Consider the following 168,935-nt stretch of genomic DNA (forward strand, 5'->3'; position numbering starts at 1 on the left):
GTCCCGGTCGGCCACGGCCACCGGCATCCCGCGGTCGTCGACGAGGACCAGCTCGGTGCCGGGGCCGGTGCGCAGGTCGCGGGCCAGGGCGTGCAGCTGCGCGACGGACGCCGAGGCGGGCACCCCGGCGGCGGGCCGGGCGAGGCGGCCGGCGCTGATGGCGCCGAGCCGCTGCTTCATCCTGCCGCTGCGGATCGCGGCGCTCGCCCCGGCCCAGAGGAACACGGCGACGAGGACGCCGATCGCCAGGGTCGCCAGGCTCGGCAGGCCACGACCGGTGAACAGCGGCCACAGCACGACCACGAGGATGACGACCGCGATCACGCGTCCCGCACAGCCCGCGGCCACCGTGCCCCGGTCCTGGTCACCGGTCACGCGCCAGACGGCGGACTCGACGATCCGGCCGCCGTCCAGCGGCAGGCCCGGCAGCACGTTGAACACCCCGACGAACAGGTTGGCGACGGTGAACACGGACGCGAGCAGCGACGCGACGGCGTCGGGCGGGAGGGCGAGGGTGACGGCGGAACCGGCGCCGGCGAGCGCGAGATTCGCGGCGGGGCCGGCCAGCGCCACGACCAGTGACCGGCCGGCGCTGGTCGGCATCGTCTCGAACGACGTGTGACCGCCCCACAGCGTGAGCACGATGCGGGACGAGGGCCAGCCGAAGGCGCGCGCGGACAGGGCGTGAGCGAGCTCGTGCGCGAGCACGGAGACCAGCAGCAGCACCGCGTACGCCAGGGCGACCAGCCAGGCGGCGGCGCCGATGCGCGGGAACTGGTACGCCACGACCGGGCCGAAGCTGATCGTGATGAACGCGGCGATCAGGAACCAGGACCAGGAGAGCACCACCGGGACGGAGAAGATCCGGCCCAGGGGGATGCCCTGGCTGCGCGCGTTCCCCGTCCCGCTGGTGGTGCCGCCGCCGGGCGGCGGGGTGCCGGTGCCGCTCACGTGAGGGCGGCCCGGGCGCGCAGGGCCTGCTGCAGGTCGGCCACGGTGCTGCCGGCCAGCGTCTCCCACTGCTGCACGTCCGGATGGTGCGGGACCGGGACGACGTGCGGGATCGCAATCGTGGTGACGCCGCTGCTGCGGGCCGACTCGACGCCCGGGACGGAGTCCTCCAGGGCGACGACGGCGGGCGTCGGGAGGTCCGGCTCGGCGCGGCGCAGCACGGCGAGGGCCCGTTCGTACGGCTCCGGGTGGGGCTTGCCGTGGGTCACCATGTCCCCGGTGACGAGGAACGCGAAGCTGCCCTCGGGCAGCTGGTCGGCGACGGCGCGGGCGAGCACCGCCTCGCTCATGGTCACCAGCGCGCACGGCACGGCGGCGGCGCGCAGCTGGTCGAGCAGCTCCCGGGCACCCGGTCGCCACGGGATCTCGCGGCGCACCGCCGCCAGGACGTCCCCGATGACGGTGTCGAGGATGGTCCGGATCGGCAGGTCGAGTCCGCGCTCCCGCATGGCGGCGGCGACGGTGGGCAGCGCCTGCCCGACCATCGCCTCGGAGTCCGCCAGGGTCCAGCGCAGCCCGTGCCCGTCCATCAGGGATCGCTCGGCGGCGATCCAGTACGGCTCGGTGTCCACCAGGGTCCCGTCCATGTCCCAGAGGACGGCGCGCAGGCGGAAGGGATCGGTGGAGGAGGCCATGGGGCCAGTCTACGAGGGAGGATCACGGTCCCCGGGCCGTCCCGCGGCGGCAGACGTCGGCCCCGGGCGCCGGGACTAGGCTGGACGAGTGAGTTCCTACGACGATGCGCCCGAAGAAGGAGCCGGGGTGGCCGGCTCGGAGCGGGCCGGTGAGTCGCTGACCAGCGTGTTCGGCATCCACACCGGCGACGACGCCGTGGGCCGGGACCGGGTGACCGTGATGATCGCCGCCTTCGAGGGCTGGAACGACGCCGGCGAGGCCGCGAGCGACGCCCTGAACCGGCTGGACGAGCGGTGGTCCGCCTCGCGGGTCGGCGCCCTCGACTCCGACTCCTACTACGACTTCCAGTTCACGCGTCCGATGGTGGTGCGCACGGGGGGCGAGCGGCGCATCCAGTGGCCGACGACGTGGCTGAGCACCGCCTCGGTCCCGAACTCGAACCTCGACGTCGTGCTCGTGCACGGTGTCGAGCCGTCCTACCGGTGGCGCGCCTACACGGCCGACGTGATGGCGCACGCCGCCGATCTCGGCGTCGACCACCTGGTGATGCTGGGCGCCCTGCTCGCCGACGTGCCGCACACCCGGCCGATCCCGGTGTCGCTCTCCACCGACGACGCCGCCCTGCAGGAGGGACTGAACGCCGACCCGTCCACCTACGAGGGGCCGACCGGCATCCTCGGCGTACTCAGCGGGGTGGCGGACCTGGCCGGCATCCCGACCGTCTCGCTCTGGGCGGCCGTGCCGCACTACGTGGCGCAGGCGCCCTCGCCCAAGGCGCAGCTGGCCCTGCTCGACCGGCTCGAGGAGCTGCTGCACGTCCCGGTGATCGGCGACGCCGACCTGAGGGAGGACGCCGAGGCCTGGGAGCGCGGCGTCGACGAGCTGGCCACCGAGGACCCGGAGATCCAGGCCTACGTGCACCAGCTCGAGGAGGCGAAGGACACCGCCGACCTGCCCGAGGCGAGCGGCGAGTCCATCGCGCGGGAGTTCGAGCGCTATCTCAAGCGGCGCGGCAAGGAACGCTGACGCTCACAACCGCGGCGTGACGCCGGCCCGCGTCGGGTCCTCCGGAGCGAGCTCGACCGGGGACAGGTCGATGCCCAGCAGGGCGTCCACGGCGCGCGCCCCCAGCCCGACACGGGCCTGCTGCTCGGCGTTCGGCGCCGGGGCGGCCGCGTCCCGGGAGCCACCGAGCACGGTGGCCGCCCACGCGTCCACCGCGGCCAGGGCACCGGGCGTGTCCAGGTCGTCGCGCAGCCGATCCCGCAGCCGCTCCACGAGGCGCTCGTCGGCACGGTCGACGTCCTCACGCGCGGCCCCGGTCGCGGTCTGCGCACCGACGGCCGCAGCACGCCACCGCGCCAGCCGGTCCTCGGCGGCGACCAGCAGCGCGTCGGTGTACTCCCACGCGGACCGGTAGTGCTGGCCGAGCACGGCGAGCCGGATCGCGGCCGGGTCCACTCCGGACTCCCGCAGCCGGGAGACCAGCACCAGGTTGCCGCGGGACTTGCTCATCTTGTGTCCCTCGAAGCCGACCATGCCGGTGTGCGCGAAGTGCCGGGCCAGGGGCCGGCCGGTGAGCGCCCGGGCGTGGCCGGCGCTGAAGTCGTGGTGCGGGAAGATCAGGTCGTCGCCACCGCCCTGGACGGTGAACGGGGTGTGCAGGAAGCGTTCGGCGATCACGGAGCACTCGATGTGCCAGCCCGGCCGGCCCGCCCCGAGCACGCCGCCCGGCCACCGCGGCTCCCCCTCACGGGCGACCCGCCACAGCAGGGCGTCCAACGGGTTGCGCTTGCCGGGGCGTCGCGGGTCGCCGCCGCGCTCGGCGAACAGGGTCAGCAGCTGGTCGACGCCGTACCCGCCGAGGGCGCCCACCCGCCAGCCGGTGGACCGGGCCGCCTCGACGTCGAAGTAGACGTCCCCGTCGGGCTCCCCGGCGGTACCGGGCACGCGGTACGCGACCCCGGCGGCGACCAGGGCCTCCACGGCGGGCACGATCCACGGCACGGCCTCGACCGCGCCGATGTAGTGGTCCGGCGGGAGCACCCGCAGCGCCGTCATGTCCGCGCGGAAGAGGTCGGTCTGCTCCGCCGCCAGGTCGCGCCAGTCGACGCCGGTCGCGTCCGCCCGCTCGAGCAGCGGGTCGTCGACGTCGGTGACGTTCTGCACGTAGGTGACGGCCGCGCCGGTGTCCCGCCACTGCCGGACCAGCAGATCGAAGGCCAGGTAGGTGGCGGCGTGGCCGAGGTGGGTGGCGTCGTAGGGGGTGATCCCGCACACGTACAGGCCGGCGACGGGTCCGTCGCGGTCCTCGCCCAGCTCGACCGGCAGGATCCGTCGGGCGGCGGTGTCGTGAAGGCGCACCGGTCCGGGCAGGGGCTCCAGCGGGGCGAGGCCGGGCGTGGGCCAGGACTGCATGCTTCTCCTCGGGTCGAGAGGGCGGGCCGGGCGGGCAGGCCCGGCTCGGGTCGGTGCGGAAAATGCGGCCGTGCCGCCGTCAGGCGCTGATCACTCCGGCGCCGAGCAGGATCATCAGGAGGACGCCCAGGCCGATCCGGTACAGCACGAACGGCCGGTAGCTGCGCGTGGACACGTAACGCAGGAACCAGCCGATGATGAGATAGCCGACGGCGAAGGCGATGACCGTGGCCAGGGCGGTGGGACCCGCGCCGTAGACACTGCTGCCGCTGCTGTCGCGGGCGACCTTGACGAGCTGGTACAGCCCGCTCGCGAACACGGCCGGGATGGCCAGCAGGAACGAGTAGCGGGCCGCCGCCTCCCGGGTGTAGCCCATCAGCAGCCCCGCGGTGATGGTGCCGCCCGAACGGGAGACACCCGGGATCAGGGCCAGCGCCTGGGCTAGCCCGTACAGGACGCCGTGTCGCCAGGTCAGATGCGTCAGGTCGCGCTCCTGCCGGCCGTAGATGTCGGCGACGGCGAGCAGGATGCCGAACACGACGAGCATGATGGCCACGATCCACAGGCTACGGAACGTCGTCTCGATGGAGTCCTGGAACAGGACGCCGAGGATGCCGATCGGCAGGCTGCCGATGATGACGAGCCAGCCCATCCGGGCGTCGGGGTCGTCACGCGGGACGCGGCCCGTCAGCGAACCGGCCCAGGCACGGACGATGCGCACGATGTCGCGCCAGAAGAAGACCAGGACCGCCGTCTCCGTGCCCAGCTGCGTGATGGCGGTGAAGGCGGCGCCGGGGTCGGCCGCGTTCGGGAGGAACTCCCCCACGATGCGCAGGTGCGCACTGGAGGAGATGGGAAGGAACTCGGTCAGTCCCTGGACGAGCCCGAGGATGGCCGCTTCGATCCATGTCACGGTCCGACTCTAGGTGCTCCCGTCCCGGCCGACCGAATCGCTCGCCCCGCCCGGCGCCACGCCGTCGGCCTCTCAGTGGACTCAGCTCAGCGGACCGGGAATGCGTCACCCGCGGTCGAGGTTGTCCTCCACGTCGTCGATCTCGTCGTCCTCGTCGTCCTCGTCCTCGTCGTCACTGTCGTCGTCGTCACTGTCGTCGTCGTAGATCACGAGCGGGGTGACCTCGTTGTACGTGTCGTACAGGGCGTCCTCGTAGACTTCGAACGCATCCGCGATGGCCAGGTGAGCCGATTCGACCGCGGGATCGTCGTCGCCGCGCCGTGCGGCGGCAGCAGCGAGGTGCTCCTCGAAGGCGGCGACCAGGGACTGCAGGGCGACACGCGGATCAATGCTCATGTCCTAGACGTTATCGGTTCCGGAAAGAAAATGGGGTGCCATGAGGCAACAAATTGGTGGGACCTCGGTCCGGCGGGAACGGGACTTCGCGCGGCAGTACGAGTACCTGGTGCTCAGTGTTCCGCCGCAGGCCACACGGGGTGAGGCGCGTCAGATGGTGACCGAGCACGCCGAGTACGGCAAGTGGGAGCTCGAGCGCACGCGCCTGTATCTGGGCGGTGCCCGCCGGTACTGGCTGCGCCGCCGCGTGATGCGCGTCGAGCGCACCGTCTGACCGCGGCCGGCCCCGGCCGCGTCGCCGCCCGCTCCGGTCAGGTGAGAGGGCCGAGCATCGCCGTGGCCATCGTCGCGTGCGCGGAGGAGTCGCTCGACGGGTGGTAGGCGCCCGCGGTCACGTCGCGGTGCAGCCGGGACAGCTCCGCCGAGCGGGCGAACCCGGCACCGCCGCTCACCGCCAGGGCGAGGTCCACCACCTGCCGCGCGGTGCGTGTCACCCGCACCTTCACCCCGGACAACCGGGAGAACCACCGGGACCCGTGGTCGACCCGGTTGTCGACGTCCCGGGCGGTCGCGGCGAGGTCGGCCAGCATCCCGTCCACGAGCAGTTGCGCCTCCGCGACCCGGTACCGGGTGTCGGGGTCCTGATCGAGGGTGATACCGGCGCGCCGGGAGGTGCGCCGGCGGGCCGACTGGACCGCCAGCTCCACCGCCCGCTCGGCGATACCCGCGTAGACGCTGGCCAGCAGCACCTCGAACGCGGCGAAGATGCCGAACACGAGGGGGTCGGGCACCGGACCCACCGGGAGGGTCGCGATCACGCGGTCCGGGCGCACGAGCGCGCCCTCCAGCTCCGTGGTCTGCGACTGGCTCGCCCGCATGCCGAGCGTGTCCCAGTCCCCCAGCGCCCGGGTCCCGCCGTCGGCGCGATCGATGAACCCCCACACCAGGCGCGGGCCGTCCGGGGTCTCCTCCCGACCGTGCACGCCCAGCCGGGTCCAGGCCGGGGACAGGGACGTGAAGATCTTCCGCCCGGTGAAGCGGTAGCCGCCGTCGGGCTCGGGACGCGCCGTCGTCAGGGAGTCGAACAACATCAGGTCGTTACCGGGTTCGGAGACCCCGAACGCGAACAGCTGGCCCGCCGCTGCCTCCGTCAACACGAAGTCGAGGGTGTCGATCCCCCGGGCCGTCAGGATTCGCGCCACCGACGTCCACACCAGGTGCATGTTGATGCCCAGGGCGGTGGCGGGGGCCGCCGCGGCGAGCCGCCGCTGCGCGTGACTGGTGGCGAGCAGGTCCGCGTCCGCACCGCCGTCGGCGACCGGCGCGCACAGCCCGAGGTACCCGGCCGCTCGCAGGTCGGCGAGGTCCTCGGTGAAGAAGGCGTTCGCCTCGTCGTAGCCGGGTGCCCGGTCCCGGACACGCGCCAGCAGCTCGGCGGACAGGAGGCGTTCCCCCACGTCGGGGCGGGGGTCGTCGGCGTCGTCGGCAGCGGCGGAAGTCGTCATCGTTCCAGCGTACCGACGCGGCCGATGCGGGACGCCGGGCCCATCCGTGTTAGAGTTTCTGACGCTGCTCCGGCGACGGGGAGCCACTCGCGCGGGTGGCGGAATAGGCAGACGCGCTAGCTTGAGGTGCTAGTCCTCGCATAGAGGGTGGGGGTTCAAGTCCCCCTCCGCGCACGAGCGTCCTGACGGACGACGACAAAGGCCCCGGACCACGGTCCGGGGCCTTCGTCGTTCCGGGCCTTGCCCTCGCGCGCTCCTCAGAATGCTCGGAAACACGACCGGTGGACGGTCGCTCCCGTCGTGCGGTGCACGAGCTCGACGTTGACGAACGCGTCGTCGATCGTGCGACCGCTCGTACGGATACGCTGCGGGTTCCACGTGTCACCGACCCACCACTTCTCCTTCGTCGCGAAGCTGTTCGGCCCGATGACCTCGTTCCACACCACCTGGGTGGGGTGGATGCGGTACTTGCTGGTGTTGTAGTAGCTCGCCTGGAGGGTCATCGACGTGCCGGTGGAGTAGCGGGTGAGCCGGAAGCGCGCGGTCAGCGTGCCGTTGGCGTCGACGTCGCAGTTCCACACGTCCGCCGCCTGCGCTTCGGCCGGGGCCACCACAGCGGTGGTGACGCTCCCGCTCACGGCGAGCGCCAGCGCGAGCGCGCCGCCGACGAGTCCCCGGGAAAGCGACGTCCTGGTGCTGCGCATGGCGGGCCTTTCGACGAACGGGCTGCGGGGAACGAGCGGGCGTCTGGTGCGCCTGCGTCGCAGAGTAGCAGAGCCCGATGCGCCGGCGACCGACCCTTCCCCGACCGATCGGATGGCGCTACGGTGAACGAGCCTGCCCGTCCGCTCGCACTCATCCTCGTCGCAACGTCGTCGTCCCGTGCTCGTGAAGGTGGTGGTCGGTGTGGCTCAGCCCCGCTCGGCGTGGGTCGACGTCACCCGCGGGACCGCGATCGTGCTCGTCGTCTTCTACCACGTGGCGATCGCCCTGAAGGTGAGCCACCTGACCGCACCGCCGTGGGCGGTCACCCTCAGTGCGGCGGTCTCGCCGTTCCGCGTCCCGGCCCTGATGTTCTGCTCCGGGCTGTTCCTGACCCGTTCCCTGGCCCGGCCGCCCCGGCGGTATCTGTCCGGGAAGCTGCGCCGCATCGGCTGGCCGTATCTGGTCTGGACCACCGTCATCGTCGCCGTGCTGTGGGCGGGCAGCAGCACGGTGGGCAACGGCGGCTACGGCCCGGCCCGCATCGTCGCGCTGCTGGTCGACCCCACGACCTACACCTGGTATCTGGTCTACCTCCTGGCGTTCTACGTCCTCGCCCTGGGCCTGCCGGCGGCGGTGCGCACCGCCCTCGTGGTCCCGTTGCTGGCCGTGAGCGGGGTCGTGCACGACGGCGACGGGTGGAGCCGGCTGTGCTTCACCCTGGCGTTCTTCCTGCTGGGCGACGTCGTGGGCCGGCACCGGTCCGCGTGGGAGCGCACGACCCGGCGGCCGTGGGCGTGGGCGCCGGCCGCCGCCGCGTTCCTCACCACCGCCGTCGTCGCCACCCTCGTGCCCGGCCTGCGGTATGACGTCGTGTCCGCGGTCGGCGTCGTCGGCCTGGTCGTGGTCGCCTGTCCCCTGGGCGCGCTGGTCACGTCCACGCTCGGCGGTCGGGTGCTGACCGCGATCGGGCGCGACTCCCTGATCTACTACGTCACGCACTGGGTCCTCGTGACGCTGGCGGCGCACCTCGTCGGCCGGGTGCCGGGTGTCGAGCCCACCGTGGCGGTGCTGGTACTGCTCGCCGCGGGCCTGGCCGGGTCGTGGGTGATGACCCGGGCGGCACGCCGGTTCGCGCTCGTCGACGCGCTCTACACCTGGCCGGCGAGCCGGGCGGAGATGCGTCGGCCTGCGGCCACGCCGTGAGCCGGCCCGAGTCGTTCAGCCCGGGCGACGGTATTCGGCGATCTCGTCGAGGCTGCCGGAGTACACCGTGCGGCCCCCGGTGAGCCCGGCGGACCGCAGCACCGCGTCCTCGTCGGCCCGTTGCCGTGCCGGTGCGTCGATCCGGCGCACCACCCACAGCCGGTCCTCCGCGCGGAGCCGGGCGGTCACCTGGTCGAGGGGCCGGGAGAGGTCGTCGATGGTGTCACTCTGCTCGGCGTCCACCGCCCAGGTCACGTCGGTCAGCCGCGCGAAGTCGTCCGGGTACGACACGGCGATCCGCCGGCTGGACAACCCGATCAGCCCGGTCTCGCCGGCCGACCGAGGCGCGAAGTAGACCCCGTCGCCGGTGCCGGCGTGCTCCCGCAGGTAGTCCCCCACCGCGCGGTAGTCGGCCCCGCTCTTCGCGTCGGGCGTGCGCTGAGACCACCAGACCGGGGCGACGGCGGCCACGAGCAGCGCCGCGGCGACCACCCGCCACCAGCGTCGCCGCAGGGCGAGCAGCCCGACGCCGACCAGCAGCGCCACCGCGAAGCTGGTGAAGGTGAGGTAGCGGGGGTTGTACATCGGGTCGACGGCCAGGACGTACACGCCGAGCACCACGGTCGGCAGCACGACCGCCGGCAGCGCCCACGCCAGGGCCGGCCAGGACCCCGGCGCGCCGGTGCCCGGGGCCGGGGAGGCACGCCTGCGCAGGGCCGCGACCGCCCCGACCAGCACGAGCAGCCAGCCGATGGCGGCGGCCGCCACGGCCGCGAACTGCCAGGCCGGCGTGCCCCGCTCGGGCAGGACGCCGGTGGGGGTGCCGCCGAGGAACCACTGATTGACCAGCACGTTCCGGACCCACTCCGCGAAGCCGATCGGGTTCGGCGCGATCTGACCGCGTTCGGCGACGCTCAGGAGCAGGATGGGAGAGCTCAGGACGGCGGCCCCGACCGCCGCGCCGAGCCAGCGCAGCAGTACGCCGCGGCCGGAGCGCAGCAGGAGCAGGCTGAGCCCGTGTCCTGCCACGAGGAGGGCGGCATAGATGTTCGTGGCCACCGCGAAGCCGGCGACGAGGGCGTACCCGATCCACCATCCGGCGCGGCGGTGACGGGTGGCCGCGACCAGGAGCACGGTGGCCCACACCCCGCCGGCCAGCGCGAGCGCGAAGGGCCGCGCCTCGATGCCCGCCCACGTCACCCGCGGCAGGATCGCGAACACGAGGGCGGCGGCGACGCCGAGCCGACGCCCTCCGGTCAGCCGCCCGAGCCAGTAGGTGCCGGCGGCAGCGAGCACGATCGCGCCGACGCTGAGGGCACGGATGCCGAACTCGTCGTCGCCGACGACGAGTCGCCACCCGTGCAGGGCGACGTAGTACACGGCATGGACGGCGTCGATCGAGGAGATCAGGGCGCCGATCTCGGCGACGGGACGGTCCGCGCTGCTGATGGAGGCCGCCTCGTCGGTCCAGAAGGACGGCACCCAGGAGAACAGGGCACTGACGAAGCCGGCCACGACCGCGAGGATCGCGGCCAGCGCGTGGTCCGCGGCGGTGACGCTCGGGGTGACCGCTCCGTCGCGGGTGGCGGTTGCCGTGGCCATGGACCGTCCTGACACGGGGCGAATGATCGGCGTCAATGTAGCACGCCGACCTTCGCCCGCCGCGCGTCAGGCCGCCGTCACCGTGGAGGTCAGGTGCAGGGCGCCGGAGCGCGGGTTCCAGCCGGTGAACCGGGCGCCGTCCGGGTCCGCGGGAACCCCGTCGACCCGGACCGCCACGGTGGCCGGCAGCCGCACCGGAGCGGCGAAGGCGACGTCCCAGTGGAACGCCGCGGGCAGCCGGACGGTGGCCAGCCCGCGGGAGGCCGTGAACATGCCGTGCGCGATGGCGCCCTTCATCCCGAGCAGCCGGGCGGTGGGCCCGCTGACGTGAATGGGGTTCCAGTCCCCGCTCACCGCGGCGAAACGACGACCGGTGTCCGCGCCCAGCCGCCACTGACCGGTGGGCACCGGCGGCTCGAACGGCGCTCGCGGGCTCGATGTCGTCTCCTGCGTCCCGTCCGCCGCGGGCAGGCGCAGGCCGCGGGCGAGGTACGTGGAGCGGTCGACGGCGACCGGCGGCGCGACCCCGCCGTCGGCCTCGTCGGCGATCTCGCTGACGACGTCGACGAGGGTGCCCGACCGGTGGGCGCGCAGCCGCTCGACCCGGGTGGTCACGCTCAGGACGCTGGCCAGGGTGAGCGGGCGCCGCTGGTGCCACGCGTTCTGCAGGTGCACGAGGCCGGCCAGCGGCAGCGGGACGTCGTCCCGCGCCAGCAACGCCGTCGCGACGGGGAAGACGAGCGCGTGCACATAGCCCGGGGGCAGGTCGTCCGAGCCGGGCGCCCGCACCAGGTGCGCGAAGGCGGTCAGCCGCGCCGGGTCCGGCCGGATGCCGGTCGCCCGGTAGGCGATGCCGGGAAGACCGTCGGCCGGTCGGGAGCGCCGGGGCAGGACGGCCCCGACGGCGCCGGTCAGCGCCGCCGGCACCTGGCGGGCATAGAGGCCGGCGAGTGACGGCACCGCCGGCAGGTCCACCACCCGCTGCTGCGCGTGGTTCCCCGCAGCCATCACGCCCCCACCAGGTTCTGCCCGCAGACCCGCAGGGTCTGGCCGGTGATGCCGCCGGCGGCGTCGCTGGCGAGGAACGCGATCGCCTCGGCCACGTCCGTCGGCCGGCCGCCCTGCTGGAGGCTGTTCAGCCGCCGCGCGACCTCGCGGGTGGCGAACGGGATCCGTGCGGTCATCTCGGTCTCGATGAAGCCGGGCGCGACGGCGTTGATGGTGGCCCCCGCCGGCACGGCGGCCGCGGTGGCCGCGACCATGCCCATCACCCCGGCCTTCGAGGCGGCGTAGTTGGTCTGACCCCGGTTGCCCGCGATGCCACTGGTCGAGGCCAGGCTCACGATTCGCCCGCCGGCACCGAACACGTCCGAGGCGAGGAACTGCTCGTTCATCCGCAGCTGGGCGGCGAGGTTGACGGCGATCACCGCGTCCCACCGCGCCGCGTCCATATTCGCGAGCAGCTTGTCGCGGGTGATCCCGGCGTTGTGCACGACGATGTCCAACCGGCCGTACCGGTCCCGGGCGTGCGCGAGAATCCGCTCCCCCGCGTCCGGGGCGGTGATGTCCAGTTGCAGGGCGGTACCCCCGAGCCCGTTGGCGACTCCGGCCAGCGCCTCCCCCGCGGCCGGCACGTCGACGGCGATCACCCGCGCGCCGTCCCGGTGCAGGGTCGCCGCGATCGCCGCCCCGATGCCCCGCGCCGCGCCCGTCACCACGGCCACCTTGCCGGTCAGCGGACGGGTGGTGTCGGCGTCCGGGGCCCCCTGCCCGTCCACCACCGTGAGGAACTGTCCGTCGACGAAGGCACTGCGGCCCGAGAGCAGGAAACGCAGGGCCCCGAGCACGGAGGTCGCGGTCACCGGCAGGCCGTCCCGCACCAGGATGCCGTTGCCGGTGGCCCCGCCGCGCAGCTCGTGCGCGAGCGAGCGCAGCAGACCCTCGACCCCGCGCCGGGCCGCGGCCATGGCCGGGTCGGTCGTGTCGGCGGCGGGCCGGGAGAGCGTGATCACCCGGCCGCCCGGGCGCAGGTCCCGCAACGCCTCGGCGACGGCGAGGACCGGCGTCGACAGCGCGGTGGGATCGGCGACGTCGTCGAGCACCAGCACGATCGCGCCGAGCCGCTGCTTCGGCCGGTGGTGGCGGACGACCTCGAGGTCCCAGCCCAGCAGCTCGTCCGCCAGCTCCTGCGCGCCGGCGCCGGCGCCGACCAGCAGCGTCGGCCCGTCGACGAGCGGGTCGCCGGGCCGGTACCGGCGCAGCTCCACCGGCCGTGGCAGCCCGAGGCGCCGGGCCAGGCCGGCGAACGGGGCCGCGTTGACGAGGTTCAGGTAGGTGTCGGTCATGACGCTCCTTCCGGGTGGACGCGGGGCCGGGTCAGTGGGACTCGAGGATGGCGACGACGCCCTGGCCGCCGGCCGCGCAGACCGAGACCAGGCCGCGGGTGCGCCGCCCCGTGGAGGCGGCCGTCTCGGCGAGCTGCTTGGCCAGCGAGCCGACGATCCGCCCGCCGGTGGCCGCGAACGGGTGACCGGCGGCCAGCGACGAGCCGTTGACGTTGAGCTTGCTCCGGTCGATCGAGCCGAGCGGCGCGTCCAGCCCGAGCCGGGTGCGGCAGTACTCGGCGTCCTCCCAGGCGGCCAGTGCGGAGAGCACGGTCGACGCGAACGCCTCGTGGATCTCGTAGTAGTCGAAGTCGGCCAGGCCCAACCCGTGGCGGGCGAGCAGCCGCGGCACCGCGTACACCGGGGCCATCAGCAGGCCCTCGGCGCCGTTGACGAAGTCCACGGCGGCGGCCTCGGCGTCGATCACGTCGGCCAGCATCGGCAGCTCGTGCTGCTGTGCCCACTCCTCCGAGGCCAGCAGCACCGCGGAGGCGCCGTCGGTCAGCGGAGTCGAGTTGCCGGCGGTCATCGTCGCCGGGGTGGGCAGGGACTTCCCGAACACCGGGGAGAGTTTCCCGAGCTTCTCGAGGCTGCTGTCGGCCCGCAGGTTGGTGTCGCGCGTGACGCCCCGGTAGGAGGTGGTCAGGTCGTCGAAGAAGCCGCGGTCCCAGGCGGCGGCGAGATTGCGGTGGCTGGCCAGCGCCAGCTCGTCCTGCGCCTCGCGGGTGATCTCCCACAGCGCCGTCGTCACAGCCTGGTGCTCGCCCATCGACAGCCCCGTGCGTGGTTCACCCGTCGAGGGTGCGTTGGGGGTGAGGTCGCGCGGGCGCAGTTTCAGCACCGCGGCCAGCTTCTGCTGGGTGGTCTTCGCTCGGCCGAGCTCGAGCAGCACCTGGCGCAGCCCCTCGCTCACCGCGATCGGCGCGTCGGAGGCGCTGTCCACGCCGCCGGCGATCCCGGACTCGATCTGGCCGAGCCGGATCTTGTTCGCCAGCCCGACGACCGTCTCCAGCCCGGTGGCACAGGCCTGCTGCAGGTCGTACGCGGGAGTGGTCGGATCGAGCGCCGAGCCGAGCACCGCCTCGCGGGTGAGATTGAAGTCCCGGGAGTGCTTCAGCACGGCGCCGGCGGCGACCTCGCCGATCCGCTCCCCGGCCAGGCCGTAGCGCGCGACCAGCCCGTCGATGGCGGCGGTGAGCATGTCCTGGTTCGACGCGCGGGCGTACGGCCCGTTCGCGCGAGCGAACGGGATCCGGTTGCCGCCCACGACGACGGCGCGCCGGACGGAGGGGGACGAGGACGGGGTGCTGGTGGGCCGGGTGGCCGGGGTGGGGGTGCTGGTGGCGTCCTGGGGCATGACGAACTCGCTCCTTGCATCGACGTGGTTACCGGTACCCAGCGTACCTGATACGCTGGGTACCGTGAATTCGACCGGACTGCGTCAGGTGACCGCCGAACCGGACGGCCGTTCCCGCCGCTGGCGGGCGCACCGGACCGCGCGGCGGGTCGAGCTCGTGCGGCTCGCGCGCCGCGCCGTGCACCGGCTCGGCCCCGACGCGTCGATGGACGACATCGCCGCGGCCGCCGGCACCTCCAAGTCCGTGTTCTACCGGTACTTCGGGGACAAGGCCGGTCTGCAGCAGGCCGTCGCCGAGCGGGTGCTCGGCCGCCTCGAGCAGGAGTTGCACGAGGCCGCCGCCAGCGCCCGCTCGCCCCTCGACGGAGTGCACGGGATGGTGCACGCCTACCTGCAGCTGGCCGCGGCGTCGCCGCACGTGTACGCGTTCGTCACCGCGGGTCCCACCGCCGGCGCTCACATCCATCACTTCTTCAGCGCGGTCTCGACCCTGATGTCGGAGCCGATGCGCCGGTACCTGGAGGGTCGGCGCACGGCACCGGACGCCTCCCCGGTCCTGGCCTACTGGCCGACGGCGGCGATCGGGCTCGTGCGCAACGCGGGCGAGCAGTGGCTCGCCACGGCGGAAGGTCCGGACAAGCCGGACCTCGACGACTTCGCCGACCTGCTCACCGGGTGGCTGCTCGACGGCGTGATGACCCACCCCGGCACCCGCTCGTTCCCCACCGCTCCCCGCCCCGCGCCCGATTCCCCCACCACGAAGGAACACCGATGACCACAGTGGACTCCCCGACTCCCGCTCCCTCCCCCGCCGGTTCGGCGACGCCGTCGCTCACCGACACGCCCCACGTCGACGTGCCCGTCCTCGAGACGGTGCTGCTGGGCCGCTGGGCCGATGTCCGCCGGCAGGCCCGCGCGCTCGCGGCCCGGGAGGACCTGCACAAGATCGAGGGCCAGCCGTGGGGCGAGCACCGGGAGCGCGTGCTCGGCCAGCTCCACACCCTCGTGGCGGAGGACGCCGTGCACCGGGCGTTCCCGACGCGGCTCGGCGGCGAGGACAACCACGGTGGCAACATCGCCGGCTTCGAGGAGCTCGTCGTGGCCGACCCCTCGCTGCAGATCAAGGCCGGCGTGCAGTGGGGCCTGTTCGGCTCGGCCGTGCTGCACCTGGGCACCGAGGCCCACCACGACGCGTGGCTTCCCGGGATCATGGACATGACCATCCCCGGGGCGTTCGCGATGACCGAGACGGGGCACGGCTCCGACGTGGCCTCCATCGCCACCACCGCGACCTACGACCCGGCCACCGAGGAGTTCGACCTGCACACCCCGTTCCGGGCGGCGTGGAAGGACTACCTCGGCAACGCCGCCCTGCACGGCCGGGCGGCGGTGGTGTTCGCCCAGCTCGTCACCGGCGGCGTCAACCACGGGGTGCACGCCCTCTATGTGCCGATCCGGGACGAGGACGGCGCGTTCCTGCCCGGTATCGGCGGTGAGGACGACGGGCACAAGGGCGGCCTCAACGGCATCGACAACGGTCGCCTGCACTTCACGCACGTGCGGGTCCCCCGGTTCAACCTGCTCGACCGGTACGGCGCGGTCGCCGCCGACGGCGCCTACAGCTCGCCGATCGCCAGCCCGGGGCGGCGGTTCTTCACCATGCTCGGCACGCTGGTGCAGGGGCGGGTGTCCCTCGACGGGGCCAGTGTCGCGGCGAGCAAGGTGGCCCTGCAGATCGCCGTCACGTACGCCAACCAGCGCCGCCAGTTCGGTTCCGGCACCGGCGAGGAGGAGGTGCTCCTGGACTACCAGCGGCACCAGCGGCGACTGATCACCCGGATCGCGCGCACCTACGCCGGGTCCTTCGCCCACGAGGAGCTGCTCGCCCGGTTCGACGACGTGTTCTCCGGGGCCCACGACACCGACGAGGACCGGCAGGACCTCGAGACCCTCGCCGCGGCCCTGAAGGCGGCGTCCACGTGGAACGCGCTGGACACGCTGCAGGAGTGCCGGGAGGCGTGCGGCGGTGCCGGCTTCCTGTCGGAGAACCGCTTCACGAGCCTGCGCGCCGACCTGGACGTCTACGCCACCTTCGAGGGCGACAACACCGTGCTGCTGCAGCTGGTGGCCAAGCGGCTGCTCACCGACTACGCCAACGACTTCCGGGGCATCGACTTCGGCGCCATGGCCCGGTACGCCGTGGGCCAGGCCGCCGACCGCACGTTCAGCCGCTCGGGTCTGCGGCAGGCGGTGCAGTTCTTCACCGACCGCGGCGACCAGCGGCTCGCCGTCAACGCGCTGCGGGAGGAGGGCGCCCAGCGGGCGCTGCTGACCGGCCGCGTCGAGGACATGGTCGCCGAGGTCGCCCAGCATCTGCGGGCGGCGCGGAAGCTGCCCGCCGAGAAGGCCGCGTCGGTCTTCAACTCCCACCAGCACGAGCTGATCGAGACGGCCCGGGCGCACGGCGAGCTGCTGCAGTGGGAGGCGTTCACCGCCGCCCTGCCCGGGATCGAGGACGCGGGGACCCGCACCGTGCTGACCTGGGTCCGCGACCTGTACGGCCTGACGCTGGTCGAGGAGAACATCGGCTGGTACCTGATGCACGGCCGCATCTCGATGCAGCGGGCACGCACGCTCACCGGGTACGTCAACCGGTTGCTGGCCCGGCTGCGCCCGCACGCGCAGGACCTGGTCGACGCCTTCGGCTACCAGCAGGCGCACCTGCGCGCCGCGATCGCCACCGGCGCCGAGGCGCACCGTCAGGACGAGGCCCGGGCCCACCAGCGGCGCGAACGGGCGAACGGCGACGCCCCGGTCGACGAAAAGGTGCTGTACGCGCGGGAGTCCCGCAAGCGCGGCGCCTGACGCTGACACGGCAACGGCCCCGGACGGTGATCCGTCCGGGGCCGTTGCCCTGTCGTCGGTCAGAGCACGCTGCGGTAGACGTCCAGGGTGGCGCGCCCGATCGACTCCCAGGAGAAGTGGTCCTGCGCGCGCCGGCGGCCGGCCTCACCCATCCGTCGCGCCTCGTCGCGATCGGAGACGACCGCGGTGAGAGCGGCGGCGAAGTCCCGGACGAACACGTCGGGGTCCAGGGGCGTGCCGGTGCCGTCCTGCACCTGCTCGATGGGCACCAGCCGGCCGGTGACGCCGTCGTCGACGACCTCCGGGATGCCGCCGGTGGCGCTCGCCACGACGGCGGCCCCGCACGCCATGGCCTCGAGGTTGACGATGCCGAGCGGTTCGTAGACGGACGGGCAGGCGAACGCCGTGGTGTGGGAGAGGATCTGGATCAGCTCCCGTCGCGGCAGCATCTTCTCGATCAGCACGACGCCCTCGCGCTCGGCCCGCAGTTCGGCGATCAGCTGGTTGACCTCGGCCCCCAGCTCGGGGGTGTCCGCCGCACCCGCGCACAGGACGAGCTGCACCTCCGGCGGCAGCAGCTTCGCCGCCCGGAGCAGGTAGGGCACGCCCTTCTGCCGGGTGATCCGGCCGACGAACGTGACGGAGGGCTGGTGCGGGTCGATGCCGTACGACTCGAGCACGTCGGTCTCGACGTCGGGCTGCCACAGGGCGACGTCGATGCCGTTGTGCACGACCTTGACCTTCTCCGGGTCGACGTCCGGGTAGCAGCGCAGGATGTCCGCGCGCATGCCGGCGGAGACCGCGACGATCGCGTCGGCCGCCTCGTACGCCGTCTTCTCGGCCCAGGAGGAGAGGGCGTAGCCGCCGCCGAGCTGCTCGGCCTTCCACGGGCGCAGCGGTTCGAGACTGTGCGCGGAGAGCACGTGCGGGATGCCGTGCAGCAGTTTCGCCAGGTGCCCCGCGAGATTGGCGTACCAGGTGTGGGAGTGGACCACGTCGGCGCCGGCGACGCCGGGGACGATGGCGAGGTCGACGCCGAACGTCTGCAGGGCGGCGTTGGCGTCGGAGAGCTCGGGCAGGTTCGGGTAGGCCCGCACGGTGGCGCCGTGGAAGTCGGCGTCGCGTGCGGCGCCGAAGCAGTGCACGTGCAGCTCGACCTGGGAGGCCAGCACCCGGCTCAGCTCCGCGACGTGGACACCGGCACCGCCGTAGATGTCCGGGGGGAACTCCTTGCTCACGATGTCGATGCGCACACTCACAAGGTAGTGCCTGTCGGCGGTGTCCTCTAGTGTGAGTCTCACCGACGCCGCAGGTCGGACCCTCTACCCCGGCCGATCCGTCGGCCGAACGGTGAGGTGAAGGTCGAGAAAGGTCAGTGATGCCCTCATGAGCCCCAAAGTCCTCGCGATCGTGCTGGCCGGCGGGGAGGGCAACCGCCTGATGCCGCTGACCATGGACCGCGCGAAGCCCGCCGTCCCCTTCGGCGGCAGCTACCGGCTGATCGACTTCGCCCTCTCCAACCTGGTCAACTCGCGGTACCTGCAGGTCGTCGTCCTGACCCAGTACAAGTCCCACAGCCTCGACCGGCACATCTCCGAGACGTGGCGGATGTCCACGCTGCTCGGCAACTACATCGCGTCCGTGCCGGCGCAGCAGCGCGTGGGCAAGAGCTGGTTCCAGGGCAGCGCCGACGCCATCTACCAGTCCCTGAACCTCATCCACGACGCCCGGCCGGACATCGTCGTCGTCGTCGGCGCCGACCACGTGTACCGGATGGACTTCTCGCAGATGGTGGACGCGCACATCGCGTCGGGGGCGTCCGCGTCGGTGGCGGCGGTGCGTCAGCCGCTGGACCAGGTGAACCAGTTCGGGGTGATCGAGACGGACCCGCAGGACCGGTCCCGGATCGCCCGGTTCGTCGAGAAGCCGGCCACCACGGAGGGCCTGCCCGACGACCCGACCAGCTTCCTCGCCTCGATGGGCAACTACGTGTTCACGGCCGACGCCCTGGTCGACGCCCTCCGGGCCGACAACGAGCGGCTGGACACCAAGCACGACATGGGTGGGGATCTCGTCCCCCACTTCGTGGACCGGAACGACTGCGCCGTGTACGACTTCACGGAGAACTCGGTCGCCGGGTCCACGGAACGGGATCGCCGCTACTGGCGGGACGTCGGCACGATCGACTCGTTCTACGACGCCCACATGGACCTGATCTCCCCGCTGCCGATCTTCAACCTCTACAACATGGACTGGCCGATCTACACGCGGCAGGTGATCTCCCCGCCGGCGAAGTTCGTCCGGGGCCGCAACCCCGACTGGGGGGTGGCGTACGACTCGATCGTCAGCCCGGGCGCCGTCGTCACCGGCGGCCTGGTCAAGGGGTCGGTGCTCTCGCCCGACGTGTTCGTCTCCGACGGTGCCCGCGTCTCCGGGTCCGTGCTGATGGACAACGTGCTGATCGGCCGGGGCGCCGTGGTCAAGCGCGCGATCCTGGACAAGAACGTCTCGCTCGAGGACGGGGCGACCGTGGGGGCGGACCCCGAGCTGGACCGCTCCCGGGGCTACAAGGTGACCGACTCGGGCATCACCGTGGTGAGCAAGGGCGTGCGCGTCGCGGCCGGGTGACGGCCGACGGCCGGTCAGGCCAGCCGGGTCACCGCGACGCGGACCGCGAGGGTGGAGCCGCCACCCCCGGACAGGATGCCCTTGAGCGGGGTGACGTCCCGGTAGTCCCGGCCACGGGCGACGACGACGTGCAGGTCGCCGACCGGCCCGGTGTTGGTGGGGTCCCAGGCGCGCCAGCCGCCGTCCCACCACTCCACCCAGGCGTGGGACTCGCCCACGACCTCCTCGCCGATGCCCGCCGCGGGTCGCGGGTGCAGGTACCCGGAGACGTAGCGGGCGGGGATGCCGAGGCTGCGCAGGGCACCCGCGCCCAGGTGCGCCAGATCCTGGCACACCCCCTTGCGGGCGGTCCACGCGTGCTCCGCGTTCGAGTGCACGTGGGTGGCGCCGGGCACGTAGCTCATCTGCCCGCGCATCCACGCGAACACGGCCATCGCCGCCTCGTGCGGGTCCAGGCCCCGTACCTCGTCCCGCACCAGGGCGATCACCTCGTCGCCCGGCCCGGACAGGGGGGTCTGCGGCAGCCAGTCCGAGAACCGGTTGCGGGCGGCCGCACCGTGCAGGTCGGCCCAGCCGACCGGCTCGGCGTCGACCGTGCGCGTCCCCCGGTGCACCTCCACGGTCGCCTCGGCCAGGACGGCCAGCCGGTCGTGCGGGCTGGTGATGTCGAAGCTGGTGACCCGGGTACCCCAGTAGTCCCGGTACGTGTCCACGGCCGCGTGGTCCGGCCCGACGGTCAGGGAGGACTCCAGGACCACCTGGTGCGGGTCGGTGATCGGCGACATCCGCGCCTCGTTGTAGGACAGGGACACCCGCCGCACGTAGTCGTAGCTGGTCGCGTGCGAGATGCGCAGCCGCGTCATGACAGTTCCCCCACCCATTCGAGGCTCTCGGCCCGGGAGAAGTACTTCCGGGAGATGGCGTCGGACGCCCGGGCGCAGGCCTGCTGCACCCGGTCCATGTGCTCGGGCAGCTCGTCCAGCAGGTCCGCCGTCTGGTGGAACTCGAGGAAGGACCGGGCCTGGCCCACCAGCCGACGGGCGTCGTCGAGGAACCCGATCCGCTGGTTCGACGGGTCGAGTCGTTCGAGCGCGGTCTCGGCCTCGGTCAGGGCGTAGACGATGGAACGGGGGAAGAGACGGTCCAGCAGGAGGAACTCGGCGGCCTCCTCGTCGCCGAAGGCGGCCCGTTGGTTGCGCAGGAACGACTCGTACGCCCCGGCGCACCGCAGCATGGTGACCCACGAGTTGGCGACGTCGCGCGTGGAGAGCATGCGCGACGTCATGTCGGCCCGTTCCAGGCTGCGGCCGAGCACCATGAACTCCCAGCTCTCGTCGTGGCTCATGGTCAGGTCGGAGAGGCCACGCACCATCGCGGTCCGCTCGCCGACCCACGTGCAGAACCGGTAGGTGCCGACCACGTCCTTGCGGTGCTGGTTGAGCCCGTACCACGTGGTGTTCAGGCACTCCCACAGGCCGGAGGACACGGTCTCCCGCGCGCGGCGGGCGTTCTCCCGGGCGGCGCCCAGCGCCCCGGCGATGGAGGCGGGCGAACCGCGGTCGTAGGCCAGGGCGTCCAGCAGCTGCCCGATGCCGAGCCGCTCGTCCTCGGGCACGGCCCCCATCACCGCGAGCAGCCGCCGGGCCACCAGCTCCTGATCGGCGCTGCTCATCTGGTTCATCCGCTCCAGGTGCACGTCGAGGATCCGTGCCGTCCCGTCCGCCCGCTCGACGTAGCGGCCGATCCAGAACAACGACTCGGCGATCCGGCTGAGCATGCCGTCCTCCCTTCCTGGTGCTGTTGGGCTGCTGTGCTCCCGTTCCGGGAGCGGCGTCACTGCTGCTGGGCCTCGCCCTGCCGGTCCCGGGCGTTGCTCTCGATCGGCCAGACCGACACGCGCTCCCGACCGGGTCGGGGCGCCGCCCCGGCCGGCATCGCCGGGGCAGGTCCGTCGCCGACCACCCAGGTGTCCTTCGAGCCGCCGCCCTGGCTGGAGTTAACGATGAGGGAACCCTCCTGCAGCGCCACCCGGGTGAGCCCCCCGGGCAGCACCCACACCTCGTCGCCGTCGTTGACGGCGAAGGGCCGCAGGTCGACGTGCCGGGGACCGAAGCGGTCGCCGGCCATGGTGGGCACGGTGGACAGCTGCAGCACGGGCTGGGCGATCCACCCGCGCGGGTCCGCGATCACCCGCTGTCGCAGGGCGTCCAGTTCCTCGCGGGTCGCATCCGGGCCGATCACGATGCCCTTGCCGCCGGACCCGTCGACCGGCTTGACCACGAGCTCCTCGAGACGGTCGAGGACCTCCTCGCGGGCGGCGTCCTCCTCGAGCCGGAACGTGTCGACGTTGGGGATGATCGGGTCCTCGCCCCGGTAGTAGCGGATCAGGTCCGGCAGGTAGCTGTAGATCAGCTTGTCGTCGGCCACGCCGTTGCCGATCGCGTTGGCGATCGTCACGTTGCCGGCGCGGGCGGCGTTGACCAGCCCCGGGCAGCCGAGCAGGGAGTCGGAACGGAACTGGAGGGGGTCGATGAAGTCGTCGTCGACACGCCGGTAGATCACGTCGACCCGCTGCTCGCCCGCCGTCGTGCGCATGTAGACGCGGTTGGCCCGGCAGACGAGATCCCGGCCCTCGACGAGTTCGACGCCCATCAGGCCGGCGAGCAGGGTGTGCTCGAAGTAGGCGGAGTTGAAGACGCCGGGGGTGAGCACGACGACGGTCGGGTCGGCGACGGAGGGGGGTGCGGTCCGGCGCAGCGCGTGGAGCAGGTGGCGCGGATAGTCGTCCACGCCGCGGATGTCCTGCTGGGTGAAGGCCTCGGGCAGCCCCTTGGCCATCGCGCGCCGGTTCTCGATCACGTAGGAGACGCCGCTGGGCACCCGCACGTTGTCCTCGAGCACCCGGAAGCAGCCGGTGCCGTCCCGGACGACGTCGACCCCGGAGACGTGCACGCGCACCCCGCCGACCGGCCGGAACCCGGCGACGCAGCGGTGGAAGTGGGAGCTGGAGGTGATCAGGGACCGCGGCACGACCCCGTCCGCGACAACGGCCATGCTGTCGTACACGTCGTCGAGGAACGCCTCGAGGGTCTGCACCCGCTGGGCCACGCCGCGCTCGAGGACGTCCCACTCGGCGGCGGGGATCACCCGCGGCACGATGTCCAGCGGGAAGGGGCGCTCCTCCCCCGCGTAGTCGAAGGTGACCCCCCGGTCCAGGAAGGTGCGGGCCATGGAGTCGGCCCGGGCGGAGACATCGCCGAGGGTCAACCCGCCCAGCACGTCCTCGACCTGCCGGTAGGCGGCACGCACGGACTGATCGGCGTCGAACATCTCGTCGTACGCCCGGGTGCGGACCGTGGCGGTCCCGTAGTCGTCGAACAGGTCGGACATGGAGCACAGCGTGTCATGGATCGATGTCGATGACATCACCGGCGCGTTTCCGCCCCGGTGTTTGAATGGAGGGCATGCCTTCCCCGCACCTGACCCGCGACGACGCGGCCACCCGTTCCACGCTGCTCACCGTCCGCGCGTACGACGTGCACCTGGACCTCACCGGAGCGCAGGTGGAGGGCGCCACCACCTTCGGGACGGTCAGTGAGATCCACTTCGACTGCGTCGAGCCGGGCGCCGCCACCTTCGTCGACTTCCTCGGGGCCTCGGTCGAGGAGGTGGAGCTGAACGGGCGGTCCCTGCCGGTGGCGGACGTCGTCGACGGGCAGCGCGTCCGGCTGCCGGACCTGGCGGCGCGGAACACGGTGCGGGTCCGGGCCACCGGCCTCTACAGCCGCAGCGGGGAGGGGCTGCACCGGTTCGTGGACCCCGCGGACGGCCGGGTGTACCTGTACACGCAGAACGAGCCGGCGGACTGCTGCCGGTGGATCCCGGTCTTCGAGCAGCCGGACCTGAAGGCACGGTTCACCCTGCACGTGGACGCACCGGCGGACTGGGTGGTGCGCGGCAACGGCGCGGAGACCGGAGCCGAGCCATCGGTCGGCGGGGCCGTGCGCCACTTCGCGACGACCGAACCCCTCTCCACGTATCTGGTGGCGGTGCTCGCCGGGCCGTACCACGCGGTGGAGGCCCAGCACACCGTGACCACGGCGGACGGCCCGCTGCCGGTGCCGCTGGCGATGTTCTGCCGGGCGTCCCTGGCCGAGCACCTGGACGCGGACCGGATCGCCGACGTCACACGCGCCGGTCTGGACTTCTATCACGAGCGATTCGGGTTCCCGTACCCGTTCGGGAAGTACGACCAGGCGTTCGTGCCCGAGTACAACCTCGGGGCGATGGAGAACCCTGGCCTGGTGACGTTCACCGAGGCGTTCGTGTTCCGCACGGAGGCCACCGAGGCGCAGGTGCAGGCGCGGGCGAACGTCATCATGCACGAGATGGCGCACATGTGGTTCGGGGATCTCGTCACCATGCGGTGGTGGGACGACCTGTGGCTGAAGGAGTCCTTCGCGGACTTCATGGGGTCCGCGTCGCTGGCGGACACCGGGCTGTACCCGGGGGCGTGGGTGACGTTCGCGAACCGGCGGAAGGCGTGGGCCTACGTGCAGGACGCGCTGCCGACGACCCACCCGATCGTGGCGGACATCGTCGACCTGGACGCGGCGAAGCAGAACTTCGACGGCATCACCTACGCCAAGGGCGCCTCGGTGCTCAAGCAGCTGGTGGCGTTCGTCGGACGCGACGTCTTCGACGCCGCGGCGCGGGCGTACTTCCGCGAGCATGCCTGGGGCAACACGACGCTCGCGGACTTCCTGGCGGCCCTGAGCGAGGCGTCCGGCCGGGACATGGGGGCGTGGGCGGCGGCCTGGCTGCAGACGTCCGGCATCAGCACGCTGTCGGTGGAGCGGACGTCCACCGGGGCGCGGGTCCACCAGGACGGGTGGGACCCGGCCATCGGGGCGGCGATGACGCGGCCGCACGCGCTCGCCGTCGGGGTGTACGCGGAGGAGGACGGCGCTGGGGGTGGCCCCGGCGCCCTGGGTCCCGCCCGTCGCCGGCTGCGACGGGTGGCGTCCGCCCCGGTGGAACTCGCGAGCGCGTCCGTGGACGTCGATCTCCCCGTCGCCGTCGACGCCCCGCTGATCCTGCCGAACGACGGGGACCTCACCTACGCCACCGTGGACCTGGACCCGCGGAGTCTGACCACCGCGCTGGAGCGCATCGAGGACGTCGACGACGAGATGGCCCGCACGATCTGCTGGTCAGCGCTGTGGACGATGACGCGCGATGCACGGCTGCCCGCCGAGCGGTTCGTCACCACGGTGGCCCGCGCCGGTGCGGCGGAGACCGACGACGGGGTGCGGCAGATGCTCTTCACCCAGGCCCTGACCGCGGTGACGCGTTACGCGCCTCCGTCGACCCGCGCGGAGCTGCTGTCCGTCCTGCTCGACGCCCTCGCCGCGCTCGTCCGCTCGACCGGGTCCCTGACCTTCGCCCGGCTGTTCACCGCCGTTGCCGCCCACGGTGGCGGGCAGGACGACCTGTTGCGCTCCCTGGTCGCCACGGACGCCGCCGCGTCGTCCGGCACGACGGCGTCGTCCGGCCTGCTCGCCTCCCTGGCCGCCAACCAGGACCTGCGGTGGGCTGCGCTCGTTGCCCTCGCCGCCCGCGACGCCGTCGGGCACGACGTCATCGAGGCGGAGCTGCAACGGGACCCGACCGCGACGGGCCGGCGTCACGCGCTGACCGCCCGCAGCGCCCGGCCCGGGACCGACGCCAAGCGCGAGGTGTGGGAGAGCGTGACCGGGGACCGCGACCTGTCGAACGAGCTCGTCTCGGCCGCACTGCGTGGGTTCGCGCTCATCGACGCGACGACCGCCGAGCCGTTCGTCGAGCCCTACTTCGCCTCGCTCACGGCCTGGTGGAACGAGCGGAGCATCGAGATGGCGACCCGGCTGGTGCGTGGGCTGTTCCCGCCGGTGCAGGACGCCGTTCCCGGGCAGGATCCGCCCGAGCACCCACTGGTGCGCCGTTCGGCCCGGTGGCTCTCGGAGCACGAGGAGGCGCCGGCGGCGCTGCGGCGGATCGTCATCGAGGAGCAGGACTCCCTGGTGCGCGCGCTGCGGGCCCAATCAGCGGGGTGAGCAGCGGCGGCTCGGCCGGAGGGCGTGATTCGTGCGGTCCTCGAGGGCGCCGACGGTCTGTGCGCCGCGTCCGGTCGGACTCGGACCTGTCACGGCCGCGGATGCGCCCAGACCGGCGCCGGCTCGGGATCAGTGACGTACCGCGCACCGGCCGGTGACGTCCAGGCGAGGCGGTGGGAGCCGGGGACGTCGAACGCCTCGACCTCGACCGTCCAGGCCGAGTGATGCTTCAGCACGTGGTGCGTGCGGCACAGGTGCGCGAGGTTCTCGGAGCCGGTCGTCCCGCCGTCCGCCCAGGCGACCACGTGGTCGGCGTCGCACCGCACCGCTGACCGTCGGCAACCGGGGAATCGACAGGTACCGTCGCGCAGTGCGAGGGCGTTACGGAGCCGTGCGGGAAGTCGGTACTGCCGACCCGAGGTGAGCAGGACCGGGATGACGGCAGGGTCCGGCCATCCGCCCTCGGCAACCTCGGCCGGCAGGTATGCCTCTCCCGGCGGGTGTGCCTCTCCCGGCGGGTCCGCGTCCCCGGGTGGGTGCGTCCCTACCGGACGACGCTTGATTCCCCGGCCGGCATCGACGCCGGGCGGGTGCGTCGGTGGATCGGTGCCACCGTCGCCGCCACCGTCGCCGTCGCCGCCACACTCGTCGGCCCGTGCCGTGCGAGTCGTCGAGACGAGGTGCGTCCCGAACGCATCGCCATCGGTGGCGTGGTCGCACGTCCCGCTGGGCAGACCTCTCCCCTCGGCGACGACGCCGAGCGAGAACGACGTGGCCAGCGAGGCGAGATACCGGGCGTCGGCGGCGGCGATCGGTCCGAAGTCGCCCAGCAGACCCGGTTCGTCCGAACCCTGGAGGGTCGCGGCCGAGACCGTGAGCAGCACACGGGGTGGGGCAGGAAGGGCTCCGCCGTGTCGGGGCGTGCTGTCGGCGGCGTCGATGTCCGCCCCCTCGGCTCGGGTGCCGCCGGCACCGACACCAGATGCCAGTCCACCGAGCAGATCGACGAGCACATCGGCCCGCAGCTGGGTCATCGTGCGGCCGTCAGCCGTGCCGTCGCCCTCGGCGAGCATCTGCCGGGCAACGGAGCAGAGCCGACCATCGATGGCGTGAGCGACCGCAGCAGGCAACCTGGCGCTCAGCCGAGCCATGCCGTCCCGGTCCTGGCTGACGCAGACCCAGCGCTCCTCCTCCGCGACCTCACGTCGCCGTTCGAAGCCGATCGGGTGGCAGCGTTCGCGGATCCGACGGGAACGAGCCTGCAGCCCGCCCCTGGTCGCGCCGCGGACCGCGGCGGGCAGGAGGCAGCGTTCGGTCTCCTCGATCACGGCGCGCCAGCGGTCGGCATCCTCCTCGGAGGTGCACGGACCGAGCTTGTCGACGTACTCCCCCACGTCGTCGGCGATCACCTCGGCGGAACGGCTCGTGATGGCTCCCGAAGCGAGGGCAGCCGCGGTACGCGGCAGATGATCTCGCAGGCGCTCGGCCCGATTGAGGAGCCCGTGCACCGCGTTCTCACTCGTGCGGAGCGCGCCGGCGATCTCCGCCACACCGGACCGCTCGGCCACCGCCAGCCGCGCCCGTCGCGACAGGCCGGAACCGGTGCCGTCCGGCGCGTTCCGATCGTCCGGTGCCATCAGCGGGTGGGCGTCGACCCATCGCTCGTGCTCGCGGGCCGAGACCTCGACGGTCATGAGCGCGAGCCGGTCGGTGGCCGAACTCAGCCAGGACGACAGCCGGCTGGCGTCGCGCAGCGCGGCGACGGCCGCCTCCATGCTCACGCTGACACCGTCACCGGCCAGCATCGGCAGGAGGCGGGAGACGACGTCGTCGGGTCGGACGGGGAAGTCGGTGAGGCCGGTCAGGCCACGGTCGATGGCCCCCATCCCGAAGTCGCCGGGCCGTCCCGCCACGAGGCTGAACAGGGTCAGGCCGGGCAGGGGTTCCTCCGGTGACCGTTGCTCGTCGTCGTCCATGACCACACTCAACCAGCCGCCACCGACGAAACTCGGGTCGCCCTCGACCGCCGACGCGGGACGATGCGCAACCGCTGACCGTCGGCCAGGCCACACGACGAGCGCCGGACTCACGTTCCGGCGGATCCCCCCGGCGACCCGGGACGCCGCTTCCCGGGCGACCGGGGCGAGACCGGGCGCTCCTGCGCCGCCGTCACCTCCACGAAGCTGTCGTGTGCGGAGCCGTGGAACCCCTCGTCGTACGCGGCCATCGCGGCGGCGATCCGCCTGGCCGACACTCCCGCGCCGTCGGGCCCGGCGGGCCAGGAGACCGAACCCGGTCAGGACCGCACCGAGCATCGCGATCAGCAGGGCCGGCATCACCACGTCGACCATCACGGCACCCGCGTGAGCCATTCCTTGGTACCGAACTTGGTGTCGATCCGGCGCTGCGCCTCCGCGAGCTCGGCGTCCGACACCGCGCCGCGCACCGCCCCGGTGCGCTCGATGAAGGTCTGCGCCATGACGTCGATGATCGCCTCCCGGGTCATGCCCGTCTGCCGGCGCAGCGGATCCACCCGCTTCTTCGCGCTGCGGGTGCCCTTGTCGGAGAGCTTCTCCTTGCCAATCCGCAGCACGCGCACCATCTTGTCCGCGTCGACGTCGTACGACATCGTCACATGGTGCAGCAGGCCCCCGTTGGCCAGCCGCTTCTGCGCGGCCCCGCCGATCTTGCCCTGCGGCGTGGCGATGTCGTTGATCGGCTGGTAGAACGCCGTCACCCCGATCTTCTCCAGGGACGCCATCACCCACGAGTCGAGGAAGGCGTACGAGTCGGTGTAGCTGAGCCCGTCCACGAGGGTCTGCGGCACGTACAGCGAGTAGGTGATCGCGTTGCCGTGCTCCGTGAACATCGCTCCGCCCCCGGTGATACGACGGACCACGTGGGCGCCGGTCTCGCGGGCGCCGTCGGGGTCCACCTCGTTGCGCAGCGACTGGAAGCTCCCGATGAACACGTTCGGGGACTCCGCGAGCTCCCAGAACCGCAGCGTCGGGCGCCGGGTGCCCTTGCCGACCTCCTCGGTGAGCACCTCGTCGAGCGCGACGTGCGTGAGGGTGGGGAACGCCGCGTCGGTGATGATCTCCCACTCGTGATCCGCCCAGCCGGTGGCCAGGCCGAGGGCTCGCCGGACGGCGACGGCGATGGCCCGGGTGGAGAATCCGTGCAGCCGGGCCTCGTCCGGCACGACGGCGTCCAGCGCGGCGGTCAGCCGCTCGGGGGTGGCGTCGGCCTCGACGCCGTTCAGCGCCCCGTTGAGCACCGGGAGGAGGTCGTCCGGTTCGAGGAAGAAGTCACCGCTGATGGACACGTCCGCCAGCCGGCCGTCGTCCGTTCGCAGGTCGACGACCACCAGTTTGCCGCCGGGCACCTTGTATTCCCCGTGCGCTCGATCCTCGTCCGCCACGACCTCTCCTCTCCTTCGTCCTCGCGATCTTCCACGGGCGTCAACGACGGCGGGCCCGCATCCCTTCCGGAATGCGGGCCCGCCGATGGCATGGTGAGCGGTGCCTACTTCTTGCCGAAGTTCTTGAACCGCTGGTTGAAGCGCTCCACCCGGCCGGCGGAGTCCATGATCCGCTGCTTGCCCGTGTAGAACGGGTGCGACGCGGACGAGATCTCGACCTCGATCAGGGGGTACGTCTTGCCGTCCTCCCACTCGGTGGTCTTGTCCGAGGACACCGTGGAACGGGTCAGGAAGGAGGTGCCGGAGGCCAGGTCGCGGAACACGACGGCCTGGTACTGGGGGTGGATCTCGGTCTTCATGGGTTCGATACCTTCGCTGTGCGGGGCTGGATTTGGCCAGACCCTGAATGGTTCGTGGGGACCCGCGCCGAAGCGCCGGCCAGCGATCCAGTCTAGCGCATCGGTCGCGTGTGCCAGAACGCCACCGCGGCGGCGGCCGCCACGTTCAGGGAGTCGACCCCGCCGCTCATCGGAATGCGCACGACGGCGTCGCACGCCTCGATCGCCGCCCGGCTCAGCCCGGCCCCCTCGGTGCCGAGGACGAGGGCGAGCCGGTCCAGGGCCGGGAGGGCGGTGCCGTCGACGGCCGCGACGTCCAGATCCTGCGCGGACTCGCTCAGGGCCAGGGCCGCCGTCGGCATCCCCGCCGCTCGCAGGGTCCCCAGCGCGCCGGGCCACTCCGTCAGCCGCGCCCACGGCACCTGGAACACCGTGCCCATGCTCACCCGCACGGACCTCCGGTACAGCGGGTCGGCGCAGCGCGGCGAGAGCAGCACCGCGTCGACGTCGAGCGCGGCGGCCGAGCGGAACACCGCCCCGAGGTTGGTGTGGTCGACGATGTCCTCGAGCACCGCCACGCGCCGGGCACTGGCCAGCAGATCCGCCACCGGCACGGGGTCGGGGCGGTGCATCGCGGCCAGTGCCCCACGGTGCAGGTGGAACCCGGTGATCGACTCGAGGACCTCGGGCGAGCCCACGTACGCGGGCACGTCCGGGTGCGCATCGAGGACGTCGCCCAGGTCGGGCAGCCAGGCCTCGGCGAGGAAGAAGGACCGCGGCCGGTGCCCGGCGGCCAGCGCCCGGCGCACCACCACCGAGCTCTCGGCGATGTAGAGGCCCTCGGCGGGCTCGCGGCGGCGCCGGAGGGCCGAATCGGTCAGGTCCGTGTAGTCGTGCACCCGCGGGTCGGCGGGGTCGGCGATCCGGACGATACCCACGACCTCAGCCCGTGATCAGTCGCGCGACCATGACGCCGAGGGCGACCAGACCGAGCACGACGATGACGCCGCGCAGCACCACCGGCGACAGGCGCCGGCCGATCCGCGCGCCGACCAGCCCGCCGATCGTCGAGCCGATCGCGATCAGCAGGACGACCCACCAGTCGATCCGACCGAAGGCGAAGATCAGGTAGGAGATCGCCGCGATCATGTTGACCCCGAGCACGAGCACGTTCTTCATCGCGTTCGCCGCCTGCATGGACCCGACCATGAAGACCCCGAGGATGCCGACGAGCAGGATGCCCTGGGCGGCGACGAAGTAGCCCCCGTACACGCCGGCGAGGTACACGAGGACGTAGAGGATCGGCGGCTGGTGCAGGACGACGCGCGGCGCGTCGGGCCGCTGGCGGGCCTCGGCGCGGCGTCGCACCCAGGCCTGCAGCCGCGGCTGGAAGATGACGAACCCGAGGGCGATGACGATGAGGAAGGGCGCGGCCACCTCGAACACCGACTCCGGCAGGTGCAACAGCAGGGTGGCGCCCGTGATGCCGCCGAGCAGGGACGCCGGCAGCAGCCGCAGCACCAGCTTGCCCATGCCCGTCAGCTCCGCGCGGTAGCCGAGGGCCCCGGCCGCGTTGCCGGGGATCAGCCCCATGGCGTTGGAGATCGTCGCCGTCACCGGCGGGATGCCGAGCGCGACCAGGACGGGGAACGTCACCAGGGTGCCGGACCCGACGATGGTGTTGATCGTGCCGGCCCACAGGCCGGCGAGGGCGACGATGATCGATGCGAGGACGCCCATCAGCGTCGCCCGGCGTCCGTCAACCAGGCAGCGGCATCCACCCGCACGGCGGTCAGCGGGCGGCGACCGCGTGCCAGCGGTCGCCGTCGCGGGTCAGCGTCAGTGCGATGCCGTAGGTCCGGCTGAGGTTCTCGCTGGTGAGGACGTCGTCGAGCGCACCGGCGGCCACGACGGCACCGTCCCGCAACAGCAGGGCGTGCGTGAAGCCGGGGGCGATCTCCTCGACGTGGTGGGTGACCATGACGATCGCCGGGGCGTACGGATCCGCCAGGAGGTCGGCAAGGCGACCGATCAGGTCCTCGCGGCCGCCCACGTCCAGTCCCGCGGCGGGTTCGTCGAGCAGCAGCAGCTCGGGGTCGGTCATCAGGGCGCGGGCGATCAGGACGCGCTTCTGCTCGCCGGAGCTCAGGGTGCCGAACCGCCGGTCGGCCAGGGAACCCATGCCCCACTCGCCGAGCAGTTCGCGGGCGCGGTCCTCGTCGAAGCCCTCGTAGCGCTCCCGCCACCGGCCGGTGACGCCCCAGGCGGCGGTGACGACGGTGTCGACGACGCTCTCGTCGGCGGGGATCTGGGCGGCCAGTAGCGCGGACGTCATGCCGATCCGTGGCCGCAGCTCGAACACATCGACGGCGCCGAGGCGCTCACCGAGGATCTCGGCGGTGCCGCTGGTCGGGTGCATGCGGGCGCCGGCGATCTGCAGCAGCGTCGACTTGCCGGCCCCGTTGGGGCCGAGCACGATCCAGCGGTCCCCGTCGGAGACGTCCCAGTCCACGGCGTCCAGCAGGGTCTTCCCGCCCCGCACGATGCTCACCGCGTCCAGTTCCAGCACATCACCCATGGGCCAAGAGCCTAGGTCACCGGGTCGGCGTTCGACGAAGCGCGACGCGACGCCGGCCGCGGCCACCGGTTCGGATCCGGCCGCTGACTAGACTCCCCGTGTGCCCGCCGCCTACTCCGTGATCGCCCTCGCCCCGACGACGCCGGCGGCTGCCGGCACCGGGGTGTCCCCCACGCGGCCCCTCGACGCCGTGCCCCTGGTCGAGCGAGCGGTCCGCGACGCGGGCATCGCGCTGCCCGAGCCGGTGACCGGCGGGCGAGACGACGACGCCGACGGACCCGGATACGCGTGGGCCCGGTGGACGCTCGGCGAGCTGGCGGACGCTCCCGCCGCGGTGACGATGCTCCGGTCGGTGCTCCGTCCCGACCCGGTGGCCCAGGCGGTGCCCGGCCTCGACCTCGCGGTGGTTCCGGACGCGCTGCACGACGGCGGCCGGCTGCTGCTGATCATGGACGTCGACTCGACGCTCATCCAGCAGGAGGTGATCGAGATGCTCGCCGCCCACGCGGGCCGCGAGGCCGAGGTCGCCGCGGTGACCGACGCGGCCATGCGCGGGGAACTCGACTTCGCCCAGTCCCTGCACGCCCGGGTGGAGGCCCTCGCCGGGCTGCCGGTGCGGGTGATCGAGGAGGTCGTGGGCATGGTGCGCCTCTCCCCCGGCGCCGAGCGTCTCGTCGCGGCCCTGCTCGCCGGCGGCCACCGCGTCGCCGCCGTCTCCGGCGGGTTCGGCCAGGTGCTCAGCCCCCTCGCGGAGCGGCTCGGACTGACCCACCACCGGGCCAACCTGCTGGGGGTGCGCGACGGCGCACTCACCGGCCGAGTCGACGGCACGGTCGTGGACCGCGCGGTCAAGGCGGCGAGCCTGCGCGCGTGGGCGGCGGCGGACGGCGTCGCCCCCGACCACGTGATCGCGGTCGGGGACGGCGCGAACGACCTCGACATGCTCGCCGCGGCGGGCTTGTCGGTCGCCTACAACGCGAAGCCGGCCCTGCGCCACGCGGCGGACGCCCAGCTCAACCTCCCGCGCCTGGACGCCGTCGGCGCCCTCGCGGGCCTGCCGGGGTTCTAGGGGACGCCCTACTTCATGTGGTCGGCGCCGCCCACGTACTCGGTGTGGCCGGTCGGCACGTCGGCGGTGACCATCCGGGCGACCTCGACGGCGAACTCCTCCACGGAGTACAGCTTTCCCGCGTCGCTGCGGCGCTCGTCGAGAGTGCCGGGCCGGGCCCGGTCCAGCAGCGTCGCGGTGACGGTGCCCTCGATCATGTCGCCCGAGACGACGACCAGGCTGATGCCCCGGCCGGTCAGCTCCGGCTGCCGCTCGCGCAGGGCGTCCTCGCCGGCCCGCTTCGACCGGGCGACCGCCTCGTACTCCGGCATGGTCGGCACCGACTCGATGAAGTGCGCCTGGTGGCTGGTGACGAACACGACGCGGGAGCCGGTGGGCATCGCGGCCGCCGCGGCCTCGAGCATGGTGACCTGCGCGTCGCGGTTGAGCCGCATCGCGTAGTCCTCGCCGAGGCCCGCCTCCATGCCGCCGGAGGCGTTCAGGACGAGGATGTCCAGGCCGCCGAAGTTCTCCTTCGCCGCGTCGACGAGGGCCTGCGCCCCGCCCTCGGCGGTCAGGTCCGCGCCGACCGCGACGGCACGGCCGCCCGCGGCCTCGATGCCGGCGACGACCTTGGTCGCCCGCGGCGCCTTCTGCCGGTAGTTGACGACGACGCCGGCGCCCTGGGCGGCCAGCAGGCGCGCGACCTCCGCGCCGATGCCGCGGGAGGAGCCGGTGACGATGGCGGCCTTGCCGGCGAGGGGGCCGGCCGCGCCGTCGGTCGGGGTGTCGGGGTGCTGGTCGTTCATGGGTGCTCCTTCTGGCGGTGGGGGATGAGGGCGGCGGCCGGTGTCAGTGGCCCATGCCGAGGCCGCCGTCGACGGGGATGACCGCCCCGGAGATGTACGCGGCCTCGTCGGAGGCGATCCAGCGGACCACCTTCGCGACCTCCTCCGTCTCGGCGAACCGCCCGGCGGGGATGTTCGCCTTGTACTCCTGCTGCTGCTTCTCCGGCAATTCCGCCGTCATCTCCGTGTTGATGAAGCCGGGGGCGACGACGTTGGCCGTGATGTTGCGGGAGCCGAGCTCCCGGGTCAGCGACCGGGCGATGCCGACCAGGCCGGCCTTCGAGGCCGCGTAGTTGATCTGCCCCGGCGAGCCGTAGAGGCCCACCACCGAGGAGATCAGCACGACGCGGCCCTTCTTCAGCCGGATCATGCCCCGCGCGGCCCGCTTGACGACGCGGAAGGCTCCGGTGAGGTTGGTGTCGAGGACGGACGTGAAGTCCTCCTCGGACATCCGCAGCAGCAGGGTGTCGCGGGTGATGCCGGCATTGGCCACCACCACCTCGACGGGGCCGTGCTCGGCCTCGATGGCGGTGAACGCGGCGTCCAGCGAGGCGGCGTCGGTGACGTCCGCCTGGACGGCGAGGAACCCGGCCGGCGGCTCCCCGCTGCGGTAGGTGATCGCCACCCGGTCCCCGTTCGCGCGGAACTCCTCGGCGATCGCCCGGCCGATGCCCCGGTTGCCGCCGGTGACGAGGACGCTGCGCCCCGCCGGGGCCCTCGTCGTCCCGTCCGTCGTCTGCTCACCCTGTGTCATCCGTACCTCCGCTGGCCGTGCATGTCCGTCGATCCTCGATTCCTGTCGATCCTACGGGCGCCGCGCCCCGGCCGCCGTTTCCGTGGCTGCGTCCGCGGTGGGAGAATGGCCGGTAGACGAGACATGATGACGCAGAATCACACCGAGGGCCGCGGCTCGCACCGCCGCTCCGGAAACCCCGACGTCCACACCATCACCGACGCGCAGCAGTCCCACACCGCGGACATGAACGGGCGCATGATCCGGTACGCCACCTCGATGGGCATCCGGTTGGTGTGCATCGTCCTGGCGTTCGTGTTCGACGGGTGGCTGCGGTGGGTGATGATCGCGGGCGCCGTCATCCTCCCGTGGATCGCCGTGGTGATCGCCAACGCCGGCGGCACCGTCGACGTCAGCAACGGCAACCCGTCCACCGAGACGACCCCACCGCGTCCGGCCCTGACCCGCGGCCCGACCGCCGACGACGAGGTGCTCGACGGCGAGGTGCTCGACGACGACGACGCCACGCCGGACGCGCCGCGCGAGCGGGACGCGCCGCGCGAGCCGGACGGCCGGGTCGAGCCGGACGCGCCGGACGACCGCCGGTCGGGGCCGGCATGACCGACCTGCTCGGCAGCCTCGCCGGCTCCGGCCCCCGCGGACCGGAGGGGCCGGACGCGCCGCAGTGCTCGCGGCGGGGGTGCCGTGCGGCCGCCGCTTGGCGGCTGCGCTGGAACAACCCGCGGATCCATCCGCCCGAGCGGCGCAAGGAGTGGCTCGCCTGCGCGGAGCACCGGGACTGGCTGCAGACCTACCTCACCGAACGTGGCCTGTGGCGCGAGACGCTCCCGCTGACGCCGGGAACCGGGGGTGGCGCCGGTGCGTGAATACCGCTTCCTCGGCACCGCACCCTGGTTGGGCTGGTTCGCCCTGGCCGCCCTGTTCGCCGTCGTGTGCGGGCTGCTCGGCCACTGGCAGCTGGACCGCCGGGCCGAGACCGTCGCCGCGATCGAGACCATCGAGGCGAACTACGACCACGAGCCCCTGTCCTTCGACGAGGCCGCCGGCCAGTTCCGGCAGTTCGACACCGCCCGCGAATGGACGCCGGTGCGGATGACCGGCCGGTACCTGCCGGAGCAGACCCGGGTCGTGCGCAACCGGCCGCTGAACGGTCAGCCCGGCTTCGAGGTGCTCGTCCCCTTCCGGACCGCGGCCGGCCCGACCGTCGTCATCGACCGCGGGTGGCTGCCGCTGGGCAGCAACGGCGACCCCGCCGCCGTCCCCGCGCCACCGTCCGGCGCCGTCGATGTCGTCGCCCGGCTCAAGCACCCCGAGGGCGGCCTGGACCGCGGCGCCCCGCCCGGGCAGCTGGCCTCGATCGACCTGGACACGTACGCCGCGCAGATCGACGCGCCGATCGCCACCGGCGCCTACGGGGCGTTGGCGGACGAGAAGCCGGCGCCGGCGACCTCCCCCATCGCGTTCCCCCGGCCCTCCCTCGACGAGGGGCCGCACCTCTCCTACGCCATGCAGTGGTTCGCGTTCGGCCTGCTCGGCTTCGTGGGGCTCGGCTACGCGGCGCGGCAGCAGGCGTGGGTCAACCGCAACGGGGGCCTGGACGACGACGAGGACATCCCGGTGCACCTGCGCTCGGGTGCGCTGCGGAAACGGCCGCGGCGCCGGACCCGGCGCACCGCCGAGGACGAGGAGGACGACCTCCTGGACGCCGCCGGCTGGCGCTGAGCGCGCGCTCTACTCGCTGGTCAGCGCCGTGTAAATCTGAATTGGCACTGCAGTGAGAGCTTTACTAAGGGCTGCCTCAATCGCCACAGCACTTGGCGAGCGATTGACGTCAATCAATCGAGTCCAGACTACGGGTTCATACCTGGTCACAATTGACAGCGTGAAAAGCAGAACCCACCAAGCGAGTAACGGGTCTGCAGATCCACCGTGAGGACGAAGTGCGGGCATCAGAACCGCGTCCCCCCGAAGTCGACGCACGGAAGCGGCATCGTGAAATCGAAACACCGCTTCGTCTGTTCGCGTCCCGTCGCCCATCTCGCTGTAGCTACCACCTCCGAATTTCAACAGTTCAGCTCCCTCGAGTTCTGGATAAAGAAGACGAAGTGCGGCAGCATCTTCGCGCATCTGCTCGGCAGATGCCTGCAGGGTGAAGACTCGTTCGCCATATTCGGCGAACCGGCCGTTATACGGCCGATCGATCCAAATGGGCTGCGGGTATCCAGGCGGAATAGGATAGTCGAGACAAAGCTCGGGGATCATGTGCCAGATCACCCCGAGCGACACAGGCTCCGAAATAGGGTCCGACCTGAGGAGTTCGGCGAGAGTTGCAAATGAACTCGCGCCTTTACCATCCGACCGCACATTCGTGCGAAAAAACCCGTCAACCGATATTGAGTCCGAGTTCAACACCTTTAATCCGTGACCATGCATCGCAACGGATCTACCACTTCGTTCCCGCGCGACAGCAATCGCGCGTCCAGCCTGTGAAAGGCCGTAGTAAAGGTTAAGGGCCCTAGACTCAAACCCTACCGATGCAGCGGCATCGAATTGCTGTTGAGCTTGCTCTAACGAGTTGGCAAACAGGCGGTGCCTGTTCCCTTCCAGAGCACGCGGCGGATCAGCTCTCAGAGCTCGGATCCTTCTCCAAGTTTCCTCAGGCGGATCCGACTCGACTTCAAACCATCGTCTTGGCACTCTCGCATTATGGCTGACGGGCTCACCGCCAAGACACTAGTTAAGCAAGCGAGCTTGCCTCAGGCCAGCGAGACCAGGTCCTGGTACTCCTGGTTCCAGTGGTCCTCGACGCCGTCGGGCAGCAGCACGACCCGCTCCGGGTTCAGCGCCTCCACCGCACCCTCGTCGTGGGTGACGAGCACGACGGCGCCCGCGTAGTTGCGCAGGGCGCCGAGGATCTCCTCGCGGCTGGCCGGGTCGAGGTTGTTGGTGGGCTCGTCGAGCAGCAGCACGTTGGCCGACGAGGCCACCAGGGTGGCCAGCGCGAGCCGGGTCTTCTCCCCGCCGGAGAGCACCCCGGCCGGCTTGGCGACGTCGTCTCCGGAGAACAGGAACGAGCCGAGGATGCCGCGCACCTCCGCGTCCTTCAGGTCCGGGGCCGCGGTGCGCATGTTCTCGAGCACCGTGCGGTTCACGTCGAGCGTCTCGTGCTCCTGCGCGTAGTACCCGAGCTTGAGTCCGTGGCCGGGCACGATGCCGCCGGTGTCCGGCTCCTCCGTGCCGGCCAGGAGCTTCAGCAGGGTCGTCTTCCCGGCGCCGTTCAGCCCGAGGATCACCACGCGGGACCCGCGGTCGATGGCCAGGTCCACGTCGGTGAAGATCTCCAGCGAGCCGTAGGACTTGCTCAGGTGCTCCGCCGTCAGCGGCGTCTTCCCGCAGGGAGCGGGCTCGGGGAAGCGCAGGGCGGCCACCCGATCGGAGACCCGCGGTCCCTCGATGCCGGCCAGCAGCTTCTCGGCACGCCTGGCCATGTTCTGCGCCGCGACCGCCTTCGTGGCCTTGGCGCGCATCTTGTTGGCCTGGTCCATCAGGACCTGCGCCTTCTTCTGCGCGTTGTCCCGCTCGCGGTGCCGCCGACGCTCGTCGGTCTCCCGCTGGGTCAGGTAGGTCTTCCAGCCCATGTTGTAGATGTCGATGACGGCGCGGTTGGCGTCCAGGTACAACACCTTGTTGACGGTCTGTTCCAGCAGTTCCACGTCGTGGCTGATGACGAGGAGGCCACCCTGGTGGGCCGACAGGAAGTCGCGCAGCCAGACGATCGAGTCGGCGTCGAGGTGGTTGGTGGGCTCGTCGAGCAGCATGGTGTCCGCCCCGGAGAAGAGGATGCGGGCGAGCTCGACGCGGCGGCGCTGCCCACCCGAGAGGGTCTTCAGCGGCTGGGCCAGGATGCGGTCCGGCAGGGCGAGGTTGGAGGCGATCGAGGCGGCCTCCGCCTCGGCGGCGTACCCGCCTCCGGCGAGGAACTCCGCCTCGAGCCGGCCGTAGCGGTTCATCGCCTTGTCCCGGACGGTGTCGGAATCGCTCGCCATCTCCGCCTCGGCCTTCCGCATCCGGGTGATGACGTCGTCGAGGTTCCGCGCGGACAGGATCCGGTTGCGCGCCAGCTGCTCCGGGTCGCCCGAGCGCGGGTCCTGCGGCAGGTAGCCGATCTCGCCGGAGCGGGTCACCGTGCCGGCGGCGGGCAGCGTCTGCCCGGCGAGCACCTTGGTGAGGGTGGTCTTGCCGGCGCCGTTGCGCCCCACCAGGCCGATCTTGTCGCCGGCGTCGAGGCGGAACGTCACCGACTCCATGAGCAGGCGCGCTCCGGCTCGCAGTTCCAGGTCCTGAACGCTGATCACGGATGAAGTCCTGCCATTTCCCCAACTCGACGACGGCTCGGCGGTCGTGTCCGACGGATGTGGCACGATGCGTGTGAGAGCCGATCCATTCTAGCCACTGGAGTGCCACCATGCCCGCGACTCGTGACCGACGTCCCATCCCGGCCACGGGATCCGCGCCGGGAGCCCGCCGCGGGCGGCGCCGCTGGGACGCCACGGACCTGGCGATGATCGGCGTCTTCGCCGCGCTCGTCGCCGCCGCCTCCCTGGCCCCGGCGATCCCCCTGGTGGCCGGCGTGCCGATCACCCTCCAGGCCCTGGCCATCATGATCACCGGCCTCGTGCTCGGCCCCACCCGGGCGTTCGCCGCCGTCGGGCTCTACGTCCTGCTCGGCCTGGCCGGCCTGCCCATCCTCGCCGGTTTCCGCGGCGGTCTGGCCGTCCTGGCCGGCCCCTCCGCGGGTTACCTCGTCGCCTTCCCGTTCGCGGCGGCGCTCGTCGGCGCCCTCGCCGTCCTGGTGTTGCGCCGACGCCGGGCCGGGCACGCCGCGCTCCGGGCGGCGGCCCTGGTCGGGGCCACCCTCGCGGGCACCGCCCTGATCCACGTGGCCGGCATCGCCGGCCTGATGCTCAACGCCCGCCTCGCGTTCGGTGCGGCCGTGACCGCGGACCTCGCGTTCCTGCCCGTCGACGTGCTCAAGGACGTCGTCGCCGTCGCCGTCGCGCTCACCGTGCACCGCGCCTTCCCGGCGCTGATCGGTCGGGGACCGGCGCGCGCGTCCCGGCGGTGACGCACTCCCCGCGATGACCCGCATCGAGTTGGACCGGGCGACCGTCGAGGTGCCCACGGACACCGGCGGACGGGTGCTGCTGCACCCGACGACGCTCACCCTGACGGAACGACGGGTGGCCGTGATCGGCCCCAACGGCTCCGGCAAGTCGACCCTGCTGCGCCTGCTGGACGCCCTGCTCGAACCGACCGGCGGCACCGTGCGCGTCGACGGACTGGACACCCGGCACCAGCCGGCCGCAATCCGCCGACGGGTCGGTTTCGTGTTCACCGACCCGGCCGCCCAGCTGATCATGCCGACCCTGCGCGAGGACGTGCAGCTCTCCCTGCGCCGGACCACACCGCGCCGGCAGCGCGCCGACCGGGCCACCGAGGTGCTCGACGCGCTCGGTCTCGGCCCGCTCGCCGACCAGAGCGTGTTCGACCTCTCCGCCGGGGAACGGCAGCTCGGCGCCCTCGCCGTCGTGCTCGCCGTCGACCCCGCCCTGCTCCTGCTGGACGAGCCGTCCACACTCCTCGACCTGCCCAACACCCTGCTGCTGCGGCGCACCCTGGACCGGCTCGACCAGCAGGTGCTGATCAGCACGCACGACCTCGACCTGGCCGCCGGCTGCGAGCGGGTGCTCGTGCTCGACGGCGGCCGGGTGGTCGTCGACGACGCCGGGCCGGCCGCCGTTCAGGCCTATCGCCGCCGGACCGCGGAGCGCCTGCTGCCGGGTGGCCGCGGATGAGTGGGGGCGCCGCCCGCGAGATCGGCGTCTGGTGGCCGGGCCACTCCCCCATCCACCGGGCGCCGCTGTCGGTGAAGACGGTCGCCATGGTGGCCGTCTCGGTGGCGGCGGTGCTCGCCCGCGACCCGCTCCCGGCCCTGCTCCTGCTGCTGGCCGTCGTCGTGGTGGCGGCCATCTCGGCCGTGCCCGCGCGCCGGGTGTTCGCGCCCGTCCGGGCGAGCTGGGTGCTCCTGCTGCTGATCGGGCTGTATCAGCTCGCCGTCGACGGCACGGGCTTCGTCCCCCCGGGTGCGGCCGGGACGGCGCGGGCGGTGACCGTGGTCGCGGTGCTGGTCGCCGCCATGACCGCCGCCCAGCTGCTGACGGCGACCACACCGGCGCTCGCCCTCCTGGACGGGGTGGTGGCGGCCGTGCGTCCGCTGCGTCGCGTCGGCGCGGACCCGGACCGGTTCGCGTTGACCGCCCTGCTCGTGCTGCGCTCCATCACCTGGATCGCGGGGGCGTTCGACGAGGCGCGCGACGCGGCCGTCGCCCGCGGACTGCCACGATCGCTGCGCGCCCGCACCCTCCCGGTCGTGCTGCGCACCGTCGATCACGCCCAGCGCACGGGCCTGGCCCTGGCCGCCCGCGGCCTGGGCGACCCGGAACCCCCCGACCCGTCGCCGGCTCGTCACTAGGTGCACGCCGGAGGCCGGCACCGTCAGTCCACGTGGCGCAGCAGGTTCTCCGTGGCGGGCGGCCCGGCGGCGTCGGCGATCCACGGGCCGGTGTCCTCCGAGGCGTCGATGATGCCCTCCTCCAGCCAGGTGACGTCGCCGGCGAGCACGCGCGCGGCCAGCCGCGCGTCGCCGTCGTCGGTGTTGCGCCACAGTTCGTCGAAGAGGTGCTCGACCCGTACGCGGGACTGGTCGCAGAACGCGTTCGCGAGCCGTACGGCCCCCGGCCCGCGGCCGGCCTCGGCCGGCTCCGGCTCGTGCTCGAGCTGGCGCGCCCGGACGCACGCGGCGGACATCACGAACAGCTCGGCGCCGATGTCGACGATCCGGCCGAGGAACACCTGCTTCTTCTCCAGCCCCGCCTGCCAGCGCCCCATCGCGTAGAACGTCTGCCGGGCGAGGCGGCGGGCGCTGCGCTCCACGTACCGCAGATGGTGGGCGAGGGGGCCGAACTCTCGGAAGCCGGTCGGCAGGGTGCCCGCACCGACGACGAGATGCGGCAGCCACGACGCGTAGAACCCGCCGGCGCCGGCGGCGGCCCGCGCCTTCGCCGCCAGGTCGGCCTCGGCGTCGGCGAGCGCACCGGCGGCGGTGAGGTGCGCGTCGACGGCCTCCCGCGCGATCAGCAGGTGCATGATCTCGGTCGAGCCCTCGAAGATCCGGTTGATGCGGGTGTCCCGCAGCAGCTGTTCCGCCGGGACGGCGCGTTCCCCGCGCGCCGCGAGGGAGGCGGCGGTCTCGTAGCCCCGGCCGCCGCGGATCTGCACCAGCTCGTCCGCGATCCGCCACCCCATCTCGCTGCACCACAGTTTGGCCAGCGCCGCCTCGATCCGGATGTCCCGGCTCCCGGCGTCGGCGAGCCGCGCGGACAGCTCGCAGGCGGCCTCCATCCCGAACGTGGTGGCGGCGATGAAGGCCACCTTGGCGGCCACCGCCTGGTGCTCCCCCACCGGCCGGCCCCACTGCACCCGCGCAGCGCTCCATTCCCGGGCGATCTTCAGCGACCACTTGGCGCCGGCGGTGCAGATGGCCGGGATGGACAGCCGGCCGGTGTTCAGTGTGGTCAGCGCGATCCGCAGTCCCTGGCCCTCCGACCCGAGGCGGTCCGACGCGCTCACCCGGACCCCGTCGAAGCGGGTCACCCCGTTCTCGATGCCGCGCAGCCCCAGGAAGGCGTTGCGGTGCTCCACCGTGATGCCCGGCGCGCTGGTCTCGACGACGAAGGCGCTGATGCCCCCGGGCCGCGGGTCGCCGGCCGCGTCGGTGTGGGCCGGGACCACGGCCATGACGATGACGAGCTCGGCGATCACCCCGTTGGTGGTCCAGAGCTTGACGCCGTCGATCAGGTAGTCGCCGTCGCCCGTGGGGGTGGCCGTGGTGGCCAGGCGGGCCGGGTCGGAGCCGACGTCCGGCTCCGTGAGCAGGAACGCCGAGATGGCGCCCCGCGCGCAGCGCGGCAGGAACCGCTGCTTCTGCTCCTCGGTGCCGAACACCTTGACCGGCTCCGGCACGCCGATCGACTGGTGGGCCGAGAGCAGGGCGCCGAGGCTGGGGTGCACCGAGCCGACCAGCGTCAGGGCACGGGTGTAGACGGCCAGGCTGAGACCGAGCCCGCCGTACTCCCGCGGGATCTTCATGCCGAAGGCGCCGAGCGCGGCCAGCCGGCGGATGTCCTCGTCGGGGATCCGCGCCTCCCGCTCGATCCGCTGCCCGTCCAGCCGTTCGCACAGCGTGCGCAACCGGGCGAGGAACCGCGCCCCGTCGGATGCCCCGTCGGCGTCGCCCTCGGCGGGGAACGGGTGGATCAGGCCGAGGTCGAGCCGGCCGAGGTACAGGCCGCGGGCGAAGCTGGGCCGGTCCCACCGCGTCTCGCGCGCGGCCTCCGCCGTCTGGCGCGCCCGCTTCTCGGTGACCGGTGTCGCCGGTCCGGCGGCGTCGGGGGCCGCCCCGTCCCCGGGTGATCGGTGGGTCTGCACGCCCATGGCGTGCCCCTTTCCCTCGGCCGTCCGGATCGCCCGGCGTGGGCTCATGCTACGCAGCCGGCGATGACCGCGCACTAGGGTGTGTCCATGAGCTTCGACGCGGGGTCCCAGCTGGACCCGTCACAGGTCAGCGACTCCCGTGGCGGGGGCGGCGGGATCGGCCGGGGCGGCCTGGTCGCCGGCGGCGGCATCGGCGGTCTGATCATCACCCTGATCGCCGTCATGCTGGGTCTGAACCCCGGCGACATCGAGGGCGCGAACAACGCACCCGTGCAGGAGCAGCCGAGCGCCGTCAGTTCGTCGCTCTCGTCCTGCCAGACCGGCCAGCAGGCGAATCAGCGCAGTGACTGCCGGGTGGTGGCGACCGTGAACAGCCTCAACCAGTTCTGGGCGGCCTACCTGCCCCGGTACGACGTCGACTACACGCGGCCCCGCGCCCAGCTGTTCACGAGCCGGGTCAGCACCGGCTGCGGCACGGCGTCGAGCTCCACCGGCCCGTTCTACTGCCCCAACGACAAGACGGCCTACTTCGACCTGAGCTTCTTCTCCCTGCTCCAGCAGCAGTTCGACACGGCCGGCGGACCGCTGGCCGAGGAGTACGTCGTCGCCCACGAGTTCGGGCACCACGTGCAGGATCTGCTCGGCACCCTCGGCTACGCGCAGCGGGACCCGCAGGGGCCGGAGTCGGGGGCCGTGCGGGTGGAGCTGCAGGCCGACTGCTACGCCGGGCTCTGGGCGCGGCACGCCTCCAGCGACCAGAACAGCGGACCCGTCTCGCTGGACCCGATCACCGACACCCAGCTCGCGGAGGCGCTGGACGCGGCCGGGAAGATCGGCGACGACCGGATCCAGGAGCGCGCCCAGGGTTACACGCAGCCCGAGTCCTACACGCACGGCACCGGGGAGCAACGGCAGCGCTGGTTCATGACCGGCTACCGGACGGGCGACATCACCCGCTGCGACACGCTGCGCGCTTCGCAGCTGTAACACGCACTCTCCCGGGAAAACACCGCCAGCTCGTCAATAGATGCTCACCGAGGGCCCGATTCGAGCCCCGATGGTGCATCTATTGACGAGCTGGCATCAGGGGGGTGCGGTGACTCAGATGTTGAAGCCGAGCGCCCGCATCTGGTCCCGGCCGTCCTCGGTGATCCGCTCCGGACCCCACGGCGGCATCCAGACCCAGTTCAGCCGCCACTCGTCCACGATCGTGTCCAGCGCCGAGCCGACCTGCTCCTCGAGCACGTCGGTCAGCGGGCACGCCGCGGTGGTCAGCGTCATGTCGATGAGCAGGGCGCCGTCGTCGGCGTACGTCAGGCCGTACAGCAGGCCCAGGTCGACGACGTTGACGCCGAGCTCCGGGTCGATGACGTCCTTGAGCGCCTCCTCGATGTCCTCGAGGCCGGTGCGGCCCGCGGGGGCGGTCGTGTCACTCATGGCACTCACTTCCCCGCCGGGGTGAGGAAGCGGTCGTAGCCCTCGTCCTCGAGGCGGTCGGCGAGCTCCGCGCCGCCCTCCTCGGCCACCCGGCCGTCCACGAACACGTGGACGAAGTCCGGCTTGATGTAGCGCAGGATGCGGGTGTAGTGGGTGATCAGCAGGGTGCCCATGCCGCCGGCGGCCTGCGCTCGGTTGACCCCCTCGGAGACGACCTTCAGCGCGTCGACGTCGAGGCCGGAGTCGGTCTCGTCGAGGACGGCGAACTTGGGCTTGAAGAGCTCGAGCTGGAGGATCTCGACGCGCTTCTTCTCGCCGCCGGAGAAGCCCTCGTTGACGTTGCGGTGCGCGAAGTCGGCGTCGATGCGCAGCTGGCCCATCGCCTCCCGGACCTCCTTGGTCCAGGTGCGCAGCGACGGGGCGTCCCCGTCGATGGCGGTCTTGGCGGTGCGCAGGAAGTTGGTCATGGTCACACCGGGCACCTCGACCGGGTACTGCATGGCCAGGAACAGGCCCGCGCGGGCCCGCTCGTCGACGCTCATGGCGAGGACGTCCTCGCCGTCGAGGGTGATGGACCCGCCGTCGACGTGGTACCGCGGGTGGCCCGCGATCGTGGAGGCGAGCGTGGACTTGCCGGAGCCGTTGGGGCCCATGATGGCGTGCGTCTCACCGGTCTTCACGGTGAGGTTCACGCCCTTGAGGATCTCCTTGGTGCCCTGCTCGGTCTCGATGCTGACCTGCAGGTCCCGGATGTCGAGAGTGGACATGGGTTCGCTTTCTCCTTGGTGCTCAGTGGTTCAGGGGCATGGGGTGGGCCGTAGCCCGAAGTCTCAGGTGAGCGGGGCGCCGTTGGTGATCGTGGCCGTGTCGACCCACACCGCGCCGTCCTCGACCGCGAGGGCGAAGACGGGCACGGGCTCGTACGCCGGCAGGCTCAGCGGCTCGCCGGTGCGCAGGTCGAACTGGCTGCCGTGGCCCCAGCACTCGATCGCGCACCCCTCCACGTCGCCCTCGGCGAGGGAGACCTGCCCGTGGGAGCAGGTGTCCGCGAGGGCATGCAGGTCGCCGTCGGAGTCGCGGGCGACCACGACGGGGTAGCCGCCGACGAGCACGCGCACCGCGGACCCGGACGCGATGTCCTCGGTCCGGGCGACGAGCTCACCGGCGGGCATCAGAGGTTCCCGGCATTCAGTTCGTCCTCGAGGGCGGCCATCAGGCGCTCCTCGATCGTCTCGACGCCGATCTGCTGGACGATCTCGTTGAGGAAGCCGCGCACGACGAGCCGGCGGGCCGTCGCCTCGTCGATGCCGCGAGCCATCAGGTAGAACAGCTGCTCGTCGTCGAAGCGACCGGTGGCGCTGGCGTGCCCGGCGCCCTCGATCAGACCCGTCTCGATCTCCAGGTTCGGCACGGAGTCGGCGCGGGCGCCGTCCGTGAGGACCAGGTTGCGGTTCATCTCGTAGGTGTCGGTGCCCTCGGCCTCGGGCCGGATCAGCACGTCGCCCACCCACACGGTGTGCGCGTCCTTGCCCTGCAGGGCGCCCTTGTAGGTGACCCGGGACTTGCAGTTCGGCTGCGCGTGGTCCACGAAGAGCCGCTGCTCCAGGTGCTGACCGGCGTCGGCGAAGTACAGGCCGTACATCTCGACGTCGCCCCCGGGACCGGCGTACCGGGCCGACGGGGTGAGCCGCACGAGGTCGCCGCCGAGAGTGACCGCGACGTGCTTGAGGTGCGCGTCCCGGCCCACGCGGGCCTGCTGGGAACTCACGTGCACGGCGTCGTCGGCCCAGCCCTGGAGGGAGACGACCGTCAGGTCCGCCCCGTCGCCGAGGCGGATCTCGATGTTCTGCGCCAGGGTCGCCGAACCGCCGTGGTCGAGGACGACGACGGCGCGGGAGTGACGCTCGGCGTCGATCACCAGGTGACCGGCCGCCGGCTCGAGGGAGGAGCCCTCGATCCGCACGTGCAGGTAGCCCTCGACCTCGGTCTCGACGGGCACCGTCAGGACGGTGGCCTCGGTGAAGGCACCCCAGGCGTTGGCGGAGACCCGGTCCTCGGGGATGCCGCCGATGCCGATGCGGGCGTCGTCCCGGCCCACGGTCTCGACGCGGACAGCGTCCGTACCCTCCACGGTCACGGTGGGCGCCGACCCGGTCAGCTCGGCCTTCTCCAGGCCGCGCAGCCGCGGGAGCGGCGTGAACCGCCAGTCCTCCTCGCGGCCGGTCAACGCGGGGAAGTCGTCCACCCGGTAGGAGGTCAGCCGGCCCGCACGGGAGGAGTCGGGGATGCCGTAGCCGCCGCCGTGCGAGTGCTTCTTCGCGCCGTGCTGCTCGGTTCCGTGGTCCTCCTCGGCGCGGTCCGCCTGCGCCAGCGGCGCGGAGTCCGTCCCGAACGACGGGTCGGTGCCCTGGTCGGCGCTGCCGTCGACGACGGCGGCGTCGTCACCCGTGACGGCCGTGCCCTCGCCGGCCTCGGCGAGGATCACGTCGTCGGCGAGCTTCTCGCCCTCCAGGCTCATGCCGGGGATCGCGACGCGCGCGTCCCCGACCTCGACGCCGTCGATCTGTTCGACGGTCTCGATGTCGACGCCGGTGTCTTCGGCGGTCATGTCGGTGGTGTTCGTCTCGGCCATGCTCAGCCCACGGATCCTTCCATCTGCAGTTCGATCAGCCGGTTCAGCTCGAGGGCGTACTCCATCGGCAGCTCTCGCGCGATCGGCTCGATGAAGCCGCGCACGATCATCGCCATCGCCTCGGTCTCGGGCAGGCCGCGGGACATCAGGTAGAACAGCTGCTCCTCGCTGACCTTGGACACCGTCGCCTCGTGGCCGAGGGTGACGTCGTCCTCCCGGATGTCGATGTACGGGTAGGTGTCGGAGCGGGAGATCGTGTCCACGAGCAGGGCGTCGCACACCACCGAGTTCTTGCTGTGCTTGGCGCCCTCGCGGACCTGGACCAGGCCGCGGTAGGCCGCCCGGCCGCCGCCGCGCGCGACCGACTTGGAGACGATGGAGCTCGACGTGTTCGGCGCGATGTGCACCATCTTCGAGCCGGTGTCCTGGTGCTGGCCCTCGCCGGCGAAGGCGATGGACAGGGTCTCGCCGCGGGCGTGCTCCCCGACCATGTAGACGGCCGGGTACTTCATCGTGACCTTGGAGCCGATGTTGCCGTCGATCCACTCCATGGTGGCGCCCTCGTGGGCGATGGCGCGCTTGGTCACCAGGTTGTACACGTTGGTCGACCAGTTCTGGATGGTCGTGTACCGGACCCGGGAGCCCTTCTTGCAGATGATCTCGACGACGGCCGAGTGCAGCGAGTCCGACTGGTAGATCGGGGCGGTGCAGCCCTCGATGTAGTGGACGTAGGAGTCCTCGTCGGCGATGATCAGTGTCCGCTCGAACTGGCCCATGTTCTCGGTGTTGATCCGGAAATAGGCCTGCAGCGGGATCTCCACGTGCACGCCCTTGGGCACGTACACGAAGGACCCACCGGACCACACCGCGGTGTTCAGCGACGCGAACTTGTTGTCGCCGGCGGGGATGACCGTGCCGAAGTACTCCTCGAAGAACTCGGGGTGCTCCTTCAGCGCGGTGTCGGTGTCCATGAAGATGACGCCCTGCGCCTCCAGGTCCTCGCGGATCTGGTGGTAGACCACCTCGGACTCGTACTGGGCGGCGACGCCGGCGACGAGCCGGTTCCGCTCGGCCTCGGGGATGCCGAGACGCTCGTACGTGTTGCGGATGTCCTCGGGCAGCTCCTCCCAGGAGCCGGCCTGCTTCTCCGTGGACCGGACGAAGTACTTGATGTTGTCGAAGTCGATGTCCGACAGGTCCGAACCCCACAGCGGCATCGGCTTGCGGTCGAAGTACTTCAGACCCTTCAGCCGCAGGTCCAGCATCCACTGGGGTTCGTTCTTCTTGCCCGAGATGTCGCGCACGACATCGGCGTCGACGCCACGGCGCGCCGAGGCGCCCGCGACGTCGGTGTCGGCCCAGCCGTACTCGTAGGCGCCCAGACCCTTCAGCTGCGGGTTCTTCTCGAGCACCTCGGTGATCGTCGTGTCGCGTTCGCCCGTGCGCTCACGGGCCATCTGCTCCGTCATCGAGACCTTCCTCCTCCTGCTTGCTTCTCAATCCTCGTCGCCGTCGGTGCCGGGACGGCTCCCGGCTCGGCGTGAGACTGCTCACCGCGGGTCGTCCGCGGTGTCGGGGCGGCGATCGGCATCACCGCCGGGTGATCCGGACCGCGGCCCGCCCGGTGGGAACGTGGGTGTTGCAGATGTGCCCGCCCGCGGCCAGCGTCGAGAGCCGCCGGACGTCCACGCCCAGCAGCTCCGCGAACATCTTGGTCTCACGCTCGCAGAAGCGCGGGTACTCGGCCGCGAGTTCCTGGACGGGGCAGTGCCCCTGGCACAGCTGCATCACGGTCATCGGACCGGCGTCGACGGTCGTCGATGAGCCGGCGAACCCCTCGTCGGCCAGCGCGGCGCCGAGGGCCCGCACCCGGTCGGCGATGTCGTCGCCCGCGGCCTCGACGGCGGGAGCCAGCCGGCGGCCCAGGTCGTCGACGCGGTCCGCGATGAACCGGTCCACCGCCTCCTCGCCGCCGATCCGGTCGAGTTCGCGCATGGCGATCCGGGCGATGCCGAGGTAGTCGTCCCCGAGGCTCGCCTGTCCGGCCCGGCTGAGCACGAACTGGCGCGCGGGCCGGCCGGCGCGGGAGCCGGGGCTGCGGACGAGTTTGACCTCGATCAGATCGTCGGCGAGCAGCCCGTCCAGGTGCCGCCGGACCGCGGTCGGGGTGTGTCCGAGCCGCTTGGCCAGGTCCGCGGCGCTGACCGGTCCGAGGTCGAGCACCATCTGCAGGACCCGGTCGCGGGTGCGGGACTCGATCTCCGGCAGCGCCGCCCCGGCCTGGCTGCGGCCGTCGGTCGCCGGCCGGGAACCGCCGCGACGGCCGCGCACGCCTGCGGCGAACCCCTGGGTGCCCGAGAAGCCCCGGCTGGCGTGACCGGTCGCCACGCCCGTCGCCCCGGCATCCGGGCGCGACGACACCGCCGGCCTCGGGGCCGGCCCGGGCGTCGTCACGGGTTCGGTCTGCACATGATGCACAACATGATCATTTCGTAATTTGTTCCGCCTGGCCAGTAAGGCATCCCTCAGCGCCCGCGCCGCGCTCGACGGCCACCACCGTGCGCGGCACGGTGCACCGCGGCCGGACGGGAGGCCCGTGCGACGCCGGTAGACTGGGCCGGTGCCCGACCGCAGTACCGCCGCCCTCGTCGTCGACCACCTGGTCAAGGACGTCGGCCCGGTGCCCGCGCTGGAGGGGCGGATGCTGCGAGTGATCCACGACGTCAGCCTGCGCGCCCGGTTCGGGGAGGTGACGGTGCTGCTCGGGACCAACGGCGCCGGCAAGACCACCACGCTGGCGTGCGCGCAGGGACTGGCCACCCGGCAGGGCGGCCGGGTCGACCTGCTCGGCGCCGACCCCCGCGACGCCGGACCCGACCTGCGGGCACGCGTCGGCGTCATGCTGCAGGACGGCGGCCTCCCGCCCTCCTGGCGGCCCATCCCCCTGCTGCGCCACCTGGCCCGCCTGTACCGTGATCCGCTGCCGGTCGACGACCTGGCGACGCGGCTCGGCATCGACGCGTTCGACCGGACCAGCATCCGCCGGCTCTCCGGCGGTCAGAAGCAACGGGTGGCCCTGGCCGCGGCCCTGGTCGGCCGGCCGGAGGTCGTGTTCCTCGACGAGCCCTCCGCCGGCCTCGATCCGCAGTCCCGCACCGTCGTCTTCGAGCTGATCGACCAGCTCCGCCGGGACGGCATCGCCATCGTGCTCACCACCCACCTGCTCGACGACGCCCAGCGGCTCGCGGACTACGTCTACATCATCGACGCGGGCCGGTCCGTCGCCGAGGGCACCGTGCCCCAGCTGCTGCAGGACCACTCGGCGCGGTCCGCCGGCACGGGCCGGATCCGGTTCGACGCGCCCAGCGGCCTGGCCGACACGTACACCGGACGCGCCGGTGTCACCCTCACCGAGATCTCCCCCGGCGGATACGTGCTCGACGGCCCGCTGCGGCCGGACGACCTCGCGACCCTCGGTGCCTGGTTCGCGGCCCGCGACGTCATGCCCGTCGGCCTGACCCTGTCGACGGCCACGCTCGAGGACGTCTTCCTCGACCTGGCCTCCGGCGCGACGGCGGGTGGAGAGCGATGAGCGCCCCCGCCGGTGTCGGCGCCCGGGTCGCCGCACAGGGCCGCTGGGAGACCGTGAGCATGCTCCGCAACGGGGAGCAGCTGCTGCTCGCCGTCGTGCTTCCCCTGCTCGCCCTCATCGGGCTGACCTTCGTCGACCTGCTCGACGGCTACGGTCCGCGCCGGATCGACCTGGCCGCGCCGGGCGTGCTGGCCCTGTGCGTGGTCTCCACCGCGTTCACCGGCCAGGGCATCGCCACCGGCTTCGACCGGCGGTACGGCGTGCTGAGGTACCTCTCGACGACGCCGCTGGGGCGCGGCGGCCTGATCGCGGGCAAGGCCATCGCCGTGCTCGCGGTCGTCGCCCTGCAAGCCGTGCTGATCGGCGCCGTCGCGCTGCTGCTGGGGTGGCACCCGACAGCGTCCGGCCTGCCGGTCGCCGTCCTGCTGCTCGTCGTCGGCGCCGCGTGTTTCACCTCGCTCGGGCTGCTCGTGGCCGGGACCGTCCGTCCCGAGGCGACCCTGGCGATCACCAACCTGCTGTGGGTGCTGCTCGCCGGCGCCGGCGGCCTGCTGCTGCCCACCGACCGGCTGCCCGGCTGGCTCGACGTCGTCGTCGACGTCCTGCCCTCCGCGGCGCTGGGCAACGCCCTGCGGACCGCGCTGACGACCGGCGCCGTCGACGTCGGACCCCTGCTCGTGCTGCTCGCCTGGACGGTGGTCGCCTCGATCGCCGCCGCCCGCTGGTTCCGATGGGACTGAGCACCGTCCCCGTCTCCGCTCCCGCTCCCGCTCCCGCTCCCGCTCCCGACCGAAGGTTCCCCCGATGACCACCCCGCAGACCGCCACGATCCCGGGCGACACCGATCCTCGTCCGGCGATGACGCCGCTGGTCCGCTTCCTCGCGGTCGCCTCGCTGGTCGCCGAGACCGGCATCGTCGTCACCGGCGGCGCCGTCCGGTTGACCGCGTCCGGGCTCGGTTGCCCGACGTGGCCGCGCTGCACCGCGGAGTCGTTCGTCAGCACCCCGGAGATGGGCGTGCACGGCGTCATCGAGTTCGGCAACCGGCTGCTGACGTTCGTGCTCGCGGCGGTCGCCGTCGCCACCCTGGTCGCGGTGTGGCGGCTGCGGCGACGCGAGCCGATGATCTTCCGCCTCGCGGTCGGCCTGCTCGCGGGCATCCCGGCGCAGGCCGTGATCGGCGGCATCAGCGTGTGGATGCAGCTGAACCCGTGGGTCGTCGGGCTGCACTTCCTCGTCTCGGCCCTGATGGTGGCCGCCGCCACCCTGCTGGTCAAGCGCACCGGTCGCGTCCGGGACGCGGAACGGGGGGTGACCCGGCCGCCCTCCGGGGCCGGTCGCACGTTGCGGCAGCTCGCCGGCGCGATCGCCGTCTTCACTGGCGTCGCCGTCTTCCTCGGCACCATCGTCACCGGCACGGGCCCGCACGCGGGCGACCACGGGGCGATCCGGCACCCGTTCGACGCGGACCTGGTCACGCGGCTGCACGCCTTCCCCGTGTACCTGCTGGTCGCCGCCCTGGTCATCGCGACCGTCCTGGCGTTCCGGCGGCCCGAGGTCGGCGCCCGGTTGCGGCGTGCCCTCGTGCTGGCCGACGCGGTGGCGGTGCTGCAGGCGGTGCTCGGCTTCACCCAGCACTTCACCGGTCTGCCCGTCGTCCTCGTCGCCCTGCACATGCTCGGCGCCTGCCTGGCGGTCGCGGCGGCGGCGAACGTCGTCGACGAAGTGGTCGCGCGGCCGATGGCGCCCCGCGGGTCGGCCCCAACGGGTCGCGAGTCCATGGGTTCCGCCCTCCGGTCACGCTGAGTCAGCGGGTTCCACCCACTGCGGCGCCTTCCTCCGCCGAGTCAGCGGGTTCCGCCCGAGTGCGCCGCTCCTCGGCCCGTGCGTCCGCGGTCAGTCGTCGGCGCTGATCAGTCGGCGCCGGGCGGCCAGCAGCTCGACATCGGGTCGGTACGCCACGAACTGCTCCACGCCGTCGAGCACGCTGACCACGTGCGCGCGGTCGGCCCCGACGAGGCCGACGCCGAGCCCGGCGCGGCGGTGCAGGTCCTGGTGAGCGACCTCGGCCACGGAGACGTCGTATCGCCGGCGGATCTCGGCGATCAGCGGCCGGACGACGGAGCGCTTGCCCTTCAACGAGTGCACGTCACCGAGCAGCAGGTCCAACTCGATCCATCCGATCCACATATCGACCGTGCCCGGCGCGGACGAACGCAACCGGGCCGGTCAGGCGGCCGCGTCGACGCAGCCGTGACAGCGACCGTCCGCGACCCCCTCGTCGCCGGCCAGCGCGGCCAGACAGTCGGCACAGGAATCGGTCAGACACGCCGCGCACAGACCGGCGAACCCCTCGCCGTCCGGGATGTCCGCATCACACCGGGTGCACGCCTCGTCGACGGTCGGGACGGGCGCCTCCATGGGCTCCAGCAGTGCTGCACTCATGCCATCGGTCTACGCCCAGCGGCGCCGCCGATCGTGGAGGCACGACGGCGTGTCCGACGATCCGTGACGGGTGTGACCGATGTGACGGGTGCAGTGAAGCGGCCGGTCGACCGCGCGAGCTCAACCGAGGACGGCGCCGCCGACGAACGGGTCGATCGCGACGGCGAGGAAGAGCAGCGTCAGGTAGCTGATGGAGCCGTGGAACACCTTCATCGTGCCCTTCGGGGTGGCCCGGCCGGCCATCGCGTCGGCGTGCAGCCGGTGGCCCTGAGCCAGGAACCAGGCCCCCGCGAGCACCGCGGTGACCAGGTACACCCAGCCGGCTCCCCCGACCGGGACGAGCAGCAGCGAGCAGGCCACCATGGCCCACGCGTACAGCACCACCTGCACGGAAACCGTCGCGGTGCCCGCGATCGCGCCGAGCATCGGCACGTTGGCCCGCCGGTAGTCCTCGCCGTACTTGACCGACAGGGGCCAGTAGTGCGGCGGCGTCCAGAGGAAGATGACGGCGAACAGGATCCATGCGGACCAGGACAGCGTGTTCGTCACCGCGGCCCAGGCGATCAGCACCGGCATGCACCCGGCCGCGCCGCCCCAGACGATGTTCTGCGGGGTGCGGCGCTTGAGGATCAACGAGTAGATGACCACGTAGAAAACGATGGCGACGACCCCGAGGAACGCGGTCAGCGCGTTGGCCCCCACCCCGAGCAGCACCACCGAGGCGACCGCGAGCACCCACGCGAAGACGAGCGCCTCCCGGTCCGTGACCTCCCCGGTCACCAGCGGCCGGTTCTCGGTGCGCTTCATGACGCGGTCGATGTCGCGGTCGATGTAGCAGTTGAAGGCACCGGCCGCGCCGGCGGCCAGGGCCCCGCCGATCATCGTCGTGACGATCAGGCCGAGCGGCGGCAGGCCGCCCTGGGCGAAGATCATGGTCGGGAGGGTGCACACGAGCAGCAGCTCGATCACCCGCGGCTTGGTGAGCGCGACATAGGCCCGCAGCTTGCGCGTCAGCGGGTGCCGGGCGGCGGCGGAGCGGGACGCCGGCGTCGCCGCGGTCCCCTCCGGCACGATCGCCGGTTCCGGCATCGACGACGGCGCGTCAGCGGTGTTCACGAAGTCCTCACCCAGTCCCAGTACGGTTCGGCGCCGCGGGCAGCACCCGCGCGGCGGTCGCAGGACGGGCGGCCCACCGGCACACCCGACCCCCTCCGAGTGTACCGGCGACACCGACGCCGACGTGTCAGCGGATGCGGTGCCGCCCCGCTGGTGGGAACGGGATCGGAGCAATCCGTGGCAATCGCTCGCTCCGATGACGCGGCGGCCTGACGATGGGGTTTCCTGCGAGCTAAGGTTGGAACGCAGGTCCACCGCGGCAACGAGGCCCGTTGAGGTGGCCGGATCGACCACGGACGGTGACGATCGAGTTCACCGATCCGGACGTGGCGGTCGCCGCGAGCAAGTCCATGCCAACGTTCCGATCGGTGCCGACCCCACGGCGCGGCGCCGACCGGCACCCCCCGAACAGAAGGGACGGTCTCCGTGCCGACGTCAAGCTCTCACCCCCTCCAGTGGAACGATCTCGACCGGCGGGCGGTGGACACGATCCGGGTGCTGGCCGCGGACGCGGTCCAGAAGGTCGGCAACGGACATCCCGGCACGGCGATGAGCCTGGCTCCCGCCGCCTACATGCTGTTCCAGAACCTGATGCGGCACGATCCCGCCGACCCGGAGTGGATCGGGCGGGACCGGTTCGTCCTCTCCGCCGGCCACACGTCGCTGACCCTCTACCTGGAGCTGTTCCTCAGCGGCTACGGCCTCGAGGTCGAGGACCTGCAGCAGCTGCGCACCTGGGGCTCGAAGACGCCGGGCCACCCCGAGTACCGGCACACCAAGGGCGTGGAGATCACCACCGGGCCCCTCGGTCAGGGCCTCGCCTCCGCCGTCGGCTTCGCCTACTCGCAGCGGCGTGTGCGCGGTCTGCTGGACGCCGAGGCCGCGCCGGGTGAGAGCCCCTTCGACCACACCATCTGGGTGATCGCCTCGGACGGCGACCTGCAGGAGGGCGTCACCAGCGAGGCCAGCTCGCTGGCCGGCACGCAGGAGCTCGGGAACCTCGTGGTGATCTACGACCAGAACCACATCTCCATCGAGGACGACACCAACGTCGCCTTCTCCGAGGACGTGCTCGGCCGGTACGAGGCGTACGGCTGGCACGTGCAGCGCGTCGACTGGACGAAGACCGGCGAGTACGTCGAGGACACCCAGGCGCTGTACGAGGCCCTCGCCGCGGCCAAGGCCGAGACCGGCAAACCGTCCATCATCGCGCTCCGGACCATCATCGGCTGGCCGGCCCCGACCCTGCAGAACACGGGCAAGGCGCACGGCGCGGCCCTGGGCGACGACGAGATCAAGGCCACCAAGGAGCTGCTCGGCTTCGACCCGGAGAAGACCTTCGAGGTCGACCCCGAGGTCCTCGCGCACGCACGCCAGGTCGCCGACCGCGGCGCCGAGGAACACGACGCGTGGACCACCGCCTACGACGCATGGCGCTCCGCCAACCCGGAGAAGGCCGACCTGTTCGACCGGATCTCGGCGCGGGAACTGCCCGAGGGCGTCGACGACGCCCTGCCGTCCTTCGACGCCGGCACGGCGCTGTCCACGCGCAAGGCCTCGGGCAAGGTGCTGACCGCGCTCGGCGAGGTGATGCCGGAGCTGTGGGGCGGCTCCGCCGACCTGGCCGAGTCCAACAACACCACCATCGAGGGTGCGCCCTCCTTCGTGCCGGAGAGCCGGCAGACGGCGATGTGGCAGGGCAACCCCTACGGCCGGGTGCTGCACTTCGGCATCCGCGAGCACGCCGCCGCGGCCATCGTCAACGGCATCTCCCTGCACTTCCCGACGCGGCCGTTCGCGGGCACGTTCCTCATCTTCAGCGACTACCAGCGCCCCGCGCTGCGTCTGGCCGCGCTGATGGGCGCCCCGTCGATCTTCGTGTGGACGCACGACTCGATCGGCCTGGGCGAGGACGGACCCACGCACCAGCCGGTCGAGCACCTGTCCGCCCTGCGCGCCATTCCCGGCCTGGACGTCGTCCGCCCGGCCGACGCGAACGAGGTGGCCCACGCCTGGCACGCCATCGTCGGCATCACCGACCACCCGGCCGGCATCGTGCTCTCCCGGCAGGACCTGCCGGTGTTCGAGCGCGGCGACGGCGCGGCCGACGGTGACACGTTCGGCTCCGCCGACGGCGTGGCCCGCGGCGCCTACGTGCTCGCCGAGGCGAGCAAGGACGGCGCCACGGTCGAGCCCGACGTGCTGCTGCTGGCCACCGGGTCCGAGGTACAGCTCGCCGTCGAGGCCCGCGAGAAGCTGCAGGCCGACGGCGTCGCCGCCCGCGTCGTGTCGATGCCGTGCTTCGAGTGGTTCGACGCGCAGGACGAGGCGTACCGCGAGTCGGTGCTGCCGTCCTCCGTGCGGGCCCGGGTCAGCGTCGAGGCCGGCGTGCAGCAGAGCTGGCGCGGACTGATCGGCGACCACGGCCGCGCGATCTCCCTCGAGCACTTCGGCGCCTCCGCGGACTACAAGACCTTGTTCTCCGAGTTCGGCATCACCGCGGACGCGGTCGTGGCCGCCGCCCACGACTCGTTGGACTCCGCCTCCTCCGACACCGACACCACGCTGAACACCGCCGCCGACACCGGCGACTCGGGGTCCCGCGCCCAGCCCGGTGACGTCGCCCAGGGCGACGCCCCGAACGAGGCCTGAGACCACCACCGACTCGCCCGGCCGAGCGGCCGGGCCCCACGCAAGGAGATGAATCGATGACCGCCAATACCCAGGCCCTGTCCGACGCCGGTGTGTCCATCTGGCTGGACGACCTGTCCCGTGAACGCCTCAACGACGGCTCGCTGCGCCAGCTGATCGAGGGCAAGAACGTCGTCGGGGTCACGACCAACCCGACGATCTTCGCCTCGGCCCTGGCCAAGGGTGAGGCCTACGACGAGCAGGTCGAGGAACTGGCCGCGGCCGGCGCCGACGTCGAGACCGCCGTCTTCGAGATCACCACGGCCGACGTCGCCGAGGCGTGCGACCTGTTCGCGCCCGTCGCCGCCGCGACCGGCGGGGTCGACGGACGCGTGTCGCTGGAGGTCGACCCCCGGATGGCCCGCGACGGGGACAAGACCGTCGCCGAGGCCGCCCGGCTGGCCGAGAAGGTCGGCAAGAGCAACGTGCACATCAAGATCCCCGCCACCTTCGAGGGCCTGGACGCGATCACGAAGACGCTGGCCGCCGGCATCAGCGTCAACGTGACCCTGATCTTCTCCCTCGAGCGGTACCGCGCCGTCATCAACGCGTTCATGACCGGCCTCGAGCAGGCGAAGGAGAACGGCAAGGACCTGTCCACCATCCACTCGGTGGCCTCGTTCTTCGTCTCCCGCGTCGACACCGAGATCGACAAGCGCCTCGACGCCGTCGGCACCGATGAGGCGACGGCGCTCAAGGGCAAGGCCGGCCTGGCCAACGCCCGCCTGGCGTTCCAGATCTTCGAGCAGCAGTTCGCCACCGAGCGGTGGGCCACCCTCGCCGACGCCGGCGCGAACCCGCAGCGCCCGCTGTGGGCCTCGACCGGCGTGAAGGACCCCGCCCTGCCGGACACGCTGTACGTCACCGAGCTCGTCACGAAGGGTGTCGTGAACACGATGCCGGAGAAGACGCTGGACGCCGCCGCCGACCACGCCGAGGTCACCGGGGACACCATCCGCGGCACCTACGACGACGCGAACGCGACCCTGGACGCCATCGACAAGCTCGGCATCTCCTACGACGACGTCGTCAAGGTGCTCGAGGACGAGGGCGTGAGCAAGTTCGAGGTCAGCTGGGGCGAACTGCTGGAGACCGTGCAGAACGCGCTCGACGGCGCGAAGGCCAAGGTCGGCTCCGGCGCGGAGGGAACCCGATGAGTTCCCTGGGCTTCCGGGCCTCCGGGGCCGCTGCGGACGCCGTCGCGGCGCATGTGCCGACGCTCGTCCAGGAGCGGATCGCCTCGAGGATCACCGCCAGGGACGCCACCCTGTGGGGTCCCGACGCGGAGCCCGAGGCGGGCAAGCGCCTCGGCTGGGTTTCTCTCGCCGAGACGTCCCGCCCCCTGGTGGCGGAGATCCTCGCGCTGCGCGACGAGCTCGCCGCGGACGGCGTCACGCACATCGTGCTCGCCGGGATGGGCGGCTCGTCGCTCGCCCCCGAGGTGATCACCCGCACCGCCGGCGTGGACCTGACCGTCCTCGACGCGACGGACCCGCAGCAGGTGGCCTCCGCGCTGGGTGACCGGATCGCCGAGACGGCCCTGGTCGTCTCCTCGAAGTCCGGGTCCACCGTGGAGACCGACTCCCAGCGCCGCGCCTTCATCCGGGCGTTCACCGACGCCGGACTGGACGCGGCCAGCCGGATCGTCGTCGTCACCGATCCGGGCTCGCCCATGGACGAGGCCTCCCGCGCCGCCGGTTACCGGCACGTGTTCAACGCCGATCCGACGGTCGGGGGCCGCTACTCGGCGCTGACCGCGTTCGGCCTGGTGCCCTCCGGGCTGGCCGGCGCGGACATCGAGCGGCTGCTCGACGACGCCGAGGAGGCCGGCGAGCACCTGCGCGAGGACGCCGAGGACAACATCGGGCTCCGGCTCGGCGCGGCCCTCGGCGGCACGCGTCCGCTGCGGGACAAGATCGTCATCGTCGACGAGGGCTCCGGGATCACCGGCTTCGCCGACTGGGCCGAGCAGTTGATCGCCGAATCGACCGGCAAGCTCGGCCGCGGTGTGCTGCCCGTGGTCGCCGGGCCGGACTCTCCCGAGGTCACCTCCGGCGCGGCCGACGTGCTCGTGGTCCGGCTCGTGGGGGACGACGACACCGGCTCGGACGCGCAGGGCAGCCCGGACGGGCAGGACGGGCGCGACCAGGTGGCCGTCTCCGGCTCGCTCGGCGGGCTCATGCTCGCGTTCGAGTACGCGACCGCCGTCGCCGGCCGGCTGCTCGGCATCAACCCGTTCGACCAGCCCGACGTCGAGTCCGCGAAGGAGGCCGCCCGCGGCATGCTGGACGCCCGGCCCGACGCCGGCGACCCGGCCTTCACCGACGGGGCGATCGAGGTGCGCGGCGACGCCGGTCTGCTCGGCGACGCCGGGACGGTGCGGCAGGCCGTCGCCGCCCTGCTGCGGGAGCTGCCCGCGAACGGGTACCTCGCCGTGATGGCCTATCTGGACCGCCTCGCGTACGCCGACCTCGCCGGCATCCGCGACACCCTGGCCGGGGCGACCGGTCGGCCCGTCACCTTCGGGTGGGGCCCGCGGTTCCTGCACTCCACGGGCCAGTACCACAAGGGTGGTCCCGCCCAGGGCGTGTACCTGCAGGTCACCGCGACCACCGAGCCGGGCGACGACGTGGCGATCCCGGACCGCCCGTACACCTTCGGCCAGTTGATCACCGCGCAGGCGGCCGGGGACGCCCAGGTGCTCGGGGAGCACGGACGGCCGGTGCTGCGGCTGAACCTGACCGACCGCGCCGCCGGCGTCGCGCAGCTGCGCGAGGTCGTCGACGGACTGCGGCAGGGCACGTCGACCGAACCGACGGAAGGACACGGCACACGATGAGCATCAGGACGGACGCGCCCGAGGACGTCGGCACCGGCCGGCGTTCCGGCGGCCGGGAGAACCGCAATCCGTTGCGGGACAGCCGGGACCGGCGGATCAGCCGGATCGCGGGTCCGTCCGCGCTCGTGCTGTTCGGGGTGACGGGTGACCTGGCGCAGAAGAAGCTGCTGCCGGCGATCTACGACCTCACCAACCGCGGCCTGCTGCCGCCGAGCTTCGCGCTCGTCGGGTTCGGTCGCCGGGACTGGGACGACGAGACGTTCGCGGGCCTGGTCCGGGAGTCCGTCCAGAAGAACGCCCGCACCCGGTTCGACGAGAACGTCTGGAATCAGCTGGCCGCCGGCATCCGGTTCGTGCAGGGCGCGTTCGACGATCCCGCCGGGTTCGACCGGCTCAAGGACACCCTGGAGGACCTGGAGCGGACCCGCGGCACCCGCGGCAACACCGCGTTCTACCTGTCGATCCCGCCGGGCTCCTTCGAGCAGGTGTGCCAGCAGCTCTCGGAACGCGGCCTCGCGGGCAAGGACGACATCGCGGGCGGTGACGGCGCGGGCGATGCGACCGGCTGGCGCCGCGTCGTGATCGAGAAGCCGTTCGGTCACGACCTGGCCTCCGCCCGGGAGCTGAACGAGACCCTCGAGCGGGTCTTCCCGGCCGACGCGGTGTTCCGGATCGACCACTACCTGGGCAAGGAGACGGTGCAGAACATCCTGGCGCTGCGCTTCGCCAACCAGCTGTTCGAACCGCTCTGGAACGCCCGGTACGTCGACCACGTGCAGATCACCATGGCCGAGGACATCGGCATCGGCGGCCGCGCCGGCTACTACGACGGCGTGGGTGCGGCCCGGGACGTGATCCAGAACCACCTGCTGCAGCTGCTCGCGCTGACGGCCATGGAGGAGCCCATCTCGTTCGACGCGGACCACCTCCGCGCGGAGAAGGAGAAGATCCTCGCCGCGGTGCGGCTGCCCGCGGACCTGGGCGCGCACTCCGCGCTCGGCCAGTACACCGGCGGCTGGCAGGGCGGCGAGCAGGTGCGCGGCTTCCTCGAGGAGGACGGCATCGACCCGGAGACCGTCACGGAGTCGTTCGCCGCCCTCCGCGTGGACATCCACACCCGCCGCTGGGAGGGTGTGCCGTTCTACCTGCGCACCGGCAAGCGGCTGGGCCGCCGGGTGACCGAGGTCGCCGTCGTCTTCAAGCGGACCCCGAACGTCCTGTTCGCGGACAGTGCGGACGAGATCGGGCAGAACTCCGTCGTGATCCGCATCCAGCCGGACGAGGGCGTCACCATCCGCTTCGGGTCGAAGGTCCCCGGCACCCAGATGGAGGTCCGCGACGTGACCATGGACTTCGGGTACGGGCACGCCTTCACCGAGTCCAGCCCCGAGGCCTACGAACGGCTCATCCTCGACGTGCTGCTCGGGGAGCCGCCGCTCTTCCCCCGGCACGAGGAGGTCGAACTGTCCTGGAAGGTGCTCGACCCGTTCGAGCAGTACTGGGCCGAGCACCACGTCCGGCCCGAACCCTACGAACCCGGTGGCTGGGGTCCCGCCAGCGCCGACGACCTGCTCGCCCGCGACGGGCGCACCTGGAGGCGGCCATGATCGTCGACCTGCCCGAGACGACCACCACGGCCGTCAACAAGAAGCTGATGGACCTGCGGGACGAGGGCGGCGTCGTCGCCCTCGGCCGGGTGCTCACGCTCGTCGTCCTCGCCAGCGAGGGCACCGAGGAGGAGGCCATCACGGCGGCCAACGCCGCCAGCCGGGAGCACCCGTGCCGGATCATCGTGCACGTGCCCGTCGAGAACGGCGGTGCCGACGAGGACGCCAACCGCATGGACGCCCAGATCCGGGTCGGCGGGGACGCCGGTGCGGCCGAGGTGGTCGTGCTGCGGTGCTCCGGCGTCCTGGCCGACCCCGACGAGCCGCTGCTGGCCGCGCTGCTGCTGCCGGACGCCCCGATCGTCGCCTGGTGGCCACGCCGCCCGCCGGTCAACGCGGCCGCCAGCTCCATCGGGGCGATCGCCCACCGCCGGATCACGGACTCCGGCAACGCCGCCGACCCGCGGGATGCCCTCGGCCGGATCGGCCAGACGTACACCGCGGGCGACACGGACCTGGCGTGGACCCGGCTGACCACCTGGCGGCTGCAGCTGGCCGCCGCGGTCGACGAGTTCATCGCCGACGGCGGGGACGCCGGCACGGTGACGGGCATCCGCGTCGAGGGGGCCGTCGACTCCCCCAGCACCATGCTGCTGGCCGCGTGGCTTTCGCTGCGCTTCGGCGTCGAGGCGATGGTGGGCGACCAGCCCCCGGGACTCGGCATCGGGCTGGTGGAGATCAGCACCGCCGGCGGGTCGGTCGTGCTGTCCCGCCCCGACACGGCGATCGCCACGCTGTCCATGCCGGGCCAGGCGGACCAGCAGATCGCGCTGCCGAAGCGTAGCCTGCAGGAGTGTCTCGCGGAGGAGCTGCGCCGTCTCGACCCGGACGAGGTGTTCGGCGAGGTGGTGACGGAGGGTCTGCCCCTCTGTCACTGGGAGTAGTCTCCACCGGCAGTGACACCGGTATCGAGCAGCCCGCTCGTCCCGTCATCGCGACCCGAGGGAGCACTGACCGCATGACCGAGGCCGACGTCGCCATCCTGGACGCCCCCGAACCCCTGAGTCATCATGTCGCCGAGCGCCTGGTGGCGGAGATCGTCGCCGCCCAGGCCGCCCGCGGCAGCGCCACGGTGGTGCTGACCGGTGGTGGCATGGGGGTCCGCACCCTGGCCGCGGTGGCGGACCTGGACACCTCCGCCGTCGACTGGTCCCGGGTGGACGTGTGGTGGGGCGACGAACGATTCGTGCCCGCCGACGACGACGAGCGCAACGACGGGCAGGCCCGGGCGGCCCTGCTGGACCAGCTCGACCTGGACCCGGCCCGCGTGCACCCGGTGCCGGCCGCCGACGCGGTCGGCAGCGCGGAGGAGGCCGCCGAACGCTACGCCGCGGAGCTGGCAGCGGTCAGTGCAGCCGCCGGGAACCGGCCGGCGGACGGCACCGCCGTGCCCGCGTTCGACGTGCTGATGCTCGGGGTGGGCCCCGACGCCCACGTCGCCTCGCTGTTCCCCGAGCTCGACGCCGTGGCGGAGCAGCGGGCCACCGTGGTCGCGGTGCACGATGCCCCGAAGCCGCCGCCCCATCGGGTGACCCTGACCCTGCCGGCCATCAACGCCGCCCGGCAGGTGTGGCTCGTGGTCGCCGGCGCGGACAAGGCCGGGGCGGTCGCCCTGGCCGCCCATGGCGCCGCCGCCCAGCAGGTGCCCGCCGCCGGGGTGCGCGGGACCGAGCGCACGGTCTGGTTCCTCGACACCGCGGCCGCGGCCCGGCTGCCCGAGACGGGCGACGCCGAGTCGGCCTGAAGCCGCCGCGGGACCTCCCCGACGACGAGAGGGCGCCATCCGTGCGGATGGCGCCCTCGGGCGTTGTCGGGGACGGCGCGGTGCCGGTCAGCTCTCCCCGGAGAACCGCAGGATCAGGCCGAGCGCCACGATCACGGCGGCCCAGCAGATGCCGAGCACCACGGTGAAGCGGTTGAGGTTCTTCTGCGCGACACCGGACGAGTTCAGGTTGGACGTCATCCCCCCGCCGAACATGTCCGACAGGCCCCCACCCTTGCCCTTGTGCAGCAGGATGAGGAGGGTGAGCAGGAGGCTGGTGATGCCCAGCAGCACCTGCAGCACGATCTTGAGGATGTCCACGGTGGCCTTTCAGTGGTTCGCGTCGGCGGTGTCCCGACCGGTCCGCGACCGCCCGGACGACGGGCGTCGACGGGTGCGGCTCAGGTGGTCAGGTGGCTCTCGAACCTGACAATGTTAGCAAACTCGCCCGCGTCGAGGCTGGCGCCACCGACGAGCACGCCGTCGACGTCGGGCTGCCCGATAATGGCCGCCGCGTTGGCCGCCTTGACGGAACCGCCGTACAGCACACGGACGGCGGAGGCGACGTCGTCGCCGTACCGGGAGGCCAGCTCCGCGCGGATCGCGGCGCTCATCTCCTGGGCGTCCTCGGGCCCGGCGACCTCGCCGGTGCCGATCGCCCAGACCGGCTCGTAGGCCACGACGAGCTGCCGCACCTGGTCCTCCGGCAGGCCCTCCAGGTCCGCGCGCAGCTGACCGAGGGTGTGCTCGACGTGGGTACCGGCCTGCCGCACCTCGAGGCCCTCCCCCACGCACAGCACCGGCACGAGGCCGTGCCGGAACGCGGCCTTGACCTTGGCGGCCAGCAGCTCGTCCGACTCGCCGTGGATGGTGCGCCGCTCGCTGTGCCCGACGAGCACGTAGGTGCAGCCGAGCTTGGCGAGGAACTGGCCGGAGATGTCGCCCGTGTAGGCGCCGGCGTCCTGGTCGGAGAGGTCCTGCCCGCCGAAGCCGATGCTCAGGTCGTCCCCGTGCACGAGGGTCTGCACGCCCCGCAGGTCGGTGAACGGCGGGAACACCGTCACCTCGACCCGCCGGTAGTCGTGCTTGGCGTCGTCGAGGGTCCACGCGAGCTTCTGCAGCAACGTGATGCCCTGGACGTGGTCCATGTTCATCTTCCAGTTGCCCGCGATCAGGGGCACGCGGGTGCTGGCGGGGGTGGTGGTCATGGCCGTCCGTTCGTCGTGGGTGATCGGGGTGGCAGCAGCGGTGGCCCGGAGCCCGTCGGGCGCCGGGCCACCGCTGCCGGTCGTCGTCAGCGCTCGAGCGCCGTGATGCCCGGCAGTTCCTTGCCCTCGAGGTACTCCAGGCTGGCGCCGCCACCGGTGGAGATGTGGCTGAAGGCGTCGTCGGGGAAGCCGAGGGTCCGCACGGCGGCCGCGGAGTCGCCGCCGCCGACCACCGTCAGGGCGCCGTCGGCGGTCACGGCCGCCAGCGCCGCGGCGATGGCCTTCGTGCCGCCGGCGAAGGCGTCGAACTCGAACACGCCCGCGGGCCCGTTCCAGAACACGGTGCGCGCCTTCGCGATCTCGTCCGCGAACGCGCGGCCGGACTCGGGTCCGATGTCCAGGCCGATGCCGGCGGCACCGAAGCGGGACGACTCGATCCCGTCCGCCGGCACGACCTCGTGGGCGGCGTCCCGGTCGAACGCCTCCGCCACGACGATGTCGGTGGGCAGCACGATCCGCACCCCGGTCTGCTCGGCGCGGTCCAGATAGCCCCGTACCGTGTCCAGCTGGTCCTGCTCGAGCAGGCTGGCCCCGACCTTCGCCCCGCGTGCGGCGAGGAAGGTGAAGACCATGCCCCCGCCGATCACCAGGACGTCGGCCTTGCCGAGCAGCGAATCGATGACGGCGAGCTTGTCCGAGACCTTGGAGCCGCCGAGCACGACCACGTAGGGCCGCTCGGGGTTCTCGGTGAGGCGGCGCAGCACGTCGACCTCGGTCTTGACCAGGTCGCCCTGATAGGCGGGCAGGACCGCGGCGATGTCGTACACGCTGGCGTGCTTGCGGTGCACCGCGCCGAACGCGTCGTCCACGTACGCGCCGTGCTCTCCCGTCAGCGCGGCCAGTTCGGCCGCGAACGCGGCCCGCTCGTCGTCGTCCTTGCTCGTCTCCCGCGGGTCGAACCGCACGTTCTCCAGCACGAGCACCTGGCCGTCGGTCAACGCGGCGGCCTTCGTCCGCGCGTCGTCGCCGACGACGTCGGTGGCCACGGTGACCGGCGCGTCGGCCAGCTCGGCGAGCCGGTCCGCCGCGGGGGCGATCGAGTACTGCGGGTCGGGGGCCCCCTTGGGGCGGCCGAGGTGCGCCATTACGATCACCCGGGCGCCGGCCCCGGTGAGGGCCGCGATCACGGGCAGGGACGCGCGCACGCGGCCGTCGTCCGTGACCCGGTCGCCGTCGAGCGGCACGTTCAGGTCCGAGCGGACCAGCACGTGCCGCCCGGCGACACCGTCGGCGAGCAGGTCCTGCAGGGTCTTCGCGCTCACCGGGGGCCGCCTCAGAGCTTGCTGGCGACGAGCTCGGTCAGGTCCACGAGGCGGTTGGAGTAACCCCACTCGTTGTCGTACCAGGAGACGACCTTGACCTGGTTGCCGATGACCTTGGTCAGGCCCGAGTCGAAGATCGACGACGCCGGGTCGGTGACGATGTCCGAGGAGACGAGCGGCTCGTCGGTGTAGACCAGGTAGCCCTTGAGCGGCCCGTCCGCGGCGGCCTTCCGGTACGCCTCGTTGACCTCCTCGGCGGTGACCTCGCGGCTCACGGTCGCGGTCAGGTCCGTCGCCGAGCCGGTGGGCACCGGGACGCGCACGGCGTAGCCGTCGAGCTTGCCCTTCAGCTCGGGAAGCACGAGGCCGATGGCCTTGGCGGCGCCGGTCGAGGTGGGCACCATGTTGATCGCGGCGGCACGGGCCCGGCGGAGATCCTTGTGGGGGCCGTCCTGCAGGTTCTGGTCCGCGGTGTAGGCGTGGATCGTCGTCATCAGGCCCTGCTGGATGCCGAACGCGTCGTTGAGGACCTTGGCGAGGGGGCCGAGGCAGTTGGTGGTGCAGGACGCGTTCGAGATGATGTGGTGCTGCGCCGGGTCGTAGTCGCCGTCGTTGACGCCGAGGACGATGGTGATGTCCTCGTCGGAGGCCGGAGCGGAGATCAGGACCTTCTTGGCGCCGGCGTCGATGTGCTTCCGGGCGTCGGCGGCCTTCGTGAAGAAGCCGGTCGACTCGACGACGATCTCGACGCCGAGGTCGGCCCAGGGCAGGTTCGCGGGGTCACGCTCGGACAGGACCTTGATGGTCTTGCCGTTGACGACGATGTTCTGGCCGTCCGTCTCGACCGTCTCGGCGAGCTTGCCCAGCACGCTGTCGTGCTTGAGCAGGTGGGCGAGGGTCTCGGGGCTGGTCAGGTCGTTGACGGCCACGACGTCCAGATCGGCGCCCTGGGACAGGGCGGCACGGAAGTAGTTGCGGCCGATCCGGCCGAATCCGTTGATGCCAATCTTCGTAGTCACTGCATTCCCTTTCGCTGGGGGGACGGGCTTGTCGGTGAAGCGGGCAGACCCCGGGCCGGACGGGCCCGGGGTCCGACGGGGATCAGGCCGGGACGATCAGCTGGTGGGCGCCGGTGCGGGCCGCGGCCAGCCGCGCGGACACGTCGTTCCAGTTGACGATGTTCCAGAACGCCTTGACGTAGTCGGCCTTGACGTTGACGTAGTCGAGGTAGAAGGCGTGCTCCCACATGTCCAGCTGCAGCAGCGGGATCGTGCCGACCGGGATGTTGCCCTGCTGGTCGTACAGCTGCTCGATGACGAGGTTCTGGCCGAGGGGCTCGAACGCGAGCACGGCCCAGCCGGAGCCCTGCAGGCTGGTGGCGGCGTTGGTGAAGTGGCCGACGAACGCGTCGAAGGAGCCGAAGGAGTCGTCGATCGCGGACGCGAGCTCACCCTCGGGCTTGTCGCCCCCGTCCGGGGACAGGTTGTTCCAGAAGATCGTGTGGTTCAGGTGGCCGCCGAGGTGGAACGCCAGGTCCTTGCTCAGCTTCGGGATGTTCGCGAAGTCGCCGGTGGAGCGCGCCTCGGCCAGCTTCTCCAGCGCGGTGTTCGCGCCGTCCACGTACGTCTTGTGGTGCTTGTCGTGGTGCAGCTCCATGATCCGTGCGGAGATGTGCGGCTCCAGCGCGGCGTAGTCATAGGGAAGGTCGGGCAGGGTGTACTTCTCGCTCACGAATTCCTCCATCGGTCCTGGTGGCGTTTCCACGGTGCAGCCCGTGCCGACGGCCGGGAACGACCCCCGCGCGGCGGCGGAACCGGGCCCCGAGCTGGGGCTACGAGGCCACCGGCCGGGGCAGGGCGAGTCGGCGCGACTGCCTTCCCATCCTATGCACTCCCCTACTGATCCAGCATCTCGGCGGTCACATTGGCGTCGGTGCCCGGGATGCCCTGATCGGAGGCCCGCTTGTCGGCCATCGCGAGCAGCCGGCGGATGCGCCCGGCGATGGCGTCCTTGGTCATCGGCGGGTCCGCGAGCCGGCCCAGTTCGTCGAGGCTGGCCTGCTTGTGGGCCACCCGCAGCTCGCCCGCGTACTTGAGGTGATCGGGCACCGCGTCGCCGAGGATCTGCAGGGCGCGGTCGACGCGGGCGCCCGCGGCGACGGCCGCCTGCGCGGAGCGGCGCAGGTTCGCGTCGTCGAAGTTGGCCAGCCGGTTGGCGGACGCCCGGTTCTGCTTGTGCTCCCGGCGCTCCTCCCACACCCCGCAGGCGCGGGCGGCGCCCATCCGGGTGAGCAGGGAGCCGATCGCCTCGCCGTCCCGGATCACGACGCGGTCCACGCCGCGGGCCTCCCGGGCCTTGGCCAGGATGTGCAGGCGGCGGGCGGAACCGACGAGGGCGAGGGCCGCCTCCGGGCCCGGGCAGGTGACCTCCAGGGCCGAGGAGCGTCCGGGTTCGGTGAGGGAGCCGTGGGCGAGGAAGGCGCCGCGCCAGACGGCGGCCGCCTCGTCGTTGGAGCCGTTGACGATGGCGGGCGGCAGGCCGCGCACGGGCCGGCCGCGGCTGTCCAGCAGGCCGGTCTGCCGCGCCAGGGACTCGCCGTCCCGGACGACGCGGACCACGTACCGGTTGCCCTTGCGCAGCCCGCCGCCGGAGACGACCACCACGTCGCTGCTGTGCCCGTAGACCTCGGCGATCGCCGAGCGGAGCCGCCGGGCCGTGATCGCGAGGTCGACCTCCGCCTCGATCACGATCCGGCCGGAGATGATGTGCAGCCCGCCCGCGAAGCGCAGCAGCGCCGACACCTCGGCCTTCCGGACCGCGGACTTCGCCGTCTGCAGCTGCGACAGCTCCTCCTTGACCTGGGTGGTCAACGCCATGTTCTCGTTCCTCACTGCCCCCGTGCGGGCGCCGCTGCTCGTCGCCCTCGAACCGGTGGTTCCGTCGTGCTCAGCCGCCACCGAAGATGTCGTGGTACGCCGTCGCAAGGCGCACGTGATCGTGCACCGGGGCGCCACCAGAAGCCCCCACTCTACCGAAGATGACCTCGGCGCCCAGACCGGCCGCCGCCTCGCGGAGGGCATCGGCGTCGTCCACGCTGGCCGGATCGGCGAGCACCGCGTCCACCCGGAAGTCCGGCGCGCAGTGGCGCAGCACCGCCAGATGGTCGGCCGCGGACATGCCCCGGGTCTCCTGGGTGGCCCGGCCCAGATTCATGGTCACCAGTCGCCGCGCCGGGGTCGCGCACAGGGCGTCGCGCAGCTCCGGCAGCAGCAGGTGCGGCAGCACGGAGGTGTACCAGGAGCCGGGGCCGAGGATCACCCAGTCCGCCAGTTCGATGGCCTCGAGCGCCTCGCGGCAGGCGGGGGCGTCCGGCGGGTCGAGCCGGACGGCGTCGAGGGTGCCGGCGACGGCGAGCCGGGACTGGCCGCGCACGACGTCCACGCCGCCGCCGGCACGGCGCACGTCGCCCTCGATGGTCAGGGGCACGCTGGCCATGGGCAGCACCTGGCCGCGGGCGCCGAGCAGCGCCCCGGCCCAGCGGAGCCCGTCGACCGGGTTCTCCATCAGTTCCCACAGGGCGACGATGAGCAGGTTGCCCAGCGCGTGGTTGTCGAGGGTGGCGTCACTGCCGGGCCGGGAGCGGAATCGGTGCTGCATGACGTCGCGCCAGGTGCGTCCCCAGTCCGTGTCGTCGCACAGGGCGGCCAGGGCCATCCGCAGGTCACCGGGCGGCAGCACGTCCAGCTCCTGGCGCACCTTGCCGGACGATCCGCCGTCGTCGGCCACCGTCACCACGGCCGTCAGCTCGCTGGTCAGCAGGCGCAGGGCGGACAGCGACGCGTACAGCCCGTGCCCGCCGCCGAGGGCGACGACGGCCGGCTCACGGCGGGCGCCACCGCGGCCGCCGCCGGGCGGCACCACCGGCAGGGCGCCGGTCGGAAAGCCGGGCATCACTCGCGCCCCAGGTCGCGGTGGTGCGTGGTCACCTTGGTCTTGGGCAGCTGCCCGAGCCGGCGCGCCAGTTCCTCGGTCACGGCGACGGACCGGTGCTTGCCGCCGGTGCACCCGACCGCGATCGTCGCGTAGTGCTTGTTCTCCCGCCGGTACCCCTCGAGCACGGGTTCGAGGGCGTGCACGTAGCGGCGCACGAACTCCTCGGCCCCGTTGTCCTCGAGCACGTACCGGGACACGTCCGCGTCCAGCCCGGTCAGGGGGCGCAGCTGCGGAACCCAGTGGGGGTTGGGGATGAACCGGACGTCGGCCACGAAGTTCGCGTCCACCGGCAGCCCGTACTTGAAGCCGAAGCTCATCACCGTCAGGCGCAGGGTCACGGGGCCGGACTCGGAGAAGAGGTCCGTGATGGTCGTCGCCAGGTCGTGCACGTTCTTCGTGGAGCTGTCGACGACGAGGTCCGCCATCGTCCGCAGGTCGGCGACCAGCAGCCGCTCGGCGGCGATGCCGTCGAGGATCCGCCCGTCGCCCTGCAGCGGGTGCGGCCGGCGGCCCTGCTCGAAGCGGCGCACCAGCACGTCGTCGGCGGCGTCGAGGAACAGCACCCGGTAGCTGACGCCGGCCGCGGTGAGCGCGGCCAGGGCCTCCCGGATGGAGGCGAACAGCTCCTTGCTGCGCACGTCCATCACGACGGCGAGCTTGGCCATCGGCTGGGGCGTGCGCGCCACGATGTGGGAGAGCGGGACGAGCATCTCCGGGGGGAGGTTCTCCACCACGTACCAGCCGTGGTCCTCGAGGGCGTTGGCCGCGGTGCTGCGACCGGCCCCGGACATGCCGGTCACGATCAGCATCTCCGGCTCGGGGGGCTTGACGGGCGTCAATTCCTCGGGTGCGCTCATGATCCCTTCCTCACGTGGCCGGCGGATGCCTCCGGCGGGTCCTCGATCCCACCCTAGTGGCCGACGCCGGACCGGTTCACGGGGACCCCCTCCGGGCCGGGGCGGCCCCGGCCTCGCGATCAGTCGAGCAGTTCGCCGGTGCTGGTGTTCACGGCGACCCGGTCGCCGTCGTCGGCGGCAGGACCGGCCGTGGGGTCGTCGTCCCGGCCCTCGGTCAGGGCGGGCGAGCCGAGGGCGCGCATCACCGCGATGGCCAGGGACCGGCCGACCCCGGGCACGGCGGTCAGCTCGGCCAGGTCCGCGGCGCGGATCCTCTTCACCGAGCCGAACGTCTTCAGCAGCGCCTTGCGCTTGACCGGGCCCAGCCCGGGCACGTCGTCCAGCTCGGAGGCGGTCATGGCGGCGGAGCGACGCTGCCGGTGGAAGGTGATCGCGAAGCGGTGCGCCTCGTCGCGGACGCGCTGCAGCAGGAACAGCCCGTGGGAGGCGCGGGGCAGGATGACCGGGAACTCGCTGTCCGGCACCCAGACCTCCTCGAGCCGCTTCGCCAGGCCGACGACGTCGATGTCGGTGATGCCGAGGTCGGCCAGGGCGCGACCGGCTGCGGCGACCTGGGGCGGTCCGCCGTCGACGACGACGAGGTTCGGCGGGTACGCGAACTTCGGGCGGGGGGCGCCGTCCACGGTCGTCGCCCCGCGCGCCGTCGCCATGGCCACCGGCCCGCTGGTCACCCGCTCCGCCTGCTCCGCGAGGTAGTTGCGGAACCGGCGGTGGATGACGTCGTACATCGCGGCGGTGTCGTCGCGGGCGGCGTCCCCGCTGATGCCGAACTTGCGATAGTCCGACTTCTTGGCCAGCCCGTCCTCGAACACGACCATGGAGGCCACCACGTTGGTGCCCTGGACGTGGGAGATGTCGTAGCACTCGATCCGCAGGGGCGACTCGCGCAGCTCGAGGGCGTCCTGCAGCTCCTGGAGCGCGGCCGAGCGTGTGGTCAGGTCGCCCGCGCGTCGGGACTTGTGCAGCCGCAGCGACTGGACGGCGTTCTCCCGGACGGTGTCCGCCAGCGCCGCCTTGTCGCCGCGCCTGGGCACCCCGACCTTGACCTGGGCGCCGCGCAGCCCGCTCAGCCACGCGGTGACGTCGTCGAGGTCGGCGGGCAGCTCGGGCACGAGCACCTGCCGCGGGATCCGGTCGTTCTCCCGGGTCGCGTCGCCGTAGACCTGCTGCAGCAGCTGTTCGATCAACTCGGCGTCGTCGCTGTCGTCGACCTTCTCCACGACCCAGCCGCGCTGGCCGCGGATCCGGCCCCCGCGCACGTGGAACACCTGGACCGCGGCCTCCAGCTCGTCCTGGGCGATGCCGAACACGTCGGCGTCCACCGACTCCTTGAGCACCACCGCGTTCTTGGTGAACGCCTTCGTCAGTGCCCCGATGTCGTCGCGCAGGGTGGCCGCCCGCTCGTAGTCGAGCTCGGCGACCGCCTCGTGCATCTTCTTCTCGAGCTCGGTGATGAAGGGCTGCTGCTTGCCGGCCATGAAGTCGCAAAACTCCTGCGCGATCTCCCGGTGCTCCTCGGGCGTCACCCGGCCGACGCACGGCGCGGAGCACTTGCCGATGTAGCCGAGCAGGCAGGGCCGGCCGGCCTGCTGGGCGCGCCGGAAGACGCCGCCCGAGCAGGAGCGCATGGGGAAGACCCGCAGCAGGGTGTCCACGGTGTCGCGGATGGCCCACGCCTGCGAGTAGGGCCCGAAGTAGCGGGTGCCCTTCTGCTTGTCCCCGCGCATCACCTGGACCCGGGGGAACTGCTCCCCCATGGTGATCGCGAGATACGGGTAGGACTTGTCGTCACGGAAGGCGATGTTGAACCGCGGGTCGTACTCCTTGATCCAGGTGTACTCCAGCTGCAGGGCCTCGAACTCGCTGCCCACCACGGTCCACTCGACGCTGGCCGCGGAGAAGACCATGGTGCGGGTCTTGGGCAGCAGGGTGTGCGGCGCCGCGAAGTAGGAGTTGAGCCGGGACCGCAGGTTCTTGGCCTTGCCGACGTAGATGACGCGGCCATGCTGGTCGCGGAACCGGTAGACGCCGGGGGTGGTGGGGATCTCGCCGGTCCTCGGGCGGTAGGTGCGGGGGTCCGCCACGCCGCCCCCTATTCGGCGCCGGGCCGCTGGTTGTAGCGGCCGACGCGTTCCTGGCCGGTCAGTCCCGCGATGGCGTCCATGATCCGGTCGGTGACCTCGCGGCGCTGGGGCAGGGAGTGGCCCGGGCCGACCCGGTCGAAGTACAGGGGCTTCCCGACCTTCATGGTGAAGCGGCGCGGGGTGACCATCATGCTGTCCGCGGGTTGCAGCTTCTCGGTGCCGATCAGCCCGACCGGGACGACGGGGGCCCCGGTGGTGAGGGCGAGCCAGCCGACGCCGGTCTTGCCGCGGTACAGCTTGCCGTCGCGCGAGCGGGTGCCCTCGGGGTAGATGCCGAACACGTCGCCCCGGTCGAGCACCTCGAGCGCGGTCTGCAGGGCGGCGACGCTGGCCGCCTGCTCGCCCCGCTCGACCGGGATGGAGCCGATGCCCTGGAAGAAGGTGCGCATCGCGGCGCCCTTCACCCCGGTGGTGGTGAAGTACTCGGCCTTGGCGAAGAAGCTCACCCGGCGCGGCATGAAGGAGGAGACGATGATGCTGTCGAGGAACGACAGGTGGTTGGGGGCGACGATCACCGGGCCGGACGCGGGGAAGTTCTCCAGGCCGGACAGGCGGGGCCGGCAGCTGAGCCGGAACGCGCCGCGGGACGCGGCCCGGGAGGCCTCGTAGATGCTCATGCCGTCGCCCCCGTGCTCCCGGCGGAGAGGACGGCGTCGTCGGGGGCGAGCCGGACGGCGGGTGGGGGCAGCAGCCGTACGATCGCGGCCTCGAGCTCGTCGGCAGTCTCGGCGACGAGCGTCGCCCCGGCGTCGAGCAGCTCGCGGTCCCCGCCGAAGCCCCAGCCGACGCCGATGCCGGCCAGCCCGTTCTCGGCCGCACCGACCATGTCGTGCCGCCGGTCGCCGACCATGACGGCGCGACGTGCGCCGGTGTCACCGCCGGGCAGGCCGAGGTCCGCCAGGGCGGCGGCGACGATCTGTGTCTTGGTCAGGGGTGCCGGGTCCTGCTCGTCGTCGGAGGAGCCGTGCACGAGGTCGACCGCCTCGAGCAGTCCGGTCGCGGCGAGCAGCTCCGTGGCCAGGCCGACGGGCTTCTGGGTGGCGACGGCGAGCCGGTAGCCGTGCTCGCGCAGCCGGGCCAGCAGGCCGGCCACGCCCGGGTACACGCGGCTGGCCGCCATACCCTCCGCCCGGTAGCGGTCGCGGTAGGTGGCGATGACGGCGGCGAGCCGGTCCGCCGGCACCCCCGCGATGCCGCTGAGGGACCGAACGAGCGGGGGCCCGACCATGCTGCGCAGCGCCGCGTCGGGCGGGATCGGCAGGGCGTGCTGCGCGAGGGCCTGCGAGATGCCGCCGGTGATCGCTCCCGCCGGGTCCACCAGGGTGCCGTCGAGGTCGAGCAGCACGGCCGGGGCGGCGGGGTGGAAGGTGTCGGCGGTCACCGGGGAAGTTTCCCACATCGCGACGACGCCGCCCAACCCTGCATGCCGCCCTCGGCATACAACGGTGCGGGCATGATCGGTCTCAGGACGCGGCCGGCACGAGCAGCTCGGTGAGGAACTGCCCGGTGTAGGAGTCCTCGACGGTGGCGACCTTCTCCGGGGTGCCCGTGGCCACCAGGGTTCCCCCGCCGGACCCGCCCTCGGGGCCGAGGTCGATCACCCAGTCGGCGCTCTTGATCACGTCGAGGTTGTGCTCGATGGTGATCACCGTGTTGCCCTTGTCCACGAGGGACTGCAGCACGAGCAGCAGCTTGCGGATGTCCTCGAAGTGCAGGCCGGTCGTGGGCTCGTCGAGGACGTACACGCTGCGGCCGTTGGACCGCTTCTGCAGCTCGCTGGCGAGCTTGACGCGCTGCGCCTCGCCGCCCGAGAGCGTCGTCGCCGGCTGGCCGAGGCGGACGTAGCCGAGCCCGACGTCGACGAGGGTGGTCAGGTGCCGCGCGATCGGGGTGAACGCGGCGAAGAACTCGGCGGCCTCCTCGATCGGCATGTGGAGCACGTCGGCGATGGTCTTGCCCTTGTAGTGCACCTCGAGCGTCTCCCGGTTGTACCGGGCACCGTGGCACACCTCGCACGGGACGTAGACGTCGGGCAGGAAGTTCATCTCGATCTTCAGGGTGCCGTCGCCGGAGCACGCCTCGCAGCGGCCGCCCTTGACGTTGAAGGAGAACCGTCCCGGCTGGTAGCCGCGCAGCTTCGCCTCGTTGGTCTCGGCGAACAGCTTCCGGATGTGGTCGAACACCCCGGTGTAGGTGGCCGGGTTGGACCGCGGCGTCCGGCCGATCGGGCCCTGGTCCACGTGGATGACCTTGTCCAGCTGGTCCAGTCCCTCGACGCGGGTGTGCCGGCCCGGCACCTGCTTGGCGCCGTTGAGCCGGTTCGCCATCGTCTTGTAGAGGATGTCGTTGACCAGGGTCGACTTGCCGGACCCGGAGACGCCGGTGACCGCGGTCAGCACGCCGAGCGGGAACCAGACGTCCAGGTTGCGCAGGTTGTTCTCCCGCGCCCCGACCACCTTGACGATGCGCTTCCGGTCGACCGGCCGGCGGCTGGCGGGCGGGTCGATGGAGCGCCGGCCCGCGAGGTAGTCGCCGGTCAGGGACGTGGTGTTCTGCAGCAGGTCCGCGTAGCTGCCGGAGTGCACGATCGCGCCGCCGTGCTCCCCCGCACCCGGCCCGACGTCGACGATCCAGTCCGCCTCGGCGATGGTGTCCTCGTCGTGCTCGACGACGATCAGGGTGTTGCCGAGGTCCCGCAACCGGGTCAGGGTCTCGATCAGGCGCCGGTTGTCCCGCTGGTGCAGGCCGATGGACGGCTCGTCGAGCACGTACAGCACGCCCACCAGGCCGGAGCCGATCTGGGTGGCCAGCCGGATCCGCTGTGCCTCGCCGCCCGACAGGGTGCCCGAGGGCCGGGACAGGTTGAGGTACTCGAGCCCGACGTCGAGCAGGAAGGTCAGGCGGGCGTCGATCTCCTTGAGCACCTGCGCGCCGATCTGCCGTTCGCGATCGGTCAGCTCCAGATCGCGCAGGAAGGCGGCGCAGTCGCGCAGCGGCAGGGCGCAGACGTCGGCGATGGAGCGGCCCGCGATCAGCACCGACAGCGACGCCGGGTTCAACCGGGCGCCGTTGCACTCGGGGCACGGGATCTGCCGCATGTACTCCTCGTACCGCTCGCGCGCCGAGTCGGACTCCGTCTCGGTGTGCTTGCGCTTGATGTACGCGATCACGCCCTCGAAGCCCGTGCTGTAGGTGCGCTCCCGGCCGAACCGGTTGCGGTACTGGACGGTGACCTTGTGGTCCTTGCCGAGCAGGATCGCCTTCTTCGCGGCGGCCGGCAGCTGCGCGAACGGGGTGTTCAGGTCGAAGCCGAGGTCCCGGCCCAGGCCCGCCAGCAGCCGGTTCCAGTACTCGGTGGTGGCGGTGCCCAGCGACCACGGGGCGATGGCGCCCTCCCCCAGGCTCTTGCCCGGGTCCGGGATGACCAGGTCCTCGTCGACCTCGAGCCGGGTGCCGATGCCGGTGCAGACCGGGCAGGCGCCGAACGGGTTGTTGAAGGAGAACGACCGGGGTTCGATCTCGTCGATCGCGAGCGGGTGCTCGTTGGGGCAGGCGAGGTTCTCGCTGAACGCGCGGGTGCGGCCGGCGTCGTCGGCGTCCAGGTCGACGAAGTCGGCGAGCATGCGCCCCTCGGCGAGCAGCAGCGCGGTCTCCACCGAGTCGGTGAGCCGCTGCCGCATGCCCTCGCGCACCACCAGCCGGTCGACGACGACCTCGATGGTGTGCTTGTACTGCTTGCCGAGCTTGGGCGGCTCGGTGAGCTGGATCTGCTTGCCGTCGACGACGGCGCGGGCGAAGCCCTTCGCGGACAGGTCGGCGAACAGGTCGACGAACTCGCCCTTGCGGCCGCGCACCACCGGGGCGAGCACCTGGAACCGGGTGCCCTCGGGCAGCTCGAGCAGCTGGTCGACGATCTGCTGCGGCGTCTGCTTCGTCACCGGCTCCCCGCAGACGGGGCAGTACGGCCGGCCGACGCGCGCCCAGAGCAGGCGCAGGTAGTCGTAGATCTCGGTGATGGTGCCGACGGTCGACCGCGGGTTCTTCGAGGTCGACTTCTGGTCGATCGACACCGCCGGGGACAGCCCCTCGATGAAGTCGACGTCGGGCTTGTCCACCTGGCCGAGGAACATCCGGGCGTACGCGGACAACGACTCGACGTAGCGGCGCTGCCCCTCCGCGAAGATGGTGTCGAACGCCAGGGACGACTTGCCGGACCCGGAGAGGCCGGTGAAGACGATCATCGCGTCCCGCGGCAGGTCCAGGTCGACGTTCCGGAGGTTGTGCTCCCGCGCCCCCTTGACGGTCAGGCGGGTGGAGTCGTGCGTCATCAGTCGGGTCATCTCAGCGTCGGGCACGACGTCCATCCTATCGAAGACTCGTTCGAACCGTGGCCCGGGGGCGGCGGTTCAGCCGTCGGCTGACCTCACGCCGCCACCGGCGGCGGCGCCCGTGGCCGCCCCCATCGGCACGGTGGTGCGGGCGGCGGCGGGCTCGCTGCCGGCGTCCCAGGCCGCCCGCAGCAGTGCGACCGCCTCGGTCTGGTCCAGGCCCGCCGCACGGGCGGCGCGAGCGAGGTCCCGGGCGGCCGTGGCCACCTTCTCCCGCGCCGCGTCCGCGGCCGCGACGGTGGTCCCGGCCCGGCCGGCGGTGACGACGATACCCGCCTCCTCCAGCTCCCGGTAGGCGCGCGCGACGGTGTTGGCCGCCAGGTGCAGCTGCTGCGCGAGGGTGCGCACCGGGGGCAACCGCGACCCGGCGGGCAGCTGCCCGGTGGCGGCCGCGGCGGCGATGAAGCGGCGCACCTGCTCGAACGGGGCGGTGGGGCTGGCGGGATCGATGCGGAGCGCGTCGATCAGGGGGAACCCGGTCACCGGCTCACCTCCTCCTCGATGACGGGCGCGGCGAACTGCGCGTTGTACAGGTCGAAGTAGTGGCCCCGGGCCGCCAGCAGGCTCTCGTGGTCGCCCTGCTCCACGACGCGCCCCTCCTCGAGCACCAGGATGAGGTCCGCGTCCCGGATGGTCGAGAGCCGGTGGGCGATGACGAAGCTGGTCCGGCCGGTGCGCAACCGGTTCATCGCCTGCTGGATCAGCACCTCCGTGCGGGTGTCCACCGAGCTGGTCGCCTCGTCCAGGATCAGGATCTCCGGGTCCGCGAGCTGGGCGCGGGCGATGGTGACGAGCTGCTTCTGACCCGCGCTGAGGGCGGAGCCGTCATCGGAGAGCACCGTATCGTACCCGTCGGGCAGCGACCGGACGACGTGGTCGACCGAGGTGGCCCGCGCGGCCGCGACGATCTCCTCCTCGCCGGCGTCGGGCCGGCCGTACGCGAGGTTCTCCCGGATGGTGCCGCCGAACACCCAGGGGTCCTGCAGCACCATGCCGAAGTGGCCGCGCAGCTCGTCCCGGGTCATCGCGGCGATGTCGACGCCGTCGATGGTGATCCGGCCGCCGTCGAGCTCGTAGAACCGCAGCAGCAGGTTCACCAGCGTGGTCTTGCCGGCGCCGGTGGGCCCGACGATCGCGACCGTCTGGCCCGGCTCGGCGCGCAGGTCGAGGTGCTCGATCAGCGGCGCGTCGGGCCGATACCGGAAGGACACGTCCTCGAAGACGACGAGGCCGCGGGCCACGGGCAGCCGGGCCGGCTCGGCCGGATCCGGGCTCTGCTCGGGCGCGTCGAGCAGCTCGAACACGCGCTCCGCCGACGCGATGCCGGACTGCAGCAGGTTGAGCATGCCGCCGAGCTGGCCGAGCGGCTGGGAGAACTGGCGCGCGTACTGCACGAACGCCTGCACGCTGCCGATGGTGATCAGCCCGGACGCGACCTGCACGGCGCCGACCACGGCGACGGCGACGTACACCAGGTTCGAGACGAACATCATCAACGGCATGATCAGGCCGGAGATGAACTGCGCCTTCCGGCTCGCCTCGTACAGCTCGGTGTTGGTGGCGTCGAAGCGGGCCTTCGCCTCGTCCTGGCGGCCGAAGGCGGTGACCACCTCGTGCCCGGTGAACATCTCCTCGATGTGGGCGTTCAGGGCTCCGGTCCGGGCCCATTGCGCCACGAACTGGGGTTGCGAGCGGCGGGCCACCAGCACGGTGATGACCGCCGACAGCGGAATGCTGACGATGGCGACGACGGCCAGGGTCGGGGAGATCGTGACCATCATGACGAGCACGCCCACCACGGTCAGCACGGAGACGACGATCTGGGTCAGCGTCTGGTTGAGGGTCTGCGCGAGGTTGTCGATGTCGTTGGTGACCCGGGAGAGGACCTCGCCGCGCGGGTGGTCGTGGAAGTGGGCCATCGGCAGCCGGGACAGCTTGTCCTGCACGGAGCGACGCAGCGCGTACATGGCCCGCTGGACGGCCGAGGCGATCAGCCGGGCCTGCAGCCAGTTGAGCACGAACGCGACGAGGTAGAGGGCGAGCACGGCGAGCAGGATGCCGGCGAGCCGGCCGGTGTCCAGGCCCTGCCCGGGCACGAACGTCATCCCGGAGAGCAGGTCGGCCTGCTGCTGCTGACCCGAGGCCCGCAGCCCGGCGATCAGCTGGTCGCGGGGCACCCCGGCGGGGGTCATCCGGCCGACGACGCCGGCGAAGATGACGTCCGTCGCGGCGCCGAGGATCTTCGGGGCCGCGACCGTGAGGCCGACCGCGCCGATCGCCATCAGCACGACCAGCGCCAACTTGCCGACGTCGGGGCGCATCACGCCCGCGAGCCTGGCGATGGTCGCCTTCACGTGCAGCGGCTTGCTCGGGGGTGCGCCCCGACCGTGCATGCTCATGCCGCCTCCTCGGCGCTCAACTGGGACTCGACGATCTCGCGGTAGGTGGGGCAGTCGGCGAGCAGGTCCTCGTGGGTGCCCGTGCCGACGAGGGCACCCTCGTCGAGCACGAGGATGGTGTCCGCGTGCCGGATGGTGCTGACCCGCTGGGCGACCACGACGACGACGGCGTCACGGGTCCAGGGGACGAGAGCGGAGCGCACCCGGGCGTCCGTCGCGTAGTCGAGGGCGGAGAAGCTGTCGTCGAACAGGTAGACGCCCGGCCGGCGGACCAGCGCCCGGGCGATGCACAACCGCTGCCGCTGTCCGCCGGAGAGATTGGTGCCGCCGGGCTCGACGGCGGCGCCGAGCCCGTCGGGCAGGGCCGCGACGAAGTCGGCGGCCTGCGCCACCCGCAGCGCCGCCCACAGCTGCTCGTCGGTCGCCTCCGGGTCCGCCATCCGCAGGTTGGACGCGACGCTGCCGGAGAAGAGGTGCGCCCGCTGGGGCACCAGGCCGATACCGGCGCGCAGGCTGTCCAGGGTGAGCCCGGTGATGTCGTGCCCGCCGATGGTGACGGTGCCGGCGGTCGCGTCCAGCAGCCGCGGGACGAGGTTGAGCAGCGTGGTCTTGCCCGCGCCGGTGGACCCGATGATCGCGGTGGTGCGGCCGGGTGCGGCGGTGAAGGTGATGTCCCGCAGCACGTCCCGCTGGGCGCCGGGGTAGCGGAACCCGACGTGATCGAAGCGCAGGGCCCCGGTCAGCCGGGCGGGGGGCTCCGTGTGCTCCCCCGCGGGCGTCGTCCCGTTCCGCCGTGCCACCAGCGTGGCGGCGTCCACGGCGCCCGGGGCGGAGACGACGGAGGGCTCGGCGTCGAGCACCTCCGTGATCCGCTCGGCGGACACGGCGGCACGCGGCAGCATCATGAACAGGAACATGGCGAGCATGACGGCCATCAGGATCTGCATGATGTAGGCGAGGAAGGCCGTCAGCGCCCCGATCTGCATCTGGCCGGCGTCGATGCGCATCGCCCCGAACCACAGCACGCCGACGGTGGCGACGTTGACCACGAGCATGATGGACGGGAACATCAGCGCCAGCAGGTAGCCCGAGGCCAGCTGGGTGCCGGTGAGGTCCCGGTTGGCGGCGTCGAACCGGTCCGCCTCCTGCCGTTCCCGCACGAAGGCGCGGATCACGCTCAGGCCCATGATCTGCTCGCGCAGCACGGCGTTGACCCGGTCCAGCTGCGTCTGGCCGCGGCGGAACAGCGGTACGAGCCGCCGGACGATCAGCCCGATCACGACGATCAGCACCGGCAGCACCACGAGCAGCAGCCCGGAGAGCGCCACGTCCTGCTGCAGGGCGAGCACCACTCCACCCACGCCCATGATCGGGGCGGTGACGAGCATGGTGAACGACATCAGCACGATCATCTGCACCTGCTGCACGTCGTTGGTGCTCCGGGTGATCAGCGACGGCGCCCCGAAGCGGGTCACCTCGCGGGAGGAGAACCGCTGGACGGCGGCGAACACCTCCGCGCGGACCTGCCGGCCCACGCTCATCGCGACCCGGGCCGCGAGCAGGATGGCGGCGATGTTGCAGAGGATCTGCCCCACCGTCATCAGCAGCATCAGCCCGCCCACGGACCAGATGACGCCGAGGTCCGCGCGGACCACGCCGTCGTCGATGATGTCCGCGTTCAGGGTGGGCAGGTAGAGGGTGGCGAGCGTCTGCAGCAGCTGCAGCACGACGATCGCGATCACCGCCGCCCGGTGGGGTGCCAGGTGGCGGCGGACCAGCCGGATCAGCATCGGTGTTCCTTTCCTTCGTGCGATCTCGCGTGATCGTGGTCCCATCCTGCACCGCTGCCCGGAGCCGCGGAGAGGGCGGCACCGGCCGCGGTGGGCCGGTGCCGCCCCCTGAGGGCCCGTCGGTCAGCGCCGCGCGGCCTCCAGTGCCTGGTCCCGGTCGGTCCGGCTCTCGGTCCCGGTCTCGGGGGTGGCCGTCCCGGCGGTCTCGGGAGCGGCGGCGTGCCGGCCGCGGGTGCGGTTCGGTGTGGCGCCGTCCGTCGTGGCTCCTTCCGCGGCACGGGTGTCACGCTCGTCCACGGCGGCGGCGGCGTGCCGGCCCCGGCCCGGCGACGGCGCGTCGATGGTGCCCGCGACCGTGCCGGCGGCGGTGACGCCGGAGGCGAGGATCGGCAGCGAACCCGACGGCGGCGTGGCCTTCGCGGCGTCGACCGGCTCGGTGCTCGGCTTGACGTCGATGGTCGTGCGCAGCGTCTTCTCGCGGATCAGCAGCACCGCGATCAGGACGACGATGGCGACGATCGCCGCGTACCGGAAGATCAGGCCGGTGGCGTCGCCGTAGGCACCCTGGATGATCTCCCGGACCGGGCCCGGCAGGGCGGCCAGGTCGAGCGAGGCGGTCGAGCCGGCACCGCCGGAGGGCGTGATGCCGTGGGAGGCGAGGCCCTGCGTCGTCAGCTCGGTCACCCGGTTGCCGAGCACCGCACCGAGCACGGCCACGCCGATGGCGCCGCCGAACGAGCGGAAGAAGGCCACCGACGCGCTGGCCGCGCCGATGTCCTGCACCCGGACCGTGTTCTGCACGGCGAGCACGAGGTTCTGCATCAGCGCGCCGGTGCCGAGGCCCACGAGGAAGATGTAGACGCCCACCAGGATCAGCGGCGTGGTGTGGTCCAGCGTCGACGCGAGCCCGAGGCCCGCGATGAGCAGCACGGACCCGATCACGAGGTAGCGCTTCCACTTGCCGAATCGGGTGATCAGCTGGCCGGCCACGGTGGTGGCAATCAGGTTGCCGAAGATCATCGGGAGCATCAGCAGGCCGGCCTCGGTCGGCGTGTACCCGCGGGCGATCTGGAAGTACTGGCCGAGGTAGGTGTTGCCGCCGAAGAGGCCGATGCCGACGGCCACCGAGGCGATGATCGCCAGCGCCGTCGTGCGCTCGGAGACGATCTTCAGCGGCACGATGGGCTCGGCGACCCGGGACTCGACGACGATGAACAGGGCGATCAGCACGAGGCTGCCCCCGACCATCCACACGGTCTGGGGCGACCACCAGTCGTAGTAGTCGGCCTTGCCGGCGAAGGAGACCCAGATCAGCAGGAGGCTGACGGCGGCGGCGAGGAGCACCGCGCCGATCCAGTCGATGGAGACGCGCCGCTTGACGTTGAGGTGGCCCAGGTGGAGCTTGAGCTGGATGATGACGAGGGCGATCACGGCCAGCGGCACGCAGACGAAGAAGGTGCCTCGCCAGCCGAGCGCGCTGTCGACGATGAGACCGCCCAGCAGCGGACCGCCGGACATGGCCACGGCCATCACGGCGCCCATGTAGCCGGCGTAGCGGCCGCGCTGACGCGGCGGGATGATGGTGCCGAGGATCGCCTGGGCGAGCGCGGTCAGGCCGCCCATCGCCAGGCCCTGCACGACGCGGCCGACCATCATGACGGGGATCGTCTGGGCCACACCGGCGCCGATCGACCCGAGCACGAACATGATGATGGAGATCTGGACGAGCAGCTTCTTGTCGAACAGGTCGGCGAGCTTGCCCCAGATCGGCGTGGAGGCCGCGTTGGCCAGCAGTGCGGCCGTGATGATCCAGGCGAAGTCGGTCTGGGTGCCGTGCAGGTCGCCCACGATGCGCGGCAGCGCGTTGGCGACGATGGTCGAGGAGAGGATCGCGGTGAAGAACGCCGCGAGCAGGCCGGTCAGGGCGGCCATGATCTCCTGGTGGGACATGTGCGGTTCGTCGGCCGGCGCCGTCGGCGCGGGCCGTTCCGCTGCGGTGGTGCTGCTCATGAAGGGGTTTCCTCTACGCGGTCGTGATGGCGGCTTCGGGGGCGCCCGCGGGCGCCTCCCCCGGTTCCCCGTCGTGACGGGACCGGACGTTCTCGTGCTGGGCGGCCTGGAAGACCTCGCTCAGGCGGCCCAGGGTGCGGGTGGCGTGCTCGGCCTCGGCCTCGTCCCACCCCGTCAACAGGTCGGTGAGGCGCTGCGTGCGCTCGGCGGTGACGGTGCCGACCAGGTCGCGGCCCGAGTCGGTGACCGACAGCAGGCTCGCGCGGCCGTCGTCGGGATCCGGGCGGCGGCTGAGCAGGCCCCGCTCCTCGAGGGCGGAGATCTGGCGGCTCAGCGCGGACGTGCCGATCCCGAGATCGTCGGCCAGATCCGTCGCGCGCCGCTCCGACGACGAGCACAGCATGAAGAGGATGCCCACGTGGGCCATGCCGACGCCGTCCGCGGCCGCCATCGAGCGTGAGGTCACGTGCTTGACGGTGCGCTGCAGTCGCATGATCTGCTCCACCAGCGCGGCGGCGGTTCCCTCGGTGACGGTCATGGTCTCCTCCGTCGTTTGTTGACCCAATCAACAATATGGCGACTGATTGCTTAGGTCAACTAACTACGTCGTTATGCTGCTCACATGACCGACATCGCCGTGACCGAGCTGACCGACGTCGTCCTGCGTAGCACCAGTGTCGGCTCGATGGACAACAACGTCTACCTGCTCACCGGCGTCCGCTCCGGCGCTCAGGTGCTCATCGACGCCGCCGCGGACGCGCCCGCGATCGAGCGGCTGATCGCCTCCGCCGCCGGGGACTCCCCCGTCGCGCCGCACGTCGCCCTGATCGTCACCACCCATCGGCACCACGACCACGTCGGCGCGCTGGCGGCGATCGCGCAGCGGACGGGCGCCCGCACCGCGGCCGGCCGCGACGACGCCCCCGCGATCGAGGTCCCGACCGCGGTGCCGCTCGACCACGGCGACGTCGGCGACTTCGACGGATTCGCGCTCGAGGCGATCATCCTGCGCGGGCACACCCCGGGATCGGTGGCGCTGCTGCTGCGCGACCCCTCGGGTCCGGACCACCTGTTCAGCGGTGACGCGCTGTTCCCGGGCGGGGTGGGCCGCACCGACGGGGCCGAGAACTTCCGCAGTCTGTTCGACGACGTCGTGCACCGGATCTTCGACGTGCTCGAGGACGACACGGTGGTCCACCCGGGCCACGGGCTGCCGACGACGCTGGGCGCCGAGCGCCCGGCCCTGCCCGCATGGGAGCGGCGCGGCTGGTGACGATCGCCCGGCGACGGTGCGGACGGCCTCAGCCGCGGGCGCGGGCGCCGATGCCGTCGATCCAGGCCGCCGGCCGGTCGATGACCCCCTCGAGGACGGTGATCGCGGCGCCCGTCGCGGCGGGGCCGCGGTCCTCGCCGGCGTCGGCGCCGACGTGCTCGTCGACCCGCACCGTCGGCCCGTCGAATCGGCCCGCGAGCACGCGGGACCCGAGGCGGGCGGCGAGATCAGGCGCGATCAGGTCCGCGAGCCGGCCGAGGTGGCCACCGAGCACCACGGCCGGGATGTCCAGCAGGTTCACGGCGCTGACGAGGGCGGTCTCGAGCGCGTCCACCGCGGCGGCGAGCGCGTCCACCGCGGCGGCGTCGCCGGCGTGGCACGCGCGGGCGAACCGGTCGATCCCGGCGGTGGCCGGGAGGCCCGCGGCCGTGACCAGGGCGCCGAGGCCGGCGTAGCGTTCCAGGCAGCCGTGGGAGCCGCACGGGCACGGCGGACCGTCCGGGTCGACGCACACGTGGCCGATCTCTCCGGCCCAGCCGTGCTGACCGCGCATCACGCGACCGCCGAGCACCGCCGCCCCGCCGATGCCGATCTCGCCCGAGAGGTAGATGAAGTCCTGGGGTCCGTGCGGCCGGCCGGGGATCGGCTGGGCGACCGTCACCGCGGCGCAGTCCGCCTCGTTGCCCAGCAGCACCGGCCCCAGCTCCGGGGCCGCCAGCAGGGGCGCCGGCTGCACGGAGGACCAGCCGAGGTTGGGCGCGCGCAGCAGCGTGCCCGACGCGGGACGCACGAGGCCGGGCAGCGCCAGCCCGGTGCCCACGAGGGTGCGGTCCGCGCCGGCCGCCGCCACCACCCGCGTGCCGCAGGCGCCGACCAGGGGCAGCACCGCGGCCGGATCGCTGGCCACGAAATCGCCGTCGACGGCCTCCTCCGCGATCACCGTGCCGTCGAGCGCGACCAGCCGCGCGAGCAGGAACGTCGCGTTGACCTGGAGCCCGAGCGCGCAGAGCCGGTCGTCGGCGACCACCGGCGTCGCCGGCCGGCCGAGTCCGCCCCCGACCTTGGCCACCTCACGGACCAGGCCGCCGGCCAGCAGGTCGTCCACGAGCCGGGAGACGGTGGACCGGGTCAGCGCCGTCGCCGCCGCGACGTCGGCCCGGGACATCGGCGTCGAGGCGCCGAGGATGATGCGGGCGACGAGCGAGAGGTTGTGCTCGCGCAGGGTGGCCTGGGTGGCGCCTCCCGCCGGCCGCGGGTTCGCCGGTGCCGGGGCGACGGTATCCACGGCATTGACTGTAGCGGACGTCACCATTATGTTGTGTGACACAACAAACGCGTGATCCCTCACCCGCAAGGAGCAGTCATGGTGCGTCAGCCCACGAAGGACGATCGATTCTCATTCGGCCTGTGGACGGTCGGCTGGACCGGCATCGACCCGTTCGGGTCCGCGACCCGCCCGGCCCTGGACCCCTGGGAGTACGCGGAGAAGCTCGCGGAACTCGGCGCCTGGGGCATCACCTTCCACGACAACGACGTCGTCCCGTTCGACGCGGACGAGCAGACCCGGCGCCGGATCACCGGTCAGCTCAAGGACGCCGCCGATCGCGCCGGCCTGACCATCGAGATGGTCACGACCAACACCTTCACCCACCCGGTCTTCAAGGACGGCGGGCTGACGTCGAACGACCGGGGGGTGCGCCGGTTCGGTCTGCGCAAGGTGCTCTCCGCCGTCGACCTGGCCGCCGAGATGGGGGCGAGCACCTTCGTCATGTGGGGCGGCCGGGAGGGTGCGGAGTACGACTCCTCCAAGAACCTCTTCGCCGCGATGCAGCGGTACCAGGAGGGACTGGACACCGTCGCCGGCTACATCAAGAGCCAGGGCTACGACCTACGGATCGGTCTCGAGCCCAAGCCCAACGAGCCGCGCGGCGACATCTTCCTGCCCACGGTGGGGCACGCGCTGGCCCTGATCGCCGAGCTCGAGCACGGCGACATCGTCGGGCTGAACCCCGAGACCGGGCACGAGCAGATGGCGAATCTCAACTACACCCACGCCCTGGCGCAGGCGTTGTTCAGCGGCAAGCTGTTCCACATCGACCTGAACGGGCAGAAGGGCCTGAAGTACGACCAGGACCTCGTGTTCGGGCACGGCGACCTGCTCTCGGCCTTCTTCACCGTCGACCTGCTGGAGAACGGCTTCCCGGGCTCCCCCGACGGTCCCCGCTACACCGGCCCCAAGCACTTCGACTACAAGCCGTCCCGCACCGAGTACTTCGAGGGCGTATGGAAGTCGGCGGAGGCCAACATGGCGACCTACCTGCAGCTGGCCGAGAAGGCGCGAGCGTTCCGAGCGGACGAGCGCGTCCAGGAGGCCATGCGGTACGCCGGCGTGGCCGACCTCGCCCAGCCGACGCTGGCGCCGGGCGAGTCGGTGGCCGACTTCCTCGCCGCCGACGACGGCTTCGACCTCGACGCCGCCGCCGAGCGCGACTACGGGTTCGTCCAGCTGCACCAGCTGGCCGTCGAGCACCTGATCGGCTGAACCGTGACCCTGGTCGCCGGCGTCGACAGCTCGACGCAGTCCTGCAAGGTCGTCATCCGCGACGCAGCGACCGGTGCGCTCGTGCGCGCCGGCGCGGCGCCGCACCCGGACGGCACGGAGGTCGATCCCGAGGCCTGGTGGTCCGCCCTGCAGGCGGCCGTCGAGGACGCGGGTGGCCTGGACGGGGTCACCGCGCTCGCCGTCGGCGGCCAGCAGCACGGGCTGGTCGCCCTCGACGCGGACGGCGAGGTGATTCGGCCGGCCCTGCTGTGGAACGACACCCGGTCCGCGGACGCGGCCGAGGACCTCGTGCGCGAGCTCGGGGACGGTGACGCCGCCCGGGGCCGGGCGGCGTGGCTGGAGGCGACCGGCTCCGTGCCGGTGGCCTCGTTCACCGTCACGAAGCTGCGGTGGCTCGCCGACCACGAACCGGAGCACGCCGCCCGGCTGGCCGCGGTCGCACTGCCGCACGACTGGCTGACCTGGCGGCTCTCCGGCTCGACCGACCTGGCCACCCTGACCACGGACCGGTCCGACGCCTCCGGCACCGGCTACTGGGACCCCGCCACCGGCGCGTACCGGTGGGAGCTGCTGTCCCGGGCCCTGCGCCGCGACGTCGGCCCGGGCGACCTCGTGCTGCCCCGGGTGGCCGAGGCGTTCGAAGCGGTCGGCGAGACCGCGGCGGCCGGTGCTGTGCCCGCCGGGATCGTGCTGGGGCCGGGGTGCGGGGACAACGCCGGCGCCGCCCTCGGGCTGGGCCTGGCCCCCGGCCAGGTGTTCGTCTCGCTCGGGACGTCGGGGGTGGTGGCCGCGGTCGCCCAGGCGCCCACGACCGATCCGAGCGGGGTGCTGGCCGGCTTCGCCGACGCGACCGGCGCGTTCCTGCCCCTGGCGTGCACGCTGAACGCGACGCGGGTGCTCGAGGCGGCTCGCCGCCTCCTCGGGGTCGATCACGAGGCGTTCAGCGATCTCGCCCTGGCGGCGCTGCCCGGCGCCGGCGGCCTCGTGCACGTGCCGTACCTGGAGGGCGAGCGCACCCCGGATCTGCCGCGGGCCACGGGCTCGCTGCACGGCATGACCCCGGCGTCGCTGAGCCGGGAGAACCTGGCGCGGGCGGCGGTGGAGGGGCTGCTCTGTCACCTCGCGGCCGCCCTGGACGTGATCCGGGCCCGCGGCGTGGACGTCACCGAGGTGACCCTCGTCGGCGGCGGCGCCCGGTCCGCGGCGGTCCGGCAGCTCGCTCCCGGCCTCCTCGGCGTCCCCGTCGTCGTGCCCCCGCCCGGCGAGTACGTCGCCGACGGCGCCGCCCGGCAGGCGGCGACCGTCGCGGCGGGCTCGTCGGTGCCGGTCGCCTGGGCCGCGGGCGAGGCGGAGCGCTTCACCGGCCCGGCCCAGCCGGACGTCCGGGCCGCCTACGACCGGCAGGCCGCCCGCGCTGCGGACGAGTTCGGCGCTCCCGCAGGGCCCGACGACGCCGACGACGATCCCGCGGTCGCCTGACTGCCGGAGCCTGAGAACCGGAGGCCGACCACCGGGGTGGGACCGCTGACGGGCGGGCCCACCCCGGTTTCTCGTGCCCGCCGGCATCGCGAGGCCCACCGTGCCTCACCTGCTCGTGCGGAACTCCCAGCGGATCCGCGCGCGCCACACCGCGCCGGGCCGCAGCACGGCCGAGGGCAGGTCCGGCCGGTTCGGGGCGTCGGGGCACGGCTGGGGTTCGAGCGCCACGCCGTCGCCCGGCCGGTAGAGGGCTCCGCCGTGGCCGGGGACGCCGGTGGCCAGCACGTTGCCGGTGTACACCTGCAGGCACGGCTGGTCCGCGAGCACGCGAACGCCGCGGCCGGTGCCCGGAAGGCTGAGGTCGGCCACCTCCCGAAGCCCGTCGCCCGAGCCGCCGACCCCCGCACGGTCGACCGGAGGGTCGGGCAGGTACGGGTGGTCCAGACCGCCGACGGCGGCCACCTGCGGCACCGGACGCCGTCGGGCTTGGCCGAGGCTGACGCCGGCGCGCAGGTCGAGGCCCGCGGCGGCGACGTCGGCCACCTCGCCGGGGATGCCGGTGGCGTCCACCATCAGCACCCGGTCGGCCGGCACCCGGAGCAGGTGCCCGTCGATGCTGCCGCCGCCGGCGAGGTTGAAGTAGACGTGGCTGGTCAGGCCGACGACGGTCGGCGCGTCGGTGCGGGCCTCGAGGGCCAGCTCCAGGGCGGTGCCCTCGATCGTGTACCGGGCGCGCACGTCCAGCCGGCCGGGGAAGCCCCCGTCGCCGTCGGGACTGGTCACCGCGAGGGTGAGCGCCGTGGGGCTCTGCTCGGTGACCGCCCAGGTCCGCCGGTCCAGTCCCGTGCTCCCGCCGTGCAGGGTGTTGCCGCCGTCGTCGGCCTCGAGCCGGTGACGCCGGCCGTCGAGGTCGAAGGCGGCGCCCGCGATCCGGTTGGCGTACCGGCCGATCAACCCGCCGAGGTACACCTCCGGGTGGGCGAGGTAGCCGCCCATGTCGGCGAAGCCGAGGGCGACGTCCGTCCAGCCCTCGCCCGGAGTGCCCTCGTCCCGCAGCCGGATCCGGTTGAGGGTGGCGCCGTGGTCGAGGACGGTCACCGCGAGGGCGTCGCTGCCGATCTCCCACGCGGTCACGGGCGCTCCGGCGGCGTCCACGCCGAACCGGCGGGCCGGGCCCGCCGCGTCCTGCCGTGCGCCGCCGTCGCTCCCGCCGCGCCCGTCGTCCGTACGGCTGGCGACCACGGTCCGTCGCTCCGCGCTCACGCCCGGTCGAGTGTCCACGGCGTGGTGAGCACGCGGCCCTCGGGGACGACGCGCCGCTGCCCCGTGAGGGTGAAGGGCAGCTCGGTGACGGTGTCCCGGCTGGAGGTGCCGACGCGCAGGCTCATGGTGCCGGGCTCGACGATGCGGCGCAGGTCCACACCGGTGAACGAGGTGCGGTCGGCGTGGACGCGAAACCGCACGTGGGCGGACTCGCCGGGGTCGAGCGTGACCTTGGCGTAGCCGATCAGCGCGATGATGGGCCGCGTCACCTCGGCGACGTCGTCGTGCAGGTACACCTGGACGACCTCGGTGGCCGGGCGCTCCCCCGGGTTGCTGACCGGCACGGTGACGGTCAGCTCGCCGTCGACCGGCACCTCGGTCCGGTCCAGGGTGGCGTCGCCGAGCGTGAGCCGGGCGTAGCCGAGGCCGTACCCGAACGGGTAGAGCGGCCGCGGATCGAGGTTGGAGACGCCCTCGCTGTACCAGCCGAGCGGCGGGGCGAGGTAGGTGCCGGGCTGGCCACCGACGGTGGCAGGGATGCCCACGGGCAGGCGACCCGAGGGGTCGACGACGCCGGTGAGCACGTCGGTGAGGGCGGCGGCGCCCTCCTCGCCGGGCATGAACGCCTGGACGACGGCCGCGCACCGGTCGGCGTAGTCGCCGAGCGCGTACGGGCGACCGGAGACGACGACGAGGACGACCGGGGTGCCGGTGGCCAGCACGGCCTCGACCAGGTCACCCTGCACGCCGGGCAGCCGCAGGTCTTCCGCGTCGCAGCCCTCCCCGGAGGTGCCCTGCCCGAACAGGCCGGCCAGGTCGCCCACGGCGAGCACCGCGACGTCGCTGCGCTCCGCGAGCGCGACGGCGGCGTCGAAGCCGCTCCGGTCCGGCTCCAGCACCGGGGCGCCGGGGGCGTGCGCGACGGCGTCGCCGAGCTTGTCGGTCAGCCCCTGCAGCAGGGAGTCGACCCGGATGCCGAGCCCGAGGTCCGGGTAGCGCCCGAGTACGTGGTTGGGGAACGAGTAGCAGCCCATGAAGGTGCGGGGCTCGTCGGCGCACGGGCCGATCAGGGCCACGGACGTGCCGTCGGCCAGGGGGAGCACCCCGTCATTGGCGAGCAGCACGATGCTCTGCTCGGCGACCTCACGGGCGAGGCGCCGGTTCGCGGGCGCGTCCAGGTCCCGGTCCGCGCCGATCGTCTCCGGGTCGACGTCGGGGTCCAGCAGGCCGAGATCGACCTTCTGCCGCAGCACCCGGGCGACCGCGACGTCGATCGTGGCCTCGTCGATCAGGCCCGCGTCCACCGCGGCGGCGAGGTGGGCGTAGGTCCCGGTATTGGGCAGCTCGACGTCCAGGCCCGCGCCCACGGCCTGGGCGGCGGCCTCGGCCGGCCCGGCGGCCACGCGGTGCATGGTCTCGAGGAAGGTGACGGCCCAGTAGTCGGAGACCACCACGCCGTCGAAGCCCCAGCGGTCCCGCAGCACGCCGGTCAGCAGCTCCCGGTCCGACGCGGCCGGGACGCCGTCGACGTCGGAGTACGAGTTCATCACCGACCGCACCCCGCCCTCGCGCACGGCCACCTCGAACGGGTAGAGCATCACGTCCTCGAACTCGCGGCGGCCCATCGGCACCGGGGCGTGGTTGCGCCCGGCGCGGGAGGCCGAGTAGCCCGCGAAGTGCTTGAGGGTGGCGTGCACGCCGGCCGCCTGCAGCCCCCGTACGTAGGCGGCGCCGAGGGTGCCGACGAGGTAGGGGTCCTCCCCCGTCGTCTCCTCGACCCGGCCCCAGCGGTAGTCCCGCACCACGTCGAGCAGCGGCGAGAGGCCCTGGTGCACGCCCACGGCGGCCAGGTCGGCCCCGATGGCGTGCGCCATCCGCTCGATCAGGTCCGGGTCGAAGGTGGCGCCCCAGGCGATGGCCGCCGGGTAGACGGTGGCCCCGTAGGCGGTGAACCCGGTGAGGCACTCCTCGTGGGCGATCGCCGGGATCCCGAACCGCGAGCGCTCGATCACCTGGCGCTGGTAGTCCCGCAGGTGCGCCAGGCCGTCCGACACGGACACCGGTTCGGTGCCCCAGTTGCGGGTGAGGTGCCCGAGCCCGTGCCGGGTGGCGTCGTCCCAGGTGACACCGGCGCTCAGCCCGCTCTCCATGGGCGCGACGTCCCCGGCGAGCTGGCCGGCCTGCCTCGGGGTGGGCCAGAAGCTGCCCAGCTGCCCGATCTTCTCGTCCAGCGTGAGCTCGGCCAGCAGGGCCTTGACGCGGGTCTCGGCGGGCTGCTGCGGATCGTTCCAGAGGTGCATGGTGCTCCTGGAGACAGGCACCGGGTCCGGTGCGGCGGGGGGAAGGACGGAAGACAGCGGGAACTACTTGGAGAAGCCGGCGGTCAGGCCGGAGACGAGCTGCCGCCGGCCGACGGCGTAGGCGGCCAGCAGGGGCAGCACCGAGAGGACGACGGCGGCGAGGATGGCCGGCACGTTCACGGTGAAGGCGCCCTGGAAGGACCACAGGGAGAGGGGCAGCACCCGCTGGCTCGCGCTCTGCGTGAGGATCAGCGGGAACAGGAAGCCGTTCCACACGTTCAGGGCGTCGTAGATCGCGACGGTGATGATGGCCGGTTTCGCCAGCGGGACGGCGAGCGACCACAGCATCCGCCACGGGCTGGCCCCGTCGACCGTCATCGACTCGAACAGCTCCCCGGGCACGTCCCGGAGGAAGTTGACGAGGATCAGGACGGTGATGGGGATGGCGAACGCGATCGAGGGCAGGATCAGCGCCCACAGGGTGTCGTACAGACCCAGCTGCACGATCAGGTAGTAGACGGGGATGATCACCCCCTGCAGTGGGATGGCGATGCCGAGCAGCAGCGCGTCGAAGAACCGGCGGGAGAACCGCGAGGGGTTGCGCACGATCACGTAGGCGGCGAGCAGGCAGACGAACACCGCCACGGCCACGCTGACGCCGGTGACGATCACCGAGTTGACGAAGTAGGTCGCGAAGTCGGCCCTCAGCACCTGCCCGTAGGCGGTCAGCGTGGGGGCCGACGGCACCGAGAGCGGATTCGCCGAGAAGTACTCGGCCCGCGGGCGCAGGCTCGTGACGACGATGTAGTAGATCGGCAGGATCGTGATCGCCAGCCAGATCCACCCGAGCGCGCCGCCGATGAGATTCGGCGCCTTGCGGCCGCCCAGGCCGAGGGAGACGCGGGAGGGTTTCTGGTCGCGCAGGGCGAGGGCCATGTCAGGCTCCTTCCAAGCGGCTGGCCGCGTTCGCGCCGCCGCCGAGCCGGTTGAGGGCCAGCGAGATGGTCAGGCCCAGCACGACGAGCAGGACACCGACGACGCTGGCGCCGCCCATGTCGTACGACCGGAAGCCGCGCAGGTACATGTCCAGCGGCAGGATCCGCGTCGCGTCGCCCGGTCCCCCGCCCGTCATGACGAAGATGAGGTCGAAGTAGGTGAGCGAGCCCACGATCATCAGGGTGGAGGAGGTGATGATCGTGTTGCGCACCTGCGGCAGGGTGATGTGCAGGAACGTGGTCACCCGGCCGGCGCCGTCGATCCGCGCCGCCTCGTACATCTGCACCGGGATCTGCCGCACCGCGCCCTGGTAGAGCAGGGAGTGGAACGGGATGAAGGACCACGAGACGACGAACAGCAGCGTCGGCAGCGCCAGGGACGGGTTGCCGAGCCAGTCCTGGTTCAGCCAGTCGAGCCCGAAGGCCCGGCCCAGGCCGAAGTTGGGGTCGAGCAGCGCCTTGTAGGCGATGCCGATCGCGGCCGCGGAGAAGAGCAGGGGCAGGAAGTACAGCACCGAGAGCACGGCCCGGTACCGCTGCTGGCCGGCCATGAAGACGCCCAGGAGCAGGCTCACGGGGAACTGGACCAGCCAGCTGGCGGCCGTCAGCACGAGCGTGAGGCCGAAGGCCCGCTGCGTGGTCGGGTCGGCGAGGATCCGGCCCCAGTTCTCCGCCCCGATCCACGCCGGTGTGCCGAGGCCGTCCCACGAGGTGAAGGAGAGTGCCACGACCCCGAGCAGCGGGACCAGGGCGAACATCGCGAAGAACACCAGGGCCGGCGCCGCGAGCCAGGCCGAGGGGCCGGTGCGCACGTGCTCCCGCGCACCGGCCCGTCGTGCTCGGCTCACTTGGCCGCCTTCATGGCGTCCGCGAACTGCTGCGGCGTCGCCTGGCCCAGGAAGAGCTTGCTGAGGTTCGTCAGCAGCGTCTGCGACTGGGACGAGGTCAGCGCCTGGTCCCAGGACAGCTCGAAGCTCGGCGCGTCCTTGACCATGCCGTAGGCGAAGGTGAGGAAGTCCTTCTGGTCGGACTCCGCCAGCTTGGACTCGGCGTCGTTGGTGACGGGCACGTTGCCCCCGTCGATCAGGGACGTGACGTAGGTGTCGTTGAAGAGCGCCTCGTTCAGGTAGGTCGTGGCGGTCTTCTTCTGCTCGTCCGTCGCGGAGGCCGAGATGGACCAGAAGTTCGCCGGGTTGCCGACGATGTTCTCCGGGTCGCCCTTGCCGCCGGCCACGGACGGGAAGTCGGCGTAGCCGAGCTTGCCGTTCTTGACGAAGTCCGGGTTGTCGGTGAGGAAGCTGCCATACACCCAGGCGCCCTGCAGGAGCATGCCGGCCTGGTTCTGGTGGATGAGCGCGACGTCGGCGCCGGAGTCGGCGGTGACCGAGCCGTACCGGTCCCCGAACGCGCCCGCCTTGACCAGCTGGGAGATCATGTCCAGCGCCTTGAGCATGTCCGGATCGGACCACGCGGAGGCGTCGCCCTTCTTGATCCGCGCGAACAGCTCGGGGCCGCCCACCCGGTCGGCCAGGTACTCGATCCACATCAGCTCGGGCCACACGCTCTGCCCGGCCAGGGCGATCGGGGTCTTCACGCCGGCGGCCTTGAGCTTCTCGACCGCGGAGAGCAGCTCGTCGAAGGTACGGGGCGCCTCGTTCAGGCCGGCCTTGCTCAGCACGTCCTTGTTGGTGAAGAGGACGACGGGCTGGGCGTTGTTGTTCGGGACGGCGTAGACCTTGCCGTCGACCTTGCCGGATTCGAGCACGGAGGGCAGCAACCGGCCCTGCAGGTCCTTCGTGGACTCGGTGAGGTCGACGACCTTCTTGTTCTGGACGTACTCCTTCAGCGTGCCGCCGCTCCAGTTGTAGATCAGGGTGGGCGCGTTGCCGGAGCCGACGGCGGTGCGGATCTTCTCCTTGTAGGCGTCGTTGGCGAAGAACTCGGACGCGGCCTTGGCGTCCCCGTGCGCGCCGTTCCACTCGGTGAACGAGTCGCGGAACGCCTGCTCCGCGCCCCCGGTCAGTGCCCAGGCGGAGAACCCCGACCCGGCCGCGCCGCCGCCCTCGGCGCCCCCGCCCGGCTTCGCCCCGCCGCCGCACGCGGTGAGGGTCAGGGCCGAGACGACGGTGACCGCCACCATGCCCGCTCGAAGTCCTCGCATCGCCAACCTCATTCCTGCGCAACGTTGCGCTGTTGTTTCCGTCACAGCACACGCTAGGGCAGCGCAGTTGCCCGCCACAAGGCCTCGAGTCGACTTTTTTTGACCGAACAACAAATGATCGTGACCACGGCCTAATGGACGAAACGTTTCGCAATGCCCTACCGTGAGCGCATGGAGCGGGTGAGCCTCGGTGAGGTGGCGCGGGAAGCGGGTGTCTCGAAGGGCACCGCCTCGAAGGTGTTCAACGGGCGCCACGGCATCTCCGCCGACACCGCCGACCGCGTCCGCGCCGTCGCCGGCCGGCTCGGGTACGTAGCCGCCGAGCGCGTCCGGCCCGACGGTCCGCCCACCGTGTGGGTCGCCTTCGACACGCTCGCCAACCACTACGCCGCCACCGTGCTCGACGGACTGCTGGCGGAGGTGCACGCGCTGGGCGCCGTCGCCGTCATCGCCCGCTGGGGGGACGCCCGGGGCCCCGCTCCCCGGCCGGCCACCCCGGCGTGGATGGAGTACGGCCACGCCCACGGGGCGGACGCCTTCCTGCTGATCACGACGCCCGCCGACGACGCGCAGGCCCGCACCGCCGACCGGCTCGACACGCCGCTGGTGGTGATGGACCCCTCGACGTCGACGCCGGCGGGGGTGCGCTCGGTCGGGGCGACCAACTGGCGCGGCGGGATGCAGGCCACCGAGCACCTGCTCGGGCTCGGCCATCGCCGGATCGCGTTCGTCGGTGCCCCGTTCGCCTCCACCCCGGGCGAGGAGCGGCGCGCCGGCTACGCCGCGGCCCTCGCGGCCGCCGGGCTCCCGGTCGACCCGCGCCTGACGGTGCCGGGGTCCTTCCGGTTCGAGGACGGGCTCGCCGTGACCGGCCTGCTGCGCGGGCCGGAGCCGCCCACCGCCGTCTTCGGCGCGTCCGACGCCGTCGCCCTGGGCGTGCTCGAGGCCGCACGCCGGGAGGGGCTGCGCGTGCCGGCGGATCTGTCGGTGATCGGTTTCGACGACTCCTACGCCGCCTCCAGCGCCTCTCCCCCGCTGACGACCATCAACCAGCCGCTCGCCGAGATGGGCCACGTCGCGGTGCGCGCGGCGCTCGCCGGCGTCCGGGGGGAGGTCGCCACCTCCGCCCCCGTGCAGCTGGGCACCCGGCTCGTCGTCCGCGCGTCCACCGCGCCCCCGCCGGCCTGACGCGCACGCTCGTCGCGGATCCGGTTCCCATCGCGGCAACGGCAGCCGCGGCAGGAACGGCCGATAGGCTGGCACGACCATGCTGCTGACCGAGTACGCCGCCGCCCACGGGGTCTCCCCCGCCCCACTCCGACCGATCGATCAGCGGACCGCCGAACCCGACGCCGCCGGCGTCCCCACGCCCGAGCAGGTGTACGACGCCTTCACCGGCTGGTGCAGCGGCCGCGGCATCGAGCTCTACCCCGCGCAGGACGAGGCCGTCCTCGAACTCGTCTCCGGGTCCCACGTCATCCTGGCGACCCCCACCGGCAGCGGGAAGTCCCTGGTCGCCGTCGCCGCGCACTTCGACGCGCTGATGCGGGGCCGGCGCAGCTACTACACCGCCCCGATCAAGGCGCTCGTCTCGGAGAAGTTCTTCGATCTGTGCGCCGTGTTCGGGCCCCGCAACGTCGGTATGGTCACCGGCGACTCGGCGGTCAACCCGGACGCCCCGATCGTGTGCTGTACCGCGGAGATCCTCGCCAACCTCGTGCTGCGCGCGGGCCGGCACGCGGACGTCGAGACCGTCATCATGGACGAGTTCCACTTCTACGCCGACCCGCAGCGTGGCTGGGCGTGGCAGGTGCCGCTGCTCGAGGCGCCGCAGAGCCGGTTCCTGCTGATGTCCGCGACACTCGGCGACGTCACCCGGTTCGCCGACGGGCTGACGGAGTTGAACGGCAAGCCGACGGCGGTGATCGCGAACGCGGAGCGGCCGGTCCCCCTCTCCTTCGAGTACGCCATGACGCCGGTGCACGAGACCGTCGAGGAGCTGCTCACCACCCACCGGGCGCCCGTCTACATCGTGCACTTCAGCCAGGCCGACGCCGTCGAGCGCGCCCAGGCGCTGATCAGCCTCAACCCGGCCGGGCGCGAGGCCCGGGACGCCATCGCCGAGGCGATCGCCGGCTTCCGGTTCGCCGCCGGCTTCGGCCGCACGCTCTCCCGCCTGCTGCGCCACGGCGTCGGCGTCCACCACGCCGGGATGCTGCCCAAGTACCGCCGCCTGGTCGAACAGCTCGCCCAGGCCGGGCTGCTGACGGTGATCTGCGGCACCGACACCCTCGGCGTCGGCATCAACGTGCCCATCCGCACGGTGCTGATCACCGCGCTGAGCAAGTACGACGGCACCCGCACCCGGGTGCTGACCGCCCGCGAGTTCCACCAGATCGCCGGGCGCGCCGGCCGCGCCGGGTACGACACCGCCGGCACCGTCATCGTCCAGGCCCCCGAGCACGTGATCGAGAACGAGAAGGCGCTGCAGAAGGCGCGGGACAAGTTCGGCGACGACGCGAAGAAGCTGCGGCAGGTGACGAAGAAGAAGCCGCCGACGGGTTTCGTCTCGTGGGGCGAGCCGACGTTCCGCCGGCTGGTGGAGGCGCCGCCGGAGCCTTTGGTCTCCAGCTTCACCGTCTCGCACGCCATGGCCCTGAACCTGCTCGAACGGGACGAGGACCAGGTCACCGCGATGCGCCGACTGATCGAGGAAAGCCACGAGCCCCGGCAGCGCCAGCTCGTGCTGCTCCGACGTGCCCTCGGCATCCTGCGCGAACTGCTGGCCGGCGGCGTCGTCGAACGCATCCCCGACCCGGCGCCCGGCGGCCCGGTGCTGGCCCTGCAGGTCGACCTGCAGCCGGACTTCGCCCTCAACCAGCCGCTCTCCGGCTTCGCGCTGGCCGCCCTGTCGATCCTCGATCCGGAGGAACCGGGGTACGCGCTCGACGCCGTGTCCGTGATCGAGGCGACGCTGGAGCCGCCGCGGCAGGTGATCGCCGCCCAGGCGAACCGGGCCCGCACCGAGGCCGTCGCCGCGATGAAGGCCGACGGCGTGGACTACGAGGCGCGGATGGCCCGGCTGGAGACCATCGCCCACCCGCAGCCGCTCGCCGAACTGCTGGAGGACGCGTTCGAGACGTACCGCCGCGGGGCGCCGTGGCTCAACGACTTCGCCCTCACCCCCAAGTCCGTGGTGCGGGACATGTACGAGCGGGCGATGGGCTTCACCGAGTTCGTCGCGTTCTACGGGCTGGCCCGCAGCGAGGGGGTGCTGCTGCGCTACCTGGCCGACGCCTTCCGGGCGCTCCGGCAGACGATCCCGGCGGACGCGCGGCGCGAGGACCTCGGTGACCTCGTGGCGTGGCTCGGCGAGCTCGTCCGGCAGGTCGACTCGTCCCTGCTCGACGAGTGGGAACAGCTGCTGGACCCCGACCACGTGGAGGACGCCGTGCGGGAGCACGAGCGCACCGGGGTCGAGGCCGCCCAGCCCACCGCGCCGGTCACCGCGAACGCCCGCGCGTTCCGCGTGATGGTCCGCAATGCCCTCTTCCGGCGCGTCGAGCTGTTCGCCGCCGAGCGCGAGGAGGAGCTGGGCGAGCTGGACGGCGACGCCGGCTGGGACGCGGACCGGTGGGGCACCGTCATGGACGACTACTTCGACGAGCACGAGGAGCTCGGGACCGGGCCGCGGGCGCGGGGCCCTCAGCTGCTGCTCATCGAGCAGGCACCCGGCCGGTGGCGGGTCCGGCAGATCTTCGACGACCCGGCCGGCGACCACGACTGGGGCATCAGCGCCGACGTGGACCTGGCCGCCTCCGACGAGGCCGGAGCCGCCGTCGTCACGGTCACGGACGCGGGCCGACTCGGCGGCTGACCCCTTCCCTTCCGCCAGCTCGCCACTAGATGTTCCAAACGGGCTGATTCCTGCACCGGATCGAACATCTATTGACGAGCTGGCGTCTCGGTACCCGACACGACGACGGCGGAGCACCCCGGATCGGGGGCCTGCGCCGTCGACGGTCGTCGCGGGGAGTGTCAGCCCTCGCGGGGCTTGGTCACCGCGTCGGCCTCCGACGCGGGCACGGCCTCGGGAGCCGGGGCGGCGCCGGTGCGCTGGAACTCGCGGTGCTTGCCGCGAGCCCGGTCGAGCAGGTCGTGGAAGTGCTCCTCGGACGTGACCAGCTCGTCCCGGTACCGCGGCGAGATGGACGCCATCTTCTCCCGCAGCCGCGCCCCCTTCGCCGCCAGCTTCTCGCGCTCGGCGGCCGGGGTGTCCTGCGGCAGTTCGACGTACTGCTGCGCGACCGTCTGGACGCCGCCGATGATGCGCAGGGCGCGGCCCTTCGGGCTGTAGAGCGACGCGAGAACGGTGAGGACCAGGACGCCCATGATCACCGCGAGGGAGAATCCGGTGCTCACCTCGACGACCTTGACGTGCTCGCCGTCGTTGATGAAAGGCAGGTTGTTCTCGTGCAGGGCGTGCAGCACGAGCTTGACCCCGATGAAGCCGAGGATAATCGCCAGACCCCACGAGAGGTAGATCAGGCGGTCCAGCAGGCCGTCGATGAGGAAGTACAGCTGGCGCAGGCCGAGCAGCGAGAACGCCACCGCGGTGAACACCAGGTACGTCTGCTGGGTGAGGCCGAAGATCGCCGGGATCGAGTCCAGGGCGAAGAGGATGTCGGTGCCGCCGATGGCCACCATGACGAGCAGCATCGGCGTCATCATCCGCTTGCCGTTCTCCCACGTGAACAGCTTGTCGCCGTCGTAGTAGTCCGTGGTGTGCATAAAGCGCTTGGCCAGACGGGTGACAAGGTTGTCCGCCTCGTCCTGGTGCCCTCCGGACACCTCGCCCTTGATCAGCGACCCGGCCGTGACGAGCAGGATCAGGCCGAACAGGTAGAAGATCCAGGCGAACTGGTTGATCAGGCCGGCACCGACGAAGATCAGCGCCGTCCGGGCGATCAGGGCGAACGTGATGCCGAACAGCAGCACCTTCTGCTGGTCCTCGCGGGGCACCTTGAACGACGCCATGATGATGAGGAAGACGAACAGGTTGTCGACCGAGAGCGCCTTCTCGGTGATGTACCCGGCGTAGTACTCGCCGGCGTAGTTGCCGCCCCACTGGATCAGCACGTACAACCCGAAGATCAGGGCGATGCCCACGTAGATCGCGGACCAGACGGCCGATTCGCGCAGCGTGGGTTCGTGGGCCTTGCGGACGTGGAACACGTAGTCGAAGGCGAGCATGCCCAGGATGACGACGACGGTCACGATCCAGACGACGGGTGAGACTTCCATGGCACTCCCTCTCGGGGACGGGGACAGGACGGTACGCCGAAACGGCGCCGCAAGTCTCTCCACCGCCCTCATCCGCCCGATCCGCGGATCGGTGGCTCGAGTGCTGGTCGCTGCGCCCGGCCGGTGACCCGGCGTGCTGACGTCCGCAGCGCGGAAGGATACTCCCCTACGTCGCCATCGAGCCTAGCAGAACGGGAACCGCTCCCGGTCAGGTCAGGCCGCGCCCGGTCGCGGCGCGCCGGTCCGGGTCAACCGGAGGACGGCCACGACGGCGACGCCGAGCAGCACGACCGCGGTGAGGTTCAGGCCGAGGTACCCCGCGCCGGCGAGCAGTGCGCCGGCGACCGCGCTGCCGACCGCCCCGAAGGCGCCCATCAGGGTGTCGGAGACGCCCTGGGCGAGCACCCGGGAGTCGGGATCGACGCTCTCGGCGAGCAGCGTCGACCCGGCGACGGTGGACGCCGACCAGCCGAGTCCGAGCAGGAGCAGTCCGACGGTGACGACCGGCACCTGCGCCTGCCCGATCCCGGCGAGAACGACGGCGACGACGAGGACCGCCTGCCCGGCCAGCAGCGTGGCCGTCCGCCCCCACCGGTCGGTGCACCACCCCATCACCGGGGAGAAGGCGTACATGCCGAGGATGTGCAGGGAGATGGTGAAGCCGATCAGGGCGAGCAGGTCCGGCTCGTGCAGGTGCGCGGCAGCGTCGGCCGGCTGGGCCGCGTTGAGGTGCTGCAGATGCAGGGGCGTCATGGACATCACGGCGACCATGGCCCCGTGCGCCGCCAGCACGCCGAGCAACCCAGCCAGGGCACGGGGCTCCCGGCGGATCGCCGCCCAGCCGTGCCTGAGGGCGGCGGGACCGCGCGGCGCCGGCCCCCCGACGGCGGACCCCAGGGACGCCCGAGCGGTGAGCAGCGGGTCCGGGCGCAGGCCGACCAGCAGGATGATGGCGCCGACGGCCATGCCGGCCAGGGAGATGAGGAACGGACCGGCGATCTCGGGCAGCCCGAGGGCGTGCCCGAGCACCGCACCCGGCCGCACCAGGTTGGGCCCGGCGACGGCCCCGACGGTGATCGACCAGACGACGATCGAGAGGTCCCGGCCGCGCCGGGCGTCGGCAGCCAGATCGACGGCCGCGAACCGGGACTGCAGGTTGACGGCGGTCGCCAGGCCCACCAGCGCCGCCCCGAGCAGCAGCAGGGCGAACAGGCCGGTCACGACGGCGAGCACGATGACGGCGCTGCCGACCATCGCGCCCACCAGCCCGCTGACCAGGGCGACGCGCCGGCCGCGCCGGACCGCGACGGCGGACAGGGGCACGGCGACGATCGCCGCGGCGAGGGTCAGCGCCGTCGTCGTCGCGCCCGCCCACGCCTCGGATCCGGACAGCCTGACCGCCAGGATGGAGCCCAGTGCGAGCGTGGACCCGTTGCCGAGCCCGCTGAACACCTGGGCGATCGCGAGCACGGTGACGGTGCGCCGCTGCAGGACCCCCGACCCCTGGCCGGGCGCCGGTCCGTCGGCCGCGGTTCGCTCGACCGGCGGGTCACCGGCCGGCGGTGTCGTGCTCATGTCGGCAGGGTATCGCCCGACCGCTGCCGGGCGCGCACCGGCGCCGGGTCAGCGGCCGCCGTCGTCCACCCGCCGTTGGTGCAGGTCCTCCGCCTCGCGGTACTGCTGGCGGACCTCGTCGTCGGGATCGAGGTCGGACGCGTCGGCGCGGGTGTTGCTCGCCGCCTCGACCGCCCGGTCGCGCGCCTGAACGACGCGGTGGTACGCGTCCTGCCGGTGCTCGACGGGAACGTCCTCGCCGAGCTCGCGGTAGGTCTCGATGGCCGTCTTCAGCTCCGCGACCGCCTGCAGCGCCTTCGCCTTCGGACTGAGCAGGCTCGCCACGGTCGCGACGACGATGACGCCGACGATCACGACCAGCGAGATCATCGTCGGGATCTCCGGGGCCCACTCCATCGGGTGGCCGCCGTTGATGAACGGCACCTCGTTCTCGTGCATCGCGTGCAGGATCAGCTTCACGCCGATGAACGCCAGGATGACGGAGAGGGCGTGCTTGAGGTAGATCAACCGCTCCATCAGGCCACCGAGCAGGAAGTACAGCTGACGCAGCCCCATCAGCGCGAAGATGTTCGCGGTGAACACGATGAACGGGCTGGTGGTCAGGCCGAAGATCGCCGGGATCGAGTCGACCGCGAACATCAGGTCCGTCAGACCCAGCGTGACGAACACGAGGATCATCGGCGTGAAGACCTTCTTGCCGCCGTCGACGGTGCGCAGCTTGTTCCCGTCGAACTCCTCGGTCACCGGCACGACCTTGCGCAGCCGCCCGATCAGCGGGTTGTCTCCGCCCTCGGACTCCTGCTCCCCGGAGTCGCGCGCCTGCTTCCACGCCGTGTAGAGCAGGAAGACGCCGAACAGGTAGAAGACCCAGCTGAACGTGTCGATGATCGCGGCGCCGAGCAGGATGAAGATGCCGCGCAGCACGAGGGCGATGATGATGCCCACCATCAGCACTTCCTGCTGGTACTTCCGGGGCACCTTGAAGCGGGCCATGATGATGATGAAGACGAACAGGTTGTCGATGCTCAGGCTGTACTCGGTGACCCAGCCGGCGACGAACTGGCCGGCGTGCTCCACGTCGACGACGAGCAGCATGAGGACGGCGAAGACGAGCGCGAGCCCCACGTAGAAGCCGACCCAGAGGCCGGCCTCCTTCATCGAGGGGATGTGGGGCCGTCGATACACGTAGAGCAGATCGAACAGCAGGACGGCGATGAGGACGACGAACGTGCCGACCTCGAACGCCACGGGCAGCTGCGGCATGTAGGACCTTTCGGGTACGAGTGACTGCCGTAAGTCTCTCCATCACCCCGCCGACCGTCGGTCGCGGGCGTGCACGCGCACCCGGTCGGACGACGATGTCCGGCGTGTTGACGGATGCGGATCGGACGGGATACTCCCCTACGCTGCCGATCAGTGTAGTCCGCGCGGCGGGTGCTCCGGGAACCGGGCGATCCACGCCGCCAGGGTCGGGTCGTCCCAGTAGTCGCCGTGACCGCGCACCGGGTCGGGCGGCACCGGGTCGGCCAGCTCGACGTTCTCGGCCCCGGGCATCGGCCCCGACACGGGATCCGTCACGCGGAACGCGTTCAGCCAGGCGGCGGTGCGATCCGCGCCGGCCCTCAGCAACCGCTCGTCCACGTGGGCCGGGAACAGGCCACGGAACACGGTGTGGACGGGGCTGCCGGTGGTGACGAGCGCGGGCGTCGCACCCGCCCGGGCCTCCGCGGTGGTCGTGGCCAGCAGCCACAGACACAGCAGGCTGCCCTGGCTGTGCCCGACCAGGACCACGGGCCGGTCCCGGTGGGCGGCGAGCTCGGCGCGCAGGGCCGCCATCACGTCGGCCCGGTAGGAACTGCCCGCCAACGGGTGCGACCGGACCGGCCAGAAGCCGCTGACGTCCCCGACCCGATTGACCGCCTCCCGCACGCCGGCGAACTGAGCGAGCAGCACGGCGACGGCGACGAGGGTGGCGAGCACGGAGACGAGCAGGTAGAGGACGGGGAACACGGGCTGCGCGCGTCGGGACTCGAGGAAGGCGATGCCCGCCCAGCTCAGCGCCGTGCCGGCGACACCGGCGACGGCGGCGGAGCGCCACAGCACGGCGCCGGCGTCGAGCACCGAGCGCCGGGCCAGCTCCCGCCAGCGGTAGGGGCTGCGCACCGGCTCGTCGAGGCGCCGGCTGCGCCACGCGGCGACGCCGAGGGCCGAGGCGACGAGCACCACCAGCAGCAGCAGGGCGTGCGCGGGGAGGAAGTCCACCCGGTTGTCCTGATAGGTGGTGGGATCGTCGGCGGCCAGCACGACGCCGACCCACGTGCCGCTCGCGCCACCGCCCGGGGCGAAGGCCTGCGCGACGAGGCTGGCGGCGCTGTCGGCGACCATCCGCAGCAGGGCGAAGAGGGCGTGCAGCACCACGACGGCGACGACGAGCAGCAGTCCGGCCGTGGCGAGGTTGAGCCCGGCCGGGCCGGAGGGACGCAGGCCGCGGGGACCGCCGGTCGCCCTTGCGTCGGTGGTCGTTCCGCGCCGCTGGGCGAGGGCGGCGCGCACGACCAGGACGGCCGCGAACACCGCCGCCACGATGACGGAGAGGGCGGCGACGGTCGGCAGCGGGTCGAGCAGCCGGGCCGGACCGCTCGCGCCGAGGGACGCCGACGCGGGAGACACCACGCCGGGGCTGTCCGGCCAGGGGCCGGTGACCGCCCACCGCGCGGGCCGCGTGATGGCCAGGGCGACACCCGCAGCCAGGGCCAGGCCGGCGTGCACCGCGGTGACCGCAGCCCCGGCCGACTGCCGGCCCGGCCGGTCCCGCCGGTCGGCGGTGCCCGCGTCGTCCCGCCGCCCGGCACGGACCCGGCGCAGGACCACGGCGCCGGCGATCAGCACCGCGACGGGCAGACTCACCCACCAGGCGGCGGCACCGGGCTCGACGGTCACGGGCAGCCGCGCGAGCACCGTCTCCACCATGGCGACGCCCCAGATCAGGGTGCCCACCGTGAGCAGGGCGGAGATCAGGGTTGTGCCGGCCGCGAGCCACCGGGAACGACGGCCGGCCGGGTGCAGGAACGCCGTGACGTTGACCAGGGTGAACGGGAAGGCCAGGTACCAGCCCGCGCGCTGCGCGCGGCGGGTACCGCGCACCCAGTTGACGATCCGCACCCGGTGCCGCGGGAGCCGCGGCGGGTCGACGGTCCGCACCCGGCGGCGCAGCACTCGATTGCGGGCCCGGCCCAGCGCGTCGGTCCACGGCAGGTTGCCGATGCCCTGGACGCGGATCTCGACCAGCGGGGCGTCCGCCGGCTCGCCGGCCGGCACCTCAGGCGTGACCCGCGGCGCGCATCTGGCGCAGATCCTTCTTCAGGTCCCCCACCTCGTCGCGCAGGCGGGCGGCGAGCTCGAACTGCAGGTCGGCGGCCGCGGCGTGCATCTGCTCCGTCATCTGGGCGATCAGCTCGGTGAGGTCCTCGGCCGGCGCGGCGGCCAGCCCGTCCTTGCGGATGCTCTCCTGCCCCAGGCCCGCGGCCTTCGCCGCGGAGTAGCCGCGCTTGCCCTTGCCGTAGTCGAACTGCTTGAGCAGATTCTGGGTGTCCGCGTCCTCCCGGGCCAGCGAGTCCGTGATGTCGGCGATGCGCTTGCGCAGCGGCTGCGGGTCCACGCCGCGCTCGGCGTTGTACTGCTGCTGGATCTGGCGGCGCCGGTTGGTCTCGTCGATCGCGTTCGCCATCGAATCGGTGACCCGGTCCGCGTACATGTGCACCTGGCCGGACACGTTGCGGGCCGCGCGGCCGATGGTCTGGATCAGCGACGTCGTCGACCGCAGGAAGCCCTCCTTGTCGGCGTCGAGAATGCTGACCAGCGACACCTCGGGCAGGTCCAGGCCCTCCCGGAGCAGGTTGATGCCGACCAGCACGTCGAAGGAGCCCAGCCGCAGTTCGCGCAGCAGCTCGACCCGGCGCAGGGTGTCGACGTCGGAGTGCAGGTACTGCACCTTGACGCCGTGCTCGGTGAGGTAGGCGGTCAGATCCTCGGCCATCCGCTTCGTCAGGGTGGTGACGAGCACCCGCTCGTCCTTCTCGGTGCGGGTCCTGATCTCCCCCAGCAGGTCGTCGATCTGCCCCTTGGTCGGCTTGACCACGATCTCGGGGTCGACGAGCCCGGTGGGGCGGATGATCTGCTGCACCACGCCGTCGCTCTTGCCGAGTTCGTACTGCCCCGGCGTCGCCGAGAGGTAGACCGTCTGACCGATCCGCTCGAGGAACTCGTCCCACTTCAGCGGCCGGTTGTCCATGGCGGAGGGGAGCCGGAAGCCGAAGTCGACGAGGGTGCGTTTGCGGGACATGTCGCCCTCGTACATCGCGCCGATCTGCGGGACGGTCACGTGCGACTCGTCGATGACCAGCAGGAAGTCGTCGGGGAAGTAGTCGAGCAGGCAGTGCGGGGCGGTGCCGGGGCCGCGGCCGTCGATGTGCCGGGAGTAGTTCTCGATGCCGTTGCAGAAGCCCATCTGCTGCATCATCTCGAGGTCGTACGTGGTGCGCATGCGCAGCCGCTGCGCCTCCACCAGCTTGTTCTGCGACTCCAGCTCCGCGAGCCGGTCCCGCAACTCGTCCTCGATGGTGCGGACGGCGCGCGCCATCCGCTCCTCGCCGGCCACGTAGTGGCTGGCGGGGAACACGTACATCTCCTGCTCCTCGCGCACGATCTCCCCGGTGAGCGGGTGCAGGGTGTGGATCGACTCGATCTCGTCCCCGAAGAACTCGACCCGGACGGCCAGTTCCTCGTACATCGGGATGATCTCGACGGTGTCGCCACGGACCCGGAAGGTGCCGCGGTGGAAGTCGACGTCGTTGCGGGCGTACTGCATGGACACGAACTTGCGCAGCAGGTCGTCCCGGTCCATCCGGTCGCCCACCTTCATGGTGACCATGCCGGCGACGTACTCCTCCGGGGTGCCCAGGCCGTAGATGCAGGAGACGGTGGCGACCACGACGACGTCGCGCCGGGTGAGCAGCGCGTTGGTGGCCGAGTGCCGCAGCCGCTCGACCTCCTCGTTGATCGAGGAGTCCTTCTCGATGAAGGTGTCCGTCTGGGGGACGTAGGCCTCGGGCTGGTAGTAGTCGTAGTACGAGACGAAGTACTCGACGGCGTTGTGGGGCAGCAGTTCCCGGAACTCGTTGGCCAGCTGCGCCGCCAGGGTCTTGTTCTGCACGAGCACCAGGGTGGGCCGCTGCACCTGCTCCACCAGCCACGCGGTGGTCGCGCTCTTGCCGGTGCCGGTGGCGCCGAGCAGGACGACGTCCTGCTCCCCCCCGTTGATCCGCTCCGCGAGCTCCTTGATGGCCTGGGGCTGGTCGCCCGCCGGCTGGAACTCGCTGACCACCTCGAAGGGGGCCACCACCCGCTTGATGTCCTGCGCCAGACTCATGGATCAAGGCTAGATCACCCCACCGACAGAACTCCCGGCGGTTCGCCCACGGCGGGAACCGGCTCAGCGCGCCCGCGTCCGCCACCCGGTGCGCCTCTCCCGCCGGGGGTCCGATCCGTGATGTGATCGGCCACGTCAGCGCGGTGATCCGCACCGCGCCGCACGCAACCGAGGGGGAAACCATGTCCACACCCGATTCGCCGCACTCCGCCACCCCGTACGCCGGGCCGAACACGCCCGCTCCGGCCTCCGCGCCGGCGCCCGGGCGGGGTCTCGGCATCGCCGGGTTCATCCTGTCGCTGCTCGGCCCGCTCACGGTGCTCGGCCTGATCCTCTCGATCGTCGCGCTGATCCAGTCACGCCGGGCCGGCCGGCCCAACGGGTTCGCGATCGCCGGCATCGTGATCGGCGCGCTCGGCACCCTGATCCTCATCGGCCTCATCATCATCGGCGCGGTCGCCGCCGGTCAGCTGGCCGAGACCTGCCAGCAGCTCGGGCCGGGCACGCACGTCAAGGACGGCATCACCTACACCTGCTCCTGACCGATCCGTACCGTTCGCCGGAACCCTGGGTGGCCCCGCCGCTCAGGGTTCCGTGCGTTCCCGGTCGCCTTCGCGGTCAAGGAGGAGCACGACGACGGGCTGACCCGGGTCCGCCGAGCCGTGCAGGCGCCGGGCCCCGGGTACCGAGCCGGCCGGTGGCACCGGCGGGTGACCGGCGGCGGTGACCGCCGTCGCCAGGGCGTCCAGGTCGCCGGGGCGCGCGGCCACGGCGATCAGGTCGGGACCGGCGGCGGAGTCGTCGGACCGGACCGCCGGCGTCACGCGCTGCAGCGAGTCAGCCCCGGCGTGGCGGATCCGCGCCGCCGCCCGGGCGAGGGCCGCCCCGTCGAGGTCGGGCCCGGCACCCGACGCGAGCGTCGCCCGCGCGATCGCCGCGTCCGAGGGCCGGCCGGCCGCGAGGTTCGCGTCGAACGGGACGATGCGCTCGTCCCAGAGCCGGTCGACGGCCGCCCTGAGGTCCTCGACCGTGCCGTCGTTGTGCAGCAGGACGTCGGCGACCGCCGCCCGCTCGGCGTCGGTGGCCTGCGCGGCCATCCGGGCGCGAGCATCGGCGTCGCTCATCCCCCGCTGCTCCACCATCCGCCGCACCCGCGCCCCGGCCGGCGCCTGCACGACGACGACGAGGGGAAAGGCGTCCGCCTGGCCGGTCTCGACGAGCAGCGGGATGTCCTGCACGATCACGGCGTCGAGGGGTGCCGCGGCGATCCGGCGGGCCGCCTCGGCCCGCACGCGGGGGTGCACGATGTCGTTGAGGGTGCGACGCGCGTCCTCGTCACTGAAGACGAGGGAACCCAGCGCGGCCCGGTCGAGGCTGCCGTCGCCGCCCAGCACACCGCGGCCGAAGGCGTCGACCACCGCGTCGAGCCCGTCGGTGCCCGGGGCGACGACCTCGCGGGAGAGCCGGTCCGCGTCGACGAGCACGGCACCCCGCTCGCTCAGCCGGGTCGCCACCACCGACTTGCCCGCCGCGATCCCGCCGGTCAGCCCGATCCTCAGCATCGCCCCAGCCTACGGGCGGGGCGGAGGGGTTGTCCGCACGGGTTGTCCACGGGGTGCGACCGGCGCACCATGTGGTCATGGCCGACGATGCGCAGATCGAGACGAACGACGACGCGATCAGCCCGGACCAGGTGGACGAGCTGGTCGGTCTGATGAACGAGGCCGCGGACGCGTACATCCGCGGCGACATCGACCGGTATCTCGAGTTGCTCGAGCATCCGGAGGACTTCACCCTGATGGCGCCCTTCGGGGGCCCGACGACCGACCGGGGCGAGGACACCCCGGAGGCACGGGCCACGACGCGGAAGTTCTTCGCCGCCGGGGAGGCCACCTTCGAGGTGGACCGCCACTACGTCTCCGGCTCCCTCGTCGTCCTGGTGGGCGTCGAGCGACAGCACGGCGAGGTGGGCGGCCTGCCGGACCAGGACTGGTCCCTCCGCGTGACGCTCGTGTTCCGGCGCGCGGGCCACCGCTGGCAGCTGGTGCATCGCCACGCCGACGCCCTCGTGCACCCGATCTCGTTCGACCTGCTCGCGGAACTGGCCCGTGGCACCGAGGACGGAACCCGCTGACGTCCGGGGGCAGCCCGCCCGGACGGCACGAGGCCCCGGCAGCCGCAGCTGCCGGGGCCTCGTGGGGTCGAACGACTTCCGAATCAGTTACCGGTGAGCTTCTCGCGCAGGGCGGCCAGCGCCTCGTCCGAGGCCAGCGTGCCCGCGTCGCGGGACGTGTCGTCGGAGGAGTAGCTGGTGGTGCCGGAGTCGAAGCTGCCACCACCGGTGTTCTCCGCCGCGGCCTCGGCCTGCGTGGTGACCTGACGCTTGTGCGCCTCCCACCGCTCCTGAGCCTGCGCGTACTGCGCCTCCCAGGTGGCCCGCTGCGACTCGTAGCCCTCGAGCCACTCGTTGGACTCCGGATCGAAGCCCTCCGGGTACTTGTAGTTGCCCTCGTCGTCGTACTCGGCGGCCATGCCGTACAGCGCCGGGTCGAACTCGGTGGACTCGGGATCGACGCCCTCGTTGGCCTGCTTCAGCGACAGCGAGATGCGGCGGCGGTCCAGGTCGATGTCGATGACCTTGACGAACAGCTCCTCGCCCACGGACACGACCTGCTCGGCCAGGTCCACGTGGCGGGTCGCCAGCTCGGAGATGTGCACCAGGCCCTCGATGCCGTCCTCCACGCGGACGAACGCACCGAACGGCACCAGCTTGGTGACCTTGCCGGGGACGATCTGGCCCAGGGCGTGGGTCCGGGCGAACGTCTGCCACGGATCCTCCTGGGTCGCCTTCAGCGACAGGGAGACCCGCTCGCGGTCCAGGTCGACGTCGAGCACCTCGACGGTGACCGGCTGACCGACCTCGACGACCTCGGACGGGTGGTCGATGTGCTTCCAGGACAGCTCGGAGACGTGCACCAGACCGTCGACGCCGCCCAGATCGACGAACGCGCCGAAGTTGACGATCGAGGAGACGGTACCCGGGCGGACCTGGCCCTTCTGCAGCTTGTTGAGGAAGTCGGAGCGGACCTCGGACTGGGTCTGCTCGAGCCACGCACGGCGGGACAGGACCACGTTGTTGCGGTTCTTGTCCAGCTCGATGATCTTCGCCTCGAGCTCCTGGCCGATGTACGGGGCCAGGTCGCGGACGCGACGCATCTCCACCAGCGACGCCGGCAGGAAGCCACGGAGCCCGATGTCGAGGATGAGGCCGCCCTTGACGACCTCGATGACGGTGCCGGTGACGACGCCGTCCTCTTCCTTGATCTTCTCGATATCCCCCCAGGCGCGCTCGTACTGAGCCCGCTTCTTGGAGAGGATCAGGCGGCCTTCCTTGTCCTCCTTGGTCAGGACGAGGGCTTCCACCTCGTCACCGACGGAGACGACCTCACCGGGGTCGACATCGTGCTTGATGGACAGCTCGCGCGACGGGATGACGCCCTCGGTCTTGTAACCGATGTCGAGCAGGACTTCGTCGCGGTCGACCTTGACCACGGTGCCTTCAACGAGGTCGCCGTCGTTGAAGTACTTGATGGTTGCATCGATCGCGGCGAGGAAGTCCTCGGCGGTGCCGATGTCGTTGACCGCAACCTGGGGGGCAGCGGTCTTGTCGGTGGCGGTGATGGTCATGTAGGAGGGACTCCGATTTGTGGTGGATGGTCGGTGCGCGCGGCCGGGGCCGCACACGGGGTGAAAAAAGTGATGTCACGCGCACGCAGAATGCGCCACCTCAGTCTAGTTGCTGGCGGCAACCCGCGCAAAGACGGCTTCGGTGTCGCGCCGTTTGTCTCAACGCCGGCGCGGCGCCGCCGATTCCCGGCCGGCGCCGCGGTGGATCTCCGGCACGGCTCAGAACTGGGTGAGGCACTGCGGCACGCGTCCGGTGGCGAGCATGCCGGCGAGGCGCTGCACCGCTTCCGGATCCCCGGTGACGGCGCCCGCCCGGGCGAGGGTGTCCACGCTGATCCCGCCCAGGTAGGCCGAGCTCAGGGCGGCGACCGGCAGCGTGACGTCTGCCGGCGCGTCCTCGACGCGCCGGGCGGTCAGCCGGCCGTCCTCTGAAACCACCTCGAGGGTGCCCGCGGCGATGTCGAGCGCGTCGGTGAGAGCCAGCCGGACCGTGCCCGGAGCCCCGCCGGGCCGCGCCTGGAGCGCGGCGACGGGGTCGAGGATGCGCAGCCACAGGCTGTCCTCCCGTTCCGTGACGGCGCAGCTGCGGGGGTCGGCGATCGCCCAGCGCAACGGCTCGTCGACGCTCGCGTGGTCCCACGTCACCCGGTCGACCAGGTCGAGGGAGCCGAGCAGTTCCCAGAGGGCGCGGTAGGCGTCGTCGGTGGCGGCGACGAGGTCGAGCACCCGGACCGTCGTCGGTTCGGTGTCCCAGCCGGCGAACCTCCAGGTGACGTAGCCGTCCGGCTCGCCGTCCTCGCCCCAGTGCGCCGCGCCGCGGACCGCCGTGTCCGGCTCCATCCCGCCGTCGTGCAGGGTGCCGTCGATGTTGCCCGGGTAGGAGGCCTGCCGGTCGATCGAGCCGGGGGTGATCGCGTGCCAGCGGGCGAACACCCGGCGGGAGACGGCGGCGATGCCCTCCCGCTCGATGAACTCGGTCCGCCCGGCCGGCGCCGGCCCGGTCGCCGGGCCGAACGCGAGGCCCCGCCGGGTGTCGATCCGCAGCGACTCCCGCTCGACGGCGACGCCGAAGCCGAAGCGGCCGTAGATGGTCGCCTCGGAGGCGGTCAGGGCCGCCATGGCGAGCCCGGCGTCGGCGGCCCGCCGCAGGTCCTCGGTCATCATCCGCCGCAGCAGGCCGCGCCGGCGGTGCGTGGCGCGGACGGTGACGGCGGTGATCTCGTGCGTGGGCAGCAGTGTCGCCCCCGTGTTCAGCGTGTTCGTCATGCTGGCGAACGTGGCCACCGGGATCGACGGGTCCACGGCGCCCTCCGGGGTGCCCGCCACGTAGACGCCGCCCAGCTCCCGGTCGTCCTCGCGGTAGAAACGCGCCATCCGCTCGACCTGGCCCGGCACCGGGGGCTTGTCGTGGAAGCCGCGGAACACGGCCTCCGCCCAGGTCCGGGTGGCGGCGTCGGACGCCTCGTCGGTGCCGCCGGGGCGGAACCAGCGCAACTCGTCGTCGGTCTGCGGCATGCGGTTCTCCGGTCCGGGGGCGGGGCGGGTCAGAAGTGGGTGATGCAGTACGGGGCGCGGTCGACGGCGAACATCCGGGACAGCTGGGCCACGGCCGTGCCGCCGCCGCGGATCCTGCCGGCGTCGGCGAGCGCCCCGATGGTGGCGCCCCCGAGGAACGCCGAGCCGAGGGAGGCGACGTCGACGGTGACGTCGGCGTCCGGGCGGGGCGCGGCCGCGGTCTGCTGCACGGAGGGGACGCCGCCGGAGACGCCGAGGTCGAAGGTGCCGGCGGCGAGACCGAGCGGATCCTCCACTGCGAGGCTCAGCTCGCCGTCGCCGGACCAGCGGCGGGACTGCAGGCAGGTGAGGGGATCGAGGATGCGCAGCCACAGCCGGTCGTCCCGGCCGGTGACGCGGTAGCCGCGGGTGTCGGCCATGGCCCAGGGCAGCGGGTCGTCGATCCGGGCCGCGTCGTACCGGACCCGCTGGATCAGGTCGAGGTTGCCGACGAAGTTCCAGAGCCCGAGGTAGGAGTCCGGCCCGGTGGCGACGAGGTCGATGACCTTGACCTCGGACACCGCGTCCCGCGACTCGACGTGTTGGTAGGTGACGCACCCGTCCGGGGTGCCGTCCGCGTCGTAGTGCAGGGCGGCGCGGACGGTGAGGTCCGGCTCGTCGGCGTGCCCGTTGATCGTGCCGTCGATGCGCGCCGGGTAGGACGCCTGCCGGCCGACCGAACCGCGCGTGGCGGCGTGGAAGCGGGCGAAGATGTCCCCGGCCACCTCGGCGATGGCCTCGCGGCGGGCGAGTTCGACCGTGCCGACGGCGCCGCGGTCCAGGGACGGCAGGGCGAAGCGCGACGTCGTGTCCAGCTCGATGGTGCTGGTCTGCGTGGCCACCCCGAAGCCGAACCGACCGTAGATCGTGGCCTCGGACGCGGTCAGGGCGGCGATCGGCAGGCCGGCGTCGCGGGCGGCGGTGAGGCTCTCCGTCATCATCCGGCGCAGCAGGCCGCGCCGCCGATGCGTGGGGCGGACCGTGACGTCGGAGATCAGGTGCGCCGGCAGCAGGGTCTCCCCCGTGCTCAGCGTGCTCGTGTAGGTGGTGAACGTGGCGACGGGCACCTCGGCGCCGACCGAGTGCACCGGCGTCGCGTCGACGTACACGCCCGTCATCAGCCGGTCGTCGGCGCGGATGAACTCCGCCTCCCGGCGCAGGGTCTTCGGGGTGAACGCCTGCTCGTGGAAGCCGCGGTTGACGGCCTGCAGCCAGGCCTCCGTCTCGGGGGACACGGTCCCGTCCTGCAGCCCGGCCCGGAACCGGCGGATCTGGTACTCGTCGCTGTCCGTCACCCGACCAGCGTAGGTCACCACCTCAGTGGGCGGCGTCGTGCCAGCTGCGCCCGAGGCCCACGGAGACGTCCAGCGGCACGGACAGGTCGGCGGCGCCGGCCATCTGCTCCCGGACCAGGGCGGTCAGCTGCTCCTCCTCGCCGTCGGCCACCTCGAGCACGAGCTCGTCGTGGACCTGCAGCAGCATCCGGGAGGAGAGGCCCGCGGCCGCGATCCCCCGGTCGACGCCGAGCATCGCCTTCTTGATGATGTCCGCGGCGGAGCCCTGGATGGGCGCGTTCAGCGCGGCCCGCTCCGCCATCTCGCGCAGCTGCCGATTGTCGCTGGACAGGTCCGGCAGGTAGCGGCGGCGCCCCTCGATGGTCGAGGTGTAACCGTCCTTGCGGGCGGTCTCGACGATGCCGCGCAGGTAGTCCCGGACGGCGCCGAACCGCGCGAAGTAGTCGCTCATCAGGGAGCGGGCCTCGTCGACGCCGATGGCCAGCTGCTTGGACAGGCCGAAGGAGCTGAGCCCGTAGGCGAGCCCGTACGACATCGCCTTGACCTTGGACCGCATCGCCGGGGTGACGTCCTCGGGGGCGACGCCGAACACGTGGGAGCCGACGAAACGGTGCAGGTCCTCGCCGTCGCGGAACGCCTGGATCAGGGCCTCGTCGCCGGAGAGGTGGGCCATGATCCGCATCTCGATCTGGGAGTAGTCGGCGGTCAGCAACGTGCGGTAGCCACCGCCGACGACGAACACCTCCCGGATCCGGCGTCCCTCGTCGGTGCGGATCGGGATGTTCTGCAGGTTCGGGTTCATCGAGGACAGCCGGCCGGTGGCGGCGATGTTCTGCACGTACGTGGTGTGGATCCGCCCGTCGTCGGCCACGGACTTGACCAATCCCTCGACGGTCTGGCGCAGCTTGCTGGCGTCGCGGTAGGCGAGCAGGGCGACGAGGAACGGGTGGCCGTCGGTGCGGGCGATCAGGTCGGTGATGGCGTCCGCGTCCGTCGTGTACCCGGTCTTGATCTTCTTCGTCTTCGGCAGGCCGAGGTCGTCGAAGATGACGGCCTGCAGCTGCTTGGGCGAGCCGAGGTTGATCTCCTTGCCGATGACGGCGAACGCCTCGCGCTGAGCGGCGTCGATGGCCGTGGTGAAGTCGTCCGTCAGCGCGGAGAGGTGCGCGGCGTCCGCGGCGATGCCGGCCAGCTCCATGTCGCCGAGGACCTTGGCGAGCGGCAGTTCGAGCCGGGTCATCAGGTCCGCGGAGCCGCGGTCGGCCAGCTCGGCGGTGAGGTACCGGCTCAGCCGCAGCAGGACGATGCCGTTGCGCGCGGCCGTCGCGAGCCGGGTCTGCTCCTCGTCCCCCGTGAGGTCCAGTTCCGTCTGCGCGCCGGCGGCCTCGGTGGCCGCGATGCTGATGCGCAGGTGGTGCTGGGCGAGGTCGCCCAGCTCGTAGCTGCGCCGGTCGGGCTGCAGCAGGTAGCCGGACAGGGACGGGTCGTCGACGACGCCGTCGAGCACCAGCCCGCGGCCGCCGCGGAGCAGCTTGTAGACCGTCTTCAGGTCGTGCACCACTTTGGGCGCGGCCCGATCCCCCAGCCAGCCGGCCAGAGCCGTCTCGGCCGGTGCGTCCAGGCCCGTGAGGTCGATCCGGGCCCCGACGGCGTCGCCCGCGGCATCCTCCCGCCCCTGCCCCGGAGCGGGCTCGGCCACCAGGACCAGCGTGGTGGCGTCCGCGCCGTCGACCAGCGGCACCAGGGCCACCGGGGCCGGGGCGGCGTCCAGCCACGCGGTCAGTTCGGCCGCGGCCGTGAGCGGTGCCAGCTCCGGCGGGACGATCTCCTCGGTGACGACCGGCTGCTGCTCCTCGCCGAAGAGCTCGAACAGCCGCGGCTGCAGGGTGCGGATCTCGAGGGCGTCGAAGAGCTCGTCGATGGCCTCCCGGTCCGGGGCGCTCATGCCGAGGTGGTCCAGGCCCACGGGCAGCTCGACGTCGGTGATCAGCCGGTTCAGCTGGCGGTTGCGGCGCACGTCGTCGAGGCGCTCGCGCAGGGCCTCACCGGCCTTGCCCTTGATCTCGTCGGCGTGGGCGAGCACGCCCTCGAGCCCGTCGTACTGGGTGATCCACTTGGCCGCGGTCTTGGGGCCGACGCCGGGCACACCGGGCAGGTTGTCCGCGGTCTCCCCCACCAGCGCGGCCAGGTCCGGGTAGCGGTTCGGCGGGACGAAGTACTTCTCCTCGACGGCGGCGGCGTCCATCCGGGGCAGGTCGGTGACGCCCTTGCGCGGGTAGAGCACGGTGACGGCGTCGTCGACGAGCTGGAAGGCGTCCCGGTCGCCGGTGACGACGAGGACGTCGAAGTCGGCGTCCTCGCCCTGGGTGGCGAGCGTGGCGATCACGTCGTCCGCCTCGAAGCCCTCCGCCGTGACGGTGCGGATGTTCATCGCGGTCAGCACGCGGCCGATCAGGTCGATCTGGCCCTTGAACTCGTTCGGCGTGGCGCTGCGGCCGGCCTTGTAGGCGTCGTACTGGGCGTCGCGGAAGGTCGGCGTGGACAGATCGAACGCGACGGCGATGTGCGTGGGCCGCTCCTGCTTGAGCAGATTGATCAGCATCGACGTGAAGCCGTAGACGGCGTTCGTGTGCTGGCCCGTGGTGGTGCTGAACTTCTCGACCGGGAGGGCGAAGAACGCCCGGAAGGCCATCGAGTGGCCGTCGATGAGCAGCAGGGTGGGCTTGTCCGGGCTCGTCGTCTCAGTCACCCGTCCACCCTAGTTGCTGGCCGCCGTCGCCGGACGGCGCCGGCCCATTGCGCCCGGCGACGAGCCCCACCGTCCCGCCCCACCGTCCCGACCGCCGGCCCGACCGCCGACTGTGCGGCGGACCCGACCGCGATCCCGCGCCGCCCTCTCGACCGCCGACTGTGCGAACGACGTTGCCAACCGGCCACGAACAGCGCCACACCCGCACACTCGACAAGTTCAGCGCGCCAGCCGCCGACGCCGGCCGCCGACTGTGCCGCCGACTGTGCGGCCGACCCGCCCGCCCGTTCCGCCCCACCGTCCCGACCGTCCCGACCGCCGACTGTGCGGCCGACGTCGCCAACCGGCCACGAACAGCGCAACACCCGCACACTCGACGAGTTCAGCGCGCCAGCCGCCGACGCCGGAGCGCGAGCCGCCGCGCCGGCCGCCGAGCCCGCCCGCCGACTGTGCCGCCGTCCCGACCCGGCGACCCGACCGCCGACTGTGCGAACGACGTCGCCAACCGGCCACGAACAGCGCAACACCCGCACACTCGACGAGTTCAGCGCGCCGGCCGCCGACGCCGGAGCGCGAGCCGCCGTCCACCCCGCCGTCCCGCGCCGCCCTCCCGACCGCCGACTGTGCGAACGACGTCGCCAACCGGCCACGAACAGCGCAACACCCGCACACTCGACAAGTTCAGCGTCCCGACCGCCGATCCGACCGTCGACTGTGCCGCCGACCCGCCCGCCCGTTCCGCCCGCGGTCCCGCGCCGCCCTCCCGGCCGCCGACTGTGCGAACGACGTCGCCAACCGGCCACGAACAGCGCAACACCCGCACACTCGACAAGTTCAGCGTCCCGGCCGCCGACTGTGCCGCCGACGTCGCCCGCGGAGCCCGCCCGCCCGTCTCGTCCGACCCGTCCGACCGGCGTGCAATGCGAGAATGAGCGCCGTGACCGACTCCTCCCGCCCGGCAGCACCCCGCCCCGCCGCCCCGCCCCTGACCGAGCAGACCCGGGCGCGGCTGCGCGCCCGCGGCATCCCGGACGACCTGCACGAGCGGTTCCCGTTCGCCGGCACGGGCCTGGCGGACCGGATGGGCATCGTGTTCACGGAGCTGACGGCCGAGCGCTGTGTCGCGACGATGCCGGTCGAGGGGAACACCCAGCCGGTAGGGCTGCTGCACGGCGGCGCCCACGTGGTGCTGGCCGAGACCCTCGGCTCCACGGCGGCGTCCCTGTGGGCCGGGCCGGAAGCGATCGTCGTCGGCACCGACGTGAACGCGACCCACCACCGGGGCATCCGGGAGGGCATCGTCACGGGCACCGCCACGCCCCTGCACCGGGGCCGGACGATGGCCACCTACGCGGTGGTGATGACGGACGATCAGGGCCGGCGGCTCTCCACCGCCCGGATCACGAACCTGATCCGCCGGGGCTGAGCACGAACCTGATCCGCCGGGGCTGAGCACGGCCGGCCGCCGGGGCTGAGGACGGCCGGGGCCGTGCTCGGGGCGGCCGTCCGGACGCCGGTGACCGGCTCCCGTCAGTGGAAGACCGGGACGATCAGGTACACCCCGTACAGCACGGTGACGGCGCTGCCGGCGAAGCACAGGCGAGATGCCCAGGTGAGGGCCCGCGCCTGACCTCCCGCGCGGTCGTTGGCGATCGCGCCGAGCCGCACGCCGAGCGAGAAGAGGAAGACGAGGGTCAGCGCCGCCACGAGGGTGGCGACGGCGACGACGAGGAACGCGCTCCCGTTGATCATCCGCGCCGCTCCCGCGCCGCCCGCGCCAGCTCACGCCGGCGGCTCTTCGGCGGGATGTCGACGGCCGTGCCGGCGGCGTGGACCTCGATGGCGTTGTGATGGCTGATCTGCTGCCGGTTGGCCCGCACGAACATGCCGACGATCAGGGCGACGGCGATGACGGTCACCGTCACCAGGCCCACCGTGCCGAGCCCGGCGCCCCAGGCGGCGATGGCGCCGACGATGCCGGCGGCGGGCAGCGTGAGCACCCAACCGATGACGATGCGGCCCGCGGTGCTCCATCGCACGCCGGCGCCACGGCGGCCGAGCCCGGAGCCGATCACGGACCCGGAGGCGACCTGCGTGGTGGAGAGCGCGAACCCGAGGTGGGAGGACGCGAGGATCGCGGCCGCGGTGCTCGTCTCCGCGCTGAAGCCCTGCGCGGGTTTGACCTCGGTGAGCCCCGCGCCGAGCGTGCGGATGATCCGCCAGCCGCCGGCGTACGTGCCCAGCGCGATGGCCAGCGCGCACGCCGCGATCACCCACAGCTCCGGCCCGGTGCCCGAGGGCTGCAGACCCGCGGCGATCAGGACGAGCGTGATGACCCCCATCGTCTTCTGCGCGTCGTTGGTGCCGTGCGAGAGAGCGACGAGGGAGGAGGAGAAGATCTGTCCGTACTTGAAGCCGCGACGCCGCTGCGTCAGTTTCTCCCCCGACTCGGCGTCGTACCGGCGGGTCAGCGCGTACGCGAGCCGGGTGCAGAGGAAGGCGGCGAGGCCCGCCACGGCGGGAGCGAGCAGCGCCGGCAGGATCACCTTGGAGACGACGACGGGGAAGTTCACCGCTCCCATCCCGCTGCCGATGATGGCGGCACCGATCAGCCCGCCGAACAGCGCGTGGGAGGAGCTGGACGGCAGCCCGAGCAGCCAGGTGAGCATGTTCCACACGATCGCGCCGAGCAGACCGGCGAAGATCAGCTCGGGGTGCACGGCCGCGCCGCCGTCGCCCTCCCGCAGAATCCCCCCGGAGACGGTCTTCGCCACCTCGGTCGAGAGGAACGCGCCGACCAGGTTGAGCACGGCGGCGGTGGCGACGGCCACGCGGGGGGTGATGGCGCCGGTCGCGATGGGCGTGGCCATCGCGTTGGCCGTGTCATGGAAGCCGTTGGTGAAGTCGAAGAACAACGCCATCGCCACGACCAGGACCACGACGACGGTGAGGTCCACGGTGATTCCCCTCTGCGGGTGCGGGATTGGGACGGTGCCGGATGAACGCCGGGCAAGCCCCGGGTGAACGGCGGACGACCGCGACGACGGCCGACGGCCACCCTAGCAGGTAGGGCATGCGCGCCCCACCGGCCGACGGCGCTCGCCCGGGTGCCGCGATGACGGGCAGGGGGACGGTGCAGGATGGTCTCATGGACCCCGTCGATGCCCTCGCCGAGATCGCCTTCTGGCTCGAGCGCGAGCTGGCGCCCACCTTCAAGGTCAAGGCGTTCCGCCGGGCGGCCGACACCATCCGCGGCCTCGACCGCGACGACCTGCTGGCCCGGAACGCGGACGGCCGGCTGGCCCGGATGAAGGGGATCGGGGGCCGCACGGGCGAGGTGATCGCCCAGGCCCTCGCCGGCGGCGTGCCCGACTACCTGGCCGCCGCACGCGAGCGGGGCGCGCGGCCGCTGGCCGAGGGCGGTGCGGACCTGAGGGCGCAGCTGCGCGGCGACCTGCACAGTCACAGTGAATTCTCCGACGGCGGATCCCCGATCGAGGAGATGGTGGCCGCCGCCGCGGTCCTGGGCCGCGAGTACCTGGCCCTGACGGACCACTCCCCCAGCCTGACCATCGCCAACGGGCTGAGCACCGAGCGCCTGGAGCACGAACTGGACATCGTCGCCGGCCTCAACGCCGCCGGATCCACGGTGCGTGTGCTCACCGGCATCGAGGTCGACATCCTCGAGGACGGCAGCCTGGACCAGACGCCGGACGTGCTGGGCCGGCTCGACGTCGTCGTCGCCAGCGTGCACTCGAAACTGCGCTCGGACGCCAGGACGATGACCCGCCGGATGCTCACCGCGATCGCCGACCCGCACACCAACGTGCTCGGCCACTGCACCGGCCGGCTGGTGACGGGCGGGCGCGGCACCCGGCCGCCGTCGGAGTTCGACGCGGAGGCCGTCTTCGCGGCGTGCGCGGAGCACGACGTCGCCGTCGAGATCAACTCCCGCCCCGAGCGGGTGGACCCGCCGGACGAGCTGATCGAACTGGCGCTGGAGGCCGGGTGCCGGTTCAGCATCGACACGGACGCCCACGCCCCCGGTCAGCTGGATTTCCTCCAGTACGGCGCCGAGCGTGCCGAGCGCCTCGGCGTCCCGGCGGAGCGGATCGTGACCACCTGGCCCGTCGAGGACCTCCTGGCCTGGAGCACGAAGCCCGGGGGCGACCAGGCCCGCTGACCTTCGGACGTCGCCAGTCCCCGTGCCCGGTGCGGTGCCGACCGAACGCAGGCCGGCCGATTCCGACCGGAACGGTGCCCGAAGTGGGACTCGAACCCACACACCTCTCGGTACCGCATTTTGAGTGCGGCGCGTCTGCCGATTCCGCCATTCGGGCTTGCCGCGGGCACCGTGACGGGCCCGTGCGGGAATCCACTCTACCTGCCGATAGGCTGGAGCGGCGCACCCCGTCAGCCGACGCGCGTGCCCGCGCAGTGAGGAGCAACTGAAGTGTCAGAAGCGAATCAGCCGTCGACGGCGAGCGCCGCATCGACCTCGTCCGACGGCGGTGCCGGTCACCCGGCCCGGCGGGTGCTGGTGGCGGAGGACGAGACCCTGATCCGGCTGGACATCATCGAGATCCTGCGCGGTGAGGGGTACGACGTCGTCGGCGAGGCCGACAACGGGCAGAAGGCTGTCGACCTGGCCAAGGAACTCGACCCCGACCTCGTGCTGATGGACGTGAAGATGCCGGTGATGGACGGCATCACCGCGGCCGAGCAGATCGTTGCGGACCGGATCGCCCCCGTCGTGCTGCTGACCGCCTTCAGCCAGAAGGAACTGGTGGAGCGGGCCCGCAGCGCCGGGGCGATGGCCTACGTGGTCAAGCCGTTCACCCCCGCGGACCTCATCCCCGCCATCGAGATCGCGTTCTCCCGGCACGAGGAGATCACGGCGCTCGAGGCCGAGGTCGCCGACCTGCAGGAGCAGTTCGCCACCCGCAAGCTGGTGGAGCGGGCGAAGAGCCTGCTGATGACGAAGATGGGGTTGACGGAGCCGGAGTCGTTCCGGTGGATCCAGAAGACCTCGATGGACCGCCGCCTGAGCATGCGCCAGGTCGCCGAGACCATCATCAGCCAGATGGCCTGACCGCCCCGGCATCGCGACGCCCCTACGCCGAAGGGCCGCCTCCCCGGTGGGGAGGCGGCCCTTCGCGTGTCGGAGCGACCGGGTCAGGACGGCTGGTCCCCCGGGGCGCCGGAGGTGGCCGGCCACGGCCCGAGCGGTTCCTTCTTGCGGGCGCTGCCCTCGAGCACCTTGCCGGAGTCGCCGCGGTCGCCGACCTTGTGCACCTTCAGCGAGTTGGTGGTGCCGACCTGTCCGGGAGGCGAACCGGCGGCGATGACGACGAGGTCGTCGATCTCCACCAGCCGGTTCTCCTGCAGGAACGTGTCGACGAACTCGGTCATCTGGTCCGTGTGCTCGACCGTCTCCGAGTACACCGGCTGCAGGCCCCAGGCCAGGCACAGCTGGTTGCGCACGTGCTCGATCGGGGTGAACGCGAACACCAGCTTGCTCGGCCGCAGCCGGGACAGCCGCCGGGCGGAGTCACCGGACTGCGTGAACGTGCAGAGGTACTTGGCGTCGAGCATGTCGCCGATCTCGACGGCGGCACGGGTGATCGCGCCGCCTCGCGTCTTGGGCTTGGTGCCCAGCGGCGGGATGTAGCCGAGACCGCCCTGCTCGGTGGTCTCGATGATCCGCGCCATGGTGCGGATCGTCTCGATCGGGTACTTGCCGACGCTGGTCTCGCCGGAGAGCATGACCGCGTCCGCGCCGTCGAGCACCGCGTTGGCGCAGTCGGACGCCTCGGCGCGGGTCGGGCGGGGGCTGTCGATCATGGACTCGAGCACCTGGGTGGCCACGATCACCGGCTTGGCCCAGCGGCGGGCGAGCTCGACGGCCTTCTTCTGCACCAGCGGCACCTGCTCGAGCGGCAGCTCGACGCCGAGGTCGCCACGGGCGACCATGATGGCGTCGAAGGCGTCGATGATGGCGTGCAGGTTCTCGACGGCCTGCGGCTTCTCGATCTTGGCGACGACGGGGGCGCGGCGGCCCTCCTCGTCCATGATCTCGTGCACCCGGCGGACGTCCTCGGCGTTGCGCACGAAGGACAGGGCGATGATGTCGACGCCCTGCCGGATGGCCCAGCGCAGGTCGTCCTCGTCCTTCTCGCTCAGCGCGGGGACGTTGACGGCGACGCCGGGCAGGTTGATGCCCTTGTTGTTGGACACCGCGCCGGGGACGACGACCACGGTCTGCACCTCGGTGGCACCGACGGACGTCGCCTGCAGGACGACCTTGCCGTCGTCGATCAGCAGGGTGTCCCCCGTGCGCACGTCCTGGGGCAGGCCCTTGAACGTCGTCGAGCAGATGTCCTTCGTGCCGGGCACGTCCTCGGTGGTGATGGTGAAGGTGTCCCCCACCGCGAGCTGGTGCGGGCCGTCCTCGAACCGGCCCAGCCGGATCTTCGGGCCCTGCAGGTCGGCGAGGATGCCCACGGGCTGGCCCAGCTCCTCGGCGGCACGCCGGATGTTCTCGTAGTTGCTGGCGTGCACCGCGTGGTCGCCGTGGCTCATGTTCAGCCGGGCGACGTTCATGCCCGCTTCGAGGGCGGCCTTCGCCTGGGCGTAGTCCTCGAGCGCCGGCCCGAACGTGGCGACGATCTTTGCTCTTCTCATGTGTCCTAGCCTAGTGATCGGATGCCCGCGGACGACCGTCCACGGGGGTGTGCTTCGTGACGGGCGGCCGTCCGGTCGGTGACGCCGAGACGAACGCCGAGCCTGCCGGATGGCCCCAGCCGAGGGTCCGCCGCCGTCAGAACGGCAGCAGGTCGATGGGCCGGTCCGAGGGTGCCACCGGCGCGGGCAGCCGGGTGCTGCCCCGCAGGTAGGTGTCCACGGCGGCGGCGCACGCGCGGCCCTCCGCGATGGCCCACACGATCAGGGACTGGCCGCGGCCCGCGTCGCCGGCGGCGAACACCCCGTCGACGTTGGTCATGTAGTAGCCGTCGCGGGCGATGGTGCGCCCGCCGTCCAGCTCGGTCTCCAGCTGCGCGGTCAGCGTCTGCGTCTCCGGACCGGTGAAACCGAGCGCCAGCAGCACGAGGTCCGCCGGGATCTCGCGCTCCGTGCCCGGCTTGGGCACGCGGCTGCCGTCGCGGTACTCCGTCTCGGCGACGCGCAGCGCCCGGACCCGGCCCTCGTCGTCGCCGACGAACTCGACCGTCGACGCGAGGTAGGTCCGTTCGCCGCCCTCCTCGTGAGCGGAGGCCACCTCGAACAGGGTGGGGAACATCGGCCACGGCTGGTGCTCGGCGCGCTCCTCCGAGGGCCGCTTGCCGATCGCCAGCGTGGTCACCGAGGCGGCCTTCTGCCGGTGGGCGGTGCCGATGCAGTCCGCTCCGGTGTCGCCGCCGCCGAGGATGACGACGTGCTTGCCCGCGGCGTCGATCGCCTCGTCCACGCGCTGGCCGGCGACGATGCGGTTCTGCGGCACCAGGTAGTCCATGGCGAAGTGCACGCCGGCCAGGTCCCGGCCCGGGATCGGCAGGTCGCGGGGTACGGTGGCGCCGGTGGCGAGCACGACGGCGTCGTACCGGCGGCGCAGCGCACTGAAGGAGATGTCCTTGCCGATGGTCACGCCCGGGCGGAACCGGGTGCCCTCCGCCTCCATCTGCGCCAGGCGCCGCTGCAGGTGCACCTTCTCCATCTTGAAGTCGGGGATCCCGTAGCGCAGCAGGCCGCCGATCTCGTCGTCACGCTCGTACACGGCGACGGTGTGTCCGGCGCGGGTCAGCTGCTGCGCGGCGGCCAGACCCGCGGGCCCGGAGCCGACGACCGCGACCGTCTGGTGGGTGACGCGGGTGGGGATCACCGGCTCGACCCAGTCGTGGTCGAACGCCTCGTCGATGATCGAGACCTCGATCTGCTTGATCGTCACGGCGGGCTGGTTGATGCCGAGCACGCAGGACGCCTCGCACGGCGCGGGGCACAGCCGCCCGGTGAACTCCGGGAAGTTGTTGGTCGCGTGCAGGCGCTCGATGGCCTCGCGCGGCCGGTCCCGCCACATCAGGTCGTTCCACTCGGGGATCAGGTTGCCCAGCGGGCACCCCTGGTGGCAGAACGGCACACCGCAGTCCATGCAGCGGCCGGCCTGCGCCTGCAGGACGCCCTTCTCCTGCCGCTCGTACACCTCGTTCCAGTCCATGATGCGCACGGGCACGGGCCGGCGCGGCTGGGTCTGGCGGTCGCGGGTCTTGAGGAAGCCGCGGGGATCAGCCATGGGTCGTCGCCTCCAGGATGCGGGTCCACACCTCGTCGCCGTCGGGGTCCAGCCCCTCCTGCTCCGCCTGGTTCCGGGTCGCGAGGACCGCGGAGTAGTCGCGGGGCAGGATCTTGGTGAACCGGCCGACGGTCGTCTCGAAGTTCGCGAGCAGCCGCTCGGCCAGCGCGGACTCCGTCTCGGCGTGGTGGGTGATCATCAGGGACCGGACCAGCTCGACGTCGTTGGCGTCCAGGGGCAGCAGCCCGAGGTCGCCCGACGCGATGCTGTCGGTGTTCATCGCGGCCGGATCGAGATCCAGCACGTAGGCGGTGCCGCCGGACATGCCGGCGCCGAGGTTGCGGCCGGTGGGGCCGAGGACGAGGGCGACGCCGCCGGTCATGTACTCGCAGCCGTGGTCGCCGATGCCCTCGACGACGGCGGTGGCCCCGGAGTTGCGCACCAGGAACCGCTCGCCGACGAGGCCGCGCAGGAACAGGTGCCCGCTCGTGGCGCCGTAGCCGATGACGTTGCCGGCGATCACCTCGTGCTCGGCGGCGAAGGAGCTGGCGCGGTCCGGCCGGACGATGATCCGGCCGCCGGAGAGCCCCTTGCCCACGTAGTCGTTGGCGTCCCCGAACAGCCGCAGGGTGATCCCGGCGGGCACGAACGCCCCGAGGGACTGCCCGGCCTGGCCGGTCAGGGTGACGTCGATGGTGTTCTCCGCCAGGGTCGCCAGCTGGTGGCGACGCGTCACCTCGTGGCCCAGCATGGTGCCGACGGACCGGTCGGTGTTGACGATGTCGACCGAGATCTTCACGGGCGTGCCGTGCTCGATGGCCTCGGCGCTCATCGCCAGCAGATGGTTGTCGAAGTGCTTGTCCAGGCCGTGGTCCTGGCCCACCCGGTTGCGGCGCGGCACATCGGCGCCGAACTGCGGGCCGCGCAGGATCGGGTCGAGGTCCAGGCCCTCGGCCTTCCAGTGGTCGACGGCGCGCCGTGTGTCCAGCACGTCGGTGGCGCCGACGGCCTCGGCGAGCGAGCGGAACCCGAGGGAGGCGAGGATCTCCCGGACCTCCTCGGCGATGAACTCGAAGAAGTTGACGACGAACTCGGGCTTGCCGGTGAACCGGGACCGCAGCTCGGGGTTCTGCGTCGCGACGCCCACCGGGCAGGTGTCCAGGTGGCAGACGCGCATCATGATGCAGCCCGAGACCACGAGCGGGGCGGTCGCGAAGCCGAACTCCTCGGCCCCCAGCAGCGCCGCGATGACGACGTCGCGGCCGGTCTTCAGCTGCCCGTCGGCCTGCACGACGACGCGGTCGCGCAGCCCGTTGAGGATCAGGGTCTGCTGCGCCTCGGCCAGGCCGAGCTCCCAGGGAGCGCCGGCGTGCTTGAGCGAGTTCAACGGGGACGCGCCGGTGCCGCCGTCGTGGCCGGAGACGAGCACGACGTCGGCCTTCGCCTTCGTCACCCCCGCCGCGACGGTGCCGATGCCCACCTCGGAGACGAGCTTGACGTGCACGCGGGCGGCCGGGTTGGACCGCTTCAGGTCGAAGATCAGCTGCGCCAGGTCCTCGATCGAGTAGATGTCGTGGTGCGGCGGCGGGGAGATCAGGGAGACGCCGGGCGTGGAGTGCCGGGTGCGGGCCACCCACGGGTACACCTTGCGGGCCATCAGCTGGCCGCCCTCGCCGGGCTTGGCGCCCTGGGCCATCTTGATCTGCAGGTCGTCGGCGTTGGTCAGGTACAGGCTCGTCACGCCGAAGCGGCCCGAGGCCACCTGCTTGATCGCGGAGCGGCGCTCGGGGTCGAGCAGCCGTTCGACGTCCTCGCCGCCCTCCCCCGTGTTGGACTTCGCCCCCAGCCGGTTCATGGCGATGGCGAGGGTCTCGTGCGCCTCCTGGGAGATGGAGCCGTAGCTCATCGCGCCGGTGGAGAACCGCTTGACGATGGCCGAGACGGGCTCGACCTCCTCCAGCGGGACCGGCTCCCGGACGCCGTCCTTGAACGCGAACAGCCCGCGCAGGGTCATCAGCGCCGCCGACTGGTCGTCGACGCCGGCGGTGTAGGCCTTGAACACGTCGTACCGGCGGGACCGGGTGGCGTGCTGGAGCCGGAACACGTTCTCGGGGCTGAACAGGTGCGGTGGGCCCTCCCGGCGCCACTGGTACTCGCCGCCGATCTCCAGGCCGCGGTGCGGGTCGTCGTCGCCGCCGTCGGGCGGGTAGGCGCCCCGGTGCCGGGCCGTGGTCTCCGCGGCGATGACGTCGAGGCCGACACCGCCCAGCTGCGTGGTCGTGCCGGTGAAGTACTGGTCGACGAGCGCCTGGGACAGGCCGAGTGCCTCGAACGTCTGCGCCCCGCAGTACGAGGCGACGGTCGAGATGCCCATCTTGGACATGATCTTGAGCATGCCCTTGCCGAGCGCCTTGATCAGGTTGGCGACGGCCTGCTCCGGGCTGATCCCCTCGACGGTGCCGTTGCGGACCAGTTCCTCGCAGCTCTCCATCGCCAGGTAGGGGTTGACGCCGGACGCGCCGTACCCGACGAGCAGGGCCACGTGGTGGACCTCGCGCACGTCGCCGGTCTCGACGATCAGCGAGACCCGGGTGCGGGTGGCGCTGCGCAGCAGGTGGTGGTGCACGGAGGAGAGCAGCAGCAGGGACGGGATCGGCGCCCACTGGGCGTTGGAGTCCCGGTCGGAGAGGATGACGTACTGCACCCCGCGGTTGACGGCGGCCGAGACCTTCTCGTTGATCTCGGTCAGCCGCGCCCGCAGCGCGGCCTCGCCGTTGCCGTCGGGCCGATAGAGGCCGCGCACCCGCATGGTCAGGGCCTCGTCGTCGGCGCCGCGCAGGGCGGAGATCTTCGCGAGCTGGTCGTTGCTCATCACGGGGAACGGCAACCGGATCTGCTTCGCCCGCACCTGGCCGGTGTTGAGCAGGTTGCCGTTGGGCCCCAGCGAGCACCGCATGGAGGTGACGAGTTCCTCGCGGATGGCGTCCAGCGGCGGGTTGGTCACCTGGGCGAAGGACTGGACGAAGTAGTCGAACAGCAGTCGGGGGCGCTTCGAGAGGACCGCGATCGGGGTGTCCGAGCCCATGGCACCGAGCGGCTCCGCACCGGTGCGCGCCATCGGGGCGAGCAGGATCCGCAGCTCCTCCTCGGTGTACCCGAAGGTGCGCTGCCGCTTGGTGATGGACGCGCTCGTGTGCGTGACGTGCTCGCGCTCGGGCAGGTCCTCGAGGCTGAGCAGGTTCTCCTTGACCCAGGCACCCCACGGGTTGGACGCGGCCACGGTCGCCTTGATCTCGTCGTCCTCGATCATCCGCCCGGCCTCGGTGTCGACGAGGAACATCTTCCCCGGGGCGACGCGGCCCTTGCGCACGACCTTCGCCGGGTCGATGCCGAGCACGCCCACCTCGGAGGCGAACACCACGAGGCCGTCGTCGGTGACCCAGTAGCGGCCCGGGCGCAGCCCGTTGCGGTCCAGGGTGGCCCCGACCTTGGTGCCGTCGGTGAAGGACACGCACGCCGGGCCGTCCCACGGCTCCATCATCATCGAGTGGTACTCGTAGAACGCGCGGCGGTCCGGGTCCATGGTGGCGTGGTTCTCCCACGCCTCCGGGATCATCATCATGATCGCGTGCTCGATCGGCCGCCCCGAGAGCATCAGCAGCTCGGCGACCTCGTCGAAGGACGCGGAGTCCGAGGCACCCGGCGTGCAGATCGGGTAGAGCCGTTCCGGGCTGTCGCCCAGCAGTGGGTGGCTCAGCTGCGACTGCCGGGCCCGCATCCAGTTCCGGTTGCCCTTGACCGTGTTGATCTCGCCGTTGTGCGCGATGGTGCGGAACGGCTGGGCGAGCGGCCAGGACGGGAACGTGTTGGTGGAGAACCGGGAGTGCACGATGCCCAGGCGCGTGGTGAACCGGGGGTCGGACAGGTCCGGGTAGAACGGCTCGAGCTGCGCGGTGGTCAGCATGCCCTTGTAGACGAGGGTGCGGGAGGACAGGGACGGGAAGTACACGCCGAACTTGTTCTGCGCCCGCTTGCGCAGCCGGAAGGCCCGCGCCTCGAGGGTGACCTGGTCGGCTGCCTCCCCTGACTCGAGGGCGAGGAAGAGCTGCCGGAAGAACGGCATGGTTCGCCGGGCCATCGCGCCGACCAGGTCGGCGACGACGGGCACGTCGCGCCAGCCGAGGACGGTCAGCCGTTCCTCCGCCGCGAGGGCCTCCAGGCCGTCGACGGCGGTCTGCCGGTCTGCCTCCTCCGCGGGCAGGAACGCGGTGCCGACCACGTAGCGGTGCTGCTCGGGCAGCTCGAAGTCGACGACGGCGCGCAGGAATGCGTCGGGCACCTGGGTGAGCAGGCCCGCGCCGTCGCCGGTCCCCTCGTCCGCGCCCACGGCGCCACGGTGCTCGAGGTTGCGCAGCGCGGTCAGGGCGGCGTCGACGATGTCGTGACCCGGTTCGCGGCGCAGGGTCGCGATCACCGCCAGGCCGCAGGCGTCCTTCTCGTTCTCCGGGTCGTAGAGGCCCTGCCGGCCGGGCGCCGCGGTGAACTCCTGGAACGGGCGGGCCACGCCGGACGCCTGCGCGTCGGTGTCCTGGGTACCGGTGTCCTGGGTGCCGGTGTCCTGGGACTCGCTGCCCCGGGACTCATCGCGCGCGGCGACGGGGTCGGCGTCGTGCTCGAGGGCGTCGACGGCCGCGTTCTCGACGGCGTCGTTCGCGGCGATGCCGGTGGTCCCGACCGGGTTCTCGACGGCGGCGCCGGACGTGTTCTCGGGCAGCGGTGACGGATGCTGATCAGTCATGGCGTGTCCTTCCCAGGATGAAGCGTGAGGGGACGACGCTGGCCCCGGGAGCGCACCAGGTGCGCGGGTGTGAACGGCGCGGCCCGCCCGGGTGTGATCCGGATCGGGAGGCGGCACTGACGTCGGAGACCGGGGGTGTCCCGGGACCGCGGACGGGTGCTGCTGCGCTTGTGCGCGCTCGAGCGCGGCGCCTCGTCAGGAACGACGTCGTTCCTCGGCGGCCGCGGGCTCCTCGCTCTCCGTGCGTTCGAGAGTAGCACGGTGATCGGCGTCGTCGGGACGGACCGCCGGGCTGTCGTCGTCCGCAGTTCGGTCGCGATTGTCCACATCGTGGTCAATCGCGCGACCGTCTGCGAGCGCGCGCTCTCCTGCCGGCAGCCGCCGTCGAGCCCCCAGGACGAGGAACATCACCACGGCGACGGCGAACACGAGGATGGAGGTCCAGACGTTCAGCCGGACGCCGAGGATCAGCTCCGCGTCGTCGATCCGCAGTGCCTCGATCCAGACCCGGCCGAGCGTGTAGATGGCCGCGTACAGCCAGAACACCCGGCCGCCGCGCAGCCGGAACCGGCGGTCGGCCCAGAGCAGCACGGCCACCCCGGCGAGATTCCACAGCAGTTCGTAGAGGAACGTGGGGTGGAACAGGGTGCCCGGCGGGTACTGGGCCGGGAACGTCGGACTGGACGGATCGATCTGCAGGCCCCACGGCAGTGTGGTGGGACCGCCGAACAGCTCCTGATTGAACCAGTTGCCGAGCCGGCCCACGGCCTGGGCGAGCAGCAGCCCGGGAGCGGCGGCGTCGGCGAACACCATGATGTTCGCCCGCGCCCGCCGAGCGCCGATCCAGGCGCCGACGAAGCCGAGCAGCACGGCACCCCAGATGCCCAGGCCACCACGCCACACCTGGGGGATCAGCGAGAGGTCGCCGGTGCCGTCGAAGCCGGGGCCGAAGTAGGCGTCCGGGGAGGAGAAGACGTGGTAGAGCCGGCCGCCGATGATGCCGAAGGGGATGGCCCACACGGCGATCGACCACAGCGAGTCGTCGTCCCCGCCGCGCGCCGTCCAGCGTCGCCGGGTGAGCAGCAGCCCGACGACGATACCGGCCAGGATGCACAGCGCGTAGGCCTTGATGCTGAGCGGACCGATCTCGAATCCGGACCACGAGGGGCTGGGGATGCTCGCCACCACCGTGGTGGCCGGCCCGGTCACAGCGTTCACGCGCGCGTGCCGCGGTCGTCGCCGGTGCCCGTGGGGGTACCACGGCGCAGGGAGGCGGCCAGCTCGCCGACGGCGGCCGGGCCGCCGTCGCGCAGGGCGGCGACCAGCGCGCTGCCGACGATGACGCCGTCGGCGTACGCGGCGATCTCGGCGACCTGCCCGGGCGTGGAGACACCCAGGCCCACGCAGACGCGCTCGGCGCCGGCCTCGCGGGAGCCGCTGACGACGGCCTCGGCCGCATCGCTGACGGCGGCGCGCGCGCCGGTGACCCCCATGATGGAGACCCCGTACACGAACCCGCGACTGGCCCGCGCGATCATCGCGAGCCGCTCCGGGCTCGACGAGGGGGCGGCCAGGAACACGCGGTCCAGGCCGTACCGGTCGGACGCGGCGAACCACTCGGCCGCCTCGTCGGGGGTGAGGTCCGGGGTGATCAGGCCCGCACCGCCGGCCTCGGCGAGCCGGCGGGCGAACTCGTCCACGCCCATCCGCCTGACCAGGTTCCAGTAGGTCATCACGAGCACGGCGGCCCCGGTGCGCTCGGTGACCGCGCGGACGACGTCGAACACCTCGGCCACCCGGAAGCCACCGGCCAGGGCGGCGGTGGTGGCGGCCTGGATGACGGGACCGTCCATCACCGGGTCCGAGTACGGGATGCCGATCTCGATGACGTCGGCGCCGTTCTCGGCCAACGCGACGGCCGCCTCGATGCTCGTGGCCAGGTCCGGGTACCCCGCGGGCAGGTAGCCGATCAGCGCGGCCCGGCCCTCGGCGCGGGCGGCGTCGATCGCCGCGGCCGCCCCCGAGGCGGTCGATGTGGTGCTCACAGCTGCTCCCCTTCCTCGCCGATCTCCTGCTCCGCGCTGTTCTCGTCCAGCAGGTCGAACCACTCGGCGGCGGTGGCCACGTCCTTGTCCCCGCGACCGGAGAGGGAGACGACGATGACCTTCTCCCGCGCGGCGGCCGCGTCGACCGCCGCCCAGCGCTGGCCGACCTTGACGGTGCCGGCCAGGGCGTGCGCGGACTCGATGGCGGGAATGATGCCCTCGGTGCGGCACAGCAGCCGGAACGCGTCCATGGCCTCGGCGTCGGTGATCGGCTCGTAGGCGACCCGCCCGACGTCGTTCAGGAAGGAGTGCTCCGGGCCGACGCCCGGGTAGTCCAGGCCGGCGGAGATCGAGTGCGACTCGACCGTCTGCCCGTCCTCGTCCTGCATCAGGTAGGTGTTGGCGCCGTGCAGCACGCCCGGCCGGCCCAGCGTGATGGTCGCGGCGTGGCGGCCGGTCTCGACGCCGTCGCCGCCGGCCTCGAAACCGTACAGTTCCACGGTCGAGTCGTCGAGGAAACCGTGGAAGATGCCGATGGCGTTGGATCCGCCGCCGATGCAGGCAGTGACCGCGTCGGGCAGCCGGCCGGTCTGCTCGAGGATCTGCTCGCGGGCCTCCTCCCCGATCACCTCGTGGAAGTACCGGACCATGGCCGGGAACGGGTGTCCGCCCGCGGCCGTGCCGAGGACGTAGTGGGTGCTGTCCACGTTGGCCACCCAGTCGCGCAGGGCCTCGTTGATGGCGTCCTTGAGGGTCTGGGAGCCGGTGGTGACGGGCACGACGGTGGCGCCCAGCAGGTTCATCCGGGCCACGTTCAGCGCCTGCCGGCGGGTGTCCTCGGCGCCCATGTAGACGACGCACTCCATGCCGAACAGGGCCGCGGCCGTGGCGCTGGCGACGCCGTGCTGGCCCGCGCCGGTCTCGGCGATCAGCCGGGTCTTGCCCATCCGGGCGGCGAGCAGCGCCTGGCCGAGCACGTTGTTGATCTTGTGGCTGCCCGTGTGGTTGAGGTCCTCGCGCTTGAGGAACACCCGGGCGCCGACGTGCGCGGAGAACCGCTTGGCCTCGGTCAGCAGCGACGGACGGCCGGAGTAGTTCCGGTTCAGGTCCTTGACCTGCGCGATGAAGTCGGGGTCCGCCTTCGCCTTCTCGAACGTGTCGGTCAGTTCGTCCATGGCGGCGATCAGCGACTCGGGCATCCAGCGTCCGCCGTAGTCCCCGAAGTAGGGGCCGGGGGCGTGCCGCAGGCTGCCGGCCAGGAACGGGTCGGCCAGGTCGACGTCCGCGGCCGTCGCGATGGGGGTCTGCTGCGGGGTGGGTTCGGTCATCGTGTCTGCTCGGTCTCGGTCGGCGTGGATGCGGTGGCGTGGGGTGCGGTCGCCGGGACTCGTTCCGCCTGGGCGGCGGTGCCGGCGGCGGCGAAGCGGCGGACGGTGTCGGCGGGGTCGGCCCCCGCGCCCAGGCTGCTGCGCACCAGCGCCTCACCCACGAGCACGGCGTCGGCGCCGGCGGCCGCGTAACCGGCGACCTCGTCGGCGGTCACGACGCCCGACTCGGCGACGGCCACGACGTCGCCGGGGATCATCTCGGCCAGCGGGGCGAAGACGCCGGGATCGACGTCGAGCGTCTTGAGGTTGCGCGTGTTGACGCCGACGATGCGGGCACCGGCGTCGAGGGCGCGCTCCAGCTCGGCGGCGGTGTGGGACTCGACGAGGGCGTTCATGCCGAGCTCGTGGGTCAGGGCCAGGTAGTCGACCAGCGTCGGCTGGTCCAGGGCGGCGACGATGAGCAGCACCAGGTCGGCGCCGTGGGCGCGGGCCTCGTGGATCTGGTAGGGGTCGACCGTGAAGTCCTTGCGCAGCACCGGGATGGACACGGCGGCGCGGACGGCGTCGAGGTCGGCGAGGGAACCCCGGAAGCGGCGCTGCTCGGTGAGCACGCTGATCGCCGCCGCACCGCCCGCCTCGTAGGCGGCCGCCAGCGACGCGGGGTCGTCGATCGCGGCCAGGTCGCCCTTCGAGGGGCTGGCCCGCTTGACCTCGGTGATCAGCCGGAGCCGGCGGTCGGCGCCGACGACGCCGCCGCCGAGCGCGGCGAACGCGTCGCGGGCCGGCAGCGCCACGGCGGCGGCCTCCGCCACGGCGGCGTCACCGATCTCCCGACGGCGCGCGCTCAGGTCTTCGCGGACCCCGTCGATGATGTCGTCGAGGACGCTCACGCGTGGTGGCTCTTGACCTTGTCGCCCCCCACGCCGTATCCGGCGCGGCGAAGGACCCAGCCCGCGACGAGGCCGAGGGCGATGATGACGACGCCGACGACGAAGAAGGGCACATTGGCGAAGACGAAGGCCACGCAGCCCACGAGCACGCCGAGGGCCATCACGCCGACGCACGTCCAGGCGGCGGGGCTGTTGCCGTGGCCGACGGGCAGCAGGTCGGCCTTGCGGTCGGGGGCGTTGGCCTCGTCCCCGACGGGCTGGTCCTCGTGCTGGCCCTGCTGCGTTCCGGTGCTCATCGGCGGTGTCCTCTCGTCTGGTGCTCGGGCGCGGTGCGTCGCGTCCATTCTGCCACTGGCGCGCCACCGTTCCGGTGCCGTGGCGCTCGGGTGACCCGCCTCACCGGGCGGGCGCCGGGTGCCTAGGCGGTGGGATCCTGCCCGCGGGTCAGGCTGTCCCAGCTGTCGATGTCGTCCCCGTGGCCGCTCGCGGCGGTCCGCCGCGCCTCATCGGAGGTGTCGACGGGGGCGGCCGGCCCGTCGTCGGGGGCCGTCGCCGGTGTCTCGAACCGGCGGGCCGCATCCCATCGGGGACCGGCCATGAGAACGAGGATGCCGCAGGCCGCGAGCAGGACCGCGGCGACGACGGCGACGGTCACCCAGCCGGTCACGCTCGCGCTGATGGTCCCGCCGGTGACGCCCGACCGAGCGGCGATCTGCCCGTTCGCGGCGGCCCCCGGGTCGGCCAGCACGGCGACGGCGGCGAGGGCGCAGCCGATGCCGGCGAGGACGATGATGGCGGCGACGACGATGCGGGCGATGCGCCCGGCGATGCTGATCGCGAGCGCGCCGGCGAGGGCGACCAGGGCGAGCGCCGTCACCGAGCGCGCCGCGTCGGAGCCGTTGACCGCGGCCTCGATGCTGCGCACGGTGCCGGAGGTGAGGGTGGCGTGCACCCAGGTCTGCGTGGTGGTCACGAACACGACGGCCGCGGCGAGCACGGTGAGCAGCACCGTGCGGGCGCGCGTGATCCGGGGACGGCCCGCGCCGCGCGTCCCGGCGGGGCCGGCGGGGCCTCCGGCGGCCGTCATCGGCGCTCCCCCGGTCCCGTGCCGGCACGGTCGGCGCCGGCGTCGTCCTCGGAGCGCTCGAACCGGGCCGCCATCCGGTGGCCGGCGACGTGCCGGTCCGCCCGTTCCCGCGCGTCCAGCCAGGCGTGGTCGACCTCGCGCAGCCGGGAGGCGAGCAGCACGGCGCGCATCGGGGCGGCCGCCTTGTTGACGGACTCCTGGGCCTCCGTCGCCGGGTCGGAGTCCGCGACGATGCCGCCGCCGGCCTGCACCCAGGCCTTGCCGTCGCGCAGCAGGGCGGTGCGGATGGTGATGGCCATGTCCATGTCGCCGGCGAAGTCGAGGTAGCCGGCGACGCCGCCGTAGGCGCCGCGGCGGTGCGGCTCCAGCTCGTCGAGCAGCCGCATCGCCCGCGGCTTGGGGGCGCCGGAGAGGGTGCCCGCGGGGAAGGTCGCGGCGAGGACGTCGTACGCGGAGGCACCGGGCCGGAGCCGGCCCATCACGGTGGAGACGAGGTGCATGATGTGGCTGAACCGCTCGATCTGCATGAACTCGGTGACGTCGACCGTACCGGGCACGCAGACCTTCGAGATGTCGTTGCGGGAGAGGTCGACGAGCATCAGGTGTTCGGAGCGCTCCTTCTCGTCGGCCAGCAACTCCTCGGCGAGGGCGTGGTCCTCCTCGGCGGTGGCGCCGCGGGGCCGGGAGCCGGCGATCGGGTGGGTGATCACGGTGTCGCCCTCGACCTTGACCAGGGACTCCGGCGACGAACCGACGATCGCGTAGTCCCGCCCGTCCGCGTCCTGCAGCCGGAACAGGTACATGTAGGGGCTCGGGTTGGTGCGGCGCAGGACGCGGTAGACGTCCAGCGGGGACGCGGCGCAGTCCGCCTCGAACCGTCGGGAGATGACGACCTGGAACACCTCGCCGTCGACGATGGCACGCTTGCCGTGCTCGATCGCGGCCAGGTACCGCTCCTCCGGCCACGACTGGCGGACGTGCGCGGCGACGTCGACGTCGTCGGTCCCGTCCGGGCCGGGCTCCATGACGCGCACCGGGTCCACCGGGTGAGGTTCGGCGAGGGTCCGCAGCATGGCGTGGACACGGTCGACGGCGTCGTGCCACGCCTCGTCGACGCGGGCGTCGGTGCCGTCGAAGTTGATCGCGTTGGCGATCAGCCAGACGGTGCCCTCCTTGTTGTCGTGCACGGCGACGTCCGAAACCAGGCTCATCGCGAGCTCGGGCAGTTGCAGGTCGTCCTCGGGCGGACTGGTCAGCTTCTCCCAGTGCCGCACGGACTCCCAGCCGATGAAGCCGACCATGCCGCTGGTGAGCGGGGGAAGCCCGTCGAACCGGTCGGTGCGCAGGGCGTCCACGGTGTCGCGGAGGGCGACGACGGGGTCGCCGTCGGTCGGGACGCCGAGCGGTGGGGTGCCGAGCCAGTGCGCCCGGCCGTCCTTCGTCGTCAGGGTGGCGCGGGCGTTGACGCCGATGAAGGAGTAACGCGACCAGAGGCCGCCGACGGCGGCGGACTCCAGCAGGAAGGTGGCCGGCCGGTCCCCCGCGAGCCGCTGGTACAGGCTGACCGGGGTCACGCCGTCGGCGATGACGCGGACGCGGACGGGGATCACCCGCCGGTGGGCGGCGAGCTCGCGGAACTCCTCGAGGGTGGGGGTGACGACGCCGAACGCGGCCATGAGCGGACGGGCTCCTTCCTTCGGGCGGGTCTCTCGGTGGTGCCCGGGTCGGCGGGCGGTGGCTGGATGCCTCGTGTCAGGGGCCGGTGACGGCGGCGAGGTCGCGCCCGTCGAAGCACGTGTGCGTGCCGGTGTGACAGGCGGCGCCGACCTGGTCGACGCTCACGAGCAGGGCATCGCCGTCGCAGTCCAGCGCCACGGACTTGACCCACTGGACGTGGCCGGACGTGTCGCCCTTGCGCCAGTACTCCTGCCGCGAGCGGGACCAGTAGGTGACCCGGCCGGTCGTGAGGGTGCGGCGCAGTGCCTCGTCATCCATCCAGCCCACCATCAGCACCTCGCGGGTGTCGTGCTGCTGGACCACCGCGGCGACCAGGCCGGCGGCGTCGCGCTTGAGGCGCTCGGCGACCGCGGGATCGAGCACGGTGTCGAGCACGGCGTCGAGCGTGCGGGAGGGATCAGCGGTGGTGGAGTCCATGGCCGTCCCAGTCTACGGCGGCGCGGGCAACGGTACCGCGCGCCACCGAGATGGCCGCCCGCCAGACTGCTGACGACCGCGTGTTACGTTACGTCCGTCACATTGTCGCGCGGCCCGGTGCCCGCCCGGAGGACGCGCCTTTCCCCCGAGAGGACGGCGGACTGCCGCTTCGTTCGGAAGCAGGTTCACGTGCTCCTCTCCATCCCCTCGCCGACGACGCCCCGGCCCCGGCGCCACCGGCTCGGCATCGCGGCCGCGGTGTGCGCCGTCACGCTCGGCGTCCTCGCTCCCACCACCGACGCCACGGCCGCCCCGCGTCCCCCGAGCCCGGTGTCCGTGGCCCCCGACCTCGGTGCCAACGTCGTCGTCTTCTCCCCCGACATGCCCCAGGCCGACATCCAGGCTCGCGCCGACGCGATCTACGCCCAGCAGGTCGACAACGAGATGGGCACGCAGCGCTACGCGCTGCTCTTCAAGCCCGGGACCTACGGCTCGGACGCGAACCCGCTGAACATCAAGGTGGGCTACTACACCGAGGTCGACGGCCTCGGCCAGGACCCGTCCGGCGTCACCATCAACGGCGGGGTCACCGCCGTCGGCCGCAACGGCAGCGGCTCCCTGAACACCTTCTGGCGGTCGGTGTCGAACCTGACCATCCACGTGGTGCCGACCGACGACGCCTGCCACACCGGCAACGAGATGTGGGCCGTCTCCCAGGCCGCCCCGATGCGCCGCGTCGACGTGAAGGAGTTCACCACCTTCATGCCGTACTGCGAGGACCCGAACTACGCCAGCGGCGGGTTCGTGGCCGACTCGCGGCTCCAGGGCGGCGCCCTGAACGGGTCGCAGCAGCAGTTCTTCGTGCGCAACAGCGACGTCGGCACGGGCTGGTCCAACGCCGTCTGGAACCAGGTGTTCTCCGGCGTCCTCAACGCCCCCGCCCAGTCCTTCCCGAACCCGCCCTACACCACGCTGACGGCGACACCCGCGTCCCGGGAGAAGCCGTACCTCTACGTGGACGAGGGCGGCGCCTGGCGGGTCTTCGTCCCGAGCGCACAGACGAACTCCCGCGGCACCACCTGGGCGAACGGGCACACGCCGGGTCGGTCGCTGCCGCTGAGCGACTTCCACATCGCGCGCCCCGGTGACTCGATCGCGACGATCAACTCCGCGCTGGCCCAGGGGAAGAACCTGCTCGTCACGCCCGGCGTGTACGACGTCGCGCAGAGCATCGCCATCAAGCGGGCCGACACGGTCGTCCTCGGCCTCGGCCTGGCCACCTTCACGGCGCAGAACGGCGCCGTGCCGATGACCGTGGGGGACGTCCAGGGCGTCGACATCGCGGGCCTGACCTTCGACGCCGGACCGGTGAACTCCCCGGCGCTGCTGCGCGTCGGGAGCGGACACGAGAAGGGCGGCAAACACCAGGGCACCGCCGCGAACCCGACCGCCCTGCAGGACGTCTTCTTCCGCGTCGGCGGGCCGCACGTCGGGAAGGCGACGACCAGCCTGGAGGTCAACAGCGACCACACGATCCTCGACGACGTCTGGGCGTGGCGTGCCGACCACGGCGTGCCCGGGTCGGTCGGGTGGACGGTCAACACCGCGGCCACCGGCGTCGTCGTCAACGGCGACGACGTGATCGCGACCGGCTTGTTCGTCGAGCACTACCAGAGGTACAACGTGATCTGGAACGGTGAGCGCGGCCGCACCGTGTTCTTCCAGAACGAGTTGCCCTACGACGCGCCGGACCAGGCGGCGTGGCGGCACGACGGTCTCGACGGCTGGGCGGCGTACAAGGTGGCGAACACCGTGAGGACCCACGAGGCGTGGGGGCTGGGCAGCTACGTCTACACCAACGTCAACCCGTCCCTGCACGCGACGCAGTCCTTCGAGGTGCCGGACACGCCCGGCGTGGTGATGCACAGCCTGACGACGGTCTCGCTGAACAAGGCGGGCACGATCGACCACGTCATCAACGGGCAGGGCACGGCCGCCATCGGCGGCGTCAACGACGGCCAGCCGCAGACCGTGACCACCTACACGAACGGCCGGGCACGCTAGCCCCACCGTCGAGAACGGTCACCTGTCGCAAACGGCGACGGAGCGGCGGATCCGGACGATCGTCCTGGTCCGCCGCTCCGCATCCAACCTCGGAGACTAGCGAAGGGTGATGTCCACGCGGGTGACGTAACCGACCCCGGTGACCTTCTTGCAGTAATAGAGGATCTTCACCTTGTTGCCCTGCGCCGCTTCATAGCCGAGCCCCGCCGCCGTCGCGCCCACGCACCGGGCGTGGGTGCTGCCGGCGTACGACTCGGGGATCGTCGCCGCCGAGGCCGGGGCCGCCGACACCACTGCTCCGGCCGACAGGGTGGCAGCCGCCATGACGGTCGCCATGGTCCTCCGCGCGGATCTCTTCATCGTTCGCTCTCCTTCGACTCGGTGGTTGCCGTGGGGGGAACACTACGTGGTGATACAGACGACCGCCACCGCCCGGGGGCGTCACGGCTTCTCCGTCCGTCGTGTCATCCGCGGGCACGACGGGTGAGAACCAGATGGACGACGCCCTGCGGCGACGGTGTCGCCTCCACGTCGAAGCGCTCCTCGAGCCCCTCCAACCCGTCCCACAGACGTTCGCCGCGGCCCAGCAGGATCGGCACGAGGACGACGTGGAGGTGGTCGATCAGATCGGCCTCGAGGAACTGCCGGACCGTGCTGACTCCTCCGCCGATGCGCACATCCATGCCGGGCGCCAGGGCACGAGCCCGCTCGAGCGCGGACACGGGGTCGGCATCGACGAAATGGAAGGTCGTCCCGCCCTCCATCTCGAGCACCGGCCGAGGATGGTGCGTCAGCACGACGACGGGCGTGTGGAAGACAGGGTCGTCGCCCCACCAGCCCTTCCACTCCTCGTCCTGCCACGGACCGCGCTGGGGACCGAACTTGTTGCGCCCCATGATCTCCACACCGATGCCGGGACCCCACTGGCCCGCGAACGCCTCGTCGACGCCGAAGGATCCCGGGGTTTGACCGTGCAGGCCCATGGCGCGGAACGTCCGGGTCTCGAAGGCCCATTCCATCAACCGTGAGCCGGCGTGACCGAACGGCGCATCGAGCTGCTGCCCCTCTCCGCTGCCGAAACCGTCCAGGGAGACCGAGAAGTTGTGCACGCGGACGAGAGACATGTCGGGTTCCTCCGGTGGTCGTCTCCCGGGGCATCGTTCTCCCGGGGCATCGTTCGGACTCACCCTGAGCGATCCGCGGTACCGGGTCAAGGCCGATGCCGGCGCGGGCGCTACTTCATCGTGCCGGGGCGGCCGCTCTTGGCTTCGCCCAGCGATCGTGCTCTGATGAGGAGTGCGGGCGGCACCGGCCCGGGACCGTGGTGCCCGAAGATTCCCGGCGGTTCAACCCGTGAGCTCCGGGAATCGCCTCCACGCCCGACCCCGCGGGCAGATCGACCCGCGCGAAGGAGCCGGATCGATCTCGGGCGGCGAGGTCAGGGAAGATCCCCGGTGTAGTTGACGTCCGCGGCGAGGTCCTTCAATTTCCGGTTCAGGTGCTGGCTGGCCGTACGCAGCATGCCGAAGGCGTCGTCCGCGTCGACACCGTGCTGGGCCATCAGGATGCCCACCGCGCTGCCGATCCGTCGGCTGCTGATCAGCGCCTCCTGATAGTGGCTGACGTCCTTCTCGTGCAGCCGTTGCTGCACCACGAGTGCGGCGAACGGGGCGAGGATCACCGCCTCGGCGACGTCCTGACCGGTGAAGACGTGCGTGCTCGGCGAGTAGAAGTTCAGCGCCGCCCGGTCCTGCTGCGACAGCGACAGTCGCACGCTGAGCATGCTGCGCACGCCGAACTGATCGACGCAGGCCGCGGCGAACGCAGGCCACCGGCGCTCGACCGCCAGGTCGTCGCTGATCACCGCCTCGTCGTCGAGACTGGCGTCCAGACACGGCCCCTCCCCCGTCCTGTACTGCAGGGCGTCCACGGCCCGGGGAATCTCTCCCGTCGAGGCGACGGTCACCGCGGGCCGATCGTTCCGGATCGACGTCACCCCGGCCTGGTCGGCGTGGGGCATCAGTCGCGCCGCGACCGCCACCAGACGGTCGGGATCCGCGTGACCCGACGCTCCGATCATTCGCGTCAGCGTCTGAAAGCTGACCCCTACGGCGTCCGTCTCCGAGCGCCGCGCATCCCTGTCCTCCACCCGAAGTCCCTTCGTCGGCCGACGCCGCTGCTTGACGTCAGTGCCAGTCCGGGTTGCCGAACCATGGGTCAATGATGCCGCAGCTCCGGTGACGTTCGAAACGCCTGTCGATCCCGGCCGCCCGTCCAGGGGGGCGGGCTCGCCGGCGTCGGCCACGCGTTCCGCATGGGTCCGGGCACGACGGCGTCGTCGTCCTACCGTGCCGGATCGACGATGGTGATGCCGGCCGCGGTGGCACGGTCCCAGCCGGGCAGGGCCGCGGCCGCCTCCCGGAGCCCGATCGTGCGCCCGACCAGCAGCTCGGGCCGAAGCCGGCCCTGCTCGATCAGCGCCATCATGGCCGGGTAGTCCGCGGCGGCCATGCCGTGGCTGCCCAGCACGTCGAGTTCCCAGGCGATCACCCGGTCCATCGGGACCCGCGGATGGCCGTCGATCGGGGGCAGCAGCCCGATCTGCACGTGCCGGCCCCGACGTCGCAGGCTGTGGATCGCATCGGCGCAGGTGCGCTCGCTGCCGACCGCGTCGACCGCCACGTGGCTGCCGCCACCGGTCAGCTCCGCGATCATCGCGGGCACCTCGCCGTCATCAGCGCGCAGGGTCTGCTCGGCACCCAGACGGGCGGCGAGGTCGAGCGCGTCGGCGTTCCGGTCGACCACGACCACGCGAGCGCCGAGCGCGCGGGCGATCATGACCGCGCTCAGACCGACGCCTCCCGCTCCCACGACGGTGACCCACTCCCCCGCGGCCAGACGCGCGCGACCGGCCAGGGCCCGGTAGGCCGTGGCGAAGCGGCAGCCGAGACTCGCCGCGGTGGTGACGTCGACGTCGTCGGGGACGGCGACGAGGTTGGTGTCGGCGGCGTACAGCGCGACGTACTCGGCGAACGAGCCGTCGTGGGTGAAACCGGGCTGCTGCTGGTCCGGGCAGACCTGGGCGTTCCCGCCGCGGCACCAGTCGCAGCGGCCGCAGCCGCACACGAACGGCACCGTGACCCGGTCCCCGACGACCCAGCGCGTCACCCCGGCGCCGACCTCGCTCACGATCCCGGCGAGCTCGTGCCCCGGCACGTGCGGGAAGGCGATGTCGTCGTGTCCGGCCCACGCGTGCCAGTCGCTGCGGCACAGCCCGGTGGCCAGCACCCGCACCACCACCCCGCCGCCGGGCGCCGATGGGCGCGGCACCTCCCGGACCTCGGGCCGGGCCCGGACCGCATCGACGACGACAGCACGCATCCGTGCACCGTATCGCGCCTTCGACCACGGCCCGGAGAAAACGGTCGTGCTCAATCCCGTGACTTCTGCACCGATCCGAGCAGCAGTGCACCGGCGGCCAGGAAGGCGACGAGCAGGGTCGCCACCGGAGGGACCGCGTCCCACGCGGACGAGCAGCTCGTCGTCCCCGGGATCGGGAACCGGCGGAGCCAGCTGAAGGGCCACCGGTCAGATGGCGTTCCAGCCACCATCGACCGGAAGGATTGCCCCGGAGACGTTGGACGCGTCGTCGCTCAGGAGCCAGGCGATCGCGGCGGCCTGCTCGTCGGCCCGGGCGATGGGAGGAACGGTGACCTGGAACAGCGGACCCATCCGCTCTTGAGCCCAGGTGGAACGGAACGGCGCCTCGATGTTGGTGGCGACGGGTCCCGGGGCGATGGCGTTGCACCGGATTCCCTGGGCGGTGTAGAAGAACGCCGTGCTTCGGGTGAGTCCGTTGAGCGCATGCTTGGAAGCGGTGTACGGCGTGCCGGCCGCGGAGGCCCGCAGACCGGCCTCCGAGCTGACATTCACGATGGCTCCTCCCCCGTGAGCGATCATGCCGGGCAGGACGGCCCGGGTCATCCGCATCACCGCGGTCAGGTTGACGGCCAGGACCCGGTCCCAGGTCTCGTCGGTGATCTCGGCGGTGGGCTCGAAGCCGTCCATGATCCCGGCGACGTTCGCCAGACCGTGGACCTGGCCGTCGGCCGCGTCCAGCGCTGCCCGGACCGTGGCGTCGTCGGCCAGGTCACCGACGACGCAGCGGATGCGCTCGCCGAGGACGTCGGCAAGCTGCTCGAGTCGGTGCTGGACGACGTCGACGGCGACGACGTGGGCGCCCTCGGCGTGGAGGCGCGTCGTGGTGGCGTGCCCGATGCCGGAGCCGGCGCCCGTGACGATGATGGTCTGGCCGGTGAACCGGGACGGGATCGTGTTCATGCTGGTGCCTTTCGTGCGGTGTCCGATGACGAGCTCTCCTGGGAGTCGACGGCCTCAGGGTGACTGACGGCGGCCGTCTGCGGGAGGGCCGGAAGTCCCGCACGTCGGGACACGGCCGTCGACGGACGGGCACGCAGGCGGCGGGACCATCGGCCCTGACCTTCGCTGCCACCACGGCGGACAGTCGGTCAGGTGCGACGCGGACGCGCCGCGCTCGTCTCGTCGTGAGGAAGCGTCATGAAAGCCGCCGTGGTCACCTCGTTCACCACCCCCGTGGAAATCCAGGACCGTGACATCCCGCGGCCCGGGGCCGGCGAGGTGCTCGTCCGGCTGGAGGCGTGCGGGCTCTGCCACACCGACATCCACGCGGCACACGGAGACTGGCCGATCAAACCGACGCTGCCGTTCGTGCCCGGCCACGAAGGTGTGGGCATCGTCGAGGAGGTCGGCGAGGGCGTCGGTCGTCCTGCCCTCGGGGACCGGGTGGCGATTCCCTGGCTGGGCTACGCCTGCGGCGAATGCCGCTTCTGCATCGACGGCCGGGAGACGCTGTGTGAGAGCCAGCGCAACAGCGGGTACTCCGTGGACGGAGGGTTCGCGGAGTACACCGTGGCCAGCGCCCGCTTCGTGGTATCGGTCCCCGACGGTGTGTCACCGTTCGATGCCGCCCCGCTGACGTGTGCGGGGGTCACGACCTACAAGGCGCTGAAGGTCGCGCACATCGTCCCCACCGAACGCGTCGCCGTGTTCGGCATCGGCGGGCTCGGTCACCTGGCCGTGCAGTACGCCCAGATCATGGGCGGCTCGGTCATCCCGGTCGACGTGGATCACGCCAAGCTCGAACTCGCCCGAGAGCTGGGGGCCACGGCTGCGGTCAACGCCGCGCAGACCGACCCGGTCGCCGCCGTCGGCGCTCTCGGCGGGGCCGACGTCGCCGTGGTCCTCGCGGCCTCGCCCCGGGTCTTCGAACAGGCGTTCGCCTCCCTGAACCGGGGAGGTCGCTTGATCTGCGTGGCGCTTCCGGCCGACGAACGGATGAGTGTGTCGATCTTCGACACGGTCCTGAAGGGCCTGTCCATCATCGGGTCGATCGTCGGCACCCGCGATGACCTGGCCGAGGTGTTCGCTCTCCACGCCGCCGGTCGGACGCAGGTCATCGCCGGGCGCCGCCGTCTGGCCGAGGTGAACGACGCCTTCGCGCAGGTCCTCTCCGGCAAAGCACTGGCGCGGCTCGTGTTCGAGTTCTGAAACCCGGATTCCTGCGGTCAGGTGTCTCCGTATTCGGAAGCAAGCCGACGGCCCCACTCGGTCGCGTCGTCCAGTTCGCCGGGCAGCAGCGGACCCTCGTATCCCTCGACGCGGAACCCGTGCGGCCGTGCGGTCGGAAAGCCACGTCGACGAGCTGCCCGAGCGGCGCTGGCGGCAGCCGTACCGAGGGTGAACCGCGTGGGGACACGCGTGTCGAACGCGGCGAAGGTGGCGTGACGATCACGGTCACGCTGGTCCGCGATCCAGTCCCTGATGCCCATCCGGGGATCGGCGTGAGGGGCGCCCCGCTGCTGCGCCACCTCACGGGTCGACCGTCGGGACATCGAGAACGCATGGGTCGGGCCACCGGCCACGACCAGGTCGATGTCGGCGGAGACGCGGCGAGGCGCGTTCTCCACGGAGGTGACGGTGACCTCTCCCTGTTCCCGCAGCCCCGCTGCGATCGCCTCCGCAATCCGGTGGGTGTTGCCGAAGGCACTCTCGTACACCACGAGTGCTCGCATGGTCGCGTTCCTTTCCGGTCGAGGAGCTCCGGTGAGTTCCTTCCACCCCACGATCTCGGACAGTGCGCTCGCTCAGTAGGGACGAAAGCCCCCGGGGTCCCGTCCTTGGGTGGACCACAGGCTCGCCGCGGTGTGGCCCGGTCGGGGTTCCTGCGTCCGGCTGAGCCCGTAGACGGCGGCCTGGGTGCGGCGCTCGATGCCCAGCTTGGCGAACAGGCCGGAGGCATAGTTCTTGACGGTCTTCTCCGCCAGGCCCAACCGGTCACCGATCTGCCGGTTCGTCAGGCCGTCGGCGATCAGGGTCAGCACCTGCCGCTCCCGCAGGGTCAGCTCCGGGGGGTCGCCGGTGGAGCGATCCGCGCGCTGCAGGGACGTCACCACCCGCTGGGTGGCCGTCGCGGACAGGAGGTTCTCCCCCGCGGCGACCCGTCGGATGGACCCGAGGATGTCCTGGGAGCGGACACTCTTGAGCAGGTAGCCGGACGCGCCGGCCAGCACCGCGTTCACGTAGGCCTCGTCGTCGTCGTGGGCGGTCAGGATCAGGCACCGGGTGCCGGGGAGGTCGGAGCGGATGGCTCGACACAACTCGACGCCGTTCCCGTCCGGCAGCCGAAGGTCGACGACGACGACGTCGGGGCGGGTGGCCCGGACCCGCGGCATCGTGCGGCCGACGGAATCGGACTCGCCGACGACCTCGAGGTCGTCCGCCCTGGCAATCAGATCGGCGATGCCGCGTCGGACGATCTCGTGGTCGTCGACGAGGAAGACGCGAGTCACGCTACCTCCCGGGGTCCGCCGTCAATGGGAACTTCCCAGGTGGCGCGCGTTCCCGCCGGCTCACCCCGCCCGAGCACGAAGGTACCCCCGTGCTGAAGCGCTCGCTGCTCGACGTGTCGGGTGCCGCTGGCGCGACGCGGTATCGGCGGCAGGCCCTGTCCGTCGTCCTCGACCGTCACCCGCAGGACGCCCTCGATCAGTTCGATTGCCACGGTCACGGTGCGGGCCGCGGCGTGCCGCACCACGTTCGCGAGCAGCTCCCGCACCACGGCTACCACGTCGTCGGCGAGCGTGCCCGTCACGACCAGGTCCAGGGGACCGTGGAAGCTGATGCGCGGTGCGGTCGGCAACGCAGACGCCGCGTCGTTGACGACGTCGAGCAATCGGTGCCGGATGCCGGTGCGGGAGAGGGCCGTCCTGTTGCTGAGCGTGAAGATCGCCGTCCGGATGTCCGCGATCGCCGCGTCGATCTGATCGATGTGCGCCTCGACCTCGTCACTGACCTCCGGATGAGCGGCGGAGAGGCCCTGCAGGGCCAGACCGGTGACGAACAGCCGCTGGATCACCAGGTCGTGCAGGTCCCGGGCGATACGCGAGCGCTCCTCCACCACCTCGAGTCGCTCCCGGTCGAGCCGGGCCCAGGCGAGGGCGACCGCGAGGGCGATCTGGCTCGCGAACTCCTCGACCAGGCTGATCTCTCCGGCGGTGAAAGGCGCGGCCGTGTCGCAGCGCCCCAGGCACAGGGCGCCGATCGCCTCACCGGAGACAATGAGTGGCACGGCCAGCCGCGGTCCGAGGTGGAGGGTGCCGTCCAGGTAGGTCCGTTCGTGACGGTCCTCGCTCGTGACCGTGCCCGCCGTGCCGATGGCGCGGCCGGCGAGGCTCTCGTCCGCCGGCAGGATCAGCCCGCGGACCAGCGCGGCGTCGTCGCCGTGGGCGGCATCGACGCGCACATCGCCCGAGTTGCGGACGGGAACGGCCACGGTGACCAGGTCGGCGGTCACCACCGAGGCGGCCTGCCGGACCACCACGTCGAGCACGTCGGTCACGTCGGGAGACAGCAGCGCGGTGGTGGTCTCCGACAGCGCGTGGCCGAGCACCTGGCGGCGCCGTGTCTGCTCGTAGAGATTCGCGTTCTGGATGGCGATGCCGGCGATCACCGCCAGAGAGGCGACGAGGTCCTCGTCGTCGTCGGTGAAGGCGCCGTCCTTGTTCGTCAGGTACAGGTTTCCCCAGATCCGCTCGCCGACGCGGATCGGCACGCCCAGGAATGCGGTCATGGGCGGATGGTGCTCCGGGAATCCCACGGAGCGGGAGTCCTGAGCGAGGTCGGCGAGACGGATGATGGACCCGCTGTCGATGACCGCACCCAACAGTCCACGCCCGTCCGGCAGCCGACCGATGGCGCTGACCTCGTCGGCGCTCATTCCGACGGGGATGAAGCGATCCAGCCGCCCGTCGGATCCGACGACCCCGAGCGCACCGTACCGAGCGTCGACGAGGGACACGGCCGCCTCGACGACGCGGGTGAGAACCTGATCGAGGTCGAGATCCTCAACCACGGTCAAGCTCGCTTCCAGCAGCCTCCGCAGGCGCCCCTGAGCACTCAGCACCCGCTTGGCCCGCTCCGCAAGATCCCCCATCAGCGCCTCGAGGTCGGACTGTTGCGGATCGGGAAGGGGCAGCCGTCGGTCTGCCATCTGTTCCCCTGCTTCTGTCTCGCGATTGAGCAGAAGACTACCGTCGGCCCGGTGCCGGCGGCAGGGGGGCAGTGCGAGCACCGGGACGGCGCCGCGGAGGTGGCGTCCACGCTCCACCGGCTCAGTCGCCCGCGTCGTCCTGGCGTCGGCGGTTGTGCATGATCAGCACGGGACAGTGGGCGTGCTCGGCGCACGCGCTGCTGACCGAGCCGAGCAGCATCCCGGCGAAGCCTCCGTGACCGCGACTGCCCAGCACCAGCATGCGCGCGCGCCTGCTCTCCTCGATCAGCACGCCGGCGGCGGGGCCGTGCAGCACCTGGGCCGTGAAGTCCCGGGGCACATCGACCCCGAAGGCCTGATCGATCGCGGTGGCCTGGATGTCCCGGGCGTCTCCCTCGGGGGACCACCCGGCAACCGGACGGTAGCTGACCAGCGGAGGATAGACCCAAGCGGTGATGGCCTCGACCGGGGCGTCGAACTTCCGGGCCAGTTCCACGGCCTGCCGCAGGGCATCGATCGAGGACGCGGACCCGTCGACGCCGACGAGAATGCGGTCGCGCACGTGATTGTCGTTCATGCCGTCACTCTTGTTCCCTGCGCCACCGGCCGGCAGGGACGTAGGTCCCGCGCGGGACCCCGGCCCGGGGGACCTACGTCCCTGTGCGGCACCACCGGCACGGCCGATGGTGGAGAGGTAGTCCTCCGGACGGATCAGAAGGGAGCCCCGCGATGACCGTCAAGACGGACAGCGACCTGGCGGTGCAGACCGCGGTGCAGGAAGAGTTCGAGTGGACGCCGGAGATCGCCGACGCGGCCAGTATCGGCGTCGCCGTGGAGGACGGCGCCGTGATGCTCTCCGGAGAGGTCCGAACCTTCGCCGAGTGGTCGGCGGTCAAGCGAGCGGCGCTGCGCGTGCGCGGTGTCGTGACGATCGTCGACGACATCACCATCCATCCGTCGGGTCCGTGGGCGGAGAGCGAGCCGGACATCGCCAAGCAGATCCGGCGGGCGCTTCGCGGCTCCGCCATGGTGCCCGAGACGGTGAAGGCCGAGATCCACGGCCACGACGTGGTCCTGCTCGGCGAGGTCGACTGGGACTACCAGCGGCAGGCGGCCAAGCGCGCGATCCGCGATCTGCGTGGGGTGAAGTCGGTCACCAGCATGATCACCCTGTCCGACCGCCCGTCGTCGGAGGACGCCGAAGAACGCATCCGCAACGCGATCACGCGCAATGCCCTGCTGGATGCCCACCACATCAACGTCGAGATGGACGGGACCAGGGCCGTCCTGCACGGAACCGTCAGATCCTGGGCGGAGAAGCGGCAGGCCGAGCAGGCCGCTTGGGCCTCCCCCCACGTCACCGAGGTCGACAACTGCATCATGGTCCACGCCTGGTGATCGGGAGGACGAGATCACGGCCACCACCCTGCAGCGACTCGACTTCTTCCGTCGCCATCACGGCGACCACCGACCCGACCTCGAGAAAGGCCACCGATGACCACGCTCATCGCCTACGCCAGCGCCAACGGCAGCACCGCCCAGATCGCCCGGCGCATCGCCACCGTCCTGGAAGGCGATGGTGTCCCGACGACCATCGGCCCCGTCGAGGAGGCGGGCTATCCACGCGAGTACGACGCCGTGGTGCTCGGCAGCGCCGTGCACCACCGGCTGTGGCTGCCCGCCGCCACCGCCTACGTGGCCCTGCACGCGGAAGAACTCGTCGACCGTCCGCTGTGGCTGTTCAGCGTCGGCATGATCGACGCGCTACCCCCCTGGGTGCGGGGGGCCGCCCTGGCCGGGGAGAGGCGCGTGCTCAACGCTGACCTCCGGCTCGGTGTGAGCCCCCGCGATCACCACGTGTTCTCCGGGATGTGCACGCCGAACCAGTGGGACACGTGGGGCCGCCTGTTGTTCCAGGCCGTCGGTGGCCACTTCGGCGACTACCGCAACTGGGCGGAGGTCGATGACTGGGCCCACAGCATCGGCAGGGCCCTGGCCACCAAGGGGATGTCCAGCACCGGGCTCTGACGGCCGCAGACCACGGCCCTGCCGCACCGCCCCCGGGTATCGACGACGACGCCCGGGGGCGGTCCTCGTGTTCATGTCCCGCGGCGCCGTCGGCGGAGGCAGCGCACGATCTCGTCGGCGCCCCACACGATGACGGGGAACGGCAGCAGCATCAACAGCTGCCACGGTTCGGGGGCAGCGGTGCCGAACACCAGCTGCGCGGGCGGCAGGTACACGATCAGGGCGGAGAAGACGAGCTCGACGACGATGCTGCCGAGCAGGAGGCGGTTGGTGCCGAACCCGATCTGCGCCAGGCTGGCGTCCTGCGTCCGCGCCGCGAAGGCCGTGCCGATCTGGCAGGCCACGATGGCGAGAAACGTGATCGTCGTGGCCTGGGTCGTTACCGCGTGCAGGGGCCCCTCGCTCGTGTCGCTGCCCCAGGACCAGCCGCCCTCCAGCAGCGTGATCAGGAAGGCGGCGGTGACCAGGGCCGCGGAGATGCCGCCCAGCAGCCCCCAGGCCCGCACGAGCATGGGCGCGTCGATGATGTGCTGGGTCGGCGCGCGCGGGGGGCGTTCCATGATCCTCGGCTCCTCCGGCTCGCGACCGAGCGCCAGCGCCGGCAGCGTCTCCGTGCCCAGGTCGATGGCGAGGATCTGCATGACCGTCAGGGGCAACGGGACCGCCCCGCCCGCCACCGCGTACAGCAAGAAGGGCACCACCTCGGGCGTGGCGTGGGCGAAGACGTACACGATGAACTTGCGGATGTTGTCGTACACCCGTCGACCGGAGCGAACAGCGCTGACGATGGAGGCGAAGTCGTCGTCCACCAGGACCATGGCGGCCGCTTCCCGAGCGACGTCCGTGCCGGAGCGGCCCATCGCGATGCCGATGTCCGCCCGTCGCAGGGCGGGCGCGTCGTTCACGCCGTCCCCGGTCATCGCGACGACATAGCCGAGCGCCCGCAGCGCGTCCGCCACCCGCAGCTTCGCCTCAGGGGAGGTACGAGCGAAGATCACCTCCTCCTCGCTGGCCAGGATCGCGTCCAGCTCGGCCTCCGACAGGTGGTCCAGGTCAGCTCCGTTGATCACCCGGGAGCCCGGGCCGCCGATGCCGATCCGCGTGGCGATGCCGCGGGCGGTCATGCCGTGGTCCCCGGTCATGATGATGAGGCGGATGCCGGCCGCGTGGCAGTGTCTGACGGCGTCGGCAACCTCGGGCCGCGGCGGATCCTGCAGGGCGACCATGCCCAGCAGGACGAGACCGCTCTCGGCCTCGTGGCGGGTCAGCGGATCGCCCGGCGTCCCGGTGACGCGTCGCTCCGCGACCGCGAGGACTCGCAACCCCTGCACCGCCCAGGCGTCCAGGACCCCGAGGATGCTGTCCCGGTCCCGTGCGGTCAGCACGACATCCGCTCCCTCGGCGTCCGCCCTCCGGTCACACAACGGCACGATCTCCTCGGGTGCGCCCTTGGCGTGCACCCGGACCTCGTCACCGACCCGGTCCACCGTGGACATCCGCCGGAGCGTCGCGTCGAAGGGGAACTGGGCGAGTCGCTCGATCGTCCCGTCGGAGCCGCCGAGCGCGACGGCGGCGCGGAGCAGCGCGACCTCGGTGGGGTCACCGCTCTCCCGCCCGTCCACGTCCAGGTGCGCGTTGTTGCACGCGGTCAGCGCGCGGGCGAGGCGGAACCGATCGTTCCCGAGACGCGCGACGGTGGCCGGCTCGATCCGGTCGACGGGTCCACGGGCGGGCGTCCAGAGGGCGACCGCCCGCATCCTGTTCAACGTCAGGGTCCCGGTCTTGTCCGTGCAGATGACGCTCGTCGAACCGAGGGTCTCGACCGCGGACATCCGCTTCACCAGAGCGCCCTCCCGGGCGAGGCCGCGAACACCGGCGGCGAGGGCGAGGGAGATGGTGGGAAGCAGCCCCTCGGGCACGTTCGCGACCAGCAGGCCGATGGCGAAGTTGAGGGTGTCACCCACGGACAAGGAGGCGAGGAACATCCCGACCGGAATGAACGACGCCGCGACCAGGACGGAGACGATGCCGATGACCCGGGTGGCATGGCCCACCTGGCGCTCCAGGGGGCTGCTGTCGTGGCCCACGCGCTCGGTCAGCGCGGCGATCCGTCCGAGTTCGGTGTGCATCCCGGTCGCGGTGACGGCCGCCCGGGCCTCACCGCCGGTGCACACCGTGCCGCTGAAGATGGCGTCCACGGCGTCCGTTCCCCCGTCGGGCGCCGAGTCGGCGCGGGGGGCACGCAGCACGGGCACGGACTCGCCGGTCAGGGTGGACAGATCCATCTCCACCGCTCCCTCGAGGAGCCGCGCGTCAGCGGAGACGCGGTCCCCCTCCCCGACCACGATCACGTCGCCCGGGACGAGCACACGGGCGTCGAGAAGCGTCTCGACGCCGTCGCGGAGGACCCGGACGGACGGCGGCAGGTAGGCCTTCAATGCCTCGACCGCTCGTTCGGCGTGCCTCTCCTGGATGAACGCGAACCCGGCGTTGAGCAGGACGATCACCACGATCGTCACCGCGGACGCCCCCGCTCCGGTGACGGCGCTCAGGGCTGCGGCGATCCACAGCAACAGTGCCAGGGGCTGGGTGAGCTGCCGCAGGACCTGCCGTGGCCAGGTCCTGCCGCCGCGACGGACCAGTTCGTTGGGCCCGTATACCACCAGGCGCCGGTCTGCTTCGCGCTGGGACAGTCCGGCCCGGCCGGAGCCCAGCTCGCTGAGCACTCGATCCGGGCCGGGAACCGGATTCGCCGACGGGCGATCACGTGATCGACCGTCGTCCGCCTCGATGGTCATGCCGCCCGCGACGCGCGTGCGCGCGGCTCAGGCGCGTGAGCGCGCGGTGCGGCCATCGGCCTGCTCCTCGTCCTCCGTCACGCGCGGACGGTGGACGACGAGGACGGGACAGTGCGCGTGCTCGGCGCAGGCCGCGCTCACCGAGCCCAGCAGCATGCCCATGAAGCCGCCGTGGCCGCGACTGCCGAGCACGAGCATGCGGGCGTGCCGGCTGCGTTCGATCAGGGTGCGTTTCGTCGGGCCGTAGAGCAGGCCCGCCGTCAGGCCGTCCGGCGGCCCTTCCTCGAAGGCTGCCCGCACCGTGTCGTCGAGCGACGCGCGGGCGTCCCCCTCGATCACGGAGCTGGAGATGCCGTAGTAGTCGGCCTGGTCGGGAAACTCCCACACCATGACCACCTCCAGCGGCGCCTGGAGCGCGTCCGCGAGAACCGCGGCCTCCCGCAGGGCCTCGACCGACGAGTCGGACCCGTCGACGCCGACGAGGATCGGTTCAGCAGCGTTGTTGATCGTCATGTCACCACGGTGCCGGCGTCGGGGCCGATCGCCCAGGGACCAAGGTCACACGCGTGCCCGGCACGGGCCCAAGGTCCCGGAGCCACCGAGCGATCGCGCTCCATGCTGGAGGCATGCCTACCACGAGAGGGGGCGGGCACCGGCGCCACTGGCGTGAGCTGACCCCGCGCCAGCAAGCCACGATCCTCACCCTGGCCTCGGTTCAGCTCTCCCTCGCCGCCACCGCCTGGGCCGACCTGGCGTTCCGGCCGCCCGGCCAGGTCAACGGCAGCAAACCGGTGTGGGCCGCGATCATCGCGATCAACGGCATCGGACCCGTCCTGTACTTCCTCCGCGGCCGGAGGCCGGTCGAGGGTCCGGGTTCGGGTCGAAGGTCCCTGTCGGGGAAGCGCCGCCGTTCTTAGCGTGATTGTCACCGGGAGTCACTCGTCCCGAGACGGAGGTCAGGACCATGTCGGATATCCATCGCGCCCTCTTGCTCCATCCGGCCGCACCGGACGTGCCGCCGGGCGATCGCTCGGTCGAGGGGAGGATGATCGACGCCTGCGCCGCCACGGCGGCGATCTGCCGCGTCGCCGCCGATGCCTCCCTGGAGTCCGCCGTGACGGACGACGTACGGGAGCGGATGCGCGCCGAGCAGAGCTGCGCCGACGTGTGTCTCGCGACGGCGGCCGTGCTCTCCCGGCCGGGTACGCTGATCAGCGCCAGCGGTCGCGACCTGCTGGTGACCCTCGTGGACGCCTGCCGCCACGCGTGCGAGGTGACCCGGCGGCTGTGCTCGGAGTGCGCCGGCACGCACGAGCACTGCCGTCTGGCGGCGGAGTCGTGCGCGCACTGCGCCCAGGCCTGTCGCGACCTGCTGCGCCACCTGCAGGAGTCGCGTTGAGCGCGTCAGCGGTCACCTGGTTCGAGCACCTGGGCCTGGCCGACCTGCCGACGGTCGGGGGGAAGAACGCCTCCCTCGGGGAGATGGTCCAGGCGCTGGCGGCCAGCGGCGTCCGAGTACCCGACGGGTTCGCGATCTCCGCGGAGGTGTACCGCGAGTTCGTGAACGCGAACGGCATCCGCCCCGCTCTCGAGCAGGCACTGGCCGCCTTCCGGGCGGGCGAGGCGAGCCTTCGCGCCACCGGTGAGCGGCTGCGTGCGCTCTTCCTCGGCGGCGACGTCTCCGGCCCGGCCGCGGATCGGATCCGCGCGTGCTACCGCGAGCTCGCCCGACGGGCGGGAGAACCCGATCCCCGCGTGGCGGTGCGCAGCAGCGCGACGGCGGAGGACCTGCCGGACGCGAGCTTCGCCGGGCAGCAGGAGACGTATCTCAACGTCCAGGGCGACGACGAGCTGCTCGCGGCGTGCCGGCGCTGCTACGCCTCGCTCTTCACCGATCGGGCGATCACCTACCGGGAGCTCAAGGGCTTCGACCACCTGCAGGTCGGCCTGTCCATCGGGGTACAGCGCATGGTCGGCGCGGACGAGGGCGGCTCCGGCGTGATGTTCTCGCTCGACACCGAGAGCGGCTTCCCCCACGTGGTCGTGATCAGTGCGGCCTGGGGACTGGGCGAGACGGTGGTCCAGGGTGCCGTCGACCCGGACAAGTACCTCGTCCACAAGCACCTGTTGGACGTCGCGCCCTGTCCTATCGTCGAGAAGACCCGCGGCGCCAAGCTGCGGAAGATGGTCCTCGGGCCGGGCGCTTCGGGCACCCGCCTGGTCGACACCACGGCCGAGGAGCGCGGGCGCCTCGTGCTGGACGACGAGGACGTCCTGCACCTGGCCCGGTGGGCCGTGCTCGTGGAGAACCACTACGGGCGTCCCATGGACATGGAGTGGGCGAAGGAGGGCCGGACCGGCGAGCTGTTCATGCTGCAGGCCCGGCCCGAGACCGTCCAGGCTCGCCGGGCCGCCAACCGTTTCACCGTCCACCGCCTGACCGGCACCGGCGAGGTCCTGCTCACCGGCGCGGCCATCGGGGACGGCATCTCCGCCGGCGATGCCCGGATCGTCCGCAGTGCCGCGGACCTCGACGCCTTTCCGACCGGGTCGGTCCTCGTCGCCGAGATGACGGACCCGGACTGGGTTCCGGCGATGCGGCGGGCCGCCGGGATCGTCACCGATCACGGCGGCTCGACCAGCCACGCCGCGATCGTCAGCCGCGAGCTGGGTCTGCCGGCCGTCGTCGGCACCGGGACCGCCACCGACCGGTTGGTGGACGGGCAGCCGATCACGCTCTCCTGCGCGGAGGGGGACCAGGGACGGGTCTACGACCGGGTGCTGCCGTTCACCACCGAGGACGTGGATCTCGGGGAGCTCCCGGAGACGCGGACCGCCCTGATGGTCAACGTGGCCAGTCCGGCGGCGGCCTTCCAGTGGTGGCGGCTGCCGGCCGACGGCGTGGGCCTGGCCCGGATGGAGTTCATCATCACCAGCCTGATCCAGGCTCACCCCCTGGCGCTCCTTCATCCCGAGCGGGTCACGGACGCCGGCGAGCGCGCGCGCATCGCCGACCTCACCGCCGGTTTCGCCGACGGCGCCGAGTTCTTCGTCCAGACGCTGGCCCGCGGCATCGCCAAACTGGCCACCCCGTACCACCCCCACCGGGTGATCGTGCGGTTGAGCGACTTCAAGTCCAACGAGTACGCCCACCTGCTCGGCGGCGTCGCGTTCGAGGAGCCCGAGGAGAACCCGATGTTGGGCTTCCGGGGCGCCTCCCGCTACTACCATCCCCGCTACCGGGAGGGCTTCGCACTCGAGTGCCGGGCGCTGGCGCTGGTCCGTACCCACCTCGGCTTCGCCAACGTGGCGGTCATGGTGCCGTTCTGCCGTACCGTCGCCGAGGCCGACCGGGTGCTGGCCGAGATGGCCGCCAACGGGCTGCGCCGGGGCGAGGACGGACTGCAGGTGTGGATGATGTGCGAGGTCCCCTCCAACGCGGTCCTCGCCGAGCAGTTCGCCACCCGTTTCGACGGCTTCTCCATCGGCTCCAACGACCTGACCCAGCTTCTGCTGGGCATCGACCGCGACTCCGACGTGCTACGGCCCCTGTTCGACGAGCGGGACGAGGCGGTCACCCGCACGATCGCCCAGGTGATCCGGACCGCGCACGACGCCGGTATCCCGGTGGGGATCTGCGGGCAGGCCCCGAGTGACCATCCCGAGTTCGCCGCGTTCCTCGTCCGGGCGGGCATCGATTCGATCTCCCTCAATCCGGACAGCTTCCTGCGCACCGCGCGGCTGGTGGCCGACGCGGAACAGCAGGCCGGCGGGCGGGTGGCCCCGGCATGACCGTCCGGCGCCACGTCCCGAGCCGTCCCGGCCCGTCATCCCATCCGCACCCCATCCGCCGGAGGCCGTCATGAGCACGCCCACGCGCCCGATCGCCGCTCCCCCGCCCCGTCAGCCCTCGGGGCCCCCGTGGACGGGTCCGCCGGGCTCGATCCGTCCGGGGCCTGCGCATCGCACTCGGCCGGGCCACTGGGTCGTGCTCGTCATCGGGGTCCTGCTCACGACGACGGGCTTCGGCCTGACGGTCGGCGGTGCCGTGGTCCTGGGCGCCGACGCGAGCAGGGACGACGACGGCTACATCGGCTCCGGCACGGAGCGCTACGCGACCTCCGGCTATGCGCTGACGTCGCCGTCGTTACGGCTCGATCTCGGGAACCTCTCGTCCACGGGAGCCCCGGCCCTTTCCGACGTCGTCAGCGTGCGGCTCCGGGTGAACCCCGTGGTGCCGGGAGCGCAGACCTTCGTCGGGATCGGCGACACCGCGGCGGTGACGCGGTACCTGGACCAGGTGCCGGTCTCGGCCATCGCGACACCCGGGGGCGGTCCGCGCGCCACGGACCGCTCCGACGACGCGCGCGTCGGGCTGCCCGTCAGCGGCGGCGACCGCGCGCCGGCGGGGCCGGGCTCCCAGGACCTCTGGACGATCTCCTCGCACGGCGCCGGAACGCAAGAGCTGGCCATGGACCTGCCCTCCGGCGACTGGACCCTGGTGGTGATGAACGCCGACGGGTCGCGCCCGGTCTGGGTGGACATGCAGGCGGCGGTCAGATCCCCCGTGGTCGGCCCGCTCGGCGGAGGCCTGCTGGCGGCCGGACTCGTCGGCCTCGTCGTCGGCATCCCGCTGCTGCTGCTGGGCGCGGCCGGTCTCGGCCGGGACATCGCGCCCGACGTTCCCGGGCCGCATCCGCCGGGCCAGCCAGGGTCGATGGCCTCCGGCGGCGGCGGGGAGCGCCTGGTTCCGCCGAGCTGGCCGTCGCCGTACCCGGTGTGGTTCCAGGGTTTCCTGGACCCCCGCCTGTCCCGCGGCCTGTGGCTGGTGAAATGGATCCTCGGGGTGCCGCACTACCTGGTGCTGGCGCTGTTGTGGGTCGCGGTGCTGGTCACCTCCCTCGCCGCCGGCCTCGTCGTCCTCGTCACGGGACGGTATCCGCGCGCCTGGTTCGCCTTCACGGTCGGCGTGCTGCGCTGGAACTGGCGGGTCGGCTTCTACGCCTACTCCGCGCTCGGAACCGACCGCTACCCGCCCTTCTCCCTGGACCACGCCGACTATCCCGCCGACCTCGACGTCGCCTACCCCGGTCGGCTGTCGCACGGACTGGTCCTCGTCAAGTGGTGGCTGCTGGCCCTCCCCCACCTGATCATCGTCGCCCTGCTCACCGGGGGCACCGTCGCAGCCTGGCGGTGGTGGGGCACGGGCGCCTTCGGTGGGGGGTGGAGCTGGTCCGTGCTGGGCGTCCTCGTCCTCGTGGCCGGCGTGATCCTCCTCATCGGCCGCCGGTATCCGCGGGACCTGTTCGATCTGGTGATGGGTCTGAACCGGTGGATCCACCGCGTCGCCGCCTACGTCCTGCTGCTCCGCGACGAGTACCCGCCGTTCCGGCTGGAGCAGGGCCCCATCGATCGGCCGACACCCACGAAGCCTCCCCCGCCCGCCTGACCGCACCGGGCACCTCATCCGCCGGGGCGGACCTGTCGATCCGTCGGTCGCGGAACAGAGGGGTCGGGCGGCAGGGATGCTCGCGCCGATGCGCAACGTCGTTCCACCCGCATTTCCTCTCGGATACCGTGCTACGTTCGCCGTGATGGACTTCGTGCAGCTCTCCCGGGAGGCGCTGGCCGAGACGCTGCTGGCGGCCGGCCCGGGCCGCGACACCCTCTGCGAGGGCTGGCGCACGCAGGAGCTCGCCGCGCATCTGTACCTGCGGGAGCACCGGCCCGGCGCGGCCGCCGGGATCGCCCTGCCCCCGCTCGCCGAGCGGACCGAGCGGCGCACCCGGGAACTGGCGGCCACCGCGAGCACCCAGGCGGACTTCGCGGCCCTCGTCGAGCGCTTCCGGCGGGAACCCTCGCTGCTCAGCCCGCGGCGCCTGCCTCGGCTGGCCGCCCGGGTGAACCTGCTCGAGTACTTCGTGCACACCGAGGACGTGCGTCGCGCCGTCGACGAATGGGCGCCCCGCATCCTGGATGCCGACTACGAGGCGGCCCTGTGGGAGCGGCTCGTGGCCTTCGCGTCGTTCGCCTACCGCTCGTCGCCCGTCGGTGTCGTCCTGGTCGATCCCGAGGGCTACCGGCACGTGGCCCGGCGTGCGGCCGACGCGGTCGCCGTCACGGGGGCACCCGGGGAGCTGCTGATGCACGCGTCGGGCCGCCGTACCGAGGCGCTGGTGACGGTCGAGGGATCGGCGGAGGCGATCGCCGCACTCGCCGGCTGACCCCGCCCCGCCCGGGCTCAGCGGACGGGGTGGCCCGCCGCCCGGATCGCGGCCTTGACCTGGGCGATGGCGTCGTCCGGGCCGAAGTGGAACACCGAGGCCGCCAACACGGCGTCGGCACCGGCGTCCACCGCCGGCGGGAAGTGCTCGGGGACGCCGGCCCCGCCGGAGGCGATCAGCGGGATGCCGACCTCGGCCCGCACGGCCGCGATCAGCTCGAGGTCGAAGCCGTCCTTGGTGCCGTCCGCGTCGATCGAGTTGAGCAGGATCTCGCCCACGCCGCGCTCGGCGGCCTGCCGCGCCCAGGCGAGGGCGTCGATGCCGGTCCCGCGCCGGCCGCCGTGCGTGGTGACCTCGAAGCCCGAGTCGGTGCGGGCGTCGCCGCGCACGCGGCGGGCGTCCAGGGAGAGCACGAGCACCTGGGAGCCGAACCGGGTCACGATCTCGTCGATCACCTCCGGTCGATCCACCGCCGCGGTGTTGATCGAGGTCTTGTCGGCGCCCTCGCGCAGCAGCCGGTCGACGTCGGCGGCCGAGCGGACGCCGCCACCCACGGTCAGCGGGATGAAGACCTCCTCGGCCGCGCGGCGGACCACGTCGTAGGTGGTGGCGCGGTTGCCGGAGGAGGCGGTCACGTCGAGGAAGGTGAGTTCGTCCGCCCCGGCCCGGTCGTACCGGTGAGCCAGTTCCACCGGATCGCCGGCGTCGCGCAGCCCCTCGAACTGCACGCCCTTGACCACCCGGCCGGCGTCGACGTCCAGGCACGGGATGACGCGGATCGCCACGCTCATGTCGATCTCCTTCGGGGCGGCGGAACTCAGATCCGGGCGGCGTGGATGGCGCTGGTGAGGATGGCGCGCGCGCCGAGCTCGTACAGCTCGTCCATCATGCGGTTGGTCTGCGTCCGCAGCACCATCGCCCGGACGGCCACCCACTGCCCGTCCCGCAGCGGTGAGATGGTCGGCGACTCCAGGCCCGGCGTGATGGCGGACGCGGCGTCGACCAGGTCGGCGCGGATGTCGTAGTCCATCATCACGTAGCGACGCGCCACGAGAACGCCCTGCAGGCGCCGGATCAGTACGTCGAGGCCCTCGGGCTCGTGCCCGTCCCGGCCGATCAGCACGGCCTCGGAGCGCAGGATCGGCTCCCCGAACGTCTCCATCCCGGCGGCGCGCAGGGTGGTGCCGGTCTCGACGACGTCGGCGATCGCGTCGGCCACCCCGAGCCGCACGGAGGACTCGACGGCGCCGTCGAGCCGCACGACCGACGCGTCGACGCCCCGTTCGGCCAGGTAGCGGCGCAGCAGGCCGTCGTAGCTGGTGGCCAGCCGGCGGCCGGCCAGCTGCTCGATGGTGGTGAACCGGCCCAGCGGCCCGGCGAAGCGGAAGGTGGAGGCGGCGAAGCCCAGCTCCATCAGTTCGACGGCGTCGGCGCCGGAGTCGAGCAGCAGGTCCCGGCCGGTCAGGCCGACGTCGAGGGTGCCGGAGCCCACGTAGACGGCGATGTCACGCGGGCGCAGGTAGAAGAACTCGACGTGGTTCTCCTGGTCGGTCAGGACCAGTTCCCGGGTGTCGCGGCGCTGCCGGTAGCCGGCCTCGCTGAGCATCGTGGTGGCGGCTTCGGACAGGGAGCCCTTGTTGGGGACGGCGACGCGGAGCATGGGGTCTCTTTCCAGGAGGGATCTGACGGCGGACGGGCGGCCTACAGATGTCGGTAGACGTCCTCGAGCGTCAGCCCCTTGGCGATCATCATCACCTGCACGTGGTAGAGCAGCTGCGAGATCTCCTCGGCCGCCTCCTCGTCGGTCTCGTACTCGGCGGCCATCCACACCTCGGCGGCCTCCTCGACGATCTTCTTGCCGATGCCGTGCACGCCGGCGTCCAGCTCCGCGACGGTCCGGGAGCCGTCGGGGCGGTCGGCGGCCTTGGCGCGCAGCTCGGCGAAGAGGGAATCGAAGGATTTCACGGCCCCCACGTTACCGTCGTCCCGCCCGGGCCCCGGTATCGGCGGCGGCGGCTCCCGTCACACCGGCCAGCACCGCGGCCGTGTTCAGCGCAGCGGCGGCCGCCTCGAACCCCTTGTCCTCGCTCGAGCCCTCCAGGCCGGCGCGATCGAGCGCCTGGGCCTCGGTGTCGCAGGTGAGGACGCCGAAGCCGACGGGAACGCCCGTGGTCACGGACACGTCGGTCAGCCCGGTGGTCGCGGCGGAGCACACGTACTCGAAGTGCGGGGTGCCGCCGCGGATCACGACGCCGAGCGCGACGACGGCGTCCACGGTGGGGGCAAGCCGCGCGGCGGCGACCGGCAGCTCGAAGGACCCGGGCACGCGCACCTCGACGGCGGTGGCACCGGCGGCCTCGACGGCACGGCGGGCGCCGGCGAGCAGGCCGCCCATCACCCGCTCGTGCCAGGAGGCGGCGACGATGGCGACGCGCAGGTCCTTCGTGCCGGGGTCGAGGGTGGGCTGGGGGGCGCCGTGGCCGCTCATCGGGGATCCTCCTGGGTCGGGGTGGTACGGGGGGCCATGCTGCTGGTCATGGTGCTGGGTGCCGGCTCGACGGGATGCCGGGCGAGGTGGACGATCAGGTCGGCGATGCTGATCAGCACCAGGCCGTGCTCGTCGGCGAAAGCGCGCAGGGCGGGCAGCCGCATCATCGACCCGTCGTCGTGCACGAGTTCGGCGATCACGCCGACCGGCCGGTGCCCGGTGGCCAGGCAGAGGGCCACCGCGGCCTCGGTGTGCCCGGGCCGGGCGTCGAGCAGCCCGTCCGCGGCGATCAGGGGGAACACGTGGCCGGGCCGGGTCAGGTCGGAGGCGGTGGCCGCGGGGTCGGCGAGCACCGTGGCGGTGCGGGCGCGGTCGGCCGCGCTGATGCCGGTGCTGACGCCGGTCGCGGCGTCGGTCGACACGGTGTAGGCGGTGCCCTTGGGGTCCTCGTTGACGGCCAGCATCGGCGGCAGGGCCAGCAGCTGGGCACGCTCGGCGGTCAGCGGCACGCAGATCACGCCCGAGGTGTACCGGACGGTGAACCCCATCAGGGCGGCGTCGGCACGCTCGGCCGGGAAGATGAGGTCGCCCTCGTTCTCGCGGTCCTCGTCGTCGACGACGACGACGGGCCGCCCGTCGCTCAGGGCCGCCAGCGCGTCCGCGATCGGGTCGAGCCGGACGGCGCCCGGTGCCGTCGCCGTGCCGGACCGGTCGGCGGGGGTCGTCACGCCGTTCACGCCTGCACCCCCGCGTCCGTCGTGCCGGCCGCCGGGGCGCCGATCGCCCCGAAGGCGGCGAGCCGGGCCGCGTACTTGGCCATCACGTCCACCTCGAGGTTGACCCGGTGCCCCGGGCGCACCGCCCCGAGCGTGGTGACGGCGAGCGTGGTGGGGATGAGCCCGACCTCGAACCAGTGCTCCACGGCGCCGGCGGCACTGACGGCGGTCACGGTCAGGGACACCCCGTGGACGGCGACGGACCCCTTCTCGGCCAGGTAGGGAGCGAGCCCGGCGGGCACGGTGAAGCGCAGCCGCTCCCAGTCGCCGTGGTCCTCGCGCTCGGCGAGGACGGCGACGCCGTCGACGTGGCCCTGCACGATGTGCCCGTCGAGGCGGTCGGTGGGCTGCAGGCACCGTTCGAGGTTGACCGTGTCGCCCGGCGCGAGCGAACCGATGGTGGTGCGCCGCAGGGTCTCCCCCATCACGTCCAGGCGCACGGTGCCGCCGTCGGCGGGGTCGGTGGTGGCGGTGAGGCAGACGCCGTCGACGGCCAGGGAGCCGCCGAACGGCAGGTCCGTGGCAGCGTCGTGCGCGGAGAGGGTCAGCACGGCGCTGTCGCGGGTCGGGTCGAGCGCGAGGTCCCGGACCGTGCCCTGGTCGGTGATGATGCCGGTGAACATGTCAGCCCTTCGTGGTGTCGACGGTGTCGTCGACGGGATCGGTGGCGGGGTGCGCGTCGGAGCCGGTGGGACCGCCCCGCCGGGCGGGCACGAAGCGCAGCCGGGTGTCGGGGCCGAACCGGGTGGCGGCGCCGCCACCGGCCTCGTCGGGGACGAACCGCAGCGCGTCGTCGAGCGTGGCCAGGCCGAGATCGGGGAACGCGGGCCGGCCGCCGAGCAGGACGGGCGCCTGGTAGACGACGAGCTCGTCGATCAGGCCCGCCCGGGCGAAGGCGGCGCTGAGCCGGGGGCTGCCGTCGATCAGGACGTGCCGGACGCCGTCGGCGTAGAGACCGGCCAGCGCCTCGGCCGGATCGCGGGTCGGTAGGTGGCGGAAACGGTCGTCGTGGCCGCGGATCGCCGCGTCGGCCGGCACGGGGCGCAGCCCCATCACCGCGCGGCGGGGCTGCCGGTCCCCCAGCGAGCCGTCCGGCCGGCGCGCGGTCAGGGCGGGGTCGTCGGCCAGGACGGTGCCGGTGGAGACGAGCACGGCGTCGGCGAGGGCGCGCAGCCGGTGCCCGTCCGCGCGAGCGGCGGGCCCGGTGATCCAGCGGCTCGTGCCGTCGGCCGCCGCGATGCCACCGTCGAGGCTCTGGGCGACCTTGACGGTGACGAAGGGCCGAGTGCCGACCGCGGTGAGCCAGCGCCGGTTCAGGTCGCGGGCGGCATCGCCCAGCAGGCCGTCCCGCACCTCGACGCCGGCGGCGCGCAGCCGGTGCGCTCCCCCGGCGGCGGCCCGGTGCGGGTCGCCGATGGCGTGCACCACGGAGCGGACCCCGGCGGCGAGGATCGCCTCGGTGCACGCGCCGGTCCGGCCGGTGTGGTTGCAGGGCTCCAGGGTGACGACCATGGTCGCGGCGGCGATCCGCTCCGGAGTGGCGCCGGCGGCGGCGGCGCGGTGCAGCACGTCGACCTCGGCGTGATCGGTTCCCGCGCCGCGGTGGTGCCCGACGGCGACGAGCCGCCCGTCCCGGTCCACCAGCGCGGCCCCCACGAGAGGATTGGCCCCGCGCACGCCGGTCGCGGCCGCGCGCAGAGCGGCGGCCATCGCGTGTTCCTCGGCGACGGTGAAGCCGGTGGCGTGGGGCGTCGTCGTGGTCATGACTCGACCCGCGGATCGGGGAAGACTATCTCCACGCGCGGCGTGGCCGCCTGGTTGCGGTAGCGCCACCAGACGAAGAAGCCGGTGAGGGTGAAGCAACCGTAGAAGATGTACATCACGGCCGAGGCCCAGTAGCCGGCGGAGATGAGCAGGGGGACCCCGACGATGTCCACGGCGACCCAGATCAGCCAGAACTCCACCCAGCCGCGGGCCATGCCGAGGGTCGCGAGCAGGGAGCCGACGAAGATCCAGGCGTCCGCCCACACGGGCTCGTAACTGCCGAGCGCCCGGAACGCCGGCGTCAGCACGCCCGTGCCGACGACGAGGGCCAGGACGAGCCCGACCCGGGTCGGATTGGAGGCCCACTGGGGGGTGACGGCGGTGCCCGCGTCGCCCCGGGCCTGCCGCCAGCGGTACCAGCCGTAGATCGAGACGACGATGAACATCACCTGCCGCCCGGCCTGACCGAGCAGGTTCACGGGATGGGGCGAGCCGAAGACGGCGCCGAGGAAGACGGTGAAGAGCAGGACGTTGCCGACGATGCCGACCGGCCACGCCCAGACCCGGCGCCGCATCCCGCCGAACGCGGAGAGCAGGCCGAACACGTTGCCCAGCACCTCGCGCCACAGGATGAAGCCGCCACCGATGGTCAGCTTGGCCTCGAACAGCCACCGCAGGACGTCCACGCGCCTGATCCTTCCCTCACCGTTCCGTTCGTCGACGGTTCCGGGGTGAGGGTGCACACGAGGACCGGGCACGGTCAGGACCGCGGACCCGGCGTCGGCCCGGCGGTCGCCGGACGTCGTGCACGACGTGCTTCTCCCATCCAGACTGTGACTGTCGGTGCCGGAATTCCACCGGCTCAACCGGTGCGTGGCCTCGGTGGACACCACCGAGGCGACGCACCGGGTCGCGGACTTTGACCGCCGGTTCGGACTTTCACCGACCCCGGAGCACGTATCGTCCCAGTATGGCACGCGGGCCCGGGCGGACCCCCGGGGACGGCGTCACGTTCGCGTCACGTGCCGGCGCCGGTGGTGCGCCGGTGCGGTCAGCGGCCGCGGGCGGCCCCGCGCAGGCCCGCGATGGCGGCCGCGGCGTCGGCGGCCCCATAGACGGAGGACCCCGCGACGAACACATCGGCGCCGGCGTCGGCCGCCGCGACGATCGTCTCCGTGGTCACGCCGCCGTCGACCTGCAGGGCCACCTCGGCACCGGAGCCGTCGATCGCGGCGCGGGCGCGGCGGAGCTTGGGCAGCATGACGTCGAGGAACGCCTGCCCGCCGAAGCCGGGCTCGACCGTCATGACGAGCAGCAGGTCGATCTCGGCGAGCAGGTCCAGCCACGGCTCGACCGGGGTGGCCGGGCGCAGGGCGACCCCGGCGCGGGCGCCGAGGGAGCGCAGTTCCCGCGCGAGGCGGACGGGCGCGGTGGCCGCCTCGGCGTGGAACGTGACGGACGCGGCCCCGGCCTCCGCGTACCCGGGGGCCCAGCGGTCCGGGTCCGCGATCATCAGGTGCACGTCCAGCGGGATCGGGCTGACCTGCTGGAGGCGCTGCACCACCGGCAGCCCGAGCGTCAGATTCGGCACGAAGTGGTTGTCCATGATGTCCACGTGCACGCTGTCCGCGTCGGCGATCCGGCCGAGCTCGGCCTCGAGGTTCGCGAAGTCGGCCGAGAGGATGCTGGGGTGGATCCTGGCGTGCCGGGCCGCCGGGGTCGTCGCTGATTCGGTCACGGTGCCTCCGTCGGGGTCGGGTTCTCGGGGCCGGGGCCGCCCGGCGTCGCGGGTACCCGCAGCAGCGCCAGGAACATGGCGTCGGTGCCGTGCACGTGCGGCCACAGCTGGGCGGTCCGGGGCCCGGGCGCGTCGCGCTCCGATCCGGCGGCCCCGCCCGCGTGCAGCGGGACCAGGGCGGCGGCGTCGAGCACGGCGGGCGTGTCGAGCAGCTCGACGCCCGGGTTCGCCCGCAGCACGTCGTCGACGACGGCGGTCGTCTCGGCCACGTGGGGTGAGCAGGTCGCGTAGGCGACGACGCCGCCGGGCCGGGTCGCCGCGAGGGCGGAGCGGAGCAGGTCCCGCTGCAGCGACCCCAGCCGGGCGACGTCGGCGGGGGTGCGCCGCCAGCGCGCCTCGGGCCGGCGGCGGAAGGCACCGAGACCGGAGCACGGCACGTCGACGAGGACCCGGTCGTAGCCGGCCGTCTCCTCGCCGCCGATGTCCCGGGCGTCCCGTTCGGTGATCCGCCAGGCCCTCTCCGGCACGGCGGCCAGGGCGCGCCGCACGAGGTCGGCGCGGTGGGATGCGGGTTCGTTGGCCGTGACGACGGCCCCCCGCTCGAGGGCGAGGGCGGCCAGGAGGGCGGCCTTGCCCCCGGGCCCGGCGCACCCGTCGAGCCAGCGTTCCCCGCCGCCGTCCTGACCCTCACCGCCGGCGACGGGCGCCGCCGCCAGCGCCCGGGCCACCAGCTGGGAGCCGGCGTCCTGGATCCGCACCGTGCCGTCCTGCACGCCGGTGAACCGGCTCAGGTCGCCGGCGGCGATGGTGGCGGACCCGGCGGCGAGCTCGCCGGGACGGGCACCGGCGGCCAGCATCTCGTCGAGGTCCCCGAGTCCGGGTAGCGCCAGCAGATGCACCACCGGGGCGGCGTTGTCGGCGGCGAGCAGGTCGGTCAGCTCCGCCGCATCGCGGCCGTGGGCGACGAGGGCCTGCCGCAGCGCGCGGACCACCCAGGTGGGGTGGTGGTAACGCAGGCCGGCGGCGGTCGTCTCGTCCGTGCCCGACGTCAGCTCGTCCAGCCAGGCGTCGAGGGACCGCTCCGCGACCCGCCGGAGCACCGCGTTGATGAAGCCGCTGGGTCCGGCCCCGATGGTCTCCCGGGCCAACGCGACGGTCTGGTCGAGGGCCGCGTGGGCGGGCACCCGCATGGCGAGCAGCTGGTGGACACCGAGGCGGAGGGCGTCGCGGACGGGAGCGTCCACCGCGTCGAGGGGCCGGTCGATGCACCGGGAGAGGATCGCGTCCCAGGTGCCGAGCGAGCGCAAGGCGCCGTAGGCCAGTTCCGTGGCGAAGCCGGCGTCACGGCCGGACAGCCCGTGCCGGCGCAGCCGGGCCGGCAGCACGAGGTTGGCGTAGGCGTCGTCGGCGCTGACGGCGCGGAGGGTCTCGTACGCGGCCAATCGGGCCGGGTCGGAGGTGCGGCCGCGCCGGGCCGGCGCGGCCGAACTGAAGCGGCGTTCCCCGCCTCGATTGCGCTCGCGGCCCTGGGCGTTGCGGCGCACCTCTCCCCCGCCCCCGCGGCACCGCTGGTCGTGGTCGTGGTCGCGGCGACGGTTCCGGTCCTGATCAGCCAAAGCGCAGCTCCTCACCGTGCTGGGCGCCTCGCCACCAGTCCGCGGCGGGCATGGGCGTGCGGCCGGCGGGCTGCACGGTGCTCAGGACGACGGCGCCGTCCCCGGCTCCGACCAGGACGTCCCCGCCGCGGCCGGCCACCACGCCCGGGGCGAGGGCCGGCACGTCCTCGTCCGTCACCCGGACGGGGCCGAGCTTGACCCGCTGGCCGGCCAGGGTGGTCCAGGCGCCGGGCTCGGGGGTGACGCCGCGGCTGCGGGCGTCCAGCGCCGCGGCGGGGGCGGACCAGTCGAGCCGGCCGTCCTCGAGGGTCAGCTTGGGGGCGAGGGTGACCTCGCCGGCCTGCTCGCTCGCCCGGGCGGTGCCCGCCTCGAGGCCCACCAGCACGTCGGCGAGCAGGTCGGTTCCGCTCGCGGTCAGGGACTGCAGCAGGGTGGCGGCGGTGTCGGCCGGCCCGATCCGAGCGGTGACCGTGCCGTACACCGGACCGGTGTCCAGGCCGGCGCGCAGGGCGAACACGCTGGCGCCGGTGGTGGTCAGCCCGTCGATGATCGCCCGCTGTGCGGGGGCGGCCCCCCGGTAGGCGGGCAGCAGCGAGAAGTGCAGGTTGATCCAGCCGTGCCGCGGCAGGTCCAGGGCTCCGGTCGGTACGAGCGCGCCGTACGCGACGACGGCGGCGACGTCGAGGTCGAGATCGGCCAGCCAGGCCCGGACGTCGTCGTCGACCCGGGCGGCCTTGACCACCGGCAGCCCCAGCTCCTCGGCGACGGCCGCCACCGGCGAGGGGGTCAGCACCCGCTTGCGGCCGAGCGGGGCGTCCGGCCGGGTCAGGACGCCGACGAGGTGGCGGTCGCTGCCGGCCAGCCGCTCGTGCAGGCGGCGCAGGGCGTCGGCGGCGGTCGGCGGGGTGCCGGCGAAGAGGATCCTCATCGGCCGCCACCGAAGAAGCTCGCGCCCGGGGCGGACGCCGGCACGGAGGACCGCGCCGCCGGCTGCCCGGTGGCGGCGGTCCGCGGAGCGGCGGTC

At 72.4% G+C, this 168,935-nt stretch carries 145 protein-coding genes, 2 tRNA genes, 1 pseudogene and 1 riboswitch; of the genes and pseudogenes, 44 read left to right on the top strand and 104 right to left on the bottom strand.

Annotated elements, in window-relative coordinates:
• Together IEX22_RS06890 and IEX22_RS06895 are read right to left on the bottom strand one after the other, a co-directional pair.
• A partial coding sequence (locus IEX22_RS06890; protein WP_188667603.1) for a site-2 protease family protein occupies positions 1 to 951 on the bottom strand: 951 nt, incomplete at its 3' end.
• Entirely contained in the window at positions 948 to 1,646 is a 699-nt protein-coding gene (locus tag IEX22_RS06895; protein WP_188667604.1) for an HAD family hydrolase, read from the bottom strand. The genes IEX22_RS06895 and IEX22_RS06890, both read right to left, overlap by 4 nt.
• A gap of 157 nt (positions 1,647 to 1,803) precedes the next feature.
• Between IEX22_RS06895 and IEX22_RS06900 the strand changes: the two genes are divergently transcribed.
• Positions 1,804 to 2,673, top strand: a complete 870-nt coding sequence (locus IEX22_RS06900) for a PAC2 family protein (RefSeq protein ID WP_229659851.1) — start codon at positions 1,804 to 1,806, stop codon at positions 2,671 to 2,673.
• Between the two features lie 3 nt (positions 2,674 to 2,676).
• On the opposite strand, the gene mshC is transcribed toward IEX22_RS06900, so the two are convergent.
• The 3 genes from mshC to IEX22_RS06915 all read right to left on the bottom strand — a co-directional run bounded on the left by mshC (position 2,677) and on the right by IEX22_RS06915 (position 5,374).
• Positions 2,677 to 4,065 carry a cysteine--1-D-myo-inosityl 2-amino-2-deoxy-alpha-D-glucopyranoside ligase gene (mshC, locus tag IEX22_RS06905; protein WP_188667605.1) on the bottom strand — a complete coding sequence of 463 codons (1,389 nt, stop codon included), beginning with the start codon at positions 4,063 to 4,065 and terminating at the stop codon, positions 2,677 to 2,679.
• Between the two features lie 79 nt (positions 4,066 to 4,144).
• Positions 4,145 to 4,978 (bottom strand): undecaprenyl-diphosphate phosphatase, encoded by an 834-nt coding sequence (locus IEX22_RS06910; protein WP_188667606.1) that lies wholly within the window; start codon positions 4,976 to 4,978, stop codon positions 4,145 to 4,147.
• A 105-nt stretch (positions 4,979 to 5,083) separates the two neighbouring features.
• Positions 5,084 to 5,374 (bottom strand): hypothetical protein, encoded by a 291-nt coding sequence (locus IEX22_RS06915; RefSeq protein ID WP_188667607.1) that lies wholly within the window; start codon positions 5,372 to 5,374, stop codon positions 5,084 to 5,086.
• 40 nt (positions 5,375 to 5,414) lie between these two features.
• Between IEX22_RS06915 and IEX22_RS06920 the strand changes: the two genes are divergently transcribed.
• Positions 5,415 to 5,648 carry a DUF5703 family protein gene (locus IEX22_RS06920; RefSeq protein ID WP_188667608.1) on the top strand — a complete coding sequence of 78 codons (234 nt, stop codon included), beginning with the start codon at positions 5,415 to 5,417 and terminating at the stop codon, positions 5,646 to 5,648.
• A 37-nt stretch (positions 5,649 to 5,685) separates the two neighbouring features.
• Here the strand turns inward: IEX22_RS06920 and IEX22_RS06925 are convergent, their stop codons facing one another.
• Positions 5,686 to 6,879, bottom strand: a complete 1,194-nt coding sequence (locus IEX22_RS06925; RefSeq protein WP_188667609.1) for an acyl-CoA dehydrogenase family protein — start codon at positions 6,877 to 6,879, stop codon at positions 5,686 to 5,688.
• A gap of 89 nt (positions 6,880 to 6,968) precedes the next feature.
• Here IEX22_RS06925 and IEX22_RS06930 point away from each other — a divergent pair.
• Positions 6,969 to 7,053: transfer RNA gene (locus tag IEX22_RS06930), tRNA-Leu, on the top strand.
• 83 nt (positions 7,054 to 7,136) lie between these two features.
• Here the strand turns inward: IEX22_RS06930 and IEX22_RS06935 are convergent.
• Complete coding sequence (locus IEX22_RS06935) at positions 7,137 to 7,583, bottom strand: hypothetical protein (RefSeq protein ID WP_188667610.1); 447 nt, start codon at positions 7,581 to 7,583, stop codon at positions 7,137 to 7,139.
• 202 nt (positions 7,584 to 7,785) lie between these two features.
• Between IEX22_RS06935 and IEX22_RS06940 the strand changes: the two genes are divergently transcribed.
• Positions 7,786 to 8,787, top strand: a complete 1,002-nt coding sequence (locus tag IEX22_RS06940) for an acyltransferase family protein (RefSeq protein WP_188667611.1) — start codon at positions 7,786 to 7,788, stop codon at positions 8,785 to 8,787.
• 15 nt (positions 8,788 to 8,802) lie between these two features.
• Here the strand turns inward: IEX22_RS06940 and IEX22_RS06945 are convergent, their stop codons facing one another.
• The 4 genes from IEX22_RS06945 to IEX22_RS06960 all read right to left on the bottom strand — a co-directional run bounded on the left by IEX22_RS06945 (position 8,803) and on the right by IEX22_RS06960 (position 14,130).
• Complete coding sequence (locus tag IEX22_RS06945) at positions 8,803 to 10,389, bottom strand: glycosyltransferase family 39 protein (protein ID WP_188667612.1); 1,587 nt, start codon at positions 10,387 to 10,389, stop codon at positions 8,803 to 8,805.
• A 66-nt stretch (positions 10,390 to 10,455) separates the two neighbouring features.
• Positions 10,456 to 11,397, bottom strand: a complete 942-nt coding sequence (locus IEX22_RS06950) for a MaoC family dehydratase (protein WP_188667613.1) — start codon at positions 11,395 to 11,397, stop codon at positions 10,456 to 10,458.
• Positions 11,397 to 12,734, bottom strand: coding sequence for a 3-oxoacyl-ACP reductase (locus IEX22_RS06955; RefSeq protein ID WP_188667614.1), 1,338 nt, complete (start codon positions 12,732 to 12,734; stop codon positions 11,397 to 11,399). Before IEX22_RS06955 ends, IEX22_RS06950 begins: the two co-directional genes overlap by 1 nt.
• Positions 12,735 to 12,765: 31 nt before the next feature.
• On the bottom strand, positions 12,766 to 14,130 hold the full coding sequence (locus IEX22_RS06960) for an acetyl-CoA C-acetyltransferase (protein ID WP_188667615.1): 1,365 nt from the start codon (positions 14,128 to 14,130) through the stop codon (positions 12,766 to 12,768).
• A gap of 64 nt (positions 14,131 to 14,194) precedes the next feature.
• Between IEX22_RS06960 and IEX22_RS06965 the strand changes: the two genes are divergently transcribed.
• Both IEX22_RS06965 and IEX22_RS06970 read left to right on the top strand, forming a co-directional pair.
• Positions 14,195 to 14,905: a TetR/AcrR family transcriptional regulator gene (locus tag IEX22_RS06965; protein ID WP_229659838.1), complete on the top strand. Its 711-nt coding sequence runs from the start codon at positions 14,195 to 14,197 to the stop codon at positions 14,903 to 14,905.
• On the top strand, positions 14,902 to 16,995 hold the full coding sequence (locus tag IEX22_RS06970; protein ID WP_188667617.1) for an acyl-CoA dehydrogenase family protein: 2,094 nt from the start codon (positions 14,902 to 14,904) through the stop codon (positions 16,993 to 16,995). The genes IEX22_RS06965 and IEX22_RS06970 overlap by 4 nt, the downstream gene beginning before the upstream one ends.
• Before the next feature lie 59 nt (positions 16,996 to 17,054).
• Here the strand turns inward: IEX22_RS06970 and glgA are convergent, their stop codons facing one another.
• Positions 17,055 to 18,248: a glycogen synthase gene (glgA, locus tag IEX22_RS06975; protein ID WP_188667618.1), complete on the bottom strand. Its 1,194-nt coding sequence runs from the start codon at positions 18,246 to 18,248 to the stop codon at positions 17,055 to 17,057.
• Between the two features lie 133 nt (positions 18,249 to 18,381).
• On the opposite strand from glgA, the gene glgC reads away from it, so the two are divergent.
• Positions 18,382 to 19,623 carry a glucose-1-phosphate adenylyltransferase gene (glgC, locus tag IEX22_RS06980; RefSeq protein ID WP_188667619.1) on the top strand — a complete coding sequence of 414 codons (1,242 nt, stop codon included), beginning with the start codon at positions 18,382 to 18,384 and terminating at the stop codon, positions 19,621 to 19,623.
• Between the two features lie 14 nt (positions 19,624 to 19,637).
• Here glgC and IEX22_RS06985 read toward each other — a convergent pair whose 3' ends face one another.
• The 3 genes from IEX22_RS06985 to IEX22_RS06995 are packed head-to-tail and all read right to left on the bottom strand — an operon-like array spanning position 19,638 to position 23,013.
• On the bottom strand, positions 19,638 to 20,486 hold the full coding sequence (locus tag IEX22_RS06985) for a transglutaminase family protein (RefSeq protein WP_188667620.1): 849 nt from the start codon (positions 20,484 to 20,486) through the stop codon (positions 19,638 to 19,640).
• Positions 20,483 to 21,400, bottom strand: coding sequence for an alpha-E domain-containing protein (locus tag IEX22_RS06990; RefSeq protein WP_188667621.1), 918 nt, complete (start codon positions 21,398 to 21,400; stop codon positions 20,483 to 20,485). Before IEX22_RS06990 ends, IEX22_RS06985 begins: the two co-directional genes overlap by 4 nt.
• Positions 21,401 to 21,456: 56 nt before the next feature.
• Positions 21,457 to 23,013: a circularly permuted type 2 ATP-grasp protein gene (locus tag IEX22_RS06995; protein WP_188667622.1), complete on the bottom strand. Its 1,557-nt coding sequence runs from the start codon at positions 23,011 to 23,013 to the stop codon at positions 21,457 to 21,459.
• Positions 23,014 to 23,087: 74 nt separating this feature from the next.
• On the opposite strand from IEX22_RS06995, the gene pepN reads away from it, so the two are divergent.
• Complete coding sequence (pepN, locus tag IEX22_RS07000) at positions 23,088 to 25,718, top strand: aminopeptidase N (protein WP_188667623.1); 2,631 nt, start codon at positions 23,088 to 23,090, stop codon at positions 25,716 to 25,718.
• A gap of 89 nt (positions 25,719 to 25,807) precedes the next feature.
• Here the strand turns inward: pepN and IEX22_RS07005 are convergent, their stop codons facing one another.
• The 6 genes from IEX22_RS07005 to IEX22_RS07030 form a co-directional block, all read right to left on the bottom strand.
• On the bottom strand, positions 25,808 to 27,694 hold the full coding sequence (locus IEX22_RS07005; protein WP_188667624.1) for an HNH endonuclease signature motif containing protein: 1,887 nt from the start codon (positions 27,692 to 27,694) through the stop codon (positions 25,808 to 25,810).
• A gap of 374 nt (positions 27,695 to 28,068) precedes the next feature.
• Complete coding sequence (lplAB, locus tag IEX22_RS07010) at positions 28,069 to 29,139, bottom strand: lipoate-protein ligase LplAB (protein ID WP_188667625.1); 1,071 nt, start codon at positions 29,137 to 29,139, stop codon at positions 28,069 to 28,071.
• A gap of 104 nt (positions 29,140 to 29,243) precedes the next feature.
• Positions 29,244 to 29,498, bottom strand: a complete 255-nt coding sequence (locus IEX22_RS07015; RefSeq protein WP_188667626.1) for a type B 50S ribosomal protein L31 — start codon at positions 29,496 to 29,498, stop codon at positions 29,244 to 29,246.
• 92 nt (positions 29,499 to 29,590) lie between these two features.
• Positions 29,591 to 30,415, bottom strand: coding sequence for a TrmH family RNA methyltransferase (locus IEX22_RS07020; protein WP_188667627.1), 825 nt, complete (start codon positions 30,413 to 30,415; stop codon positions 29,591 to 29,593).
• A gap of 4 nt (positions 30,416 to 30,419) precedes the next feature.
• The gene (locus tag IEX22_RS07025; protein ID WP_188667628.1) at positions 30,420 to 31,217 is read right to left on the bottom strand and encodes a sulfite exporter TauE/SafE family protein; all 798 of its coding nucleotides are present in this window, start codon (positions 31,215 to 31,217) and stop codon (positions 30,420 to 30,422) included.
• 52 nt (positions 31,218 to 31,269) lie between these two features.
• The gene (locus IEX22_RS07030) at positions 31,270 to 32,055 is read right to left on the bottom strand and encodes an ABC transporter ATP-binding protein (RefSeq protein WP_188667629.1); all 786 of its coding nucleotides are present in this window, start codon (positions 32,053 to 32,055) and stop codon (positions 31,270 to 31,272) included.
• Positions 32,056 to 32,155: 100 nt separating this feature from the next.
• Here IEX22_RS07030 and serB point away from each other — a divergent pair, with 100 nt between their 5' ends.
• A complete protein-coding gene (gene serB / locus IEX22_RS07035; RefSeq protein WP_438816606.1) occupies positions 32,156 to 33,124 on the top strand; it encodes a phosphoserine phosphatase SerB in 969 nt (322 codons plus the stop codon).
• A gap of 8 nt (positions 33,125 to 33,132) precedes the next feature.
• Here serB and IEX22_RS07040 read toward each other — a convergent pair whose 3' ends face one another.
• On the bottom strand, positions 33,133 to 33,912 hold the full coding sequence (locus IEX22_RS07040) for an SDR family oxidoreductase (protein WP_188667630.1): 780 nt from the start codon (positions 33,910 to 33,912) through the stop codon (positions 33,133 to 33,135).
• A 43-nt stretch (positions 33,913 to 33,955) separates the two neighbouring features.
• A complete protein-coding gene (locus IEX22_RS07045) occupies positions 33,956 to 34,705 on the bottom strand; it encodes a beta-ketoacyl-ACP reductase (RefSeq protein ID WP_188667631.1) in 750 nt (249 codons plus the stop codon).
• Positions 34,706 to 34,831: 126 nt separating this feature from the next.
• Between IEX22_RS07045 and IEX22_RS07050 the strand changes: the two genes are divergently transcribed.
• From IEX22_RS07050 to IEX22_RS07060, 3 genes are read left to right on the top strand one after another with little or no spacing between them, the layout of a single operon-like run.
• Positions 34,832 to 35,305 (top strand): DUF3099 domain-containing protein, encoded by a 474-nt coding sequence (locus tag IEX22_RS07050; protein ID WP_438816607.1) that lies wholly within the window; start codon positions 34,832 to 34,834, stop codon positions 35,303 to 35,305.
• Positions 35,302 to 35,571, top strand: a complete 270-nt coding sequence (locus IEX22_RS07055) for an acetone carboxylase (RefSeq protein WP_188667633.1) — start codon at positions 35,302 to 35,304, stop codon at positions 35,569 to 35,571. Before IEX22_RS07050 ends, IEX22_RS07055 begins: the two co-directional genes overlap by 4 nt.
• A complete protein-coding gene (locus IEX22_RS07060; RefSeq protein WP_188667634.1) occupies positions 35,564 to 36,427 on the top strand; it encodes an SURF1 family cytochrome oxidase biogenesis protein in 864 nt (287 codons plus the stop codon). Before IEX22_RS07055 ends, IEX22_RS07060 begins: the two co-directional genes overlap by 8 nt.
• Before the next feature lie 9 nt (positions 36,428 to 36,436).
• On the opposite strand, the gene IEX22_RS16545 is transcribed toward IEX22_RS07060, so the two are convergent.
• Both IEX22_RS16545 and IEX22_RS07070 read right to left on the bottom strand, forming a co-directional pair.
• Entirely contained in the window at positions 36,437 to 37,402 is a 966-nt protein-coding gene (locus IEX22_RS16545; protein WP_438816608.1) for a YaaC family protein, read from the bottom strand.
• Between the two features lie 59 nt (positions 37,403 to 37,461).
• Complete coding sequence (locus IEX22_RS07070) at positions 37,462 to 39,060, bottom strand: ABC-F family ATP-binding cassette domain-containing protein (RefSeq protein ID WP_188667636.1); 1,599 nt, start codon at positions 39,058 to 39,060, stop codon at positions 37,462 to 37,464.
• Between the two features lie 110 nt (positions 39,061 to 39,170).
• Here IEX22_RS07070 and IEX22_RS07075 point away from each other — a divergent pair, with 110 nt between their 5' ends.
• The 3 genes and pseudogenes from IEX22_RS07075 to IEX22_RS07085 all read left to right on the top strand — a co-directional run bounded on the left by IEX22_RS07075 (position 39,171) and on the right by IEX22_RS07085 (position 41,237).
• A complete protein-coding gene (locus IEX22_RS07075; protein ID WP_188667637.1) occupies positions 39,171 to 39,830 on the top strand; it encodes a biotin transporter BioY in 660 nt (219 codons plus the stop codon).
• Positions 39,831 to 39,942: 112 nt separating this feature from the next.
• Positions 39,943 to 40,560, top strand: a pseudogene (locus tag IEX22_RS07080) (energy-coupling factor ABC transporter ATP-binding protein); the annotation flags it as partial.
• Positions 40,557 to 41,237, top strand: a complete 681-nt coding sequence (locus IEX22_RS07085) for a CbiQ family ECF transporter T component (RefSeq protein WP_188667639.1) — start codon at positions 40,557 to 40,559, stop codon at positions 41,235 to 41,237. The pseudogene IEX22_RS07080 and the gene IEX22_RS07085, both read left to right, overlap by 4 nt.
• A gap of 23 nt (positions 41,238 to 41,260) precedes the next feature.
• Here the strand turns inward: IEX22_RS07085 and IEX22_RS07090 are convergent, their stop codons facing one another.
• On the bottom strand, positions 41,261 to 43,258 hold the full coding sequence (locus tag IEX22_RS07090) for an acyl-CoA dehydrogenase family protein (protein WP_188667640.1): 1,998 nt from the start codon (positions 43,256 to 43,258) through the stop codon (positions 41,261 to 41,263).
• A gap of 87 nt (positions 43,259 to 43,345) precedes the next feature.
• Here IEX22_RS07090 and ypfJ point away from each other — a divergent pair, with 87 nt between their 5' ends.
• On the top strand, positions 43,346 to 44,245 hold the full coding sequence (gene ypfJ, locus IEX22_RS07095) for a KPN_02809 family neutral zinc metallopeptidase (protein ID WP_188667641.1): 900 nt from the start codon (positions 43,346 to 43,348) through the stop codon (positions 44,243 to 44,245).
• A gap of 114 nt (positions 44,246 to 44,359) precedes the next feature.
• Here the strand turns inward: ypfJ and IEX22_RS07100 are convergent, their stop codons facing one another.
• The 6 genes from IEX22_RS07100 to IEX22_RS07125 form a co-directional block, all read right to left on the bottom strand.
• Positions 44,360 to 44,695 (bottom strand): metal-sulfur cluster assembly factor, encoded by a 336-nt coding sequence (locus tag IEX22_RS07100; protein WP_188667642.1) that lies wholly within the window; start codon positions 44,693 to 44,695, stop codon positions 44,360 to 44,362.
• Between the two features lie 5 nt (positions 44,696 to 44,700).
• On the bottom strand, positions 44,701 to 45,462 hold the full coding sequence (sufC, locus tag IEX22_RS07105; RefSeq protein WP_188667643.1) for a Fe-S cluster assembly ATPase SufC: 762 nt from the start codon (positions 45,460 to 45,462) through the stop codon (positions 44,701 to 44,703).
• Positions 45,463 to 45,525: 63 nt separating this feature from the next.
• Positions 45,526 to 45,867, bottom strand: coding sequence for a non-heme iron oxygenase ferredoxin subunit (locus tag IEX22_RS07110; RefSeq protein ID WP_188667644.1), 342 nt, complete (start codon positions 45,865 to 45,867; stop codon positions 45,526 to 45,528).
• On the bottom strand, positions 45,867 to 47,327 hold the full coding sequence (sufD, locus tag IEX22_RS07115) for a Fe-S cluster assembly protein SufD (protein ID WP_229659839.1): 1,461 nt from the start codon (positions 47,325 to 47,327) through the stop codon (positions 45,867 to 45,869). The genes IEX22_RS07110 and sufD overlap by 1 nt, the downstream gene beginning before the upstream one ends.
• A 2-nt stretch (positions 47,328 to 47,329) precedes the next feature.
• A complete protein-coding gene (gene sufB, locus IEX22_RS07120; protein WP_306464429.1) occupies positions 47,330 to 48,796 on the bottom strand; it encodes a Fe-S cluster assembly protein SufB in 1,467 nt (488 codons plus the stop codon).
• A 121-nt stretch (positions 48,797 to 48,917) separates the two neighbouring features.
• A complete protein-coding gene (locus IEX22_RS07125; protein WP_188667645.1) occupies positions 48,918 to 49,715 on the bottom strand; it encodes a helix-turn-helix transcriptional regulator in 798 nt (265 codons plus the stop codon).
• Positions 49,716 to 49,947: 232 nt separating this feature from the next.
• Between IEX22_RS07125 and IEX22_RS07130 the strand changes: the two genes are divergently transcribed.
• From IEX22_RS07130 to IEX22_RS07140, 3 genes are all read left to right on the top strand, one after another.
• On the top strand, positions 49,948 to 50,919 hold the full coding sequence (locus IEX22_RS07130; protein WP_438816609.1) for an ABC transporter ATP-binding protein: 972 nt from the start codon (positions 49,948 to 49,950) through the stop codon (positions 50,917 to 50,919).
• On the top strand, positions 50,916 to 51,659 hold the full coding sequence (locus IEX22_RS07135; RefSeq protein ID WP_188667646.1) for an ABC transporter permease: 744 nt from the start codon (positions 50,916 to 50,918) through the stop codon (positions 51,657 to 51,659). The genes IEX22_RS07130 and IEX22_RS07135 overlap by 4 nt, the downstream gene beginning before the upstream one ends.
• A 64-nt stretch (positions 51,660 to 51,723) precedes the next feature.
• Entirely contained in the window at positions 51,724 to 52,725 is a 1,002-nt protein-coding gene (locus IEX22_RS07140) for a COX15/CtaA family protein (protein WP_188667647.1), read from the top strand.
• A 90-nt stretch (positions 52,726 to 52,815) separates the two neighbouring features.
• Here IEX22_RS07140 and IEX22_RS07145 read toward each other — a convergent pair whose 3' ends face one another.
• The 3 genes from IEX22_RS07145 to IEX22_RS07155 all read right to left on the bottom strand — a co-directional run bounded on the left by IEX22_RS07145 (position 52,816) and on the right by IEX22_RS07155 (position 54,453).
• A complete protein-coding gene (locus IEX22_RS07145; RefSeq protein WP_188667648.1) occupies positions 52,816 to 53,109 on the bottom strand; it encodes a DUF503 domain-containing protein in 294 nt (97 codons plus the stop codon).
• 39 nt (positions 53,110 to 53,148) lie between these two features.
• Positions 53,149 to 53,364: a hypothetical protein gene (locus IEX22_RS07150; protein WP_188667649.1), complete on the bottom strand. Its 216-nt coding sequence runs from the start codon at positions 53,362 to 53,364 to the stop codon at positions 53,149 to 53,151.
• 120 nt (positions 53,365 to 53,484) lie between these two features.
• Positions 53,485 to 54,453: a heme o synthase gene (locus IEX22_RS07155; RefSeq protein ID WP_188667739.1), complete on the bottom strand. Its 969-nt coding sequence runs from the start codon at positions 54,451 to 54,453 to the stop codon at positions 53,485 to 53,487.
• Between the two features lie 453 nt (positions 54,454 to 54,906).
• Between IEX22_RS07155 and tkt the strand changes: the two genes are divergently transcribed.
• The 6 genes from tkt to pgl all read left to right on the top strand — a co-directional run bounded on the left by tkt (position 54,907) and on the right by pgl (position 63,421).
• On the top strand, positions 54,907 to 57,132 hold the full coding sequence (gene tkt / locus IEX22_RS07160; protein WP_188667650.1) for a transketolase: 2,226 nt from the start codon (positions 54,907 to 54,909) through the stop codon (positions 57,130 to 57,132).
• A gap of 56 nt (positions 57,133 to 57,188) precedes the next feature.
• Positions 57,189 to 58,328 carry a transaldolase gene (gene tal, locus IEX22_RS07165; protein WP_188667651.1) on the top strand — a complete coding sequence of 380 codons (1,140 nt, stop codon included), beginning with the start codon at positions 57,189 to 57,191 and terminating at the stop codon, positions 58,326 to 58,328.
• A complete protein-coding gene (locus IEX22_RS07170) occupies positions 58,325 to 60,010 on the top strand; it encodes a phosphoglucose isomerase-related protein (protein ID WP_188667652.1) in 1,686 nt (561 codons plus the stop codon). The genes tal and IEX22_RS07170 overlap by 4 nt, the downstream gene beginning before the upstream one ends.
• Positions 60,007 to 61,617, top strand: a complete 1,611-nt coding sequence (zwf, locus tag IEX22_RS07175; RefSeq protein ID WP_188667653.1) for a glucose-6-phosphate dehydrogenase — start codon at positions 60,007 to 60,009, stop codon at positions 61,615 to 61,617. Before IEX22_RS07170 ends, zwf begins: the two co-directional genes overlap by 4 nt.
• On the top strand, positions 61,614 to 62,561 hold the full coding sequence (locus IEX22_RS07180) for a glucose-6-phosphate dehydrogenase assembly protein OpcA (RefSeq protein WP_188667654.1): 948 nt from the start codon (positions 61,614 to 61,616) through the stop codon (positions 62,559 to 62,561). Before zwf ends, IEX22_RS07180 begins: the two co-directional genes overlap by 4 nt.
• A gap of 74 nt (positions 62,562 to 62,635) precedes the next feature.
• A complete protein-coding gene (pgl, locus tag IEX22_RS07185; protein WP_188667655.1) occupies positions 62,636 to 63,421 on the top strand; it encodes a 6-phosphogluconolactonase in 786 nt (261 codons plus the stop codon).
• Positions 63,422 to 63,508: 87 nt separating this feature from the next.
• On the opposite strand, the gene secG is transcribed toward pgl, so the two are convergent.
• The 17 genes from secG to IEX22_RS07270 form a co-directional block, all read right to left on the bottom strand.
• On the bottom strand, positions 63,509 to 63,760 hold the full coding sequence (gene secG / locus IEX22_RS07190) for a preprotein translocase subunit SecG (RefSeq protein ID WP_188667656.1): 252 nt from the start codon (positions 63,758 to 63,760) through the stop codon (positions 63,509 to 63,511).
• 80 nt (positions 63,761 to 63,840) lie between these two features.
• Positions 63,841 to 64,647, bottom strand: a complete 807-nt coding sequence (gene tpiA, locus IEX22_RS07195; RefSeq protein ID WP_188667657.1) for a triose-phosphate isomerase — start codon at positions 64,645 to 64,647, stop codon at positions 63,841 to 63,843.
• Between the two features lie 86 nt (positions 64,648 to 64,733).
• Positions 64,734 to 65,969, bottom strand: a complete 1,236-nt coding sequence (locus IEX22_RS07200) for a phosphoglycerate kinase (RefSeq protein ID WP_188667658.1) — start codon at positions 65,967 to 65,969, stop codon at positions 64,734 to 64,736.
• A gap of 11 nt (positions 65,970 to 65,980) precedes the next feature.
• Positions 65,981 to 66,988 (bottom strand): type I glyceraldehyde-3-phosphate dehydrogenase, encoded by a 1,008-nt coding sequence (gene gap / locus IEX22_RS07205; protein ID WP_188667659.1) that lies wholly within the window; start codon positions 66,986 to 66,988, stop codon positions 65,981 to 65,983.
• 82 nt (positions 66,989 to 67,070) lie between these two features.
• A complete protein-coding gene (locus tag IEX22_RS07210) occupies positions 67,071 to 67,700 on the bottom strand; it encodes a superoxide dismutase (RefSeq protein ID WP_229659841.1) in 630 nt (209 codons plus the stop codon).
• Between the two features lie 164 nt (positions 67,701 to 67,864).
• Positions 67,865 to 68,845 (bottom strand): DNA-binding protein WhiA, encoded by a 981-nt coding sequence (whiA, locus tag IEX22_RS07215; RefSeq protein WP_188667661.1) that lies wholly within the window; start codon positions 68,843 to 68,845, stop codon positions 67,865 to 67,867.
• A 70-nt stretch (positions 68,846 to 68,915) separates the two neighbouring features.
• Complete coding sequence (locus tag IEX22_RS07220) at positions 68,916 to 69,920, bottom strand: gluconeogenesis factor YvcK family protein (RefSeq protein WP_188667662.1); 1,005 nt, start codon at positions 69,918 to 69,920, stop codon at positions 68,916 to 68,918.
• The gene (gene rapZ / locus IEX22_RS07225; protein WP_188667663.1) at positions 69,920 to 70,819 is read right to left on the bottom strand and encodes an RNase adapter RapZ; all 900 of its coding nucleotides are present in this window, start codon (positions 70,817 to 70,819) and stop codon (positions 69,920 to 69,922) included. The genes IEX22_RS07220 and rapZ overlap by 1 nt, the downstream gene beginning before the upstream one ends.
• Before the next feature lie 119 nt (positions 70,820 to 70,938).
• Positions 70,939 to 72,963 carry an excinuclease ABC subunit UvrC gene (uvrC, locus tag IEX22_RS07230; protein ID WP_188667664.1) on the bottom strand — a complete coding sequence of 675 codons (2,025 nt, stop codon included), beginning with the start codon at positions 72,961 to 72,963 and terminating at the stop codon, positions 70,939 to 70,941.
• Between the two features lie 8 nt (positions 72,964 to 72,971).
• On the bottom strand, positions 72,972 to 73,640 hold the full coding sequence (locus tag IEX22_RS07235) for a lysophospholipid acyltransferase family protein (protein ID WP_188667665.1): 669 nt from the start codon (positions 73,638 to 73,640) through the stop codon (positions 72,972 to 72,974).
• Entirely contained in the window at positions 73,637 to 74,404 is a 768-nt protein-coding gene (locus tag IEX22_RS07240) for an HAD hydrolase-like protein (RefSeq protein ID WP_229659842.1), read from the bottom strand. Before IEX22_RS07240 ends, IEX22_RS07235 begins: the two co-directional genes overlap by 4 nt.
• 82 nt (positions 74,405 to 74,486) lie before the next feature.
• On the bottom strand, positions 74,487 to 77,363 hold the full coding sequence (uvrA, locus tag IEX22_RS07245; protein ID WP_229659854.1) for an excinuclease ABC subunit UvrA: 2,877 nt from the start codon (positions 77,361 to 77,363) through the stop codon (positions 74,487 to 74,489).
• Positions 77,364 to 77,429: 66 nt separating this feature from the next.
• Entirely contained in the window at positions 77,430 to 77,894 is a 465-nt protein-coding gene (locus IEX22_RS07250) for a GntR family transcriptional regulator (RefSeq protein WP_229659843.1), read from the bottom strand.
• Positions 77,891 to 79,810, bottom strand: a complete 1,920-nt coding sequence (locus IEX22_RS07255; RefSeq protein WP_188667667.1) for an ABC transporter ATP-binding protein — start codon at positions 79,808 to 79,810, stop codon at positions 77,891 to 77,893. Before IEX22_RS07255 ends, IEX22_RS07250 begins: the two co-directional genes overlap by 4 nt.
• Positions 79,807 to 81,600, bottom strand: a complete 1,794-nt coding sequence (locus tag IEX22_RS07260; protein ID WP_188667668.1) for an ABC transporter ATP-binding protein — start codon at positions 81,598 to 81,600, stop codon at positions 79,807 to 79,809. Before IEX22_RS07260 ends, IEX22_RS07255 begins: the two co-directional genes overlap by 4 nt.
• 123 nt (positions 81,601 to 81,723) lie before the next feature.
• Positions 81,724 to 83,610, bottom strand: coding sequence for an MDR family MFS transporter (locus tag IEX22_RS07265; RefSeq protein WP_188667669.1), 1,887 nt, complete (start codon positions 83,608 to 83,610; stop codon positions 81,724 to 81,726).
• Between the two features lie 13 nt (positions 83,611 to 83,623).
• Complete coding sequence (locus tag IEX22_RS07270; protein WP_188667670.1) at positions 83,624 to 84,148, bottom strand: MarR family winged helix-turn-helix transcriptional regulator; 525 nt, start codon at positions 84,146 to 84,148, stop codon at positions 83,624 to 83,626.
• A gap of 84 nt (positions 84,149 to 84,232) precedes the next feature.
• Here IEX22_RS07270 and IEX22_RS07275 point away from each other — a divergent pair, with 84 nt between their 5' ends.
• Positions 84,233 to 84,883: an MBL fold metallo-hydrolase gene (locus IEX22_RS07275; protein WP_188667671.1), complete on the top strand. Its 651-nt coding sequence runs from the start codon at positions 84,233 to 84,235 to the stop codon at positions 84,881 to 84,883.
• Positions 84,884 to 84,911: 28 nt separating this feature from the next.
• On the opposite strand, the gene IEX22_RS07280 is transcribed toward IEX22_RS07275, so the two are convergent.
• A complete protein-coding gene (locus IEX22_RS07280; protein ID WP_229659844.1) occupies positions 84,912 to 86,168 on the bottom strand; it encodes an ROK family transcriptional regulator in 1,257 nt (418 codons plus the stop codon).
• Positions 86,169 to 86,246: 78 nt separating this feature from the next.
• Between IEX22_RS07280 and xylA the strand changes: the two genes are divergently transcribed.
• On the top strand, positions 86,247 to 87,425 hold the full coding sequence (gene xylA / locus IEX22_RS07285) for a xylose isomerase (protein WP_188667672.1): 1,179 nt from the start codon (positions 86,247 to 86,249) through the stop codon (positions 87,423 to 87,425).
• Positions 87,426 to 87,428: 3 nt separating this feature from the next.
• Positions 87,429 to 88,925 carry a xylulokinase gene (gene xylB / locus IEX22_RS07290; RefSeq protein ID WP_188667673.1) on the top strand — a complete coding sequence of 499 codons (1,497 nt, stop codon included), beginning with the start codon at positions 87,429 to 87,431 and terminating at the stop codon, positions 88,923 to 88,925.
• A 105-nt stretch (positions 88,926 to 89,030) separates the two neighbouring features.
• On the opposite strand, the gene IEX22_RS07295 is transcribed toward xylB, so the two are convergent.
• From IEX22_RS07295 to IEX22_RS07315, 5 genes are all read right to left on the bottom strand, one after another.
• Positions 89,031 to 90,188 (bottom strand): aldose epimerase family protein, encoded by a 1,158-nt coding sequence (locus IEX22_RS07295; RefSeq protein ID WP_188667674.1) that lies wholly within the window; start codon positions 90,186 to 90,188, stop codon positions 89,031 to 89,033.
• A complete protein-coding gene (locus tag IEX22_RS07300; protein WP_188667675.1) occupies positions 90,185 to 92,488 on the bottom strand; it encodes a glycoside hydrolase family 3 N-terminal domain-containing protein in 2,304 nt (767 codons plus the stop codon). The genes IEX22_RS07295 and IEX22_RS07300 overlap by 4 nt, the downstream gene beginning before the upstream one ends.
• A gap of 63 nt (positions 92,489 to 92,551) precedes the next feature.
• Positions 92,552 to 93,424, bottom strand: coding sequence for a carbohydrate ABC transporter permease (locus IEX22_RS07305; protein ID WP_188667676.1), 873 nt, complete (start codon positions 93,422 to 93,424; stop codon positions 92,552 to 92,554).
• A gap of 1 nt (position 93,425) precedes the next feature.
• The gene (locus IEX22_RS07310) at positions 93,426 to 94,331 is read right to left on the bottom strand and encodes a carbohydrate ABC transporter permease (protein ID WP_438816610.1); all 906 of its coding nucleotides are present in this window, start codon (positions 94,329 to 94,331) and stop codon (positions 93,426 to 93,428) included.
• Positions 94,328 to 95,644: an extracellular solute-binding protein gene (locus IEX22_RS07315; protein WP_229659845.1), complete on the bottom strand. Its 1,317-nt coding sequence runs from the start codon at positions 95,642 to 95,644 to the stop codon at positions 94,328 to 94,330. The genes IEX22_RS07310 and IEX22_RS07315 overlap by 4 nt, the downstream gene beginning before the upstream one ends.
• Before the next feature lie 171 nt (positions 95,645 to 95,815).
• On the opposite strand from IEX22_RS07315, the gene IEX22_RS07320 reads away from it, so the two are divergent.
• Both IEX22_RS07320 and IEX22_RS07325 read left to right on the top strand, forming a co-directional pair.
• Complete coding sequence (locus tag IEX22_RS07320; RefSeq protein ID WP_188667678.1) at positions 95,816 to 96,832, top strand: LacI family DNA-binding transcriptional regulator; 1,017 nt, start codon at positions 95,816 to 95,818, stop codon at positions 96,830 to 96,832.
• Positions 96,833 to 96,911: 79 nt separating this feature from the next.
• A complete protein-coding gene (locus IEX22_RS07325; protein WP_188667679.1) occupies positions 96,912 to 99,521 on the top strand; it encodes a DEAD/DEAH box helicase in 2,610 nt (869 codons plus the stop codon).
• A 161-nt stretch (positions 99,522 to 99,682) separates the two neighbouring features.
• Here IEX22_RS07325 and IEX22_RS07330 read toward each other — a convergent pair whose 3' ends face one another.
• The 5 genes from IEX22_RS07330 to uvrB all read right to left on the bottom strand — a co-directional run bounded on the left by IEX22_RS07330 (position 99,683) and on the right by uvrB (position 107,951).
• Positions 99,683 to 100,948: a TerC family protein gene (locus tag IEX22_RS07330; protein WP_188667680.1), complete on the bottom strand. Its 1,266-nt coding sequence runs from the start codon at positions 100,946 to 100,948 to the stop codon at positions 99,683 to 99,685.
• A gap of 213 nt (positions 100,949 to 101,161) precedes the next feature.
• The gene (locus tag IEX22_RS07335) at positions 101,162 to 102,523 is read right to left on the bottom strand and encodes an MFS transporter (protein ID WP_188667681.1); all 1,362 of its coding nucleotides are present in this window, start codon (positions 102,521 to 102,523) and stop codon (positions 101,162 to 101,164) included.
• A gap of 48 nt (positions 102,524 to 102,571) precedes the next feature.
• Complete coding sequence (locus tag IEX22_RS07340) at positions 102,572 to 103,786, bottom strand: TerC family protein (RefSeq protein ID WP_188667682.1); 1,215 nt, start codon at positions 103,784 to 103,786, stop codon at positions 102,572 to 102,574.
• Between the two features lie 150 nt (positions 103,787 to 103,936).
• Entirely contained in the window at positions 103,937 to 105,841 is a 1,905-nt protein-coding gene (locus tag IEX22_RS07345) for a DUF3089 domain-containing protein (protein WP_188667683.1), read from the bottom strand.
• A gap of 1 nt (position 105,842) precedes the next feature.
• Positions 105,843 to 107,951 carry an excinuclease ABC subunit UvrB gene (gene uvrB / locus IEX22_RS07350; protein WP_188667684.1) on the bottom strand — a complete coding sequence of 703 codons (2,109 nt, stop codon included), beginning with the start codon at positions 107,949 to 107,951 and terminating at the stop codon, positions 105,843 to 105,845.
• Between the two features lie 182 nt (positions 107,952 to 108,133).
• On the opposite strand from uvrB, the gene IEX22_RS07355 reads away from it, so the two are divergent.
• Positions 108,134 to 108,493, top strand: coding sequence for a DUF4190 domain-containing protein (locus tag IEX22_RS07355; RefSeq protein ID WP_188667685.1), 360 nt, complete (start codon positions 108,134 to 108,136; stop codon positions 108,491 to 108,493).
• Between the two features lie 42 nt (positions 108,494 to 108,535).
• Here IEX22_RS07355 and coaE read toward each other — a convergent pair whose 3' ends face one another.
• Positions 108,536 to 109,513: a dephospho-CoA kinase gene (gene coaE, locus IEX22_RS07360; protein ID WP_188667686.1), complete on the bottom strand. Its 978-nt coding sequence runs from the start codon at positions 109,511 to 109,513 to the stop codon at positions 108,536 to 108,538.
• 77 nt (positions 109,514 to 109,590) lie between these two features.
• On the opposite strand from coaE, the gene IEX22_RS07365 reads away from it, so the two are divergent.
• Positions 109,591 to 110,085, top strand: a complete 495-nt coding sequence (locus IEX22_RS07365) for a YybH family protein (protein WP_188667687.1) — start codon at positions 109,591 to 109,593, stop codon at positions 110,083 to 110,085.
• Between the two features lie 83 nt (positions 110,086 to 110,168).
• Here the strand turns inward: IEX22_RS07365 and rpsA are convergent, their stop codons facing one another.
• The 4 genes from rpsA to polA form a co-directional block, all read right to left on the bottom strand.
• The gene (gene rpsA / locus IEX22_RS07370; RefSeq protein ID WP_188667688.1) at positions 110,169 to 111,638 is read right to left on the bottom strand and encodes a 30S ribosomal protein S1; all 1,470 of its coding nucleotides are present in this window, start codon (positions 111,636 to 111,638) and stop codon (positions 110,169 to 110,171) included.
• 219 nt (positions 111,639 to 111,857) lie between these two features.
• Entirely contained in the window at positions 111,858 to 113,153 is a 1,296-nt protein-coding gene (locus IEX22_RS07375) for a GNAT family N-acetyltransferase (RefSeq protein WP_188667689.1), read from the bottom strand.
• A 29-nt stretch (positions 113,154 to 113,182) separates the two neighbouring features.
• Entirely contained in the window at positions 113,183 to 114,487 is a 1,305-nt protein-coding gene (locus IEX22_RS07380) for a GNAT family N-acetyltransferase (protein ID WP_188667690.1), read from the bottom strand.
• A gap of 22 nt (positions 114,488 to 114,509) precedes the next feature.
• Positions 114,510 to 117,236 carry a DNA polymerase I gene (gene polA / locus IEX22_RS07385; RefSeq protein WP_268236868.1) on the bottom strand — a complete coding sequence of 909 codons (2,727 nt, stop codon included), beginning with the start codon at positions 117,234 to 117,236 and terminating at the stop codon, positions 114,510 to 114,512.
• 937 nt (positions 117,237 to 118,173) lie between these two features.
• Between polA and IEX22_RS07390 the strand changes: the two genes are divergently transcribed.
• Positions 118,174 to 118,662, top strand: coding sequence for a hotdog fold thioesterase (locus IEX22_RS07390; protein ID WP_438816611.1), 489 nt, complete (start codon positions 118,174 to 118,176; stop codon positions 118,660 to 118,662).
• Positions 118,663 to 118,766: 104 nt separating this feature from the next.
• Here the strand turns inward: IEX22_RS07390 and IEX22_RS07395 are convergent, their stop codons facing one another.
• Both IEX22_RS07395 and IEX22_RS07400 read right to left on the bottom strand, forming a co-directional pair.
• Positions 118,767 to 118,988: a hypothetical protein gene (locus IEX22_RS07395; protein ID WP_188667692.1), complete on the bottom strand. Its 222-nt coding sequence runs from the start codon at positions 118,986 to 118,988 to the stop codon at positions 118,767 to 118,769.
• Positions 118,985 to 120,193 (bottom strand): inorganic phosphate transporter, encoded by a 1,209-nt coding sequence (locus IEX22_RS07400; RefSeq protein WP_306464432.1) that lies wholly within the window; start codon positions 120,191 to 120,193, stop codon positions 118,985 to 118,987. Before IEX22_RS07400 ends, IEX22_RS07395 begins: the two co-directional genes overlap by 4 nt.
• A 191-nt stretch (positions 120,194 to 120,384) precedes the next feature.
• Between IEX22_RS07400 and IEX22_RS07405 the strand changes: the two genes are divergently transcribed.
• Positions 120,385 to 121,419 (top strand): PHP domain-containing protein, encoded by a 1,035-nt coding sequence (locus IEX22_RS07405; RefSeq protein WP_188667693.1) that lies wholly within the window; start codon positions 120,385 to 120,387, stop codon positions 121,417 to 121,419.
• 75 nt (positions 121,420 to 121,494) lie between these two features.
• Here the strand turns inward: IEX22_RS07405 and IEX22_RS07410 are convergent.
• A tRNA-Leu gene (locus IEX22_RS07410) sits at positions 121,495 to 121,576 on the bottom strand.
• Between the two features lie 194 nt (positions 121,577 to 121,770).
• On the opposite strand from IEX22_RS07410, the gene IEX22_RS07415 reads away from it, so the two are divergent.
• A complete protein-coding gene (locus IEX22_RS07415) occupies positions 121,771 to 122,328 on the top strand; it encodes an ANTAR domain-containing response regulator (protein WP_229659856.1) in 558 nt (185 codons plus the stop codon).
• A gap of 83 nt (positions 122,329 to 122,411) precedes the next feature.
• On the opposite strand, the gene pyk is transcribed toward IEX22_RS07415, so the two are convergent.
• From pyk to hisI, 11 genes are all read right to left on the bottom strand, one after another.
• Entirely contained in the window at positions 122,412 to 123,920 is a 1,509-nt protein-coding gene (gene pyk, locus IEX22_RS07420) for a pyruvate kinase (RefSeq protein ID WP_188667695.1), read from the bottom strand.
• A 136-nt stretch (positions 123,921 to 124,056) separates the two neighbouring features.
• Positions 124,057 to 125,523 carry a glutamate synthase subunit beta gene (locus IEX22_RS07425; RefSeq protein ID WP_188667696.1) on the bottom strand — a complete coding sequence of 489 codons (1,467 nt, stop codon included), beginning with the start codon at positions 125,521 to 125,523 and terminating at the stop codon, positions 124,057 to 124,059.
• Positions 125,516 to 130,321 carry a glutamate synthase large subunit gene (gene gltB / locus IEX22_RS07430; protein WP_229659846.1) on the bottom strand — a complete coding sequence of 1,602 codons (4,806 nt, stop codon included), beginning with the start codon at positions 130,319 to 130,321 and terminating at the stop codon, positions 125,516 to 125,518. The genes IEX22_RS07425 and gltB overlap by 8 nt, the downstream gene beginning before the upstream one ends.
• 195 nt (positions 130,322 to 130,516) lie before the next feature.
• Positions 130,517 to 131,539, bottom strand: a complete 1,023-nt coding sequence (gene lgt, locus IEX22_RS07435) for a prolipoprotein diacylglyceryl transferase (protein WP_188667697.1) — start codon at positions 131,537 to 131,539, stop codon at positions 130,517 to 130,519.
• On the bottom strand, positions 131,536 to 132,366 hold the full coding sequence (trpA, locus tag IEX22_RS07440) for a tryptophan synthase subunit alpha (RefSeq protein WP_188667698.1): 831 nt from the start codon (positions 132,364 to 132,366) through the stop codon (positions 131,536 to 131,538). Before trpA ends, lgt begins: the two co-directional genes overlap by 4 nt.
• Entirely contained in the window at positions 132,363 to 133,694 is a 1,332-nt protein-coding gene (gene trpB / locus IEX22_RS07445; protein WP_188667699.1) for a tryptophan synthase subunit beta, read from the bottom strand. Before trpB ends, trpA begins: the two co-directional genes overlap by 4 nt.
• Positions 133,691 to 134,584 (bottom strand): indole-3-glycerol phosphate synthase TrpC, encoded by an 894-nt coding sequence (gene trpC / locus IEX22_RS07450; protein ID WP_188667700.1) that lies wholly within the window; start codon positions 134,582 to 134,584, stop codon positions 133,691 to 133,693. Before trpC ends, trpB begins: the two co-directional genes overlap by 4 nt.
• Complete coding sequence (locus IEX22_RS07455; RefSeq protein WP_229659847.1) at positions 134,581 to 134,880, bottom strand: HGxxPAAW family protein; 300 nt, start codon at positions 134,878 to 134,880, stop codon at positions 134,581 to 134,583. The genes trpC and IEX22_RS07455 overlap by 4 nt, the downstream gene beginning before the upstream one ends.
• A 122-nt stretch (positions 134,881 to 135,002) precedes the next feature.
• On the bottom strand, positions 135,003 to 135,671 hold the full coding sequence (locus IEX22_RS07460) for a Trp biosynthesis-associated membrane protein (protein ID WP_188667701.1): 669 nt from the start codon (positions 135,669 to 135,671) through the stop codon (positions 135,003 to 135,005).
• The gene (locus IEX22_RS07465; RefSeq protein ID WP_188667702.1) at positions 135,668 to 137,347 is read right to left on the bottom strand and encodes an anthranilate synthase component I; all 1,680 of its coding nucleotides are present in this window, start codon (positions 137,345 to 137,347) and stop codon (positions 135,668 to 135,670) included. Before IEX22_RS07465 ends, IEX22_RS07460 begins: the two co-directional genes overlap by 4 nt.
• 76 nt (positions 137,348 to 137,423) lie before the next feature.
• Positions 137,424 to 137,825, bottom strand: a complete 402-nt coding sequence (gene hisI / locus IEX22_RS07470) for a phosphoribosyl-AMP cyclohydrolase (protein WP_188667703.1) — start codon at positions 137,823 to 137,825, stop codon at positions 137,424 to 137,426.
• Between the two features lie 189 nt (positions 137,826 to 138,014).
• Between hisI and IEX22_RS07475 the strand changes: the two genes are divergently transcribed.
• On the top strand, positions 138,015 to 139,889 hold the full coding sequence (locus IEX22_RS07475; RefSeq protein ID WP_188667704.1) for a pectate lyase-like domain-containing protein: 1,875 nt from the start codon (positions 138,015 to 138,017) through the stop codon (positions 139,887 to 139,889).
• Positions 139,890 to 139,985: 96 nt separating this feature from the next.
• Here IEX22_RS07475 and IEX22_RS07480 read toward each other — a convergent pair whose 3' ends face one another.
• The 5 genes from IEX22_RS07480 to IEX22_RS07500 all read right to left on the bottom strand — a co-directional run bounded on the left by IEX22_RS07480 (position 139,986) and on the right by IEX22_RS07500 (position 144,230).
• Positions 139,986 to 140,249 (bottom strand): hypothetical protein, encoded by a 264-nt coding sequence (locus IEX22_RS07480; RefSeq protein WP_188667705.1) that lies wholly within the window; start codon positions 140,247 to 140,249, stop codon positions 139,986 to 139,988.
• Positions 140,250 to 140,353: 104 nt separating this feature from the next.
• Positions 140,354 to 141,013 carry a dihydrofolate reductase family protein gene (locus IEX22_RS07485; RefSeq protein WP_188667706.1) on the bottom strand — a complete coding sequence of 220 codons (660 nt, stop codon included), beginning with the start codon at positions 141,011 to 141,013 and terminating at the stop codon, positions 140,354 to 140,356.
• Between the two features lie 314 nt (positions 141,014 to 141,327).
• Positions 141,328 to 142,194, bottom strand: a complete 867-nt coding sequence (locus IEX22_RS07490) for a GAF and ANTAR domain-containing protein (RefSeq protein WP_188667707.1) — start codon at positions 142,192 to 142,194, stop codon at positions 141,328 to 141,330.
• A gap of 38 nt (positions 142,195 to 142,232) precedes the next feature.
• A complete protein-coding gene (locus tag IEX22_RS07495) occupies positions 142,233 to 143,270 on the bottom strand; it encodes a zinc-binding dehydrogenase (protein ID WP_188667708.1) in 1,038 nt (345 codons plus the stop codon).
• 207 nt (positions 143,271 to 143,477) lie between these two features.
• Positions 143,478 to 144,230, bottom strand: a complete 753-nt coding sequence (locus IEX22_RS07500) for an SDR family NAD(P)-dependent oxidoreductase (protein ID WP_188667709.1) — start codon at positions 144,228 to 144,230, stop codon at positions 143,478 to 143,480.
• A 237-nt stretch (positions 144,231 to 144,467) separates the two neighbouring features.
• On the opposite strand from IEX22_RS07500, the gene IEX22_RS07505 reads away from it, so the two are divergent.
• Positions 144,468 to 145,478, top strand: coding sequence for a zinc-dependent alcohol dehydrogenase (locus tag IEX22_RS07505; RefSeq protein ID WP_188667710.1), 1,011 nt, complete (start codon positions 144,468 to 144,470; stop codon positions 145,476 to 145,478).
• A gap of 17 nt (positions 145,479 to 145,495) precedes the next feature.
• Here IEX22_RS07505 and IEX22_RS07510 read toward each other — a convergent pair whose 3' ends face one another.
• The 4 genes from IEX22_RS07510 to IEX22_RS07525 form a co-directional block, all read right to left on the bottom strand.
• The gene (locus IEX22_RS07510; protein ID WP_188667711.1) at positions 145,496 to 146,002 is read right to left on the bottom strand and encodes a flavodoxin domain-containing protein; all 507 of its coding nucleotides are present in this window, start codon (positions 146,000 to 146,002) and stop codon (positions 145,496 to 145,498) included.
• Between the two features lie 72 nt (positions 146,003 to 146,074).
• Positions 146,075 to 146,779: a response regulator gene (locus IEX22_RS07515; RefSeq protein ID WP_188667712.1), complete on the bottom strand. Its 705-nt coding sequence runs from the start codon at positions 146,777 to 146,779 to the stop codon at positions 146,075 to 146,077.
• Positions 146,776 to 148,479: a GAF domain-containing sensor histidine kinase gene (locus IEX22_RS07520; RefSeq protein ID WP_188667713.1), complete on the bottom strand. Its 1,704-nt coding sequence runs from the start codon at positions 148,477 to 148,479 to the stop codon at positions 146,776 to 146,778. The genes IEX22_RS07515 and IEX22_RS07520 overlap by 4 nt, the downstream gene beginning before the upstream one ends.
• 121 nt (positions 148,480 to 148,600) lie before the next feature.
• On the bottom strand, positions 148,601 to 149,056 hold the full coding sequence (locus IEX22_RS07525; protein WP_188667714.1) for a universal stress protein: 456 nt from the start codon (positions 149,054 to 149,056) through the stop codon (positions 148,601 to 148,603).
• A 152-nt stretch (positions 149,057 to 149,208) separates the two neighbouring features.
• Between IEX22_RS07525 and IEX22_RS07530 the strand changes: the two genes are divergently transcribed.
• Both IEX22_RS07530 and IEX22_RS07535 read left to right on the top strand, forming a co-directional pair.
• On the top strand, positions 149,209 to 149,877 hold the full coding sequence (locus IEX22_RS07530; protein ID WP_188667715.1) for a BON domain-containing protein: 669 nt from the start codon (positions 149,209 to 149,211) through the stop codon (positions 149,875 to 149,877).
• 96 nt (positions 149,878 to 149,973) lie between these two features.
• Positions 149,974 to 150,507 (top strand): flavodoxin domain-containing protein, encoded by a 534-nt coding sequence (locus IEX22_RS07535; RefSeq protein ID WP_188667716.1) that lies wholly within the window; start codon positions 149,974 to 149,976, stop codon positions 150,505 to 150,507.
• Positions 150,508 to 150,578: 71 nt separating this feature from the next.
• Here IEX22_RS07535 and IEX22_RS07540 read toward each other — a convergent pair whose 3' ends face one another.
• Together IEX22_RS07540 and IEX22_RS07545 are read right to left on the bottom strand one after the other, a co-directional pair.
• Positions 150,579 to 153,233 carry a cation-translocating P-type ATPase gene (locus IEX22_RS07540; protein ID WP_229659848.1) on the bottom strand — a complete coding sequence of 885 codons (2,655 nt, stop codon included), beginning with the start codon at positions 153,231 to 153,233 and terminating at the stop codon, positions 150,579 to 150,581.
• A 99-nt stretch (positions 153,234 to 153,332) separates the two neighbouring features.
• The gene (locus IEX22_RS07545) at positions 153,333 to 153,818 is read right to left on the bottom strand and encodes a universal stress protein (RefSeq protein WP_188667718.1); all 486 of its coding nucleotides are present in this window, start codon (positions 153,816 to 153,818) and stop codon (positions 153,333 to 153,335) included.
• A gap of 113 nt (positions 153,819 to 153,931) precedes the next feature.
• Between IEX22_RS07545 and IEX22_RS07550 the strand changes: the two genes are divergently transcribed.
• The 5 genes from IEX22_RS07550 (at position 153,932) to IEX22_RS07570 (ending at position 159,529) form a co-directional block, all read left to right on the top strand.
• The gene (locus IEX22_RS07550) at positions 153,932 to 154,222 is read left to right on the top strand and encodes a PLDc N-terminal domain-containing protein (RefSeq protein WP_188667719.1); all 291 of its coding nucleotides are present in this window, start codon (positions 153,932 to 153,934) and stop codon (positions 154,220 to 154,222) included.
• A 47-nt stretch (positions 154,223 to 154,269) separates the two neighbouring features.
• The gene (locus tag IEX22_RS07555) at positions 154,270 to 154,704 is read left to right on the top strand and encodes a four-helix bundle copper-binding protein (RefSeq protein ID WP_188667720.1); all 435 of its coding nucleotides are present in this window, start codon (positions 154,270 to 154,272) and stop codon (positions 154,702 to 154,704) included.
• Complete coding sequence (gene ppsA / locus IEX22_RS07560; RefSeq protein WP_188667721.1) at positions 154,701 to 157,097, top strand: phosphoenolpyruvate synthase; 2,397 nt, start codon at positions 154,701 to 154,703, stop codon at positions 157,095 to 157,097. Before IEX22_RS07555 ends, ppsA begins: the two co-directional genes overlap by 4 nt.
• 196 nt (positions 157,098 to 157,293) lie before the next feature.
• Positions 157,294 to 158,754 carry a DUF4389 domain-containing protein gene (locus IEX22_RS07565; protein WP_229659849.1) on the top strand — a complete coding sequence of 487 codons (1,461 nt, stop codon included), beginning with the start codon at positions 157,294 to 157,296 and terminating at the stop codon, positions 158,752 to 158,754.
• 145 nt (positions 158,755 to 158,899) lie between these two features.
• The gene (locus tag IEX22_RS07570; RefSeq protein ID WP_188667723.1) at positions 158,900 to 159,529 is read left to right on the top strand and encodes a TIGR03085 family metal-binding protein; all 630 of its coding nucleotides are present in this window, start codon (positions 158,900 to 158,902) and stop codon (positions 159,527 to 159,529) included.
• 17 nt (positions 159,530 to 159,546) lie between these two features.
• Here IEX22_RS07570 and hisF read toward each other — a convergent pair whose 3' ends face one another.
• The 11 genes from hisF to fmt form a co-directional block, all read right to left on the bottom strand.
• The gene (gene hisF / locus IEX22_RS07575) at positions 159,547 to 160,320 is read right to left on the bottom strand and encodes an imidazole glycerol phosphate synthase subunit HisF (RefSeq protein WP_188667724.1); all 774 of its coding nucleotides are present in this window, start codon (positions 160,318 to 160,320) and stop codon (positions 159,547 to 159,549) included.
• A 26-nt stretch (positions 160,321 to 160,346) separates the two neighbouring features.
• The gene (gene hisG / locus IEX22_RS07580; protein ID WP_188667725.1) at positions 160,347 to 161,189 is read right to left on the bottom strand and encodes an ATP phosphoribosyltransferase; all 843 of its coding nucleotides are present in this window, start codon (positions 161,187 to 161,189) and stop codon (positions 160,347 to 160,349) included.
• Between the two features lie 41 nt (positions 161,190 to 161,230).
• Entirely contained in the window at positions 161,231 to 161,494 is a 264-nt protein-coding gene (locus IEX22_RS07585) for a phosphoribosyl-ATP diphosphatase (protein WP_188667726.1), read from the bottom strand.
• A gap of 10 nt (positions 161,495 to 161,504) precedes the next feature.
• The gene (gene ribH / locus IEX22_RS07590) at positions 161,505 to 162,017 is read right to left on the bottom strand and encodes a 6,7-dimethyl-8-ribityllumazine synthase (protein ID WP_188667727.1); all 513 of its coding nucleotides are present in this window, start codon (positions 162,015 to 162,017) and stop codon (positions 161,505 to 161,507) included.
• Positions 162,014 to 162,745: a 3,4-dihydroxy-2-butanone-4-phosphate synthase gene (gene ribB, locus IEX22_RS07595; protein WP_188667728.1), complete on the bottom strand. Its 732-nt coding sequence runs from the start codon at positions 162,743 to 162,745 to the stop codon at positions 162,014 to 162,016. The genes ribH and ribB overlap by 4 nt, the downstream gene beginning before the upstream one ends.
• Positions 162,746 to 162,750: 5 nt before the next feature.
• Complete coding sequence (locus tag IEX22_RS07600) at positions 162,751 to 163,416, bottom strand: riboflavin synthase (protein WP_188667729.1); 666 nt, start codon at positions 163,414 to 163,416, stop codon at positions 162,751 to 162,753.
• Between the two features lies 1 nt (position 163,417).
• Complete coding sequence (gene ribD, locus IEX22_RS07605) at positions 163,418 to 164,557, bottom strand: bifunctional diaminohydroxyphosphoribosylaminopyrimidine deaminase/5-amino-6-(5-phosphoribosylamino)uracil reductase RibD (RefSeq protein ID WP_188667730.1); 1,140 nt, start codon at positions 164,555 to 164,557, stop codon at positions 163,418 to 163,420.
• Positions 164,554 to 165,243: a nicotinamide riboside transporter PnuC gene (gene pnuC, locus IEX22_RS07610; protein WP_188667731.1), complete on the bottom strand. Its 690-nt coding sequence runs from the start codon at positions 165,241 to 165,243 to the stop codon at positions 164,554 to 164,556. The genes ribD and pnuC overlap by 4 nt, the downstream gene beginning before the upstream one ends.
• 123 nt (positions 165,244 to 165,366) lie before the next feature.
• A riboswitch (FMN riboswitch) is annotated at positions 165,367 to 165,518 on the bottom strand.
• Between the two features lie 90 nt (positions 165,519 to 165,608).
• Positions 165,609 to 166,295, bottom strand: coding sequence for a ribulose-phosphate 3-epimerase (gene rpe / locus IEX22_RS07615; protein WP_229659850.1), 687 nt, complete (start codon positions 166,293 to 166,295; stop codon positions 165,609 to 165,611).
• On the bottom strand, positions 166,292 to 167,911 hold the full coding sequence (locus tag IEX22_RS07620) for an RsmB/NOP family class I SAM-dependent RNA methyltransferase (RefSeq protein WP_188667732.1): 1,620 nt from the start codon (positions 167,909 to 167,911) through the stop codon (positions 166,292 to 166,294). Before IEX22_RS07620 ends, rpe begins: the two co-directional genes overlap by 4 nt.
• The gene (gene fmt / locus IEX22_RS07625; protein WP_188667733.1) at positions 167,904 to 168,839 is read right to left on the bottom strand and encodes a methionyl-tRNA formyltransferase; all 936 of its coding nucleotides are present in this window, start codon (positions 168,837 to 168,839) and stop codon (positions 167,904 to 167,906) included. Before fmt ends, IEX22_RS07620 begins: the two co-directional genes overlap by 8 nt.
• Positions 168,840 to 168,935: the final 96 nt, after the last annotated feature.

This window comes from Tersicoccus solisilvae (genome assembly GCF_014643255.1).
Lineage (GTDB): Bacteria > Actinomycetota > Actinomycetes > Actinomycetales > Micrococcaceae > Tersicoccus > Tersicoccus solisilvae.

Bases quoted from the DNA above. Each gene is read 5' to 3' on its own strand.
- IEX22_RS06895 (WP_188667604.1), bottom strand. From the start codon at position 1,646: ATGGCCTCCTCCACCGATCCCTTCCGCCTGCGCGCCGTCCTCTGGGAC.
- mshC (WP_188667605.1), bottom strand. From the start codon at position 4,065: ATGCAGTCCTGGCCCACGCCCGGCCTCGCCCCGCTGGAGCCCCTGCCC.
- IEX22_RS06915 (WP_188667607.1), bottom strand. From the start codon at position 5,374: ATGAGCATTGATCCGCGTGTCGCCCTGCAGTCCCTGGTCGCCGCCTTC.
- IEX22_RS06920 (WP_188667608.1), top strand. From the start codon at position 5,415: ATGAGGCAACAAATTGGTGGGACCTCGGTCCGGCGGGAACGGGACTTC.
- IEX22_RS06925 (WP_188667609.1), bottom strand. From the start codon at position 6,879: ATGACGACTTCCGCCGCTGCCGACGACGCCGACGACCCCCGCCCCGAC.
- IEX22_RS06935 (WP_188667610.1), bottom strand. From the start codon at position 7,583: ATGCGCAGCACCAGGACGTCGCTTTCCCGGGGACTCGTCGGCGGCGCG.
- IEX22_RS06945 (WP_188667612.1), bottom strand. From the start codon at position 10,389: ATGGCCACGGCAACCGCCACCCGCGACGGAGCGGTCACCCCGAGCGTC.
- IEX22_RS06950 (WP_188667613.1), bottom strand. From the start codon at position 11,397: ATGGCTGCGGGGAACCACGCGCAGCAGCGGGTGGTGGACCTGCCGGCG.
- IEX22_RS06955 (WP_188667614.1), bottom strand. From the start codon at position 12,734: ATGACCGACACCTACCTGAACCTCGTCAACGCGGCCCCGTTCGCCGGC.
- IEX22_RS06960 (WP_188667615.1), bottom strand. From the start codon at position 14,130: ATGCCCCAGGACGCCACCAGCACCCCCACCCCGGCCACCCGGCCCACC.
- IEX22_RS06970 (WP_188667617.1), top strand. From the start codon at position 14,902: ATGACCACAGTGGACTCCCCGACTCCCGCTCCCTCCCCCGCCGGTTCG.
- glgC (WP_188667619.1), top strand. From the start codon at position 18,382: ATGAGCCCCAAAGTCCTCGCGATCGTGCTGGCCGGCGGGGAGGGCAAC.
- IEX22_RS06985 (WP_188667620.1), bottom strand. From the start codon at position 20,486: ATGACGCGGCTGCGCATCTCGCACGCGACCAGCTACGACTACGTGCGG.
- IEX22_RS06990 (WP_188667621.1), bottom strand. From the start codon at position 21,400: ATGCTCAGCCGGATCGCCGAGTCGTTGTTCTGGATCGGCCGCTACGTC.
- IEX22_RS06995 (WP_188667622.1), bottom strand. From the start codon at position 23,013: ATGTCCGACCTGTTCGACGACTACGGGACCGCCACGGTCCGCACCCGG.
- pepN (WP_188667623.1), top strand. From the start codon at position 23,088: ATGCCTTCCCCGCACCTGACCCGCGACGACGCGGCCACCCGTTCCACG.
- IEX22_RS07005 (WP_188667624.1), bottom strand. From the start codon at position 27,694: ATGGACGACGACGAGCAACGGTCACCGGAGGAACCCCTGCCCGGCCTG.
- IEX22_RS07015 (WP_188667626.1), bottom strand. From the start codon at position 29,498: ATGAAGACCGAGATCCACCCCCAGTACCAGGCCGTCGTGTTCCGCGAC.
- IEX22_RS07025 (WP_188667628.1), bottom strand. From the start codon at position 31,217: ATGGGCGTCCTCGCATCGATCATCGTCGCCCTCGCCGGCCTGTGGGCC.
- IEX22_RS07030 (WP_188667629.1), bottom strand. From the start codon at position 32,055: ATGGGTGATGTGCTGGAACTGGACGCGGTGAGCATCGTGCGGGGCGGG.
- IEX22_RS07040 (WP_188667630.1), bottom strand. From the start codon at position 33,912: ATGAACGACCAGCACCCCGACACCCCGACCGACGGCGCGGCCGGCCCC.
- IEX22_RS07045 (WP_188667631.1), bottom strand. From the start codon at position 34,705: ATGACACAGGGTGAGCAGACGACGGACGGGACGACGAGGGCCCCGGCG.
- IEX22_RS07050 (WP_438816607.1), top strand. From the start codon at position 34,832: ATGACGCAGAATCACACCGAGGGCCGCGGCTCGCACCGCCGCTCCGGA.
- IEX22_RS07055 (WP_188667633.1), top strand. From the start codon at position 35,302: ATGACCGACCTGCTCGGCAGCCTCGCCGGCTCCGGCCCCCGCGGACCG.
- IEX22_RS07075 (WP_188667637.1), top strand. From the start codon at position 39,171: ATGCCCGCGACTCGTGACCGACGTCCCATCCCGGCCACGGGATCCGCG.
- IEX22_RS07085 (WP_188667639.1), top strand. From the start codon at position 40,557: ATGAGTGGGGGCGCCGCCCGCGAGATCGGCGTCTGGTGGCCGGGCCAC.
- IEX22_RS07090 (WP_188667640.1), bottom strand. From the start codon at position 43,258: ATGGGCGTGCAGACCCACCGATCACCCGGGGACGGGGCGGCCCCCGAC.
- ypfJ (WP_188667641.1), top strand. From the start codon at position 43,346: ATGAGCTTCGACGCGGGGTCCCAGCTGGACCCGTCACAGGTCAGCGAC.
- IEX22_RS07100 (WP_188667642.1), bottom strand. From the start codon at position 44,695: ATGAGTGACACGACCGCCCCCGCGGGCCGCACCGGCCTCGAGGACATC.
- sufC (WP_188667643.1), bottom strand. From the start codon at position 45,462: ATGTCCACTCTCGACATCCGGGACCTGCAGGTCAGCATCGAGACCGAG.
- IEX22_RS07110 (WP_188667644.1), bottom strand. From the start codon at position 45,867: ATGCCCGCCGGTGAGCTCGTCGCCCGGACCGAGGACATCGCGTCCGGG.
- sufD (WP_229659839.1), bottom strand. From the start codon at position 47,327: ATGGCCGAGACGAACACCACCGACATGACCGCCGAAGACACCGGCGTC.
- sufB (WP_306464429.1), bottom strand. From the start codon at position 48,796: ATGACGGAGCAGATGGCCCGTGAGCGCACGGGCGAACGCGACACGACG.
- IEX22_RS07135 (WP_188667646.1), top strand. From the start codon at position 50,916: ATGAGCGCCCCCGCCGGTGTCGGCGCCCGGGTCGCCGCACAGGGCCGC.
- IEX22_RS07140 (WP_188667647.1), top strand. From the start codon at position 51,724: ATGACCACCCCGCAGACCGCCACGATCCCGGGCGACACCGATCCTCGT.
- IEX22_RS07145 (WP_188667648.1), bottom strand. From the start codon at position 53,109: ATGTGGATCGGATGGATCGAGTTGGACCTGCTGCTCGGTGACGTGCAC.
- IEX22_RS07150 (WP_188667649.1), bottom strand. From the start codon at position 53,364: ATGAGTGCAGCACTGCTGGAGCCCATGGAGGCGCCCGTCCCGACCGTC.
- IEX22_RS07155 (WP_188667739.1), bottom strand. From the start codon at position 54,453: ATGCCGGAACCGGCGATCGTGCCGGAGGGGACCGCGGCGACGCCGGCG.
- tal (WP_188667651.1), top strand. From the start codon at position 57,189: ATGACCGCCAATACCCAGGCCCTGTCCGACGCCGGTGTGTCCATCTGG.
- IEX22_RS07170 (WP_188667652.1), top strand. From the start codon at position 58,325: ATGAGTTCCCTGGGCTTCCGGGCCTCCGGGGCCGCTGCGGACGCCGTC.
- zwf (WP_188667653.1), top strand. From the start codon at position 60,007: ATGAGCATCAGGACGGACGCGCCCGAGGACGTCGGCACCGGCCGGCGT.
- IEX22_RS07180 (WP_188667654.1), top strand. From the start codon at position 61,614: ATGATCGTCGACCTGCCCGAGACGACCACCACGGCCGTCAACAAGAAG.
- pgl (WP_188667655.1), top strand. From the start codon at position 62,636: ATGACCGAGGCCGACGTCGCCATCCTGGACGCCCCCGAACCCCTGAGT.
- tpiA (WP_188667657.1), bottom strand. From the start codon at position 64,647: ATGACCACCACCCCCGCCAGCACCCGCGTGCCCCTGATCGCGGGCAAC.
- whiA (WP_188667661.1), bottom strand. From the start codon at position 68,845: ATGGCGTTGACCACCCAGGTCAAGGAGGAGCTGTCGCAGCTGCAGACG.
- IEX22_RS07220 (WP_188667662.1), bottom strand. From the start codon at position 69,920: ATGCCCGGCTTTCCGACCGGCGCCCTGCCGGTGGTGCCGCCCGGCGGC.
- rapZ (WP_188667663.1), bottom strand. From the start codon at position 70,819: ATGAGCGCACCCGAGGAATTGACGCCCGTCAAGCCCCCCGAGCCGGAG.
- IEX22_RS07235 (WP_188667665.1), bottom strand. From the start codon at position 73,640: ATGAGCATCTACGAGGCCTCCCGGGCCGCGTCCCGCGGCGCGTTCCGG.
- uvrA (WP_229659854.1), bottom strand. From the start codon at position 77,363: ATGACCCGACTGATGACGCACGACTCCACCCGCCTGACCGTCAAGGGG.
- IEX22_RS07255 (WP_188667667.1), bottom strand. From the start codon at position 79,810: ATGAGCATGCACGGTCGGGGCGCACCCCCGAGCAAGCCGCTGCACGTG.
- IEX22_RS07260 (WP_188667668.1), bottom strand. From the start codon at position 81,600: ATGCTGATCCGGCTGGTCCGCCGCCACCTGGCACCCCACCGGGCGGCG.
- IEX22_RS07265 (WP_188667669.1), bottom strand. From the start codon at position 83,610: ATGAGCAGCACCACCGCAGCGGAACGGCCCGCGCCGACGGCGCCGGCC.
- IEX22_RS07270 (WP_188667670.1), bottom strand. From the start codon at position 84,148: ATGACCGTCACCGAGGGAACCGCCGCCGCGCTGGTGGAGCAGATCATG.
- IEX22_RS07275 (WP_188667671.1), top strand. From the start codon at position 84,233: ATGACCGACATCGCCGTGACCGAGCTGACCGACGTCGTCCTGCGTAGC.
- xylA (WP_188667672.1), top strand. From the start codon at position 86,247: ATGGTGCGTCAGCCCACGAAGGACGATCGATTCTCATTCGGCCTGTGG.
- IEX22_RS07300 (WP_188667675.1), bottom strand. From the start codon at position 92,488: ATGCACCTCTGGAACGATCCGCAGCAGCCCGCCGAGACCCGCGTCAAG.
- IEX22_RS07305 (WP_188667676.1), bottom strand. From the start codon at position 93,424: ATGGCCCTCGCCCTGCGCGACCAGAAACCCTCCCGCGTCTCCCTCGGC.
- IEX22_RS07315 (WP_229659845.1), bottom strand. From the start codon at position 95,644: ATGCGAGGACTTCGAGCGGGCATGGTGGCGGTCACCGTCGTCTCGGCC.
- IEX22_RS07320 (WP_188667678.1), top strand. From the start codon at position 95,816: ATGGAGCGGGTGAGCCTCGGTGAGGTGGCGCGGGAAGCGGGTGTCTCG.
- IEX22_RS07325 (WP_188667679.1), top strand. From the start codon at position 96,912: ATGCTGCTGACCGAGTACGCCGCCGCCCACGGGGTCTCCCCCGCCCCA.
- IEX22_RS07330 (WP_188667680.1), bottom strand. From the start codon at position 100,948: ATGGAAGTCTCACCCGTCGTCTGGATCGTGACCGTCGTCGTCATCCTG.
- IEX22_RS07335 (WP_188667681.1), bottom strand. From the start codon at position 102,523: ATGAGCACGACACCGCCGGCCGGTGACCCGCCGGTCGAGCGAACCGCG.
- IEX22_RS07340 (WP_188667682.1), bottom strand. From the start codon at position 103,786: ATGCCGCAGCTGCCCGTGGCGTTCGAGGTCGGCACGTTCGTCGTCCTC.
- uvrB (WP_188667684.1), bottom strand. From the start codon at position 107,951: ATGAGTCTGGCGCAGGACATCAAGCGGGTGGTGGCCCCCTTCGAGGTG.
- IEX22_RS07355 (WP_188667685.1), top strand. From the start codon at position 108,134: ATGTCCACACCCGATTCGCCGCACTCCGCCACCCCGTACGCCGGGCCG.
- coaE (WP_188667686.1), bottom strand. From the start codon at position 109,513: ATGCTGAGGATCGGGCTGACCGGCGGGATCGCGGCGGGCAAGTCGGTG.
- IEX22_RS07365 (WP_188667687.1), top strand. From the start codon at position 109,591: ATGGCCGACGATGCGCAGATCGAGACGAACGACGACGCGATCAGCCCG.
- rpsA (WP_188667688.1), bottom strand. From the start codon at position 111,638: ATGACCATCACCGCCACCGACAAGACCGCTGCCCCCCAGGTTGCGGTC.
- IEX22_RS07375 (WP_188667689.1), bottom strand. From the start codon at position 113,153: ATGCCGCAGACCGACGACGAGTTGCGCTGGTTCCGCCCCGGCGGCACC.
- IEX22_RS07395 (WP_188667692.1), bottom strand. From the start codon at position 118,988: ATGATCAACGGGAGCGCGTTCCTCGTCGTCGCCGTCGCCACCCTCGTG.
- IEX22_RS07405 (WP_188667693.1), top strand. From the start codon at position 120,385: ATGGACCCCGTCGATGCCCTCGCCGAGATCGCCTTCTGGCTCGAGCGC.
- pyk (WP_188667695.1), bottom strand. From the start codon at position 123,920: ATGAGAAGAGCAAAGATCGTCGCCACGTTCGGGCCGGCGCTCGAGGAC.
- IEX22_RS07425 (WP_188667696.1), bottom strand. From the start codon at position 125,523: ATGGCTGATCCCCGCGGCTTCCTCAAGACCCGCGACCGCCAGACCCAG.
- gltB (WP_229659846.1), bottom strand. From the start codon at position 130,321: ATGACTGATCAGCATCCGTCACCGCTGCCCGAGAACACGTCCGGCGCC.
- trpB (WP_188667699.1), bottom strand. From the start codon at position 133,694: ATGACCGAACCCACCCCGCAGCAGACCCCCATCGCGACGGCCGCGGAC.
- IEX22_RS07455 (WP_229659847.1), bottom strand. From the start codon at position 134,880: ATGAGCACCGGAACGCAGCAGGGCCAGCACGAGGACCAGCCCGTCGGG.
- IEX22_RS07460 (WP_188667701.1), bottom strand. From the start codon at position 135,671: ATGACGGCCGCCGGAGGCCCCGCCGGCCCCGCCGGGACGCGCGGCGCG.
- IEX22_RS07465 (WP_188667702.1), bottom strand. From the start codon at position 137,347: ATGGCCGCGTTCGGCGTCGTCACCCCCACCCTCGAGGAGTTCCGCGAG.
- hisI (WP_188667703.1), bottom strand. From the start codon at position 137,825: ATGGACTCCACCACCGCTGATCCCTCCCGCACGCTCGACGCCGTGCTC.
- IEX22_RS07480 (WP_188667705.1), bottom strand. From the start codon at position 140,249: ATGAAGAGATCCGCGCGGAGGACCATGGCGACCGTCATGGCGGCTGCC.
- IEX22_RS07485 (WP_188667706.1), bottom strand. From the start codon at position 141,013: ATGTCTCTCGTCCGCGTGCACAACTTCTCGGTCTCCCTGGACGGTTTC.
- IEX22_RS07495 (WP_188667708.1), bottom strand. From the start codon at position 143,270: ATGCGTGCTGTCGTCGTCGATGCGGTCCGGGCCCGGCCCGAGGTCCGG.
- IEX22_RS07500 (WP_188667709.1), bottom strand. From the start codon at position 144,230: ATGAACACGATCCCGTCCCGGTTCACCGGCCAGACCATCATCGTCACG.
- IEX22_RS07505 (WP_188667710.1), top strand. From the start codon at position 144,468: ATGAAAGCCGCCGTGGTCACCTCGTTCACCACCCCCGTGGAAATCCAG.
- IEX22_RS07510 (WP_188667711.1), bottom strand. From the start codon at position 146,002: ATGCGAGCACTCGTGGTGTACGAGAGTGCCTTCGGCAACACCCACCGG.
- IEX22_RS07520 (WP_188667713.1), bottom strand. From the start codon at position 148,479: ATGGCAGACCGACGGCTGCCCCTTCCCGATCCGCAACAGTCCGACCTC.
- IEX22_RS07525 (WP_188667714.1), bottom strand. From the start codon at position 149,056: ATGAACGACAATCACGTGCGCGACCGCATTCTCGTCGGCGTCGACGGG.
- IEX22_RS07530 (WP_188667715.1), top strand. From the start codon at position 149,209: ATGACCGTCAAGACGGACAGCGACCTGGCGGTGCAGACCGCGGTGCAG.
- IEX22_RS07535 (WP_188667716.1), top strand. From the start codon at position 149,974: ATGACCACGCTCATCGCCTACGCCAGCGCCAACGGCAGCACCGCCCAG.
- IEX22_RS07545 (WP_188667718.1), bottom strand. From the start codon at position 153,818: ATGACGATCAACAACGCTGCTGAACCGATCCTCGTCGGCGTCGACGGG.
- IEX22_RS07550 (WP_188667719.1), top strand. From the start codon at position 153,932: ATGCCTACCACGAGAGGGGGCGGGCACCGGCGCCACTGGCGTGAGCTG.
- IEX22_RS07555 (WP_188667720.1), top strand. From the start codon at position 154,270: ATGTCGGATATCCATCGCGCCCTCTTGCTCCATCCGGCCGCACCGGAC.
- IEX22_RS07570 (WP_188667723.1), top strand. From the start codon at position 158,900: ATGGACTTCGTGCAGCTCTCCCGGGAGGCGCTGGCCGAGACGCTGCTG.
- hisF (WP_188667724.1), bottom strand. From the start codon at position 160,320: ATGAGCGTGGCGATCCGCGTCATCCCGTGCCTGGACGTCGACGCCGGC.
- hisG (WP_188667725.1), bottom strand. From the start codon at position 161,189: ATGCTCCGCGTCGCCGTCCCCAACAAGGGCTCCCTGTCCGAAGCCGCC.
- ribH (WP_188667727.1), bottom strand. From the start codon at position 162,017: ATGAGCGGCCACGGCGCCCCCCAGCCCACCCTCGACCCCGGCACGAAG.
- IEX22_RS07600 (WP_188667729.1), bottom strand. From the start codon at position 163,416: ATGTTCACCGGCATCATCACCGACCAGGGCACGGTCCGGGACCTCGCG.
- ribD (WP_188667730.1), bottom strand. From the start codon at position 164,557: ATGACCACGACGACGCCCCACGCCACCGGCTTCACCGTCGCCGAGGAA.
- fmt (WP_188667733.1), bottom strand. From the start codon at position 168,839: ATGAGGATCCTCTTCGCCGGCACCCCGCCGACCGCCGCCGACGCCCTG.